General features: G+C 66.6%; 199 protein-coding genes and 3 pseudogenes (2 of these 202 running past the window's edge). 105 read left to right on the top strand and 97 right to left on the bottom strand.

Features of this window, described 5'->3' with window-relative positions; translation table 11 throughout:
• The 3 genes from VIM12_RS02750 to VIM12_RS02740 form a co-directional block, all read left to right on the top strand.
• On the top strand, positions 1-1,511 hold the 3' portion of the coding sequence (locus VIM12_RS02750; protein ID WP_331940077.1) for a PhoX family phosphatase. 760 nt of this gene lie to the left of the window's left edge; 1,511 of the gene's 2,271 nt are visible here — the last part of the coding sequence; its start codon lies beyond the left edge, outside the window; the stop codon is at positions 1,509-1,511.
• 373 nt (positions 1,512-1,884) lie between these two features.
• Complete coding sequence (locus VIM12_RS02745) at positions 1,885-3,720, top strand: putative bifunctional diguanylate cyclase/phosphodiesterase (protein ID WP_331940076.1); 1,836 nt, start codon at positions 1,885-1,887, stop codon at positions 3,718-3,720.
• A gap of 140 nt (positions 3,721-3,860) precedes the next feature.
• Entirely contained in the window at positions 3,861-9,617 is a 5,757-nt protein-coding gene (locus VIM12_RS02740; protein ID WP_331940075.1) for a HAMP domain-containing protein, read from the top strand.
• Positions 9,618-9,644: 27 nt separating this feature from the next.
• On the opposite strand, the gene VIM12_RS02735 is transcribed toward VIM12_RS02740, so the two are convergent.
• Entirely contained in the window at positions 9,645-10,634 is a 990-nt protein-coding gene (locus VIM12_RS02735; RefSeq protein ID WP_331940074.1) for a LysR family transcriptional regulator, read from the bottom strand.
• A 156-nt stretch (positions 10,635-10,790) separates the two neighbouring features.
• On the opposite strand from VIM12_RS02735, the gene VIM12_RS02730 reads away from it, so the two are divergent.
• Both VIM12_RS02730 and VIM12_RS02725 read left to right on the top strand, forming a co-directional pair.
• The gene (locus tag VIM12_RS02730; RefSeq protein WP_331940073.1) at positions 10,791-11,108 is read left to right on the top strand and encodes a hypothetical protein; all 318 of its coding nucleotides are present in this window, start codon (positions 10,791-10,793) and stop codon (positions 11,106-11,108) included.
• A 7-nt stretch (positions 11,109-11,115) separates the two neighbouring features.
• Positions 11,116-11,502, top strand: coding sequence for a DUF2798 domain-containing protein (locus VIM12_RS02725; protein WP_331940072.1), 387 nt, complete (start codon positions 11,116-11,118; stop codon positions 11,500-11,502).
• A 43-nt stretch (positions 11,503-11,545) separates the two neighbouring features.
• Here VIM12_RS02725 and VIM12_RS02720 read toward each other — a convergent pair whose 3' ends face one another.
• From VIM12_RS02720 to VIM12_RS02705, 4 genes are read right to left on the bottom strand one after another with little or no spacing between them, the layout of a single operon-like run.
• Positions 11,546-11,974, bottom strand: a complete 429-nt coding sequence (locus VIM12_RS02720) for a hypothetical protein (RefSeq protein ID WP_331940071.1) — start codon at positions 11,972-11,974, stop codon at positions 11,546-11,548.
• A 48-nt stretch (positions 11,975-12,022) separates the two neighbouring features.
• Positions 12,023-12,280, bottom strand: coding sequence for a DUF5985 family protein (locus VIM12_RS02715; RefSeq protein WP_331940070.1), 258 nt, complete (start codon positions 12,278-12,280; stop codon positions 12,023-12,025).
• A gap of 7 nt (positions 12,281-12,287) precedes the next feature.
• Positions 12,288-12,548, bottom strand: coding sequence for a DUF5985 family protein (locus VIM12_RS02710; protein WP_331940069.1), 261 nt, complete (start codon positions 12,546-12,548; stop codon positions 12,288-12,290).
• A complete protein-coding gene (locus VIM12_RS02705; protein WP_331940068.1) occupies positions 12,549-13,154 on the bottom strand; it encodes a hypothetical protein in 606 nt (201 codons plus the stop codon).
• Between VIM12_RS02705 and VIM12_RS02700 the strand changes: the two genes are divergently transcribed.
• Positions 13,147-15,642 carry a penicillin-binding protein 1A gene (locus VIM12_RS02700; RefSeq protein WP_331940067.1) on the top strand — a complete coding sequence of 832 codons (2,496 nt, stop codon included), beginning with the start codon at positions 13,147-13,149 and terminating at the stop codon, positions 15,640-15,642. The two genes, VIM12_RS02705 and VIM12_RS02700, sit on opposite strands and share 8 nt — an antisense overlap.
• A gap of 88 nt (positions 15,643-15,730) precedes the next feature.
• On the opposite strand, the gene VIM12_RS02695 is transcribed toward VIM12_RS02700, so the two are convergent.
• The 5 genes from VIM12_RS02695 to ltaE form a co-directional block, all read right to left on the bottom strand.
• Positions 15,731-16,090: a DUF805 domain-containing protein gene (locus tag VIM12_RS02695; RefSeq protein WP_331940066.1), complete on the bottom strand. Its 360-nt coding sequence runs from the start codon at positions 16,088-16,090 to the stop codon at positions 15,731-15,733.
• A gap of 142 nt (positions 16,091-16,232) precedes the next feature.
• Positions 16,233-16,622 (bottom strand): cupin domain-containing protein, encoded by a 390-nt coding sequence (locus VIM12_RS02690; RefSeq protein WP_331940065.1) that lies wholly within the window; start codon positions 16,620-16,622, stop codon positions 16,233-16,235.
• A gap of 88 nt (positions 16,623-16,710) precedes the next feature.
• Positions 16,711-16,935, bottom strand: coding sequence for a DUF2061 domain-containing protein (locus VIM12_RS02685; protein ID WP_331940064.1), 225 nt, complete (start codon positions 16,933-16,935; stop codon positions 16,711-16,713).
• A 107-nt stretch (positions 16,936-17,042) separates the two neighbouring features.
• Positions 17,043-17,687 carry a hypothetical protein gene (locus VIM12_RS02680; RefSeq protein WP_331940063.1) on the bottom strand — a complete coding sequence of 215 codons (645 nt, stop codon included), beginning with the start codon at positions 17,685-17,687 and terminating at the stop codon, positions 17,043-17,045.
• Between the two features lie 219 nt (positions 17,688-17,906).
• Complete coding sequence (gene ltaE, locus VIM12_RS02675; protein WP_331940062.1) at positions 17,907-18,968, bottom strand: low-specificity L-threonine aldolase; 1,062 nt, start codon at positions 18,966-18,968, stop codon at positions 17,907-17,909.
• A gap of 249 nt (positions 18,969-19,217) precedes the next feature.
• Here ltaE and VIM12_RS02670 point away from each other — a divergent pair, with 249 nt between their 5' ends.
• Positions 19,218-20,114, top strand: coding sequence for a response regulator (locus tag VIM12_RS02670; protein ID WP_331940061.1), 897 nt, complete (start codon positions 19,218-19,220; stop codon positions 20,112-20,114).
• Positions 20,115-20,165: 51 nt separating this feature from the next.
• Here VIM12_RS02670 and cysK read toward each other — a convergent pair whose 3' ends face one another.
• The 7 genes from cysK to VIM12_RS02635 all read right to left on the bottom strand — a co-directional run bounded on the left by cysK (position 20,166) and on the right by VIM12_RS02635 (position 27,529).
• Positions 20,166-21,098 (bottom strand): cysteine synthase A, encoded by a 933-nt coding sequence (gene cysK, locus VIM12_RS02665; protein WP_331940060.1) that lies wholly within the window; start codon positions 21,096-21,098, stop codon positions 20,166-20,168.
• Positions 21,099-21,135: 37 nt separating this feature from the next.
• Positions 21,136-22,875 (bottom strand): cation:proton antiporter, encoded by a 1,740-nt coding sequence (locus VIM12_RS02660; RefSeq protein WP_331940059.1) that lies wholly within the window; start codon positions 22,873-22,875, stop codon positions 21,136-21,138.
• A gap of 98 nt (positions 22,876-22,973) precedes the next feature.
• Entirely contained in the window at positions 22,974-23,210 is a 237-nt protein-coding gene (locus tag VIM12_RS02655; protein WP_331940058.1) for a hypothetical protein, read from the bottom strand.
• A gap of 9 nt (positions 23,211-23,219) precedes the next feature.
• On the bottom strand, positions 23,220-24,215 hold the full coding sequence (locus VIM12_RS02650; RefSeq protein WP_331940057.1) for an LLM class flavin-dependent oxidoreductase: 996 nt from the start codon (positions 24,213-24,215) through the stop codon (positions 23,220-23,222).
• Positions 24,216-24,286: 71 nt separating this feature from the next.
• Positions 24,287-25,060, bottom strand: a complete 774-nt coding sequence (locus VIM12_RS02645; protein WP_331940056.1) for a TSUP family transporter — start codon at positions 25,058-25,060, stop codon at positions 24,287-24,289.
• Between the two features lie 16 nt (positions 25,061-25,076).
• Positions 25,077-25,940 (bottom strand): acyl-CoA thioesterase II, encoded by an 864-nt coding sequence (locus VIM12_RS02640; RefSeq protein WP_331940055.1) that lies wholly within the window; start codon positions 25,938-25,940, stop codon positions 25,077-25,079.
• Positions 25,941-25,960: 20 nt separating this feature from the next.
• Positions 25,961-27,529 carry a class I adenylate-forming enzyme family protein gene (locus VIM12_RS02635; RefSeq protein ID WP_331940054.1) on the bottom strand — a complete coding sequence of 523 codons (1,569 nt, stop codon included), beginning with the start codon at positions 27,527-27,529 and terminating at the stop codon, positions 25,961-25,963.
• Between the two features lie 190 nt (positions 27,530-27,719).
• Here VIM12_RS02635 and VIM12_RS02630 point away from each other — a divergent pair, with 190 nt between their 5' ends.
• The 4 genes from VIM12_RS02630 to VIM12_RS02615 all read left to right on the top strand — a co-directional run bounded on the left by VIM12_RS02630 (position 27,720) and on the right by VIM12_RS02615 (position 32,665).
• Positions 27,720-27,989, top strand: a complete 270-nt coding sequence (locus tag VIM12_RS02630; RefSeq protein ID WP_331940053.1) for a MoaD/ThiS family protein — start codon at positions 27,720-27,722, stop codon at positions 27,987-27,989.
• Positions 27,990-27,991: 2 nt separating this feature from the next.
• Positions 27,992-29,089, top strand: a complete 1,098-nt coding sequence (locus VIM12_RS02625) for an exo-alpha-sialidase (RefSeq protein ID WP_331940052.1) — start codon at positions 27,992-27,994, stop codon at positions 29,087-29,089.
• Positions 29,090-29,132: 43 nt separating this feature from the next.
• Positions 29,133-29,762, top strand: coding sequence for an HAD hydrolase-like protein (locus VIM12_RS02620; protein WP_331940051.1), 630 nt, complete (start codon positions 29,133-29,135; stop codon positions 29,760-29,762).
• A gap of 101 nt (positions 29,763-29,863) precedes the next feature.
• Complete coding sequence (locus tag VIM12_RS02615) at positions 29,864-32,665, top strand: hypothetical protein (protein ID WP_331940050.1); 2,802 nt, start codon at positions 29,864-29,866, stop codon at positions 32,663-32,665.
• 210 nt (positions 32,666-32,875) lie between these two features.
• Here the strand turns inward: VIM12_RS02615 and VIM12_RS02610 are convergent, their stop codons facing one another.
• The 5 genes from VIM12_RS02610 to VIM12_RS02590 form a co-directional block, all read right to left on the bottom strand.
• Positions 32,876-34,555, bottom strand: a complete 1,680-nt coding sequence (locus tag VIM12_RS02610) for a diguanylate cyclase (RefSeq protein ID WP_331940049.1) — start codon at positions 34,553-34,555, stop codon at positions 32,876-32,878.
• Positions 34,548-34,943, bottom strand: a complete 396-nt coding sequence (locus VIM12_RS02605) for a response regulator (RefSeq protein ID WP_331940048.1) — start codon at positions 34,941-34,943, stop codon at positions 34,548-34,550. Before VIM12_RS02605 ends, VIM12_RS02610 begins: the two co-directional genes overlap by 8 nt.
• A 2-nt stretch (positions 34,944-34,945) precedes the next feature.
• Entirely contained in the window at positions 34,946-37,573 is a 2,628-nt protein-coding gene (locus VIM12_RS02600; protein WP_331940047.1) for a PAS domain S-box protein, read from the bottom strand.
• A gap of 25 nt (positions 37,574-37,598) precedes the next feature.
• Positions 37,599-37,952, bottom strand: a complete 354-nt coding sequence (locus tag VIM12_RS02595; protein WP_331940046.1) for a hypothetical protein — start codon at positions 37,950-37,952, stop codon at positions 37,599-37,601.
• 68 nt (positions 37,953-38,020) lie between these two features.
• Entirely contained in the window at positions 38,021-38,782 is a 762-nt protein-coding gene (locus VIM12_RS02590) for a transporter substrate-binding domain-containing protein (RefSeq protein ID WP_331940045.1), read from the bottom strand.
• Positions 38,783-39,002: 220 nt separating this feature from the next.
• Here VIM12_RS02590 and VIM12_RS02585 point away from each other — a divergent pair, with 220 nt between their 5' ends.
• Complete coding sequence (locus VIM12_RS02585) at positions 39,003-41,132, top strand: putative bifunctional diguanylate cyclase/phosphodiesterase (RefSeq protein ID WP_331940044.1); 2,130 nt, start codon at positions 39,003-39,005, stop codon at positions 41,130-41,132.
• On the opposite strand, the gene VIM12_RS02580 is transcribed toward VIM12_RS02585, so the two are convergent.
• Positions 41,129-41,695: an NnrU family protein gene (locus tag VIM12_RS02580; protein ID WP_331940043.1), complete on the bottom strand. Its 567-nt coding sequence runs from the start codon at positions 41,693-41,695 to the stop codon at positions 41,129-41,131. The genes VIM12_RS02585 and VIM12_RS02580 overlap by 4 nt on opposite strands.
• Before the next feature lie 91 nt (positions 41,696-41,786).
• Complete coding sequence (locus VIM12_RS02575; RefSeq protein ID WP_331940042.1) at positions 41,787-43,865, bottom strand: DUF1631 family protein; 2,079 nt, start codon at positions 43,863-43,865, stop codon at positions 41,787-41,789.
• A 487-nt stretch (positions 43,866-44,352) separates the two neighbouring features.
• On the opposite strand from VIM12_RS02575, the gene VIM12_RS02570 reads away from it, so the two are divergent.
• From VIM12_RS02570 to VIM12_RS02560, 3 genes are all read left to right on the top strand, one after another.
• Positions 44,353-45,492: a TRAP transporter substrate-binding protein gene (locus VIM12_RS02570; protein ID WP_331940041.1), complete on the top strand. Its 1,140-nt coding sequence runs from the start codon at positions 44,353-44,355 to the stop codon at positions 45,490-45,492.
• 113 nt (positions 45,493-45,605) lie between these two features.
• Positions 45,606-46,229, top strand: a complete 624-nt coding sequence (locus VIM12_RS02565; RefSeq protein ID WP_331940040.1) for a TRAP transporter small permease subunit — start codon at positions 45,606-45,608, stop codon at positions 46,227-46,229.
• On the top strand, positions 46,226-48,163 hold the full coding sequence (locus VIM12_RS02560; protein ID WP_331940039.1) for a TRAP transporter large permease: 1,938 nt from the start codon (positions 46,226-46,228) through the stop codon (positions 48,161-48,163). Before VIM12_RS02565 ends, VIM12_RS02560 begins: the two co-directional genes overlap by 4 nt.
• Positions 48,164-48,213: 50 nt before the next feature.
• On the opposite strand, the gene VIM12_RS02555 is transcribed toward VIM12_RS02560, so the two are convergent.
• Positions 48,214-49,116, bottom strand: coding sequence for a LysR family transcriptional regulator (locus VIM12_RS02555; RefSeq protein WP_331940038.1), 903 nt, complete (start codon positions 49,114-49,116; stop codon positions 48,214-48,216).
• 113 nt (positions 49,117-49,229) lie between these two features.
• Here VIM12_RS02555 and VIM12_RS02550 point away from each other — a divergent pair, with 113 nt between their 5' ends.
• The 3 genes from VIM12_RS02550 to VIM12_RS02540 all read left to right on the top strand — a co-directional run bounded on the left by VIM12_RS02550 (position 49,230) and on the right by VIM12_RS02540 (position 51,964).
• Complete coding sequence (locus VIM12_RS02550; protein WP_331940037.1) at positions 49,230-49,862, top strand: glutathione S-transferase; 633 nt, start codon at positions 49,230-49,232, stop codon at positions 49,860-49,862.
• Between the two features lie 17 nt (positions 49,863-49,879).
• Positions 49,880-50,827 (top strand): pyridoxamine 5'-phosphate oxidase family protein, encoded by a 948-nt coding sequence (locus VIM12_RS02545; RefSeq protein ID WP_331940036.1) that lies wholly within the window; start codon positions 49,880-49,882, stop codon positions 50,825-50,827.
• A 126-nt stretch (positions 50,828-50,953) separates the two neighbouring features.
• On the top strand, positions 50,954-51,964 hold the full coding sequence (locus VIM12_RS02540) for a hypothetical protein (RefSeq protein ID WP_331940035.1): 1,011 nt from the start codon (positions 50,954-50,956) through the stop codon (positions 51,962-51,964).
• A 27-nt stretch (positions 51,965-51,991) separates the two neighbouring features.
• Here VIM12_RS02540 and VIM12_RS02535 read toward each other — a convergent pair whose 3' ends face one another.
• Positions 51,992-52,936, bottom strand: coding sequence for a DUF808 domain-containing protein (locus tag VIM12_RS02535; RefSeq protein ID WP_331940034.1), 945 nt, complete (start codon positions 52,934-52,936; stop codon positions 51,992-51,994).
• 167 nt (positions 52,937-53,103) lie between these two features.
• Here VIM12_RS02535 and VIM12_RS02530 point away from each other — a divergent pair, with 167 nt between their 5' ends.
• Positions 53,104-53,757, top strand: a complete 654-nt coding sequence (locus VIM12_RS02530) for a 1-acyl-sn-glycerol-3-phosphate acyltransferase (protein ID WP_331940033.1) — start codon at positions 53,104-53,106, stop codon at positions 53,755-53,757.
• Between the two features lie 138 nt (positions 53,758-53,895).
• Here VIM12_RS02530 and VIM12_RS02525 read toward each other — a convergent pair whose 3' ends face one another.
• Positions 53,896-55,752 (bottom strand): phosphoenolpyruvate carboxykinase (GTP), encoded by a 1,857-nt coding sequence (locus tag VIM12_RS02525; RefSeq protein WP_331940032.1) that lies wholly within the window; start codon positions 55,750-55,752, stop codon positions 53,896-53,898.
• 346 nt (positions 55,753-56,098) lie between these two features.
• Here VIM12_RS02525 and VIM12_RS02520 point away from each other — a divergent pair, with 346 nt between their 5' ends.
• The 4 genes from VIM12_RS02520 (at position 56,099) to VIM12_RS02505 (ending at position 59,591) form a co-directional block, all read left to right on the top strand.
• The gene (locus tag VIM12_RS02520; protein WP_331940031.1) at positions 56,099-57,097 is read left to right on the top strand and encodes a D-2-hydroxyacid dehydrogenase family protein; all 999 of its coding nucleotides are present in this window, start codon (positions 56,099-56,101) and stop codon (positions 57,095-57,097) included.
• Positions 57,098-57,225: 128 nt separating this feature from the next.
• On the top strand, positions 57,226-57,756 hold the full coding sequence (locus VIM12_RS02515; RefSeq protein WP_331940030.1) for a hypothetical protein: 531 nt from the start codon (positions 57,226-57,228) through the stop codon (positions 57,754-57,756).
• A gap of 60 nt (positions 57,757-57,816) precedes the next feature.
• The gene (locus tag VIM12_RS02510) at positions 57,817-59,004 is read left to right on the top strand and encodes an MFS transporter (protein ID WP_331940029.1); all 1,188 of its coding nucleotides are present in this window, start codon (positions 57,817-57,819) and stop codon (positions 59,002-59,004) included.
• Complete coding sequence (locus VIM12_RS02505) at positions 59,001-59,591, top strand: MOSC domain-containing protein (protein WP_331940028.1); 591 nt, start codon at positions 59,001-59,003, stop codon at positions 59,589-59,591. Before VIM12_RS02510 ends, VIM12_RS02505 begins: the two co-directional genes overlap by 4 nt.
• On the opposite strand, the gene VIM12_RS02500 is transcribed toward VIM12_RS02505, so the two are convergent.
• A complete protein-coding gene (locus tag VIM12_RS02500) occupies positions 59,588-60,352 on the bottom strand; it encodes an L-asparaginase (RefSeq protein ID WP_331940027.1) in 765 nt (254 codons plus the stop codon). The two genes, VIM12_RS02505 and VIM12_RS02500, sit on opposite strands and share 4 nt — an antisense overlap.
• 307 nt (positions 60,353-60,659) lie before the next feature.
• On the opposite strand from VIM12_RS02500, the gene VIM12_RS02495 reads away from it, so the two are divergent.
• Together VIM12_RS02495 and VIM12_RS02490 are read left to right on the top strand one after the other, a co-directional pair.
• On the top strand, positions 60,660-63,263 hold the full coding sequence (locus VIM12_RS02495) for a chemotaxis protein CheW (RefSeq protein ID WP_331940026.1): 2,604 nt from the start codon (positions 60,660-60,662) through the stop codon (positions 63,261-63,263).
• A complete protein-coding gene (locus VIM12_RS02490; protein ID WP_331940025.1) occupies positions 63,260-63,808 on the top strand; it encodes a hypothetical protein in 549 nt (182 codons plus the stop codon). Before VIM12_RS02495 ends, VIM12_RS02490 begins: the two co-directional genes overlap by 4 nt.
• A 13-nt stretch (positions 63,809-63,821) precedes the next feature.
• Here VIM12_RS02490 and VIM12_RS02485 read toward each other — a convergent pair whose 3' ends face one another.
• Entirely contained in the window at positions 63,822-64,727 is a 906-nt protein-coding gene (locus tag VIM12_RS02485) for a LysR family transcriptional regulator (RefSeq protein ID WP_331940024.1), read from the bottom strand.
• A gap of 107 nt (positions 64,728-64,834) precedes the next feature.
• Here VIM12_RS02485 and VIM12_RS02480 point away from each other — a divergent pair, with 107 nt between their 5' ends.
• The gene (locus VIM12_RS02480; protein WP_331940023.1) at positions 64,835-65,473 is read left to right on the top strand and encodes an NAD(P)-dependent oxidoreductase; all 639 of its coding nucleotides are present in this window, start codon (positions 64,835-64,837) and stop codon (positions 65,471-65,473) included.
• A gap of 174 nt (positions 65,474-65,647) precedes the next feature.
• Here the strand turns inward: VIM12_RS02480 and VIM12_RS02475 are convergent, their stop codons facing one another.
• Together VIM12_RS02475 and VIM12_RS02470 are read right to left on the bottom strand one after the other, a co-directional pair.
• Complete coding sequence (locus tag VIM12_RS02475; protein WP_331940022.1) at positions 65,648-66,715, bottom strand: AbrB family transcriptional regulator; 1,068 nt, start codon at positions 66,713-66,715, stop codon at positions 65,648-65,650.
• Between the two features lie 27 nt (positions 66,716-66,742).
• Positions 66,743-67,720 (bottom strand): tripartite tricarboxylate transporter substrate binding protein, encoded by a 978-nt coding sequence (locus tag VIM12_RS02470; RefSeq protein WP_331940021.1) that lies wholly within the window; start codon positions 67,718-67,720, stop codon positions 66,743-66,745.
• A 133-nt stretch (positions 67,721-67,853) separates the two neighbouring features.
• Between VIM12_RS02470 and VIM12_RS02465 the strand changes: the two genes are divergently transcribed.
• Positions 67,854-68,531 carry a response regulator gene (locus VIM12_RS02465; RefSeq protein ID WP_331940020.1) on the top strand — a complete coding sequence of 226 codons (678 nt, stop codon included), beginning with the start codon at positions 67,854-67,856 and terminating at the stop codon, positions 68,529-68,531.
• A gap of 20 nt (positions 68,532-68,551) precedes the next feature.
• Positions 68,552-69,958, top strand: coding sequence for a sensor histidine kinase (locus VIM12_RS02460; RefSeq protein WP_331940098.1), 1,407 nt, complete (start codon positions 68,552-68,554; stop codon positions 69,956-69,958).
• A gap of 61 nt (positions 69,959-70,019) precedes the next feature.
• Here VIM12_RS02460 and VIM12_RS02455 read toward each other — a convergent pair whose 3' ends face one another.
• Entirely contained in the window at positions 70,020-70,220 is a 201-nt protein-coding gene (locus VIM12_RS02455) for a hypothetical protein (protein WP_331940019.1), read from the bottom strand.
• Positions 70,221-70,458: 238 nt separating this feature from the next.
• Here VIM12_RS02455 and VIM12_RS02450 point away from each other — a divergent pair, with 238 nt between their 5' ends.
• Positions 70,459-71,418: a CAP domain-containing protein gene (locus VIM12_RS02450; protein WP_331940018.1), complete on the top strand. Its 960-nt coding sequence runs from the start codon at positions 70,459-70,461 to the stop codon at positions 71,416-71,418.
• Between the two features lie 220 nt (positions 71,419-71,638).
• The gene (locus VIM12_RS02445) at positions 71,639-71,860 is read left to right on the top strand and encodes a hypothetical protein (RefSeq protein ID WP_331940017.1); all 222 of its coding nucleotides are present in this window, start codon (positions 71,639-71,641) and stop codon (positions 71,858-71,860) included.
• A gap of 46 nt (positions 71,861-71,906) precedes the next feature.
• On the opposite strand, the gene mnmE is transcribed toward VIM12_RS02445, so the two are convergent.
• From mnmE to rpmH, 5 genes are all read right to left on the bottom strand, one after another.
• Positions 71,907-73,286, bottom strand: coding sequence for a tRNA uridine-5-carboxymethylaminomethyl(34) synthesis GTPase MnmE (gene mnmE, locus VIM12_RS02440; RefSeq protein ID WP_331940016.1), 1,380 nt, complete (start codon positions 73,284-73,286; stop codon positions 71,907-71,909).
• A gap of 94 nt (positions 73,287-73,380) precedes the next feature.
• Positions 73,381-75,024: a membrane protein insertase YidC gene (gene yidC, locus VIM12_RS02435; RefSeq protein ID WP_331940015.1), complete on the bottom strand. Its 1,644-nt coding sequence runs from the start codon at positions 75,022-75,024 to the stop codon at positions 73,381-73,383.
• Between the two features lie 28 nt (positions 75,025-75,052).
• Positions 75,053-75,289, bottom strand: a complete 237-nt coding sequence (gene yidD, locus VIM12_RS02430) for a membrane protein insertion efficiency factor YidD (RefSeq protein WP_331940014.1) — start codon at positions 75,287-75,289, stop codon at positions 75,053-75,055.
• A complete protein-coding gene (gene rnpA / locus VIM12_RS02425) occupies positions 75,289-75,678 on the bottom strand; it encodes a ribonuclease P protein component (RefSeq protein ID WP_331940013.1) in 390 nt (129 codons plus the stop codon). Before rnpA ends, yidD begins: the two co-directional genes overlap by 1 nt.
• A 40-nt stretch (positions 75,679-75,718) precedes the next feature.
• Positions 75,719-75,853 (bottom strand): 50S ribosomal protein L34, encoded by a 135-nt coding sequence (gene rpmH / locus VIM12_RS02420; RefSeq protein ID WP_331940012.1) that lies wholly within the window; start codon positions 75,851-75,853, stop codon positions 75,719-75,721.
• 504 nt (positions 75,854-76,357) lie between these two features.
• On the opposite strand from rpmH, the gene dnaA reads away from it, so the two are divergent.
• From dnaA to VIM12_RS02395, 5 genes are all read left to right on the top strand, one after another.
• Positions 76,358-77,764: a chromosomal replication initiator protein DnaA gene (dnaA, locus tag VIM12_RS02415; protein ID WP_331940011.1), complete on the top strand. Its 1,407-nt coding sequence runs from the start codon at positions 76,358-76,360 to the stop codon at positions 77,762-77,764.
• Between the two features lie 252 nt (positions 77,765-78,016).
• Complete coding sequence (dnaN, locus tag VIM12_RS02410; RefSeq protein ID WP_331940010.1) at positions 78,017-79,123, top strand: DNA polymerase III subunit beta; 1,107 nt, start codon at positions 78,017-78,019, stop codon at positions 79,121-79,123.
• A 152-nt stretch (positions 79,124-79,275) separates the two neighbouring features.
• Positions 79,276-81,777, top strand: a complete 2,502-nt coding sequence (gyrB, locus tag VIM12_RS02405; protein WP_331940009.1) for a DNA topoisomerase (ATP-hydrolyzing) subunit B — start codon at positions 79,276-79,278, stop codon at positions 81,775-81,777.
• A gap of 637 nt (positions 81,778-82,414) precedes the next feature.
• A complete protein-coding gene (locus tag VIM12_RS02400; RefSeq protein WP_331940008.1) occupies positions 82,415-83,047 on the top strand; it encodes a YiiX/YebB-like N1pC/P60 family cysteine hydrolase in 633 nt (210 codons plus the stop codon).
• Positions 83,048-83,211: 164 nt separating this feature from the next.
• Positions 83,212-83,907 carry a hypothetical protein gene (locus VIM12_RS02395; protein ID WP_331940007.1) on the top strand — a complete coding sequence of 232 codons (696 nt, stop codon included), beginning with the start codon at positions 83,212-83,214 and terminating at the stop codon, positions 83,905-83,907.
• 24 nt (positions 83,908-83,931) lie between these two features.
• Here VIM12_RS02395 and VIM12_RS02390 read toward each other — a convergent pair whose 3' ends face one another.
• The 8 genes from VIM12_RS02390 to VIM12_RS02355 all read right to left on the bottom strand — a co-directional run bounded on the left by VIM12_RS02390 (position 83,932) and on the right by VIM12_RS02355 (position 91,882).
• The gene (locus VIM12_RS02390; protein ID WP_331940006.1) at positions 83,932-84,510 is read right to left on the bottom strand and encodes a hypothetical protein; all 579 of its coding nucleotides are present in this window, start codon (positions 84,508-84,510) and stop codon (positions 83,932-83,934) included.
• Between the two features lie 31 nt (positions 84,511-84,541).
• The gene (locus VIM12_RS02385) at positions 84,542-85,324 is read right to left on the bottom strand and encodes a thioredoxin family protein (RefSeq protein WP_331940005.1); all 783 of its coding nucleotides are present in this window, start codon (positions 85,322-85,324) and stop codon (positions 84,542-84,544) included.
• A gap of 99 nt (positions 85,325-85,423) precedes the next feature.
• Entirely contained in the window at positions 85,424-86,104 is a 681-nt protein-coding gene (locus VIM12_RS02380; protein WP_331940004.1) for a hypothetical protein, read from the bottom strand.
• 54 nt (positions 86,105-86,158) lie between these two features.
• Positions 86,159-87,379 (bottom strand): helix-turn-helix domain-containing protein, encoded by a 1,221-nt coding sequence (locus tag VIM12_RS02375; RefSeq protein WP_331940003.1) that lies wholly within the window; start codon positions 87,377-87,379, stop codon positions 86,159-86,161.
• Between the two features lie 101 nt (positions 87,380-87,480).
• Positions 87,481-88,191: a hypothetical protein gene (locus VIM12_RS02370; protein ID WP_331940002.1), complete on the bottom strand. Its 711-nt coding sequence runs from the start codon at positions 88,189-88,191 to the stop codon at positions 87,481-87,483.
• 213 nt (positions 88,192-88,404) lie between these two features.
• Positions 88,405-89,133: an SDR family NAD(P)-dependent oxidoreductase gene (locus tag VIM12_RS02365; RefSeq protein ID WP_331940001.1), complete on the bottom strand. Its 729-nt coding sequence runs from the start codon at positions 89,131-89,133 to the stop codon at positions 88,405-88,407.
• Between the two features lie 101 nt (positions 89,134-89,234).
• A complete protein-coding gene (locus VIM12_RS02360) occupies positions 89,235-90,134 on the bottom strand; it encodes a LysR substrate-binding domain-containing protein (protein WP_331940000.1) in 900 nt (299 codons plus the stop codon).
• A gap of 131 nt (positions 90,135-90,265) precedes the next feature.
• Entirely contained in the window at positions 90,266-91,882 is a 1,617-nt protein-coding gene (locus VIM12_RS02355; protein ID WP_331939999.1) for a hypothetical protein, read from the bottom strand.
• A 313-nt stretch (positions 91,883-92,195) separates the two neighbouring features.
• On the opposite strand from VIM12_RS02355, the gene VIM12_RS02350 reads away from it, so the two are divergent.
• Together VIM12_RS02350 and VIM12_RS02345 are read left to right on the top strand one after the other, a co-directional pair.
• The gene (locus VIM12_RS02350) at positions 92,196-92,429 is read left to right on the top strand and encodes a hypothetical protein (RefSeq protein ID WP_331939998.1); all 234 of its coding nucleotides are present in this window, start codon (positions 92,196-92,198) and stop codon (positions 92,427-92,429) included.
• A gap of 358 nt (positions 92,430-92,787) precedes the next feature.
• Entirely contained in the window at positions 92,788-93,213 is a 426-nt protein-coding gene (locus VIM12_RS02345) for a YciI family protein (protein ID WP_331939997.1), read from the top strand.
• 42 nt (positions 93,214-93,255) lie between these two features.
• Here VIM12_RS02345 and VIM12_RS02340 read toward each other — a convergent pair whose 3' ends face one another.
• From VIM12_RS02340 to VIM12_RS02330, 3 genes are all read right to left on the bottom strand, one after another.
• Complete coding sequence (locus tag VIM12_RS02340) at positions 93,256-93,516, bottom strand: hypothetical protein (RefSeq protein WP_331939996.1); 261 nt, start codon at positions 93,514-93,516, stop codon at positions 93,256-93,258.
• A 114-nt stretch (positions 93,517-93,630) separates the two neighbouring features.
• Positions 93,631-94,782 (bottom strand): class C beta-lactamase, encoded by a 1,152-nt coding sequence (ampC, locus tag VIM12_RS02335; RefSeq protein WP_331939995.1) that lies wholly within the window; start codon positions 94,780-94,782, stop codon positions 93,631-93,633.
• Between the two features lie 80 nt (positions 94,783-94,862).
• Positions 94,863-95,915, bottom strand: coding sequence for an HDOD domain-containing protein (locus VIM12_RS02330; protein ID WP_331939994.1), 1,053 nt, complete (start codon positions 95,913-95,915; stop codon positions 94,863-94,865).
• Between the two features lie 182 nt (positions 95,916-96,097).
• On the opposite strand from VIM12_RS02330, the gene VIM12_RS02325 reads away from it, so the two are divergent.
• The 4 genes and pseudogenes from VIM12_RS02325 to VIM12_RS02310 form a co-directional block, all read left to right on the top strand.
• On the top strand, positions 96,098-96,682 hold the full coding sequence (locus VIM12_RS02325) for a (2Fe-2S)-binding protein (protein ID WP_331939993.1): 585 nt from the start codon (positions 96,098-96,100) through the stop codon (positions 96,680-96,682).
• Positions 96,683-96,694: 12 nt separating this feature from the next.
• Complete coding sequence (locus VIM12_RS02320; protein ID WP_331939992.1) at positions 96,695-97,681, top strand: xanthine dehydrogenase family protein subunit M; 987 nt, start codon at positions 96,695-96,697, stop codon at positions 97,679-97,681.
• Complete coding sequence (locus tag VIM12_RS02315) at positions 97,678-99,888, top strand: xanthine dehydrogenase family protein molybdopterin-binding subunit (RefSeq protein WP_331939991.1); 2,211 nt, start codon at positions 97,678-97,680, stop codon at positions 99,886-99,888. Before VIM12_RS02320 ends, VIM12_RS02315 begins: the two co-directional genes overlap by 4 nt.
• A gap of 116 nt (positions 99,889-100,004) precedes the next feature.
• Positions 100,005-100,823: pseudogene (locus VIM12_RS02310) on the top strand (NYN domain-containing protein); the annotation flags it as partial.
• 13 nt (positions 100,824-100,836) lie between these two features.
• Here the strand turns inward: VIM12_RS02310 and VIM12_RS02305 are convergent.
• A complete protein-coding gene (locus tag VIM12_RS02305) occupies positions 100,837-101,205 on the bottom strand; it encodes a nucleotide pyrophosphohydrolase (protein ID WP_331939990.1) in 369 nt (122 codons plus the stop codon).
• Between the two features lie 108 nt (positions 101,206-101,313).
• Between VIM12_RS02305 and VIM12_RS02300 the strand changes: the two genes are divergently transcribed.
• Positions 101,314-102,567 (top strand): NAD(P)/FAD-dependent oxidoreductase, encoded by a 1,254-nt coding sequence (locus VIM12_RS02300; RefSeq protein ID WP_331939989.1) that lies wholly within the window; start codon positions 101,314-101,316, stop codon positions 102,565-102,567.
• A gap of 173 nt (positions 102,568-102,740) precedes the next feature.
• Positions 102,741-104,987 (top strand): putative bifunctional diguanylate cyclase/phosphodiesterase, encoded by a 2,247-nt coding sequence (locus VIM12_RS02295; RefSeq protein WP_331939988.1) that lies wholly within the window; start codon positions 102,741-102,743, stop codon positions 104,985-104,987.
• A gap of 46 nt (positions 104,988-105,033) precedes the next feature.
• On the opposite strand, the gene VIM12_RS02290 is transcribed toward VIM12_RS02295, so the two are convergent.
• Positions 105,034-105,633, bottom strand: coding sequence for a short chain dehydrogenase (locus VIM12_RS02290; RefSeq protein WP_331939987.1), 600 nt, complete (start codon positions 105,631-105,633; stop codon positions 105,034-105,036).
• A gap of 118 nt (positions 105,634-105,751) precedes the next feature.
• On the opposite strand from VIM12_RS02290, the gene VIM12_RS02285 reads away from it, so the two are divergent.
• Together VIM12_RS02285 and VIM12_RS02280 are read left to right on the top strand one after the other, a co-directional pair.
• Positions 105,752-106,633, top strand: coding sequence for a LysR family transcriptional regulator (locus VIM12_RS02285; protein WP_331939986.1), 882 nt, complete (start codon positions 105,752-105,754; stop codon positions 106,631-106,633).
• Between the two features lie 82 nt (positions 106,634-106,715).
• Entirely contained in the window at positions 106,716-107,495 is a 780-nt protein-coding gene (locus tag VIM12_RS02280) for a 5'-3' exonuclease (protein ID WP_331939985.1), read from the top strand.
• Between the two features lie 6 nt (positions 107,496-107,501).
• Here VIM12_RS02280 and VIM12_RS02275 read toward each other — a convergent pair whose 3' ends face one another.
• The 4 genes from VIM12_RS02275 to VIM12_RS02260 are packed head-to-tail and all read right to left on the bottom strand — an operon-like array spanning position 107,502 to position 110,916.
• Positions 107,502-108,329 carry a transporter substrate-binding domain-containing protein gene (locus tag VIM12_RS02275; protein WP_331939984.1) on the bottom strand — a complete coding sequence of 276 codons (828 nt, stop codon included), beginning with the start codon at positions 108,327-108,329 and terminating at the stop codon, positions 107,502-107,504.
• A complete protein-coding gene (locus VIM12_RS02270; protein WP_331939983.1) occupies positions 108,326-109,099 on the bottom strand; it encodes an ABC transporter permease in 774 nt (257 codons plus the stop codon). The genes VIM12_RS02275 and VIM12_RS02270 overlap by 4 nt, the downstream gene beginning before the upstream one ends.
• Positions 109,100-109,159: 60 nt before the next feature.
• The gene (locus VIM12_RS02265) at positions 109,160-110,149 is read right to left on the bottom strand and encodes an ABC transporter substrate-binding protein (RefSeq protein WP_331939982.1); all 990 of its coding nucleotides are present in this window, start codon (positions 110,147-110,149) and stop codon (positions 109,160-109,162) included.
• Complete coding sequence (locus tag VIM12_RS02260; protein WP_331939981.1) at positions 110,146-110,916, bottom strand: ABC transporter ATP-binding protein; 771 nt, start codon at positions 110,914-110,916, stop codon at positions 110,146-110,148. The genes VIM12_RS02265 and VIM12_RS02260 overlap by 4 nt, the downstream gene beginning before the upstream one ends.
• 260 nt (positions 110,917-111,176) lie before the next feature.
• Between VIM12_RS02260 and VIM12_RS02255 the strand changes: the two are divergent.
• The 3 genes and pseudogenes from VIM12_RS02255 to VIM12_RS02245 all read left to right on the top strand — a co-directional run bounded on the left by VIM12_RS02255 (position 111,177) and on the right by VIM12_RS02245 (position 113,599).
• A pseudogene (locus VIM12_RS02255) lies at positions 111,177-111,913 on the top strand (glutathione S-transferase).
• A gap of 136 nt (positions 111,914-112,049) precedes the next feature.
• Positions 112,050-112,310, top strand: coding sequence for a transcriptional regulator (locus VIM12_RS02250; protein WP_331939980.1), 261 nt, complete (start codon positions 112,050-112,052; stop codon positions 112,308-112,310).
• Complete coding sequence (locus VIM12_RS02245) at positions 112,307-113,599, top strand: type II toxin-antitoxin system HipA family toxin (protein WP_331939979.1); 1,293 nt, start codon at positions 112,307-112,309, stop codon at positions 113,597-113,599. The genes VIM12_RS02250 and VIM12_RS02245 overlap by 4 nt, the downstream gene beginning before the upstream one ends.
• Positions 113,600-113,611: 12 nt before the next feature.
• Here VIM12_RS02245 and VIM12_RS02240 read toward each other — a convergent pair whose 3' ends face one another.
• The gene (locus VIM12_RS02240; RefSeq protein WP_331939978.1) at positions 113,612-116,125 is read right to left on the bottom strand and encodes a sensor domain-containing protein; all 2,514 of its coding nucleotides are present in this window, start codon (positions 116,123-116,125) and stop codon (positions 113,612-113,614) included.
• A 215-nt stretch (positions 116,126-116,340) separates the two neighbouring features.
• On the opposite strand from VIM12_RS02240, the gene VIM12_RS02235 reads away from it, so the two are divergent.
• On the top strand, positions 116,341-117,978 hold the full coding sequence (locus VIM12_RS02235; RefSeq protein ID WP_331939977.1) for an acyl-CoA synthetase: 1,638 nt from the start codon (positions 116,341-116,343) through the stop codon (positions 117,976-117,978).
• A 462-nt stretch (positions 117,979-118,440) separates the two neighbouring features.
• Here VIM12_RS02235 and VIM12_RS02230 read toward each other — a convergent pair whose 3' ends face one another.
• Complete coding sequence (locus VIM12_RS02230; RefSeq protein ID WP_331939976.1) at positions 118,441-119,040, bottom strand: TetR/AcrR family transcriptional regulator; 600 nt, start codon at positions 119,038-119,040, stop codon at positions 118,441-118,443.
• A gap of 91 nt (positions 119,041-119,131) precedes the next feature.
• Between VIM12_RS02230 and VIM12_RS02225 the strand changes: the two genes are divergently transcribed.
• Entirely contained in the window at positions 119,132-119,950 is an 819-nt protein-coding gene (locus tag VIM12_RS02225) for a metal-dependent hydrolase (RefSeq protein ID WP_331939975.1), read from the top strand.
• 77 nt (positions 119,951-120,027) lie between these two features.
• Here the strand turns inward: VIM12_RS02225 and VIM12_RS02220 are convergent, their stop codons facing one another.
• Both VIM12_RS02220 and VIM12_RS02215 read right to left on the bottom strand, forming a co-directional pair.
• The gene (locus VIM12_RS02220) at positions 120,028-120,333 is read right to left on the bottom strand and encodes a YkvA family protein (protein WP_331939974.1); all 306 of its coding nucleotides are present in this window, start codon (positions 120,331-120,333) and stop codon (positions 120,028-120,030) included.
• 78 nt (positions 120,334-120,411) lie between these two features.
• Positions 120,412-121,311, bottom strand: a complete 900-nt coding sequence (locus VIM12_RS02215) for a DMT family transporter (RefSeq protein ID WP_331939973.1) — start codon at positions 121,309-121,311, stop codon at positions 120,412-120,414.
• Between the two features lie 168 nt (positions 121,312-121,479).
• Between VIM12_RS02215 and VIM12_RS02210 the strand changes: the two genes are divergently transcribed.
• The 3 genes from VIM12_RS02210 to VIM12_RS02200 all read left to right on the top strand — a co-directional run bounded on the left by VIM12_RS02210 (position 121,480) and on the right by VIM12_RS02200 (position 123,592).
• Positions 121,480-121,983, top strand: coding sequence for a hemerythrin domain-containing protein (locus tag VIM12_RS02210; RefSeq protein ID WP_331939972.1), 504 nt, complete (start codon positions 121,480-121,482; stop codon positions 121,981-121,983).
• A 3-nt stretch (positions 121,984-121,986) separates the two neighbouring features.
• Complete coding sequence (locus tag VIM12_RS02205) at positions 121,987-122,289, top strand: hypothetical protein (RefSeq protein WP_331939971.1); 303 nt, start codon at positions 121,987-121,989, stop codon at positions 122,287-122,289.
• Between the two features lie 229 nt (positions 122,290-122,518).
• Positions 122,519-123,592, top strand: a complete 1,074-nt coding sequence (locus tag VIM12_RS02200; protein WP_331940097.1) for a PQQ-dependent sugar dehydrogenase — start codon at positions 122,519-122,521, stop codon at positions 123,590-123,592.
• A 37-nt stretch (positions 123,593-123,629) separates the two neighbouring features.
• On the opposite strand, the gene VIM12_RS02195 is transcribed toward VIM12_RS02200, so the two are convergent.
• From VIM12_RS02195 to cphA (VIM12_RS02180), 4 genes are all read right to left on the bottom strand, one after another.
• Entirely contained in the window at positions 123,630-124,127 is a 498-nt protein-coding gene (locus tag VIM12_RS02195) for a hypothetical protein (RefSeq protein ID WP_331939970.1), read from the bottom strand.
• A gap of 89 nt (positions 124,128-124,216) precedes the next feature.
• Positions 124,217-124,657 carry a DUF1269 domain-containing protein gene (locus tag VIM12_RS02190; RefSeq protein ID WP_331939969.1) on the bottom strand — a complete coding sequence of 147 codons (441 nt, stop codon included), beginning with the start codon at positions 124,655-124,657 and terminating at the stop codon, positions 124,217-124,219.
• A gap of 273 nt (positions 124,658-124,930) precedes the next feature.
• Positions 124,931-127,498, bottom strand: a complete 2,568-nt coding sequence (gene cphA / locus VIM12_RS02185; protein ID WP_331939968.1) for a cyanophycin synthetase — start codon at positions 127,496-127,498, stop codon at positions 124,931-124,933.
• Positions 127,499-127,567: 69 nt separating this feature from the next.
• The gene (gene cphA / locus VIM12_RS02180; protein ID WP_331939967.1) at positions 127,568-129,739 is read right to left on the bottom strand and encodes a cyanophycin synthetase; all 2,172 of its coding nucleotides are present in this window, start codon (positions 129,737-129,739) and stop codon (positions 127,568-127,570) included.
• A 265-nt stretch (positions 129,740-130,004) separates the two neighbouring features.
• Between cphA (VIM12_RS02180) and VIM12_RS02175 the strand changes: the two genes are divergently transcribed.
• A complete protein-coding gene (locus VIM12_RS02175; protein ID WP_331939966.1) occupies positions 130,005-132,284 on the top strand; it encodes an ABC transporter ATP-binding protein in 2,280 nt (759 codons plus the stop codon).
• A complete protein-coding gene (locus VIM12_RS02170; RefSeq protein ID WP_331939965.1) occupies positions 132,281-132,742 on the top strand; it encodes a DUF1854 domain-containing protein in 462 nt (153 codons plus the stop codon). The genes VIM12_RS02175 and VIM12_RS02170 overlap by 4 nt, the downstream gene beginning before the upstream one ends.
• A 10-nt stretch (positions 132,743-132,752) precedes the next feature.
• Here VIM12_RS02170 and VIM12_RS02165 read toward each other — a convergent pair whose 3' ends face one another.
• Both VIM12_RS02165 and VIM12_RS02160 read right to left on the bottom strand, forming a co-directional pair.
• On the bottom strand, positions 132,753-133,205 hold the full coding sequence (locus tag VIM12_RS02165; RefSeq protein ID WP_331939964.1) for a universal stress protein: 453 nt from the start codon (positions 133,203-133,205) through the stop codon (positions 132,753-132,755).
• Positions 133,206-133,319: 114 nt separating this feature from the next.
• Positions 133,320-133,928 carry a glutathione peroxidase gene (locus tag VIM12_RS02160; RefSeq protein WP_331939963.1) on the bottom strand — a complete coding sequence of 203 codons (609 nt, stop codon included), beginning with the start codon at positions 133,926-133,928 and terminating at the stop codon, positions 133,320-133,322.
• Between the two features lie 102 nt (positions 133,929-134,030).
• On the opposite strand from VIM12_RS02160, the gene VIM12_RS02155 reads away from it, so the two are divergent.
• The 3 genes from VIM12_RS02155 to VIM12_RS02145 all read left to right on the top strand — a co-directional run bounded on the left by VIM12_RS02155 (position 134,031) and on the right by VIM12_RS02145 (position 136,663).
• Entirely contained in the window at positions 134,031-134,933 is a 903-nt protein-coding gene (locus VIM12_RS02155) for a DUF4394 domain-containing protein (RefSeq protein WP_331939962.1), read from the top strand.
• Positions 134,934-135,036: 103 nt separating this feature from the next.
• On the top strand, positions 135,037-135,450 hold the full coding sequence (locus tag VIM12_RS02150; RefSeq protein WP_331939961.1) for an ANTAR domain-containing response regulator: 414 nt from the start codon (positions 135,037-135,039) through the stop codon (positions 135,448-135,450).
• A 334-nt stretch (positions 135,451-135,784) separates the two neighbouring features.
• Positions 135,785-136,663 carry a Crp/Fnr family transcriptional regulator gene (locus VIM12_RS02145; RefSeq protein WP_331939960.1) on the top strand — a complete coding sequence of 293 codons (879 nt, stop codon included), beginning with the start codon at positions 135,785-135,787 and terminating at the stop codon, positions 136,661-136,663.
• A gap of 1 nt (position 136,664) precedes the next feature.
• Here the strand turns inward: VIM12_RS02145 and VIM12_RS02140 are convergent, their stop codons facing one another.
• Positions 136,665-137,717, bottom strand: coding sequence for a LysR family transcriptional regulator (locus VIM12_RS02140; protein WP_331939959.1), 1,053 nt, complete (start codon positions 137,715-137,717; stop codon positions 136,665-136,667).
• 123 nt (positions 137,718-137,840) lie between these two features.
• Between VIM12_RS02140 and VIM12_RS02135 the strand changes: the two genes are divergently transcribed.
• The 7 genes from VIM12_RS02135 to VIM12_RS02105 all read left to right on the top strand — a co-directional run bounded on the left by VIM12_RS02135 (position 137,841) and on the right by VIM12_RS02105 (position 146,851).
• Positions 137,841-138,713 (top strand): alpha/beta hydrolase, encoded by an 873-nt coding sequence (locus tag VIM12_RS02135; protein ID WP_331939958.1) that lies wholly within the window; start codon positions 137,841-137,843, stop codon positions 138,711-138,713.
• 69 nt (positions 138,714-138,782) lie between these two features.
• A complete protein-coding gene (locus tag VIM12_RS02130; protein ID WP_331939957.1) occupies positions 138,783-139,967 on the top strand; it encodes an efflux RND transporter periplasmic adaptor subunit in 1,185 nt (394 codons plus the stop codon).
• A gap of 112 nt (positions 139,968-140,079) precedes the next feature.
• On the top strand, positions 140,080-143,268 hold the full coding sequence (locus VIM12_RS02125; protein ID WP_331939956.1) for an efflux RND transporter permease subunit: 3,189 nt from the start codon (positions 140,080-140,082) through the stop codon (positions 143,266-143,268).
• Between the two features lie 21 nt (positions 143,269-143,289).
• Positions 143,290-144,708, top strand: a complete 1,419-nt coding sequence (locus VIM12_RS02120; RefSeq protein WP_331939955.1) for an efflux transporter outer membrane subunit — start codon at positions 143,290-143,292, stop codon at positions 144,706-144,708.
• A 211-nt stretch (positions 144,709-144,919) separates the two neighbouring features.
• On the top strand, positions 144,920-145,318 hold the full coding sequence (locus VIM12_RS02115) for a DUF4148 domain-containing protein (protein WP_331939954.1): 399 nt from the start codon (positions 144,920-144,922) through the stop codon (positions 145,316-145,318).
• A 205-nt stretch (positions 145,319-145,523) separates the two neighbouring features.
• Positions 145,524-146,063: an isochorismatase family protein gene (locus VIM12_RS02110; protein WP_331939953.1), complete on the top strand. Its 540-nt coding sequence runs from the start codon at positions 145,524-145,526 to the stop codon at positions 146,061-146,063.
• Between the two features lie 2 nt (positions 146,064-146,065).
• Positions 146,066-146,851, top strand: a complete 786-nt coding sequence (locus VIM12_RS02105) for a metallophosphoesterase (protein ID WP_331939952.1) — start codon at positions 146,066-146,068, stop codon at positions 146,849-146,851.
• Between the two features lie 135 nt (positions 146,852-146,986).
• Here the strand turns inward: VIM12_RS02105 and VIM12_RS02100 are convergent, their stop codons facing one another.
• The 3 genes from VIM12_RS02100 to VIM12_RS02090 all read right to left on the bottom strand — a co-directional run bounded on the left by VIM12_RS02100 (position 146,987) and on the right by VIM12_RS02090 (position 150,256).
• Entirely contained in the window at positions 146,987-148,198 is a 1,212-nt protein-coding gene (locus VIM12_RS02100) for an MFS transporter (protein ID WP_331939951.1), read from the bottom strand.
• 113 nt (positions 148,199-148,311) lie between these two features.
• The gene (locus VIM12_RS02095) at positions 148,312-149,325 is read right to left on the bottom strand and encodes an asparaginase (RefSeq protein ID WP_331939950.1); all 1,014 of its coding nucleotides are present in this window, start codon (positions 149,323-149,325) and stop codon (positions 148,312-148,314) included.
• 10 nt (positions 149,326-149,335) lie between these two features.
• Positions 149,336-150,256: a polysaccharide deacetylase family protein gene (locus tag VIM12_RS02090; protein ID WP_331939949.1), complete on the bottom strand. Its 921-nt coding sequence runs from the start codon at positions 150,254-150,256 to the stop codon at positions 149,336-149,338.
• A 202-nt stretch (positions 150,257-150,458) separates the two neighbouring features.
• On the opposite strand from VIM12_RS02090, the gene VIM12_RS02085 reads away from it, so the two are divergent.
• On the top strand, positions 150,459-151,232 hold the full coding sequence (locus VIM12_RS02085; RefSeq protein WP_331939948.1) for an IclR family transcriptional regulator: 774 nt from the start codon (positions 150,459-150,461) through the stop codon (positions 151,230-151,232).
• 183 nt (positions 151,233-151,415) lie between these two features.
• Positions 151,416-152,576 (top strand): hypothetical protein, encoded by a 1,161-nt coding sequence (locus tag VIM12_RS02080; RefSeq protein ID WP_331939947.1) that lies wholly within the window; start codon positions 151,416-151,418, stop codon positions 152,574-152,576.
• 22 nt (positions 152,577-152,598) lie between these two features.
• Here the strand turns inward: VIM12_RS02080 and VIM12_RS02075 are convergent, their stop codons facing one another.
• Positions 152,599-153,024: an OsmC family protein gene (locus VIM12_RS02075; protein WP_331940096.1), complete on the bottom strand. Its 426-nt coding sequence runs from the start codon at positions 153,022-153,024 to the stop codon at positions 152,599-152,601.
• 174 nt (positions 153,025-153,198) lie between these two features.
• On the opposite strand from VIM12_RS02075, the gene VIM12_RS02070 reads away from it, so the two are divergent.
• From VIM12_RS02070 to VIM12_RS02060, 3 genes are all read left to right on the top strand, one after another.
• The gene (locus VIM12_RS02070) at positions 153,199-154,116 is read left to right on the top strand and encodes an alpha/beta hydrolase (RefSeq protein ID WP_331939946.1); all 918 of its coding nucleotides are present in this window, start codon (positions 153,199-153,201) and stop codon (positions 154,114-154,116) included.
• Positions 154,117-154,130: 14 nt separating this feature from the next.
• Positions 154,131-155,225, top strand: a complete 1,095-nt coding sequence (locus VIM12_RS02065) for an FUSC family protein (RefSeq protein WP_331939945.1) — start codon at positions 154,131-154,133, stop codon at positions 155,223-155,225.
• Between the two features lie 180 nt (positions 155,226-155,405).
• Positions 155,406-155,624 (top strand): DUF1059 domain-containing protein, encoded by a 219-nt coding sequence (locus VIM12_RS02060; RefSeq protein WP_331939944.1) that lies wholly within the window; start codon positions 155,406-155,408, stop codon positions 155,622-155,624.
• A gap of 13 nt (positions 155,625-155,637) precedes the next feature.
• On the opposite strand, the gene VIM12_RS02055 is transcribed toward VIM12_RS02060, so the two are convergent.
• From VIM12_RS02055 to VIM12_RS02010, 10 genes are all read right to left on the bottom strand, one after another.
• Positions 155,638-158,142: a penicillin-binding protein 1A gene (locus tag VIM12_RS02055; RefSeq protein WP_414691736.1), complete on the bottom strand. Its 2,505-nt coding sequence runs from the start codon at positions 158,140-158,142 to the stop codon at positions 155,638-155,640.
• 99 nt (positions 158,143-158,241) lie between these two features.
• Positions 158,242-158,823 (bottom strand): class I SAM-dependent methyltransferase, encoded by a 582-nt coding sequence (locus tag VIM12_RS02050; RefSeq protein WP_331939943.1) that lies wholly within the window; start codon positions 158,821-158,823, stop codon positions 158,242-158,244.
• A gap of 4 nt (positions 158,824-158,827) precedes the next feature.
• The gene (locus tag VIM12_RS02045; RefSeq protein ID WP_331939942.1) at positions 158,828-159,220 is read right to left on the bottom strand and encodes a hypothetical protein; all 393 of its coding nucleotides are present in this window, start codon (positions 159,218-159,220) and stop codon (positions 158,828-158,830) included.
• A gap of 94 nt (positions 159,221-159,314) precedes the next feature.
• Positions 159,315-160,724: an amidase gene (locus VIM12_RS02040; protein ID WP_331939941.1), complete on the bottom strand. Its 1,410-nt coding sequence runs from the start codon at positions 160,722-160,724 to the stop codon at positions 159,315-159,317.
• 4 nt (positions 160,725-160,728) lie between these two features.
• Complete coding sequence (locus tag VIM12_RS02035; protein WP_331939940.1) at positions 160,729-162,018, bottom strand: TRAP transporter large permease; 1,290 nt, start codon at positions 162,016-162,018, stop codon at positions 160,729-160,731.
• Positions 162,015-162,536 (bottom strand): TRAP transporter small permease, encoded by a 522-nt coding sequence (locus VIM12_RS02030; RefSeq protein ID WP_331939939.1) that lies wholly within the window; start codon positions 162,534-162,536, stop codon positions 162,015-162,017. Before VIM12_RS02030 ends, VIM12_RS02035 begins: the two co-directional genes overlap by 4 nt.
• Before the next feature lie 132 nt (positions 162,537-162,668).
• Positions 162,669-163,691, bottom strand: a complete 1,023-nt coding sequence (locus tag VIM12_RS02025) for a DctP family TRAP transporter solute-binding subunit (RefSeq protein WP_331939938.1) — start codon at positions 163,689-163,691, stop codon at positions 162,669-162,671.
• Between the two features lie 429 nt (positions 163,692-164,120).
• Entirely contained in the window at positions 164,121-164,897 is a 777-nt protein-coding gene (locus VIM12_RS02020; protein WP_331939937.1) for a type 1 glutamine amidotransferase domain-containing protein, read from the bottom strand.
• A 107-nt stretch (positions 164,898-165,004) separates the two neighbouring features.
• Complete coding sequence (ligD, locus tag VIM12_RS02015; protein WP_331939936.1) at positions 165,005-167,710, bottom strand: DNA ligase D; 2,706 nt, start codon at positions 167,708-167,710, stop codon at positions 165,005-165,007.
• Positions 167,711-167,728: 18 nt separating this feature from the next.
• A complete protein-coding gene (locus VIM12_RS02010) occupies positions 167,729-168,619 on the bottom strand; it encodes a Ku protein (RefSeq protein ID WP_331939935.1) in 891 nt (296 codons plus the stop codon).
• A 220-nt stretch (positions 168,620-168,839) separates the two neighbouring features.
• Between VIM12_RS02010 and VIM12_RS02005 the strand changes: the two genes are divergently transcribed.
• The 16 genes and pseudogenes from VIM12_RS02005 (at position 168,840) to VIM12_RS01930 (ending at position 186,140) form a co-directional block, all read left to right on the top strand.
• A complete protein-coding gene (locus VIM12_RS02005; protein WP_331939934.1) occupies positions 168,840-169,784 on the top strand; it encodes a Tim44-like domain-containing protein in 945 nt (314 codons plus the stop codon).
• Between the two features lie 290 nt (positions 169,785-170,074).
• Positions 170,075-171,115, top strand: coding sequence for a porin (locus VIM12_RS02000; RefSeq protein WP_331939933.1), 1,041 nt, complete (start codon positions 170,075-170,077; stop codon positions 171,113-171,115).
• A gap of 386 nt (positions 171,116-171,501) precedes the next feature.
• Positions 171,502-172,986, top strand: coding sequence for an apolipoprotein N-acyltransferase (lnt, locus tag VIM12_RS01995; protein ID WP_331939932.1), 1,485 nt, complete (start codon positions 171,502-171,504; stop codon positions 172,984-172,986).
• A gap of 200 nt (positions 172,987-173,186) precedes the next feature.
• Complete coding sequence (locus VIM12_RS01990; protein ID WP_331939931.1) at positions 173,187-173,468, top strand: hypothetical protein; 282 nt, start codon at positions 173,187-173,189, stop codon at positions 173,466-173,468.
• A gap of 115 nt (positions 173,469-173,583) precedes the next feature.
• Positions 173,584-174,948 (top strand): hypothetical protein, encoded by a 1,365-nt coding sequence (locus VIM12_RS01985; RefSeq protein ID WP_414691735.1) that lies wholly within the window; start codon positions 173,584-173,586, stop codon positions 174,946-174,948.
• Positions 174,949-175,160: 212 nt separating this feature from the next.
• Positions 175,161-175,772 carry a hypothetical protein gene (locus VIM12_RS01980; RefSeq protein WP_331939929.1) on the top strand — a complete coding sequence of 204 codons (612 nt, stop codon included), beginning with the start codon at positions 175,161-175,163 and terminating at the stop codon, positions 175,770-175,772.
• Between the two features lie 29 nt (positions 175,773-175,801).
• Positions 175,802-176,566 carry a hypothetical protein gene (locus tag VIM12_RS01975; protein WP_331939928.1) on the top strand — a complete coding sequence of 255 codons (765 nt, stop codon included), beginning with the start codon at positions 175,802-175,804 and terminating at the stop codon, positions 176,564-176,566.
• The gene (locus VIM12_RS01970) at positions 176,553-177,356 is read left to right on the top strand and encodes a hypothetical protein (protein WP_331939927.1); all 804 of its coding nucleotides are present in this window, start codon (positions 176,553-176,555) and stop codon (positions 177,354-177,356) included. Before VIM12_RS01975 ends, VIM12_RS01970 begins: the two co-directional genes overlap by 14 nt.
• Entirely contained in the window at positions 177,353-177,544 is a 192-nt protein-coding gene (locus VIM12_RS01965; protein ID WP_331939926.1) for a hypothetical protein, read from the top strand. Before VIM12_RS01970 ends, VIM12_RS01965 begins: the two co-directional genes overlap by 4 nt.
• A gap of 2 nt (positions 177,545-177,546) precedes the next feature.
• Complete coding sequence (cpaB, locus tag VIM12_RS01960) at positions 177,547-178,497, top strand: Flp pilus assembly protein CpaB (protein WP_331939925.1); 951 nt, start codon at positions 177,547-177,549, stop codon at positions 178,495-178,497.
• Between the two features lie 67 nt (positions 178,498-178,564).
• Positions 178,565-181,045, top strand: coding sequence for a pilus assembly protein N-terminal domain-containing protein (locus VIM12_RS01955; protein WP_331939924.1), 2,481 nt, complete (start codon positions 178,565-178,567; stop codon positions 181,043-181,045).
• A gap of 25 nt (positions 181,046-181,070) precedes the next feature.
• Positions 181,071-182,918: an ATPase, T2SS/T4P/T4SS family gene (locus VIM12_RS01950; RefSeq protein WP_331939923.1), complete on the top strand. Its 1,848-nt coding sequence runs from the start codon at positions 181,071-181,073 to the stop codon at positions 182,916-182,918.
• On the top strand, positions 182,915-183,775 hold the full coding sequence (locus VIM12_RS01945; RefSeq protein WP_331939922.1) for a type II secretion system F family protein: 861 nt from the start codon (positions 182,915-182,917) through the stop codon (positions 183,773-183,775). Before VIM12_RS01950 ends, VIM12_RS01945 begins: the two co-directional genes overlap by 4 nt.
• Positions 183,768-184,730, top strand: coding sequence for a type II secretion system F family protein (locus VIM12_RS01940; RefSeq protein ID WP_331939921.1), 963 nt, complete (start codon positions 183,768-183,770; stop codon positions 184,728-184,730). The genes VIM12_RS01945 and VIM12_RS01940 overlap by 8 nt, the downstream gene beginning before the upstream one ends.
• Before the next feature lie 63 nt (positions 184,731-184,793).
• Positions 184,794-185,150: pseudogene (locus VIM12_RS21260) on the top strand (DUF192 domain-containing protein); the annotation flags it as partial.
• Between the two features lie 156 nt (positions 185,151-185,306).
• Positions 185,307-186,140: a TadE family protein gene (locus tag VIM12_RS01930; RefSeq protein WP_331939919.1), complete on the top strand. Its 834-nt coding sequence runs from the start codon at positions 185,307-185,309 to the stop codon at positions 186,138-186,140.
• 68 nt (positions 186,141-186,208) lie between these two features.
• Here VIM12_RS01930 and VIM12_RS01925 read toward each other — a convergent pair whose 3' ends face one another.
• A complete protein-coding gene (locus VIM12_RS01925; RefSeq protein ID WP_331939918.1) occupies positions 186,209-187,015 on the bottom strand; it encodes a hypothetical protein in 807 nt (268 codons plus the stop codon).
• Between the two features lie 229 nt (positions 187,016-187,244).
• Here VIM12_RS01925 and VIM12_RS01920 point away from each other — a divergent pair, with 229 nt between their 5' ends.
• Positions 187,245-188,381 carry a metallophosphoesterase gene (locus tag VIM12_RS01920; RefSeq protein ID WP_331939917.1) on the top strand — a complete coding sequence of 379 codons (1,137 nt, stop codon included), beginning with the start codon at positions 187,245-187,247 and terminating at the stop codon, positions 188,379-188,381.
• 151 nt (positions 188,382-188,532) lie between these two features.
• Here VIM12_RS01920 and VIM12_RS01915 read toward each other — a convergent pair whose 3' ends face one another.
• Positions 188,533-190,584, bottom strand: a complete 2,052-nt coding sequence (locus VIM12_RS01915; RefSeq protein WP_331939916.1) for a hypothetical protein — start codon at positions 190,582-190,584, stop codon at positions 188,533-188,535.
• Positions 190,585-190,611: 27 nt separating this feature from the next.
• Positions 190,612-192,510 carry a hypothetical protein gene (locus VIM12_RS01910; RefSeq protein WP_331939915.1) on the bottom strand — a complete coding sequence of 633 codons (1,899 nt, stop codon included), beginning with the start codon at positions 192,508-192,510 and terminating at the stop codon, positions 190,612-190,614.
• Between the two features lie 290 nt (positions 192,511-192,800).
• Between VIM12_RS01910 and VIM12_RS01905 the strand changes: the two genes are divergently transcribed.
• Complete coding sequence (locus VIM12_RS01905; protein ID WP_331939914.1) at positions 192,801-193,598, top strand: hypothetical protein; 798 nt, start codon at positions 192,801-192,803, stop codon at positions 193,596-193,598.
• 32 nt (positions 193,599-193,630) lie between these two features.
• On the opposite strand, the gene VIM12_RS01900 is transcribed toward VIM12_RS01905, so the two are convergent.
• On the bottom strand, positions 193,631-194,728 hold the full coding sequence (locus tag VIM12_RS01900; protein WP_331939913.1) for an NADH:flavin oxidoreductase/NADH oxidase: 1,098 nt from the start codon (positions 194,726-194,728) through the stop codon (positions 193,631-193,633).
• Between the two features lie 99 nt (positions 194,729-194,827).
• Between VIM12_RS01900 and VIM12_RS01895 the strand changes: the two genes are divergently transcribed.
• Complete coding sequence (locus VIM12_RS01895) at positions 194,828-195,838, top strand: AI-2E family transporter (protein ID WP_331939912.1); 1,011 nt, start codon at positions 194,828-194,830, stop codon at positions 195,836-195,838.
• Here VIM12_RS01895 and VIM12_RS01890 read toward each other — a convergent pair whose 3' ends face one another.
• Positions 195,839-196,030, bottom strand: coding sequence for a hypothetical protein (locus VIM12_RS01890; protein ID WP_331939911.1), 192 nt, complete (start codon positions 196,028-196,030; stop codon positions 195,839-195,841).
• Positions 196,031-196,044: 14 nt separating this feature from the next.
• Positions 196,045-197,814, bottom strand: coding sequence for a thiamine pyrophosphate-requiring protein (locus VIM12_RS01885; protein ID WP_331939910.1), 1,770 nt, complete (start codon positions 197,812-197,814; stop codon positions 196,045-196,047).
• Between the two features lie 119 nt (positions 197,815-197,933).
• Here VIM12_RS01885 and VIM12_RS01880 point away from each other — a divergent pair, with 119 nt between their 5' ends.
• Together VIM12_RS01880 and VIM12_RS01875 are read left to right on the top strand one after the other, a co-directional pair.
• On the top strand, positions 197,934-198,998 hold the full coding sequence (locus VIM12_RS01880; protein WP_331939909.1) for an NAD(P)-dependent alcohol dehydrogenase: 1,065 nt from the start codon (positions 197,934-197,936) through the stop codon (positions 198,996-198,998).
• 259 nt (positions 198,999-199,257) lie between these two features.
• Entirely contained in the window at positions 199,258-201,123 is a 1,866-nt protein-coding gene (locus tag VIM12_RS01875; protein WP_331939908.1) for a putative bifunctional diguanylate cyclase/phosphodiesterase, read from the top strand.
• An 8-nt stretch (positions 201,124-201,131) separates the two neighbouring features.
• Here VIM12_RS01875 and VIM12_RS01870 read toward each other — a convergent pair whose 3' ends face one another.
• The 4 genes from VIM12_RS01870 to VIM12_RS01855 all read right to left on the bottom strand — a co-directional run bounded on the left by VIM12_RS01870 (position 201,132) and on the right by VIM12_RS01855 (position 204,698).
• Entirely contained in the window at positions 201,132-202,205 is a 1,074-nt protein-coding gene (locus VIM12_RS01870) for a 3-deoxy-7-phosphoheptulonate synthase (RefSeq protein ID WP_331939907.1), read from the bottom strand.
• Between the two features lie 177 nt (positions 202,206-202,382).
• Entirely contained in the window at positions 202,383-202,541 is a 159-nt protein-coding gene (locus VIM12_RS01865) for a hypothetical protein (RefSeq protein ID WP_331939906.1), read from the bottom strand.
• Positions 202,542-202,701: 160 nt separating this feature from the next.
• Entirely contained in the window at positions 202,702-203,979 is a 1,278-nt protein-coding gene (locus tag VIM12_RS01860) for a cytochrome c (protein WP_331939905.1), read from the bottom strand.
• 11 nt (positions 203,980-203,990) lie between these two features.
• Positions 203,991-204,698, bottom strand: a complete 708-nt coding sequence (locus VIM12_RS01855) for a c-type cytochrome (protein WP_414691734.1) — start codon at positions 204,696-204,698, stop codon at positions 203,991-203,993.
• Positions 204,699-204,831: 133 nt separating this feature from the next.
• On the opposite strand from VIM12_RS01855, the gene VIM12_RS01850 reads away from it, so the two are divergent.
• Together VIM12_RS01850 and VIM12_RS01845 are read left to right on the top strand one after the other, a co-directional pair.
• The gene (locus tag VIM12_RS01850) at positions 204,832-205,455 is read left to right on the top strand and encodes a 3'-5' exonuclease (RefSeq protein WP_331939904.1); all 624 of its coding nucleotides are present in this window, start codon (positions 204,832-204,834) and stop codon (positions 205,453-205,455) included.
• 46 nt (positions 205,456-205,501) lie between these two features.
• Positions 205,502-205,945, top strand: coding sequence for a hypothetical protein (locus VIM12_RS01845; protein WP_331939903.1), 444 nt, complete (start codon positions 205,502-205,504; stop codon positions 205,943-205,945).
• Here VIM12_RS01845 and VIM12_RS01840 read toward each other — a convergent pair.
• A complete protein-coding gene (locus tag VIM12_RS01840; protein WP_331939902.1) occupies positions 205,917-206,930 on the bottom strand; it encodes a 2-dehydropantoate 2-reductase in 1,014 nt (337 codons plus the stop codon). The genes VIM12_RS01845 and VIM12_RS01840 overlap by 29 nt on opposite strands.
• Positions 206,931-207,067: 137 nt before the next feature.
• Between VIM12_RS01840 and VIM12_RS01835 the strand changes: the two genes are divergently transcribed.
• Positions 207,068-207,385 carry a hypothetical protein gene (locus VIM12_RS01835; RefSeq protein ID WP_331939901.1) on the top strand — a complete coding sequence of 106 codons (318 nt, stop codon included), beginning with the start codon at positions 207,068-207,070 and terminating at the stop codon, positions 207,383-207,385.
• 15 nt (positions 207,386-207,400) lie between these two features.
• Here the strand turns inward: VIM12_RS01835 and VIM12_RS01830 are convergent, their stop codons facing one another.
• Positions 207,401-209,911: an EAL domain-containing protein gene (locus VIM12_RS01830; RefSeq protein WP_331939900.1), complete on the bottom strand. Its 2,511-nt coding sequence runs from the start codon at positions 209,909-209,911 to the stop codon at positions 207,401-207,403.
• A gap of 287 nt (positions 209,912-210,198) precedes the next feature.
• Positions 210,199-211,212, bottom strand: a complete 1,014-nt coding sequence (locus tag VIM12_RS01825) for a hypothetical protein (RefSeq protein ID WP_331939899.1) — start codon at positions 211,210-211,212, stop codon at positions 210,199-210,201.
• Positions 211,213-211,736: 524 nt separating this feature from the next.
• Between VIM12_RS01825 and VIM12_RS01820 the strand changes: the two genes are divergently transcribed.
• The 3 genes from VIM12_RS01820 to VIM12_RS01810 are packed head-to-tail and all read left to right on the top strand — an operon-like array spanning position 211,737 to position 214,871.
• Positions 211,737-212,162 (top strand): hypothetical protein, encoded by a 426-nt coding sequence (locus tag VIM12_RS01820; RefSeq protein ID WP_331939898.1) that lies wholly within the window; start codon positions 211,737-211,739, stop codon positions 212,160-212,162.
• Complete coding sequence (locus VIM12_RS01815) at positions 212,159-213,637, top strand: ATPase domain-containing protein (protein ID WP_331939897.1); 1,479 nt, start codon at positions 212,159-212,161, stop codon at positions 213,635-213,637. The genes VIM12_RS01820 and VIM12_RS01815 overlap by 4 nt, the downstream gene beginning before the upstream one ends.
• Positions 213,627-214,871 carry a hybrid sensor histidine kinase/response regulator gene (locus VIM12_RS01810; protein WP_331939896.1) on the top strand — a complete coding sequence of 415 codons (1,245 nt, stop codon included), beginning with the start codon at positions 213,627-213,629 and terminating at the stop codon, positions 214,869-214,871. The genes VIM12_RS01815 and VIM12_RS01810 overlap by 11 nt, the downstream gene beginning before the upstream one ends.
• Here VIM12_RS01810 and VIM12_RS01805 read toward each other — a convergent pair whose 3' ends face one another.
• Positions 214,872-215,675 (bottom strand): helix-turn-helix transcriptional regulator, encoded by an 804-nt coding sequence (locus VIM12_RS01805; RefSeq protein WP_331939895.1) that lies wholly within the window; start codon positions 215,673-215,675, stop codon positions 214,872-214,874. It lies immediately after the preceding gene.
• Positions 215,676-215,813: 138 nt separating this feature from the next.
• Between VIM12_RS01805 and VIM12_RS01800 the strand changes: the two genes are divergently transcribed.
• On the top strand, positions 215,814-216,218 hold the full coding sequence (locus tag VIM12_RS01800) for a hypothetical protein (RefSeq protein WP_331939894.1): 405 nt from the start codon (positions 215,814-215,816) through the stop codon (positions 216,216-216,218).
• Between the two features lie 347 nt (positions 216,219-216,565).
• Complete coding sequence (locus VIM12_RS01795) at positions 216,566-218,209, top strand: CHASE domain-containing protein (RefSeq protein WP_331939893.1); 1,644 nt, start codon at positions 216,566-216,568, stop codon at positions 218,207-218,209.
• Here VIM12_RS01795 and VIM12_RS01790 read toward each other — a convergent pair.
• Complete coding sequence (locus VIM12_RS01790) at positions 218,206-219,816, bottom strand: diguanylate cyclase (RefSeq protein WP_331939892.1); 1,611 nt, start codon at positions 219,814-219,816, stop codon at positions 218,206-218,208. The two genes, VIM12_RS01795 and VIM12_RS01790, sit on opposite strands and share 4 nt — an antisense overlap.
• A gap of 242 nt (positions 219,817-220,058) precedes the next feature.
• Between VIM12_RS01790 and VIM12_RS01785 the strand changes: the two genes are divergently transcribed.
• The 3 genes from VIM12_RS01785 to htpX all read left to right on the top strand — a co-directional run bounded on the left by VIM12_RS01785 (position 220,059) and on the right by htpX (position 221,962).
• Positions 220,059-220,565: a CinA family protein gene (locus VIM12_RS01785; protein WP_331939891.1), complete on the top strand. Its 507-nt coding sequence runs from the start codon at positions 220,059-220,061 to the stop codon at positions 220,563-220,565.
• Positions 220,566-220,609: 44 nt separating this feature from the next.
• Complete coding sequence (locus VIM12_RS01780) at positions 220,610-220,990, top strand: hypothetical protein (protein ID WP_331939890.1); 381 nt, start codon at positions 220,610-220,612, stop codon at positions 220,988-220,990.
• A 99-nt stretch (positions 220,991-221,089) separates the two neighbouring features.
• Entirely contained in the window at positions 221,090-221,962 is an 873-nt protein-coding gene (htpX, locus tag VIM12_RS01775) for a protease HtpX (protein ID WP_331939889.1), read from the top strand.
• A gap of 141 nt (positions 221,963-222,103) precedes the next feature.
• On the opposite strand, the gene VIM12_RS01770 is transcribed toward htpX, so the two are convergent.
• A complete protein-coding gene (locus tag VIM12_RS01770; RefSeq protein WP_331939888.1) occupies positions 222,104-223,303 on the bottom strand; it encodes a hybrid sensor histidine kinase/response regulator in 1,200 nt (399 codons plus the stop codon).
• A gap of 87 nt (positions 223,304-223,390) precedes the next feature.
• Positions 223,391-223,915, bottom strand: coding sequence for a PaaI family thioesterase (locus tag VIM12_RS01765; protein ID WP_331939887.1), 525 nt, complete (start codon positions 223,913-223,915; stop codon positions 223,391-223,393).
• Between the two features lie 401 nt (positions 223,916-224,316).
• On the opposite strand from VIM12_RS01765, the gene VIM12_RS01760 reads away from it, so the two are divergent.
• From VIM12_RS01760 to VIM12_RS01750, 3 genes are read left to right on the top strand one after another with little or no spacing between them, the layout of a single operon-like run.
• Positions 224,317-224,916 (top strand): biliverdin-producing heme oxygenase, encoded by a 600-nt coding sequence (locus tag VIM12_RS01760; protein WP_331939886.1) that lies wholly within the window; start codon positions 224,317-224,319, stop codon positions 224,914-224,916.
• A 50-nt stretch (positions 224,917-224,966) separates the two neighbouring features.
• Positions 224,967-227,207, top strand: coding sequence for an ATP-binding protein (locus VIM12_RS01755; protein ID WP_331939885.1), 2,241 nt, complete (start codon positions 224,967-224,969; stop codon positions 227,205-227,207).
• A gap of 8 nt (positions 227,208-227,215) precedes the next feature.
• Positions 227,216-227,671, top strand: a complete 456-nt coding sequence (locus VIM12_RS01750; RefSeq protein ID WP_331939884.1) for a response regulator — start codon at positions 227,216-227,218, stop codon at positions 227,669-227,671.
• Position 227,672: 1 nt separating this feature from the next.
• Here the strand turns inward: VIM12_RS01750 and VIM12_RS01745 are convergent, their stop codons facing one another.
• Positions 227,673-228,287, bottom strand: the 3' portion of a protein-coding gene (locus VIM12_RS01745) for a response regulator (RefSeq protein WP_331939883.1). It continues 1,017 nt past the right edge of the window; the window shows 615 of its 1,632 coding nt (coding positions 1,018-1,632); its start codon lies beyond the right edge, outside the window; it ends in the stop codon at positions 227,673-227,675.

Genomic DNA, 228,287 nt, shown 5'->3' with positions numbered 1-228,287 from the left:
GCAAGACCGCCTACATGGTGACGGCATTTTCGACCGACGGCGCGAAGACACGCGGCACCATCAACAACTGCGCCAACGGCTATACGCCGTGGGGCACCTACCTGACCTGCGAGGAAAACTGGGCGAGCTACTTCCGCCGCCTGGCCGCCAACGACAATGCCAAGCGCACCGCGAAGGAACTCGCCTCATTCGCCCGCTACGGCGTCGCCGGCGTCGGCCGCGAGCTGTGGGCGACGCTCGCGGACAATCCGGGCGAAACCAGCTTCCAGCGCTGGAACGCCGAGGTGACCGGCGTTTCCGCCGATGGCAGCGACGATTTCCGCAATGTCCCCAATACCTACGGCTGGGTGGTGGAGATCGACCCCTTCAGCGCCGCCTCGATGCCCAAGAAGCGCACCGCGCTCGGCCGCTTCGGCCACGAGGGCGCCTGGCCGGGGCCGGTGGTGCCCGGCAAGCCGCTGGTCTGGTACATGGGCTGCGATTCGCGCAACGAATACATCTACAAGTACGTCTCCAATGCCGCCTGGGACCCGGCCGACATCGGCAAGGGCATGGCCGCGGGCGACAAATACCTGGACGACGGCAAGCTGTACGTGGCGCGCTTCAACGCGGACGGCAGCGGCGACTGGATCGAGCTGAAGTTCGGCAGCAACAACATCACTGCCGGCTACGCGCCCTACCCGTTCAGCGACCAGGCCGACGTGCTGATCAATACCCGTCACGCTGCCGACGCGGCCGGCGGCACCAAGATGGACCGCCCGGAATGGGGCGCCGTGAACCCCGCCAACGGCGAGGTCTACATGACGCTCACCAACAGCAATGCAACCGCGCGCACATTGGCCTCGACCGACGCCGCCAACCCGCGTTTCTACAACGATCCCAAGGGTGCGGCCGCCACGGCGCAGAAAGGCAATCCCAACGGCCATGTGATCCGCTGGGCGGAGAACAACGGCGACGTCTCCGCCGCCGGCTTCAAGTGGGACATCTTCCTGTTCGGCGCGCGCAGCACCGCGGACAAGGCCAGCGTCAACGTCTCCAACCTGACCGCCGCCAACGACTTCTCCAGTCCCGACGGCCTCTGGTTCTCGAAAGGCACCGGCGTGCTGTGGATCCAGACCGATGACGGCGCCTATACCGACGTCACCAACTGCATGATGCTGGCGGCGGTGGCGGGCAGGGTCGGCGACGGCGGCAGCAAGACCATCGTCAACGTCGATGGCGCGACGACCAAGAACGTCGTCACGCACGTCGGCGCGGCGCCCGGCGAGACCAACCTGCGCCGTTTCCTGGTCGGTCCGAAGGAGTGCGAGATCACCGGCATCGCCGAGACGCCCGATGGCCGCACGCTGTTCGTCAATATCCAGCACCCCGGCGAAGACAGCACGCCCAATTTCGCGTCCCCCGCGAGCTTCGGCAGCCACTGGCCGGATGGCGGCAATGCGCGGCCGCGTTCGGCCACCATCGTCATCACCCGCGATGACGGCGGCCTGATCGGCGGCGAACTTAGCTGACTGTCTGCACTCCGAGGCTAGGACCAGCGCGCGACGGCGCGCAGGTTTCCAGTGCAAAACTATTGCGGCTGCTCAATTCTATAAAGCAATATCTTTGCCTAAAAGTAGTGAAAGTCGGCTTAAAAGCCGGCTTTTTTATTTTCTACGGGAACGTTACTTTCGTCCGTCCTTCTAAGCAGGCTGTGACGCATAAGAAAGTTGGGGCTGAGGAATCTTGCGCGGGATAAATGCTCGCGCATTCGCTTCCAGCATCCATTCCCGCGATCCCCTCTTCCGCCGTGCCCCTGTTGCATCGGCCGGTCACATCACCAGGCTCGGCAGCGAAGCTGCTGTTTTACTAGCGCACCGTGTGCATTGCAGGAGAGGCTATTACGTGCTGAAGCCAAAAGTCCTACTCGTCAACGATCATCCCGCAAGCCTTCTGGCGCTGCAGACCCTGCTCGTCAACGGTCCCGACGCCGGATCCTACGACGTGGTCACCGCCGATTCCGGCGCCGCCGCCCTGCGGGAAGTGCTCACCCACCATTTCGCGGTCATCCTGCTCGACGTGAGCATGCCCGGCATGGACGGCTTCGAGACCGCAGAAACCATTCACTCCCATCCGCGCTCCGCCGCCACCCCGATCATTTTCGTCACCGCCCACTATGCCGACGAGATGAACCGGCTCAAGGGCTACCAGCAGGGCGCCGCCGACTACCTGATCAGTCCGGTCATCCCCCAGATCCTGTACAGCAAGATCGCCGTCTTCATCGAGCTCGAAAAGAAGAACATGCAGCTGCAGGCGCAAAAGGAAGAGCTGGCGGCCCTCAACCGCAACATGCAGGTACAGCAGATGGAAGACCTGAAGCGCATCAACGCGGCGCTCGAAATCGAGATCGTCGAACGCCGCCAGGCCGAGGAGCGGGCGAACGCCCTCGCGACCAAGGACCCGCTGACCGGGCTGCTCAACCGACGCTCCCTGACCGAGCACCTGGAGCATGCGGTCGCCCGCGCCTCGCGCAACGGCGAGCGCCTTGGCCTGCTGTTCCTGGACATGGACAAGTTCAAGAGCATCAACGACACGCTCGGCCACGATGGCGGCGACGAGCTGCTGCTCCAGGTCGCGAGCCGGATTACCGGCTCCGTGCGCAGCGCCGATGTCGTGGCGCGCCTGGGCGGCGACGAATTCGTGGTGCTCATGGAAGGCCTGCCCAGCTATAACGCGGCAGCCGAGGTCGGCCGCAAGATCATCCGCGCGCACGAAACGCCGTTCAGCATCGCCTCGCAGAGCATCCGCACCTCGGTCAGCGTCGGCATCAGCCTGTTCCCCCAGGACGGCACCACGGTCAATGAACTGATGCGCAGCGCCGACCTGGCGATGTACCACGCCAAGAAGGAACGCACCGGCACCGTCCAGTTTTTCCGGGAGGAGCTCAACGCCCGCATGGTCGAACGCTGCCAGATCGAGCATGAATTGCAGCACGCGCTGGAGAACAACGAGTTCGAGCTGTACTACCAGCCCAAGGTCGAGGCCAACACCGGACGCATCGCGGGTGTCGAAGCCCTGCTGCGCTGGCACCATCCGCGGCTCGGCCTGCTGAGCGGAGGCCAGTTCATGGATGCAGCCACCGATACCGGGCAGGTGGTGCCGATCGGTGAATGGGTGATCGGCGCGGCCTGTGCCCAGGCGCGGCGATGGCAGGACCGCGACGGCATCTTTCCCAACCTGCCGATTGCAGTCAACATCGCGATTCCACAGATCTACGCCGGCCTGCCCGACGTCATCGAGCGCTCGCTGCGGCAGCACCAGGTGCCGCCTTCCAGCCTGCAGCTGGAGATCACCGAATCGCTGCTGATCGAGGATGTCGAAAAGGCGACCTCGGTGCTGCGCGAGATCAGCGAAAGCGGCATCACGATCGCGATCGACGATTTCGGCACCGGCTATTCGTCGCTGTCGGTGCTCAAGGCCCTGCCCATCGACATCCTCAAGATCGATCAGTCCTTCGTGCGCGACCTCGGCAAGGACCTCGGCGACAACGCGATCGTCGAAGCGATCGTCAACATGGCCCGTGCCCTTGCGCTGCGGGTGGTCGCCGAAGGCGTCGAGACCCGTGAACAGCTCGATATCCTGCGCGACCTCGGCTGCGACGAGCACCAGGGCTATTTCTACAGCAAGCCGATGCCGGCCCACCTGCTGGCCGGCCAGTATCTGCAGGCCACCCACGCATAAGCGCTACTCCCCAGCCGCGGCGTCCGCGCCCCACCGATCCACATCGGGTAGAACCGGCATGCAAAGCATGCACCGGTACCGAAAAACGGTGCGGAGACGCAAGCCGCGGCGGCACCAGAACCCCGAAGGCACCGCACATCATGGACATGAACACTGAGGCATCCGACGACCTCGACATCAAGGTATTGCTCGCCACGCTGAAGGCGCTCAAGCGGGGCGATTTCAGCGTGCGCATGCCGGCCGACTGGACCGGCATCGCAGGCAAGGTGGCCGACACCCTGAACGACATCATCGACACCAACCAGGAGATCGCGGAAGGCATCACCGATGTCAGCCGCGTCGTCGGCCGCGAGGGCCGGCTGAACCAGCGCGCCGGCGTATCGAACGTGGCCGGCGGATGGGGCGCGATGGTCCGCTCCGTCAATACCCTGATCGATGACCTGGTGCACCCGACCACGGAGATGGCCCGGGTCATCGGCGCGGTGGCCAAGGGCGACCTGTCGCAGACGATGTCGCTCGACGTCGACGGGCGGCCGCTGAAGGGGCATTTCCTGCGCGCCGCGTCGACCGCCAACACCATGGTTGCGCAGCTGTCGTCGTTTGCGTCGGAAGTGACGCGGGTGGCGCGCGAGGTGGGAACCGAGGGCAAGCTCGGCGGCCAGGCCAACGTACCGGGCGTCGCCGGCACCTGGAAGGACCTGACCGACTCGGTCAACTCGATGGCGGGCAACCTGACGTCGCAGGTGCGCAACATCGCCGAGGTGACTACCGCGGTGGCAAACGGCGACCTGTCGAAGAAGATCACGGTGGATGTGCGCGGCGAGATCCTGCAGCTCAAGGACACGATCAATACGATGGTGGACCAGTTGCGTTCGTTCGCGTCGGAAGTGACGCGGGTCGCGCGCGAGGTGGGCACCGAAGGCCGCCTTGGCGGCCAGGCGAACGTGCCCGGTGTCGGCGGCACCTGGAAGGATTTGACCGACAACGTGAACTTTATGGCGTCCAACCTGACCGGCCAGGTCCGCAACATCGCGGAAGTGACGACGGCGGTGGCGCGCGGCGACCTGTCCAAGAAGATCACGGTCGACGTGAAGGGCGAGATCCTGGAACTGAAGGACACCATCAACACCATGGTGGACCAGCTGTCGTCGTTCGCATCGGAAGTGACGCGGGTGGCGCGCGAGGTGGGCACCGAAGGCAAGCTCGGCGGCCAGGCGCACGTGCCGGGCGTGGGCGGCACCTGGAAGGACCTGACCGACAACGTTAACTTCATGGCGTCGAACCTCACCGGCCAGGTACGCAACATCGCCGACGTCACGACCGCCGTCGCGCGCGGCGACCTGTCGAAAAAAATCACGGTCGACGTGAAGGGCGAGATCCTGGAACTGAAGGACACCATCAACGTGATGGTCGACCAGCTGTCGTCGTTTGCATCGGAAGTGACGCGCGTGGCGCGCGAGGTGGGCACCGAGGGCAAGCTCGGCGGCCAGGCCAATGTGCCGGGCGTCGCCGGTACCTGGAAGGATTTGACCGACTCGGTCAACTCGATGGCGGGCAACCTGACCGGCCAGGTCCGCAACATCGCGGAGGTAACCACGGCGGTGGCGAACGGCGACCTGTCGAAGAAGATCACCGTGGACGTGAAGGGCGAGATCCTGGAGCTGAAGAACACCATCAACGTGATGGTGGACCAGCTGAACTCGTTTGCGTCGGAAGTGACGCGGGTGGCGCGCGAGGTGGGCACCGAGGGCAAGCTCGGCGGCCAGGCCCATGTCAATGGCGTGGGCGGCACCTGGAAGGATTTGACCGACAACGTGAACTTCATGGCATCCAACCTCACCGGCCAGATGCGCAACATCGCGGAAGTGACGACGGCGGTGGCGCGGGGCGACCTGTCGAAGAAAATCACCGTGGACGTGAAGGGCGAGATCCTGGAATTGAAGGACACCATCAACGTGATGGTGGACCAGCTGTCGTCGTTCGCCTCGGAAGTGACGCGGGTGGCACGGGAGGTGGGAACCGAGGGCAAGCTCGGCGGTCAGGCCAACGTGTCGGGTGTGGCCGGCACCTGGAAGGATCTGACCGACTCGGTGAACTCGATGGCGGGCAACCTGACCTCGCAGGTCCGTAACATTGCGGACGTGACGACGGCGGTGGCCAACGGCGACTTGTCCAAGAAGATCACCGTGGACGTCAAGGGCGAGATCCTGGAGCTGAAGAACACGATCAACGTGATGGTGGACCAGTTGCGTTCGTTCGCGTCGGAGGTGACGCGGGTGGCACGGGAGGTCGGCACCGAAGGCCGCCTCGGCGGCCAGGCGAACGTGCCCGGCGCTTCCGGCACCTGGAAGGACCTGACCGACAACGTCAACTTCATGGCGTCCAACCTGACCGCGCAGGTCCGCAATATCGCCACCGTGACCACCGCCGTCGCACGCGGCGACCTGTCCAAGAAGATCACCGTGGACGTGAAGGGCGAGATCCTCGAGCTGAAGGACACCATCAACGTGATGGTGGACCAGCTCGGCGCATTTGCGTCGGAAGTGACGCGGGTGGCGCGCGAAGTGGGCACCGAGGGCAAGCTCGGCGGCCAGGCGCAGGTGCCCGGTGCCGCCGGCACCTGGCGCGACCTGACGGACAGCGTCAACTTCATGGCGGCGAACCTGACTGCGCAGGTGCGCGGCATCGCCGGCGTCGTGAGCGCCGTGGCGAACGGCGACCTGAAGAAGAAGCTGACTGTGGCGGCGCGCGGCGAGATGGCCGAGCTGGCCAACACCATCAACGAGATGACCGACACGCTCGAAGTGTTCGCCGACCAGGCCACCACCGTGGCGCGCGAGGTGGGCGTGGAAGGCAAGCTCGGCGGCCAGGCCTCGGTGCCGGGCGCGGCCGGCACCTGGAAGGACCTGACCGAGAACGTCAACCAGCTCGCGGCAAATCTGACCACACAGGTGCGCGCGATTGCGGAGGTGGCGACGGCGGTGACCCGCGGCGATCTCTCCCGCGCCATCCAGGTGGAGGCGCGCGGCGAGGTGGCGATTCTCAAGGACAACATCAACGAGATGATCCGCAACCTGAAGGAGACCACGCAGAAGAACGCGCAGCAGGACTGGCTGAAAACCAATCTCGCGCGCTTCACCCGGCTGCTGCAGGGCCAGCGCGACCTGACCGCGGTCTCGCGGATGATCCTGTCGGAGCTGGCGCCGCTGGTGTCCGCCCATCATGGCGTCTTCTACATGATGGACTCCCCCGCCGACGACGGCCGCCTGCAGCTGGTGTCCAGCTACGGCTACCGTCCCGGCAGCGGCCTGCCGACGTCGTTCGGTCCCGGTGACGGCCTGGTCGGCCAGTGCGTGCTGGAGAAGCAGCGCATCTGGCTGACCGATGTGCCGCGCGACTACATCCAGGTCTCTTCCGGGCTCGGCGCCGCACCGCCGACCAATATCGTCGTGCTGCCGATCCTGTTCGAGCAGCAGGTGAAGGCGGTGATCGAGCTTGCCTCGCTCGACCGCTTCACCGAGACCCATCTCTCCTTCCTCGACCAGCTGATGGAATCGATCGGCGTGGTGCTCAACACCATCGAGGCCAACAGCCGTACCGAATCGCTGCTGATCCAGTCGCAGTCCCTCGCCCAGGAACTGCAGCAGACCAACCTGGAGCTGGCCGAGAAGGCGCGCCTGCTGTCCGACCAGAACATCGAGGTCGAGCGCAAGAACCGCGAAGTGGAGCAGGCGAAGCTGGCGCTGGAGGAGAAGGCGACCCAGCTTGCGCTGTCGTCCAAGTACAAGTCGGAATTCCTGGCCAACATGTCGCATGAGCTGCGCACGCCGCTCAACAGCCTGCTGATCCTGGCGCAACAGCTGTCCGACAACCCGGAGGGCAACCTGAGCGAGCGCCAGGTTGAGTTTGCCAGGACCATCTACGGTTCAGGCAGCGACCTGCTCACCCTCATCAACGACATCCTCGACCTGTCGAAGATCGAGTCGGGCACGGTGACGCTGGAACTCAGCGAATACCGCTTCTCGCTGCTGCGCGGCTATGTCGAGCGCACCTTCCGCCATATGGCGGACGCAAAGCACATCGCGTTCTCGGTGGAGCTCGACGAGGCCCTGCCGTCGGCGATGACGACCGACACCACCCGGCTGCAGCAGATCCTGAAGAACCTCCTGTCGAATGCCTTCAAGTTCACGGCGCGCGGACGGGTCGCGCTGCGCATCGGGCTGGCCGACGGCGGCTGGTCGGCCGACAATCCCAGCCTGGCGCAAGCCGATGCCGTCTTCGGCTTCTCGGTGAGCGACACCGGTGTCGGCATTCCGGCCGACAAACTGCAGCTGATCTTCGAAGCCTTCCAGCAGGCCGACGGCAGCACCGCCCGCAAGTACGGCGGCACCGGCCTCGGCCTGTCGATCAGCCGCGAGCTCGCCCGCCTGCTCGGCGGCGAGATCCGTGTGCAGAGCGAACTGGGTGCCGGCAGCACCTTCACCCTCTACCTCCCCTACAGCGGCGACGGGACGCCGCACCGCGACCCGCAGCGCCGGCGCTATGCCCCGGCCCCGGTCGAGGCGGCAGTCGTGCATGCGACCGGCGCGGCGCCCCGGGACAGCGAGACCGCACTGGCGGGGCCCGCGCCGACGCCGGCGGCCATGCCGGAGGAGACGGCCTTCGACGACCGCGCGCTGGTTGCGCCCGGCGATCCGGCCGTCCTCATCGTGGAAGACGACGAGGCGGCGGCCATGTCGCTGCTCGAGCACGCGCGGGAAAGCAATTTCAAGGGCATCGTGGTGCAGGCCGATGCCGTCCTGCCGCTCACGCGCGACTATCAGCCCAGCGCGATCCTGCTCGACGTCGACCGCCCGGAGGGCGGCGGCCTCGATGTGCTCGACCGCCTCAAGCGCGACCCGGCCACCCGGCATATTCCGGTGCATGTGCTGTCGCGCCATCTTGGCCGGGATTGCGCGCTGCTGCATGGCGCCGTCTCGTACATCGAGAAGCCGTTCGGCGCGGCACGGCTGCAGGAGGAATTCGACCGCATCCACCAGTTCGTCGCCAGCGGCAAACCCAGGCTCCTGGTGGTGGAGGATGACCCGGTGCAGCGCGGCGCCATCATCGACCTGCTGGCGGGAGACGACGTGACGGTGGAGGCGGCAGGCAGCGCAAGCGAAGCGATGGACGTGCTGAAGCGGATGCGCTGCGACTGCATGGTGCTCGACCTCGCACTGCCCGACCTCGACGGCATCAGCCTGCTCGAATCCCTCGGCGAAGACGAGCAGCTGCGGCAGATGCCGGTCGTGATCCACACCGCCCAGGACCTGCGCGGCGAGCTGCGCGAGCGCGTCCAGCGTGCGGCGAGGACCATCGTTGTCAAGGATGCCCGTTCGCCCTCCCGCCTGCTGGCCGAGACGGCACTTTTCCTGCAACGGCCGCAGGCCTCGCTGCCGGAAGTGCAGCAGCAGATGCTCGAGGAGGCGCACAACGGCGACACGGTGCTCGCCGGCCGCAAGGTGCTGGTGGTGGATGACGACTTGCGCAACATCTTCGCGCTCAGCTCGGCGCTCGAGCGCCAGCAGATGGAAGTGCTGTATGCGGAAAACGGCCGGGACGGCATCGAGGTCCTGGAGTCGAACCCGGACATCGAGATCGTCCTGATGGACATCATGATGCCGGAGATGGACGGCTACGACACCATGCGTGCGATCCGGCGCCTGCCGGCCTTCCAGTCGCTCCCGATCATCACGCTGACGGCAAAAGCGATGAAGGGCGACCGCGACAAGTGCATCGCCGCGGGCGCCTCCGACTACATCACCAAGCCGGTCGACATCACCAAGCTGCTGTCATTGCTGAAGGTCTGGCTGGCCACCGGCAAAGCCCTGCCGGCGGTGGTTTCGCAGCCGGCCTGACGCCGCGGCAGCAGCCGGCGCATCGCTTCAGCCAGTGGTGCCGTTGGCCGCCGGCTGCTGCTGCTGGGCGGGCCGCGAGAACGCGCCGCTGGTGGTGCCGCTCAGGTGTCCGCGCAGCCACTTGTGGGCCGGGTTGCGGGTGTCTCGCTCGTGCCAGAGCATGTCGATGTGCACCTGGGGCAGCGCGAAGGGCAGGTCCTTGGTCACCAGGGCGCCGGTGATGCCGGTCGATGCCACCAGGTGGTGCGGCAGCACGGTGATCAGGTCCGAGGTGGCGACCACCCTGCCGGCGGTGAAGAACTGGTTCACGGTCAGCAGGATGCGGCGTTCGCGCCCCAGCTGCGCCAGTGCTTCGTCCACCAGGCCATGGGCACGCCCGGAGAAGCTCACCAGCAGGTGGTTCGCGTTGCAGTAGCTGTCGAGCGTCAGCTCGTCCTTGGCCAGCGGATGTCCCTTGCGCATCACGCAGACATACCGGCCCGAGTACAACTGCTCGTGGCGGATCGGCGAGACCGATACGCCCTGCCCGCCTGCAAGCTGCGCCACCACCCCGGGAAAGAAGCCGACCGCCAGGTCGATATCACCCCGGATCAGCATCGGGCGCGGCTCGCGCGTCGTCAGCGGCACCATCCGCACCGTCAGTTTCGGCGCTTCCCGCTCGATCGAACGGACCAGCGCCGGCAGCCACAGGGCGGCAGTGGCGTCGGCCATGGCCATGCGGAAGGTGGTCTGGGCACTGGCAATGTCGAAATTCTGCTCCGGCGCGATCGCCTCTTCGAGATCCGACAACGCCCGCCGCACCGACGGCCACAGGCTCTCGGCGCGCGGCGTCGGCTTGACGCCGTGGGCGGTTCGGATCAGGAGTTCATCGCCGAGTGAATCGCGCAGGCGGCGCAGGGCGTTGGAAACCGCGGGCTGGGTCATCGCCAGGCGGCTCGCCGCCCGGGTCAGGTTCTGCTCCGTCATGACGGCATCGAATACCCGCAGCAGGTTCAGGTCAAGGGTGAGGAAGCTCATGTCGAACCCCGTTTCGGTGAAGTGAATGCCGCTTTAGTTATTCACGGCAAGTATAGCTGATATGCAGAAAGAAAATTGGTGCTATATCTGAGCGCTACTTATACTGCAATGCAGCAAAAAAAGAAATGCCGCGTTAATTTCAGCCCGGAGTCCATCATGTCCATCCTGTCCATCGCCTTCCCCGCCGAAGCCGCGCTGCCCGCGCTGCAGGCTCTCGGGGGCGCCGCCGTCGGCGCCGTCCGTCCGTTGATCGGACTTGGCCTGCTGGCCGCGGTGCTGGTTGTCTTCAAGCCCCTGCTGGTCGGGCTGCTGCGCGCCGCGCTGCTGGTGATACGCCCCCGGCGCTCCCTCGAGCAGCGCTCGCAGCGCCGCATCCTCCAGAGCATCCTGATGATCAACAGCATGGCGCGCGACCTCGATGCCAGCCAGCCCGGCCTCGCCGCCGAACTGCGCCTGATCGCCGCACGCGGGTGAAGCCGCCATGATGACGCCCGCCCGACAGTATCCGCAGCCCCTGCCCCGCATTCTCGTTGAGTGTGCATGGTTTGCGCGCAGTTCCCGCAGCCTTGCCTCCCTGCTTCCGGCGCTGTTCGCCAGCGGGCTGCTGGCGTTGCTGATCACCGCCGTCACCTTGCTGAGCCTGGGCATGGCGGATTCCGGCTTTGTTTCGGCCTGGATGGAAAGCTGGGCGGTCGCCTGGCCGATCGCCTTCCCGGTCGCCTGGCTCGCTTTCCCGCGCCGTGGCTCGGCTACCCGCACGGGCGGCCTCGGCCTCGGGGACGTCGCGGACGTCTCGCAGCGTGTCACCGCGCGCCACGGCAAGACCGTGCTGCGCGGCCTGCAACCCGCCTTCCCGGCGCAGCGCTGACGGCGCGGCCCGCGACGCGCGGGTCGTCGTCCTGCCTCCCGGCTCAGAGCCCGCCCAGCAGCATCTGGGTATCCACAAGCCGCAGCGCGCGGCGCATCAGCACCCCATCCTCCAGATACCAGCGCTGCGCAACGTAAGGGCCGTAGCCGGTCTCTTCACGGATCGCGTACTGGAATATCGCATCCCAGTCAGTGTCCTTCGGCATCACCCAGACCACCTGGCGTCCGCCATCCTGCCGTATGCCCGCATGGCGGAGGTTGGCCCGTACCTGGCCGGCCCGGCGTTCCCGGCTCGCCCGAAAGCTGCCGTCCGCGTCGGGCAGCGGCAGCACTCCCGGCACACGCCGTTGCACGAGTCCGGAGGCGCCGCTGCGAAAGCGGGCCCAGGGGCCGATCAACGTACGGACCGCAAAGGCCAGTTCTTCTTCGGTCAGCGGTTCATCGAGGAAGTAACAACCGAGCGTCGACGGCATGGCGGATGTCCCGGAGGCGGCAATGCATCCATGATAAACGCCGCCCGGTCACTTGCGCGGCCGGTTCTTGTCGAGGATCGCGAACACGATCAGCGCATAGCTGAGCAGCCGGATAAGGTAGTACTCGGGCTGGTCGTCGTTGCCGACCGCCCGCCCCGCAAGGAACACCCGGTTGACGGCGTCGATGAAGAACGACAGCGCGAAGAACAGGAAGAAGCGGTCGCCGCTGCTGCGCCAGAAACGCAGGAAGAAAAGGGCGGCGACGCACGAGGCGGTGGCGATCGCGCCAATCAGCATGTCGGTCATCGCGGACTCACTCTTCTTCCCAGATCAGCCCGTACAGCAGGGGCACGAGCGCCACCAGTCCTGCCACCAGGCGCCACTCCGAGAGGTCGATCGACGTCGGCAGGATCAGGCGGTCGACAACCAGGAGCAGGTTGTTGACCGACAGGCCCGCGAAGCAGAGGCCGCTCCACAGGAGCAGGCGGTAGCGGTTGGCGAAATAGCTTCGCAGAAGCAGCCAGGTGCACAGCAGGGAAGTCAGCGCACACATCGCGTAGATGACGGGTGCCATTCAGGTGTCCTTTCGCCATTTGAATGCGTCGGCAAAGTGCTGTGCCTTCTTGCCGGTTGCCGAGTGAATCAGATTGGTAATTTCGACCAGGTGGCCCGAATATGCCTGGCCGACCCGCTGGATCATCGCGTCCAGCTCGGGAGTCGCCGGATGGTAATGGAAATTGGCCTCAGCGTCCGCGCTCATGCCGAGTACCTGGGCCTCGTGCAGCGCCGCCAGCAGTTGCGCGGCGTTCTTCTCGCTGAGGTAAAGGCGGCGCGCCAGTTGTCCGCAGTCCCACTGCTGCCGGGGATCGGCGCGCAGCAGCAGCAGTGCCTCGAGATAGGGCACTGACGGAATACTGGTCAGGATGAAACGTCGGACATCGTCCGGAATACTGGACCCGGTCGCCATGGTGGTCTTGCTGTTGATGCTTTCTGGAAATGAAATGTTACAGACCGGACGCACGCTTGTGCGCGGCCCACCACCGATCTTTTGCGTTTCATCAACCTGCTCCCGTTCGCGTCCTGTGCCAGCCTTTGTTCTCCTTCTATAGCGTACGCAAAACCAAAGGCGGGGGTTCTTGTCAAAAAGCCTATCCACGAGAAAGGGCAGGACCTTGGACAACAGGATCCCAACGCAGCAGGAACCGCAGCAGCCTCCCGGAGACGAACCGCCCGCCGCCCGCACTTCCCTTCGCCGACGACCATGGAAGCGCGTCCTGCTGACGTCGCTCTGCCTGTTCGTGCTGGCCTTCGGCGCGATGCTGGCGGCGGCCTACCATTACGTCTCCGGGATCATCCCCACCACGCCAGGCGTCGAAGCCCTGCTTGCGGCCCGCAATGCCCGTCCGAGCATCCTGCTGTCCGCCGACGGCACCCGGCTCGCGACCTTCAGCCGCGGCGTGCAGGAGCAGGTCACGCTGGATAAGGTTTCCCCGCATGTCATCGACGCGCTGATCGCCACCGAGGACCATCGCTTCTACGACCATCCGGGCATTGATGTGCAGCGTACCGTCTCGGCCGTCTACCACACGCTGCGCGGCGACACCCAGGGCGGCTCGACGATCACCCAGCAGCTGGTGCGCAACCTGTTCCCCGAGGAGGTCGGCCGGTCGCGCACCATCGATCGCAAGCTGCGCGAGATCATCACCGCCCTGAAGATCGAGAAGTCCTATACCAAGGAAGAGATCCTCGAGACCTACCTCAACTCGGTGCCCTTCCTGTATCAGGTCGTCGGCATCGAGATGGCCGCGCGCACCTATTACGACAAGCCGGCCGCCGAGCTCGACGTCCTGGAGAGCGCGACTTTGGTCGGCATGCTCAAGGGCACGAGCTACTACAACCCCATCCTCAACCCCGAACGCGCCCAGAAGCGGCGCAATGTCGTGCTGGGCCAGATGGCCAAGCACGGCATGCTGGACGCCGATCGCCTGCAGGCGCTGCGCGACCAGCCGCTGCAGGTGACGCTGACCCGGCAGCCGGATCCGCTGGGCGACATGGCGCCGCACTTCGCGTCGCACGCGCGGCGCCAGTTGCTGCAATGGGCGGAGGAGAACGACTACAACCTGTTCACCGACGGCCTGGTCATCACCAGCACACTGGACGACGCCCTGCAGCAGGCGGCTCTGGAAGCGGTCGAGCGCCAGACCGAGGTACTGCAGAACATCGCCGACGTGGAGTGGGCGCAGCGCAGCGACAGTGTCGCGTCGCATACGCCGTCCGCGTACGCGGCCTTGCGCAAGAAGGTGGAACCGTTCCGCCACTTCTGGAGCGAGCGTCCGGGCCTGCTCGATGCCTTCGTGCGGGAGACGCCGGAGTTCCGGCGCGCCGCCGCCGCCGGCCAGCCGGAAGAGCGCATCCTGGCACGGCTGAAGGCGGACGGCGCGTTCATGCAGCGGCTGCGCCAGGCCAAGACCCGGCTCGAGGCGGGCTTCGTCGCCATCGACCCCCGCAGCGGCGAAGTGAAGGCCTGGGTCGGCAGCCGCAGCTTCGCCCGCGACCAGTTCGATCATGTCGCCCAGGCCGAGCGCCAGCCGGGATCGACCTTCAAGCCCCTGGTCTACGGCGCCGCGCTTGAACTCGGCTTCCAGCCGGACCGGGCCTATCCGGACGGGCAGGTGGAGATCCGCACCGACGAGGGCACGATCTGGCGGCCGACCGACATGAGCGGCTTCTCCAACCGCATGATGAGCATGCGCGAGGGCCTGATCTTCTCGAAGAATACGATCACCGCCCAGGTGATGCAGGATGTCGGCCTGCAGCAGGTCATCAGCCTGGCGCGTGCCTCCGGCATCCAGCACAGCCGCCTGACGCCGGTACCGTCGCTGTCGCTCGGCACCAGTCCCGTGACGCTGCTCGAGATGGTGTCGGCGTATTCGACCATCGCCCGGGTCGGGGAGTATCGCAAGCCGGTCATGATCAAGCGCGTCGCCGACCGCGACGGCAACATCATCGCGGAGTTCTCGAGCTCGCCGGAGCGCGCGATGTCCGAGAACACCGCGGTGGAGCTGATCGACATGCTGCGGGGCGTCGTGCGCGAAGGCACCGGCACCGAAGTGCGCAGCCGGTTCAACATCGCCGCCGACATCGCTGGCAAGACCGGCACCACGCAGAACAATACCGACGGCTGGTTCATCCTCATGCATCCGAACCTGGTCGCCGGCGCCTGGGTCGGTTTCAACGATTCAAGGGTGACGATGCGCAGCGACCACTGGGGCCAGGGCGGCCACAACGCGATTCTGCTGGTCGGCGACTTCTTCCGCGACACCCTCAGGTCGAAGATGATCGACACCAAGGCACGTTTCCCGCAACCGAAGCGGCGCGCGCCGCTGATCGTCCGGGCGCCGGAACCGGCATGGGTCGACCCGGCCGGCGGGGCCGGCGTCCCGCCCGGCTACGGCCTCGTGACCCGGCGCGACGGCAGCACCCTGGCGGTCGCGCCGCCGGTCCGCACGGCAGAGCGCCCGCGCGCTCCGGCGGCAGCCGACGAACTGGGCAATTTCCTGACTGGAGCGGGACACGGAAGCGCAAATGCCAGCAGCGGCGCGGCCGCCAGCGGGCAATCGGCGAGCGGGCAGTCCGACGATGTGCCGTTCCGGGAAGTGGGGAATTGAGGGGGCGGAGGTCGCCCGGGGGTGATGCGGAAAGGACAGGCGGCCCGGCCGCGGCGCGGCCGGATCGCACTATGGCAACGCCGGCGGATCAGCCGATCGTGACGGCGCCTTCGGTATTGAGCGGCTCATTGCCGAAGCGGTTGCTGCCAGCGGTGCCCGGCTGCGCGAGGAAGTAGATGATCGCAATCCAGCCCAGCACCGGAATCAGGACGATCAGCTGCAGCCAGCCGCTCTTGTCGGTATCGTGCAGGCGGCGGGCGGCGGCGGCGAGCGACGGGACCAGGGTGCCCAGGGCAAACAGCATGCTCAGCATGTCGCTGACCATTCCCAGCACAAAGCTGGCGACCACAATGAACAGCGCAAACCACCAGTACTCGGAACGGCTGGCCCGTCCATTGAAATTTGCGTAATTGGAAAAACAGGCCTTGATCGATTCGGTAAAGGTCATTTGCGCTCCTATCCTCGGATTTGTTGCCCCGCCATCGTGCTGGGTAGCAAGATGTTATCCGCGAACAGGCCCGGGCGCCATCCCATCGATATGGGGCGGCGCGCCGATGTGACCTTGGTGACCCTGGTAACCCTGTCGGCTGTCAATGGCCGTGATGCTGGCGCTCGTACTCGTCGGCTTCCGCCTTGGTCTTGTGCACGGTGCCGTCCGGGTGCTCGGCGGGCGCATACAAGGTATAGAGCCGCATCGGCGCGGAGTCGGAGGTATTGACGACGTTGTGCTCCGTGCCGGAGGGGATGACCACGGCGACGCCATCGGCAAGCGGGTGGCGCTCGCCATCGAGCACCGCATACCCCTCGCCCTCTTCGACCCGGATGAACTGATCGTGGGTCTCATGCCGCTCCAGCCCGATTTCCTCGCCCGGTTGCAGGGTCATGACGACCAGCTGACTGTGCGGACCGGTAAAGAGCACTTCTCGGAAATTGTTGTTCGAAAGCGTCTTTTCTTCGATGTTGATGCTGTAGCCTGCCATTCTTCTCTCCGGAACAGTGTGGGATCGGCAATCGGCCGACGATTCTTCAGATCGTAAGAGAGACCGGTCGCCAGGTGGATGCGACAGATCAAAGGCGGACGGCAGCGCCCGGCAGCGGCTGCCGTTGCGCGACCCGTGCAGCAATGCGCGCCCACAGTCGCTCATGCAGGGGCATCACGATCACGTTGCAGACCGGCTCGAGCAGGGCCGCAAGCCCGCCGAACGCGACGGAGCCGGTCACGACGTACATGACGGCAAAGGCAACGCCCATGTGAACGAGAATCTGGCTGGTGGTCCTGGCGGCGGTAATCATGTTGGCATCCTCTCTGGCAATGCATCCATCATGAACGAATGATAGTCATTCGCATTTGATAGTGCCAATTGAACGATCAAAGGAGACCAATAGAAAGACGCTATGACCTAGAAGGTGTAGCCGATGCCGACGCGCAGCACCGGGTAAACCTTGAAGCGGTCCGCTTCCTTGCGCAACTCCCGGTTTTCCCTGGCAAGGTCCGCGGCGAGTTGCCCGCAGACCGCAGTGGACGCGCTGCACCCGCTGCTGCTGAGCGAGGTCTTTGCGTTGCCCTGGAAAAGAACCCCGATATCGGTCGAGAACGACCATCCCTTCTCATCCCGCGACCCGCGGCCCCAGCCGATGCCGAGATACGGCGCGATCTTGTTGAAAGAGACGCGGCCCCGCACCTCACCCACTGCGGCGGCATCATAAGTGCCGCCACCGAGGCGGTAACTGCCGCCCGCACCCTGTGCGCCATGCGCCTCGATCTTGTTGCCGTTGTAGGCGAGGCCGGCCGTGACGCGGAATGCACTCTCTTTCGACGGATACCAGTCGAGCAAGGCGTCGTAGGTATTCGCCTTGAGGTGAAGCCGGTAGTCCATGTTGCGGGTGTTGCCATCGTAGGAATAGCCGAGGTAGCCGAGGCCGAGGCGCGCGTTCAGGTTCTCCCGCAGGGGAATGGTGGCATGGAATCCGACACCGGTGGTACCGATGTCGCCTTGCAGGCCGAGGTCATCGGCGTTTGCACTGGCGGAAACTGCTGCGAACATGGCTAGGGCGGCAAGGCTTTTCTTCACTCGGTCATCTTCCTGTATGGCGTTTTTTGAATGCCGGGCAGGCTTGCGGTCGTGCAAGCTTGCCCGGCGTACAGGCGCGTATGACTGTGAGGAAAAGCGCCGGTTCCGTCGATTTTTCCTTCGAAGGAACCTCGAGGCGCCCGGCATGACGAACCTGTCAATGCCGGCAGGAATCAAACCTTGCGAGGCCGATCAGAAAGCTTCGACCGCCTGCAGCGCGCGGCGCACGTCGTCGGCCGTGACGTCCAGGTGCGTCACCCAGCGGATGCGCTTCATCGCGCGCTCCGCATTGCGGTAGTAGCCGCTCGTCACGCGTATGCCTTGGCCGTCGAGGTGACGCAGAAAGTCGTCGGCCAGCGATGCGTCGATGTCGAAGAACAGGATGTTCGACTGCACCGGATGCGCGGTCGCCATGCCGGCCAGACGCGGGTGGCCGGCAATGATGCGGCCCAGTCCCTCCGCCAGCATGCGCGCGTTCGCATGGTCATCGGCAAGCCGGTGCACATGGTGCTGCAGCGCGTGCAGCCCGGCCGCCGCAATGACACCCGCCTGACGCATGCCGCCGCCGAGCATCTTGCGCACCCGCCGGGCGCGCTGGATGAAGTCGCGCGACCCCAGCAGCAGCGAGCCGACGGGCGCGCCCAGCCCCTTCGACAGGCACAGCGAGACCGAGTCCCAGGACTCGGCCAGCAGGCGCGCCTGCCTGACCGGATCTTCGGGAGACTGCGCGACGGCGGCATTGAACAGCCGGGCGCCGTCGATGTGGGTCTGCAGGCCGTGACGCGATGCCAGGGCGCGCACTTCGCGCATGTAGGAGAGCGGCAGCACCTTGCCGCCCGTGGTGTTCTCGATCACGATCAGCCGCGTGCGCGCGAAGTGAGGATCGTCCGGCTTGATGGCCGCTTCGATATCGGCCAGGGCGATGGTGCCGTCCGCCTGGTGCTCCAGCGGCTGCGGCTGGATCGAACCGAGCACGGCCATGCCGCCCGCTTCCCAGCGATAGGTATGCCATTGCTGGCCGACGATCGCCTCGTCGCCGCGCTGGCAGTGGCTCATCATCGCAATCAGGTTGGTTTGCGTGCCGCTCGGCGCAAACAGTGCCGCCTCGAAGCCCAGCATCTCGGCCGCCGTTTCCTGCAAGCGGTTGACGGTGGGGTCGTCCCCGAACACGTCGTCGCCGACGTCGGCCGCCAGCATCGCCTGTTTCATTGCCGCGGTCGGGCGCGTGACGGTATCGCTACGAAAATCGCTCATATCTTCCTCTTGGATGTGACCGCAGCATTATCGATCTTTTGCGCGAGCCGCGTCGACCGCCGGCCTCGTGAATCCAGTCTACCGGCGGTGGATGGCCGGTTCCGGACGACCGTCGCGGCGCGGCGGGTGGTTGCGGATGGCCGGCGACGGCACACGTTGCGGGCGGTCCGTCGGTTTCTGTTATCATTTCTTCAATTTTGCCAGTCCGCCAGCCCAATCCTCTCAACCTGCCGTGATCCTCCAATGACTATGGCCGTGTCCCAAGAGAACCAGCAAGCCGAAAGCCGACGCTTCGTCCTCGAACTGCTCGGTTTCACCGAGGCGGAAAGAAGCCTCCTTTCCTCCACCTTCCGCCTCACCAGCCGGCGCCCGTTCCGCTACGCGGAGGTCGGCGGCGGGGAGCGGCCGGATGTCTACCTGGCGAACGCCGACAACGCCGAAGCGATGCAGAAGCTGCGCGAACGCACGCCCAACGTGCATGCTCCTGCGGTGCTCATCGGCCAGTCCGACGCCGTGATCGAGTGGCCGCTGGTGCACAAGCCGATCCACTGGTCGCGCCTGTTCGACACGCTTGACCAACAGATGCGCGTGGCGATGCTCGAGCGGGTCCGGCGCAATGCCGGCGCGGCGGCCGGATGGGACGGCCGTGCCCGGCGCGCAGCCGATCGTCGTGCCGGCGCCGCCGCGCCCGCACCGTCGGCGCCGGTCGCTGGCGCCCTCGCCCATCCTGCGGCGCAGGCGCCTGAGGCAGTGCTGGTGGTGGACGACAGCGCGACGGTGCGTGCCTTCATGCGCGCCAAGCTCGCGCCGTTCCGCCTGCAGGTCGATTTCGCGGAGGACGGCGAAACCGCCCTCGACATGGTGCAGGCCCGGCACTACCGCTGCGTGTTCCTCGACGTCCTCATGCCTGGCATCGACGGCTACCAGGTGTGCAAGCGGATCAAGACGAGCGCGGCGACACGCGACAGCGCGGTCGTCATGCTCAGCAGCAGGTCCTCCGCCTTCGACAAGTTCCGGGGCAGCTGGTCGGGTTGCGACGCCTATCTTGGCAAGCCTGTCACTGAGCGCGAACTGCTTGCGGCCATTGCCCGCTTCCTGCCCAGCGCGCGCCGCGCCGCGCAAGGACTGCTGCTGAGTACTTCCTGAAACCGCCCGCGGACATCGCGGCGGCCCGGCTGCGTGGCCGCCGCCAGGTGCTCAGTCCGCGAGGTTGGCGAACAGCGGCGTGCTCAGGTAGCGTTCGCCGAAGGACGGGATGATGGTCACGATCAGCTTGCCCTTGTTCTCCGGGCGCGCCGCAACCTGCGCCGCCGCCCAGATCGCCGCGCCGGACGAGATCCCGACCAGCAGTCCTTCCTCGCGTGCGGCACGGCGGGCGAAGTCAAACGCGTCGTCGTTCTTCACGCGGATTACCTCGTCGTAGATCCCGGTGTTCAGGATCTCGGGCACGAATCCGGCGCCGATGCCCTGGATCGGATGGGCTCCCTTGGCGCCGCCCGACAGGACCGGCGAGGCATCGGGCTCCACCGCGATGCACTGGAATGACGGTTTGCGTGCCTTCAGCACCTCGCCGACGCCGGTGATCGTGCCGCCGGTGCCGATGCCTGCCACCAGGATGTCCGCGCGGCCGTCGGTATCCCGCCAGATCTCCTCCGCGGTCGTATTGCGGTGCACCTCCGGATTGGCCGGGTTCTTGAACTGCTGCGGCATGAAGTAGTTGGAATCGGAGGCCGCCAGCTCCTCCGCCTTCCGGATCGCGCCGCCCATGCCGTCCGGTCCGGGGGTAAGGATCAGTTCGGCGCCGTAGGCGCGCAGCAGCATCCGCCTTTCCTTGCTCATGGTCTCGGGCATGGTCAGCACGCAGCGGTAGCCGCGCGCCGCGCAGACCATCGCCAACGCGATGCCGGTGTTGCCGCTGGTGGGTTCGACGATGACAGTATCGGGACCGATCTTGCCGGCCTTCTCGGCAGCGTCGATCATGGCCACCCCGATGCGGTCCTTCACGCTGTGCGCGGGATTGTAGAACTCCAGCTTGCCGACCACGTCGGCGCCGCCCGCCTGCACGAGCTTGCGGATCCGTACCAGCGGGGTATTGCCGATCAGTTGCGTGACATCGTTGACGATCTTCATCTGCTCTCCTTTCGTTGTGCGCCGGACGGCGCTTCTGTCAATCCTGCAGTTCCGCAATGCGGCGATCCCGCTCCATCTGGATGATGCGCCCGGCGGGTTCCTCTGCCACTCCGAGCGAGCGCAGCACGATGGCCGACAGCTGCAGGCCGGCTTCCAGCGTCTCGGGAATCACCTGCGATGCGCCCGCCTGTTTCAGTGCAAGCGCATGACGTTCATCCCGCGAGCGGGCGATCACCGGCACCGCGGGATAGGCACGACGTATCGCCCTGACCGCGTGCAGCGCGGAGGCTGGATGATCCATCGTGAGCACGATGGCCGCGGCCTCCTCGGCGTGCACCTTCTTCAGCAGCTCCAGGCGTCCGGCGTCGCCGAGATAGACGGGAAGGCCTTGCGCATGCAGCTTGCCGACCACGTCCGGGTCGGTTTCGAAGGCCACGTAGGGCACGCCCTGCGCCGACACCATCTGGCCGACCAGCTGCCCGACCCGGCCGAAGCCGGCGATCACCACCCGCCCGGCCACCGGCTCCATCGCCGTGCCGTCGAGGCGGCCGGCCTGCTGCCGGTGGCGGCGGTCCCACCAGTCGCCGAAAGCGCGGCCGGCGCGGGCCGCCGCCGGCGTGGCGAACAGGCTCAGGCTCACCACCAGCATGATGAACTGCGCGGTGGCGGCCGGCATCAGGGCGCTGGCGGCCGCCTGGCCGACCACGATGAAGGCGAACTCGCCGCCCTGGCCGAGGATGCTGCCGCCCTCGACCGCCCGGCCCCAGCTGAAACCGCCGGCACGCAGGATGATTGCGGTCACCAGGGTCTTGATCAGGAACAGGCCGGCCACCGACAGCGGCAGCAGTACCGGCGACCTGGCCACTTCCCGCACGTCGATGGCCATGCCCACCGACATGAAGAACAGGGCCATCAGCAGGCCCTTGAACGGCTCGATCGTGACCTCGACCTCATGCCGGAATTCCGTCTCGGCCAGCAGCAGGCCGGCGAGGAAGGCGCCGAGCGCCATCGACAGGCCGGCCATGCCGGTGAGGGCGGCAATCCCGAGCGCGCTGAGCAGAGTCAGGGCCATGAACACGTCGGGCTGGCGCTGCCGGGCAAACGCATGGAACAGCGGACGGATGACGCGCCGCCCCAGCAGGTAGATCAGGGCAATCGCCGCCGCCGACTTCGCCAGGGCCAGCGCCACCAGGCCGATCATGCCTTCGCCGCCGCCCTGGGCCAGCACGCCCAGCAGGATCAGCAGCGGGACCACCGCCAGGTCCTGCATCATCAGGATCGAGAAGCCGGCCTGGCCGAGCGGGGAGCCAAGCGTGCGGCGCTCGGTCATCAGTTGCATCACCACCGCGGTCGAGGACAGCGACAGCACCGAACCGAGGATGAACGCGGACTCCATGCTGTTGCCGAATGCGTAGGCGAGCAGGCCGATGATCGCGGCGCTGACGAAGACCTGGGCGGTACCCGCGCCGAATACCCAGCGCCGCAGCGCCCACAGGCGTTCCGCGGAGAGTTCGAGGCCGATCATGAACATGAGGAACAGCACGCCGAGATCGCCGAGGACAGCCACGCCTGCGCGATCGGGAAAGGAAAACAGCGCGAGCCACGGGAATTCGCCCGCCCACAGGCCGAGGCCGAAGGGACCGACCAGCGTGCCGGCCGCGAGGAAGCCCAGCACCTGGTTGACCCGCAGGCGCTGCAGCAGGGGAATCAGTATGCCCGCGAGCGCCAGGAAAAGCAGCGTTTCCCGCAAATAAGGCAAGGCATGTTGTACTTCCACGGACACGATCCTCGACAAGTCCCGCCGTGCGGCGGCCATCGCCAGTTTGTCACAGTTTGCGCCGCGCGATCATGCGGCCGGTGCCCGTCGCGGCGGCGTCAGGGCCGGCGCTTCTTCCAGTTGTAGTCGGGGGAAGGATCGGCGACGCCGGGATGACCGACGGAGTGCGGATTCTCAGAACACATCGTGATGAAGCCGATGTCGTCGCCGTCGCGCTGGCGACCGCGCAGCGTCTCCATGAACTTCAGCGCCGCGCCCATCTCGTCGCTCGGGAAGCAGCGCGCCTGGGCGTGGTCCGCATTGCCGTCCGCAACTGTCCAGTAGACCATGAACATGGCTGTCTCCTAGCGGCGCGCGTCGGCCAGGATCTCGTAGGAGCGCAGCCGGGCGTCGTGGTCGAAGATCATCGAGTTGACGATGAGCTCGTCGGCCTGGGTTTCATCGATGAAGGCCTGCAGGCGCGCGCGCACGGTGGCCGGGTCGCCGATGATCGATGCGCGCAGGGTCGCCTCCACCGAGGCCTGCTCATGCGGCAGCCACAGGCCGTCCATGCTTTCCACCGGCGGCGGCAGCTGGCCCGGGACGCCGCGCACCAGGTTGACGTGCATCTGCTGGTGCGAGGTCGACAGGTAGCGCGCCTGCTCCGCGGTGTCGGCGGCGTAGACATTGATGCCGACCATCGCGTACGGCTTCTGCAGCACCTCCGAGGGCTGGAAGCGCTGGCGGTACAGCGTCAGCGCGGTCTGCATGTAGGCCGGCGAGAACTGCCCGGCGAACGCGAACGGCAAGCCGAGGTGGCCTGCCAGCTGCGCGCTGAAGTCACTCGAGCCGAGCAGCCAGATCGGGATGTCGAGGCCTTCGCCCGGCACAGCCCTGACGCGCGCTTGCGCGCCGCGCGGACGCAGGAAATCGCGCAACTCCTCCAGTTGCTGCGGGAACTCGTCGTCGCCCTGCAGCGAGCGGCGCATCGCCCGCATCGTCGCCTGGTTGGAGCCGGGCGCGCGCCCCAGTCCGAGGTCGATGCGGCCGGGGTACAGCGACTCCAGCGTGCCGAACTGCTCGGCGATCATCAGCGGCGCATGGTTGGACAGCATGATGCCGCCGGAGCCTACGCGGATGGTCGAGGTGCCGGCCGCGACATGCGAAATCACCAGCGCGGTCGCGGCGCTGGCGATGCCCGGCATGCCATGGTGCTCGGCAAGCCAGTAGCGGTGATAACCCCAGCGCTCGGCATGCCGGGCCAGGTCGAGGGTACGGCGGAAGGCGTCGGCGGCGGTGCCGCCCTGCTGGATCGGCGACAGGTCGAGGATCGAAAGCGGGATGTCTTTCAGCTGTTTCATGTTGGCAGCACCGGATGGTTGATGGATCGTTGGACAACGCGCCTCGCCGCCGATTCCGTCGGAAGGCGCGTTCAGAAGGGCAACAGGCCCTTCTGCCACAGGTAGCGCCCCAGCATGACGAAGCAGACGCTGACGATCATCGGCCGGATGAGCCTGGTGCCGCCGCGCACCATCGCATGCGAGCCCAGCCAGGAGCCGATGACCTGGCCGGCGATCATTGCGCCGCCGGCCACCCACAGCACCTTGCCCCCCGCAATGAACACCGCGAGCGAGGCGATGTTGCTGGCGAAGTTCAGCACCTTGGCCTGGGCGGTCGCGGTGACCAGGTTGTACCCCCGCAGTGCAACCCCGGCGAGCGAGAAGAAGGAGCCGGTGCCGGGACCGAACATGCCGTCGTAGAAGCCGATGCCCGGCACGACGACGCCGCGATAGGCGGCCGGCTGCATGCGGGGTGCGCTGTCCACTGCGCCGGCGTTGGGCGCCAGCAGGAAGTACAGCGCGATCGCCACCAGCACGAACGGGATCACCAGGTCCAGGGTGCGCGCGTCGACGAACTGCACCGCCCATGCGCCGAGCCCGGCCCCGATCAGCGAGCAGGTGAAGAGCACCCGCATTTCCGACCATTTCACCAGTCCGCGGCGCAGCGCCATCAGCGATGCGGTGAGGGAGCCGAAGCTGCCCTGCAGCTTGTTGGTGGCCAGCGCATGCAGCGGCGGCACCTGCGCCAGCAGCAGCACCGGTATCGTGATCAGTCCGCCGCCTCCCGCGATGGCATCGACGAATCCCGCCACCGTGGCGGCGGCAAACAGCATCGCCAGCACCTCTGGCGACAACAACGCATCCATTCCTGTTCCTGTCTTCTTATGCGGCGGGCTGGCGCAAGCGGATCAGGCCTTCCTGCGCCATGGTCGCGACCAGCTCGCCCTTCCGGTTGTACACATGGGCGAGGCACAGTCCGCGGCCGCCAGAGGCGTTCGGGCTGTCCATTGCGAACAGCAGCCATTCATCCATGCGGAACGGACGGTGAAACCAGATTGTATGGTCTAGCGACGCAATCTGCAGGCGCGGGTCGCCCATGCGGATGCCATGCGGCTGCAGCGAGGTCCACAGGAAGCCATAGTCGGACACGTAGGCAAACAGGGTTTCATGGGTGAGGCGGTCGTCCGGCAGCGGCTGCGGCGCACGGGTCCAGACATGCTTGCTCGGCTTGCCGTCATGGCCGTCGTAGATGTCGCCGGCATGGTCGGCGCGGAAGTCCACCGGCACCGGCTGGAACGGCCGCCGGCCCTGTACCGCGCCCGCCTTCCACTTGACGATGCTGGATTCCAGGTGCTCCGGGTCCTGCGACGGCGGCATCGGCTTCTGGTGCGACAGGCCCTCCTCCTCCTGCTGGAAAGAGGCCGACATCACGAAGATGCGCTTGCCCTCCTGCGAGGCGACCACCCGCCGCGTGCTGAACGAGCCGCCGTCGCGTACCCGTTCCACCTCGAACTCGATCGGCAGCTTCAGGTTGCCGGCCAGGATGAACATCGAGTGCAGCGAATGCACGCGCCGCCCCGGCACCGTGATGCCGGCGGCATGCAGCGCCTGGCCGAGCACCTGCCCGCCGAAGACGTTCGGGCTGCCCATGAAATGGCTCTCGCCACGGTAACGGTCGGTATCGGTCTGCTCCAGTTGCAGCAGCTGGAGGATCCGGTCGGTGTTGTAGAGCGTAGGGTCGATCATGCTGGTTGTCGGATGGTGGTTCAAAGGTTCTTGCCGGCGGCCGGGAAGCTGTCGCGCAGCTCGCGCTTGAGCACCTTGCCGATGGCGCTGCGCGGCAGCACGTCCGTGAGTTCGATGGCCGCCAGGCGCTGGGTCTTGCCGAGCCGTTCATTGGCCCACTTCAGCAGCGCCTGCGGGTCGAGCCCCTTGCCGCGCGCCACCACGTAGGCGACCGGCGTTTCGCCCCAGCGCTGCGAAGGCACGCCGACCACGGCCGCCTCGGCCACATCGGGATGCTGCTGCAGCACCGCCTCCAGGTCGCTCGGGTAGATGTTGAAGCCGCCGGAGATGATCATGTCCTTCTTGCGGTCGAACAGGGTCAGGAAGCCGTCGGCATCGAAGCGCCCGACGTCGCCGGTGCGGATGAAGCGCTTGCCGCTGGGGTCGTACCATTCGGCCTCGGCGGTCTTTTGCGGCTGCTTGTGATAGCCGGCCATCATCGCCGGCGAATGGCCGACCACCTCGCCCATTTCGCCCGGCGCCACCTCGCGGCCGTTGTCGTCGATCAGCCGGATGTCGTGGCCGGGCGCCGGCTGGCCGACCGTGTGCAGCTTGTCGGGATGCTCGTGCGCGACCAGCATGCACGTGCCGCCACCCTCGGTCATGCCGTAGTACTCGATCAGCCCGCCGGGCCAGCGACGCAGGATGTCGGCCTTGAGCCCGGCCGAAAACGGCGCGCTGGTGCAGAACTTCATGCGGAAGGAAGACAGGTCGTGGCGGTCGAAGTCCTCGCGCGCCATGATGCGCTGGTACTGGACCGGGACCAGCATCGTGTGGGTGACGCGGTGCTTCTGCGCCAGCGCGAGGTAGCTGCCGGCATCGAACTTGGCCATCATCACCACGGTGCCGCCGAGCCCGATGGTCGGAAAGAAGCACACCAGCGTCGTGTTGGAATACAGCGGGGTCGAGATCAGCGCCACCGCCTGCGCATCATAGCCGTTGGTGCGGCCACGGTTGACGTGCGTCCAGCGCATCGAATGCGGTTGCACGATGCCCTTGGGGGCGCCGGTGGTGCCGGACGAATAGATGATGTTGAACGGCCAGTCGGGCTGGATCCCGACCGGCGCCGGCTTGCTGCCCACCGGCGCCAGCCATGCCTCGAAGGCCTGGCCGAAGCCGGCGCCGTCGAGCGCGATCAGCGGTGGGCGCAGCTTGCCGCGCACCTGCGCCAGCGCCTCGTGCACGCCGGCGTCGAGGAACAGCAGTCGCGCGTCCGCATCCTCGGTCATGGTCACCAGGCTTTCCGGTGACGAGGATGGCGCCAGCGGCGCCACAGCCACCCCGGCGCGCAGGCTGCCAAGGAACAGCGCCGCATAGGCGATCGAGGTCGAGGCACAGATGGCGATGGCGTCGCGCGGCTGCACGCCGTCGCGCTGCAGGGCGGCAGCGATGCGGTCCATCAGCGCGTCGAGTTCGCCATAGGTAAGCTGCTTGCCGTCCTGCACCAGCGCCGGATGGTCGGGCGCGGCGCGCGCATGCAGGCTGATCAGTCGCGGCAGGGTTTCGAAAGGCTGTTCGAACACGTCGTCCAGGTTGGTGTGTGCAGTCATGCTGGGCTTCCGGAGTAGGGTGAAAAAAGCACGCGCGTGCGGAATTCCTCAATACTAGAGCAGTTTTGGGCTTTGCGGTGGAGCCCGGGCAAGGACATGGCGCGGCGGCATTGGCGGTCACGGCTGGCGTCGCCGGACGGGCCGCAAGCATGCTTGCGATCATGCCTGCAAGGCCACCTATAATTCCTGCATGCCCCGCATCGTCTTCACCCAGCAACTGCGCCGTTTCACCGAAGTGCCGGAGATCGATTCCGGCGCCGGCGTGCTGCGCGCCGCGCTGGAGGACGCGTTCAATGCCAATCCCCGGCTGCGCGGCTACATCCTCGACGAGCAGGGTCACCTGCGCCAGCATGTCGCCGTCTTCGTCGACGGCCGGCGGGTGCATGACCGGCTGTCGCTTGCCGACCCGTTGTCCGCCGAGAGCACGGTGCACGTGCTGCAGGCCCTTTCAGGAGGTTAGACATGCAGCAGCGTGCCTGGGTGGCGACCCGCAAGGGATTGTTCGAGTTGCAGGAAGGAAGCCGCGGCTGGGACATTACCGGCCATGCCTTCGCCGGCGACCCGGTGACGACGGCGCTGGCGGACCGGCGCGACGGCACGCTGTATGCCGCGCTGAATCTCGGCCACTTCGGCGTCAAGCTGCACCGGCGCGCGCCGGGCGCGGCAGCGTGGACCGAGGTCGCCGTGCCGGCCTACCCGTTGCAGCCCGAAAACACCGACGGCGACGTGCCATGGAAGCTGAGCCTGCTGTGGTCACTGGCGGCCGGCGGCGCCGACCAGCCCGGCTTGCTGTGGGCCGGCACCCTGCCGGGCGGCCTGTTCCGTTCGCGCGACCGCGGCGACGCCTGGGAGCTGGTACGCCCGCTGTGGGACGCGCCCGAGCGCCGGCAATGGTTCGGCGGCGGCTACGACGTGCCCGGCATCCATTCGATCTGCGTGGATCCGCGCGACAGCCTGCGCATGCTGGTCGGCGTTTCCTGCGGCGGCGCCTGGCGCAGCGGCGATGGCGGCGAGACCTGGGCGCTGTCGGTGCGCGGCATGCGTGCCGATTACATGCCCCCGGAACAGGCAGAGGATGAGGCGGTGCAGGATCCGCACCTGGTCGCACAGTGCGCGGCGCAGCCGGACGTGCTCTGGTGCCAGCACCACAACGGCATCTGGCGGTCGACCGATGGCGGGGCCAGCTGGCAGGAGATTGGCGCAAATGTGAAGGCGCAGGCGTCCGATTTCGGTTTTGCGGTGGCGGCCCATCCGCGCGATCCCGACACCGCCTGGTTCGTACCGGCCGTCGCCGACCAGCAGCGCATCCCCGTCAATGCGGCGTTGTGCGTGACCCGGACCCGGGACGGCGGCAGGACCTTCGACGCCCTGCGCAGCGGACTGCCGCAGGCGCATTGCTATGACCTGGTCTACCGGCACGGGCTGGCCGTGTCGGACGACGGACGCACCCTGCTGATGGGGTCCACCACGGGCGGACTCTGGCTGTCGGCCGACGGCGGCGATCACTGGCAGACCCTGTCCGCCAACCTGCCGCCCGTGCACGCGGTCGGCTTCTTCTGATCACTCTCCGGCCGTCCCGCCACCGGGGCGGCCAGCGCATGCGATGACATACCGGTTCGTTGTTTTCGATTTCGACGGCACCCTTGCCGATTCCTTTCCCTGGTTCCTCCGGACCTTCAACGGCCTCGCCGGGAAATACCGTTTCCGCCCGATCACGCCGGACGAGGTGGACGCACTGCGCGGCCTCGGCAGCCGGGAGCTGGTGGCGCACTTGCAGCTGCCGATGTGGAAGGTGCCGATGGTGACCGCCGAAATGCGGCGGAGAATGACGGAACAGGTTCCGGAAATCCCGCTGTTCGAGGGAGTCGACCGCTTGCTGGTTCGGCTGCACGAGCACGGCATAGAGACCGCCGTGCTGACTTCCAACACCCGCGAGAACGTGCAGCGCATCCTCGGGCCGCACAATACCGCGCTGATCCGTCATTTCGAATGCGGTGTATCGATCTTCGGCAAGGAAGCCAGGTTTCGCAAGCTGGTACGCCGCGCCCGTGCCGATCCTGCCCGTGTGCTGTGCGTAGGCGACGAGATCCGCGATGCGCAGGCCGCCGCCGCCGCCGGGCTTGCGTTTGCAGGCGTGGCATGGGGCTACACGCGCCCGGACGTGCTGGCGCTGCATTCAAAATTCGCCCCCTTCCACACTACTGGCGAAATTGGCGACATGCTGTGCGGCTGAGCATTCCATATGCGAAATTTGTGCCTCGAGATGTAAAACGCTTCTGGATCTTCCCGGGGCCACGGGCCACCCAACGACTGTCTCCACTATGGGCGCCCGCCATGAAGTGCTTTCCGGTCCATTGGCCAACACCGACCATCCCTTCCCACGGCACACCGAAGGACGCGGAGGCGGCCGCGCGACGCACCAGGATCAAGACGTATTTCACGCGGCTGAAGGCAGCCGACCGCAAGCAGTCCGATCCGGCGGCGACGCGCCGGTATTTGCAGTTGCGCGCGAAGAGACAAGAGGCGGATGACGCGATGCGAGCCGCACGCCGGGATGGCAGCGGCGACGCGCAGCGGACATGGGCGGCCGAGCATTCCCGCCTGACGAAGGCGCTGCGGCGCGCGTATGGGCATGGCCCGCTCGGGATGGACGATGACAGTCTGGCCGCCCGGCGTGCCGCGCAAAGAAAGGCTGCATGGCTGGAAGGCCTGCATACATTCGGCGGCGCACGCCTGCTGGCGATGGCCGGAGGCATTGGCGGACGCGAGGTCTCGGGCGCGGCAGGCAAGGCGGCCGTCCACCAGTCATTGGGATACGCACCGCAGGCAGTGTTGTCAGGAATGGCACGGATTGTGACCGAGGTGCCGCAGATCAGGATCAATCGCGGCGGCCGGCCGCGGCTTGCGTCCGGACTTGCGCCGCGCGGCGGCTTCAGGCAGAACAACGCTGCTTGGCGGCAGGCGCGCAAGCGCGTGGAACAGGCATGCCGCGAATTGGGCGAGGCCGCGCACGGGATGGAGTCCCTGGGCGAGGGCGAGGCGGGCTGGCGGGGTTACGAGCGCCTCGACCATGCCTTGCACAAGTTGACTTCTGCGCTGGACCAGGGCATCGGTCCTGCCGACAATGACCGCGCGCTGTGGATTGCGCTGGAGCGTGAATTTCGCGGGAAAAAAGCCAGCGCGGTGGTTTCGGTCATCGCGGGCCTCGCGTCGTTTGGTGCTTATGCGGTCGAACCGACTGGCGTGGCGGCGAGCGCCGGTCAAAAGCTGCTCTGCATGCTCGGCGCGTTACTGCAGATGCCTGCCTCGACTGCGGACTACATGGACGGCAGTATCGATTTCCCGATGCGCGTCTGCGCGGAACGCATGCCGGTGTCGCAGTTGCTCAAGCCGGCAGCGCGCCACAAGCAGCTGTCGGAGATCGTCGAAGAAGATATCGACACACGCGCTGCCGTCCGCCTGTACGACGAGCGCGAGCAGCTGATGCGTGACGTCCTGCGCGGGATTTCCCTTCATGCGCTCGGCCGGCTCAATCGCGAGCGTCTCCGACTGCGCCGGGAAGCCGAAAGCCATGCGGCGAGCAGCTCACGCCGCCGACGGGTCCTGGCGCCTCGCGCGCGCGACCCGGTGCGCCGCCTGCAGCAGGTCGAGGAAGAATTCCGCGAAATGGTCCACCAGCATGTGCTGTTCGAACAGCAGGAGGCATCAGCGCTTGATCCGCACGGACTCATAGGACGTTCCATCTGCGATCCGGTGCACTTCTGCGTGCAGGGAGTCCGTGCCGGCATCTTCGGCAAGCTGGGCGAAGCGGTCGCGCAAGTCAACCAGCGCATCAACAACAACTGGAATCCGCTCGGCGGCATCGGCCCGGCGTCGGTCGCCATGGACGCAGGCTACGCCTTTGCGGGAACGCAATTTCTGCAGGACGGGCTGCATTCCGCCAATGGCACGGGTCCCGACGATCCCGTCGCGGAAAGTGCTGCACTGGGAGTCGCCATCACCGCCGTGGCGGGCGCGTTCAATAGCGGTCTCACCGTCATTCCGGCACGCTACAACAAGACGGCCCATGACCGCCAGGCCCTCGGTCCGCCCCGGTGGCTGGCCGAGGGCCTTCGGGTCGACGTCGACGATTGTCAGGCGCAGATCGAACAGGCGTACCGCCGCGGTGCCTTGTCCAATCGCGGGAAGAAGAAGTTGGAAAAGATCCTGGCGGTCGCGGCAACCGACGGCGCCCCCGCATTGCGCGGCCGCGACCTTCGGCGCCTCGAAGATTTCGATGCATGGCGTGCGCGCATCAATGCGATGGCCGACGACATCAATGCGGCCTGGCGCTTGCCGCAGCGCGATGGTGCCGGCCGGCCAGTGCTTGACAGCGCCGGCAGGGAGATCGTGATTGACTTGCGGAGCACCGATGCCTGTCTCGCCCATTACGTCCCGGTCTGGAAGCGTGCGGCGGTCCTGGCAAAGGGTGCCGTACACAGCATGATCGAGACGATGCGCGTCGGACCGACGATCGCTGAAGCGGGACTGCAGCGGTTTCGCTGGCGCCGGGTGGCCGACGGACCGCGCCCGGCGGCACTGATGACGCGGGCACGCCGTCAGCTCGACTTGCACCGTTCCATGGCGCCGCCCATGCTGCCCGTACTGGACCAGCAGTCGACGGACGGCGCGCTGCTGGACAGCGCATTGGATGCAGTCGCCAGACTCGAAGCACGAGAACGCGGCCTTGGCGCGTTGCCCGCCTTGTTGCAGCACGACGTATGGAACACGGATATCCTCGCCCGCGATTTCCGCAGGCAGTTGCGCGCGCTCCGCAACGCCCTGGAATGGATGGACGACGGCGGTTTGCTCGCGGTGACCGCATCGCATTGCGCGGCTGCCATGCTGGAACAGTTGCAGCTGCGGCTCGCTTCCCTTGAGTCCGAGCTGAGAGGGGTTGCATGGGCGGCGCACCGATGTACACCGCGCGAGCTGCAGCGGCTGCGCGAAACGCCGCAGGACTCGGCCCAAGTAGCGGCGCTGCGTGTGCAGGTACGTGCATTTCAGGCCCTTGCCACGCCGCCTCCGCCAGCCTCCGCCGCATGCCCTCCGCAACCGGCCGGTCCTCCGCAATTCCCGGCGGGGCGCCTTTCGTGAAACCGTTCGGCGGCATCTCCCGCCCATGTCGCCGGTGTCGAGAAAGAGGGCGAGGCGTTGCAGGATACGCACCAGATCGCGCAATGCGGGTGCAGCCGGAACTCTGCCACTGCCGGCATCACAACCGCGTCACCCGCCTTTGGCCTGCTGAAACGGCAGCGCCGACGCGCTGCGCGGCGAAGCCGTGCGGCGAGCGCGCCGGGTCGGGGCTCAAGCCTTGATGACGCGGTTCCGGCCCTGGCGCTTGGCGCAGTACATCGCGTCGTCGGCCCGCCGCAGCAGCTGCTCGGCATCGTCGCCGCTGCCGGCCTCGACCACGCCGGCGGAAAAGCCGACGCCGAAATCCTCATGCTCCGCATGCTGGGGCAGCCGGTAGAAGGATTCCCGGATGGCGTCGATGACCTTCGCTCCGGCAGCGGCCGTGGTGTCGGGCATGATCACCACGAATTCTTCGCCGCCATAGCGTCCCACCACGTCGCCGCGCCGCAGGCGCTGCTGCAGCAGTCGGGACAGCGCCCGGATCACCTGGTCGCCCACCGCGTGGCCGTAGCTGTCGTTGACCTGCTTGAAGTGGTCGATGTCCAGCATCGCCAGCGCCAGCGGCGCCAGCGTGCGCGACGCACGCGCCACCTCGCGCACCAGCTGTTCCTTCAGGGCCGAGTGGTTGTACAGCCCGGTCAGCCCGTCGCGCATGATCAGGCTGCGCAGTTCCCGGTAGCGGGCGGCGCGCGACGACAGCGCCGACACCAGGTGCGCCGGCGCGATCGGCTTGGTCAGGAAGTCGTCGGCGCCGCAGGCGATCGCCTGCAACTGCTGGCCGAGGTCCTTCTCGCTGGAGAGGAAGACGATGGGGACGTCGAGGTAGCGGTTGTCCTGGCGCACCAGCCGCGCCAGCTCGGCGCCATGGCAGTTCGGCATGTAGATGTCCATCAAGACCAGTTCCGGGCGATAGTCGACGAGCGCCTGCAGCACTTCCGCCGGCGCATGCACCACCCGCACCTCCATTCCCGCCTGGCGCAGCACCGCACCGTAATACTCCGCGGTGTCGTGGTCGTCGTCGATCACCAGGATGCGGTAGCCCGGCCTGGCATCCCTGTCCAGCAGCGCATCGAGACGGTCGACCAGGGCGACGATATCGAGCGGCCGCGGGAAATAGCTGTCGGCGCCGGCCCGGACGGTCGCCAGGCGTGCGTCGAAGTTGCTGCGCGTCGCGACGAAAAGCGTGGCGAAGCGCGACCGGCCCTCCTCGCGCAGGGCGGCAAGCAAGGCCGCGCCATCCATGACGCCGTCCGGGAAAGCAAGGTCCATGATGACCGCGGCGGGAAGCCGCGCGGCGAGGCGCGGCCGCAGCAGCGCGAGGTCGTCGATCATCTCGACCTCGTAGCCGAAATGGCGCAGCTGGGCGGCCAGCCCGGCCTCGCCCTCGGCATCCTGCACCAGGTAGACCAGGCGCGACCCGGGTTGCGCCTGCTGCGGCGCCGGGACCTGCGCCGGCGTCGGGGCCGGCACGGCGGCCGGTGCCGGCGGAGGGGCTTCGGACGCGCCCGTCCGCAGCTGCGCCTGGGCCTCCTTCAGCATCTGTCGCACGCCGCCGGCGACGGGCGCAAAATCGTTGCCGCCCGGCGCGGTGCCCTTGATGAAGGCGTTGAGCAGCGCCTCCAGTGCGGTCGCGCGCGTGCCGAGTCCGGCGAAGCCGAAGCTTCCCGCCGAGCCGGCCAGGCTGTGCAGCCGGTGCAGCAGCACGGCGCAACGGGCGCTGTCGCCGGGTTCGTCGATGCACAACTGCAGTGCATCCGCGATTTCCTGCAGGCGGGCAGGCAGCTTCGCCGCATAGGCCGCGCGAATGTCGTCCAGCGCGCGCACGATGTCGCCCTTGTGCTGTTCAGGCATCCTGCTGCTCCCACAATGCGCGGACCTGCTGCGCCAGCTGCATCGGATCGAAGGGTTTTGCCACCACGCCCAGCGCGCCGAGCGAACGGTAGGAGGCAATCTCGCCGGCCTGCACCTTGGCCGTCATGAAGACGGCAGGCGTCTCCGCCGTCGCCGGCAGCCCGCGCAGCGCGGCCAGCGTCGTCGGTCCGTCCATGCCGGGCATCATCACGTCGAGCAACACCAGGTCCGGCCGGTAGCCCTGGTCCACCGCATCGAGCGCTTCGCTGCCCGAGCTGCAGATGCGCAGGCGGAAGCCGCCGACCGTCTCAAGCGCGAGCTGCGCGATGGTGCGGATGTCCGGGTCGTCTTCCACGTAAAGGATGTCGTTGAGCGGCGGTCGTTTCATGGCTAGTCCTTCCCCTTGCCTGCATGGCCGATCAGCGCATGCAGGATTTCCAGCAGTTGTGCATTCGATGTGCGCGACTTCACCAGCGCGGCGTGAACCGATGCGGCGGTGGCGCTGCTGGCTTCATCCGACGAGAACACGACCACCGGTGTGGCGAGGTTCGGCGGTGGCAGCGCCCCCAGCAGCGCCGAGCCGTGGCCGTCCGGCAGCCGCAGGTCGAGCAGGATCAGGCTGAACGGCGTGGACGCGAGCAGCTCGCGCGCCCCGGCCAGCGTGCCGGCATGGCACAGGCGGGCGACGGGGGCCAGCATCTCGCCGATCACCTTCACCAGGTCCGGATCGTCCTCCACGTACAGCACCTGCGGCGTCTCCCCCTGCCCGCCGCGCAGCGCCTGCTGCAGCACCGCCACCAGGCGCGCCTGGTCGATCGGTTTCGAAAGCCAGTCGACGATGCCGACCGCACCGCCGGTCAGGGAGCGCCGCCCTTCGCCGGCGCGGGCCGACACCACCACCACCGGCAGCGTGCGCGTCCGTTCCTGACTGCGTATCCAGCGCAGCAGCGACATGCCGTCCTCGCGTGGCAGCGACAGGTCGAGCGTCATCGCCTCGTAGGCATGCTCCACCAGCAGCCGGCGCGCCTGGCTCGCATCATGGGCGGTATCGCTCGACAGCCCGGCCTGCGCGAGCATCATTGCCAGCAGCCGCGCGACGTCAGGATCGTCTTCGCAGACCAGCACCCGCCCCTGGCGCGGCGCGTGCTGCGCCGCGACCGTCAGCAGGGGCAGCTCGAAATAGAACTCGCTGCCGCCGTCCGGCGGATCCGCGAAGTCGATCCGCCCGTGGTGGCGCTCGACGATGGCGCGCGAGATGCTCAGTCCAAGACCGGTGCCGCCCTTCTGCCGGGTATCGGAGGAATCGGCCTGGGCGAACTTCTGGAAGATGCGCGTGCGGAATTCCCGACCGACGCCCTGCCCGCGGTCCCGCACCGCCACCCGCGCGACGCCGGGCCGCTGCTGCATCACCACCTCCACGCTGCCGCCCTGCGGCGAGAACTTGATCGCATTGGAGAGCAGGTTGACCACCACCTGCACGATGCGGTCCGCGTCCGCCGCGACATAGGCTTCCGGCGCGTCGGCCCGCAACGCGACCCGCACCTCGTACTGCGCGGCATACCCCTGGGTTGCGGCGACGGCCTGCTCGACCAGCGGCAGCAGCCGCTGCGGCACCAGCTCGAAGCGCATGTTGCCGGACTCGATCTTCTCGATGTCGAGAATGTCGTTGATCAGGCGCACCAGCCGCTCGCAGTTGTTGTTGGCGATGGCGAGCAGGTTGCGGGCGCGCTCCGGCACGTCGCCCGCGACGCCGCCGCTGAGCAGGCCGAGCGAACCGCGGATCGAGGTGAGCGGGGTGCGCAGCTCGTGCGAGACGGTGGAGATGAACTCGTTCTTGACGTCCTCGGCCCGCTTGCGTTCCGAGATGTCGGTGCCCACGCCGCAGGTGCCGTACATCTCGCCGCGCTCGTTGAACAGCGGCGAGCGCACCACCAGGAAGGTGCGCTGCGGGTCCGGCAGCGTCAGCTCGTCTTCCAGGCGCGCCGGCGCATCCTTTTCCGTCAGGGCCCGGTCGCGCTCGCGATTATGGCGCGCCAGCGCCGGCGGCAGCACCTGTTCGACGGTCTTGCCGACGGCGCCGCCCGGGGCGATGTCGAACAGGCGTTCGTACTCGCGGTTGACATACATGAAACGCCCCTCCAGGTCACGCACGTACACGAAGGAGGAGGTGCTGCTCATCATTGCCTGCAGCAGCGCGTTGCTCTCGCGCAGCTTGCGTTCGTTCTCGCGCCGCTCGGTGATGTCGCGGATGATGCCGGCGAACGCCCGCTCGCCGTTGAGCCACATCTCGTTGACGGTGAGCTCCATCGAGAACAGCGAGCCGTCCTTGCGGCGCCCGGTGACCTCCCGGTCCACGCCGATCACCCTGGTCCTGCCGGTGTCGCGGAAATTCTGCAGGTAGCCGTCGTGTGCCTGGTGGTAGACGACGGGCATCAGCACCTTGACGTTCTGGCCGAGGACTTCCTGCGGCTGGTAGCCGAAGATGCGGACCGCGGCGCGGTTGATGCTGACGATCTTGCCGAATTGGTCGAGCGTGATGATGCCGTCGGCGATGTTGTCGATCACCGCATGCAGGCGGGCTTCGCCGTCGCGCGCCGCGTCGAGCGACCGGCGCAGCGCGCCGCCCGCGAGCACCGATTCCGCCCATTCCACCAGGTCGCGCGCGGCCGCCTCGTCTTCAGCCGTCGGTTCGTGCGGCTGGAAGCCGGCCACCGCGAGCGCGCCCACGCAGGCCCCGTCCGCGTTACACAGCGGCCAGCCGGCGAAGGCCGGCGCGGCGTCCTCGCGCAAGGGCGCGGCGCCGGCTGCGACGCGGCGGCACATGGCCTCCAGCGCAAGGAGCCGGTCCCGGGCCGCACCGCGCCCGGGCGGCTCTCCGCTCGCGGCCGCGAACTGTCCTTGCTCCTGCCCCGCGCGCGTCAGCCAGACGCCGGCGAAGGGCGCGTCGAACAGCCGCCGGACGGTCCGGGCGATGCGTTCGAAGCGGCCGGCGGCGGCGCGTTCATAGGATGGCGGCATGCTGTTTTCCTGGTCGGCGGCCACGTCAGTTGATCGGTTCGACCGGCGGTTGCGACCGGTTCTCGCGCCGGCGACGCCGGCGATCGAGCCACCATGCCAGCAGCGGCAGCGCCAGGAACCCGCCCGGGGAGACGAACAGCACCAGGTAGGGGCTGAGCGCCGCCAGCGTACGCAAGTGACGTCGGATCTCGCGGCGGTCTGCGTCGCTCCAGCGGTCGCCGTTGCGCTGCTTCATCAGCAATTGCATCAGGCCGCGCACCTGCGACATCTCGCGCCACAGGCGTTCCCGCTCGCGCTGCTGCAGGTCCCATGCCCGATGTGCCGAGCGCCGGGCGAATTGCACGGGCGTCCGGGCGACGCAGGGAAGGCGGCGGTTCATGTTGGCAGGAGGCTGGGATCGGGATTGCCGGCGATTCTACCGGCTTCCCCTCTTTCGCAAAAGCACAGCTACTTCGGTGCCGGCAGCCCCGCCAGCCGCTGGAAATACGCCGATTCCATCCTGCGCAACGGCATGGTCAGCAGCGCGCCGTCGAAGGCCTGCTGCATTGCGCGTCCCGCGGCAGTACGTTGGAAGCAGACATGCAGCGGCAGTTCCGCCAGGACCCGGTCGTGGAAAACGACATCGCGGCCCGACACGCTGGGCTCGGTCAGCAGCAGGTAGCGCAGCACCAGCTTGTCGATCACCACGCCGTCGACCCGCCCCGCCAGCAGCTTGCGCAGGTTCAGCATGTCGTTGGGCGAGGCGTCGAGCTGCAGCTTGCCCTCGCGCGCCAGCGCATCGAAGGCGGCGCCGTTGGAAAAGCCCGCCACCACGCCGATACGGCGGGACGACAGGTCGCTCACCGCATTCCAGCGCAAGGGGGCGCCCGCCAGGTAGGCCAGGCCGATGGTGCTGCTGCCGATGGGCTGCGAGAAATGGCATTCCCGCGCGCGTTCTTCGGTGTAGTAGGCGGGAAAGTAGCCGGCGTACCGGCGGTCCTTGAGCCCGAGCTGCATGGCGCGGGTCCACGGGAAATAGTCGATCTGGGTGCTCCAGCCGGCCTGCCTTGCCGCGGCTTGCGCCACCGATGACGACCAGCCTTCGCGCTCCAGCCGCGACCCCGCGTAGGGCAGCCACTCCAGGCTCGCCAGCCGCATCGTCTTCGTTCCGTCCGCCAGGGCGGCGGCGGGCAGTACGAGGCAGAGCAGGCTCAGCAGTAGACGAGGCATCGGTTGTCTCCGGAAATTGCGGGCAGTGTAGCCGAGTTCCCGGCGTCATTGGCCCCTTGGGGCGCGTCCCCACAGGAAATCCGCACCAGGACGGGGCAGGCGCGGCGGGACGAACTGGCACTGTAATTGCTTGGGAGAAATCTCCTTGCGCCCCCGGGGCGCGTGGGATGCCGATCAACCGCCGCCGGCAGTGCACCGCCGGCTTGCCCAAGGACCCGCAATGGAAAAGCTTGCTTGCGGACTGCCAGCGCTGCCGGAAGTGCAGGCGCCCGACGCCGGCCTGCTCGGCGCCGTCCTCGACAGCTTCGAGGGCATGGCTTACCGCATGCGCATCGACGCGCACTGGACCGTGGAGTTCGTGACGAGCGGCTGCAAGGCCCTGACCGGTTACGACGCGGACGCCTTCCTCCGCGATCGCGTGACGTACGAAGAAATTACGCACCCCGACGATCGCGTGCGCGTGCGCGACGCGATCTTCGCCTCGCTCGAGGCCGGCCGGCGCTTTTGCCTCGAGTACCGTATCGTGCGCAGCGACGGCGCGTTGCGCTGGGTCGAGGAACACGGCGTCGGCGTGCGCGATGCCCTAGGCCGTTATGTCGCGCTGGAGGGCTTCGTGCAGGACGTCACCCAGCGCAAGCAGGCCGAGCAGGCGCTGCACGAGGCCGAGCGCCGCTACCGCAGCATTTTCGAGAATGCGGTCGAAGGCATCTTCCAGTCCACTCCCGACATGGGCTACCTCGCGGTCAACCCGGCGCTGGCCCGCATGTACGGCTACGCCTCGCCGGAGGAGATGGTGGCGAACCTGCGCGACCTCGACCGCGCGCTCTATGCCGAGCCCGACCGGCGCAGCGAGTTCCTGCGGCAGATGGGCGAGCACGGCCAGGTGATCAATTTCGAATCGCAGGTTCGGCAGCGCAACGGCAACATCATCTGGATCTCGGAAAACGCCCGCGCCGTGCGCGACGCAAGCGGCAGGGTCCAGTTCTACGAGGGCACGGTGGTCGAGATCACCGAGCGCAAGATGTACGAGGCCCGCATCCGCTACCAGGCCACGCACGACGCGCTGACCGGCCTGCCCAACCGCAACCTGCTCTACGACCGCCTGCAGCAGGCCATCGAAAGTGCGCGGCGCGGCGGCGAGACGGCCGCCGTCGCCTTCATCGATCTCGACCAGTTCAAGTTCATCAACGACAGCCTCGGCCACCAGGTCGGCGACGAGCTGCTCAAGGTCGTCACCGGCCGTCTCAAGTCCTGCATGCGCGCGTCCGACACGATTGCCCGCCAGGGCGGCGATGAATTCGTGCTGGTGCTGCGCCAGCAGAAGGGGGCGGAATCGGTGACCGGCACCGTTCGCCGCATCATCGCCACCGTGGCCGAGCCGTGGCTGGTCAACGGCATCCGGCTGCAAGTCACCTGCAGCGTCGGTATCAGCGTGTTCCCCGGCGACGGCGACGACGCGGAGACCTTGCTGCGCCATGCCGATTCGGCGATGTACAAGGCCAAGGAGCTCGGCCGCAACAGCTTCGAGTATTTCTCGGCCGAGATGAACCTGCATGCCACCGAGCGGCTGGAGACGCTCAACAGCTTGCGCCAGGCGCTGGCCAACGACGAGTTCGTGCTGCACTACCAGCCGAAGGTGCACCTCGCCAGCGGCGCGGTGGTCGGCGCCGAGGCCCTGCTGCGCTGGCACAGTCCGCAGCGCGGCCTGGTGTCGCCCGCCCAGTTCGTTCCGCTGGCCGAGGAAAGCGGCCTCATCGTCGACATCGGCGAGTGGGTCCTGCGCAGCGCCTGCGCACAAAATGTGGCCTGGCAGCGAGAAGGCCGTCCGACCATCCCGATTTCGGTCAACCTGTCGCCGCGGCAGCTGACGCGGGGCGACATCGTCGAGGTGGTGCGCGGCGTGCTGGACTGCACCGGCCTGGCGCCGCACTTCCTGGAGCTGGAGATCACCGAGAGCGTGGTCATGCGCGACGTCGACCAGTCGCTGGAAACGCTGCGACGGCTCAAGGCGCTCGGCGTAAGGGTATCGATCGACGACTTCGGCACCGGCTATTCCAGTCTCAACTACCTGAAGCGCTTCCCGGTCGATACCCTGAAGATCGACCGTTCCTTCGTCAGCGACATCGCGGTTGACCAGGACGACGCCGCCATCGTCAAGGCCATCATCTCGCTCGCCCACATCCTCAACCTGAACGTGGTGGCCGAGGGCGTCGAGAACGAGGACCAGCATCGCTTCCTGTTCGACAACGGCTGCGACGACGTGCAGGGATTCCATTTTGGCAGGCCGCTGGCCGCCGATGCTTTCGCACTGGCCTGCCTGCCACCGGCGCCCGCCGTCCTGCCGCCCTAGACGCCCCAGGGCACGGCCGCCGCGCCGAAGATGGGCCGATGGAAGGCCATCACCAGCAGCGCCAGCCCGACGCCGCCGAACACCGCCCCGGCATCTTGCGCGGCGCTCGGCCGGAACGATTTCACCGCGTGGCGGCCGGCGGCGGAGGCGAGGTCGATCGCGGCAAAGCCGAGGAAGGCGCCGAACAGCACCGTCGCCCGCAGCTCGCCATTGGCCAGCAGGTGCACCAGCGACCAGATGCCCAGGCCGAGCAGCATCGGATGCCGGACCAGCCGGCGGATGTGGGTGCGCATGTTGGCGGAGGCGAACAGCACGAAGCTGACCAGCATGGCGGCCGGCGCCAGCTGCACGGCGAGGGGGAAGGGAGCGAACAGCCGCGGATCGGCCGGCGCGCGGGCATAGCCGACCACGATCAGCGCGAGCCCGAGGGCGGAAACCAGCGAGAACACGCCCTTGTAACGCTTCTCGCCGAGCGTGCCGGCAATCCGGGCACGCAGGGCGGGCACCGCAGGCACCAGGTGGATGCCGAGGAACAGCAGCAGGCCGAGGATCAGGATGGTCATGCGCAGCCTTTCAGGACGCGGCACCGCCGCATGCCGGCATTACATCACGAAATGCAGCCGGCCCGGCACCGCCGGCGGAGCCTGGTGCGGGTCAGGCCGCGGCGAGCCCGCCCTCGTTGGCGCTGCCGCCGAGCGCGTCGGCGATCGCATGCCCGACCAGTCCGGCCGCCGGCACCACCTGGGCGCGCTGTTCGCGCAGCGCCTGCGCCAGCTGTTCCGCCTCCAGGGACTTCGCTTCCTTGCGGTCCCGGGTGGAAAACAGGAACAGGTTGCGCATCGGGCTGACCCAGGCCAGCTTCAGCCGGACCATGTCGCGGCCTTCTTCACGGAAGCACAGCCAGGCGCCGCTCTGCAGCCGGGCGACGGTCTCGTCGCAGGCATCCGGCTCCGGCACCGGCTGCTGCGAGGCGCGCCGCAGTTCGCGCCGCTCCGCCGCCTGCTGGGCGGCAGCGATCGCAAGCTCGACCTGGCGCTGGGGCGACACCTCGAGCGGCGCCCGCACCAGCGAGGCATGGCAGCGTGCCAGCTCGGTGAAGAACTGCACCCTGCCCTCGTCCGTCCACTTGATCATGTCCAGCCACTTGTTGAGCATGGCGATCATCGGCGGCAGCCGGGACAGCAGTTCCTTGCGTTCCTCCGCGGTGATCTTCGGTTTGACGCTCCACACCAGCTCGTCCATCGTGCGCAGTGCGCTGTCGACCGCATGCGGCTTCTCGTCGCGCGCCACGTAGGCCAGCGTCAGTACCGACACCCATTTGTCCTCGAGAAAGGTCTCGACAAAGGCGGCGACTTCGCCGGTGCCGATGCGCAGCGCGACTTCGTGCCGGGCCGCGCGTTGCGCCTGCAGCTTTCTTTCCTGCTTGAGAGCGCGTGCGATCGGCGTCGCCAGTGCCTGCTCGGTCGCAGTCTGCTCGCGCTTGTTGTAGGCATCCAGTTCGGCGTTGACCTCGGCGAACACGCCGACGTGGCGGTCGGCCTCGTCCACGATGCGCGCCACGCTGCGCATGAACAGCGGATAGAGCGGATCGGTCTCGCCCATGCGGCGGTCCCAGCCGAGCGCCAGGCGCACCAGCAGTTCGATCGAACGCCGCACCGGGTGGCTCTCGCTGAAAAAGAAGGCGTGATCGCCCAGCACCGCCTTCAGCACCGGCAGGTGCAGCGACAGGATCGGATCCTTCAGCGCTTCGGGCAGGTGGGGGTTGCTGCGGATGATGGCGAAGATGCGGGCAACCAGTCCGATGGCGGCATCGTCGGCCGGCGCCAGGTCGGCCTCCGGCACCGCGCGCCGGATGTCGGCCGGCAGCAGTGAGGCCAGCCGGTCCTGCATGCGGGACAGGAGCTGGAGCAAGTCATGCCTGGCGCGCGCCTGCTGCAGCACGTCGTCCTGGAACAGGGAGGGGAAGTCGCCGGACAGCGGACGGTCGCCCTTCGGCTCCTCCGGCTGGGGGAACAGGCGGCGCAGCTGCTGCAGCACCGGGTCGTTGTCCACCGCGGCGCTCGCCATGGACGCTGCCGGCGCAGGGACAGGTACCGCCACCGGTGCCGCCGGCGCATGCAGCGGGACGCCGCGCTTGGCCAGTGCCGTGTTGAGCGCGTGCAGGATGGGCGCCATGTCCAGGCAGAGCCGCGGTCCCAGCAGGGGGAACAGAAGATGATGCGCGGCCGCGTCGGGCTGGAACTCGCGCCAGGCGTCGTGCAGCACCGTCAGGAAGACCTGGGGCCGGAACGGGTTGCGGACGGTGGGAAAGCCTTCCTCGCCCAGCAGCACGCCGAGGCGCAGGTTGAGCGCACCCAGGCGCTCTGCATGTTCCCGCTCCACCGCCTGGCTGGCCTTGGCCAGGCACAGCTTCTTGTCGATCTCGACGTCCGGCGGCAGCGCCGGCAGGCTGTCTTCAGCCGGACGCGCCGCGACTTCCGCCTCCAATGCGGCGGCAAGGCGCGATGCCACCACGTAGTAGAACGGGTAGCGGTTTTTCTTCAGCAGTTCCGCCGACTTCAGGTATAGCCCGGCGTCCGCGCCCTGCGCGTGCGTCGCCGCTGTGCGCATTGCATCGGCGAGGCGGCCGGTCAGGCCTTCGATTTGCGGATTGGCGGCCTGCGTCGCGACCTCGATCAGGTCGTTCAGCACGTCGCGTCCGTCATCCATGGCGGCAGTGAGAGGGGAAGTCATGATCTGCGTTTCGGTAATGGCGGCGATTGTGGGGCCGGCCGTAGCAGCGGAATCATTTCATGGTAACAAAATATTGCCGTACAGCAAGATCAAATTTGTAAAGGATGCGTTACATTGAGATGCATCAAGCTTGTCAATTCTACAAATGCCCGGTTGTCCCCTTCAGCGGATCGCATGGCGACCGCATCGCAGGTGCCGAGGACAAAGGGCGAAACGGCGTTGCGCGGCGCAGCAGGAAAGACGCGTGCCCGCCGCCGGATGTCCATCCGAACCGGGGAAGCTTACAGCTTGCTTACGTCGGGGGCCGACCTTACCGCGCCTCGCCGCGCAAAAACGGTCGCTTCATGTTGCAGTGCGGCTTGACTCACGCCGCCTAAGCGGCAATCGTACGCCGGTTCGCCCTCTTTGTTCGATTCCAACATCAGCAAAAGATTTCCGGACGACAAGACAGCGTGGTATTCCAAAACATTACACGGAGAGAGACACCATGAAGAAGACGACCAAGCAGTCCACCGCCGCGCGCCGCGGCTTCCTCGGCAAGGCAGCCGCCGGCACGGCAACCGCCCTCGCCTTTCCGGCGGTAGCGACCGCGCAGACGCAGACCTCTTTCCGCTTCCAGAGCACCTGGCCGTCCAAGGACATCTTCCACGAATACGCACAGGACTTCGCCAAGAAGGTCAACGACATGACCGGCGGCGACTTGAAGATCGAAGTGCTGCCGGCCGGCGCGGTGGTGCCGGCATTCGGCCTGCTCGACGCGGTCTCCAAGGGCACGCTCGACGGCGGCCACGGCGTGATGGGCTACAACTATGGCAAGCAGGCAGCGATCGCGCTGTGGACCTCGGGCCCGGCGTACGGCATGGATGCCAACCAGGTGCTGGCATGGCACAAGTACGGCGGCGGCAAGGAGCTGCTGGCCAAGCTGTACGACTCGATCGGCGCCAACGTCGTGTCGTTCCTGACCGGCCCGATGCCGACCCAGCCGCTGGGCTGGTTCAAGCGCCCGGTCACCAAGCGTGAGGACTTCAAGGGCCTGAAATACCGCACCAACGGTCTCGCCATCGACCTGTTCACCAAGATGGGCGCGGCAGTGAACGCACTGCCGGGCGGCGAGATCGTGCCGGCTCTGGACCGCGGCCTGCTGGACGGCGCCGAGTTCAACAACGCCTCGTCCGACCGCGTGCTGGGCTTCCCCGACGTCTCCAAGGTCTGCATGCTGCAGAGCTTCCACCAGAGCTCCGAGCAGTTCGAAATCACCTTCAACAAGACCAAGTACAACGCGCTGCCGGCCAAGCTCAAGGCCATCATCGACAACGCCGTGGAAGCCTCTTCCGCCGACATGTCGTGGAAGGCGGTGGACCGTTATTCCAAGGACTACATCGAGCTGCAGACCAAGGACGGCGTGAAGTTCTACAAGACGCCGGACAGCTTCCTGCAGGAGCAGATCAAGGTGTGGGACGAGGTGGTTGCGGCCAAGGGCGAAGGCAACCCGCTGTTCCGTGAAGTCGAGAAATCGATGCGCGACTTCGCGGCGCGCGCGGTGAAGTGGGACATGGACACCAACAACCCGCGCCGCATGGCATACAACCACTACTTCGGTGGCAAGCCCGCCGCCAAGAAGAGCTGAAGCGGAGTTACTGCCCGTACTGAAAAACACCATCCGCACCCCGGATGGTGTTTTTTTACGCGTTCCCGTCGACCCGGGAATGGTTTCATCCGCGTCACTCTGGAGTATTTGCAATGCAGAAGCTTTTGTATTCGGTGGACAGGCTGAGCACCTGGATCGGCCATTTGTTCTCGTGGCTTATCCTGGCCCTCACCCTGCAAATCTCATGGGAAGTATTTTCCCGCTATGTGCTGAACAAGCCCGGCGAATGGGCCTTCGACCTGATGATCATGATGTATGGCATCTCGTTCATGATGGCCGGCGCCTATACGCTGGCCAAGGACGGCCACGTGCGCGGTGATGTCCTGTACGGATTCTTCCCGCCGCGCCTGCAGGCCGCCCTGGACCTGCTGCTGTACTTCCTGTTCTTCATCCCCGGCGTCGTCGCCCTGGTGTGGGCGGGCTATACCTACGCCGAAGAATCCTGGGCCATCAACGAAACCTCCAACATCACCGCCAACGGCCCGCCGCTGTATCCGTTCAAGACCGCGATCCCGATCGCCGGTTTCTTCCTGCTGCTGCAGGGCGTGGTCGAGATCATCCGCTGCGTGCTCTGCCTGCGTGACGGCGCCTGGCCCCCGCGCGAGGAAGACGTGGAGGAGGTCGATGTCGACAAGCTCAAGGAAATGGTCAATGTGACGGATGCGGACATCGCGAAAGCCGATGCCTATGTCGTCAGGAACGGGAGTCAGCAATGAGGAAGGAAGTCTGGTTTGGTCTGTCCATCATGGCCATGGTGGTGGTCGGCCTGTTTGTGCTGATGCCGGCGCCCGCCGAGATGACCAACGGTCATCTCGGCCTGCTCATGCTGGCACTGATCGTGATCGCGATCATGCTCGGGTTCCCCACCGCGTTCACGCTGATGGGCATGGGCGTGCTGTTCACCTGGTTCGCCTACCGCAGCGTCAATCCCGACATTGCGGTCGAGCAGACGCTGGACCTGATGGTGCAGCGCGCCTACGCGGTGATGGCCAACGACGTGCTGATCTCGGTGCCGCTGTTCGTCTTCATGGGCTACCTGGTCGAGCGCGCCAACCTGATCGACCGGCTGTTCAAGAGCCTGCACCTGTCGATGGCGCGCGTGCCCGGCTCGCTGGCCGTCGCCACCATCATCACTTGCGCGATCTTCGCCACCGCGACCGGCATCGTCGGCGCCGTGGTCACGCTGATGGGCCTGCTGGCGATGCCGGCGATGCTCAAGGCGGGCTACAACACCAAGCTTGCAGCAGGGGCGATCACCGCAGGCGGCTGCCTTGGCATCCTGATCCCGCCGTCGGTGCTGCTGATCGTGTATGGCGCCACCGCCGGCGTGTCGGTGGTCAAGCTGTATGCGGGGGCCTTCTTCCCCGGCATCATGCTCGCCCTCCTGTATGTCGCCTACGTGATCATCATCGCGAAGCTCAAGCCGAGCTGGGCGCCGCCGCTGCCCCCGGAACAACGGACCGTGCCCCTGCCCGCTTATTCCCGGGCGCTGGCGGATACCGGCAGCCGGAATGCGCTCGGCGGCTTCATCGGTGCACTGAAGGGCAAGCGCAACGCGGGCGTGCCGGCGCGCACGCTGCTGATGCAATCCTTCATCGCCATGCTGCCGGCGATCGTGTTTGCGCTGATCATGGGCTACGCCTATCGCACGGTGACGGCGCCGGTCGAGACCTATGAACAGGAGCTGATCGAGATGGGCGCGGAGAGCCTGAATTCCTACTCCGCGCCGGAAGGCGGACTCGAGGAACCGCAGGAGCTGGGCGCGGGCGGGCTGGCCGAGCCGCCAGCCGAGGAGACCCCGCAACCGCTGGGCGCACAGGAAGCGACGCCCTCCGCGCCGGCAGCAAAGGCGACGCCGGAGGCGCAAGCGCAGACTGACGCCGGCCCGAAAGCCAGGAGCGCACCGAACGCCTACTGGATCACCTTCGGCATCCTGCTGGCCGCGCTGCTGGTGTTCTACGCCATGCTCAGCTATGCCCGCTTCGAGATATTCAAGATGCTGCTGGGCTCGTTCTTCCCGCTCGCGATCCTGATCCTCGCGGTGCTGGGCGCCATCGTGTTCGGCCTCGCCACCCCGACGGAAGCGGCGGCGATGGGATCGATGGGCGGCCTGCTGCTGGCGGCCGCCTACCGCCGGCTCAACATGTCGGTGCTGAAGGAGTCGGTGTTCCTGACCGCGAAGACCAGCGCGATGGTGTGCTGGCTGTTCGTCGGCTCGAGCATCTTCTCGGCGGCGTTCGCGCTGCTCGGCGGCCAGGAGATCATCAACAACTGGGTGATCGGGATGGACCTGACGCCGCTGCAGTTCATGATCCTGGCGCAGGCGATCATCTTCCTGCTCGGCTGGCCGCTGGAGTGGACCGAGATCATTGTGATCTTCATGCCGATCTTCATTCCGCTGCTGGCCCACTTCAATGTGGATCCGCTGTTCTTCGGCCTGCTGGTGGCGATCAACCTGCAGACCGCCTTCCTGTCGCCGCCGGTCGCCATGTCGGCGTTCTACCTGAAGGGCGTTTCGCCGCCGCATGTGACGCTGAACCAGATCTTCATGGGCATGCTGCCGTTCATGGGTATCCAGGTGGTCGCACTGATCCTGCTGTACATGTTCCCGGCCATCGGGATGTGGCTGCCGGGGGTACTGTACAACTGACGGCGGCAGCGCCGACCGGACCGCGGGCCTGGTGCCCGCGGTTTTTTTTGTCAAAAGCGTCTGAAATCCTGCGCCCGCAGCCGTGGCGCCGCGAAGTCGATGAAGGCACGCACCCGCGCCGCCAGCATCCGCCCGTGCGGGTACAGCAGCGTGATGGGCAAGGGTTCTGTCTCGAACTTGCGCAGGATGGGCTTGAGCTCGCCGGCGCGCACCGGCGCCTGCACCATGTACGACAGGAAGGCGCCAATGCCCAGTCCGTCGCGGCAGGCATTGATTGCCGCATCCACGGAATTGGTCAGCACGCGCGGCGTGAAGCGCACGGTCACCAGCCGTCCGCCATCGCGGAACTGCCATTCGCTGAGCACGCTGCGGCCGGTGAAGCGGATGCCCGCATGGTCCTCAAGCTGATCCGGCCGGCGCGGCGTGCCGTGCCGCTTCAGGTAGTCGGGGCTGGCGCACAGCACGCGTTGCAGCAGGCCCGCCGGCACCGCGTGCAGCGTGGAATCGGCCAGCGGGCCGACGCGAACCGCCAGATCCACGCCCTCTTCGACCAGGTCGATACTGCGGTCGAGCAGCAGCAGCTCTGCCGATACCTGCGGATGCAGGCGCAGGAACTCGGTCACCAGCGGTGCCACATGCAGGCGGCCGAACAGCGTCGGGGCGGTCAGCACCAGCTTGCCGGCGGGCGTCGCCTTGCTTTCGAACAGCGCCTCCTCGGCGTCCTCCAGCTGGCCGATGGCCGCCTTGCAGATCGCGAGGTAGCGCCGTCCTTCGTCGGTCAGGCTGATGCGTCGCGTCGTCCGGTTGAACAGGCGCACACCGAGCCCGCTCTCCAGCTCGGCAAGCCGGCGCACCACGGTGGGCAGCGAGGTATCCAGCACCACCGCGGCCGCAGTGAGGCTGCCGCGTTCGGCGATGGTGATGAATGTCTGGATGCCGCGCAGCTTGTCCATACTTTCCTTCGGATCGATTAATCCGGATTATGCAGCAATCTGTTTTGTTTATTGCCATTTATCTCCTGTCGCGGCGATCGCACAATGCCTGCTCCACAACCAGGAGAAAACGCATGCAACCGTCCGCACCGATCAAGCTCTACCGCAGTCTCATCTCTGGCCATGCCCATCGCGCCGAACTGTGCCTGTCGCTGCTCGGGCTGGCCTATGCGCCGGTCGACGTCGACCTGCGCGCCGGCGAACAGAAGACGGCGGATTTCCTCAGGCTCAATCCATTCGGCCAGGTGCCGGTGATTGACGACGGCGGCACCGTCGTCGCCGATTCGAACGCCATCCTCGTCTATCTCGCGCAGAAGTACGGCGACGCGCAGTGGCTGCCGCGCGACCCGCTTGGGGCCGCCCGGGTGCAGCGGTGGCTGTCGGTCGCCGCCGGCGACATCGCGTTCGGCCCGGCGATGGCGCGGCTCGGCCGCCTCGGCCTACCGGTCGACGTCGAGGCCGCCGCCGCGCGCGCCAAGCGCCTGTTCGCCGTGATGGAGGGCGAGCTGCGGCAGCGCCCGTTCCTCGCCGCCACCCATCCGACCATCGCCGACATCGCCGGCTACAGCTACATCAAGCGCGCACCCGAGGGCGGCATTCCGCTGGAACCGTGGCCCGCCATCGCGGCCTGGCTGGCGCGTATCGAGGCGCTGCCCGGCTTCCTGCCGATGATCGCGCTGCCGGCGCCGCAGCCGGCCACCACCTGAGCAAGCGGGAGACGCAGATGAACCATCCCGCGGGCGCCTTCCACGGCGGCGAGATGCGCGCGCAGGAAATTGCCGGAGTGCGCGACAAGATGGCGAAGATCGGTGCCACGCTGGTGCGGGACTTCATGCCCGACCAGCACCGGGAATTCTTCCCGCTGCTGCCGACGCTGCTGCTCGGCGGCCGGGACGCCGAAGAGCAGGTATGGGCATCGATCCTCTGGGGCGAACCGGGCTTCATCCGTTCGCCCGACCCGGTCACGCTGCACGTCGCCGCCGGCCTCCCGCCCGAGGACCCGCTGGCGCCGGTGCTGCTGGTCGGCCGGCGCCTCGGTGCGCTCGGGCTGCAGTTCGAGACGCGCCGCCGGAACCGCGCAAACGGTGTGGTGACGGCATGCGACCGTGACGGATTCACGCTGGCCGTGCAGCAGAGCTTCGGCAACTGCCCGAAGTACATCCAGACGCGGGAAGCGGTCAGGCGATTGCCGCTGCCGCCCGCCGCACCGCCGCCGCCAGCAATGTCGGGCAGCGGCGCGCTGCCCCCGGACGCACTGGCGCTGGTGCGTGCCAGCGATACCTTCTTCATCGCCACCGCATCGGCTGCCGGCGGGGCGCACGGCGCCGACGTATCGCATCGGGGCGGACGGCCCGGTTTCGTCGATGTCGCCGCCGACGGCAGCCTGGTCTGGCCCGACTTCCAGGGCAACAACTTCTTCAACACGATAGGCAACCTGCTCGACGATCCGCGGGCCGGCCTGCTGTTCATCGATTTCGCCCGCGGCGACCTGCTGCAGCTCACCGGCAAAGCGGACATCGTGTGGGACGGGGAGCAGGTCGCGCGGTTGCCAAAGGCGCAACGGCTGCTGCGTTTCCGTGCGCAACGCTACCTGTGGCGACGCAGCGCGCTGCCCTTGCGCTGGCAGTTGTGCGAGCCGTCGCCGCACCTGGAGGGAACCGGCACCTGGTAGTGCCCGTCGCATGTCGCCGGCCTCGTTGCGCGGATGGAACCGCGGCTCGCGCACGCCCACTTATAGGGCAAGGCGCGCCGGCCGGGGCGCCACGCTGTCAGCCGGCTGACTGGAGCGGGAGCCATCATGAGTACGACACTCACACAAATCATCGGGCACTGGAAGCAGGTGCGCGATAACGCCCAGGACGCGGCAACCAGGGACATGGCGCAGCGTGTCATCGACATGCACGAGTCCCATCCGGCCGCGATCAAGGACAGCACGCCCGACATGACGACCGAGATCGACGGTGCAGGCACCGGCGGAAGCGGCGACGACCCACCGCAATTGTCGCCGGACCTGGATGGCACGCCTCCCGGAGAGCAGAAGGGCACGGGTGGCGCCGGCGGTACCGGTGGTACGGGCGGTACAACGCCCGACGTAGATGGAACGCCGCCGCCGACCGGCGGTGGCAACCCGTCGGAACTGATCGAGAAATACCGGACGAAGTTGCCGGAGAACATGCCGGCGGTATTCGACCTGCAGGTCGAAGGGACGGGCAAGACCCTGCGCCAGGTCATTGAATCCGCGGCCGAGAAGACCGGCACCCCCGCCATCCTGCTTGCCGGACAGGCATGGCAGGAAACCAAGGCGGGGCTCTATGGCAAGCCGGAGTTGACGGCGAAATTCGGCAAGCCCGGCGACGTCGCCGCCGGCGAGGTACTGGACAGCGTGGTCGAGACCTCGACGATCAATCCTGGCAACGGCATGAGCGACTCGGGCATCCTGCAGGTCAATCCCAACACGCTGCAGATCGTGGTGAATGGCGGCAGGATGGGGCAGGGCGACCAGACCGTCGACCTGCCGCCCCATCCGGAGCTGGCGGGCCTCGATCCGAGAAACGTCGAAGATGCATTCGTCATCGCCGGCACGCACATGAAGGACTTCCATGACATCTACAGCCGGAAGGATTTCGTCACGTCCGAGGGCGACGCCTGGGACTATGCGCTGCGCGCCTACGTCGGCGGTCCCGGCGCCGTCGTCCCGGGCAACCCCCACGTCAACGGCGTCGGCGGCGGCGATCCGACCTATGTGAGCAAGGTGCACGACCACATGACCGACTTCGCTGCCGGTTCGGCGCCACGCTGGCCAGCCTGAGCGCGGCGCCGGTCTTGCGGCGGCTGTCTAGTGGCCGTGGCCGGGCTTGCGGAACAGCCGGCCCACAAGCGTGACGAGCGCCAGGACGATGGCGCCGGCGATGATCCCGGCGACGATGTTGAGCAGGGTCGGCGTCAGCGCGCCCATCACCACGCCGACGCCCGGCAGCATGTCGGCCCCGTGCGCGATGTTCTCGATCTGGTGATGCACCACCGGGATGCCATGGGTAAGAATGCCGCCGCCGACCATGAACATCGCGACGGTACCGATGACGGACAGGCTTTTCATCAGGTATGGCGCGGTCTTCAGCAGTCCGCGGCCGAATGCGCGGAACAGACCGGTGCGACTGCGGCGGCTCAGGAACAGCCCGGCGTCATCCAGCTTCACGATGCCGGCGACCAGGCCGTACACGCCGACCGTCATGATGAGACCAATCCCGACCAGCACCGCGACCTGTTGCGAGAACGGCGCGTCGGCCACGGTCCCGAGTGCGATGGTGATGATTTCGGCCGACAGGATGAAGTCGGTCCGCACCGCGCCCTGGATCTTCTCTTTCTCCAGTGCCAGCACGTCGACGTCGGGCGTGGACAGCGCGCTTGCGCGGTGCGCATGTTCCGCGGCGTCCTCCTCCTTGCTGTGCAACATCCGGTGCGCCAGCTTTTCCACCCCTTCATAACAGAGGAAGGCGCCGCCGATCATCAGCAGGGGGATCACCGCCCAGGGAATGAATGCACTGATCGCCAGCGCCGCCGGCACCAGGATCACCTTGTTCTTCAGTGAGCCCTTGGCCACCGACCACACCACCGGCAGCTCCCGTTCCGCCCGCACGCCGGCGACCTGCTGCGCGTTCAGCGCCAAGTCGTCCCCCAGGACGCCGGCAGTCTTCTTCGCCGCGACCTTGGTCATCAGCGAGACGTCATCGAGGATCGTGGCAATGTCGTCGATCAGGGCAAGCAGGCTGGCTCCGGCCATGGGCATCCTTGTAAAAATGTTCAAACGGGCAGGGCAGATTTAACCACAGGCGGCGCATCCGCTGCCCGCATTCCCCGCCGACGGCGTGCGTCTCAACGCCGGGATGATGCTGTTATTCAACTTTTTCTCCGGCCGAGGCATAATTCCCCGCTCGACATGCAAGAACCATGACCGACCATTACCTGACCGTCAATACCGTTACGACGCGCTGGCAGCGCTTCGCGGTGCGCGCGCTGGCCGCCTTTGGCTGGCGCGTCAATGTCGCGCCGCTGCCGGGGCCCCGCGGCGTCGTCATCGTCTATCCGCACACCTCCAACTGGGATTTCCTGGTCGGCCTGTTTGCGAAGTGGGCGATCGGCGTGCGCTTTCGCTGGCTGGGCAAGGAAGCGCTGTTCCGGGGGCTGTCGGGCTTGCTGCTTGGGCCCTTGCTGCGCGCCTGGGGCGGCGAGCCGGTGGAGCGGCGCGAGGCCACCGGTGCGATCGCCCGGCTGGCGGCGAGAATCAATGCCTCCGGCCACTTCTGGCTGGCACTCGCGCCGGAAGGCACGCGCAAGTACCGCCATCGCTGGCGCAGCGGCTTCTACCATATCGCCCGCAGCGCCGGTGTGCCGCTCGGCGTTGCCACGATCGACTATGCGACGAGAGAAGTGCGCATGCTGACCTACCTGTCGATGGAAGGAGATCCCGCCGCCGACCTGGCCCGCATACGGGCGGCGTACCGCGACTGCCGCGGCCTGCATCCGCAATGCGCGTCGCCGATCGACTTCGCATTCGACCCGCCCGTCGCGTCGCCGCCGGCGGTCGCGCAGGTGGAAGCCTAGGGCGACGTGCGCAGCGAAGCGCGCCGCGGCAGGCACGCCGGGGCTGCCGGGTGCGGCGTCCGGCGGCCCCGGCAGCAATGAAAAAAGGCACCCGCGGGTGCCTTTTCTGCTGGCGTCAGATCACGCCCTGTTACCGTGTCAGGCAGCCAGGCGTTTTTCCAGCTGGGACTTGGTCGTCTCGAGCTCGCTCGGGAGGTGGTACTTCAGCTTCTCGAACAGTTCCGCATGCAGCTTCAGCTCGGCAGTCCATGCCGCGTTGTCGATCGAGGTGATCTTGTCGAACTGCTCGCGGCTGAACTCCAGGCCGTCCCATTGCAAGTCTTCGTAGCGCGGGGTGGTGCCGAAGATATGCTCTACGCCGCCTGCATTGCCTTCGATGCGGTCCAGCATCCATTTCAGCACGCGCATGTTGTCGCCGAAGCCAGGCCAGACGAACTTGCCGTTCTCGTCGGTGCGGAACCAGTTGACGCAGAAGATCTTGGGCAGCTCCGCCGGGGAGGCCGCGATCTTCTTGCCCATGTTCAGCCAGTGCTGGAAGTAGTCGCTCATGTTGTAGCCCATGAACGGCAGCATCGCGAACGGGTCGCGGCGCACCACGCCCTGCTGGCCGGCTGCTGCTGCGGTGGTCTCGGAACCCATGGTCGCCGCCATGTAGACGCCTTCGACCCAGTTGCGCGCCTCGGTCACCAGCGGCACGGTGGTCGAGCGGCGGCCGCCGAAAATGAAGGCCGAGATCGGCACCCCTGCCGGATCATCCCATTGCGGGTCGATCACCGGGTTCTGGGTGGCGGCGACGGTGAAGCGGGCGTTCGGGTGTGCCGCCTTGCGGCCGGTTTCCTTGGCGATCTCCGGCGTCCAGTCCTTGCCCTGCCAGTCGGTCAGGTGCGCCGGCGCCTCCTTGGTCATGCCTTCCCACCAGACGTCGCCGTCGTCGGTCAGCGCGACGTTGGTGAAGATGGTGTTGGCGCCCAGCGACGACATGCAGTTGGCGTTGGACGACATGTTGGTGCCGGGAGCGACGCCGAAGTAGCCGGCCTCGGGATTGATCGCGTACAAGCGGCCGTCGGCGCCCGGCTTGATCCAGGCAATGTCGTCGCCGATGGTCGTGACCTTCCAGCCATTGAAGGCCTTCGGCGGGATCAGCATCGCGAAGTTGGTCTTGCCGCAGGCGGAGGGGAAGGCCGCCGCAACATAGTGCTTCTTGCCTTCCGGCGACTCGACGCCGAGGATCAGCATGTGTTCGGCCAGCCAGCCCTGGTCACGGCCCATGGTGGACGCGATGCGCAGCGCGAAGCATTTCTTGCCGAGCAGCGCGTTGCCGCCGTAGCCGGAGCCGAAGGACCAGATCTCGCGGGTTTCCGGATAGTGGACGATGTACTTGGTCTCGTTGCAGGGCCACGGCACGTCCTTCTCGCCGGCCGCCAGCGGCTTGCCGACGGTGTGCACGCAGGGGACGTAGTCGCCGTTGTCGCCGAGGACGTCATACACCGCGCGACCCATGCGGGTCATGATGCGCATGTTGACCGCGACGTACGGCGAGTCGGACAGCTCGACGCCGATGTGCGCGATCGGCGAGCCCAGCGGGCCCATCGAGAACGGCACGACGTACATCGTGCGGCCGCGCATGCAGCCGTCGAACAGGTCGTTGAGCGTGTTGCGCATCTCGGCCGGGGCCATCCAGTTGTTGGTGGGGCCGGCGTCTTCCTGGCGCTCGCTGCAGATGTAGGTGCGGTCCTCGACGCGCGCCACGTCCGAGGGGTCGGAGCAGGCGAGATAGCTGTTCGGGCGCTTTGCCTCATTCAGCTTCTTCATGGTGCCGGCAGCGACCATCTCGGCGCACAGGCGGTCGTATTCCTCCTGCGAGCCGTCGCACCAGTAGATGCGGTCCGGCTTGGTCAGGGCGGCGATCTCGGCGACCCAGCCGATCAGCTTCTGGTGTTTGACGAAGGTTGGCGCATTCAATGGTGCAATGCCTCCCATAACGGGTTGGTTCATGTGTTACTTCCTCCAATGCCAATAAAGAATTCGGTCTTGTCCCGGCACGGCAGGATCGTCGTCAGCTTGTGGCTCGGCTAGATGGTGGACTAGCGGTACGGCGGTCATGTCGGAGGCGGCCATGTAGTGGCCGCCGCTACCCGAATAATGGAATAATGCTCGGGCAGGTGGGCTCGCGAACTGCTTGAAAACGCGAGAAATATGAATTGATTGTACACGCCGCCCCCACCCCGCTCAATGACTTACAACAAAATTGTAGGAAAAATTGTTGAGTTTTGTAGTAGGCAATTATGGGTTCTGCGCATAGCCGTACCTTTTTTACGGAAATACCAGCAAGGCCAGCTGCATGAAGATCGCCATACTCGACGACTACCAGGACTGCGTCCGCCACCTCGACTGCTTCCGCCTGCTCGATGGACACGAGGTGAAGGTGTTCAACAATAGCGCGCGCGGCCTGGGGCAGCTTGCGATTCGTCTAGCGCCTTTCGAGGCGCTGGTGCTGATTCGCGAGCGCAGCGCGCTGCCGCGGCAACTGTTGCAAAAACTCCCCAACCTGAAGCTGATCTCCCAGACCGGCAAGGTGAGCGGCCACATCGACGTCGCCGCCGCCACGGCGCGCGGCGTCGCCATCGCGGAAGGCGTCGGCGACCCGACGGCGCCGGCGGAACTGACCTGGGCGCTGATCATGGCGGCGACGCGACGGATACCGCAGTACGCAAGCAACCTGCGCGCCGGCTTGTGGCAGACGGCATCCACCTTGCCCGAGCTGAACACCCTCGGCACCGTGCTGAAGGGACGCACCCTCGGCATCTGGGGCTATGGCCGCATCGGCCGGCTGGTCGCCGGCTATGGCAAGGCGTTCGGCATGCGCGTCCTGGTCTGGGGCAGCGAGGCCAGCCGCGACGCCGCCGGGGCCGCCGGCTGCGACACCGCCGCGACGCGGGAGCAGCTGTTCGCCGAGGCGGACGTGCTGTCGCTGCACCTGCGGCTCAACGACGCAACGCGCGGCATGATTGGCGGCCTGGACCTGGCGCGGATGAAGCCCGACGCGTTGCTGGTCAACACCAGCCGCGCCGAGCTGATCGCGGCCGGCGCGCTGGAGGCGGCCCTGCGCGCCGGCCGCCCGGGCTTTGCGGCGCTCGACGTATTCGAAACCGAGCCGTTGCCGGCCGACGCGCCGCTGCTCCGGTACACCAACGTGCTGGCCACACCCCATCTCGGCTATGTGGAGAAGGACAGCTACGAGTGCTACTTTGGCGCCGCCTTCCGCAACATCCTGTCCTTTGCCGCCGGCAATCCGCAGCACCTGCTGAACCCGGAGGCGCTGGCGATTTCCCGCGCCTGACCCCGGAACCTTCACCGCCGGCCCGTCTCCTACCGGACTGGCCGGCGTCGTTGTGAACGGCCGGCCACCGGCACGAAAATCGAGCCGATTGGCGGCACGACGCGCGGGCCGATAACCAGGAGGCAGTCATGGGACTTGGATTCGATATAGGGCGCATCCTCGAGCAGTACGGCGGACAGCAGGGCGGGCGCCAGCAACAGGAGGTCGAGCGCGACTTCGACGACGTCGCCAGCAATGCCGGCCAGGAAGATTTGCGCGACGGGGTCGCCGAGGCCTTCCGCTCCGACCAGACCCCGCCGTTTGCGAGCATGGTCAGCCAGCTGTTCGGCCAGGCCGACGGCCAGCAGCGCGCCGGCATGCTGAACCAGCTGCTGGCCGGTGCCGGCCCGGCACTGCTCGGCTCGCTGCTCGGCGGCGGTGCGCTGGGCGGCATCCTCAACCGCGGCGACGCGCAGCCGGCACTGACGCCGGAGCAGGCAAGCCGGCTCACTCCCGAGCAGGTGCAGGACATTGCCGCCCGCGCCGAGCAGGCCAACCCGGGCGTCATCGAAAAGATGAGCGGCTTCTACGCCCAGAACCCCACGCTGGTGAAGGCGCTGGGCGGCGCGGCGCTGGCGATCGCGCTGGGGCGCATGGCGCAGCGGCGGCGGGGCGGCTGAGGGCCGCCGGCAACCGACGGCGGATTTGGCTACACTGGGGCTCCTTCAGCGGAGCCCCCCATGCAATCGACGCCAGCCAGGCAGCCCAGACTTTGGTCACTCACCCTCGGTAACTTCGCCATCGGCACCGGCGTGATGGTGGTGCCGGGCATGCTCAACGAACTGGGCAGCGCACTGGCCATCACCCCGGCCCAGGTCGGCCTGCTCATTTCCGCCTTTGCGATGACCATCTGCATCGGCGGCCCCTTCCTCGCCAGCCTGACCAGCGCAATCGACCGCCGCAAGCTGCTGGCCGGCTCGCTTGCCCTGTATGCGCTGATGCACCTTGCCTCGTCCCTGGTGCCGGGCTTCGACAGCCTGCTCGCCGCACGCATGATCACCGCCATCGGCGCTGCGCTGTTCACTGCGCAGGCCGCTGCCACCGCCGGCCTCATGGTCGCGCCGGAAGTGCGGGGCAAGGCGATCGGCATGATCTTCCTCGGCTGGTCGATCGCCGCGGTGGTCGGCGCGCCCCTCGGCGCCTGGCTCGGGGCCCATCTCGGCTGGCGCCCGACCCTGGCGCTGGTCGGCGTCCTGTCCGCCCTCTTCGCGGCGGCGGTCTGGATCCAGATTCCGGCCGGCCTGTTCGTCGCGCCGATGGACCGGGCCGCCTGGCGCGCGCTGTTCGCCAACCGGCCGCTGCTGCTGACGATTTCGGTCACCGCGATCCAGGCGCTGGGGATGTTCACCGTGTTTTCCTACATGGCGCTGCTGCTGAAGGATTTCATCGGCGCCACGCCCGGCGTGATCAGCCTGGTCTTCCTCTGCTTCGGTCTCACCGGGGTGCTCGGCAACGTGCTCGGGGCGCGCTTCATGGACCGCATCGGCCCGACCCGCGTTGGCGTCATCGCAATGAGCTGCATGCTCGCGGCGATCCTGATGTGGCCGCTGGCGCGCGGTTCGGTGGCGACGGTCGTCGCCCTGGTGCTGCTGTGGGGGATGGGCTGCTTCGCAGTCAACGGGGCGCAGCAGGTGAGGCTGGTCGCGATGGCGCCGGCGCTCGCCTCCGCCTCGGTCTCGCTGAATTCGTCGGCGATCTATCTCGGACAGGCCGCCGGCGCGTTTCTCGGCGGCGTGATCGTTACCGCGGAGGGCAGCGCCAGGCTGTCGTATTACGGCGCGGCGCCGATGGCGGCGGCCATCCTCGTCTCGCTGCATGCGGCGGGCATGGCCCAGCGGCAGCGCCAGGGCGCGGCGGGGGCGGCATGAAGGTCGCCAGCGTCAACACCGGCCGCGTCGGCGACCTTTTCGTCCAGCAGTCGGAGCGGATGCGCCGCGTCGCCACCGGCATTCACAAGCACCCGGTCGAGGGGCCGGTGGCGGTGAACAGGCTGGGGCTGGAAGGCGACGAACAGGCCGACCTCACGGTGCACGGCGGCCTTGCCAAGGCGGTCTACGCCTATCCGTCCGAACACTACCCGTTCTGGCGGGCACAGCGGCTGGCCGTGCTGAAACGCGACGAGCCGCTGGCACCCGGCGCCATGGGCGAGAACCTGACCCTGGAAGGGCTGCTGGAGGAGGATGTCTGGATCGGCGACAGGCTGCACGCCGGGACGGTGGTGCTGGAAGTGACCGAACCGCGGCAGCCCTGCTACAAGTTCGGGGCGAAGATGGGCTTCGCCCACGCGGTAAAGCTGATGCTGCAATCCGGCCACACCGGCTTCTACCTGCGCGTAGTCGAGACCGGAAGCATCGCCGCCGGCGACACGTTCGTGCTGCACCCCGGGCCGCGCCAGGTATCCGTGGCCCAGGTCAACCAGCGCCGCTGGCGCGGCCGCCAGCACGAGCTGTTCTAGCTGACTCCCTTTTCGATCGGCAGCGGCGGCAGTGCCGGCAGGCGGCCGGTGAGCGGCGCCTGCCGGCCTCCGCGCGCGCCGATCCTGCGCCATCCCGGCGGCCACGGCAGTGGCGGTCCGGCGTAGTTCGGCACGCCGCGGCGCACCGGAATCACCGGCAGATATTCCGGCACCGGCCCGTCGCGCAGGTCCCAGCCGAGCGTGTATGCATAGTTGGGCAGCAGCGCCTCGCACACCTGCTCGAACCATGCGGTGTGGTCCTCGTCGCGCCGTAGCGCCTGGGCCAGCCCATGGGGATCGAAGCGCGCAAAGCTGCGCACCAGTTCCTGCGCGGTCGCGCCGGGCTGGTCGCCCCATCCTAAAACCGGGTTGAAGTTGTAGTCCGCGCCCGAGCCGTACCAGCCCTCCCGCCACGGACGTTCCAGCCAGTTGCGCTGCCCGGTGAACAGGTGCCAGCGCCAGTGCAGCCCGGACGGCTTCGGCCAGCTGTACAGGTAGAGCCGTTCATAGCCGGCTCGATGCAGCTCGCGCACCATCGCCATCAGCCGCGCATGCGGCATCCGGTCCGGCGCGTCGCGGCGGAAGTGGATCGGCTCGCCGTCGGCATGCTGCAGGTCGTCGTGGGACAGGTTCAGGTCGAGCGTGCGCACCTCGTCGCCGAAACGGGCGGACACCCACCCGGTCAGGAGATTGACCGACGTGATCACGCCGTAGCCGCGATGGCGATGGAAGATGACGGTGCCTGGTGCAACTGGTTTCATGCTGTTCTGCCTGTGGGTCGCTTGTAGTGTAACGGGATTCCCGGCGCTTACGCGCAGAATGGCGCGCCCGGCGGTACGGGGCCGGGGCACCAACTCCATGCACGGGGACGCGCAGCCGTTCGGCGACCAAGCACCAAAATGGCGCGCGCCGGCGGTATTCACGCCGGGCTTCTTGCCGCAGGACGGCAAAAGCGTGTTTGAGAGGCAAATACCGCGGAAATTCCCGGCTGGCGCGCAAATTGCAATGTTGCTGCAATGCACCATCCTGCCGCAGCCGCGCCGGGAACGCCTACCCCAGGACCATGCAATGAACGACGCCGTTCCGCTGCCGATCGACACCTTCCTCCCCTACATGCGCGATGTCGTGCGCTGCGAGCAGTCACTGCGCGAACTGAACCTCATGTGGCGCATGATCGAAGCCTCGGCGAAGATGAACTGCCCGGCCGAGGCCAAGTCCATCCTGCCCACCATGGCCGCCACCCGCGCCGGCTTCAACCGGCTGGAGCAGGAACTGGTGTCGAGCCTGGTGCGGGAAAAGGTCGGCAACGTGCTCGACGCGATCGGCACCAAGGCGCACTACGTGATCGACATTGTGGTGCGCAACCTGTACGAGCGCACGGCGGATGTCGGCTTCCTCGCCACCGACCGCGAACTGTGCGCCTTCGTCGCCGGCATGCAGGACGACGCGGATGCCATTCGCCTGCGGCTGCGTGCCTACCGCAGCAAGTACACCGTCTACGACGAGATCATCCTGCTCGATACCCGGGGCAATGTCCTGGTCCAGATCGACGAAAGCACGCCGCTCGAGGGCAGCACCGACCCGTTGATCGCCGCCACGCTCGCCGCCGAGGGCTATGTCGAGACCTTCCGCGCCACCGACCTGCGTCCGTCGAAACAGCAGGCGCTCGTCTATTCGCGCCGCATGCTGCATCCGGACACCGGCGTGCCGGTCGGCGTGCTGTGCCTGTGCTTTCATTTCGAGGAAGAGATGGCCGGCATCTTCCGTGCGCATCGCGATGCCGAGGAGCGCTCCAACATGCTGCTGCTCGACGGCGACAACCGGGTCGTCGCCAGCGCGGACGAACGCTGGATCCCGGTCGGCGCCACCGTGCCCGTCAATCGCGGCAACGATCCCCGCCTGCTGGTCTACGGCGGCCGCGAATATCTGGTCAGCACCTTTCCCGCCACCGGCTACCAGGGCTACATGGGGCCGCCGGGCTGGCAAGGCCAGGTGATGATCCCGGTCGAGGTCGCCTTTCATGGCGCTGCTTCGAGCGCGCTGGCGACGGTGGACAGCCAGGTGGCCGACGGCCTGCTGTCGCACGCCCGCAGCTTCTGCCCGCCACTGTTCGAGATCATGTCCGCCGCCGATACCATTCGCCGCGTCGTCTGGAACGGCCAGGTGATGACCGCGGGCCAGCGCGGCGAGCTGCTGAAGCTGAAGACCATCCTCGACCAGATCAGCGAGACCGGCATGCGCAGCAACGAGCTGTTCTCGCAATCGATACGCGACCTCTACGAGACCGTCCTCGCCTCCAGCCTGCGCGAGTCGGAATTCGTCTCGCACCTGCTGGTCGACCTGCTCGACCGCAACCTGTACGAGCGTTCCGACGACTGCCGCTGGTGGGCGCTGACGCCGGAACTGCGGCAAGCGCTGGCGGCGGGCGAGATGGATATCGAGACGCGCGCCGGTCTCGACGAGATCCTCGGCTTCATCAATCGCCTCTACACCGTGTACACCCGCATCTTCGTCCACGACGACCAAGGCTGCATCGTCGCCAGCACTAACCCGGGCGTCGGCGCGGCATCGGTGATCGGCAGCCGCATCGACGCCGGCACGCTGGCCGCGGTGCGCGCGCTGCGCGGCGAACAGGATTACCACGTCAGCCCGTTTTCGCCGACGCCGCTGTACGATGGCCGTCCCACCTACGTCTACTATGCGGCGATCCGGGATCCCGGCACTCAGGCGGCGGTGGTCGGCGGCATCGGCATCGTGTTCGATGCGGAGCCGGAGCTGTCCGCGATGCTGCGCGGCGCGCTCAACGACAGGGAGGGCATGACGGCGTACTTCGTCGACCGCGCCGGCACCGTCATCGCCAGTACCGATCCCGGCCGGCCCGCCGGCAGCCGTCTCGACATCGACCCGGCGTTTCTCGCGCTGCCGAATGGCGGCAGCGCGTCGCGCATCGTCGTACACGACGGCCACTATGCGATCGTGGGCTGCACCGTGTCCCACGGCTATCGCGAATTCAAGAATGCCGACGGCTACCGCGAGGACGTCATCGCCGTGGTGTTCGAGCGCTTCGGCGAAGAACGCGGACGCGGCGCCGCGGTGCGGCGCGAGGAGATGCTGCTGGAGGAGAGCGGGAGCGGCGGCGGGATCGAGTACGCCAGCTTCTTCATCGACGGCATGCTGTTTGCCGTGCCCGCCGCCAGCGTCACCGAGGCCGTTCCGGCATCCGCCATCTCGCCGGTATCGATCGGGGGCCGGCCCGAACGCATCGGCGTGCTTTCCCTGCAGCGCAACGGCGACAGCCCGGCCTTCATCTGGGTATTCGACCTGCGTCATCTGATGCGCGGCAGCCCGGCCGCGATCGACAGCGGCAGCCAGGTGATCCTTCTGCGCCATGGCGGACAGGACATCGGCGTGCTGGTGGACGAGCTGCACGGCGTCCCCGGATTCCTGCCGGAGCAGATCGTGCCGACACCGTTCGCCGCCCACCCGGAGGGCCTGCTGGTGAAGCAGGTCATCCAGGCCAGCCAGGGCCGCATCCTGATCCAGGCGCTGGACGTCGCGCAGCTGTATGCATGCCTGCGCGATCCCGCCCTGCCTACCGTCCTGAACCTCACCGAGGCCGACCGCCACATCGACGACCGGTCCGGCGTCACACCGTTGGAGAAAGCAGCATGAACAACGTCGATCCCATCATCTTCGGCAGCAGCACCATGTATGAACGCCTCTGTCTCGTCACCGAAGTCCTCGGCGCCTTCGTCTCCGGCGCGCCGCGCGCGGTAAGCGCCGGGCAGCTCTCGCGGATGACCGGCCGGCCGGAAAGGGAACTCATCCGCCTGTGCAATGCGCTCTGCCGCGAGCAGTTGCTGCAGCCGCTGCCGGAACGCGGCGGCGGCTGGCGGCTGGCCGGCGACGCGAGCAGGGTGACGCTGGAGGATGCCTTCCGTTTCGTGATCGCGGAGCAGTCCGCGCGCGGACGCCCGCGCCAGCGCGTGGCGCCGGAGGAAGGCAATGCCGACGGGTGTCGCCCGGACGGGACGCGGCGCGAGGTCGACCTGCTGGTGATGCAGGCGGCGATGGGCATCAACCAAAGCGTGTTCCAGCATCTGCGCCAGTTCTCCCTCGACCGCCTGAAGGTGGCCGCCGCCGGCATGTTCCCGGGCCGCCGCATGGCGGACGAGTGGCCGTCCGCCTGGCCAGCCGGTCGCTTGTCCTATTCCTGACGGCGCGGCGCCGTCATTTTCCGTCGAGCCATTCGCGGTAGAACGCGATGAAGCGGGCCGCCTTCAGCGCGGTATGCCGGCCGGGCGGCGTCACTGCGTACATCCCGCCGCGCGCCAGGGACCAGCGCGGCAGCACGCGCACCAGCCGCCCTGCCGCCAGGTCCGCCTCCACGCTGTACTGATCGAGCACCGAGATCCCCGCGCCCTCGGCCAGCATCGCGCGCAGCGCCGCCGGCGAATCCACCCGCAGGCGCGCTTTCATCTGCACGGTGCTGCTGGCGGCGCCGCGTCCCGTGAACTTCCAGGTCAGCGGCGTGCGCATCAGCGTCAGGGCGATCCACTCGTGCCCGGCAAGATCCTGCGGCCGGCGCGGCTGCCCGGCGCGTCGCAGGTACGCGGGCGCCGCCACCAGGTACTGTTCGAACTCCCCCAGTTTCACCGCGCGCAGCGACGAGTCGCGCAGCCAGCCGAGCCGTATCGCGACGTCGATTCCCTCGCCCAGCATGTCGACCACGCGGTCGCCGGTGCGCAGGTCGACCTGCAGCGCCGGATGCATGGCGGCGAAGCGGGCAAGGGCAGGCGCCAGCGACTGCACCGCATGGTCGACCGTGGTCGACACCCGCAGGCTGCCTGCCAGCCGCTCGCCGTCCTGGCCGGCGTGGTGGAGCGCCTCCGTCAGCCCGCCAAGCAGCGGCGCGCACTGTGCATGCAAGGCGCTGCCGGCATCGGTCAGCGCCACGCGGCGCGTGGTGCGGTGGAACAGCGCGACGCCCAGCCGCTGTTCCAGGCGCGCGACCTGCAGGCTGACGCGCGCCTTGGCCACGCCCAGCCGGTCGGCCGCGCCGGTGAAACTGCCGGCGATCACCACCGCGTCGAACACCACCAGGCTGTTGAGGTCGATCTCGCCGAGCAGGGCCATGAAGATTGTTTGGAAAGTGGAATCAATGAATTATGCGTTTTGCTGTTTCCGGAATCAATCGTTTGCGCGAGGATGTGCCCCATTCCACCATGACAAGGACAAACAGGATGAACATCGCACTGATTGGCGCTTCCGGTTTCATCGGCTCGGCCCTGCTGCGTGAGGCACTCGCGCGCGGGCATCGGGTCACGGCCCTGGTGTCGCGCCCGGAAAGACTGGCGCCGGCCGCGCAGCTCGCCGTGCGCAAGGCCGACGTGCTCGACACCGTGCAGCTTACCGGGCAGCTGCGTGGCCACGACCTGGTGCTCTCGGCATTCAGCGGTCATGCGCAGCCCGACATCTATGGCTACTACATGCGCGGCATGCGTTCCATCGTCGGTGCGGTGCGCGAGAGCGGCGTGCCGCGCCTGCTGGTCGTCGGCGGCGCCGGCAGCCTGGAGGTCGCGCCGGGGCGCAAGGTGATCGACGATCCCGGTTTTCCCGCGCAGTGGCGCGCAACGGCCGAGGGCGCGCGCGATGCGCTGGAGATGCTGCGCGCGGAACAGGCACTGGACTGGACTATGCTGAGTCCTGCCGCCCATATCGCGCCCGGCGCGCGCACCGGCCGCTTCCGCCTTGGTACGGACCAGCTGCTGGTGGACGACGTTGGCGAAAGCCGGATCTCGGTCGAAGACTATGCGGTGGCGATGCTGGACGAAGCCGAGCAGCCGAAGCATCTGCGCCGCCGCTTCTGCATCGCCTACTGAGCCACTGATCCAGCACGACCGTGCGCTTATGCAAGCCTTGCATGAACCGATGCAAACACGGCATTGGAGCGCGGCCGCGCGGCTATCTACGATACGGTTTCCGGGGCGGTGACCTCTTGTCGCCCGGGCAGGAGTTGGCATGTGTCTGGAGTGGCATTCGTGCCACTCCTTTTTTTATGGACGGCCGCCATGGCCGCGCCGGCGCAGCCGACGACCGAGGCGGAACAGCGGCCCGATCGTCAGCACCAGCATCGCCATCCGCGTCACATGAAAGGCCGTCACGATCGGCACGCCGAGCTGCAGGTTCTTCGCGGTCAGGCTCATCTCGGCGATGCCGCCGGGCGAGGTTGCCAGGATCGCGGTGGCCGTGTTCATCCCGCTGAGCGCCGCCAGCCCGACGGCAAAGCTGGCGGCAACCGCCATCGCGCACAGCGCGCAGACCGCCACGCTGGCGAGGAAGCGCGGCGCCGTATGCAGGAACTCCGGCGTGAAGCGCGTCCCGAGCGATATCCCGATGAACAGCTGGCCGAGGTGCACCATCCATTCCGGCAGCGCCGACAGGTTGATGCCGGATGCGGTCAGCGCGATGGCGACCAGCAGCGGACCGATGACCCACGCATTCGGCAGGTTCATCCGTTTCAGCGCGAGCGCGCCGAGCACGGTGAACAGCACCAGCAGCGCCAGCCCGTCGTACTCCACCGCGCGCGCGCCCGGCGCATACCTGTCCTGCCCATGCACGCCCGCGAACTGGAACAGGAACGGAATGATGGCCACCACCATCATGATGCGCAGGCTGTGCGCCGCCGCCACCCGGTCCACCTTGGCGCCGTGGCGTTCGCCCTGGGTTGCCATCTCCGAGGCGCCGCCGACCGCCATCGCGAAGAAGGCGGTGGTCATGTCGACACCGGAAAGCCGGTGCAGCAGCCAGCCGCATGCCGCCCCCAGCAACAGCGCAAACAGTACGCCGAGCGCGATATAGCCGAGAAAGGAAAACAGCACGCCCAGCACCAGCGGCGTGAAGTACAGGCCGAGCGCCGTGCCGATCGCCCACTGCCCCGCTTCGCGCACCCGCACCGGACTCGACAGGTCGGCACCGGCGAGGCGGCCGGCGGCGGTCGCGAACAGCGGGCCGATCATCCATGGCAGCGGCGTGCCCAGCCATTCGCAGAGCAGCGCGGCGAGCAATCCGGTGACGAGGGTGAACACGAAGGAGGCGGGCGCGCTGCGGAAGGACAAGGACATGTGCATCGATGGCGGGAGGTGTTGCGGTCAGCGCACGAGTCCGAAGGCGTCGGCCTGCGCCCGGTACTCGCGCACGGTGCGGGCGACGTGCCGGGTCAGCGCGTCGCCGGTCATGGCGAATGGATAGAGGCCGTGCGCCGCGCGCAGCCGGTCGAAGCCGTCCGCCTTCATCGCTGCGTCGAAGGCGGCAACCCACTTGCGGTACGCCGCATCGGAGACGTCCGGCCCCATGTACACGCCACGAATGATCGGCCAGCTGATCGGGAATCCCTGTTCGCGCGCGGTCGGCACGCCAGCCAGCACCCCGGGCAGCCTTTCGTCGGACAGTACCGCAAGCACCCGTATGCGACCGTCCGCCGCGTGCAGCGCGGCCTCCGACACGTCACCCGACACCGCCTGCACATGGCCGGCGAGCAGTGCCGTGAAGGATTCGCCACCCCCCTCGAAGGCGACGAAGCGCAGCGAGCGCGGCACGATCCCCGCCTGCTTGCCGATGATCGCCAGCTTCAGCCAGTCCTGGCTGCCGAGCGTTCCGCCGCCGCCGATGGTCACCTTCGCCGGGTTGCGCTTCAGCGCCCGCAGCAGCTCGTCCAGCGTGCGCCAGGGCGAGTCGCTGCGCACCGCGATCATGCCGTAGTCGGCGCCCAGCGCCGCCACCCAGCGCACATCCTGTTCGGTCGCCTTGCCGTACTTGCCCTGCGCGAGATTGAGCAGCGAGCCGCCGGAGTACACCACCAGCGCTTCGGCATCGGCGCGCTGCTGGGATACCACCGAGTTCCAGGCCACGGCCCCGATTCCGCCGGGCAGGTAGCGGATGCGCAGCGCCGGGTCGATCCCCCTGCTGCCCGCGCCTGCAGCCGCTTCCAGTCCGCTGCGCGCCAGCTTGCAGGTCAGGTCCATGCCGCCGCCGGGCTTGGCCGGCACCACGCATTCCGCCGCCATGGCGGCGCCTGCGAGCAGGCCGCCGATGGCAAGGATGAGGGCGCGCGCTGGGAGGTGTGGCATGCTGGTTCCGTGGATGGCTTGTTGCCGGTGTTAACGTGCGCGATTATCGCTCTTTTGCAAAGAACGCGAAGTTCAGTATGATGGCGCGCGCCGCTTTCAAACCCCTTTCACGGAGCCCGCACTCCCGCACAGCATGCGCATCCTGCTCGTCGAAGACCACACGGAACTCTCGCACTGGATCGCCAGGGCGCTGCACGATGCCCACCTGACAGTGGAGCATGCGGCGAGCGGCAGCGCCGCCGACGCCCTGCTGCATACCCAGGAATACGCGCTCGTGATCCTCGACCTGACCCTGCCGGGGATGGACGGCCTGGATGTCCTCAAGCGCCTGCGCGCGCGCGGCAGCAAGACGCCGGTGCTGGTGCTGACCGCCCGTGGCGGACTGCAGGAGCGGGTGCAGGGCCTCAATCTCGGCGCTGACGACTATCTGCCGAAGCCGTTCGAACTGGCCGAACTGGAAGCCCGGGTGAAGGCGCTGCTGCGGCGGGTGCAGGGTGCGCAGGGGCTCACCCTGCGCTGCGGCATGCTGTCGTTCGACACCGTGTCGCGCATGTTCACCTACGGTGGCGAGGATCTCGCGCTGACCCCGCGCGAGCGGGCGGTGCTGGAGGCGCTGCTCACGCGCGCCGGCCGCGCCGTGTCCAAGGAAAAGCTGTTCGACGAAGTGTTCGCGCTGGAGGACGAGGCCAATCTCGACGCGATCGAGATCTACGTGCACCGCCTGCGCAAGAAGCTCGACCGGCCGGGCGAGGGCAGGGTAGGCATCACCACCCTGCGCGGCCTTGGCTACCTGCTCGAGGAGAAGCCGTGAGCGGCGCAAGCGGACGCCCCATGGGCGCCCGCGTCCTCGGCAGCCTGCGGCGTCAGCTGCTCGGCTGGTTGCTGCTGCCTCTCACCGTGCTGGTCGCCATCGATGCCGTGTCGGTCTATCGCAACGCGCTGGAAGCAGCCGACCAGGCCTACGACCGCTCGCTGCTTGCCTCGACCCGGGCGCTGGCGGAACGCGTCACCATCCATGGCGGCAAGGTGACGGCCGACGTTCCCTATGTCGCGCTCGACAGTTTCGAGACCGATACCCTCGGCCGCATCTACTACAAGGTCAGCGGCATCGCCGGCGAGTTCGTGTCCGGCTACGACGACCTGCCGCCGCTGCCGCGCGACGCCCGCCGCTCCGAGGCCTATCCGGCGCTGGTCTACTTCTATCATGCGGTCTACCGCGACGAGCCGGTGCGCATCGCCGCGCTCTACCAGCCAGTGTACGACAACAGCATGCGCGGCATCGCGCTGATCCAGGTCGGCGAGTCGCTCGACGGGCGCCACGATCTCTCCCGCAAGATCCTGTTCGACACGCTGCTGCGCCAGGCGGTGCTGGTGCTGGCCGCGGCCTTGCTGGCCTGGATCGCCGTCCGTTTCGTGCTGCGCCCGCTGATGCGGCTGACCGCCGAGGTCGAGGCGCGTGCGCCGACCGACCTCTCCGGTTTCGATCCGGCCCTGGTGCACCGCGAGGTGCGACCCCTGGTCGACGCGATGAACGGCTACATGGGTCGCTTGCAGACGCTGATCGCGGGGCAGCGCCGCTTCATCGCCGACGCCTCGCACCAGTTGCGCACGCCGCTCACGGTGCTCAAGACCCAGGCCGAGCTGGCATTGCGCGCGAACGACCCGGCGGCGATGCGCGAGGTGGTGGAAAGCATCGCAAGGACGACGGACTCCACCGTCCACCTCGCCAACCGCCTGCTCAGCCTCGCGCGCGCCGGGCATGACGCCGCCGAGGCCAGGCTGGAACCGGTTTCGCTGACGGCCGCGGTGCGCCAGGTCGGCCTGGAGCTGGCGCAGCAGGCGGTACGCAAGGACATCGACCTGGCGTTCGACGGCGATGAAGGCGCCGAGGTCACCATCCATGCCCAACCGCTGCTGCTGCATGAAATGATCGCGAACCTCGTGGACAACGCCATCCGTTACACGCCGCAGGGCGGCCAGGTGCTGCTGCGCGTCCGAAGCTTGCCGTGTCCGCTGCTGGAGGTCGAGGACAGCGGGCCCGGTATTCCCGCCGCCGAACGGGAGCGGGTGTTCGAAGCCTTTTACCGCGGTGACGCGGCGCAGGTCGCGAATGCCGGCGGCAGCGGTCTCGGCCTCGCCATCGTGGCCGACATCGCGCGCCTGCATCACGCCTCGGTCGAACTGGCCGACGGCGCGGCAGGGCTACGCGCCGTCATCCGTTTCCCCGCGGCGGCGTAAGCGTCGCGGCCAGAAGGCGACAAGAAGGTGACAGGAAGGCGGTCGGCGCAGGCCCTGACACTCAGGCGCGCCAGCGCGGCAGACGCCAGCGCCTGCCGGCGGTCTTCAGCATCTCGCCGCGCGGCGGCAGCCGCAATTTCGCGTCGTCTCTCCGGTCCGGATCGGGCCGTGGCAGCCACACCGTCTCGAACAGTATCGTGAGCTGGACGAAGATGCCCAGCATCCCCAGAAACAGCAGCGCCAGTATCAGTGCGTCGTCCACGTCCCCTCCGGTTGCGTTCGGTAATCCACCGGCATGGGTGGCCATCGGCAGGGGGACGGTTCCACCCGGCAGCAGCTTGCGTGGCGCTCCTGCAACCGGCTCCGCCGCGTTTCGGCAAAATCAAACCATCGCCGGTTTATCCTTGTTAACGTGCAACCTACGCCCGCCGGCCTCATCTAACCGGCTCTCTCGCCACCTGCGTTCCGTCACGCAACATTGCATTAGAAGGCATCTCACCATGGGTCAAATCCCGCGCAACCTCTCAGTCCTGCTCGCCACCTTGCTTCTCGCCGCATGCGGCGGCGGCGGCGGGGACGGCGACAGTTCACGGAACAGCACTGCAAGCACCAGCACCTTCGACATTGCGTCGGTCGAGACCGATGCGCCCGCCGCCACCGGCAACACCGCTACCGACGGCTTCAACTGGTTCAACTTCCGCCGCCGCCAGGCCGGCTTGCAGGTCGTCAGCCGGAACGCGACCGTCGATACCGCGGCCCTCGGACACTCGACCTATCAACAGGTGAACAACACCATCACCCACGAGCAGACGGAAGGCCGCCCTGCCTTCACCGGCGTGCAGCTGTACACCCGTCTCGTCAATGCCGGCTACCAGTTCGACCAGTCCGGCGGAGGCTACGCCTACGGCGAGGTGATCTCCTCGACCAGCAGCACCTCCGGGGTCGGCGCCGCGGAAGACCTGATTGCCGCGATCTATCATCGCTTCGTCATCCTCGAGCCGATGTTCAAGGAGGCCGGCGCCGGCGCAGCGACGGTCTCCGGCGGCAACACCTACTTCACCACCAATTTCGTCGCCAACCGGCTCAACCAGGGCCTGGGCAACGGCAAGGTGATCGTCTACCCGTTCGACGGCCAGAAGAACGTCGCGCGCAACTTCATGAGCGACAACGAGTCGCCCGACCCGGTCCCCGACCGCAACGAGGTCGGCTACCCGATCAGCATCCACGCCGACATCCTCGGCAACATCGCGGTACAGGAATTCACCGTCAACCCGCGCGGCGGCGGCGTGCTGCCGGTCAGGCTGCTGAGCAATGCGACCGATCCCGACCACACGCCGACAGGCGCCGTGGCAATCGTCCCGCTGGCGCCGCTGGCCGGGGGCACGACCTATGACGTGCGCTTCATCGGTACCGTCGACGGCGCCCAGGTCACCCGCAACTGGTCGTTCTCCACGCGGTAGCGACGGTCCGGCGCGGCCCCGGCGGCGGGTGCCCGCCGGCCTGCCTTCCCCTGCTCCGCCTTTACCCCCAGTACCTGTGAACAATTCTGTGGATGAATGCTGTACTGACATGGCAAGCCATTGATCCGCAAGCCTTTTTTGCCTTTGATTAAAATCAGGGCAAGCCAGAACATCCGGCCTGCACGGTAGTCCTACGACGGTCGATACCAGGAGGTTCATCATGGCAGCGGTGCAGTACAAGAAGGCGGATTGGGTGGCACAGGCGGATATACAGGAACTGGCGGACGGCAAGTATCAGGGCGTGGTCATGATGAGCCACGAACTTGGCGCCACCAGCGAAGACGTCAAGCACACGGTGGAGGCGCCCTCCGACAGTCCGGAGCAGGCGCTGGAACAGGCCGTGGCGCTCGCGCACCGCCTGCTGGCGGACATCGCGCGGTAAGCCGGGCCTGCGGACGACGGCGGCAGGCGCCGCCGTCGTCCGCGCGTCACTTTCCGATGCAGAAGCGGCTGAAGATCACGCCAAGCAAGTCATCCGGCGTGAATTCCCCGGTGATGCTCGACAGGCGTTCCTGCGCGATCCGCAGTTCTTCCGCAAACAGGTCGAGCGCCTGGTCGCTGGTCTGGTTGTCGACGGACGCATGCTGCGCCGCGAGCGCCAGATGCTCGCGCGCCGCCTTCAGCGCCAGCAGGTGGCGCTCGCGCGCGATGAAGCGCGACTCCGCGGTCTGCTGCCAGCCGGCCGCGCGCAGCAGCTCGGCGCGCAGCATGTCCACACCGCGCCGCTCGGTGGCGGACAGATAGATGTGGATGGCTTCCTCGGCCCGGTCCACGGCGGGCTTGTGGCCCGACAGGTCGATCTTGTTCCAGACGCGCAGCACCGGCACGTTCGCCGGGAAGCGCTGCACGATCTCCTCGTCGGCGCGGGTCGGGCCGCGGCTGGCGTCGAGCAGGTGGACGATCACATCGGCCTTCAGCACTTCGCCCCAGGTGCGTTCTATCCCGATGCGCTCCACTTCGTCGCCCGCGTCGCGGATGCCGGCAGTATCGATGATGTTCAGCGGGATGCCCTCGACCTGGATGGTTTCGGTGACCTTGTCGCGCGTCGTGCCGGCAATCGGCGTCACGATCGCCACCTCGGCGCCGGCCAGCGCATTGAGCAGCGAGGACTTGCCGACATTCGGCTGACCGGCCAGCACCACATTCAACCCTTCGCGCAGCAGCGCGCCCTGGGACGCCTCGGAGAACACCTGCTCCAGGTCGGCCTGGATGCGCTCGAGCTGGCCGCGGGCATCGGACTTCTCCAGGAAGTCGATTTCTTCCTCCGGAAAGTCGAGCGTCGCCTCGACCAGCATCCGCAGGTGGATCACCTTGTCGACCAGCGTGTGGATGGCCCGCGAGAATACGCCGCTGAGCGAGGCCGACGCGGACTTTGCCGCCGCCTCGGTCGACGCCTCGATCAGGTCGGCCACCGCTTCCGCCTGCGCCAGGTCGAGCTTGTCGTTGAGGAAGGCGCGCTGGGTGAACTCCCCCGGCTCCGCCAGCCGCAGGCCGATGTCGGCGCCGGCTTCCAGGCAGCGGCCGAGCAGCATCTGCATGACTACCGGTCCGCCATGGCCGTGCAGCTCGAGCACGTCTTCGCCGGTGTACGAATGCGGCGCCTTGAAGTAGATCGCCAGGCCCTGATCGATCGCCGTGCCGTCGGCAGCGAGGAAAGGCAGGTAGGTGGCATGGCGCGGCTGGAGCGGCTTGCCGCACAGCGCCTGCATCAGCGACCCAAGGTCCTTGCCGGACGCGCGGACGACGCCGATGCCGCCGCGCCCGGGAGGGGTGGCGATGGCTGCGATGGGAGTGTTGTCGTGGTTCATGCGGTTGATTGTAGGAGCGGCATTGTGAATCGGCAATGCCGGGACGCGAAACAAAAAAGCCCGCGCAAGGCGGGCTTCGGGAAGCAGGCGCTGCTTACGCCGGCTGGCCGCTTTCGATGCGGCGGGTGATCACCCATTGCTGCGCGATCGACAGAATGTTGTTGACCACCCAGTACAGCACGAGGCCCGCCGGGAAGAAGAAGAACATCACCGAGAACGCGATCGGCATGAACATCATCACCTTCGCCTGCACCGGGTCCGGCGGGGTCGGGTTCAGCTTGGTCTGGATGAACATCGAGACCGCCATGATCACCGGGAGAATGTACCAGGGGTCGGGCGACGCCAGGTCGGTGATCCAGCCGAGCCATGGCGCGTTGCGCATCTCGACCGAAGCCAGCAGCACCCAGTACAGCGCGATGAAGACCGGGATCTGGACCAGGATCGGCAGGCAGCCGCCGAGCGGGTTGATCTTCTCGGTCTTGTACAGCTCCATCATGGCCTGGTTCATCTTCTGCGGGTCGCTCTTGTGGCGCTCGCGGATCGCCTGCATCTTCGGCGTCACCGTCTTCATCTTGGCCATGCTGCGATAGCTCGCCGCCGACAGCGGGAAGAATGCCAGCTTGATCAGCACCGTCAGCACGATGATGGTCCAGCCCCAGTTGCCGAGCACCTTGTGGATCTGCACCATCAGCCAGAAGATCGGCTTGGCGACGATGGTCAGCCAGCCGTAGTCCTTGACCAGGTCCAGGCCGGGCGCCAGCTTTTCGAGGCGTTCGGATTCCTGCGGGCCCGAGTACAGCGGCGTGTCGACGGTCGCGGTCGCCCCTGGCGCCACGGCGCCGACCGGGAGGATCGAGCCGACTGCGTACAGGTTGTTGTCGACCTTCTTCGTGTAGATCTCGCGCGGCGTCTTCTGCGGTGGCAGGAAGGCCGAGACGAAATAGTGCTGGACCAGGGCGACCCAGCCGTTGTCTGCCTTGTTCGCGTGCTTCGCCTTGCCTTCCTCGATCTCGTTAAAGGTCATCTTCTGGAATTTGTCGGCGTCGGTGTAGACCACCGGCCCGGTGAAGGTGCTGTAGAAGTACGACTCGCCGGCCGGCGCGTTGCCGTCGCGGACCAGCTGGACGTACAGCGACGGGTTGATCGGGGCGCCGCTGTTGTTGATCACATCATGGCGTATGCCGACGGTGTAGTCGCCGCGGCGGAAGGTGTAGGTCTTGACCAGCTTGACGCCGCCCTGCTCCGCCTCGAGCACGAGCTGCAGCTCGGCGCTGCCGTCGAGCGCACGCGGGCCGGGGCGTGCGGTGAAGGTGGTCTTGTGGTTCGGGAACGGTCCGCCGATCAGGCCCGTTTGTGCCAGGTACACATGGTTGCTGGAATCGAACAGCACCATGTTCTTGCTCTGGTCCACCGTATCCTTGTGCTTCAGCAGCTCGAGTCGCCGCAGCTCGCCGCCGACGGTGTCGATGTCGGCCTTGACCACGTCCGTGGTAATGGTCACCACTTCGCTCTTGGTCTGGGCGGCGCCGGTCGGTACAGCCGGCGCGGCAGCCGTGCTGCTCGACTGCGGCACGTCGCCACGGCTGGCGGGAGCGGGGCCGGCAGCCGGTGCGGCCGCCTGCTGCGTCGCGCTCGGGAAGAACAGCGATTGCTTGCCGTTGTAGCGCATCCAGTTGTCCCACAACAGCAGCAGGGACAACGAGAACACTACCCACAGGACGGTACGTTGGATATCCATATATAAATAGTCTTCAGTGATCAGGAATTCAGTGGTGATGGCAACTGCAGGTTTTTGGCGGCACCGGGTCAACGCCGCCGGGATGCCAGGGGTGACATTTGCACAGCCGGCGCAGCGCCAGCAGGCTGCCCCTGGCCGACCCGTGCAAGCGGATTGCCTCCATCGCATAGCTGGAGCAGCTCGGGTAGAAGCGGCACTTCTGGCCGAGGAATGGGCTGATGCCCAGCTGATACGCGCGCAATAGTAGCAGCAAAAACGGTTTCATCACTGCACTTCCGTGGTCGCGGCGCCGGCGGCCGCCTGCTGGGAGCGCAGCAGCTGCGACACCTCCCGGCGCAGCGCGTTCTTCAGGCTGGCGGAGGTGGCTGGCCCGGTTCTCGCGTTCACCGGCTTGGACAGGCGGACGATGCAATCGATTGCCGGCAGCGTGGACTGGCGGAAGGTTTCGCGGGTGATCCGCTTGATGGTGTTGCGCGTGACCGCGCGCGGTGCAAAGCGCTTGGCGACCACGACGCCCAGGCGGGCATGGCTGAGCGAATTGCTGCGCGTGTACAGGACGAAGTGCGCAGTGCGTTGCACCGGCCGCAAACGAAAAACGGATGAAAATTCATCCGTTTTTACAATACGCCGGTCGCGTGAATAATCTTCGCTCACGCTGGGTACGGCAGTGTCGGCTTGTAAAGCTTGTGCAGCTTTATACAGCCAGGCGCTTGCGGCCCTTGGCGCGACGTGCGTTCAGGATGGCACGGCCGTTGCGGGTGGCCATGCGTGCACGGAAGCCGTGGGTGCGCTTGCGGCGGACGACGGAAGGTTGGTAAGTACGTTTCATGTTGATCTCGCTAATTCGGCAAAAATGGGTCGGTTCTCAGCTCAGCCCATTCTTGTTTTGTGCTGCACACAAAACGCAACAGGCAGTGAACCCGCAATTAGACACTCTGTTTGCCTTCACTGTCAATCACTTAGGCGCTTTGCCGCCTGTTTCCAGGGAGGGTGTCGAGCCGGCTTCGCCGTCCGTCCGGGGCGCGCCGCAAGCCATGCGCGACGCGCGCCGTGCCGCGCTCCGTCCCTCGTCTTGACGCCTGTGCAAGGGATGGGGGTCACGCCCAAACGCCCCGGTTTTGCAAGCACTTTTTTATGTCGGAAAAATGATTCGCCCTGTGGATAACTATGGCTGCCCGGGTATAGAATAGCCCTCCCGCGCAACCGCCCCCGGGCGCTCTCCCGTAACGGACCTGCGACTGCGGCGCGGTCGAGAAGCCGGGCAGGACGCGACTCCCCAGGGTCCGCGCGGCCTTCAGTTTGTTTCCACGTACGAAGACTAATAGAAAAATCCATGGAAAATTTCTGGCAGACTTGCTCCGCAATGCTGGAGCAGGAACTCCCGCCGCAGCAGTTCAGTGCATGGATCAAACCCCTGGTGCCGCTCGATTTCGAGGAAGGCCGTCTGCGCATCGCCGCCCCCAACCGCTTCAAGCTTGACTGGGTCAAGTCGCAGTTCGCCAACCGCATCACGACCCTCGCCTCCGAATACTGGGAAGAGCCGATCGAGGTCCAGTTCGTGCTCGACCCGCGTGCCGGCGCGGCGCGCAGGCCGGCGCCGGCACCGGCCGCCGCCGCCCTCAACGGCGCCGGGAACGGCCGTGACCATGCCGCCGTGGTCGATATGCCGGCCGCCGTCGAGCGGGCCGATCTTTATATAGAAGAAACCAAGAAGCGCGATCAGAGCCGCATCAATCCTGCCCTCACCTTCGACAGCTTCGTGACCGGCAAGGCCAACCAGCTGGCGCGGGCAGCCGCGATCCAGGTCGCCAACAATCCCGGCGTCTCCTACAACCCGCTGTTCCTGTACGGCGGCGTCGGCCTCGGCAAGACCCACCTGATCCATGCGATCGGCAACCAGCTGATGGCCGAGAACGCCAACGTCCGTATCCGTTACATCCATGCGGAACAGTATGTTCGCGACGTAGTGACCGCTTACCAGCGCAAGGGCTTCGACGACTTCAAGCGGTACTATCACTCGCTGGACATGCTGCTGATCGACGACATCCAGTTCTTCGCCGGCAAGAGCCGGACCCAGGAAGAATTCTTCTATGCGTTCGAAGCGCTGATCGCCGCCAAGAAGCAGATCATCATCACCAGCGACACCTATCCGAAGGAAATCAGCGGCATGGACGACCGCCTGATTTCCCGTTTCGACTCCGGCCTGACGGTCGCGGTCGAGCCGCCCGAACTGGAAATGCGGGTGGCGATCCTGCTGAAAAAGGCGGCGCAGGAAGGCGCGGTGCTGAACGACGACGTCGCCTTTTTCGTCGCCAAGCACCTGCGTTCGAATGTCCGCGAACTGGAAGGCGCGCTGCGCAAGATCCTGGCGTACTCCCGCTTCCACGGCAAGGACATCACGATCGATGTTGTCAAGGAAGCACTGAAGGATCTGCTGTCGGTGCAGAACCGGCAGATCTCGGTGGAGAACATCCAGAAGACGGTCGCCGATTTCTTCAACATCAAGGTCGCCGACATGTACTCCAAGAAGCGCCCGGCCAACATCGCCCGGCCCCGCCAGATCGCGATGTACCTGGCCAAGGAGCTGACCCAGAAGAGCCTGCCCGAGATCGGCGAACTCTTCGGCGGCCGCGACCATACGACCGTCCTGCACGCGGTACGAAAGATCGCCGCCGACCGCGCGAAAAACCCGGAAGTCAACCATGAGCTGCATGTGCTCGAGCAGACGCTCAAGGGGTGAGAAGCCCTGCCTCCCTGCTTGTGGATAAGTCCTGCCGGCAGGGAGCGCGGGGGTGCCGGGAGCCGCGCTTTCCGCCACCCGCCCCGCCGTTGTCATCATTACAAAAACCGGGTGCGAAGATTTCTTGGGATGCCCCCTTTTCTGTCAAAATAGAGGGGTTTCGCCTTTATATGGGATTGTGCCCGCGACGCCGCCGGCCCCCGCCACCAGAACCATCGCAAAGCCTCAATCAATTACTACAAGGACTAAAGCATGCAATTGGTTAAGACCCAAAGAGACACGCTGCTCCGGCCGCTGCAGATCGTGAGTGGTATTGTCGAGCGTCGGCACACGCTGCCGATTCTGGCCAATATCCTCATTCGCAAGGACGGTGAGAAGGTGTCCTTCCTGTCGACCGACATTGAAGTGCAGATCACCACGCATGCGAACGTCGGCAGTGGCGGCGAGGTCGGCGCGACCACCGTCGCCGCGCGCAAGCTGCTCGACATCCTGCGCGCGCTGCCCGACTCGGGCGACGTCTCGCTGTCGCTCGCGAACAAGCGGATGACGGTCCAGTCCGGCAAGTCGCGCTTCGCGCTGCAGACCCTGGCCGCCGAGGAGTTCCCGACCGTGGCGCAGGCGGAGCACTACAACGCCAAGGTCACGCTGCCGCAGAAGACCCTGAAGCACCTGTTCAACATGGTGCACTTCGCGATGGCGCAGCAGGACATCCGCTACTACCTGAACGGCCTGCTGCTGGTCGTCGACGGCAAGAACGTGATCGCGGTCGCCACCGACGGCCACCGCCTCGCGTTCTGCCAGGTCGAGACCGAGCAGGATTTCCAGCGCCAGGAAGTCATCATTCCGCGCAAGACCATCCTTGAACTGCAGCGCCTGCTGGAAGACCTCGACAACCCGGTGGACCTCGAGATCGCCAACAACCAGGTCAAGCTGAGCTTCGCCGACATCGAGCTGATCTCCAAGCTCGTCGAGGGCAAGTTCCCCGACTACACGCGCGTGATCCCGAAGGGCTACAAGAACAACTTCACGATCGACCGCCAGACCCTGCTGCATGCACTGCAGCGCGCGGCGATCATGACGAGCGACAAGTTCAAGGGCGTGCGCTGCATCATCGCCCCCGGCAGCCTGAAGATCAGCTCCACCAACGCCGACCAGGAAGAAGCGGTCGAAGAACTCGAGATCGATTACGGCGGCGATGCCGTCGACATCGGATTCAACGTCACCTACCTGCTCGACGTGCTGAACAACCTGAAGTCGGACAACGTCAACATCGCCCTCGGCGATGCCAACTCGTCCGCACTGATCACCGTACCGGAAAACACCGACTTCAAGTATGTCGTGATGCCGATGCGGATCTGATGAGGATGAAGACTGGATAGAAAAAGGGGGCGGCGGCAACAGAGCGCGCCCCTTTGCCACTTTTAAGGATTTTGCATTCCGTTGGCCGGCCGGAGGTTTTCCGGTTCGGGCAAATCGTTCTTTGGTCGTATTTCGAAACACAGAAGGTAGCCATGTCCGCACTCCCCCAAGAAGCACCCCGCGAGCCGCAGCCCGGCAGCCAGTACAGCGCATCCTCGATCCAGATCCTCGAAGGCCTGGAAGCGGTCCGCAAGCGTCCCGGCATGTATATCGGCGACACGTCCGACGGTACCGGCCTGCACCACCTGGTGTTCGAAGTGCTCGACAACTCGATCGATGAGGCCCTCGCCGGCCACTGCACCGAGATCCACGTCACGATCCACGCCGACAACTCGATCTCGATCACGGACAACGGGCGCGGCATCCCGACCGGCATCAAGTGGGACGACAAGCACGATCCCAAGCGCAGCGCGGCCGAGATCGTGATGACCGAACTGCACGCCGGCGGCAAGTTTGACCAGAACTCCTACAAGGTCTCGGGCGGCCTGCACGGCGTCGGCGTCTCCTGCGTGAACGCGCTGTCCAAGCTGCTGCGCCTGACCATCCGGCGCGACGGCAAGGTGCACCAGATGGAATTCGCGAAGGGCGTGGTGCAGAACCGCGAGCTGGAGACCCAGGAAGGCGTCGCCGTCTCGCCGATCAAGGTCACCGGCGAAACCGACAAGCGCGGCACCGAGGTGCACTTCTGGGCCGACGAGGAGATCTTCACCCACGTCGAGTTCCACTACGACATCCTGGCCAAGCGCATCCGCGAACTCTCCTTCCTCAACAACGGCGTGCACATCAAGCTGAGCGACCAGCGCACCGGCAAGGAAGAGAACTTCGCATTCGAAGGCGGCACCCGCGGTTTCGTCGAATACATCAACAAGAACAAGAACGTGCTGCACCCGACCATCTTCCAGGCCACCGGCGAGAAAGTATCGGAGCATGGCACGACCATCGGCGTCGACGTGTCGATGCAGTGGAACGACGCCTTCAACGAGCAGGTGCTCTGCTTCACCAACAACATCCCCCAGCGCGACGGCGGCACTCACCTGACCGGCCTGCGCGCGGCGATGACGCGCGTCATCAACAAGTACATCGAGGAGAACGACCTCGCCAAGAAGGCCAAGGTCGAAGTCTCCGGCGACGACATGCGCGAGGGCCTGACCTGCGTGCTGTCGGTGAAGGTGCCCGAGCCGAAGTTCAGCTCGCAGACCAAGGACAAGCTGGTGTCGTCGGAAGTGCGCGGCCCGGTCGAGGAGATCGTCGCCAAGACCCTGACCGACTTCCTGCTCGAGAAGCCGAACGACGCCAAGATCATCTGCGGCAAGATCGTCGAGGCCGCGCGTGCGCGCGAAGCGGCCCGCAAGGCCCGCGAGCTGACCCGCCGCAAGGGCGTGATGGACGGCCTCGGCCTGTCCGCCAAGCTGGCCGACTGCCAGGAGAAGGACCCGGCGCTGTGCGAGCTGTATATCGTCGAGGGCGACTCCGCAGGCGGCTCCGCCAAGCAGGGCCGCGACCGGAAATTCCAGGCCATCCTGCCGCTGCGCGGCAAGGTGCTCAACGTCGAGAAGGCGCGCTTCGAGAAGATGCTGTCGTCGGAGCAGATCACCACGCTGATCGCCACCCTCGGCACCAGCATCGGCCCGGACGAATTCAACGTCGAGAAGCTGCGCTACCACCGCATCATCATCATGACCGATGCCGACGTCGACGGCGCGCACATCCGCACCCTGCTGCTGACGCTGCTGTATCGCCAGATGCCGCAGCTGGTCGAGCGCGGCCACGTGTACATCGCGCAGCCGCCGCTGTACAAGGTCAAGCACGGCAAGGACGAGCGCTACCTGAAGGACGACATCGAGGAAGCGCAGTACATGATGCAGATCGCGCTGCACGACTCGGCCATCATCCCGCAGGATGGCGCCCAGCCGATCATCGGCGACGCGCTCGCCGAGCTGGTCCGCCAGTACAACACCGCGAACGCCATCATCATGCGCCTGTCGCGCGCGATCGATGACGCCGCCCTGTCGGCGATCATGAACGGCGTCACGCTCAATCTCGACGACGCCGGCAGTGCCGAGGCCTCCGCCGCAGCATTGCGCGCCGCGATCAACGACCCCGACGTCGAGGTCATCGTCAGGGCCGACGAGCTCTCCGCCAAGCACAGCCTGTCCATCCAGCGCCGTCACTTCGGCAACCTGAAGATGACCGTGATCGACGCCGAGTTCCTGCACGGCCCCGACTACCAGACGCTGGCCGGCGCCGCCGCCACCTTCAAGGGCCTGATCGGCCCCGGCGCCATGGCCCGCCGCGGCCAGGGCGACAAGGCAAAGGAGATCGCGATACGCGACTTCCACGAAGCGATGAACTGGCTGCGTTCGGAAGCCGAGCGCGGCGTCAGCAAGCAGCGCTACAAGGGCCTGGGCGAGATGAACCCCGAGCAGCTGTGGGAAACCACGATGGATCCCAACGTCCGCCGCCTGCTCAAGGTGCAGATCGAGGACGCGATTGCCGCGGACCAGATCTTCACGACGCTGATGGGCGACGACGTGGAGCCACGCAGGGCGTTTATTGAATTGAATGCGCTGCAGGCGGGGAATATCGACGTGTGATGCTGTCGCAAGTTGAAGTCTAGAAAAAGGGCCGCGTTGTCGGCCCTTTTCGTTTGGGGCGGCTGCGCGGAAATGAAACGTTGAATGAGGCTGCGTCCTCGGCCGTTCCTGTACGCCACCGTCCCCCGGACAGGTTTCCCTTTTTGCCGCATCGGCCTCGCATGGGGCATCCGATAGTTGCTGCGCGTCGTGTCCCAGGATGTAGGCAGCGGGCGAGCGATAGCGGGCGTTCTCATTTGGCAAGCTTCGTTCCAGATCAAAGCGGATCGATGTTACGGTTGTCGGCGATGCACAGGCTTCATACATTGAGAGCATCGATTCCCTCACAAGGGGCGCCATTCACGACGCCACTGCGTTGCCGTTCAGGCGGATGCCGCATGCAATGGACCCGCATAGGCGGCGCGAGAACTGGCCGCGCTGTCACTGGTGTACAGAAGCGACGGCGATTCCGAAAAACCGGAGACGGCGGCAGAACGTACTTCAGGGCGTTTTCGAGAACAGGGCGGACCGTTCTTTCGCGAGACGATGGGGCCGCTCAGTGAAGCAGCGCAGCGACGCCGCATTACTGTCGCGGATCCTTCACCCCGCACGAGTTTCGTTGCATCGTGCGCTCCATTTTTCGTAGCTGGAGGTGCATATGAACACGACCGATCTCGACGACCTGCCGCGCAGGAAGTACGAGGATATGCGAAATGAAATGCGGACCGGCGACATCGTCTTCACCTCGGGCAACTACCCGGTCAGCCGCGTGATTCGCCACTTCTCCGGCTCGCTTTTCAGCCATGTGGGTTTTGTCTTCCCATGGAACAAGCGCGTGCTCCTTGTGGAAAGCGTCGAGGACGATGGCGTGCGGGCGGTGCCCCTCAGTCAGTATGTGCATGACTATGAGTGCTGCGGAAAGCCGTATGACGGACGGATCTTCCTGGCCCGCCACCGCCGGCCTTTCAGCGAGACGGACGCCGAGCAATTGCTGGGCATCGCCGCCGACAAGCTCAACCGCAAGTACGACAAGGAGGAGATAGGCCGGATACTGGCGCGGGTGACGCTGGGGATCGGGAAGCCGGGCCAGAACGACGCCTACATCTGCTCGGAATTCGTCGACGTCTGCTTCCAGCAGATCGGCATTCGTTTTCCTCGCCACGAAAAAGGCTTCATTTTCCCGGAGCATATTGCGAGTGATCCGGACGTCGATTGCGTGTGCGAGTTTGATATGGGACCGCAGGGACCGGGCACCAGGGAGATCGATCAGAATGCGTTCTATATCGGGTAGCGGCCGCCTGGGAGCGGGCGGCGCAAGTAGCCGCATCCCCTCACCCAACGTGTACTTCCCGGCGATCCTCGCCTGCCTTCGCCTGCGCCACCCTGGCTGAAGCGCAGGGGCTTCGGGTGCGATACCGTTTCGTCCCCGCTTGTGCCATTCGATGGCGCCACGCCATGGCAACTCAGGAGGATAGGGTGAAGGATATTCTTGAGAAGTCGGTTGCGGTTCTGCCGGTATATTTTTCCGACTTGCTTGAGCTTTTCTTTGCGCCCAAAACATTCCTGCAACGGAAGCAGGTGGCGGATCAAGGCGATTTTCAGGCATCGTGTCTCTTTCTTGGCCTGAGCCTGCTGCTGCTGTTCCTGGCCGAGAATATCCTGAGAGGCAACCCCGATGGGCATTCGGTGCAGGGAGTGGCCTCGTTGTTCGCACTGACGACGTTCTACATACTGCTGTGGCTGGTCGTGCTGCGCCTGTCGTGGCTGGCGGTGAACGGGAAGGCGAGCTTCAGGCAACTGTTTGTCCTGCAGGCGTACGCCTCCGGACCGATTCTCTATATCGTCGGCGGTGCCAACCTGCTGGCATACGCGGTCACACAACGGCTCGATCCCGACGGGACGGAAGCATTGAAGGACGCGATGAGATCGGGAGTTCCGGATATCGAGCTTCTTAGCCCTTCTGCGCAACTCTTCTTCGCCTGTACTCTCGGCACCGGTCTTTTCCTGGCCCTCGTCTGGGGCATCGCCGCCTGGGGCGCTTTTCGGGAAGCCAATGCGGTAACGCGTACACGCTCGGCAATGGCCTTCCTGATCCTCTGCGTCCTTTCCCTGCCGGCGTTTGCGATCGTCTTCCTCCTGAACTCCCTGTAAAGACGTTAGGCATGCAAGCCCTCATCAGGACTGAAGCTTTCCCTTGCGGCTGCGGAGCAACCGGACGCCGGCATCGACGCCACGGCAGACGCCGCTGGCGATGATGGCGGTCACTGCGAGCATCGCGGCCGTGTGGACGCCGACTGCCGCAACCGCCAGCATCAGTGGATCCGATGCGCCGACCGTCCCGGACGCGGTGTTTCCGATGCAGAGCGGGACCAGCGCCGGGACCAGCATCAGCCCGGCGCCGTGCGCGGTGGACATGATGAAGGACCAGAGCGCCAGGGCTGCGGGTCCCGACGGGGTGCGTTGTGCGGGACGGCTGCGTTCCCACAGGTGAACGACCACGACGACGGCCAGCAGCGCGGCTGCCATTGCCTGCAGCAGGAGGCGATCCAGGGACAGGCCGACGGCCACTGCGGTCGCGACGATGGCGACCGAGGCGGCATGGCCGATGGCGATGGGCAGCAGGGCGCGCAGCGCGCGCGACCATTCGCGCCCACGCACGCCCCATGCGGCGGCGAGCAACCAACCGGAGGCAGGGTTCAGGCCGTGCAGCGCGCCGGCGGCGGCGACTGCCAGCCAGGGCCAGATGCCGGTCATGATGCATGCGCCTGCTTAGTCCGGTCGTCTTTCAGGCGGTCGCATGACAGCACGATCCGCTGGCGGGCTTCGCTGGCGGGGCGGGCGTGTAGCGGTCGTGATGCCGTACCCACTCCATCGTATGGCCGAGGCCGTCCTCGTTGCGGCCGATCGGTGTCAGGTCCAGCAGCGGGTAGGTGCCCATCATTACCTCCACGCCCCGGCCGTAGGTCGAATAGGTGTGGAAGACCTGGCCCGCGTCGTCCTTGTAGAACACGCTGACGCCGGGCGCCTCCGCCTGCGGAAAGGGCTGCATCACATAGTTGTAGTAGACCTCGCCCCTGGCTTGTTCTTCCGGGGTGAAGCTGACGCAGAAGTCGCGGTTGAAGTCGCTGTCGTGCGAGGACACCCATCTGAACTGCCAGCCCATGCGGCGGCGGAAGCGCTCGATGTCGGCCAGCGGGGCGCGCGAGACGACCAGCAGCGTGACATCGCGCTGCGCCAGGTGCGGGTTGGCGCCGTCGTTGTGGTCGGCCATGTAGGAACAGCTCTTGCAGCCCTGCTCCCAACCGGGGGCAAACATGAAGTGCTGCACCAGCAGCTGGCGCCGGCCGTCGAACAGTTCGGCGAGCGTGCGCCGGCCGTCGGGCGTGTCGAACACATAGTCCTTGTCAATACGCACCCAGGGCAGCGCGCGGCGCTCGCGGGCGATCTGGTCGCCCAGTCGCGTCAGTGCCTTCTCGCGCGCCAGCAGCGACTTGCGCGCGGCAATCCACTGGTCCCGCGACACGACGGGATGATGAAGGGGGATGGTTTCATTGGTGAGGGTAGACATGTCCTGCTCCTTGGCTCGTAGTGCCGTCATGGTCTGGGCGATGCGCTGCCCTGCCGCCCGCGCGCGGGAAGCGCTCCTGCATTGCAGCGCGCGGTGGTTCTACGCGTCGGACGCGGCCTTGGGCCGCCGTACCGCGCGCACCTTTCCGCTCCCGCCGCCGCCGCAGTAGAAGAGGGCGGCGCCGTCGTATTCGAGTCCGCTGACGCCGGCGCCGGGCGGCATCCGGAGTTGCTCGAGCACCGCGCCGCTGTGCGGGTCGATGCGGCGCAGGTCGCTGTCGTCGCCCTCCCAGGTGCCGTGCCACAGCTCGCCGTCGGCCCAGGTGACGCCGGTGACGAAGCGGTTGGACTCGATGGTGCGCCTGATGGCGCCGGTCGCGGGATCGATCTGGTAGATCTTGCGGGCGCGGTACTGGCCCACCCACAGGCTGCCTTCCGCCCAGGTGAGGCCCGAGTCGTTGCCGTTGCCCGGCGCCGGGATGGTTGCCAGGATGTTGCCGGTGGCAGGGTCGATCTTGTCGATGCGTGCCTCGGCGATCTGGTAGAGATACCGGCCGTCGAAGGCGGTGCCGGCGTCGCAGGCATGCTCGATCGTGCGCGCGGTCTCGCCGCTCGCCGGGTCGAAGGCGACGAGCCTGCTGCCGGTGGCGGCCCAGACATGGCGGCCGTCGAAGGTGACGCCGGCCACGCTGGCTGCCTTGTCGAACGGACCGTACTCGCGCACCACCTCGGCCGCGCGCGCCTTGGACGGGGAGGCATCCTTGTTCGTCTTGCTGGTCATCAATGGCTCCTTTTACTGGTGAGGTGCGGCCCGCATCGCAGCCGCAGGACCACTCTAAAGAATCGGCAGCGCGGCAGGGAGTAACAAGATCGTCGTGAATCCGGCCAGCGGCGGCGCAAGCCACCGTTGCGCCCGTGCGCGGCCGGACGCGCGCACGCGTCCGGCGGCCTCGAGTTCGACGAGCGCGCGCTGGACGGTGCGCTGGCTCGCGCCCAGGGCCAGCGCCAGCGACGAGGTCGACCAGGCGGCACCATCGGAGAGCAGCGCCACCAGGGATGCCTGGTCGCCGTCGATGGGCGGGGCGAGCACGACGACCGGGCGGCCGTCGCGCGTCCTCAGGGCGAAGCCTTGCGGCGTGGCCTCGATGTCGGCCATCGCCTTGACGAGGCCGCGCAGGCGTCCGATTTCCACCCGCAGGCGCGCCCGGTGCGAATCGTCGGGCCGGTGCGTCCGGAAGGCGTCGGCGATCAGGGTTTCCCGGCTGGCGTCGCCGGGCCATGCCTCGGCAAGCGTCCGCGCCAGCGCGAACAGGATCGGTCGCCGTGCCAGCCGCAGCCAGTCGGCGCCTTTGCCTATCCCGCGGCAGCAGGCATCGACCACCAGCGCATCCGATGCCAGCAACGCCGACACCTCGTCGAGGCGCAGGGCTTGTTCGGTTCCGACGGCAATGCGCCGGGCCGCTGGCCGGTCGAGCGCCTGTCGTGCCTCCGCCACTTCGGCCACCAGCGCCGGCAGGCGCGCGCGGCCGGCGGCCTCCTGCGCGCGGGAGAGCGCATCGCGCGCCGCATCGACCTGCAATGCGCGCAGCGCAATCTCCGCCGTGATCAGTTCGGCGACCGCCATCAGCGGGGGCGTGAGCGCGCCGGCGTCGATCTGCGCATGGGCCGTGCGGGCTTCGTCAAGGCGGCCGAGCAGCAGAAGCCTGCGCGTGGCGATCAGCCGCGCCTGCAGCGCATTGGCGCGGTCGGCATGCGCATCGAGCGCGGCAGTGGCGGCCGCAAGCGAGCGCGGCGATCCACGGAAGTCGCGCATCGCCAGCGCCACCTCGGCCTCGGCGACGATGCAGCGCGCCCGCGCCAGCTCCTCGTGGGCGCCGAATCCGCGGGCGGCACGCCGGAGCAGTTCACGGGCGCGCGGGTGCTCGCCGAGCTGGGCCATCGCGATCCCGCGCAGCGCCAGCGCCGGTGGATCGTCGCGCAGGGCGATGCGCTTCAGGGCGGCGAGGGCGTCGCCGGCCGCAAGCGCGCGCGCGGAGGCGGTGATCAGGGAGTCCATGACGCCATCCTACACCGCGCCGCCCGGGCCGCCCCGCCGTGCCGCGGCGGCGTGCGCGGCAGGCGAGGACGATGCGCCCGAGGCGAACGGGTACAGCCAGGTCAGCGGGACGCTTGCGCTATCGAATGCGGCGTGTCGCCGGCGGCCGGCAGCCGCACATCATCGGGACGCCGATGCGCAGTGGGCCAGAAGAACGAGACGCCGCTCTGCCGGTAGCGCGCGTAGGCATCGCCGTAGGCCGTCTTTAGCCGGGCCTCCTCGTGCAGGGAGCCGAGCACCAGGTAGGCGGTGCCGATCGCATTGAAGGCCAGCCGGCGCGTGGTCATGTGCGGTGTCAGCCAGAACAGCGGCACACCCGCGAAGTTGAGGGGATGGCGGGACCAGCGAAATGGTCCCGCGGCGGTCAGCCTGCCATCCTCGGTGAGTTCCGGCCCTTGCGCTGCCGGCGCCGCGGGCAGCGCCCGGCCGTGCCGCCATGCCTGCAGCCTGTCCACGCCTGCCCAGCGTTTCAGGCCGACCTCCCGGAGGCCCGCCACCAGCGGCAGGAGGCCGGCAAGCTGTCCGGCGCGGAGCAGCAGCGCGCCCGGCCCGCGCAGGCGATAGACGGTCTGCGCCGGCAGGCTGGCGCAATAGGCGGTGAGTGCGGCGAATGTGAGCAACCCCTGCCCGACATAGAACACGCGGTAGGCGGCGTCGCTGCGCTCGTCGCCCAGCAGGCGGGCCGCCGCCTGTTTCGCCTGCCGTGTGGCAAGCGCGCTGTGAACGGCGGCAAAGGCAAGGGTGGCGATGGCGGTTTTTGCGAAGGTATGCATCTTCTGTCCTCGTTGGCGCGGTTGCCGTGCGCCGGCAATACTGCATCGATGCAAGGGACGTGCCGGGCAGGGCGGGTAAATGCAATTGCCGCAACGCGCGTGGCCGCGGCACCGCAAACTGCGCAGAGGACAGGGCGAGAGCAAATGGATTTACCCTCGCGCCGTCGCCATTTCAGGTCTTGCCGACGCCGCGGCCGGGGCGGGCAGCGGCAATCAATTCCTGCCGCCGTCCACCAGGATGCTGCGCCCCGTGATCCAGCGCGACGCATCGGAGCAGAGGAAGGCCACCGCATCGGCGATGTCGTCCGTCTCGGCGAGACGTCCCAGCGGCGTGAGCCGCTTTTCCTCGGCCAGCATGTCGGCGGGCAATCCGGCCGTCATGTCGGTGTGGGTGACGGCCGGGCCGACCGCATTGACCCGGATGCCGCGCGCGCCGAGTTCGATCGCGAACCCCAGCGTCAGGCTGTCGACCGCGGCCTTGCTCGCGGTGTAGACGCTGGTGCCGGCTTGCGGCCGTGCCACCAGGCTGGTCGACAGGTTGACGACGGCGGCATGGTCGGCGAATTGCGGCAGCGCGGCCTGGGTCGCGGCGATCACGCTCCAGGTGTTCGTGAAGAACAGGTGCTCGAACGACTGCCGGCTGATCTCGCCGGCCGCGCCGCCATCGAACACGCCGGCGCAGTTGACCAGGGCGTCGATCGGCCCGAACGCGGCCCGCACTTCCCGCATGACCCGTTCCAGCGCGAGCTGGTCGGCGACGTCGGCCTGCCAGGCGGCCGCTTTTGCGCCGGTCCGCCGCAGTTCGGCCACCACGGCATCGGCGGCATCCGCCCGGCGCTGGTACACGACGGCGACGCTGGCGCCTGCGGCGGCAAGCTTGCGCGCGATACCTGCGCCGATGCCGCGTGAGCCGCCGGTGACGACGGCAATCTTGTTCTTCATGTCCTTCTCCTTGCGTGGTTGATGAGAGGGAGACGATAGACAGAAGGCAGTGCGGCGGGTAGCCGGCGCCGGCGCAACGGCGCGTTCCAGCAATGGAACGATCAGGACAGGCTGCGGTAGCGCTCTTCGAGGAAGCCGATCAGGCTGCGGACGGCGGTGGTCAAGCCGCGCCGCGCGGGATAGACCGCATACAGGGTCGAGCCGGGCGGTGCGTGCGCGGGCAGCAGTTCGCGCAGTTCGCCGGCGCGCAGGGCTTCCTCGCAGGCCTCGGCCGGAAGGTAGGCGAGCCCGGCGCCGCGCAGCGCGGCAGCGCGCAGCGCGAGCAGGCTGCCGGAGACAAAGCAGGGCTGCGGCGGGTGGGTGAAGCTGCCGCCGTCGCCGGCGCGGAATATCCACGGCCGGATCGATTCGAGCGTGCCCTGGCCGAGCGCGGGAAAGCGGTGCAGCGCGTCCAGTCCGGCGGGCTCGCCGTGGCGTTCGAGGCAGTCGGGACTCGCCACCAGGATCATGCGGCCGGCGCCGATCGGGCGGGCGACGAGCTCGGCGGCCTGCAGCGGCGTGCCGGAGAAACGCAATGCCAGGTCGACGCGCTCGGCGAGCAGGTCGACATAGCGGTTGGTCAGGTCGAGCGATACCCGTACTTTCGGATACAGGCGCATGAAGTCGGCCAGCCAGGCGGACAGGTGCAGCTCGCCGGACAGGGGCGAGGCGCTGACGCGGACCAGGCCGGTGGGTTCGGCCTGGGCGTCGGCGACTATCGCGCGGATCGCCTCGGCCTCGTCGACGATGGTGCGTGCATGGCGCGCCACCCGCGCGCCGATCTCGGTGACGTGGACATGATGGGTGGAGCGCTGGACCAGGCGGACGCCGAGCTGCGCTTCCAGTGCCGCGACGCGCCGGCTCAGCCGGGACTTCGCGATGCCGGTTTCGCGTTCGGCGGCGGAAAAGCCGCCGGCATCCACCACCTGGAGGAACAGCGCCAGGTCATTCAGGTCGTCCATATCCTTGTCCCCATCTCGTTCGCCGGTTGCGCACGGCGTGCATGGTGGCACAGTTCACGCGCGCATGCCGCCGGGAGCGGGATGGGCCGGCCCTCCCTCGCAGCGCGGGAGGGCCGGGCAGGGCCGGGCGCTCAGCGCGCCGGGATGCGGTACACGGCGTTGTTGCGGTCGGCGCTGAAGTAGATGTTGCCGCGGGCGTCGACGGCGACGCCGGTCGGGATGTTCGAGGGCGGCATGCCCGGCGCGGCTTCGAAGCCGATCGGCAGGTCGGCGGCGATGACCCGGCGCGCGCCGGAGGCGGGATCGATCTCGGTCAACCGGGCCGCGCCGGCTTCAGCGACGATGAAGCGGCGGTCGGGGGTTTCGGCCACGCCTTCGGGCAGCAGCAGGCCGTCGGCGACGATCGTCTTGCTCCAGTCGCGCGGACTGATGCGGGACAGCCGGCCGGCGGCTTCCGTCAGGTACAGGTTGCCGTCGCGGCCGGCAATCAGCTGGACCGGGCCGACAAGATCCCTGACCACCACCGACCGCTCCTTGAAGCCGTCGCCGCGCAGCTGGGCGATGGTGCCGGTGCCCATTTCCGCCACCAGCACCGAGCCGTCCGCGAGCTCCAGCGCCGCCGACGGCGCCTTTAGGCCGTGCAGCATCGCGACTGTCTTGTTGCTGCGCCGGTCGAGCACCTGCAGCGTGCCGGTGAACCAGCTGGTCAGCAGCTGGAAGCGTTCGCCGGTGCTGACGGCAAATGGGTACTCCATGTCGGACGCCTGCATGCGATGGATGTCGGTCACCTTGCCGCTCGTGGTGTCGATGGCGCGGAAGGCGAACACGTCGGCGACGAACAGGGTCCGGCCGTCCGCCGACAGCGACAGGCCGCCGGGCACCGCGACATCGCCGCGGGTCACCACCCGCACCTTGCCGCTGGCCGGGTCGACTTCCTCGATGCCGTTGTCCGCCATGTTGGACACGTAGATCCTGTCCTGCCGGTCGATCGCCAGGTTGTCCAGGCTCGGCTTCAGTTGTGCGATCCTGGCCGGCTTGCCGCCGGGCGGGATGCGGAACAGCTCGCCGGTCTTCGTGTCGATCACGTACAGGTTGCCCCTGGAGTCGAAGTTGACGGCGGCCGGCGTGCTGAATCCCGTCGCGACCGTCTGCATCTCGCCCGAGTCCGGATTCACACGGACCACCTGGCCCTTGAACCACAGCGGCCCGTAGATCCATCCGTCCGCACCCACCTCGAAGCCGTTGAGGCCGCCGAGATCCTTCCGGATCAGGCGCGGCGGCCGCGACCCGGCGACGTCGATTTCCCACAGCGCATCCCCAAGGAACACCTGGGTTGCAAACAGCCTGCCGGTCTTCTGGTCGAAGGCAACGGAGTTAATGCCGGGCAGGTCCTTGGCGAGCACGCGGATCGGCGCCGCGTCCGATTCCCGATAGCGCAGCACGCCCTGCAGGAAGCCGGTCCAGGCCATCTCGCCGCGCGGGCCGAACGCGATGTCGTCCGCCTGTCCATCCGGCGGGGCGACCAGGATGCGCGCATTGCCGCTGCGCGCGTCCACTTCGTAGAGCGCGCTGCCGGTCACGCTGCCGGCGAGCAGGCGGCCCTGCCGGTCGATGGCGAGGCCGTGGACGCCCTTGAAGTTGGATGGCGCGACGAGGACTTCGGGCTTGCCCGGCGTCGTGGTGCGTGGCCCGGTGGCGCAACCGGCGACGAGGGCGGCGACGGTCAGTAGTGCAGCAATACGATGCATCTTGGTGTCTCCTCTTGTTATTGGAATGGGGCCGGCTCGCGCGGCCTTTGCCCCCGGGACTGCCGTCCGGGAAGCTTGCAAAAATATAAGGTTGTTCCGGGACCTGTTGCGAAAGCCCGGTTCGACTGTTTGCGAAATGTCAGAGAGGGAACCCCGGGGAGAAGAGTTGCCAGCAGCCGAAAGGCGCACAGCGGTGATCGAATCGGCAATGAGCGGTCTAAGGGGAGATGCACGAGAAGTGCGGTATGCCATGCATCCCGCGCACGGCACGGGCGCTGCCCGCGTCTGATTCCCACCTGGACAGGAGCAAGAAATGGTCGACAAGAAAGGCGATTCCCACTTCAGCGACGGCGTAAATACCGATCGCACCAATAACGGCGTATCCGCGGAGAGCGGCGGCGATCCCGACCGCGCGCGCGGCAGTGGCAGCGGCGGTGGCGCCAATGCCGGCAAGAAGGAAGGCGACGCCGGCTTCAGCGACGGCGCCACCGGCGCCGCCACCAACAACGGCGAGCCAGCCCCTCCCGGGGGCAACAAGGGCAGTTGAGGCAGTGAGCCGGGCCGGTCGTGGCGCTTTGCCATTGCCCCGGTGGCAGCGCCGGCCCGTACCGGTGCTCCGGCCCGCCTGCACGGCAGTCGCCTGCAACACCCGTTCGATCACCGACGGTCGACCACGTCTGCTCGTGGCTGGCGGCCCGGTACGATCGTGCGGCGTGCCCGGCGGCCCTCTTGGATGAACGCGGCGGGCTGCGCGATGACGGCGGGCCGCGGCTGCCGGTACCCTGCGGCTCCCTGCGGGAGATAATTTCTGAAAAAATTCCGGTCTGCATGTCGATTCCGTGCGCGCGCGTTCGTCGCGGCAGTGAAGTCCGATTTATTCAGATAGCCACCTCGAGGAGACCCAGATGCGATTCGTAATCCTGATCAAGGCCGACCAACACAGCGAAGCGGGCGAGATGCCCAGCGAGGGAATGCTGGCCGAGATGGGGCGGTTCAACGAAGAGCTCGCGAAGGCGGGCGTGCTGCTTGCCGGCGAAGGCCTGCATCCGAGCGCGAAGGGGGCGCGGGTGCGCTTCTCGGGCAAGAACCGCACGGTGACCGACGGCCCGTTCGCGGAGACCAAGGAACTGATCGCCGGATTCTGGATCTGGAAATGCGCCTCGCTGCAGGAGGCCATCGACTGGGTCAAGCGCTGCCCCAATCCGATGCTCGGCGAGTCCGAGATCGAGATCCGGCAGGTGTTCGACGCCGAGGACTTCGGCGACGCCATGACGCCCGAGCTGCGCGAGCAGGAAGACCGGCTGCGCCAGCAGCTCGCCGACCAGTCCTGAGCAAACGGTGGCCGCAGGATTGAACGCCTGCGGCCGGTTGCGTCAGCGGCTGTAGTCCCCGGCGGTGCCGGGCTTGTTCGGGTCGCCTTCCGGCGCGCGGGCTTCGTTGCCTTGGCCCGACGCCGGCGCCGCTTCCGGCGTCGTTCCGCCTGCGGTGCCGATGCCGGCCACGCCCCTGTTGCCGGTGCCGTTGCCGGCGCCTCCCGGCACCTGCGCATCGCCGCTGTCGCTGCCAGTGCGCGGTGTCCGGCCTATCGGCCGCTTCGCCTCGCCGCCGGCATTCGTCCCTGGATTGTCTTGCATGGTCGCTCCTCAGCCAAGTGGGTGCACCGCGCCGGAATGGGCGGGACATCCACCAGCTAAGACAGCAGGGCGCGAAAAGGTTTTATCGCACCGGGGCAGTCCTGCCCCGGCGCTTCATTGACTGCGGAGTGCCGACAGGATCGCGTGGGCGGCCCGGACGCGGTCCTCCACCGGATAGTTCTTGTTGGCGAGGATCACGATGCCCGCGTTCCAGGCCGGAACGAAGGCGACGTACGCGCCGAATCCATTGGTCGATCCCGTCTTGTTGACGACGATGTCCGGCCGCGCGGGCAGCGGCGGATCCAGTTTCTCCACCGGATGCGGCTGGTAGGCCATGGCAGGGGAATTGCCGGCCAATAGCTTTTCCAGGGAAAGCGGCAAAGGATAGCGTTCCCAGATCAGGGTCTGGACCATCTCCCCCACCCGGAAATAGCCGACGTGGGTTTCCGCCATTGCCTGTGCCAGCATCCCTTTGCCCGCGCCCGCCGCCAGGTTCGCCTCGATGAAGCGCAGCATGTCCGCCGGGCTCGACCTGATCCCGTAGGCTTCCGAAGCCAGCACGCCCGGCCGCAGGCGGATCTGCGCATCCTGCGCGGTGTGGCCCTGCGCGTAGTCCGCCATGCGGCTGCCGGGAACGTGGAAGAAGGTGTTTTGCATGCCCAGCGGCGCCAGCACGCTGCTTTCGATTGCCGCTTCGAACGGCAACTGCATTGCATCGGCGGCGATCATGCCGAGCAGGCCGATGCCCGGATTCGAGTAGGTCCGGTAGGTTGCCGGCGGATAGGCCGGCTTCCATGACGCGTAATAGCCGGGCAATGCAGCACGATCGTCGACCGTGTCCGGGAATTGCAGCGGGAGCCCGCCCGCGGTATGGGTCGCCAGGTCCAGCAGCGTGGCCTTGGCCAGCGGGCTGCCGCGCAGCGCGGGGAGATGCGCGGCCGGGCTGTCGGAGAGGGACAGCCGGCCCTGTTGCCGCGCGTATGCCGCGAGCGTGGCGGTGAAGGTCTTGGTGACGGACCCGATCTCGAACAGCGTCGCGGACGTCACCGGTTGGCCGGTCTCGCGCGAGGCGACGCCGTAGTTGAAGAAGTGGCGCCGGCCGCCGACGCTCAACGCAACCGCCATGCCCGGGATGTGCAGGCGCTGCATCAGCGGGCGCACGGTCTTGTCCACCCTGTCGCGGATCTGCGCGTCGTCGGTTGTGGCGGCCGGGGCGGAGGCAATGAAGGTGCAGGCAAGAAGCGGAAGCAGTCTGGGCAGGCGCATGGCGACAGGTGCGGAAACGGGTTGGCAAGGCGCAACGGCAAGATGCGATGGCATGCCGGACTTGCCCGGCGAAGCCTACCTCAGTTTTCCTGCGGCCGCTCCAGCCGGGTCAGGGCATGCCAGCAGGCCAGCACGTCAGCGCCTTCCAGGCAGGCCTCCGCCAGATCCTCGCGCAACGCGCCCTGCTGCAGCATCAGCTTCAGCTTTGCCAGCCTGTCCGCGTTGCCCAGCACCTGCAGGGTGACCGCCGCACGCGCGTCGACGCCCAGCCCTTCCGCGGCGCTCTCCCACGCCCCCGGTTCCGCACCGGCGGCCGCCACCGCGGCGGGCGGAAACGCCCATTCCGTGCCGATCACCTGGGCGAGGCGGCGCGCATAGTGGATGAAGGCGGCGTGGAAGGCCAGCGAGCGCAGCACCCGTGCTTCGACGCCGGCCCCGGCGGCCTGGTCGACGATGCGCAGCGCGACGATGACGCCGACGTTGCGCAGCAGGCCGGCGAGAAAGACCTCGAACTCGTCTGCGCCGGCGCGCCCGCCGAGGTAGCGGCAGGCGAAGCCGAACGGCTCGGCGAGCTCCCACATCCTCGGTGCGCCCAGCGTCGTGGCGGGCCCGAGGCTTGCACTGAACAGCGGCTTGAACGCCACGCTCGCCACCAGCATGCGCAGGCCGTTCTGGCCGATGACGGCGACAGCTTCCTCGATGGTGCGCACCGTTGTCGCGCGCCGGTACCAGGAGGTGTTTACCTGCCGCAGCACGGCGGCGACCAGCACCGGGTCCTGCGCCACCTGCCCCGCCAGCTGCGCATTCGAGACGTTGCGGTCGCGCAGGCTGCGCAGCAGCACCGGGATCACCGAGGGCAACCGCGGAACGAGATCGGCGGTGGCCGGATCGTTGCTGTCGGCTTCGCGCTTGAGCGCGCGCAGGACGCGGTTCTCGGTCTCGTTGAGGGCCGCCGGGACCGCGTCGCGCGTGCCCAGCAGCCAGGGGAAGAACAGGTGGTCGACGTTGACCAGATCCATTTCCGGCTGCTGCGGCTCGACGGCCAGCACCGTGAGCGCACCGAGCGCCGGTTCCTCCGCTTGCGGCGGCGCTGCCGTTTGTCGGAGCAGGCGGTGCAGGAATCGTTTTAGCATGGGGATCAGGGGAAACAGGTCTCGACGCGTCGCCGCAGGCCATGCGCGACGGCTTGCAACGCCATTCTCCGGAATCAACGCCATCCGCTCAACCCTATTCTTGCAACGGCCCGTCGCACCGGAACTTTTCCGGCCGATTCCGCCTCATTGCAGGATTGTCCCTATCCAAAGGCGAGGGCCTCATGAACGACAGCCTACTTGCGGAAGGCGTGGCCGGGGTTCCCTCGCCGCCGCTGCCCCGGCCTGCCGTTGCAGCGCAGCAGGTGGCGCTGCGCATCAATGGCACGTTGCACCGCCTGATGCTGGAGCCGCGCGTCACGCTGCTCGACGCGCTGCGGGAAACCATCGGCCTGACCGGCACCAAGAAAGGATGCGACCGCGGCCAGTGCGGCGCCTGCACGGTGCTGGTGGAAGGCCAGCGCGTCAACGCCTGCCTGACACTTGCCATCATGCAGGAGGGGAAGGAAATCACGACCATCGAAGGGCTGGGCGATACTTCCAGCCTGCATCCGGTGCAGCAGGCCTTTCTCGACTGCGATGCCTTCCAGTGCGGCTACTGCACGCCGGGCCAGATCTGCTCCGCCGTCGCCTTGCTGGAAGAGGTGCGGTCCGGCGAACCGGGCATGCTGGCGCCCGAATCGCAGGTGACCTGGGACAACGTGTCCGACGACGAGATCCGCGAGCGCATGAGCGGCAACCTGTGCCGCTGCGGCGCCTACCCCAACATCGTGGCCGCGATCCGCAGCGTGATCGACGCCGGCCGCTGAAGGGACGACGCGATGCATCCCTTTTCCTATGAACGCGCGCGCGACATCGACCATGCGATCCGCCTTGCCGCGGCTCCGGGGACCCGGTTCATCGGCGGCGGCACCAACCTGCTCGACCTGTACAAGAGCGGCATCGAGCGCCCGGTGCTCCTGGTCGACGTCAATCACCTGCCGCTTGCGGACATCGTCGAACTGCCGGACGGCGGCCTGCGCATCGGCGCGCTCGCCACCAATACCGCCGCCGCCGGCCATCCGCTGGTGCGCCAGCGCTACCCGCTGCTGACCGCGGCCCTGCTGTCGGGCGCCTCGACCCAGTTGCGCAACATGGCGACCGTCGGCGGCAACCTGCTGCAGCGCACCCGCTGCTACTACTTCACCGATCCCACGTTCACGCATTGCAACAAGCGCACGCCGGGGTCGGGATGCGCGGCGATGGACGGCTACAACCGGATCCATGCAATCCTCGGCGCAAGCGATGCGTGCATCGCGGTCCATCCGTCGGACATGGCGGTCGCGCTGTGCGCGCTCGATGCCACGATACGGGTACAGGGGCCGCAGGGCGAGCGCAGCATCGGCATCAGCGATTTCCACCGGTTGCCCGGCGACACGCCGCACATCGATACCACGCTGGCGGAGGGCGAGCTCATCCTCTCGGTCGACCTGCCGCCATCGCCGTTCGGGACGCGCGCGCATTACCTCAAGCTGCGCGACCGGGCCAGCTTCGCCTTCGCCCTGGTCTCGGTGGCGGCGGCGCTCGACCTGCAGGACGGCACGGTACGCGACGTGCGCATCGCCCTGGGCGGCGTCGCGCACAAGCCGTGGCGCGCGGACGATGCGGAAGCGCTGCTGCGCGGCCAGCCGCTGTCCGCGCAGGTATTGCAGCAGGCGGCGGCACTGGCCGTCGCGGGCGCCCGGCCGTATCGCCACAACGGCTTCAAGGTCGCGCTGGCGCAGCGGGCGGTGGTGCGCGCGCTGCAGCTCGCCGGAGGAAAGGCATGAGCGTCATCGGACAACCGGTCAACCGCACCGACGGCATCAGCAAGGTCACCGGCGCGGCACGCTACGCGGCGGAGCATCCGTTACCGCGCATGGCGCACGCGGTGCTGGTCACCAGCACCATTCCCAGTGGCCGTATCGGCGGCATCGATGCCACCGACGCGCGCGCGGTACCCGGCGTGCTGCTGGTCATGACGCACGAGAATGCGCCGCGCCTGCCGGATCAGACGCGTTCCGGCAAGCTGCAGCCGCCGGTCGGCCGGGTGCTGAGCCTGCTGCAATACGATGCCGTCCACTACAACAACGAGCCGGTGGCGCTGGTCGTGGCGGAGACGCTGGAACAGGCGCGCGAGGCGGCGGCGCGGATGCGGATCGCCTACGAACCCGGGCCGGCGGTGCTGGACTTCGACCTGGCGAAGGAGAACACCCATCCCCCGGACAAGGTGCTCGGCGAACCGGCCGACACCGTGCGCGGCGACTTCCAGGCCGGCCTGCTGTCGGGCAGCGTGACGCTGGACGAAACCTACGTGACGCCGACCGAGCATCACAATCCGATGGAGCCGCATGCCACCATCGCATCATGGGACGGTGACCGGCTCACGATCTACGACTCGACCCAGTACATTCTCGGCGTGCGCAACATCGTCGCCGGCACGCTCGGCATGCCGCCGGAACGGATCGAGGTGCATTGCCCGTATGTTGGCGGCGGCTTCGGCTGCAAGGGCTCGGTGTGGTCGCATGTGGTGCTGGCCGCCATGGCGGCGCGCGAGGCAGGGCGACCGGTCAAGCTGGTGCTCGATCGCAACCAGATGTTCGGGCCGGTCGGCGCGCGCCCGGTGACGGAGCAGCGGCTGCGCCTGGCAGCGATGCACGACGGCCGGCTGACCGCCTCCAGCCATGACGTGACGGCCTATACCTCGATGATCGAGGACTGGATCGAGCCCTGCGCGCTCGTCACGCGGATGCTGTACACCAGCCCCAGCCAGCAGACCTCGCACCGGCTGGCGCGCATGCATCTCGGCACGCCGACCTTCATGCGGGCGCCGGGCGAGGCGAGCGGTAGCTTTGCGCTGGAAGCGGCGATGGACGAGCTGTCGTACAAGCTCGGCATCGACCCGCTCGAACTGCGCCTGCGCAATTATGCGGAGCAGGATCCCGGCAAGCAGCTTCCCTGGTCGAGCAAGTCGCTGCGCGCGTGCTACGCGACCGGCGCCGAGCGCTTCGGCTGGCATCGGCGCGCGCCGCAGCCGCGCACGATGCGGGAAGGCGGCGTCCTGGTCGGTCTCGGCATGGCGACGGCGACCTATCCGACCAACCGCTCCGCCGCCTCGGCGGTGGCCCGCATACTCGCCGACGGCAGCGCCCAGGTGCAGACCGCGTCGCAGGACCTCGGCACCGGCACCTACACCGTCATGACGCAGGTTGCGGCCGATGCGCTCGGCCTGCCGCCCGCACTGGTGCGCTTCGAGCTCGGCTACAGTGGTTATCCGGCTGCGCCGATCTCCGGCGGCTCGACCACCGTCGCCAGCGTCGCGCCGGCGGTCCATGCGGCCGCCTCGGCAGCCCGGCTCAAGCTCGCTGGAATGGCGATTGCCGACCCGCGTTCGCCGCTGCATGGCGCCACCGCCGACGAGATCGCCGTGGAGGACGGGCGTCTGTTCCTGCGCGCCGATCCCGCACGGGGCGAGACCATGGCGGCCATCGTGCAGCGGCACGGCGGCGCACCGGTGGAAGCGACGGCCGACGCCGCGCCCGGCAGCGAGAAGACCAAGTATGCGATGCACTCCTTCGGTGCCGTGTTCGCCGAGGTGCACGTGGACGAGGCACTCGGCGAGATCCGCGTGCCGCGCGTGACCGGCGTCTACGGCGTCGGCCGGTTGATGAACCGCAAGACCGGCTACAGCCAGCTGATGGGCGGCATTGTCTGGGGCATCAGCCTGGCCCTGTTCGAGCACACGGTGATCGACAAGCGCAACGGGCGCGCGGTGAACGGCAACCTCGCCGAATACCATGTCCCGGTCAATGCCGACATCGGCATCATCGATGTCTCCATCGTCGACGAGGAGGATCCCCATGTGAACCCGCTCGGCGCGAAGGGCATAGGCGAGATCGGCATCACCGGGGTCGGCGCCGCGATCGCGAACGCGGTCTATCACGCCACCGGCCGTCGCGTGCGCGAACTGCCGATCACGCTCGACAAGCTGCTGTAGCAGGCGCGCCGGCAGCGGCAGGACCGCACCAGCGGGAAGCCAATGCTCGACGCAGCGCCGATTCCCCGGCACAATCGGCGTCATTCCTGTCCACTGTCGCTCACCCGACCTCACCGATGGCCGCACAATTTGAAATCACCAGCATGGCGTTGTTCTGCGACTTCGAGAACATCGCGCTCGGCGTACGCGACGCCAAGTACGCCCATTTCGACATCCGCCGCATCCTCGAGCGCCTGCTGCTCAAGGGCAGCATCGTGGTCAAGAAGGCCTACTGCGACTGGGAGCGCTACAAGGACTTCAAGGGGGGTATGCACGAGGCGTCCTTCGAGCTGATCGAAATCCCGCACGTCCGGCAATCCGGCAAGAACTCCGCCGACATCCGCATGGTGGTGGACGCGCTCGACCTCTGCTACACCAAGGCCCATGTCGACACCTTCGTCATCATCTCGGGCGACTCGGATTTTTCCCCGCTGGTCTCCAAGCTGCGCGAGAACAACAAGTACGTGATCGGCATCGGCGTCCGCGATTCCACCTCGGACCTGCTGGCCGCGAACTGTGACGAGTTCATCTTCTACGACGACCTGGTGCGCGAACAGAAGCCCAAGCGCAAGCCGGCGGAGAAGAAGGCGCAGCCGAAGAAGGCGGCCACCGGCACCGCCAAGGCGTCGCCGCCGAAGAACGAGGACGACAAGCGGCAGGACGTGCTCGACTTCGCGGTCGAGACGGTGGAGGCGCTGATCACCGAACGCGGCAGCGACGAGAAGATCTGGGCGTCGATGGTCAAGCAGACGATGAAGCGGCGCCGTCCCGGCTTCAACGAATCGGCCTACGGCTACCGCTCGTTCAAGGAGCTGATCGAGGACGCGCAGCAGCGCCAGCTGCTGGTCATGAGCCGGGACGAGAAGACCGGCCAGTACAACCTGCGCCTGCCCGCGTCGGAAGAATAGGTCAGGCCGGATCGCCGTCGAGCGCCGTGTACTTGCGCGCCGATCCCCGCGCCTGGTCGACCGGGTACTTCTGCGCGTTCATCGCGATCTTGTCCTCCGCCGCCTGCAGCAGGTCGAAGCCGCCTTCGCCGGCGACCAGCAGCAGGTAGAGGAACACGTCGGCGCACTCTTCGCGCAGGCGCTGGCGGAAGGCCGGATCCTGCTTCAGGCGGGCCAGTTCGGCCTCGTCCTTCCATTGGGTCAGCTCCAGCAGTTCGGCCGCTTCGAGACTGACCGAGATGGCGAGGTCCTTGAGGGTGTGGAACTGGCGCCAGTCGCGTTCGTCGCGGAACTGTTCCAGCTTGCTGATGAGGGTGGCGATATCGGGCACGGCCGTGTCCTGGTGAATGACGATTCCCGCAGTGTGCCGTGCTTTTACGGAGAGCGCCATCGGCGCCGGCGCGTTACGATGTCGCCTCGGTTTCACACGGAGCAAGCAATGCAAGCAGCAACAAAGGACAGCCAGGTTGCGGTGGTCGGCGCCGGCATCGTTGGATTGTGCGTGGCCTGGGAGTTGCGCAAGGCCGGCCATCAGGTGCGGCTGATCGACCCCGAGGCGCCGGGATCGCAATGCTCGTATGGCAACGCCGGCGCGATCTCGACCGGTTCGCTGGCGCCGCTGGCGATGCCCGGCGTGCTGAAGAATGCCGCCGGCATGATGCTCGACCCCGACAGCCCGTTGCACGTCCCGGCCGGCTACTGGTTGCGCGCGGCGCCCTGGCTGCTGCGTTTCGTCGCCGCCGCCGATCCGGCGCGGGTCGAGCGGATAGCCGATGCGCTGGCGGCGTTGTTCGAGGGTGCAATGGAAAACCATCGCGCGCTGGCCGCGGAGATCGGCTGTCCGCAGCGGGTGGTGCAGACAGGGCAGTTGCACCTGTACCGCGACCACGGCGCACTCGCCAAGGACGCGGGCAGCTGGCGGCTGCGGCGGGATCGCGGCGTCAGGGCGGAAGTCATCGACGCCGCCGCGATCCGCACGCTGGAGCCGGCGGTCAGCGAGGCCTACCAGGTCGGCGTGTTCATGCCGGAACAGGGCGCGGTGACCGAACCCTTCCGCTATGCGACGGCGCTCGCCGATGCGCTGCGCGCGGCGGGCGTCGTCTTCACCCGCGACCGCGTGCTCGGTATCGAGCGCGACGGCAACTGGCGGCTGCGTTGCGCCGGAGGCAGCCATGCCGCCACCCACGTCGTGATTGCCGCCGGCGCCTGGTCGGCGCCCCTGCTGCGTCCGTTCGGCCTGCGCGTGCCGCTGGAGAGCCAGCGCGGCTATCACCTGCACGTTGCGCAGCCGGGCCTGTCGCTATCGCGGCCGGTGGTGCTGGCAGACCGCAAGGTGTTCGTGGCGCCGATGGAGACCGGCATGCGCATCTCCGGCACCGTCGAGTTCGGCGGCCTCGCGATGCCACCGACGCCGCGCCGCGCGGCACTGCTCGGCGAGGCGGCGCGCGAAGGCCTGCCCGGCCTGCGGCTGGACCCGCAGCCCGCACACTGGATGGGACACCGGCCCTGCCTGCCGGACTCGCTGCCGGTGCTCGGCCCGGTCGCCGGCCAGCCGGGACTGTGGTGCGCGTTCGGCCACGGCCATCTCGGCGTGACCGGGTCGGCCAATACCGGCAAGTGGATTGCCGGGGCGGTCGCCGGCGGCATCGCGCCGGACCGCTTCGCGCCGTACGCGCCCGAACGCTTCGGCTGACGGTCGCCCCGGTCGCAGCGGCCGGGCATGGCTGTTGTGCGCGGTCGCGCAAGCGGAGAGAAAGGTTTCGCATTTGCACTCCCGCTGCTAATATCGACGCCCATTGAAAAGATGATCAGGGGCGCGGCCGGATCTGTCGGCCGCGACCCCTGGCCAGCATTGGAGACGTGGCGATGATGCAGTGGTCCACCCACTTGCGCAGGAAGCTCAGCAGTTCCCGGCACTGGACCGGCGCCACCATCGGCGCCCTGGCTGCCGCCGGCATCGCCCTGGCGGTGGTGGCCCTGCCGCCGTGGCTGGCCCTGCTGCTGGCGCCGGCGGTCGGCGTACTGCTGTGGCGCGCGGTGTCGGCGCCCGGCCTGCAAAGCGACTCCGCGCTACGGGAGTCGGAGCGCAAGTTCCGCAATTTCGTCGAACAGTCGCTGGTCGGCCTGTATGTCGTCCAGGACGGCAAGCTGGCCTATGCCAACCGCAAGACCGCCGACCTGCTCGGCTACGACGATCCCGAGCAGCTGATTGGCACGCCGATCGCTTCGCTCACGCATCCCGACGACCTGCCGGTCCTGGCCGAGAACCACCGGCTGCGGCTCGAGGGCGAGGTCAGCAGCATCCGCTATACCTATCGCGCCCTGCGCCGCGACGGCCGCGCCGTCTGGGCCGACGTGCACGGCAGCGCCTGCGACTTCGAAGGCCGGCCGGCGATCATGGGCGTGGCCCTCGACGTCAGCCGCCAGGTCGCCTTCGAGCACCAGTCCCGCCTCGCCAACCGGGTCTTCGAGTCGGCCAGCGAAGGCATCATCATCACCGACGCCGAGCACCGGATCGAAGCAGTCAATCCGGCGTTCACCCGCATCACCGGCTATTCGGCCGAGGAGGCGACCGGCCAGCTGTCGCGCATGCTCACCGGACGCGGCGCCGAGGCCAACAAGGACATGCTGGTGCAGCTGAAGCGGGACGGCAGCTGGCAGGGCGAGGTGCGGGACCGGCGCAAGAACGGGGACTGGTATCCGGCATGGATGTCGATTTCCACCGTGCGCGACGCCGAGCAGCGCATCACCAACTACGTCGGGGTCTTCACCGACAACACGCGCCGCAAGGAAGACGAGAACCGGCTGCGCTTCCTCGCCAGCCACGACAGCCTGACCGGCACCCTCAACCGCAGCGGCATGATGGCGCGTTTCGCCCGCGAGATCGCGCATGCCCAGCACGAGGGCAAGCCACTGGCGCTGCTCTTCGTCGACCTCGACCGCTTCAAGACGGTCAACGATACCCTCGGCCACCGCGCCGGCGACCAGCTGCTGGTGGCGGCCACGCAGCGCATGCGGCAGCAGCTGAGCGGCAACGAGATCATCGCCCGGCTGGGCGGCGACGAATTCACGATCCTCGCGCAGGATACGCCGGGGGGCGGCAGCGCCGCCAAGCTGGCCGACCGCATCATCCGCACGCTGTCGCAGCCGTTCTCCATCGACGGCCAGGAGATGTTCATCACCGCCAGCATCGGGGTCGCCTGCTATCCGACCGACGGCGACGATGCGGCCACGCTCCTCAAGAACGCGGACGTGGCGATGTACCGCGCCAAGGAGCGCGGTCGCAACACCTTCCAGTTCTTCACCGCGGGCATGAATACCCAGGCTTTCGAGCAGATGCTGCTCGAGAACAGCCTGCGACGCGCCCTGGAGCGCAGCGAGTTCGAGCTGCATTACCAGCCGCAGTTCGCCAATGCCACCGGCGCGCTGGCCGGCGTGGAGGCGCTGATCCGCTGGCGCCACCCCGACCTGGGCACGGTCTTCCCCGGCACCTTCATCGCGCTGGCCGAGCATAACGGCCTGATCGTGCCGATCGGCGCCTGGGTGCTGCACGAAGCCTGCCGCCAGGGCAAGGCATGGCTCGACGCCGGCCTCTGCTTCGGCCATGTCGCCGTCAACCTGTCGGCGCGCCAGTTTGCCGCCGACGACCTGCTCGACACCATCCGCGCAGCGCTCGACGGCAGCGGCCTGCCGCCGGCGATGCTGGAGCTGGAACTGACCGAAAGCGCGATCATGCATAACCCTGGCGAGGCGATCGAGCTGCTCGACCGCATCCGCGCGATGGGCGTCATGCTGTCGATCGACGACTTCGGCACCGGCTATTCCTCGCTCGCCAGCCTCAAGCAGTACCCGCTCGACAGCCTCAAGATCGATCGCAGCTTCGTCAAGGGCGTGCCGCACGACGCCGACGACGTGGCGATCACCGAGGCCATCATCGCCATCGCCCACAAGATGGGGTTGAAGGTGGTCGCCGAGGGCGTCGAGACGGCGCAGCAGGCCGATTTCCTGCGCGCCGCCGGCTGCGACGTGTCGCAGGGCTTCCTGCTGGGACGGCCGGTGCCGGCGGGCGAGGCCGCGCAGCTGATGGGCGCGCGCGCCGTGGGCATCGCCTAGCACCCCGCAACCCGGCGGGCGGCCCGCGCTGCGGAACGGGTCCATCCTAGCGCACTTCGTACACCCGTCCGGTCTGCAGGCCGTCTACGCTTTTCACGTACGCCTGCGCCACGCGCCGCGCCGGGACCGGCTCGAAACCACGGAAATAGTCCGCATAGACCGGCAGCGATTCCGTCAGCACCGAGGCATTGACGACGTTGATCCGCAGCGCCCGCGGCAGCTCGATGGCCGCGGCGCGGGCAAAGCCTTCGACCGCGGCGTTCACGGTGGTGGCACTGACACCGTAGCGTATCGGTTCCTGCGTCAGGATGCCGCTGGTGAGGGTGATCGAACCGCCGTCGGCCAGCCGGTCCCGCGCCACCAGGGCCACGTTGACCTGCCCCATCAGTTTCTGCCGCAGGCCGATGTCGAACTGCGCCGGCGTCATGTCGGCGAACGGCCCGAAGTGCACTTCGCCTGCCGCCGCCACCACCGCGTCCACCCGGCCGGCCTGGTCGAACAGCCGTTGCACGCTCGCGATGTCGGCCATGTCGACCCGGTAGTCGCCGCCGCTCCTGCCGGCGCGGATCACCTCGTGCCGCTCTCCCAGCGCCTCGGCCACTGCGCTGCCCACGGTGCCTGCGGCACCAATCACGATCACCTTCATGTTCTTCTCCTTGTCTGGTCACCCGCCGGGATCGGCAGGTCAGGGCGCAGTATGAAACTGGTCAGAAAAAGAATAAATGCGCTAGGATGAACAAGATTACAAACCGCAGATTAGCAATATGGACAAGCTGCGCAGCATGGAAATCTTTGTCGCGGTGGCGGATTCGGGCAGCTTCACGGCGGCGGCGGCGGCATTCGACCTGTCGCCGGTCATGGTCGGCAAGCACATCCGCGCACTGGAAGAGCGACTGGGCGCGCGCCTGCTGGCGCGCACCACGCGGCGCCAGCACCTGACCGAGATCGGGCGCCAGTACCTCGAACGATGCCGGCAGATCCTGGCCGACATCCGGGCGGCGGAGTCCGGCGCGGAAGCGATGCGTACGGTGCCGCGGGGCACCCTGAAAGTAAGCGCTCCCGTCTCCTTCGGCGGGCACCGCATGGCGGGCGTCATTGCCGACTACCTCGCTGCCCATCCCGAAGTCAGCGTGGACCTCAACCTTGACGACCGCGTGGTCGACCTGGTCGAGGAAGGCTACGACGCGGCGGTGCGCATCGGCGAACTGCGCGACTCGGGGCTGGTGGCCCGGCCGCTCCTGCCGTACCGGATGATGATCTGCGCCTCGCCCGACTATCTTGCGCGGGCCGGCACGCCGCGCACCCCCGGGGACCTGAAGGCGCACCAGTGCCTCGATTTCGTGCACTGGAACAAGCGGGTGCGCTGGCGCCTGAACGAACCGCTGGAGCCGACCGCGCCACCCGAGAGCCGCTTCCGCTCCAACAACGGCCAGGCGTTGCGCATGGCCGCACTGCGCGGGCACGGCATCGTCATGCAGACCGAGATCCTGCTCGCCGAAGACGTCGCCGCCGGCCGGCTGGTGCCGCTGCTGGAGGCCTACCTGCCGGCGCCGCGCCCGATGCACCTGGTCTATCCGCGCGATCGCCAGGCCACGCCCAAGCTCACCACCTTTGCCAGTTTCATGCTGGCCCGGTTCGGCGCCTGACCCTGGTGAAAACGCGGGCAGGCCGCGCGCCGCGGTTAGAATGCCTGCGTTGCGGCGCCTGCCGCCAGGACCGATATCGCCCATGGCCAAACTTCTCGCCATCGATGGACTGCGCATCGTGCGCCGCGTGTACGAAGCCAACACCGAGGCCGACCCGGAGCAGCGCGCCGACGACGCGGTGCGCCACGCGCTGTCCTCGTTCCGCAAGCTGCTGTCGGTGCAGCAGCCGACCCATGCCTTCGCCGCGTTCGATGCCGGCGGCCACACCTGGCGCCACGATATCCATCCCGCCTATCGCGCCGGCCACGCGCCGCCGCCTGCCGACCTGGTTGCACGCCTCCTGGACCTCCATGCGCAGCTGCAGGCGCTGGGGCTGGCGGTGCTCGGCGTTCCCGGGGTCTCGGGGGACGACGTCATTGCCACCGCCGTGATGCGATGGCTGGATGAAGGCCGCGGCGAGGCGGTGGTGGCGCCCGGCGACAAGGACCTGCATGTGCTGGTCGCGCATGGCGCACTGATCTGGGACCACTTCAAGGGGGAGTGGCATGACCGCGCCTGGGTCGAGGAAAAATACGGTATCGCGCCCGAGCTGCTGCCGGACCTGCTGGCGCTGGTCGGCGACAAGGCCGATGGCGTGCCCGGTGTTTCCAAGGTGGGGATGAAGACCGGCGCACGCCTGCTGCAGAGCTACGGCAGCCTCGACGGCGTGCTGCAGGGCGCGGGGATCCTGATGAATCCGCTGGGCGAAAGGCTGCGCAAGGAACGTGACATGCTGGAACTGTCCCGCCGGCTGGTGGCGCTCAAGACCGACGCGACGCTGGGGGTGAGCTGGAAGATGCTGGCCTTTGCTGCCCGCCCGTGAACGGGCTCAGTGACAGTCCGGCACGTCCTGGTCGAGGTAGACCTCGAACGCGATGTGGCGCACGGCGGTTTTCATCGATTGTTCCAGGAAGCCGGACGACTTCCACTGTGCCGCGGCCTTGCGCAGCAGCGCGGCGCCGGCGGTGTCCGCGGCCGGCAGCAGGAACGCCAGCTGCACTGCCGGGCCCGCCGGCAGGCGCGCCGAGAATTTCTTCCACTCGGGCAGCCGGATCAGTTCCTCCAGCATCGCGCTGTCGTGCACCGCTGCGTCGCAGGCGCCGGTGCGCACCGCCAGCAGCGAGTCGGCCGGCGCACGCTGCACGATCTCGATCGCGCCATACTTCGCCGCCAGCGTGCCCGCATACAGGCCGCCCTCCGACAGGCAGACCTTGCGGCCCTTCAGGTGCTCCCAGCGCTTGATGTCGGTGTCGGTGCGCATGATCGCCATCGGCGCGGCGAGATAGCCGGTCGGCACCAGGGTCATGCCGGGAGCCGGTGCGGCGCCGACGGCCAGCACGGCGAGATCGGCCTTGCCGGCCGCAAGCTGTGGCGCGACCTGCGAAGCACTGCTGCGCACCGTGGCCAGCGGCGCGCCGAGGCGTTTTGACAGGTCCGCCAGCAGCACGCTGTCCAGCGATTCCGGCGTACGGAATTTCATGCCGCCGCGGTACTCCGGGAGCGGGTAGGCGACGGCGGCGACCAGCTTGCCGCGCTGCGCCGCGCGCTCCAGGCCGTCCGCCGCCGTGCCGGGCGACGGGGCGGCCAGCGCCGCGAGCAGCGCGGCCGGCAGGGCGATCGACAGGAAGTGCGGGCGGAAGGTCATCGGCTTACTCACACATACTGGTAGCGCAGTACGCGGTGCTTCAGGTTTTCAAGGAGCAGCTGGTCGATCAGCGGCGCCAGGATCGCGATGGCGAGGATGTTGGTCATCACGCCCACCATGTCGGCGGTTTCGCCCGCGTAGGACAGCGAGCGTCCCAGGCCCTTGCCGAAACCGACCAGCATCTCGGCCGAGATCAGCGCGCGCCACGCGTTGCCGAAGGCGAGCTGGGCGCCGGTGATGAGCTCCGGCATGACCGCCGGCAGGTAGACGCGCTTGATCATCTCCCAGCGCGAAGCGCCCATCACGCGCGCCGCCGAGACGTGCACCTGCTGCACGCTTTCGGTCGCGTTCATTACCGACAGCGCTGCCGGGAAGAATGCCGCGATGGCCACCACCACGATGATCGGCAGGCTGCCAAAACCCATCACGATCAGCAGCAGCGGCACCCAGGCGATCGACGGAATCGACTGCAGGATGATGATGGCCGACTTCAGCACCTCGCGGAAGAAGAACAGGATCGCGCCGACCAGGCCGAAGCCGACGCCGAGCAGCATGGCCGAGCCGTAGCCGGCGCCGAGGCGGCCGAGGCTGCCCCACAGCGCGGCGCGGAAATTCTCCGACTGCACTTCGTCGAACAGGCGGACGATGACGGTGGGCACGTCCGGCATCAGGAAGTCAGGCAGCAGCCATGCCGCGACCTGCCACATCAGGAGGATGAAAACGACCGCCAGTGCGAAGGCGAATTTCTTGCTGTTGCCGGAAAGGCGGGTTCTGGAGCTCATGTTTTACAAATGCGAAGGCCGGCAATGCGCCGGCCGTGTTGTTCTTGTGTCGGTCGCCGCTTACAGCTTGCGCTCTTTCTGCCAGGTGAGATCGAGGATGCTGTCGACGTTGAACGGCTTGCCGTCCCGCGTCTTCAGCGCGCCCTGGTCCTGCAGGATGTTGGCGATTTCCTGCATGCGCGCCACTTCCTTCTGCGTCAGCGCGGCGTTGAAGGTCTGGCTCTTGATCGCATCGGTGATCACCGCCTCGCGCGGTACGTCGCCCTTGGTCAGGGTCTTCAGCGTCGGCTCGGAGATGAAGTAGCCGGCGATCAGCTTCGAGGCGTCGGCCGGTTTCTTCTGCAGCATGTCGATCGCGTCGCGCTGTGCGTCGAGCGACTTCCAGACGGCGTCCTTGCGCTTCTTCAGGGTCTCGCCGGAGGTGATGGTGACCATGCAGGGGAAAGGCCAGACTTCACCGACCTCGTAGATCTGCTTTACCGGTGCGATCAGCTGCGCAATGCTGGCCTGCGGCTCGAACAGGAAGGCGGCGTCGACGCGCTTGCCGACCAGCGACTGCACCGCCACCTGCGGGCTGACGCCCATCACGTTGACGTCGTCGGTCTTCAGGCCGGCCTGCTTCAGCACCACGCCCTTGAGCACGGTGTCGGCGGTGCTGCCCTCGGCCTGCGAGGCCAGGGTCTTGCCCTTGAGGTCGGCGACCTTGCTGATGCCGGCGTCATTGCGGGCAACGATCGCGTGATAGCCGAGCTGCGCGCCGCTCACCACCTTCAGGTCGGCGCCCTTGGAGGCCCAGGCCACCGCATTGGTGAAGCCGAGCACGCCGGAGTCGAGCTGGCCGCCGACGATCGCCTTGATCAGGTCGGTGCCCGACTTGAATTCGACCAGCTCGACGTCGAGGCCGTACTTCTTGTAGAGGCCGGCTTCGTGGGCGACAATGGCCTGCGCATCGTCCATCACCCGCAGGTAGCCGACCTTGAATTTTTCCTGGGCATACGCCTGCCCGCCGAGAACCAGTGCGGCCAGCGCCGCGATAGCGATCTTCTTCATATTCCTGCTCCTTCCACCAGTACGTGATTGTCGTGCTCGGCGTGAATGCCGAGCAATCCCAGAATCTGCCGGCGCACATCCGCGAAGTCCGACAGGTCGTGTGTCTTTTCATAGTGCGCGAGGTTGAATTCCTGCAGCACCGTGGCCGGCCGCTGGCTGAACACGAGGATGCGATCCGCCAGGAACAGCGCCTCGTCGACGTCGTGGGTGACGAGCAGCACCGTCGGCCGCGCCTCGCGGATCAGTTCGCGCAGGGCATCCTGCAGGGTCATCCGGGTCAGCGCGTCGAGCGCGCCGAACGGCTCGTCCAGCAGCAGCGCCTTGGGGCTGGAGATGAAGGCGCGCGCCAGCGCCGCGCGCTGCCGCATGCCGCCGGAGACCTGGTGCGGATAGTAGTCCTCGAATCCCTTGAGCTTGACCTTCTCCAGCCACGCGAACGCCTGCCGGCGGGCTTCGTTGCGGTCGACCTTCTGCAGTTCGAGCGCCATCGCCACGTTCTGCGCCAGCGTCAGCCATGGATACAGCGCGTTCTCCTGGAACATCAGCATGCGTTCCGGATGCGGGCCCTCGACCGGCTTGCCGCCGGCAAGCATCTGGCCGGCGCTCGGCTTTTCCAGCCCGGCGGCGATATGCAGCAGCGTGGACTTGCCGCAGCCGGAAGGACCGACCAGGGCGACCAGCTGGCCTTCGTCGATATCGCGACTGAAGTCCTCGATCACGTGAAGGCCGGAGAAATTCTTGGCAACGTTCTTGAATTGCAGCTTCATTGACTTTCGCCGCAGCATGCGGACCAGTTGGCGCGCCTGGCGCCGGATTTCGTGGAGTGCGGCGCGCGATCGCAGGACGATCCGGCCGCTTGGCATTTTGCCATACCGCACTGTAATGAGCGGAAGTGAACCGGACAAGTATTTTCGGGGACTATGCTTATGCGCCTGGCGAATAAGGCGTGGCGCGGCTTGCCTGTCCACCGGGGACGGCGCTGCTGGTTTGACCCATGCTGCCGGCGTTAGTGCTGGCCGGAGGAGCGATGCGACACGAGCAATATGCACTTTACTACTGGCCCGGCATCCCCAGGGTCGGGGCGAATTCGTGCGGCTGGCGCTGGAAGACGCCGGCGCCGACTATGTCGACGTGGCGCGCGAGGACGGCGGCATGGCGCGGATGCAGGCGCTGATGGAGGGCGCGGAGGTGGCATGCCCGCCGTTCGCGCCGCCCTTCCTCCGGGCGGGCGAGGTGCTGGTCGGGCAGACGGCGAACATCCTGCTCTTCCTCGGGCCGCGCCTCGGCCTCGTGCCCGGTGACGAGGCGGGCCGCCTGTGGGTGCACCAGTTGCAGCTGACCCTCGCCGACTTCGCCGCGGAAGGCCACGACACCCACCATCCGGTCGGGATCGGCCTGTACTACGAGGACCAGAAGGCCGAGGCGAAGCGGCGCGCGGCGGATTTCAGGGCGTCGCGGATACCGAAATTCCTCGGCTACTTCGAGGACGTGCTGGCCCGCAATCCTGCCGGCGGCACCTGGCTCGCCGGCGATGCCGCAAGCTATGCCGACCTGTCGCTGTTCCAGCTCATCGCCTGGCTGCGCTTTGCCTTTCCGCGCGCCATGGCCCGGATGGCGCTGGACTACCCGCTGCTTTCAGCCCTGCATGACAGGGTGGCCGCGCGCAAGCGCATCAGCGCCTACCTCCGCTCCAGCCGTCGCCTGCCGTTCAACAACGACGACTTGTTCCGGTACTACCCGGAACTTGACGATGATGCGGACTGAGTGCCCGAGCGGTAAGTTTTGAGCGCGTCGAGGCTGGCTGAGCCGTATTTTTACCGTACGGGCATTTTTTCTTGTGCATTTTCGGTTTTCGCGTAAAATTTCCCGATCGGTCATATTTTGATCCAAAGGAGCGCGAATGGCAAAGAACTTACCGACCGGGAAGGAAGCGTCTCTTCCAGCCGCTGTTCCAAGCACGGAGGCCCTCGGCCGGCTGGTCCAGGGCGTGCGCAAGCAGCAGGGAATGACGCAGTTCGATGTCGCCGGCCTGGCCGGTTGCGGCAACCGGTTCATCGTCGACCTGGAGAAGGGCAAGGAAACCATCCAGATGCAGAAGGCGCTCGACGTGCTTGCCCTGCTCGGACTGGAAGTCGTGATCCGCAGGAAGGGCGCGGCATGAGCGACGAGGCCGCGATCGCCCGGCTGTCGGTCTACATCGACGGCGACTGCATCGGTACCCTGCATCGCACCGACCCGCTGTCCTTCACTTACACCCCCGCCTGGCTCGACAGGAAGGGCGCGGTCGCGCTGCATCCATCGATCCCGCTTGCGCCCGGCATCCAGCAGTCGCCGGTCGTCCATGCCTTCTTCGAGAACCTGCTGCCCGAAGGCGACCAGCGCCGGATCATCGGCATGCGCCACCACGTCACCTCGGTGTTCGGGCTGCTGGCGCTGGCCGGCGGCGACACCGCCGGCGCGGTGGTCCTGGTGCCGGAGGGGCAGGTGCCGGAACCGCCCGCCTACCAGCCGCTGACCTGGGAGCAGGTCAACGCCCTGCTGTACACCAACGGCGACTTCGTCAAGGAACGCCAGGCGATCGAGGCGGCGGCGGCGGGCCTGCCCCGGCCCAGGCTGTCGATCTCCGGCGCCCAGCTCAAGCTGCTGCTGTCGCTCGATGCCGACGGCATGCCGCTGCGGCCGATGGGCAACTCGCCATCGACCCACATCCTGAAGCCCGACATCGTGCGCAGCGACCTGAAGCTCTTCGCCACTGCGGTCAACGAGACCATCGTGATGCACGCGGCGCAGCTGTGCGAACTGCCTGCCGCCCGCGTCGCGTACCAGCCGCAGACGAAGGCATGCCTGGTCGAGCGCTACGATCGCAAGCCCCGGGCAGACGGGTCGCTTGCCCGTCTCTGGCAGGCCGACTTCTGCCAGATCGACGGCAAGCCCTCCGACGTGAAGTACGAACTCGACGGCGGTCCCTCGCTGAAGACCTGTTTCGACATCGTCCGCAGGGAATCGGTGCAGCCCGCGGTGGACCAGCGGCAGTTGCTGCGGTGGGTGTTCTTCAACCTTTACGTCGGCAACAACGACTCGCATGCCAAGAACCTGTCGCTGCTGGCGACGCCGGACGGCCTGCGCCTGGCGCCGTTCTACGACATGATGAGCACGCGCGTGTATTCCGGCCTGGCTTCCCATTTCGCCTTCCGGATCGGCGGCGAGAACGAGCCCGGCCAGCTCGGGCCGGCACACCTAAAGGCGCTGGCCGCCGAGCTGCGGATGAGCCCCAGGTTTGTCACCGCCATCGCGCAACAGGTGGCAGCGCAGGTCGAGGCGGCGATTCCGCAGGCCGCCGAGTGGGTGATGCGGGACCTCGGCCCGAGCGAGCAGGTGATGGGGGAGCGCCTGCAGCACAAGATCCGCGCCATCGTCACGCGGATGCGCGCCCGCCTGCTCGAACCGTAGCCCGGGCGCGGCTCAGGCGTCGTCCATTGCGGCGGCCGCGCGCAGCAGTGCGGCGAACTCGTCGGCCGGCAACGGCATGCTGAAGTGGAACCCTTGCATTTCGTCGCAGCCGCGCGCGCGCAGGAAGCTTTCCTGCTCCGCCGTTTCCACGCCTTCCGCCACCACCGTCAGGTTGAGCGTGCGCCCGATGGCGACGATGGCCTCGGCGATCGCCTTGTCCTGGGCGCTGCGGCCGATGTCGCGGATGAAGGACTGGTCCACCTTCAGGGTGTCGACCGGAAAGTGCTTGAGCTGGCCCAGCGACGAGTAGCCGGCGCCGAAGTCGTCGATCGCCAGCCGCACGCCCAGCGCGCGGATCGCATTCAGCACGGCCAGCGCCTGTTCGGGATGCTGGACCACCATGCCCTCGGTGATTTCCAGCTCGAGCAGTTCGGGCGCCATTCCGGTTTCCCTGAGGATGGCGGCGATGTCATCCACCAGCCGGTCATCGCCGAACTGGCGCACCGACAGGTTCACCGCCATGCTCACCGGCGGCAGCCCCATCCGCTGCCAGGCGACATTCTGGGCGCAGGCGGTGTGCAACACCCACTTGCCGATGCCGATCACCAGCCCGGTTTCCTCCGCCATCGGGATGAACTGCGTCGGCGGCACCTCGCCCAGTTCGGGGCTGGTCCACCGCAGCAAGGCCTCGACGCCGGTCACGCGGCCGTCCGCCAGCCGGCAGCGCGCCTGGTAGTGCAGGCGCAGCTCGCCGCGCTCCAGCGCGCAGCGCAGCCCATTCTCCATCGTCAGCCGCTCCAGCGACTGCGACACGATCTCCTGCGAGAAGAAGCGGGCGGCGTTCTTGCCCTCTTCCTTGGCGTGGTACATCGCGATGTCGGCGTGCTTCATCAGCTGCTGCTCGTCGCCGCCGTGTTCCGGGAACATGGCGATGCCGATGCTTGCCGTGACCCGGCATTCGCGTCCCAGCAGGACCGCCGGCCTGGACGCCGCCTCCAGCAGCTTGTCGGCCACCGCCTGCGCCTGCGCGCCATCCTGCAGGTCCTGCAGCAGCACCACGAACTCGTCGCCGCCGAGCCGCGCGATCACGTCCCCCGCCCGCAGCGCTCCCTTGAAGCGTGCGCACACCTGGCGCAGCAGCGCATCGCCGGCATCGTGGCCGAGCGTGTCGTTGATCGCCTTGAAGCGGTCGAGGTCGATGAACAGCACCGCGAACACCTGTCCCCGCCGCTGCGCGGCCGCGGTCGCCCTGGCGAGCAGCTGGCTGAACATCATCCGGTTCGGCAGCCCGGTCAGGCCGTCGTGCGTTGCCAGGTGCTGGATCCGTTCCTCCGCCAGCTTCTGTCCGGTGATCTCGCGCGACACGCCGCGATAACCGGTGAAATTGCCGCTGCCGTCGAAGACCGGTTCGCCACTGACGCTGACGTAGTACGCACCGCCGTCGGACAGGCGGCGATGCAGCACCACGTCGCGGAAGGGCTGCCGCGCCGCCAGCAGCGCGCGATAGGCTTGCCAGTCGCCGGACTCCAGCTGCAGTGCCGTCTCCCACGGGCGCCTGCCGAGGAAGAGCGCCTGCACCGCCGCCGCACGCTCATCCCGGCCTTCCATCCGCGTATAGCGGAAATCCGCGTCCTGTTCCCAGTACCAGTCGGATGACAGCTTGGTCAGTGCGCGAAAGCGCGCCTCGCTCTCGCGCAGGGCATGCTCCACGCGGCGCCGCGTCGTCACGTCCCGCAGGATGCCGCGGAAGCCGGTGATCTCGTCGCCCAGGCCGCGCACAAGCTGTACCGAGCCTTCGCCGGTCACGGTGCTGCCGTCCTTGCGCAGCATCTTCCAGTCGAAGCTCTCGGTGGGAACGCCGCTCTGGTACACCCGGTTGAAGATCCGGAAGACCTCGGCCGCGTGCTCCGGTTTCTGGAAGTCGCGGTTGTTGCGGCCGATGACCTCGTCGCGCGTATAGCCGAGCATCCGGCAGAATGCGTCGTTGCAGAGCACCATGTTGCCGGCCACGTCGACTTCGTAGTACGCGTCCCGTATCGATTCGATGATGCTGCGGTAGCGCTCCTCGCTGCTGCGCAGCGCCTGCTCGGTGCGGCGGCGCGCGGTGACGTCGCGCAGGATGCCGCAGAAGCCCGCTTCCCGTCCCTCAGCATCCCGCATCAGCTGCACCGAACCTTCCACCGTGAGGACGTTGCCGTTCTTGTGGATCACCTCCCAGTCGTCCCAGGTTGCGCGCACGCCGGTGCGGAACACGCCGTTGAAGGTCTGGAAGAGGCGCGCGCTCATTTCCGGCGTCTGCAGGTCGCGGTTGGTCAGGCCGGCCAGTTCCTCCGGCTGATAGCCGAGCATCCTGTAGAACGAACGGTTGCCCATCACCAGCTTGCCGTGCAGGTCGACCTCGTAGTACGCGTCGTCCATGGTGTCGAGCACGCGGCGGTACTTCTCCTCGCTCGCATGCAGTGCGTTCTCGACACGGGCGAGCGCGCCGGAATCGAGGGGCGGCGCGGGCAACTTGTCTCCGTTCATCCTTTTCCTGTCCTGCCTGCAAGGCATGCCGTTTTTCCCATTATTGCATTGCCGCCGCTCCTTTGCCCATCGGCAAGAGCCGTGCCTCCCGGCCCTACCGTAGTTCTACCAGCCCACTGGCCCGGGCCCGGACGCCGCGCTATCCTCACATCGCCGCGGCCGGTTGACCAGGGCCGGGAGCGATGACCGAACCGAGAAGAACCAAGGAGACAGCCATGTCCAACATCTGCGAGACCGGCCTCGACCGCAACGCCGCCAACTACGCGCCGCTATCCCCGCTCGGCTTCATCGAACGCGCCGCCGCCGTCTATCCGGAGCGCACCGCCATCGTGCATGGCGCGCTGCGTCGCACCTGGGCGCAGACTTACGCCCGCTGCCGCCGCCTTGCTTCCGCGCTTGCCGCCAACGGCGTGCGCACCGGCGACACCGTGGCCGTGATGCTGCCGAATACGCCGCCGATGGTCGAGGCCCATTTCGGCGTGCCGATGGCCGGCGCGGTGCTGAACGCGCTCAACACCCGGCTCGACGCGGAATCGATTGCCTTCATGCTGGACCACGGCGAAGCCCGGGTGGTGATCGTCGACCGCGAGTTCTCCGGGGTCATGAAGAAGGCGCTGGCGCTGTCCGCGCGCAAGCCGCTGGTGATCGACGTCGACGACCCGGAGTACACCGGGCCGGGCGAGCCGGTCGGCGTGCTGGAGTACGACATGTTCCTCAGCGGCGGCAACCCGGACTACGCGTGGCAGATGCCGGCCGACGAATGGGAGGCAATTTGCCTGAACTACACCTCCGGCACCACCGGCAACCCGAAGGGCGTGGTCTATCACCATCGCGGCGCCTACCTGAATGCGATCTCGAACATTCTCGAATGGGACATGGAGAAGCACCCGGTCTACCTGTGGACACTGCCGATGTTCCACTGCAACGGCTGGTGCTTTCCGTGGACGATCGCCGCCCGTGCCGGCGTCAACGTCTGCCTGCGCAAGGTGGAAGCCGCCGCGATCCTCGGCCTGATCCGCGAGCACAAGGTCAGCCATTACTGCGGGGCGCCCATCGTCCACGGCCTGCTCCTGGCCGCGCCCGATGCGCTCAAGGCCGGCATCACGCACAAGGTCAGGGCGATGGTCGCCGGTGCCGCGCCGCCGGCGGCGATGATCGAAGGGATGGAGAAGATGGGTTTCGACATCACCCATGTCTACGGCCTGACCGAGGTCTACGGACCGGCGGCGGTATGCGTGAAGCATGCCGAGTGGGACCAGCTGGACATCGGCGAGCGCGCCCGCCTGAACGCGCGGCAGGGCGTGCGCTACCACCTGCAGCAGGACGTCGCCGTGCTCGATCCCGACACCATGCAGCCGGTGCCGCCCGATGGCGAAACCATCGGCGAGATCATGTTCCGCGGGAACATCACGATGAAGGGCTACCTGAAGAACGGGAAGGCCACTGCGGAAGCCTTCGCCGGCGGCTGGTTCCATACGGGCGACCTTGCGGTGATGCATCCCGACGGCTATGTGAAGATCAAGGACCGCAGCAAGGACATCATCATCTCCGGCGGCGAAAACATCTCGAGCATCGAGGTGGAGGACGTGCTGTACCGTCACCCGGCGATCATGTCCGCTGCCGTCGTCGCCATGCCCGACCCGAAGTGGGGCGAGACGCCATGCGCCTTCGTCGAGCTCAAGCCGGGTGCGACGGTGACGGCGGACGAGATCGTCGCGCATTGCAGGCAGCATCTCGCAGGATTCAAGGTGCCGCGGGCGGTCGTGTTCGGGGAGGTGCCGAAGACGTCTACCGGGAAGATTCAGAAGTTTGCGCTGCGCGCGCGGGTGGGGTCGGTGGAGGCGTTGAAGTAGGGGGTGGCGCGGGGCTCTGTGGGGGGATTTCTTGCTTCCTGAAGAAGTGGCGAGCAGTCGTGCTTTTCTCCGGTGCCCGGTGCTGTTGTCGCTCCGTGGGTAGTAGCCGGGGCCATTCCCGGCTAGTCCCCACGGAGTGACAGCCGCGCAGGGGCACCGAAGAGAACGAGCAGCCATCGCGGTAGGACTCGGCGTTCCCCCTTTCTTGCCTTCTACTTCGGCGAAGCATAGAAGTAGGTGGCCCACCGGGGCCAGTCCCGCCTAGTCCCCACGGAGTGACAGCCGCGCAGGGGCACCGAAGAGAACCGAGCAGCACCCCAAGCGCTTGGTCCTGAACAGGACTTGGTTCAAACAACGTCTAACTTCAGCCAAGCCCCGGCCCAACGGAGTGGAACCAGCAACGGGGGCACCCGAGCGCACAAAGCAAAGAAGCAAGTAGCCACCCCGCCGGGCGCGTCCCCGCTATTCCCCGCGCGTCACCGCCCGCAACAACCCCACCGACACCCCCGTCAGCTCCCGCAACCCCCCAACCCGCCCCTCCTCGATCGCCTGCAACACCAGCTCGTTGATCCCCCCCACCACCGCCATCGCCAGGTCGGCCGACAGTACCGGCCGCCGCCGCCGGCGCGCCGCACCGTTCACCACCTCCAGCATGAATGCCGCCAGTTCCTGGTTCACACGTCGCCGTGCCGCGAGCCCGTCCGCACCGAGCCCAAGGATCTCGACGAACAGCGTGCGCATCAGGGCCGGGTTCTGCGACAGGCAGTCGAAATAGGCGGCGAGGGCGGCCTCGGCTTGTCCTTCCCAGTCGTGCACCGGATCGATCGCCGCACGCAGCACGTCGAGCGCGCCGCGGCTGGCGGCCTCGTACAAGGCGATCAGGCAGTCGGCCTTGGTGGAGAAGTGTTCGTAGAAGGTGCGGCGGGAAACAGCCGCCTCGCGCACGATGTCGGCAATCGTGGTGTCCGGATAGCCCTTGGCCGCCACGGCGCGCGCCATCCCCTCCAGCAGGCGGTGGCGGTGCAGGGAGGTCTTGTCTTGTTCTTCGGAGGTTTGCTTCATGTCATCTCGCTGTTGGTACTTGACAGTACCATAGGAGCGCCCCAATATGGCTGGTACTACTCCGTACCAATTTCCGATGAAGGAGCACCCGATGACCGATCTCGTCGTCCGCCGCCTGCTGATCGACCTGGAAACCCCGTTCGCCCGCCACTGGTGCGGCGGCGACGCGTTCCGCACCGCCTTGTTCAACGCGCTGTCCATGAGCTTCCCGGTCGGCGAGCAGTTCTTCATCGACGCGGTGCGCAACGGCTTCAAGGCGCTGCCGGCCGAGAAGCAGGCGCAGTTCAAGGCCGAGGTGCAGGGCTTCGTCGGCCAGGAGGCGACCCACCGCCGTATCCACGCGCTGTTCAACGCGCACCTGGAGAAGCAGGGGCTGGTCAACGCCTGGGAGCCGCGCGCCCGCGAGCGCCTGAAGCTGATGGAGGGCCAGGATGCGCGCCACTGGCTGGCGATCACGGCGGCCAATGAGCACTTCACCGCAATCTTCGCGGACTGGATGTTGCGCAACCACGCATGGCTGGACGGCAGCGAGCCGCGCCTGAAGACGATGTGGCTGTGGCACAGCGCGGAGGAGTCCGAGCACAAGAGCACGGCCTTCGACCTGTATGTCGCGCTCGGCGGCGACCACGCATGGCGCATCAAGTGGTTCCGCCGCGTGACCTTCATCTTCCTGACCGATACGCTGCGGCAGACGGTGTTTAACCTGCGCCAGGACGGCACCCTCTGGAAATGGGGCACCTGGAAAAGCGCTGCCGCCTACCTGTTCGGCAAGCGCGGGCTGGTGCGCCAGACCTGGAAGCCCTGGCGCGAGTACCTGCGGCGCGACTTCCATCCGAGCCAGCAGGAAAGCGGGCTGTCCCAGCGCTGGCTGGAGGACAACGCCGGGTCGTACACCCTGGTGGGCGCGTGAATCGAACGCCGGGACAAAAAACAGAAAGGCCGCGCAAGCGGCCTTTTTTTTACGGCTGTACGGGCTGCCCGTTGCGGTCAGCCGCGTCCGAAGCGCATGCGCGAGAGCACGCTTTCGGCCTGCCCCCGGGCCTGTTGCAGCGCGCCGTGCGGAACCAGCTTGAGCAGCAGCGGCACGCCCAGCGCCAGCAGCGTGATGTCGTCGGCAATGCCGAGCAGCGCCAGCCAGTCGGGGATGAGGTCGAGCGGGCTGAACACGTAGAGGGCCGCGAGCAGCGCCAGCAGCTTCAGGTGCAGCGGGGTGGCCGGATTCCGGCAGGCGTACCACAGCACCACGATGTCGCGGCCGACCGCGCGCATGAGACGACCAAGACGTAGAAACATGACAAGCTCCCAGGCTTTTCCACTGCACATGCAGCGGGATTTAGTCTCCGTGCCGGGCGGGAAGTGCCATAGTATTTTTCAACCGCGCCGGATGTTGACCATGATCACGCCCGCCATCACCAGCGCGGCGCCGGTGACAAAACGCGGATCGAGCGGATCGCCGAGCAGCAGCACGCCGAAGCCGACGCCGAACAGGGGCGTGAGGAAGGAAAAGACCGACAGCCGCGAGGCGAGGTAGCGCCGCAGGAGCCAGAACCAGACCAGGAAGCTGAGGAAGGCGACGAACACCGACTGGAACAGCAGACTGCCCCAGACCGTCGGTGTCATCACGATGCCCTCGGCCTGGCCGAAGGCGGCCCCGACCGACAGCAGGATCAGGCCGCAGGTGCCGAGCTGGTACAGCAGCGTGGTGGCCGGCGGCGCTTCCGACAGTGCCGAGCGACGGATCAGCAGCGTGGTGGCCGCCCAGAACAGGCCGCCGAGCACACCGAGCACGTCGCCGAGCAGGACGTGCAGCCAGTCGCGCGAGGGCGTGTCGAGCCCGTTGGAAAAGGCGACGGCAATGCCGGCGAATGCCGCGGCCACGCCCGCCCACTGCATCCTGCCGAGCCGCTCGCCGGGCACCAGCCAGTGCAGCCCCAATACCGTGAACACCGGCGCCGTGTACAGGAATACCGACATGTGCGACGCCGTCGTGTACTGCAGCCCGACCGCCACCAGCAGGAACTCCATCGCGAACAGCACGCCGGCGCCGATCCCCGGCAGCAGCAGGCCGTCGCGGAACGAGAAGCGCTCGCCGCGCGCCAGCATCAGCAGGCAGACCAGCAACGCCGCGATGAACGAGCGCAGTCCGATCTGCATCACCGGCATCATGCCGTGCAGCGCGAGTTTCACCGCCACCTGCTGCATGCCCCACAGCAGGCAGAGGACCAGCATGGTGGACAGGGCGAGGGCGTCGAGCGGTTTGCGGGCGTTCATCGGTTCGGGCGGGGAGGGAAAACACCATTGTAGTGAAAGCGCGCAGCCGGTGTTGTAGGCTGGCATTTTTGCGGCGGATCACCCCTTCGCCAGAAAGGGGACGCGCGCCTGAACCAGTTGCCATGCCCCGTCTCTAAACTTGTTAGACAAACAAAGGAGTACGCTGGCATGACTGAACAAGAGGCAAGTGACGCGGTGACGATGCTGACGACGCAGCACCGCGAGATGGAAACCATGCTGAAACAGGTGGCGGAAGCCGAAGATGGCGCGAAGAAGGATCTCTACGTGCGCGCGGCCGACCAGCTGACGGTGCACATCAAGTCGGAGGAAGAAATCTTCTACCCGGCCGTGCACCGGGCACGCACCGAGGACGACCTGCTGGAGTCGCTGGAGGAACACCTGTCGCTCAAGCGCCTGCTGGCCGACCTGCTCGAACTCGATCCGACCGAGAAATCCTTCGAGGCGAAATTCAAGGTGCTCAAGGAACAGACCGAGCATCATCATCGGGAAGAAGAGGAACACTTGTTCCCGGCGGTGCTGAAGATCCTCGACGAGCCGACCCGTCGCGAGCTCGCGCAGCAGATGCTCGCGCGGCAGCAGGAGCTGACGCGGATCGGCGAACCGCGCGAAAGCGTGAGCAACGAAACCGCATCGGCAGCGCCGCTGCACTGAACCATGAAACTGCCTGCCCTGTTCCTGCTTGCGGCCTGCTGCGTGCCGGTGCACGCGCAGGTGCCGCTGCCGTCCGGTCCGGAGTCATCCGTCAAGCGCCCCGCCGAACCGGGAATGAAGACGCCCGGCGGCGGCGGCATGGCGGTGGAGCCGCCGAGCACCGGAAACGAGGAAATCGTGAAGAAGCCCGGCAATGTCGATCCAAAGATCGATGACGCGACGGGCGACATCGACCGCAAGAACCGGGAACAGTCGGAAAGCAAGGGCGGCAGCGCCGGCAAGGGCATGCGCAAGGGCAAGGAATGAGTGCGGCGTGCACCGGCGTCCCCGGGCTGAAGGTGCGCGGCGCCCGCAAGGACGCGCCGCCATAGGCGGCCCATGGGGCCGACTCCCGCGGAATCGACGCCCTGACACCCACCCGGCACTTCGCTTAGCATAGGCGCACGGCAATTGCCGCCGCCGCCAAGACCAAGGGAACCACATGAAAAAAAAGAACAACCGGGCTGCCCTGCATGCCCTCCTGCCCCTGTGCGCGATGGTCGCGCTCCCCGCCTTCGCCCAGTCGGTGCGTCCCGAGATCCTTGCGCGCCAGCTTGACCACCCCTGGGGCCTGGCCTTCATCGACGAGGGCAGGATGCTGGTGACCGAGCGGCCGGGACGCATGCGGGTGGTGGCACAGGACGGTAGCATGGGCAAGCCGCTGGAAGGCTTGCCGAAGATCGATGCGGGCGGCCAGGGCGGCCTGCTGGACGTGGTGGCCGACAGTGGATTCGCGCGCAACCGCACCGTCTATTTCTGCTTCTCCGAGCCGGCGGCGTCCGGCGGCGGCAATTCCACGGCCTTGGCCTCCGCGCGCCTGTCGGACGATGCGCGGCGTCTCGAGCAGGTGAAGGTCCTGTTCAGCCAGAAGCCGAAATTCGAAAGCGACGCGCACTTCGGCTGCCGCATCGTGGAGAGCCGGGACGGCAAGCTGTTCCTCACCCTGGGCGACCGCTTCCAGCGCATGCAGGACGCGCAGAAGCTGGACAACCACCACGGCAAGGTCATCCGCATCAACAAGGACGGCTCCGTACCGAAGGACAACCCCTTCGTCGGCCGGCGCGGCGCGCTGCCCGAGATCTGGAGCTATGGGCACCGCAATTCGCAGGGCGCCGCCCTTGGTCCCGACGGCAGCGTGTGGACCAACGAGCATGGCGCCCAGGGCGGCGACGAGGTCAACCGGCCCGAGGCCGGCAAGAACTACGGATGGCCGGTGATCAGCCATGGCGTGCACTACGGCGGCGCCAAGATCGGCGACGGCGAGGCGGAAAAGCCGGGCATGGAGCAGCCCGTGCATCACTGGACGCCGTCGATCGCACCCTCCGGCATGGCCTTCCTGCGCAGCGACCGCTACGGCAAGGAATGGCAGGGCAACCTGTTCGTCGGCGCGCTGAAATTCCGCTACCTCGACCGCATCGTCCTCAAGGACGGCAAGGTGGTGCAGGAGGAGAAGCTGCTCGAGGACCTGAAGCAGCGCATTCGCGACGTGCGGGAGGGCCCGGACGGCCTGCTGTACGTACTCACGGACGCGTCGGACGGCCAGCTGATCCGGTTGCAGCCGGCACGGTAGGGGCTGCGGCAGGGGGCTTGGCCCCCGCGCAGCCAGCCTAGTGCGGCCGCCTTTCCAGTTGCAGGTACATCCAGGCGGCGACGATGCCGAAGATCATGTGCGCCAGCAGGGTCGATCCCCCGCGCATCGCTGCGAACCACGGGAAGAACAGCGTCATCCCGTGGAAGTTGAACAGGTACAGCAGCACCCCGGCCACGGCGCCGGTCGCAAGCGTCATGCCGATGCTCGCGTCGAGATGAAATGGCGCCATGAAGGCCGCCAGGATCAGGCCGAACACGATGCCCAGCACGTAATGCGTGACCAGCGCAACCGCCACCACGACCACGTCGAAGCCGGTGCCTCCCGCTACGTCGGCGCCCATTGCGATGCCGGCGACCATGTGCGATGCGGTCCAGGTCGAGGACGCACTGTTCCCGGCCGACCACAGCAGCTCGATCACCATCAGCACCGCTCCCGCGATGAACCCGCCGATGGCGGCGGCCGCCCAGTCGGGCGAGCCCGGGATCCATTGCCGCCCGTGCAAATGCATGTCCATGGCGCCCTCCTTCGGTCAGGGGAATATCGGCAGGTTCGGCTCTTCGCCGGCAAAACGCATCCCCGGGTGCCGCGCCGCCAGCAACTTTTCTATCTCGGAGACGCGGCGCGCCGGCAGGTCCGCCAGCAGCAGGATCCGTCCCTGCTCCAGCTCGGGGTAGAAGGCGCGAAGCGGGTGTTCGGGATCGCTGCCGCCGCCAGGCTGGCGGCCCAGCCGCCGAACAGCAAGCCGCACAGCGTCGCGATGACGACGACCGCCGCCTGCATGCCGGCCTGTCCGACATCGAAGTAAAGCACGATCGCCGCGCCCAGGGCCATGCCCAGCAGGCCGCCGGCGATCATGCCGAGGCCCGCGCCGTGGATGATGTCGGTTTTCTGGAAGACGGTCGCTTCCGGCATGTCGTCCGGCATGCGCTTGCCATTGGTCATGAAGCGGATGTGCCTTGCCTCGATGCGGCTCAGCAGCAGCTCGTCCATTGCCTTGCGCGCGCTGTCGAGATCGGGGAGCAGGTAGTACACGCGGTGTCTCATGTTCGCCTCCGTCGCCGGTCGGATCGGGGCGGGTTGCGAGGGCAGGCGTGCCTGTAGGGAGCAGGGAGCAAGCGGCCTGCAGCAGGTGCCGTCCCGATGTCAGTATAGGCCGCGCGGCCGGAGAGGTAAGGGCAGGGGAGCGCCGCTTGTCTGACCTGGATCAGCAAACTGCCCGCGGCCGGACCGCAGTCCGGATGCGCGCACGGCAGCCGGCAGAACGGGAGCGACGGCCGCCGGGGAGTCCGGCAGCCGTCGTCGGCCTGTCAGTTCGCGTTATCCGTCTGCAAGCTTGCCGATGTAGGCGAGCGCCTCGTCGACCTGGTCGATCAGGATCAGGCACAGGTCGCCCTCGTTGAGCTCGGCCAGCGCGGTGTCGATGGCGACGAATTCACCGCGCACTTCCTTCACCGCCTTCGCCCGGCGCGCATTCGCCAGGCCGTCGCGCAGCAGTGCGATCACTTCGCCATCCTCGCGGCCGCGCTGGCACTGGTCTTCGTACAGGACGATGCGGTCGAACGCATCGCCGAGGATTTCGGACTGGCGGCGGATGTCGATGTCGCGGCGGTCGCCGGCGGCGCTGATCACGACCGAACGGCTGCGCGCCGGCATGCTGTCGATCGCACCGACCAGTGCCTGGATCGCATCCGGGTTGTGGCCGTAGTCGGCGATCAGGGTCGCGCCCTTGTAGGAGAAGAGGTTGAAGCGGCCGGGTGCGCTCTGCGCGTCGCTGACGAAGGTCTTCAGCGCCGCACGCACCTTGTCCCAGGGGAGGCCGAGGCCCCAGGCCGCGCCGATCGCCGCCATCACGTTCTCGACCTGGAAGCCGATGGTGCCGTTGCGCGTCAGGGGAATGTCCGCCAGTTCGAAGCGCTCGCTGTTGCGGCCCTCCGCCGCCACCACGACCCCACGGTCGACGAATACCACGCGCCGGCCCTGCGCGCGATGGGCGGTCATCACCGGATGATGGACGTCGGCGGCGAAGAACGTCACCGAACCCGGGCATACCGAAGCCATCTTGGCGACCATCGGATCGGCCGCGTTCAGTACCGCGCAGCCGGACGGCGCGACGTTCTGCACGATCACGCGCTTGACCACCGCGAGCTCGTCCACGGTGGTGATGTAGTTCAGGCCGAGATGGTCGCCGGCGCCGATGTTGGTCACCACCGCGACGTCGCAGCGATCGAAGCCCAGGCCTTCACGCAGCACGCCGCCGCGCGCGGTTTCGAATACCGCTGCGTCGACGTCGGGATGCATCAGCACGTTGCGCGCGCTGCGCGGACCGCTGCAGTCGCCGGTGTCGATGCGCTTGCCGCCGATGTAGACGCCATCGGTGCCGGTCATGCCGACCCGGTGGCCGTTGCCCGCGAGGATGTGCGCAATCAGCCGCACCGTGGTGGTCTTGCCGTTGGTGCCGGCCACCGCCACCAGCGGGATGCGTCCGTTGTCGCCTTCCGCGAACATCGAGCCGATGATCGCTTCACCGACCGGCCGGCCCTTGCCGAACGACGGCTGCAGGTGCATGCGCAGGCCGGGCGCGGCGTTGACCTCGACGATGCCGCCGCCCTGTTCCTCGAAGGGCTTGAGCACCGTCTCGCACACCGCATCCACGCCGCAGATGTCGAGGCCGACCATCTGCGCCGCCTCCACCGCGCGTGCGGCCATGTCGGGGTGCACGTCCTCGGTGACGTCGGTGGCGGTGCCGCCGGTGCTCAGGTTGGCATTGTTGCGCAGGACCACCAGCGCGCCCTTGGGCGGAACGCTGCCCGTGTCATAGCCCTGTTTGGCCAGCACCGCGCGCGCGATATCGTCGACGCGGATCTTGGTCAGGGAGGTCGCGTGGCCATCGCCGCGGCGGGGGTCCTTGTTGACTTCCTCGATGAGCTGGGCAATGGTGTGCACGCCATCGCCAATCACCTGGGGTGGCGCGCGGCGCGCGGCCGCGACCAGCTGGTTGCCAACCACCAGCAGGCGATAATCGTGGCCGCTGATGTAGCGTTCGACGATCACGTCGGGACTGATCGCGGACGCGACAGCGAATGCCGCCAGCACTTCGTCGCGGGTGCGGATATTGACCGCCACGCCCTTGCCCTGGTTGCCGTCACGCGGCTTGATCACCACCGGGCCGTCGATCTCGCAGGCAGCCTTCCAGGCGTCTTCCGGGTCGGTCACGGAACGGCCGACGGGCACCGGCACGCCGGCCGCATGCAACAGCATCTTGGTCAGTTCCTTGTCCTGCGCGATCGACTCCGCAATCGCACTGGTGCGGCTGGTCTCGGCGGCCTGGATGCGGCGCTGGCGGCTGCCCCAGCCGAACTGGACCATGCTGCCCTCGGTCAGGCGACGGTAGGGGATGCCGCGCGCCAGGGCGGCCTGCACGATGGCGCCGGTGCTCGGCCCGAGGCGGATGTCCTCGTCGAGTTCGCGCAGTTTCGCGAGTGCGGCGTCGAGGTCGAACGGCGTATCGTCGAGCGCGCTGCGGCACAGCGCCTCGGCGAGGTCGAACGCGAGGCGGCCGACGTCCTCCTCGGTGTACTCGACCACCACCTGGTAGGTGCCGGTTTCCACCGTGTGCACCGCCAGGCTGAAGGTGACCGGGCAGCCCGCCTGCGCCTGCAGGCACAGCGCTGCCGCCTCCATCGCGTGGGCGAGCGAGATCGGCACATCGACGCCGGCCGGCTCCTGGAACTTGATCTCCGGGAAGCGGCGGCGCAGGCGCTGCTCGAAGCCGGCCAGGCTGCTGATGTCACGCTCTGCCTCGGTGCAGGAGATGACTGCCTCGATCGAGGTATGGCGGCTCCACAGGTTGGGGCCGCGCAGCGCGCGGATTCGCGAAATTTCCATCTGTTGTTTCCTTGGTTTCACGGCCGCGACGCGTGCGCGGCCGGCAATTGCATCGTGGCTGGTTCTCGCTTAGCGGGCGACGTCGTAGTCGAAGGTCTCGATCGCCGCCAGGATCACGTCCTGCGCGATGCCGAGCGCACAACCGGTGCCTGCGGCGGCCAGTATGTTGTCGGCCAGGTGCGGCCGGTCCGCGAGTCCCGGCAGGGCCAGCGACGACAGGCGCGTCAGCACGGTTTCGTCGGCGCCGTCGGCGAGCACAAGTTCATCCCCGCGCAGGAACACTGCCCGTCCACCCGCGGCGCGGTGCGCGGCCAGCGGCGCGGCATCCGGCGAGCGTGCGAAGAAGATCACCGCGCCGTCGCACAGTTCGGCCATCGCGGCCACCCTCGCATCGTCCGCATTGAGCACGGCGGCGCCTTCGGGCAGCACGATGTCCACCTGGGTGCGTGCGACTTTCACCATTTCGTCGGCATCTTCGAGGTAGAGGTCCGGCAGGCTCGCGTCGTCGTCGATATTGGTGACCACGCCCACATGGCAGCGGTCGTAGGCAATGCCTTCGGTCACGATGCGACGGAAGCTGTGCTCGAACACGGCCGCCTGCACCGCGCGGTTGACCAGCACCCGGTGGCCTGCCGCCCAGGTCGCAGCGTCCTTGCCGTCCATCAGCCGCTGGTCGAGGAACAGGCCGTCGCTGCAGGCCACGGCGGTATTGTGCCCGTGCAGCTTCAGCATCAGTCCCGCCAGGCGCGCAACCAGGGTCTTGCCCCGGCTGCCGCTGACGCCGACAACGGGAATGCGGCCGTCCTCTTCATTGGGGAACAGGTGTCCGACGATCGCCTGGCCGACATTGCGCGGCTTGCCGGTGGCGGGCTTCAGGTGCATCAGCAGGCCGGGCCCGGCATTGACTTCGACGATGGCGCCGCCCTGCTCCTCCAGCGGCCGCGAGATGTCTTCCGCCACCAGGTCGACGCCGGCAATGTCCAGGCCGACGATCCGCGCGGCCAGCGAGGCCGCTGCGGCCACTTCCGGGTGCACCTCGTCGGTGCAGTCGAAGGCGACGTTGCCATGGCGCTGCACCAGTACCACCTTGCCCTTCGGCGGCACCGAGTCCGGCCCGAAGCCCTGGCGTTCCAGCACCAGCAGCACGGTGGGGTCCTCTTCATAGGTGATGCGGTTGAGCGGGAATTCCTCCAGGTCGCCGCGGCGCGGGTCGGTGTTGATCTGCGACTCGATGAGCGCGGTGATGTGGGAGACGCCGTCGCCGGTGACCGTCGCGATCTCGCCCTTCGCCGCCGCGACCAGCTTGCCGCCGACGACCAGCAGCCGGTGCTCGTTGCCGCGGATGAAGCGTTCGACGATGACGTCGCTGCCTTCCTCGTCGGCCAGCGCGTAGGCTGCCTCCACCTGCTCCCGGGTGGTCAGGTCGGTCGAGACGCCGCGGCCGTGGTTGGCGTCGGACGGCTTGACCACCACCGGGATGCCAATGTCCTGTGCCGCGTCCCATGCATCCTCCGGGCTGCTGACGACGCGCCCCTCGGGTACCGGCACGCCGCACGACTGCAGCAGGCGCTTGGTCAGGTCCTTGTCGCTGGAGATGCTTTCGGAGATGGCGCTGGTCTGGTCGGTCTCCGCGGTCCAGATGCGCCGCGAACGCGCGCCGTAGCCGAGCTGCACCAGGTTGCCCTCGTTGAGGCGCAGGGAGGGGATGCGGCGTTCGACGGCGGCGTCGACGATGTTGGCGGTGCTCGGGCCGAGGCCCACGTCCTCGGCGAGGTCGGTCAGCTGCTGCACCATCGCCACGACGTCATACGGCCGATCCTCGATGGCCGCCATCACAATGTCGCGCGCGGCCTGCAGGGCCAGACGGCTCACCGGTTCGTAGCGGGCCCGCACCACCAGCTTGTAGAGGCCGCGCTTGCTGGTGCTGCGCGCCTTGCCGAACCCGGTCTGCACGCCGGCCAGGTTCTGCAGTTCGATCATCACGTGTTCCATGATGTGGGCCGGCCAGGTGCCTTCGCGCAGCCGCTGCAGGAAGCCGCCGCGCTCGCCGACGCCGCAGTGGTGCTCTTCCAGGCCGGGCAGCCAGGCGGTGAGGCGTTCATAGAAACCCGGGATGGTATTGGAGGGCGAATCCTCGAGATCGCCAATGTCGACCCAGGCCTCGATGGCGGGGCGGTAGGTCCAGATGTTCGGACCGCGCAGGGACATCACATTGATGATCTCAATGGTTTTGTTGTTCATTTAATACGAGAGGCTGAAGGAAAAGGGCCGTTCGGCGTTCTGCTTTCTCGGGCCGTGCTCGGAAATAACGCTTTTCGCGGACGCAGGTTTACGTAACGGGGGAAAAAATTATCGTGCACAATGGGACACCGGCAAATAACATTATCGCCGCTCGGTAAACTTGCCGCCACACCCGCGCGTTTCTTTAGCGTTTACCTGTACTGCCCATCAACACAATTTACATTCTGCAAACGCGAACGTGCGTCTGCCTCCCTCTTGAACCTCGATGAACACTGATTTTCCCGCCGTGCCGGCGTCCCGGCATGCCGTTCCTGCGCGCTGGCAGCACGATGTGCAGGCGCGCCTCGCCGCCGATGAACTGGCCCTCGCCGCGGTCGAGCTCGACCTCGACCGCGCGCTGCGCTTCGGCGCCGGCGTCGCCGTCGTCACCGACCGCCGCCTGCTGGTCAGGGCGCCCGGTGGCGACGCCTGGCAGGAATGGCCGTACCACGCCGACCTGCGTCTCGGCCATCACGACCATGCCGGTGTCGGCACGCTGGAGCTGCTCGACGCACAGGCACGGCTGGCCCGCTGGCGCTACACCCTCGGCCACAATCCGGACGCGCTGCGCCTGATCGAGCACTTCAACCGGCAGCGCGACGCCGCCGTCAGCGGCCAGCCCTGGCAGGAGCCCGAGCAGGCGCTCTGCCCGAGCTGCAAGGCGCCGATGCCGGACGACCAGGAGGACTGCCCGGTCTGCACGCGGGAGATTCACACCCCGCCTTCGACCTGGACCCTGTTCCGGTTGTGGCGCTTTGCGCGGCCGTACAAGGGCCAGCTGCTGGCCGGCTTCCTGCTGACGCTGGCCTCGACCGCGGCGACCATGGTGCCGCCCTACCTGTCGATGCCGCTGATGGACAACGTGCTGATCCCGTATCAGAACGGCCAGCAGATCGACAAGGGGCTGGTCGCACTTTACCTGTCGGGGCTGTTTGGCGCGGCGCTGCTGGCCTGGGTGCTCGGCTGGGCGCGCACCTACATCCTGGCCCTGGTGTCGGAGCGGATCGGCGCCGACCTGCGCACCACCACCTTCGAACATCTGCTGCGTCTGTCGCTGGAATACTTCGGCGGGCGCCGCACCGGCGACCTGATGGCGCGCATCGGCTCGGAGACCGACCGCATCTGCGTGTTCCTGTCGCTGCACCTGCTCGACTTCGCCACCGACGTGCTGATGATCACGATGACCGCGATCATCCTGTTCTCGATCAATCCCTGGCTGGCGCTGGTGACGCTGCTGCCGCTGCCGGTGATCGCCTGGATGATCCATGCGGTACGGGACCGCCTGCGGCACGGCTTCGAGAAGATCGACCGCGTCTGGGGCGAGGTCACCAACGTGCTCGCCGACACCATTCCCGGCATCCGCGTCGTGAAGGCCTTCGCCCAGGAGAAGCGGGAGGCGGCGCGCTTCCGCGAGGCCAACCGCCACAACCTGGTGATCAACGACCGCGTCAACAAGGTATGGTCGCTGTTCTCGCCCACCGTCACCTTCCTGACCGAGATCGGGCTGCTGGTGGTGTGGGCGGTCGGCATCTGGCAGGTGTCGAAAGGCGACATCACGGTCGGCGTGCTGACCGCCTTCCTCGCGTACATCGGCCGCTTCTATACCCGTCTCGACTCGATGAGCCGGATCGTCTCGGTGACGCAGAAGGCCGCCGCCGGCGCCAAGCGCATCTTCGACATTCTCGACCACGTGTCCAGCGTGCCGGAGACGCAGAGGCCGGTGCATCTGCCGACGATTGAAGGCCGCATCGACATCCGCGGCATCGGTTTCCGCTACGGCAACCGCGCCGTGCTGCGCAACGTCGACCTGTCGATACGACCGGGAGAAATGATCGGCCTGGTCGGCCACAGCGGCTCGGGCAAGAGCACGCTGGTCAACCTGATCTGCCGCTTCTACGATGTCTCGGACGGCGCCATCCTGGTGGATGGCGTCGACATCCGCTCGCTGCCGGTGGCGGAATACCGCCGCCACATCGGGCTGGTGCTGCAGGAACCGTTCCTGTTCTTCGGCACCATCGCCGACAACATCGCCTACGGCAAGCCGAACGCCACGCGCGAGGAGATCATCGCCGCTGCCCGCGCGGCCAATGCCCACGAGTTCATCCTGCGCCTGCCGCACGGCTACGACTCGATGGTCGGCGAGCGCGGCCAGACCCTGTCCGGCGGCGAGCGCCAGCGCATCTCGATCGCCCGGGCGCTGCTGATCGATCCGCAGCTGCTGATCCTCGACGAAGCCACCTCCTCGGTCGACACCACGACCGAAAAGGAGATCCAGAAGGCACTCGACAACCTGGTGCGCGGCCGCACCACCATCGCCATCGCCCACCGCCTGTCCACCCTGCGCCAGGCCGACCGCCTGGTGGTGCTGGACAAGGGCCAGATCGTCGAGGTCGGCAAGCACGAGGAGCTGCTGGCCCGCGGCGGCCACTACTTCCGCCTGTACCAGGCGCAACAGCGGCAGGCGGAGAACGATGCGCTTGCCGCACTGGAGGAGGACCCGGCATGAATGGTTTCACCCTGACCCGCGATGCATTCGGCAAGCTGGTGCTGACCGATGCCGCCGGCACGCATGAAGGCGTGGTGCCGGTGCGCGCGTTTCCGATCGCCGCGCCCGAGGAGGGGATTTCGCTGGTGGATGCCGATGGCCATGAGCTGGCCTGGGTCGATCGCCTGGCGGACCTGCCCGCACCGGTCCGCGCGCTGGTCGAGGAAGAGCTGAAGAACCGCGAGTTCCTGCCCGAGATCCACCGCATCCGCAGCGTCTCCACCTTTGCGGTGCCGAGTTCCTGGGAGGTCGATACGGACCGTGGCCGGGCCGTCCTGGTGCTGAAGGGCGAGGAAGATATCCGGCGCGTGGCGGAAGCCACGCTGCTGATCGCCGACACCCACGGCGTGCAATACCTGATCCGCGACACCCAGGCGCTGGACCCGGGCAGTCGCAAGATCCTCGACCGCTTCCTCTAGCCGGGCGCGTTCAGCCCTGCTTCACCTCGGCCGCGACGAGCAGGCTGCACCGCACCTTGTCGGCCAGCAGGGAGTCGGTGGAGCCGCGCCACCAGCGCAGCGCAAAAGGCTTCTGGCGCGAATGGCCGACGATGACCAGTTCGCAGCCGAGGCGGCCGGACAAGTCGGCGATCACGTTGACCGGTTCGCCCACTTCGAGATGGGTGCTGACGCTCAGCCCGGCATCGGACAACATCTTGCGCCCGGCTTCCAGGACCTGCGACATGGCGTCGCGCTCGGCCTGTTCCTCGTCCACCGTAGGCACCGCCGCCACGAACTCGCCCGCCAGCACGATGGGCACCGGCGTGACGACCGCCAGCAGATGGATCTGCGCTGCCGGTCCGGGAGCGAGCCGGATGCATTCCTGCAGGGCGACGCGGCTTTCGGGGGTGCCGTTATAGGCCACCAGAATGTTGCGATACATGCTTGCCTCCTAGACGGGAACGGTAACGGGAACCCGGGATCGACGGGAACGGCTGCATGATAGCCTGTGTTGCGCGTCCTGCAATTTCTTTTTCGCAAACTTCTGCGGGTGCCTTCAGCGCTTCTCCGCCAGCAGCCTTTCTATCTCGGCGACCAGCCTGGCGTCGTCCGGTGCGACCCGGCTGCCGTAGGCGCCCACCACCTTGCCCCGACGGTCCACCAGGTATTTGTGGAAGTTCCAGCGCGGCGCGCTCCCGGTCTGTCGCGCCAGTTCCGTGTACAGCGGGTTGGCTTCCTTGCCGGCGACGGTGCTCTTGGCGAACATCGGGAACTTGACGCCGTAGGTGTTGAAGCAGAAGTCCGCGATCTGCTTGCTGTCGCCCGGCTCCTGGTTGCCGAAGTCGTTCGAGGGAAAGCCGAGCACGGTCAGCCCGCGCGGCTGGTATCTCGCATGCAGCGCCTCCAGCCCTTCGTACTGGCTGGTGAAGCCGCAGTAGCTGGCGGTATTGACGACCAGGAGCACGCGTCCGGCGTACTGGCAAAGATCCTGGGGCGCCTCGTCCTGCAGGCGCTTGAACTTCTGGTTCAGCAGCGAAGGACAGGCATCCTGGGCCTGGACGCGCGAGGCAGCCGGCAACAGGACGGAGGCGAGCGAGAAGGCAAGCGCGAGACGGATGGCGGAGCGGCGCATGGCGGGGTATGGGAACAGTGGAGGTCGCTTCATTCTATGCAATGGGCTGCCTTCCCGCCAGTTGCGCCTGCCGTCCTGCAGGCGACCGGGCCGCGTGCTATCGTGCCCCAATCGTCCTGCCTGCCGGAGTCCGCCATGTCATCCAACTATCTGTCCGCATCGGTGCGGATCGCCCGCCCCCTGATCGCGCTTTCGATGCTCGGCGCCCTGGCCGCATGCGCCAGCTTCAAGACCGCCGAGAACACGCCTCGCCGGGAAACCGTGTACGCGGTCACCGCCTCCAACCAGCTGGTCAGCTTCAATGCGGGCCAGCCGAAAAAGCTGCTTACGCAGGCCCGCCTCAGTGGCCTCGAGGCAGGGGACGCCGTGGCCGGCATCGATTTCCGGGTCGCGCGCGGCAAGCTCTATCTCGTCACCCGCAGCGCCCGCGTGTACCTGGTGGATCCCGCGACCGGCAGGGCGAGCCAGGTCGGCAGCGGTACGCCCGGGGCCCCATTGCCCGGCACCGATTTCGGCATCGACTTCAATCCCACCGTCGATCGCATCCGCGTCGTCAGCAATGCCGGCGCCAACCTGCGGCTGCATCCGGACACGGGAGCGATGGTCGACGGTGACCTGGCCGCGCCAGGCGTGCAGGGCGACGGCAAGCTGGCCTACGCCGCCGGCGACCCGAACGCGGGCCAGACGCCGGCGCTGGTGGCCGCCGCCTACACCTACAACAAGCAGGACGAGAAGCTCACCACCAACTTTGCCATCGATGCCGCCCGCGGCACCCTGGTGACCCAGGGATCGCGCGAAGGGGCGACGCCGGTGGTGTCGCCGAACACCGGGCAGTTGTACACGGTAGGCAAGCTCGAGGTGCCACCGTTCCAGCGCGCCTCGTTCGACATCGCGGACGTGTCCGGCGCAGCCTATGCGGCGACGGTCGGCACCGGCGGCACGCTGTGGTACCAGGTCGACCTGTCGACCGGCAAGGCGGCACTGCTTGGCACCATCGGCAACGGCGAACCGGTGACGGGGATCGCGATCGAGCCCTGAGACGCGCCGCGGCAACGGGGCGGCTTGCCGGCGCCTGCATTTAATGCTCAAATGCAATAATATGCCTGTCGAGCGGACGGACGCCGCGGTCAAAGGAAACGGAATGCTGAAAGTCGTCGTCATCGATGCCAACGCGATCTCGCGGAATCTGCTCACATCCGTCCTGGACAGCGGCGGGTTCGAGGTCGTCGGCGGCGCGAACACCAGCTCGGCCGGCATGACGAACATGGTGAAGCTGCAGCCGCAACTGGTCTGCATCGACATCGGCAATCCCGATGACGAAGGCTTCGAAAAACTCGCATGGATCCATGCCCAGTTGCCGAAGGCCCTGCTGTTCCTGGTCTCCGGCAAGCTCGACGCGACCGCCGTCCAGAAGGCGCTGGACCTGGGAGTCCAGGGTTTCGTCGTCAAGCCTTTCAACGGCGGCACCGTACTGGCCACCATTCGCAACGCCGTCATCAAGATCGCCAGGCAGCACCGCCAGGTGTCGGCCGCGGGCGAGGCGGCGCCTTCCTGATCGGACATTCGGCGTTGACGGCTGTGAGACGCCGTATCCGTCGATACGATGTCCTTCGGAAAATCCCTACCTTCAGCGAGCCCGTCGCGAGGCCGTTGGAGGACGTTTCTCCTCTTCCTCCTTTGAATTCGTTACCACCTGCAACATTTCCTTACAGCTAAAGTTGTAGGAAAAATCCGAAGCACTGGATGTGTTCACCGACACTGCATTTCATCCATACGCTGATTTCGCGCAATTGGTCAAATCGACATAATTCAAACCACTGATTGCCCAGTCGCAAAGAGTTCTTGCGATGAACCGAAATCCCACAATTATCGAAAACAAGGTGAACACAATGCTGACTTCGCAACTCTCCGATCTCCGTTCCGGTTCGATGTCCCTGGCCACCCCGTCCCCGGCCGGCGCAGCATGGCAACGACAGGCAAAACTCTGGTCCAACCTGAAGGAAGTGTGCGACCTGCTCCGCATCCAGGCGCGTGTCCAGAACGACGACTACCAGTTCCAGCACATGCAGTTCAAGGCAGGTCAGCGTATCCACACCATCGGCCAGCCGTTCGACATGCTGTACATCGTGAACTCCGGCTTCCTGAAGACCGTGATGATCGACGAGCTCGGCAATGAACAGGTCCTCGGCTTCCCGATGAAGGGCGACATGTTCGGCATCGACGGCATCCACCGCAAGCAGTACTCCACCGAGACCGTTGCCCTGACCAACTGCGACGTGATCCTGGTGCCGTTCAAGATCTTCTCCGGCCTCGGCCGCACCAACGCCGAACTCGAAGCGGCCATCTATGCCGTGATGAGCCGCGAACTGGTGCGCGAACAGGCAATGATCAGCACCCTCGGCTCGCTGAGCGCCGAAGCGCGCGTTGCCCGCTTCCTGGTGTTCCTCTCCGAGCGCTTCACCGACATGGGCTACTCCGGCACCCAGTTCAACCTGCGCATGACCCGTCAGGAAATCGGCAACTACCTGGGCCTGACGCTGGAGACCGTGAGCCGCACCTTCTCGGCGTTCAACGCGATCGGCCTGATCTCGGTAGACCAGCGCGCAATCGTGGTGCACGACCTGCAGTCGCTGCGCACCCTGCGTCGCCTGCCGCCGTCCCGCGTGCGCGCCAAGAATGCAGACGCCGCCAAGAAGCGCGCAGCCAACGAAGCGGCCGCTGCAGCCGCCGCCGCCGCGACCGCAGCCGTCGCCGCTCCCGCCGCCTGATTCAGCCGGCGTGCCCCGCGGGGCGCGCCGTCCCGATGACCTTCCCAGTGCCCGCCAATGCGGGCGCTTTTACTTTTGCCGGGTCCATCGCCAGGGCCGGGGTTTTCGCACGCAGCGCCTCCTCCTGCAGCGGGCAGTTGCCGCCCCGGATCTGCATCGCGGGATGATCGGCCAGCATCTCGGCCACCCACTCGACGAAGACACGCACCTTGGCCGAGAGATGGCGGTTCTGCGGATACAGCACGTGCAGCGGCAGCGGGTCCACGCACCAGTCTTCCAGCACCAGCTCCAGCTGCCCCGACTGCAGGTAGGGGCACAGGTTGGCGGCAGCCATCTGCGCCACGCCGAGACCGGCCAGCGCCGCGCCCATGTAGGCATCCGAGTCGTTGACCGCGAGCCGTCCCGGCACCTTGATCCTGACGCGCTCGTCGCCGCGGGCGAAATCCCACTCGATGATCTTGCCGCTCTTGGCCGAGAAATAGTTGACGCACTGATGGTTGAGCAGATCGTTGGGATGCGTGGGGCGGCCGTGCAGCGCCAGATAGGACGGGGCTGCGCAAGTGACGAAATGGACCGAGGCGACGCGGCGCGCGATCAGCGAGGAGTCGGCAAGATCTCCCCCGCGCACCACGCAGTCCACGCCTTCCTCGATCAGGTCTACCGGGCGGTCGCTGCAGCCGAGCTCGACCTGGATGTCCGGATAGCGCCGCAGGAAATCGGGCAGGGCCGGCATCATCAGGTGACGGCCGAGGCCGGTTGGCACGTCCACGCGCAGGCGACCGCTCGGACTCGCGCGCGTCCGCGACAGCGTCTCCTCGGCCTCGCGCACGTCGGAGAGGATCGCCAGGCAGCGCTCGTAATAGGCGGCGCCGTCGGCGGTCAGGCTGATGCGGCGGGTGGTGCGGTTGAGCAGCTTCACCGCAAGCGAGGCTTCCAGGCCGCTGATCAGGGTCGACACGGTTGCCTTCGGCAGCTTCATGTTGTCCGCCGCGCGGGTGAATCCGCCCGCATCCACCACCTGCACGAACACTTCCATCGCATGCAACTTGTCCATTTCCCGCCTCGCTTCTTTTGATTGTTCAGCTTCTTGAACAGTAAATTCGGGTTATTGCTGTTTATTCACATTCTAGAACAAAGCTATAGTGCGACGCATCATCCAGCAGAACCGGCGCATGCCATGAACAGCGAACAGAACGATGCGATGCAGGCGACCCAGCCAGCCACCGAAGGCATGCCGGCAGGGCAGGCCTTGTTCGTGCAGGGCGACCGGGCGCCGCTGGCAGCCCGCCTGTTCTCGCCGGGTCCGGGCAATGCCCAGGGGCTGGTGGTGTTCTTCCCGGGAGGCGGCTTCATTGCCAGCGAGCTTGAGGAGGCTGACCTGCTGCTGCATTTGCTGGCGCAGCGCAGCGGCTGGGCAGTGCTCGGGGCGAGCTACACGACTGCCAGTGTATGCCCGTTTCCCGCCGCCGTGGAGGACGCCCATGCAGTGTTGCGCTGGGCCACGCGCAACCGCCGCCGTCTCGGCTGGACCGGCCGCCTGCTGGTGAGCGCGGGGATCGAGGCGGGGGGCAACCTCGCCGCGGTGGCGGCGCTGATGGCGCGGGACCGCGGCGCCCCGGGGCTGGCGGGACAGATGCTGTTGATGCCGATGCTCGATCCGGGCCTGACCAGCTGTTCGATGCGCAGCGTGGTCGACGACCGCGCGGCCGAGCGTGCGGCCGACGCCTGCGCCTCAGGCTACCGCGGCTATCTGCCGCATGCGATGGACCGCACGCATCCGTATGCGAATCCGCTGCAGTCGAGCCGGATGAAGGACCTGCCGCCGGCGCTGATCCTGTCGGCGGACGACGACCCGCTGCGGGACGAGGCGGAGACCTACGGCGCCAGGCTCGGCGCGGCAGGCGTCGCGGTTGTCGCGAAACGCCTGCCGGCGGTCGGGCTGGACCAGCCGCATGCGCGCTGCTGCTGCGCGCGCAAGGAAAGCGCGCTGGCGGCAATGACGGATTTCCTGGCGGCGCTTGCGGCGCCCCGGCGAAAGGACAGGGCTTGACTCTCCCGTCGTGGGAGGCTTCAGGATCACGCAATTGCAGGAAACGACATTTTTTGGAAAGCGAAGAACATGAAAAAGATCTCCATGATTGCCCCCGCGGCGCTGGCCGCCACCGCCGCCCTCGTTCTGTCCGCATGCGGACAGCCGTCGGCGCAGGAAATGCAGGCGCCAGCCGGCGGTCCTCCCATCACCGCCGCCGAGGTCATCGAAAAGCCCGTGGTGGAGACCCAGGAATTCTCCGGCCGCCTCGAGGCCGTGGAACGCGTCGAGATCCGTCCCCGCGTCTCGGGCTTCATCGCCTCGGTCAACTTCAAGCCGGGCGCCGAAGTCAGGAAGGGCGACGTGCTGTTCGTGATCGATCCGCGTCCGTACGAGGCGGAAGCCAGGCGCACCGAGGCCGCCGCGCTCGCGGCCCAGGCGCGGGCCGCACTGGCCAGGACCGAGCTGGCGCGCGCAGAAAAGCTGGTCGCGGAAAAGGCGATCGCGCAGCGCGAGGCCGACGAGAAGGCGTCCAGCGTGAAGGAGCTGGAAGCGAATGCACGTGCGGCGCAGGCGGCCTATGAAGCGGCGCGCCTCGATCTTGGCTTCACTCGCGTGCACGCGCCGATCAGCGGCCGCGTGAGCAAGGCGGAAGTCACCGCCGGCAACCTGGTCGACGGCAACGTCGTGCTGACATCGGTCGTCACCAGCAACCCGATCTATGCCAGCTTCGACGGCGACGAGGACAGCTTCCTGCGCGTCGGCGCCCAGGCGCGCAGCGGCAAGCCGGTGACGGTGCGCATCGGCCTGGCCAACGAGACCGGCTTCCCGCATGAAGGCGTGCTGGAGTTCGTCGACAACCGGGTCGACCCGGCCACCGGCAGCGTGCGCATGCGCGCCACCTTCCGCAACGCCGACAACGCACTTGCGCCCGGCCTGTTCGCCCGCGTGCAGCTGGCGGCCGGCAGCGCCAAGGACGCGCCGCAGAAGGCGGCGCTGATTGCCGAGCGCGCGGTCGGCACGGACCAGGACCGCAAGTTCGTCTACGTCGTGAATGCCGAAGGCAAGGCCGAGTACCGGGCGGTCCGCCTGGGGCCGGTGGTCGACGGACTGCGCGTGGTGCGCGAGGGCTTGAAGCCGGGCGAGAAGATCGTCATCAACGGGCTGCAGCGCGTCAGGCCGGGGGCGCCGGTGACCGCCCAGGTCGTCCCGATGGAAAGCGATCCGAGCCAGCCGGCCAAGGCCGAGGCAGGCGGTGCCGCTTCCAAGTCCTGAGCGGGACGCAAGGCTCAACGATCTATCCAGCAGTACGACATGAAGGCCCGGTTCCTCCACGAGAGGGGCAGGGCCGGCTGTTGCCCAAGCAATGCAACAAGAGAGAACCATCATGAATTTCTCCCGATTTTTTATCGACAGGCCGATCTTCGCGGCCGTGCTGTCGATCCTGATCTTCGTCGCCGGCGTGCTGGCGCTGTTCAAGCTGCCGGTGTCCGAATACCCGGACGTGGTGCCGCCCTCGGTGGTGGTGCGCGCGATGTACCCTGGCGCCAATCCCAAGGTGATCGCCGAAACCGTCGCAGCGCCGCTGGAGGAGCAGATCAACGGCGTCGAGAACATGCTGTACATGTCCTCGCAGGCGACCTCGGACGGGGCGCTGGCGCTGACCGTCACCTTCAAGATCGGCACCAACGTCGAACAGGCCGAGACCCAGGTGCAGAACCGGGTGCAGCGCGCGCTGCCGCGACTGCCGGAAGAGGTGCGGCAGATTGGCGTCACGGCGGTCAAGAGCTCGCCCAACCTGACCATGGTGGTGCACCTGTCGTCGCCCAACGGCCGCTATGACGACGTCTACCTGCGCAACTACGCGGTGCTCAACATCAAGGACCAGCTGTCGCGCATCCCCGGCATGGGCGAGGTGCAGCTGTTCGGCGCGGGCGACTACGCGATGCGCATCTGGCTCGACCCGCAGAAGGTGGCCGCGCGCGGCATGACCGCCTCCGACGTGGTGGCGGCCGTGCGCGAGCAGAACGTGCAGGTGGCGGCCGGCGTGATCGGCGGCTCGCCGTCGAAGAATGCGGAATTCCAGTTGACGGTGAACGCGCAGGGCCGGCTGAAGACGGAGGAAGAATTCGGCGACATCATCGTGCGCACCGGCAACGACGGTTCGGTCACGCGCCTGCGGGATGTAGCCCGGGTCGAACTCGGATCCACCGACTATGCGCTGCGCTCGCTGCTGAACAACCAGTCGGCCGCCGCCATCGGCGTCTTCGAGGCGCCGCAGTCGAATGCCCTGCAATTGTCGGCCGACGTGCGCGCCAAGATGGAAGAGTTGAGCCAGGACTTCCCCGAGGGCGTCGAATACAACGTGGTGTACGACCCGACCCAGTTTGTGCGCGAGTCGATCAAGGCGGTGGTGAAGACGCTGCTGGAGGCCATCGCGCTGGTGGTGCTGGTGGTGATCGTGTTCCTGCAGACCTGGCGCGCGTCCATCATTCCGCTGGTGGCGGTGCCGGTATCCATCGTGGGTACCTTCGCGGTGCTGCTCGGTTTCGGCTTTTCGATCAACACGCTGTCGCTGTTCGGACTGGTGCTGGCCATCGGCATCGTGGTCGACGACGCGATCGTCGTCGTGGAAAACGTCGAGCGCAACATCCACAACGGCCTGTCGCCCCGCGACGCCACGGTGCAGGCGATGAAGGAGGTGAGCGGACCGATCATCGCCATCGCGCTGGTGCTGTGCGCGGTGTTCGTGCCGATCGCCTTCGTGTCCGGACTGTCCGGGCAGTTCTACCGGCAGTTCGCGCTGACCATTGCGATCTCGACCGTGATCTCCGCGTTCAACTCGCTGACGCTGTCGCCGGCCCTGGCCGCGGCCCTGCTGAAGCCGGCGGATGCGCCCAAGGATGCGTTGACCCGCGGCATGGACAAGGTGTTCGGCCGGTTCTTCGGCTGGTTCAACCGGACGTTCGGCCGTGCGTCGCATCGCTATGAACGCGGCGTGAAGATGGTATTGAACCGCAAGGCGGCTTCGCTGGCGGTCTACGCACTGCTGTCGGTGGCCGCGCTGGTCGTGTTCAAGGCGGTGCCGAGCGGCTTCGTGCCGGGCCAGGACAAGCAGTACCTGGTGGGCTTCGCACAACTGCCGGACGCCGCATCGCTGGACCGCACGGAGAGAGTGATCCGCCGCATGTCCGACATCGCGAAGTCGGTGCCCGGCGTGAAGGACTCGATTGCCTTCCCCGGCCTGTCGATCAACGGCTTCACCAATGCCCCCAACGCCGGCATCGTGTTCTTCGGTCTCGACGCGTTCGACAAGCGTGGCTCGGCGGAACTGTCGGGGCCGGCCATCGCGCAGCAGATCAACGCCAAGCTGGGCGGGATCGAGGACGCCTTCATCATGGTGTTCCCGCCGCCACCGGTGAACGGCCTGGGCACCATCGGCGGCTTCAAGCTGATGGTGGAGGACCGCGCCAACCTCGGCTACGACGAGCTGTACAAGGCGGTGCAGGCGCTGCAGATGAAGGCATGGCAGACGCCGGAACTGGCAGGGGTTTTCTCGAGCTACCAGATCAACGTGCCGCAGCTGTTCGCGGATGTGGACCGCACCAAGGCCAAGCAGCTCGGCGTGCCGCTGTCGACCATCTACCAGACGCTGCAGATCAATCTCGGCTCGCTGTATGTGAACGACTTCAACCAGTTCGGCCGCACCTACCAGGTCAAGGTGCAGGCGGATGCGCCGTACCGCTCGCATGCGGACGATATCGCGCAGCTGAAGGTACGCAACAGCAAGGGAGAGATGATCCCGCTGTCGTCGCTGATGCGGGTGAAGGACAGTTACGGCCCGGACCGGGTGCAGCGCTATAACGCCTATGTCTCCGCCGACATCAACGGCGCCGCGGCACCGGGCGTGTCGTCCGGCCAGGCGCAGGCGGCGATGGAACGCATTGCGAAGGAAGTGCTGCCGAAGGGGATCACCTACGAGTGGACCGACCTCACCTACCAGGAGATCCTGGCCGGCAATACGATGGTGATCGTGTTCCCGCTGTGCGTGCTGCTAGTGTTCCTGGTGCTGGCGGCGCAGTACGAGAGCTGGACGCTGCCGCTGGCGGTGATCCTGATCGTGCCGATGTCGATCCTGTGCGCGCTGATCGGCGTCAAGCTGACCGGCGGGGACAACAACATCTTCACCCAGATTGCGCTGTTCGTGCTGGTCGGCCTGGCGTCGAAGAACGCGATCCTGATCGTCGAGTTCGCCCGCGAGCTGGAAGACCATGGCCGCAGCGTGGTGGACGCGGCGCTGGAAGCCTGCCGGCTGCGTCTTCGTCCGATCCTGATGACCTCGATCGCTTTCATCATGGGCGTGGTGCCGCTGGTGTTCTCGTCCGGCGCAGGCGCCGAGATGCGGCAGGCAATGGGCATCGCGGTGTTTGCCGGGATGCTGGGCGTGACGCTGTTCGGGCTGTTCCTGACGCCGGTGTTCTATGTGCTGCTGCGCGGCTTTGCGCAGCGTTTTGAGAAGCGGAAGGCGGCTCCGGCCGCTTCCGATGCGGACACCGAAACGCCGCGCATTGCGTAATCGACAGGCAGGGAAGACAACATGAAAAAAACGAGTGTGATGAAACTGGCCACGCCGCTGCTTGCGGCCCTGGTCCTGGCCGGCTGCGCGGCCCCCGAGCTGCGCGCGCCCGATATCGACCTGCCGGCCGCATGGAAGGAAGAGCAGGGCCGCTGGAAGGCGGCGCAGCCTGCGGAGGCGCAGGAGCGCGGCCAGTGGTGGAAGGCATTCAACGACAGTACGCTGGACCGGCTGGTCGACGAGGCGACAGCGGGCAACCCGGGCCTCGCCGCGGCGGTGGCGCGCATGAAGCAGGCGCGGGCGATTGCCGGCATCGTCGAGGCCGACCGCGTTCCGCAGGTCGGCGTGGAGGCCGGCGTGCAGCGCGGCCGCTCCTCGCCGCTGGCGCTCGGCCTGCCGGAAGGCACGCGGGTGTCGCCGGCCACGGCGAACCAGGTGCGCCTGACGGCGAGCTACGAGGTGGACCTGTTCGGTCGCGTGGCCAACAACGTCAGCGCGGCACAGGCGGATGCCGCAGCCAGCGAAGCCACGACACGGTCGGTGTTGCTGGCGCTGCAGGCGGATGTTGCGCAGGTCTACTTCCGGCTGCGCGCCGCCGATGCCGAGCTCGCGTTCCTGAACGAGACGGTGCGCCTGCGCGAGGAAAACGTGCGGATCAACCAGCGACGCTACGACCTCGGCGACCTCGGCGAACTGGACCTGGCGCGCTCGAAGACCGAGTTGTCGACCACGCGCTCGGAAGCGATCGCGCTGGAACGGCAGCGCGCGCAGCTGGAACATGCGCTGGCGGTGCTGCTGGGCCGCCCCGCCTCATCCTTCAGCGCGGGCAGCAATCCCTTGCTCACCGCCAGCCTGCTGCCGTCGATCCCGGCCGGATTGCCTTCGGCGCTGCTGGAGCGGCGTCCCGACATCAGCGCCGCGCAGCGCACGATGATCGCGGCGAACGCCCGCATTGGCGTCGCCCGTTCGGCGATGTTCCCGGCGCTGCGCCTGACCGCCGCCGGAGGCGGCGAATCGACCGAGCTGGCCGATGTGTTCCAGTGGAGCAGCCGTAGCTGGGTGATCGGCGCGCTGCTGTCGCTGCCGGTGATCGACGGCGGCCGCAACCGCGCCAACATCGTACGTTCGGAAGCGGCGCTGGAAGAGGCGACGGCAATCTACCGGCAGAGCGTGCTGGCCGCGTTCGCCGAAGTCGAGGACAACCTCGCAGGCTTGCGCACGCTTGCCGGCCAGGCGCAGGCGATCGACGACGCGCTCGCATCCGCCCGCCGTTCGGCCGAGCTGGCGGACAAGCTGTACCAGGCAGGACGGTCCGGCTACATCGACGTGCTCGACGCCCAGCGCAACCTGGCCGCCGTCGAACGCACGGCCGTGCAGCTGCGCGGAGCACGGGCGGTGACGACCGTGGCGCTGGTGCGCTCGCTGGGCGGCGGCTGGTAAGCCGGATTTTGGATATCGATAGTGCGGCTCGACTGAAGCCGTACACAGGAGACAGGTGCGCGAACGTGAGTCAGGCAGGCAGAGCAAGCAGCATTGTTTCGGAATCAGAAATGGTGCATTGCGACAATTGCTGTTTTTCTCACATCGCGCGATCGCTAGACTGTGCTGCATCACATGGGCACAGATGCACTTACCTGAACAGGAGTTGAAAATGAACGTCAAGAATCTCATCGCTGTAGTTGCTGTTCTCGCTGCCGGTTCCGCCTTCGCGGACGACACCTACCCGTACGTCGACCAGAGCCGGTTCGTCGGCAGCAAGACCCGCGCCGAAGTGCAGGCCGAGCTGAGCGGCGCCCCCGCCATCGCATCGCGCCAGACCGAATACGTCGAATTCGCCAGCGCGGGCAACGCGTCCGCAGGCAAGACCCGCGCCGAAGTCCAGGCCGAACTGGAGCGCGACTACGCCGCGGGCCGCTATGCGGCCACGGCAGCGCCGGAGTACGTCGAGTTCACCCGGGTTGCGTCGACACGCAGCCGTGACGACGTCCGCCGCGAGGCCCTGCAGGCTGCGCGTGGCGCCACTGCCAAGGACACGAGCTCCGGCAGCTGACGGCATGACCGGCCGGGCCACGCGCCCGGCCGCCGTATCAGGAAGGCCGCTGCAATGGCGACTTTCCGCAATGCGTCTCCTCCACTCCGTCCAAGAGTTGGATTTTTACCCGCGGATACCCTCCGCGGGTTTTTTTTGCCGCCGCACGCGCCTGGCGCAATCCCGCTATCCTGTGGCACGAATCCTCCACGTGCCGAATCCCGCCATGAACACACTTTGCGATGCCCAGCGCAGCACGCTGATCCTGATCGACCTGCAGGCGAGGCTGATGCCGGCGATCCACGACGGCGCCACGGTCGCCGCCAATGCCCTCAGGCTGGCCAGCATGGCCGGCATGCTCGGGGTGCCGGTGGTGGCCACCGTGCAGAATCCGGAAGGGCTCGGATCATGCGTACCCGACCTCGCCCCGTTCTGCGGCGACGCCATCGCCAAGACCGACTTCGATGCCACGGCGGCGGCGGGCTTTCTCGACGCGCTGCCGCCCGGCCGGGACGAGCTCATCGTTGCCGGTTGCGAGGCGCACGTGTGCGTGCTGCAGACGGTGCTCGGCCTGCGCCGGCGCGGGTATCATGTGCGGCTGGCCGCGGATGCCGCCGGCTCGCGCCACCCGGGCAACAAGGCCATGGCGCTGCAGCGGATGCAGTCCGCGGGCGCCGAACCGCTCACGACCGAGATGGTCCTGTTCGAGTGGCTGCGCAACAGCGGCCATCCGCGTTTTCGCGACATGCTGCAACTGATCCGGTGACCATGAAAATACAGATCGCTTCCGACCTCCACCTCGACCTGCTCCAGCAGCGCTTTCCCGGCTATCGCGTGATCGCGCCGGCGGATGCCGACGTGCTCGTGATCGCCGGCGACATTCATGCCGGCGACGGCGCGCTCGCCACCTTTGCCGACTGGCCGGTGCCGGTGGTGTACGTGATGGGCAACCATGAGGGCTATCACCATGAGTACGGCGAGCTGATCGCGCAGCTGCGCGCGCGCTCGGCCGGCACCCAGGTGCATTTTCTCGAACACGACGAGTGCCAGATCGGCGGCGTCCGCTTTCTCGGCTGCTGCCTGTGGACCGACTACCTGGTTGCCGGCGGCGACCGGGAGCCGCTGATGGCCCAGGCCAACGCCATGCTTTACGACCATCGCTTCATCCGGCACGGCGACCGGCTGTTTCTCGCCGCGGACGCCTTGCAGCAGCACCTGCGCTCGCGCGCCTGGCTGGAGGAGCGGCTGGCGGCGCCTTTCGACGGCCCGACGGTGGTGGTCACCCATCATGCGCCGCACGCGGGGTCGATCCATCCACGCTTCGCCGGCTCGCCCGTCAACGCCGCATTTGCGAGCGACCTGACGGCGCTGATGGGCAAGCCTGCCGCATGGATACATGGCCATGTGCACGACAGCTTCGACTACATCGTGAACGGCACGCGGGTGATTGCCAATCCGCGCGGCTATGCGCGCAACCGCAACGCGGCGGAAAATCCGGCGCAGATCGAGTGGGAGAATCCGCTGTTCCAGGCGGGGCTGGTGATCGCGGTCTGAGGCCGGGGAGGAACAGAGGGCCGGCCCGAAAGGGAGGGGCAACGCGCCGGCCCGGGTAATTCGCTGCGGTGGCCACTGCGCGGCGGCGCGCACGACCGGCGACCGGCCGGCCCTGCGCGTCGCCTGCCAGGGAGATCAGGCCTGCGGATGCGGCACCGGCTGCCGCTGCCCGACCGCCGCAATCCATGCCAGCACGGCCGAGATCAGCGCGCATCCCGCCACCTGCGCGATGCCGGCGGCAGACCAGCCGAAGTCCTCCTTCAGCACACCGAGCAGATACCCGGCGAATGCGGCCGGGATATACAGGCTGGCGACGAACAGGCCGGAGGCATACGACGCGTTCCGACGCTTGACCGATTTGATGATGCCGGCCGACAGGTTCGAGTACACCATGCCGCTGATCGCCGCACCGAACACGAACGAGAACACGATATGGAGCGCCAGCGACTTGCCCAGCCCGGCAAACAGGATGCCGCCGCTCGCCGCGGAGATGATCAGCGAAACGATCAGCAGCTTGCGGTAGTCGTACTTGTCGCCGAGCCAGCCGCCGAACAGCGACAGCAGCGCGCCGAAGCCGTAGAAACTCACCGCGAGGCCGGCCTCCTTCGGCGTGAAGCCGAGGGCATCGCGCAGGAAGGTCGGATAGAGGCCGAGGTAGCCGTAGATGGCGAGACCGGCGAAGGCCGTCGCCAGCGCCAGCGTCATCGGCGTCCGGGCCCAGATGGTGTCGGCCAGGCCGTCTTCCCGCACCATGCCGGCGTCCTGTTCGCTCACCTGCGTCTCGGTGAACCAGGGTTTCACGAACAGCATGATCAGCACCAGCACCACCGCGCCCATCAGGCCGAACACCATGAACGGCATCTGCCACTGCGTCGCGCCGAGGATGGCGGCGCCGAGATTGGGCCCGATGATCGCGCCGATGCCGAAGGTGAAGTTCAGCGAGCTCGCCGCCAGCGCGCGATGGCGCAGGAAGTAGGTGGTGCCGATGGCCAGCAGGGCGGTGAGCTGCATCGCTTCGCCGAGGCCGGAAACGAAGCGGTACAGGAGCAGGTCCGGCATGCCCTTCGCATAGGCGGTCAGGTAGGTGGCTGCCGAAAAAATGATCAGTCCGATGATGGTCACCGCGCGGCGCGACATCTTGCCGAGCAGGTAGCCGGTCGGGATGCCGGCCACGCCCATCCCCAGCGTGAAGACGGTCGCCGCCAGGCCGACCTGCGGCAGGCTCAGGCCGAGCGCCGACCGCACATCGGGGGCGAGCACCGAAAACAGCTGTCGGTCCATCGCGTTGATCACATACGACACCAGCAGGATGATGAACATCCCGAGTGCGGCTTTATCCTTGTTCATCTCAAGTCTCCATCCACGTGTTGTGCATGCCGGGGTTCCGGCATGCCTGTCCTTCCACTCCTGGCTTCCGGTCCGGGATTGCTGCGGCCGGACCTGGGGAACGCACGACCCGCCTAGTCGGGCGCGTCCACCAGCACGGCATTGCCGCGTTCGACGAACGCCGTGCGCAGCGCGTCGCCGGCCAGCCCGCCGGCAATCAGCAGGCGCAGCAGGAGGCAGGCCTTGCCGCCGGTCAGGTAGCCCGCGGGGATCGCGCCACGCGCGATCAGGTCCATTTCGGAACCCTTGAAGCCATAGGTGCGCTGGAACACCGGCCCGGATGCCACCCGCGTCGACAGGACGACCGGCATGACGCGCGCCAGCTGCTCCACCTTCTCCGAAAAATGCGCCGGCAGATGCCCCGCGCCCATGGCGTCGATGACGGCGCCGCGATACCCGAGCGACGGCAGCGCGGCCAGCAGGCGGCCGTCGTCGCCAAGCGGAATCTTCAGCAGGGCGACCGGGACATCATCCACCCCGACCGGCCGCGGCAGCGCCGCCCTGCGTGGCAGCCGTGCGTAGCGGTGCAGGCGGCCCTCGATCACCCGGCCGACCGGTCCGAATCCGGGCGAGACGAATGCCGACGGCGATGCCGTGTGCCCCTTCTGCACGCGGTTCCCGGCGTGGACCTCGTCATTGAGGACGGCAACCGCGCCCAGTCCGCCGGCGGCGGCGGAGCTGGCCACGGTCACCGCGGCCAGCAGGTTGGCGGGACCGTCGGCGCCGGGGGCGGCTGCGCCGCGCATCGCGCCGGTCACCACCACCGGCCGGTCGGACGCCACCAGCGTATCGAGCACGAAGGCGGTCTCCTCGATGGTGTCGGTGCCCTGCACCACCACCGCGCCGGCGAATCCTTCCGTCATCCGGGCATCGATCAGTTCGGCGATGCGCACGAGGTCGCCCGGCGTCAGGGACGCCCCCGGCATCATCGAGAACGACACGACCTCGAGCGCGGCCCGGCCCGCCAGCTCCGGCACGGCGCGCACCAGGTCCTCGCCGGTCAGCGTCGGCGCGATGCCGCCGGACGACCCGCTGGTCATGGTGATGGTGCCACCGGTGGAGATCAGCAAAACACGCGGCAATGTCATCGCCATCTCCCTAGTTCGCCTGGCGCGTCGCGCCCTGCGCCTTGTAGATGTCGAGGATTTCCTCGCCGGTGCACATCGCCACGCCCGGATGGGACAGGATGTGGTCGTACAGCGCCTCCAGGTATTTGATCCGGTGCGGTACGCCGGTGAGGTAGGGGTGGATGGAGATCGCCATCACCCGTGGAATCGTTGCGCCTTCCTTGTACAGCTGGTCGAACTGGTCGCGTCCGCGGCGGAAGATCTCGTCGGACGGCTGCTGCTGGATCGCCGACATGACGACGTCGTTGATCTCGACGGTGTACGGAACCGACACCATCTCGCCGCTGCGGGTCCGGATCGGCACCGGCTGGTCGTCCAGCACCCAGTCGGCCACATACTCGATGCCCGCTTCCGCCAGCAGGTCGATGGTCTCGGCGGTTTCGGTCAGGCCCGGGCTTTCCCATCCGCGCGGCGGCTTCCCGGTGAATGCGCGGATCGCCTCCACCGTCTGCCGGATCGCATCGGCCTGGTCTTCGACGCGATGCATCGGTTTTTGCACCAGGCCGTGGCCCATGAATTCCCAGCCGGCGTCCAGCGCGGCCCGGCAGGCTGCGGGGTACTCGGTGCACGCGGTGCCGTTCAGCGCCAGCGTGGCGCGCAGGTTCCGCGACCGCAGCACCTCCAGGAAGCGCCAGAAGCCGACTCGCATCCCGTACTCATGCCAGCACCAGTTGGGCACGTCGGGCAGCAGCGGCTGCCCCATCGGCGGTGGCAGGACGGTGCGCGGCATCGGGTTCTGCGGCAGCCAGTTCTCGATGTTGACGATGGTCCAGACCGCGACGCGTGCTCCGTCCGGCAGGACGAAAGGGCGGCGTTGCGTGATCGGCTCGTAGGGCACGCGTTCGCGTGAAGAGGGGCCGGCAGCCGGGTTGCCGGAAAGTTGGTCGCTCATGGGACTGCTCCTTGGCTAGGGCACTGGTTGGACGAAAGTCCGCGTCCGGTCTGCCTGCTGAAATTCCACTAATTGGAAATTCCTTGCTGGCTGGCATACCCGGCGAGGCGTGGAATATGGCAAAGTCGATAGCTGATGCTATTTTCCGCAGCAAGACAGTGTCAATCGCTTTGTCTTTTATTCCATTATTTGGAAATTGCTCATGACGACTTCTTCATCCGTGCCCGGCGCACAGACCGTCACCCGCGCGGTGCGCGCCCTGAAACTGATCGCACAGCATGCGCCGGGCGGCATGCGGTTGACCGACCTGGCGGCCGGACTGGAGCTGGAACCGCCTACCGCCCATCGGCTGCTGCAGGCACTGATGCGCGAAGGCATGCTGGTGCGCGACGGGTCTTCGCGGCGCTACACGCTCGGCCCGCTCGTGTTCGAGCTCGGCCTGGCCTCGGCGCACCAGTTCAACCTGCGCGACATTTGCCAGCCGGTGCTCGACATGCTGGCCGAACGGACCGGCGATACCAGCTTCCTGTTCGTCCGCAGCGGCAACGATGCGGTGTGCCTGAGCCGCATCCAGGGCACCTATCCGATCCAGACGCCGGCGGTACCGGTCGGCAGCCGCCAGCCGCTTGGGGTCAGCGCCGGCGGCCTGGCGCTGCTGAGTTGCCTGTCGGAGGCGGAAGTGACGAGGACGCTGGAATCGATTGCGCCGCGCCTGAGCATCTACGGCGAGCTCGACACCGAGGAATTGCGCAAGCACTGCATCCGGGCGCAGCAGCAGGGATACGCCTTCATCGCCAACAAGGCGGTGCCGGGCGTGAGCGCGGTCGGCCTGCCAATCCGCAGCGCGACCGGTGCGGCCATCGCCGCCATCACCGTGGCGGCGACCCAGACGCGAATGACCGACAAGCGCGTCAGGGAGATTCTGCCGCTGCTGCATGACGCCGCGGCGGAGATTGCGGGCCTGCTGCGGCAGTGAGCCAGGAAGCCTGCGAGCCGGCGCTTCAGGCCAGGCGTCGGCGAGCCGGCGCCGTGGATGCCGGCGAGCCGCTCGCACTGCCGCTTGACGTTGGCGGTCTGGCAATGACCGCGACAGCACATTTCTTTTCGGAACTATCTTTCTTCTGATCATGTCTGAGCGGGATTCTTCCTTGCCCAGACCATGTCCTCGCACCAGCGCGCACTCCTTCCCCTGATCGGCCTGCAAGGCGCGGTCGGCAGCCTCGGCGGCTTCATCGGCTTTTTCGTCGTCGGCCGCAACGACATCCACGCGATCTTCCGCTACAGCGCGTCGATGCTGACCGTGGCAATGCTGGCGACCTTCCTCGCCTATCGCTTCGGCCCGCGCCTGAACCTGTCCGGACGGCGGCTGCTGCGGCTGGGTTTCGTGGTGCCGGGGGTGCTGCTGCTGTTCGGCGACGCGTCGGTGACCAGCATGGCGATTGCCTTCGGTTCCTATCTCGGGCTGACCTGGGGCGGTCGGCATGCGCTGGAGATGGCGCTGCTGAAGGACGGCGAGCGCGACAGCTATGCGGCGCGTTCCTGCACCGCGGTCGTGGTGCTCGGCGTGGGCATGACGTTGCTGGCGACGCTGCTGCTCGGCGCGGCCGGCGAGAAGGCGCGCTACGTGTACTGGATGTACGGCGTGCTCTGCCTCGCCGGCGCGCTCCTGCTCGGCAAGGCGATCCCGGATACCGAGCCGGTCGCGTTGCGCGATCCGCTGGCGGTGCTGCGGCAGCCGCAGTTCGTCGCCTGCCTGCCGCTGTTCTTCCTCGAGTCGGGACTGTTCGGCATCGGCCAGGCAATGGCCGCCGCCGGCGCGGTCAATGCCCTGGGCAGCGCGATGCATTTCGGCTGGGTCTCGACCTGCGCCGGCCTCGTCGGCGGCATCGCCCTCTATTTCACCCGCAAGCAGCGCGATGTCGACAACCGCGCGCAATGGCTGGGCATCTCCTGCCTGGTGGTCGGGCTGGCCTTCGTGCTGCTCGGCGCCAGCGCCTGGGTGCCGGGGCTGTACATCCTGTACTCGATCCTGAAGGCCGCCGGCGCGCCCTTCCTGCTCGCCAGCGAGCAGGTGCTCAACCAGCGCACGCTGGACATCCAGGGCGATCTGTCAGACCGCATCTTCGCGCGCGAACTCGTGCTGTGGGGACTGCGCATGCTGTCGCTGTGCCTGTTCTGGTGGGTCTCGCTGTGGCTGACGCAGTTCGAGCTGCTGGTGACGGGCGCCGCGGTCCTCGCGACGGCGACCGCACTCGAGTATGTGGTGGGCAAGGGGCTGTTGTGGCGGGGCAGGGCGCTGGAGCAGGCGACGCCGGCCTGACCGGGCCGGCGCGACGACGCAATCAGGCCTGCAGGTTGGTGCGCAGGCTGATCTCCGCATTCAGTACCTTCGACACCGGGCAGTTTTTCTTGGCGTCCTGCGCGAGCTCCTCGAATTTCGCCTGGTCTATGCCGGGCACCTTCGCATCCAGCTGCAGCTCCACGGCGGTGATCGACCAGCCTCCCTGCACCTGCTCCAGCGACACGACGGCCTGCGTCGCCACCCGGTCGGGAGTGAAGCCGGCGCCGGCCAGCGCCGCCGACAGCGCCATCGAATAGCAGCCGGCGTGCGCCGCGGCGATCAGTTCCTCCGGATTGGTGCCGGCCCCGTTCTCGAACCGGGTGGAAAACGAATACTGGGTATCCTTCAAGACCGTGCTGGCGGTCGAGATGGTTCCCTTGCCTGCCTTGAGATCACCTTGCCAGACTGCGGATGCGCTGCGTTTCATCATGGGCTCCTTGCGAGTGGGGAAGTTGGCGGAACGAAAACAGTGGCAAAAGCAGAACGTGTGACCCGCGGCTGCCGCGCCCGGTTCCGGCACGTAAAACGTTTATCTGCGAACATTCCCCCTGCGCCACGGTCTGAAACTGCGCCCACGCCCTCCCATCTTTCCCTGACCGGCATGTCTTTCCGATTCTCACTCAACCGTCTGCTTGACCGCCTGCGCGCCCTCGTCCGGCGCCGCCCGTTCTTCCTTGGCATCCTGCTCTGCGCCGGGCCGCTGCTCGCCGCCGGTTGCGCCGGCCTGGCCGAGAAGGAGCGCGAACTCACTTTCCGCATCGAACCCGGCAATGCCGGCTGGTACAGCGGCCTGCCCGACGGCCTGCAGGAGACGCAGGTGCCGGTCGGCAGCGAGCGCAGCGAGCAACTGCATGCATGGTGGTGGCCGGCGGAGCGCGCCGATGCGCCCGCAGTGCTCTACCTGCACGGCGCGCGCTGGAACCTGACCGGCCACGTGTTCCGCATCCGGCAACTGCGCGACTTCGGTTTTTCGGTGCTGGCCATCGACTACCGCGGCTTCGGCAAGAGCGGCGGCGAGCTGCCGTCGGAAGAGACGGTGTACGAGGACGCGCTGGCCGCCTGGCGTCACCTTGCGCAACTGCAGCCCGATCCGGCCCGCCGCTACATCTATGGACATTCGCTCGGCGGCGCGGTGGCGGTCGATCTTGCGCACCGGCTGCAGACTGACCGAGGGATGCCGGCGGCGGAGGGACTGATCGTCGAATCCACCTTCACCACGCTGGCCGACATCGCGCGCAGCCTGAGCTATCCCTGGCTGCCGCTGCAGCTGCTGATGTCGCAGAAATTCGACTCGGTCAGCAAGATTGCAGAGATCTCGCTGCCGGTGCTGATCGTGCACGGTTCCGCCGACCGCTACGTGCCGTCGCGTTTCAGCGAGCAGCTGTACGAGGCGGCGCGCGGCCCAAAGAAACTGCTGCTGATCGACGGCGGCAGCCACAACAACAGCATGCGTCTCGGCGCGGAAGAATACCGCCAGGCATTCGGCGAGCTGTTCGGCTGGCGCCCGCCGCAGGGCTGAGAAGGAAAGGACGCATGAGCGAGCAGGGCTGGTTGCGCCGCCTGCCGGCGCTGCTGCGGGAAGAGCTGCGCCAGCTGACGACGATCCACGCCAGCGACCGCGCATGGCAGATGCCGGTCGCCGCGGCGCTGGCCTCGGGGCTGCCGCTGCTGATCGGGGCCTGGTTCGACCGCCTAGGCCAGGGGTTGGCGGCCTCGCTCGGCGGCCTGGTGTTCCTGTACCTGCCCGGCACGCCGCTCTACCACCGGATGATCTCGCTGCTGGCCTGCGCCTCCGGCATGACCGCCTGCTATACGCTGGGCCTGCTGAGCCACTTCGTGCCGGCGCTGATGATGCCGATGCTGGTCTTCACGTCCATCCTCGCCACCATGGTCAGCCGCTTCTACGGACTGGGCCCGCCGGGCAGCCTGTTCTTCATTATGGCCGCCGCGATCGGCGCCTACACCCCGGTGCCGCCCGGCACGCTGCCGCTGATGGTCGGCCTGCTCACCATGGGCTGCCTGCTGGCATGCCTGGTCGGTTTCCTGTACAGCGCCTACATCCTGCGGCTGCATGCGCCCAAGCCGGTGCCGCCGCTGCCGGCGCCGACCTTCGATTTCGTGGTGTTCGATTCGGTGGTGATCGGCGCCTGCGTCGGCATCTCGCTGGCGGCGGCGCAGTTGCTGCAGCTGGAGAAACCATACTGGGTGCCGATCAGCTGCATGGCGGTCATCCAGGGCACATCGCTGCGCGCCGTGTGGAACCGGCAACTGCAACGGGTGCTCGGCACCGCCATCGGGCTGCTGGTCGCTTGGGGCCTGCTGTCGCTGCCGCTGGACAAGTGGCGGATCTCGCTGCTGATGATGTCGCTGACCTTCATCATCGAGTCGACCGTGGTGCGCCACTACGCATTTGCCTGCATCTTCATCACGCCGCTGACCATCCTGCTGGCCGAAGCCGCCGTGCTGGGGCATGGTTCGCCGCATGCGCTGGTGACGGCGCGCTTCATCGACACGCTGCTCGGCTGCATGATCGGCCTGCTCGGCGGCATCTGCCTGCACAGTCCGCGTTTCCGCGCTGCCCTCACGCCGCTCATCCGGCGCTTCGTGCCGCCCCGGCTGCGGGCCTGATTGTTGCGGGCTTGTTGCGCCACCTCAGGCGAACGGCGTATGCGGTTGTACCCGACGCCCGCCGCCCTATAGTGCATTCAGCGCGCATCGCCGGCGGCAACGCTGCCCGCACACGCCCGCCCGCAATGCCGGACGCGGCCTCGCGCGCGCCGACCCGACCACCTGAACGGGGAGTTCGCCATGTCACGCAAATACATCGACTGCCGGGAGATCCCGAGCGAGAACCACTGCTCGGTCGCCATCGCGGCCGACTCCGAGGCCGAACTGCTGGAAGTGGCAGTCCAGCATGCTGTCGCCGTGCATCACCATCCTGATTCCGCCGCGCTGCGGGATCTGCTGAAACAACACTTCAAGGAGGGCTCGCCGCCGATCCAGGCGCCGGCGATGTCCGGCGCCTGAGGCCGGCGCACCGTCAGCGCGCCGGCGCGATCTCGCCGGTCTGCTCGGGCGGAACCGCCTCCGCGCCTGCCGGCTCTTCCACCCGCATCGGCAGGTCCTGCTCGGCCTGCCTGCGGATGCGCGCCATCTCGTCGAAAGGGGCGGCGGGCGCGGGCGCGCCTGTCGTCTCGCGCTGCCTGTCCCGCGGCCTGTCGTCGGGCTGGACGTCCGACGGCGGTGCGGGACGCGTGCGCGGCCGCTCGGCCTTCGGCTTGGGCGGCGCCTGGTCCTGCCCGAACCAGCCGGCCACGGTCTTCAGCAGGCCCTGGAACATCGATTCCGGCGGCGCCGGGAAGCGCGCCTTGTCGTCGATCGCTCCCTGCAGCAGCGCGCGCCGGACCACGTCGCCGACGATCGGCAGCGCGGTCTGCGCCCCCTGGCCCCAATGGCTGCTGCGCATCGTGACGCGGGCATCGTTGAAGCCGACCCATGCGCCCGCCACCAGGCGCGGGTGCATCAGGATGAACCAGCCGTCGGTGCTGTTCTGCGTGGTGCCGGTCTTGCCGGCGACTTCGCCGCGGATGCCGAACTGGCTGCGGACCGCGCGCCCGGTGCCGCGCTCGATTACCGCGCGCAGCATGCCGGCGAGCGCATGCGCGTCGTCCGGCGACAGCACCCGCTCGCCCTCGCTGTCGAAGGAGGCGAGCAGCTTGCCGTCGCGGTCGCGGATCGCGGTCACCATCAACGGCGCGCGGCGTTCGCCGCCGGCGGCAATGGTGCCGTAGGCGGCGACCATCTCCAGCAGCGTCACCGGGCTGGTGCCGAGCGCCAGCGCCGGCACCGCTTCCAGCGGGCTCTGCCGCACACCGAGCTTGTGCGCGAAATCGGCGACCGCGTCCGGGCCGACCTCCTGCATCACCTGTGCGGTGACGGTGTTCTTCGAGTAGGCCAGCGCATCGCGCAGGCTCATCTCGCGGCCGCTGGGGAGCGACGCGTCGGAAGGGCGCCAGACCGTGCCGTCGCCCATCTCGATCTCCACCGCCTTGTCGGTGAAGCGCTGGTCCGGCGTCATGCCGTCCTCCAGCGCCGCACCGTAGACGAAGGCCTTGAAGGTGGAGCCCGGCTGCCGGCGGGCCTGGGCCACATGGTCGAAATGGTCGACCGCATAGTCGCGGCTGCCCACCCAGGCCTTGACGTGCCCGTTCACCGGATCGAGCGCGACGAAACCGGTCTCCAGCCGCGTCTTGTCCGCGCGCAGGCGAGCCATGAAAGCCGCGTCCTTCTTCAGCGCCTCGAGCGCCGCCTCCGGCGCCGCGCCGGCCTCGACCGCCTGCCGGTAGGCGGCGGTTTCACGGACGAAGGCATCGAGCAGGTCGGCGCGCGCCTTCCAGAAATGCGCGAATGGCTGCAATTGCCGGCGCATGCCGGCGTAGGCGCCGGCACTGGTCGACAGCAGCCGGTCGGACGGCAGCGCCCACTCGACATCGAACACCGCCTGCAGCATCTGCATGCGGCGCGCGACCGCCTGCTCGGCGGCAGCCTGCATGCGCGCATCGATGGTGGTTTCCACCACCAGCCCGTCCGCATAGAGGTTGTAGTCGTTGCGGTCGGCCCAGTCCACCAGCCACTTGCGCACATGCGCAGTGAAATGCGGCATGGCGCCGGCGGGCTCCGGCTGGCGCTCGAAATCCAGCCGCAGCGGCCGGCCCTTCAGGCGCGCGAACTGCGACTGCTCCAGCTTGCCGCGCCTGGCCATCTGCGACAGCACCACGTTGCGCCGCTTCAGCGCGCGTTCCGGGTTCAGCACCGGGTTGTAGTAGCTGGTGCCCTTCAGCATGCCGACCAGGGTCGCGCTTTCCAGGACGTTCAGCTTCGCCGCCGGCTTGTCGAAATAGGTGCGCGCGCCCATCTCGATGCCGAAGGCGTTGTACAGGAACGGCATGGTGTTGAGGTAGGTAAGCAGGATTTCCTGCTTCGAGTACGCATATTCGATCTTGAGCGCGGTGATCAGCTCCTTGAGCTTGCGGGTGAGCGTGCGCTGGCGGCCGATCTCTTCCGGGTACAGGTTGCGCGCCAGTTGTTGCGTCAGCGTCGAGCCGCCTTCGGTATCGCCCTGCAGGGTGCGCAGGATGCCGGCGGCGATGCGCTTGAGATCGACCCCGTGGTGCTGGTAGAAGCGGTGGTCCTCGGTCGCGATCAGCGCCTCGATCACGTGCGGCGAGATCTGGTCCAGTTCCACCCATTCGCGGTTCATCCGCTTGAGCACGGCCAGTTCCTTGCCGTCCGCCGACACCAGGATGGCCGGCGCCTCGGCCTTGGCCTTGCGGATGTCGTCGATGCCGGGGGTGAACGGGATCAGGACGAGCGTGTAGGCAAGCAGGAGAAAAGGGGCGGTGGCGGCCATGCTGCCGGCAGCCTTGGCGCCGCTCGCCGCGCGGCGCGGCCAGGGCAGGCTGCGGTCGGCCGCGGCCCTGAAATAACCCGCGACGCGCGCCGCGGCCCGCCGCGGCAAAGCGGGCGGGGTGAAATCTGCTTCCAAGATGTGTTCCTGTGAGACCGGGAGGAACGCACGGCTTATCGTTCCGTTGCGCAACAGGGATTATACGGAGGCAAGGCCGGAAATAGCCGCGTTTCGCGCCTAGGCCGCGCGCTTGTGCTCCGCGCGGATGGTCCAGTAATGGATCTTCCTACCCTGCACCGTCTCGGTCCGCTCCGGCGGCCACTCAGGCCCCATGTCCCAGATGTGGGAAACCACGCGGGTGCCGGGTTTCAGCTGCTGCCAGAGGATCGGCCGCAGCTTGCGGTTGACGTGCGGCCACAGGAACAGGGTGACCACCGTGGCATCCGAGAAATTGCTCTTGTAGAGATCGCCGACCCGGAATTCCACCCGCTGTTCGACCCCGGCGGCGGCGGCATTGGCCCTGGCCTCCGCGATCCGCTTCGGATCGAGGTCGATGCCGACGCCGCGCGCTCCGTAGACCTTGGCCGCGGTGACGACGATGCGGCCGTCGCCGCAGCCGAGGTCGTACAACAGGTCATCCTTGCCGACCGACGCCATCTGCAGCATGCGCTCGACCACCGGCTGCGGCGAAGGGTCGTAGGGAACGTCGAGCCCGGGCGCGGGCACCACCTGCGCCAGCGCGCGCAGCGCGGGAAGGCCGGCGACTGCGCCGGTGGCGCCGAGCAGGAGCAGGCGGCGTCTGGGGGAGTGGGTCTTCATGTTGTCATCCGCTGGTCCGACCGTTTCCGGTCGCGTTGGTCATGGAGTGGCATGTGAAGCGTCCTGAGGGGACATCGCCGCCTGCCTCGCGATGCATGGCGGCCGCCTCGCCGTTTGCAAGCCGGCGACTCAGCATGTCCCGCAGCAGCGGAAAGCCGGCGATCCAGCCGTTGCGCACGACTTGCCCTGCTTCCAGCAGCGCGTCCGGATGCCGGTTGAAATAGGCGGCGCTGGCGCGCTCGAGCCGTTCCGATTGCGCGGGAAACCGCGGCCGCAGGATCATCGCGGCCACGCGGAACACGTTCGCTTCGCACGCGTCGCGCGCGCCGCCCTGGCTGCCTGCCGCCACGCCGGTGCAGCGATCCAGCAGCACGCTTTCCGCATCCCGTGCCGTCATCGACCGTTCCCTCCGTTGCCCTGTTGGCTGTCCCCGATGCCGCCACTCTACGGCCCGCATGCATGAAAAGCAACGGGTTGCGGCCGGCGCGAAGCTACAGGGCCGGCCGCCGTCTGCCGGTGCGGTTCACTTGCTCGAATGCATGGGCGATCTGCAGCAGTGCGAACTCGCCCTGGTGCCGCCCGACCAGCTGCAGCCCCACCGGCAGCCCGTCGTCGGTGAAGGCGCAGGGCAGGGACAGCGCCGGATGGCCGGTGGCGGTGACGAGGTAGCAGGACTGCATCCATTCGATGTAGCTGCCCATCTTCACGCCGCCGATCTCGGTCACGTACTGCTGGTCGACCGGGAAAGGCGTCACCTGGTTCACCGGCAGCACGATGGCATCGTATTGCTCCATGAAACGGTGCATGCGCAGGAACAGCGCCGTGCGCAGCTTGTTGGCGCGCGCCAGTTGCGGGCCGCTCAGCTTGCGGCCTTCCTCGATGTTCCAGACCACGGTGTCCTTCAGCACGCCCGGATGCCGGTCCATCACGGCGCCGAGCCCGGACTCGAACGCGTGCGCACGCAGCGTCATGAAGATGTCGTGCGCGTCGCGAAAGTCGGGGCAGGCTTCCTCGACGATGCAGCCGAGGTCTTCGAACGTGCGGCGCCGGGCGTCGATCGCCGCGCTCACCTGCCGGTCCACCGGCAGCCCGCCCATGCCGGGACTCCACGCGATGCGCATGCCTTTCAGGTCGCGCCCCAGCGGCTGCCGGAAGCGCGCGCCGTCCTCGGCAATCGCGATCGGGTCGCGCGGATCGGGTCCCGCCATCACCGACAGGTAGAGCGCGAGGTCGCGCACGGAACGCGCCATCGGTCCGCTCACCGACAGCGTGCTCCACGCATCGACGGACGGCACCTGCGGCACCCGTCCCGCCGAGGGCCGCAGGCCGACCACGTTGCAGAAATTCGCCGGGCAGCGCAGCGAGCCGCCCATGTCGGTGCCGTCCGCCAGCGGCACCATGCCGGCCGCCAGCGCCACCGCGGAACCGCCGCTGGAGCCGCCGCAGGTCTTGTCCAGGTCCCAGGGATTGCGGGTGACGCCGAACACCGCGTTGAAGGTCTGCGAGCCGGCGCCGAATTCCGGCGTATTGGTCTTGCCGATGCTGATCGCGCCCGCCTGCTGCTGGCGCTCCACCACCAGCGCGCTGCGCACCGGCACATGGTGTTCATGCACCTTCGAGCCGTACGTCGTGCGCATTCCCCTGGTCTGCATCAGGTCCTTGTGCGCCACCGGCAGGCCGTGCAGCGGGCCGAGCGCTTCGCCGCGCGCCTGCGCCTCGTCCGCGGCCGCGGCCGCCGCCATCGCTTCCTCCGCATGCAGGGTGACGATGGCATTCAACCGCGGGTTGACGTCGGCGATGCGGTCCAGGTGGGCCTGCATCAGCTCGCGCGCCGACAGGCGGCCGGCGCGGATCTCCGCGGCCATGTCGGCGGCGTCGAGGTAAAAGAGTGCGTCGTTCATCGGTTCAGTATCCAAGCGTGCGGGGCAGCCACATCGCCAGCGACGGGAAAGCGGTCACCAGCACCAGCGCCAGCAGCATCGCCGCCACCATCCACAGCGCCCAGTGCACGGTGGACTCGATCGAGATGCCCGCCACGCGGGTGGTGACCATCAGGTTGACCGCCATCGGCGGCGTGAACTGCCCGATGGCGAGGTTCATCGTCATGATGATGCCGAACCAGACCGGGTCCCATTTGTAGATCGCCATGATCGGCAGCAGGATCGGCAGGAACACCAGGTAGATCGAGACCGCGTCGAGCAGCATGCCGGCGACGAGCAGCATGACCATGATCATCGTCAGCATCATCGCCTCGCTGCTGGTGAAGCCGAGCAGCAGGGCGGCGAACGCGTCGAACGCGCCGAGCGTGGAGCCGGCGTGCGCGAACACGCCCGCCAGCGAGATGATCAGCATGACCACTGCCGAAATCTCGGCCGACTCCACCAGCACGCGGTAGACGTCGCGCAGCGACAGCGAGCGATAGACGAACAGCCCGACGAACAGGCCATAGAACGCCGCCACCACCGCCGCCTCGGTCGGCGTGAAGATGCCGGTGCGCAGGCCGCCGAGGATGATCACCGGCGCCAGCAGGCCCCAGATCGCTTCCTTGAAGCTGTCCCAGAAGCGCGGCGTCGGTTCGCCATCGTCCAGGCCCCAGCCATGCTTCCACGAGAAATACAGGGTGGGCAGGATCAGCGACAGCCCTGCGAGGATGCCCGGCACCACGCCGCCGGCGAACAGCGCGGGCACCGATGCCGACGGCACCAGCACGCTGTAGACGATCAGCGCCACCGACGGCGGGATCAGGATCGCGGTGGATCCCGCCGCCGCGATCAGCGACGCCGAGAACGCCTTCGGATAGCCCTGCTTGAGCATGCTCGGGATCATCACCATCGCCACCGCGGCCGCATCCGCGGGGCCGGAACCGGAAATCCCGCCGAGGAACATGCAGACGAGGATCGCGACGATGCCCTGCGCGCCGCGGCGCTTGCCGACCACCGCCGAGGCGAAGCGCACGATGCGCACCGCCACGCCGGCACGCTCGAACATCATTCCGGCCAGGATGAACACCGGCAGCGCCAGCAGCGGATACTTGGCGATGCCGTTGTAGGCGTTGGTGGGCACCGACATGATGCCGAGTCCCTCGACCAGGATCACCGCGCTGCCGGCGATGCCGAGGGCGACCGCCAGCGGCGCGCCGAGCGCCAGCAGCAGCGCGAAGCCGAGGAACAGGATGAGGCTGCCTTCCGCGATCATTGCGCATCTCCTGCGGCAGGCGCGCGCACCAGCCGCACCAGGCGGCCGAGGATGCGCAGGCAGATCACGGCCGACAGCAGCGGCAGCCAGATCGTGTAGATCCACTGCGGGATGCCGATGCCGGGCGAGGTGGTGTCGTACTGCCAGTCGTCCCAGAACAGGAAGGTCCCGTACCACGCGATCACCGCGAACATCAGCGCCGACAACGCCATGACCAGGTACTCGGTCCGGCGCGCCAGCGACGCCGGCATGCGGTCGGTGAGGAAGGTCATGCGGATGTGGGTGTTGCGCACGAAGGCCGCCGACGCGCCGAACAGCGTCAGCACGACCATCAGGAAGATCGAGAACTCCTCCGTGAAGGCGAACGAGGCGTCGGTGAAATAGCGCACGATCACGTTGGCGAAGGTGATGCAGCAGATCAGCGCCATCGCCAGCGCGGCCAGGGCTTCTTCGATCTTTACCGGGATACGCGGCGGCGCTTCGCCACGGGATTGCGCGCTGTCGGGGAGGTCACTCATGGGGAATATGCCTGGAAACGGGGCGCCGCGCTGCGGCGCATTATGCTGCCGCCCGCGCGGCGCGACCGCGCGGGCGATGCTCTTGCTGTTGGTGTTGCGGCCGGCCCGCGGCGTGCTTCGCCGCGTTCCTGCTTACTTGCGCGCGGCGATCTCGGCTTCGGCCTTCTTGACGAGGTCGACGCCGATGGTCTTCGTCCACTTGTCGTAGACCGGGCGGGTCAGCTTGCGGAATTCCTCCAGCTCGGCCGCGCCTGGCCGCGTGACCTTGACGCCCTGCGCCTCGACTTCCTTCCACAGCGCGTTGTCGGTGCCGGTCAGGCCCTTGCGCGCCAGCGCGATCTCTTCCTTGCCGGCCTGGATCGCCGCCGCCCGCACCGCTTCCTGGTCTTCCTTGCTCCAGCTTTCCCAGACCCTGCGGTTGACGACGAAGATCAGCGGGTCGTTCATGTAGCCCCATTGGGTCAGGTACTTCTGCCCGACGGTGCTGATCTTCGCGCCGAGGAACACCGAGATCGGGTTCTCCTGGCCGTCCACCGCGCCGGACGCGAGCGCCGGCTGCGCATCAGCCCAGCTCATCTGGGTCGGGTTGGCGCCGAGGGCGGTGAAGGTATCGTTGAACAGCGGCGAGCCGACGACGCGGAACTTCATGCCCTTCATGTCGGCCGGGGTGCGGATCTCGCGCTTGGAGTTGCTGATCTCGCGGAATCCGTTCTCGCCCCAGGCCAGCGGCACGACGCCGTTGCGCTCGATTGCCTTGAAGATCAGCTTGCCGGTCTCGCCGTTCATCAGCGCGTCGGCGGAACGGTAGTCCGGCTGCAGGAAGGGCAGGGAGAACAGGTTGAGTTCCTTGACCTGCGGCGACCAGTTGATCGACGAGCCGACGGCGAGGTCGATCACGCCCTGGCGGATCGCGGTGAATTCACGCGTCTGGTCGCCGGCCACCAGCGAGGTGCCGGGGTACATCTTGATATTGATGCGGCCCTGGGTCTTTTCCTTGACCAGCTCCGCCCAGCGCTCGCCGCCCTTCCCCCACGGGAAGGCGGTGCCGAGCACGGTCGACAGGCGATATTCGGGCTGGTATTTCTGCTGGGCGTGGGCGGGGGCGGCGAAGGCGAGCGCGGCGCCGATGGCGAGCGCGAAAAGGGACTGTCTCAAGGTAACTCCTTTGGATGGTGCGGGCCCGCTGCATCGGCGGGCGGCTCTGGGTCTCGTTCTGCGCATTGGCGCGAGGACACTTTACCAAAACTTCCGCAGGAGCGGTTCAGGGGGCGCGGCCTTCGCCCGGCCGGCCCTTGCGTGAGCGGCGTGGCCGGTGTGGCCGGGATGCCGGGGCGGCCACTGCACGGGCCGCGCCGGCGGATGCATCCCCTGCCTCAGTCCGGCGGCGCCGCACCGTCGGCGATGTCGATCGCGATCACGCGGAACGTGCCTTCCTTGTAGCCGAGGCGCTCGGCGGTCTCGGTGGCTTCGCCCGCGCTGTTGTAGCGGCCCGCCTGATCCTCGCGGTCGGTGAGGGAGACGTCGCCGGCGAACGGAGGTAGCCGTCGGCGGTCTTGACGATGTAGGCATGCATGGGTCGGGTCCTCAGGCGGCGGGCTTGTAGGAGAGCGCGGTGGTCGTCGTGGCCGGGCGGGGCGGCGTCGCGGCCTGCCGCCTGCGCGCCGCGACCACCACTCCCGCGCCCAGCACCGCCAGCCCGAGCAGCGCGCGCACCGACGGCCGCGGGATCGCCATCGCCGCCGGGACCAGCGGCGGCGGCTCGCGCCGCTGCGGATCGGACCAGGCAGCCCGCGCTGCGCCATAGGGGATGGGGGCGTCCAGCGCGAACAGTTCGCACATCGCCTGCACGAAAGGCTGCATGTCCTGCGGGCCGCGGCTGGTCACCCAGTTGCCGTCGCGGACCACCTCGCGGTCGAGCCAGTTGGCGCCGGCGTTCACCATGTCGTCGCGCATGCCCGGCCAGGAAGTCAGCGTGCGCCCGCGCGTCAGATTGGCGGACGCCAGCACCCAGGGACCATGGCACAGCGTGGCGATCGGCTTGCGCGCGACGTCGAACGCATGCACGAACCTGCGCGCTTGCGCCGACTGGCGGAGCAGGTCGGGATTGATATAGCCGCCGGGTATCAGCAGGCCGTCATAGTGCTGCGCGTCGGCTTCGGCCAGCACCCGGTCGATGGCAATGGTGCCCGCGGCCTCGTGCAGGTTGACCGCGCGGATGCTGCCCGGATGGAGGGAAACGATCTCGACATCCGCGCCCTGTGCGCGCAGCGCGGCGACGGGGGCCGCCAGTTCGATCTTCTCTACGCCGTCCGCGGCCAGCACCGCGACGCGCCGGCCCTTCAGTGTTTTTCTTCCGAACATGCATGGTTCCTTTCCGAAAAGCGGCGACGCCGGTGGCGGCCGCTGCGCGTGAGAACACCAGGTGCGGCGTAAGTTCGGCGGGCGGCCGGCGCCGCGCGGTTGCGGCGCTACTTCCGGATGCCGAGCTTCTTCTTCATGGCGGCGGTCAGCGACTGCCGCGTCGTGCCGTATTCCCGCCAGGGGTCCTCGCTCAGCGTCGCCAGGCGATGCGGCACCGTGGCGATGGTCCACTCGGCGCCGCCGCCGATCGACGACAGTTCTTCCCACGCCACCGGTACCGACACCGGCAGTCCCGGCCGGGCGCGCACCGACCAGGCCGAAGCGGTACTGGCCTGGCGCCGGTTGCGCAGCGTGTCGACGAAGATCTTGCCGACCCGGTTCTTCTCGCCCATCTTGGCGCTGAACAGGCTGGGGAGCGTCTGCGCCAGGTGCTGCGCAACGGCGAGCGAAAAGTCCACCACCTCGTCCCAGTCCTGCCGCCGCGCCAGCGGCACCACCAGGTGCAGGCCCTTGCCGCCGCTGGTCTTGAGGAAGCTGCGCAGTCCGAGCTCGTCCAGCATCACCTTCACCAGTTGCGCGCCTTCGAGCACCCGTTCCCAGGGCAGCGACGCATCCGGGTCGAGATCGAACACCATCCGGTCCGGCCGCTCGATGCGGTCGGCGGTCGCGTTGCCGGTATGAAGCTCGATCGTTCCCATCTGCGCGGCCCCGACCAGCGCCTGCGCGTTGTCGATCACCATCAGCGGATCATGGTCGGGGTCGAGCGCCGGGTCGAGCGAGCGCATGCCCGGCACCGTCACCCGGCTCAGGTGCTTCTGGAAGAAGTGCTCGCCGGTGATGCCTTCCGGGCAGCGCAGCAGATAGACCGGACGGTCTTTCAGGAACGGCAGCAGCCAGGGCGAGACGGCTTCGTAGAACAGCACGAGGTCGCGCTTGGTCAGCCCGCTGTCCGGGTCGATCACGCGGTCGGGATGGGTGATCTTCACGCCCTGCACCGGCGCGTCGTCGCTGGCAGCGGGCCGGCGCGCCGGTGCTGCCTTGCCGGAAGCAGCCGCCCGCGCCCGCGCCGGCGCAGGCGCCGCCGTCGCCTTGTCCTGCGGCCCGGTGCTGCTGCCGTTGCGCGGCAGGCTCGCCGCGTCCTCGCGGCGCACGTCACGCGCGCGCTTGTCGCGCCGCAGGCCATGGAACACCGCCTGCCGCAGCAGGTGGTCGGCGGTCCATTCCGCAAACGACACCTCCGCCACGAGTTGCGGCTTCACCCAGTGCGTGTCGGCGCGGCGCAGGCCGGCCGGCATGCGCTCGAAGGGCAACTGGTCCTGTTCCAGCGACTGCAGGCGCCGATGGAGATCGGCCAGCAGCTTGCCGTCGAAGCCGCTGCCGACGCGCCCGGCGTAGCGCAGCTTGCCGCCGTCGCCGTACACGCCCAGCAGCAGCGCGCCGAAAAACTGGCGGCTGCCCTGCGGTTCGGTATAGCCGATGACCACGAACTCCTGCCGCCGCCGGCATTTCAGCTTGATCCAGCTGGGGCTGCGCCGGCCGATGTAGATGGAATCGGCGCGCTTGCCGATGATGCCTTCCATCGAGAGGCGGCAGGCGCTTTCCAGCAAGGTGGCCGGCGGCTGCACGATCGGCGTGCTGTAGCGCACCAGCGGCGCGCTGTTCTTCTCGAGCACCTGGTTCAGCAGCGCATGGCGCTGGATCAGCGGCGTTTCGCGCAGGTCGTAGCCGCCGCAGTAGGGCAGGTCGAACAGGAAGTACACGATGTCGGCGGTGCGCCGGCTGTCGAAGGCGTTCTGCAGCAACTGGAAGGAGGGCACGCCCTGCGCGTCGAGCACCACGATCTCGCCGTCCAGCCAGGCGCTCTTCAGGCCGAGCGACCCGACCGCCTTCGCCAGCGCCGGCAGCCGCTCGGTCCAGTCGTTGCCGTCGCGGGTGAACAGGGTCACCTGTCCGCCATCCACCCGCGCCAGCATCCGGTAGCCGTCGAACTTGACCTCGTAGAGCCAGTCGCCGCCGCCCGGAAAATCCTCGACCAGGGTGGCCAGTTGCGGACGCAGCGACTCGGGCAGCGGCTTCTTCGCCGCCTTGCCCAGTTTTGCGGGCGTCAGGCGGCCGACAGCCTGCGGCGCTGCCGCCCCGTTTGCCCTTGCCGCCGGCGCGGCCTTCGCCGTCTTTGCTGCCTTTGCCGCCGGCGCGGCCTTCGCCGTCTTGCCGGCCTTGCCCGACAGCGCCTTTTTTTCCCTGGCCTTCCTTTCCCTTGCCTTCTCCGGCGCCGCCAGGCTGTCCGGCATGTCCCGGGTGACGTCGAACTCCCGCTGCGACCGGGCCTCGTCGTCCTGCTCCTTGATCAACAGCCACTGCTCCTTGTCGCCGCTGGCCTGCAGGCGGGTACGCACCAGCGTCCAGCCGCCCTGCAGCTTCTCGCCGTCGAGCCGGAACTTGAGCTTGCCCTTCCTGTACGCCTCCGACGGATCGTCCTGCGGCTCCCAGTAGCCGGTGTCCCAGACGTCGACATGGCCGGCGCCGTACTGGTGCGCGGGGATGTCGCCATGGAAGTCGATGTAGTCGAGCGGATGGTCCTCGACATGCACCGCCAGCCTTTTCTCGGCCGGGTCGAGGCTTGGCCCCTTCGGCACCGCCCAGCTCTTCAGCGTGCCGTCGAACTCCAGCCGGAAGTCGTAGTGCAGCCGCCGCGCATGGTGCTTCTGGATGACGAAGCGCAGCCGCTCGCCGGGCGCCACGACGGCGCCGTGGGGTTCCGGCGTGATGCTGAAATCGCGCTTGGCGTGATAGGTCGAGAGCTTGTCCGGCATGGCGTCTCCCGTCCCCTGTCAGTGCGCGGTCTTGGCGGCGCGCGTCCGCGTGGCGGTCTTGCGCGCAGCGGGCGGCGGGGTCTTCTTCGGGGCCGCCGTCTTGCGCGGCGCGCGCCCGGCGGTCCCCTGCAGGCTCTGGCGCAGCAGTTCGGTGAGGTCGACCACGTTGCTGGTTTCCTCCGGCGCCTCGACCTGTACGTCGGTGATCTGTTCGGCCAGTCCCTCGTCGAACTTCTTCTTCACCATTGCCATGATGTCGTCGCGGAAGGTATCGCGGTACTGCGCCGGGTCCCAGTCCTCGGTCATGCTGTTGATCAGCTGGGTCGCCATCTGCAGCTCCTTCGGCTTGATGTCAACGCCTTTCAGGCCTTCTTCCGGCAGGTCGAGCTCGCTGGTGTCGCGCACCTCGGTGGCCCAGCGCAGCGTGTTCAGCACCAGCGCGCGCGGGGTGGCGATCAGCGCCGCCAGGTGCTGCTTGTTGTGCAGGACCACCAGCGCCACCGCGATCTTCTTCGCCTTCAGCATGGCCTCCCGCAGCAGCGCATAGACCTTGTCGCCGCCCTTGCCTGGCGCGAGGTAGTAGGGCGTCTCGTAGAACAGGAAATTGACGTCCGCCGCATCGGTGAAGCCGACGATGTCGATGGTATGGGTGGACTTGGGATTGGCCGCCTTGATCTCCTCGTCCGACAGGATCACGTACTGGCCCTCGTACTTCACGCCCTTGATGATGTCGTCCTTGTCGACTTCCTCGCCGGTCTCCTTGACCACCCGCTTGTAGCCGACCGGCTGCAGGGTCTCCCGCCGCAGCCAGTCGAAGTCGATCTCGTCCTGGTGGGTGGCGGGATAGAGGGAGACCGGCGCATGCAGCAGGCCGAAGCTGATAGCGCCCTTCCACATCGTGCGTGCCATGCGTCCTCCGCGGCGCCCGGGCGCCATGATGGGTTGAAATGTTATTGGTTCGACATGGCGCGGCAGGCCGAGTTCTTTTGATGAATCTCTGTCAAGTTCTGCATCTTTTACGAACACAAAGTCCAGCTTTATTCGCTTTTCTCGGCGTGCGCGCGCGCGTAAGATGGCCTCCGCTGTGATCGGGAAACCGCTCCACAGAACAACCAACCAAGGAGAAAGCATGAAAAAGTTTTTGGCTACATTGATGGTCGCGGTCACCGCGCTGTCGGTCGTGGTGTCCGAAGCGGAGGCCAAGCGTCTCGGCGGCGGCGGCTCGGTCGGCAAGCAGTCGCAAAGCGCGAGCCGGCAGTCGATGTCGCCGGCCCAGCAGCAGGCCGCTCCCGCCGCCGCCAAGCCGGCGGCCGCGCCGGCATCCGCAGCCCCGGCGGCGAAACCGTCCAGCCCCTGGAAGGGCATCCTCGGCGGCGCACTGCTCGGCCTCGGCCTCGGCGCGCTGCTCTCGCACCTCGGCATCGGCGGCGCACTCGCCAGCATGATCAGCACCATCCTGATGGTCGCCCTGCTGGCAGGCGCGGCGTTCTTCATCTACCGAATGCTGACCCGCAAGCGCGAAGGCAACGGCATGGCCAAGTCCGGCTTCCAGCCGGCCTATGCCGCGCCGGGCGCCGGCAACGGCAACCAGGGCGGCTACACCCCCGAGATCGGTTCGCGCCTCGAGCCGGCCGCCCAGCCGATGGGCCTGCAGTCCGCCGCGTTTGACGGCGGCAGCGCACAACCGGCTGCGTACGGCGTGCCCGCCGACTTCGACACCGCCGGCTTCCTGCGGCACTCGAAGACCTACTTCATCCGCCTGCAGGCGGCATGGGACAAGGCGGACGTGAACGACCTGCGGGAGTTCGCCACGCCGGAGATGTACGCGGAGATGAAGCAGCAGCTGCTCGAGCGCGGCGCGTCGGCCAACCATACCGACGTCGTGACGCTGGATGCGGAACTGCTCGGCATCGAGACCGTGGACGGCGAATACCTGGCCAGCGTGAAGTTCAGCGGCATGATCCGTGAATCGGACAACGCGCCGGCGGAAGCCTTCACCGAGATCTGGAACCTGTCCAAGCCGGCAAGCGGCAACGGCGGCTGGCTGCTGGCGGGTATCCAGCAAATGTCCTGATCCATCCCCGCGATGTGACGTAGTACGAAGGGCCGGGCAACCGGCCCTTTTTTCATTCCCGGCGCAACACTTCCGGCCCGATTCCGGCCGGGTCAACCGGCGCGCTACCTTCCCCCACAATCTTTCCTTTAAGATACTTGCCTCGGTCAGGACAGCCGCACCATACCGGCCCTTCCGGGCACGGGACGCATGTCCCGTGACGATGCCGCCGTACCGAAACAGGGCGCGCGACGGCATGCGCAACATCCCCGCACCCGGTGCAGGGGCACAACAACATCAGTGGAATCGAAATGAAGAAAATCACAGCAGCAGTGGGGATCATGGCCTGCGCCATGGCAGGCGGCGCAGCGGCGCAGACCAACGTGACCGTCGGCGGCCTGGTCGACGTGTTCGCCGGTTCGGTGCAGATGAGCGGACAGGCGGACCGGACCGCGGTCGTCAACAGCGGCGGCATGACCACCTCCTGGTTCGGCTTCAAGGGCAGTGAAGACCTGGGCGGCGGCCTCAAGGCGGAGTTCGCGCTGACCGGCTTCTTCCAGGGCGACACCGGCACCATCGGCCGCTTCCCCGGCGACAACCTGTTCTCGCGCGACGCCAACGTCGCCCTCGCCGGCAACTTCGGCCGTATCGAGTTCGGCCGCGGACTGGCGCCGAACTTCCTGCCGACCGTGCTGTTCAACCCCTTCGGCGATTCCTTCGCCTTCTCGCCGCTGGTGATCCACGCCAACGTACCGACCGGCGCCACCTGGGCCAGCACCAACGCCGCCGACACCGGATGGAGCAACCAGGTCATCTACACCACGCCCAAGTTCGGCAACCTGACGGCCAACGTCCACTACCAGTTCGGCGAGCAGGCCGGCTCCACCGGCACCAACAACATCGGCGCCAACCTGCTGTACTTCAATGGTCCGATCGGCTTCACCGCGTTCTACCACGACGCCGAGCTGTCCAACCCCAACCCGGCGGTGCTGGCGAGTTCGCAGAAGACCATGTTCGTCGGCGGCAGCTACGACATGAAGGTGGTCAAGCTGTTCGCGACCTACCAGCGCAACAAGAACGAGCTGGCCACCACCGGCGCCGAAGTCTCCACCGACAAGCTATACAGCCTCGGCCTGTCGGCACCGGTCGGCAACGGCAGCGCGCTGCTGGCCTACGCCAACACCAAGCGCGATCTCGCTACCGGCGCGGACGCCAAGCGCAACACCTTCTCGGTCGGCTACGACTACTTCCTGTCCAAGCGCACCGACATCTACGCGGTGGCCATGGGCGACAAGATCACCGGCTTCGACCGCGAGACCAGCTTTGGCCTGGGCGTGCGTCACCGGTTCTGATCGGTTGATCCGCTGGTTGTAGTTCGCTGAAGTCATCATCCGTCGGGCCTTCGGGCCCGGCGTTTCGCACAGTAGCAGCTGGGCGCCAGGCTAGTACCGACGCGTCTGTCACCATCCCCGCCGTTTCCATCTCCGCGCCATTCGGCGGCTCGCCAACGGCATCTTTTTTCTGTTTGCTCGCGTTGCGCCGCTGCGCTCTACGGCGACATACTCATCCGCCGAAGTGTGAACAATCCACATGACGCCCCATTCAACAGCGGCGATGCAACGAGGGATGTGCATGCGTGAGAGCGGCCGGCTTATGTGCCCGGATTATGCACCGTTCCCACGCCTGAAATACCACACCGTCGCTTGACGGATGATTGCCTCTTCGTCATGTTCCCGGAATGAGAAGATCTTCCGCACAGCTCCTGGCACTACTTGCCGGCGGCGCCTGTGTTACAGGGTGGGCGCCGTTCGGATGGTGGCCGTTGTCGCTGTTGGCGTACGCCCTGCTGTTCGTATTGGTTGCGCGCGCGCGGCGCCCTTGCGACGCGGCCCTGATCGGCCTCATGTTCGGGCTCGCCCTGCATGGTGTCGGGAACTGTTGGATGTATAGCGCCCTGCGTGCGCATGTGGGTTTGGAGGCAGCACCCGCAATGCTTGCAATAGCATTGTCGGCGGTCTATCTGGCGAGCTTTACCGCCGTGCCGGTCGGCCTGTGGAAATGGATATCCCCATGCGGGCCTCGGCCGCGCAGGCCGGTTGCCGCGTTCGCATCCCTCCTCACGCTCGGTGAACTTGCCCGCGGCTTCAGTTTCAATGGGTTCACCTCGCTGTCCCTCGGCTACAGCCTGTCTGATTCCTGGCTGGCGGGACTTGTGCCAATCGTCGGCACTTATGGTTTGAGCCTTGCAGGCTTCCTGATTTCGGGTCAACTCGCGCTGCTTGTCCTGATGCGCGAACACTGGCGATCCGGCCTTGCTTTACCCAGTCTGCTTGTCGCGTCCGCCTTTATGGCGAGCCTCGTGCCATGGACGACACCGAACGGGTCTCCACTTTCCTACCGGCTGGTCCAGACCGGTGTCAGGCAAGACCAGAAGTTCGATCCACTTCACCGCGAACAGCATGTAGAGCAATTGATAGCTGACGCGATGCAGCAACCGGCCGACCTGATCATTGCACCCGAAACTGTGCTGCCTTTCTTCCTCAACGAACTGCCGTCCGAGAGTCTTGCTCGCTTACGGCATTTCGGCAAGGGTTCGGCGAGTCATCTGGTTCTTGGCGTACCCACTCTCGGTAGCGATGGGCGCGGACGGAACAGCCTTTTGCATCTCGACCCTGGGGCCACGAGCATGGCGCTGTATCACAAGCGCCGGCTCATGCCCTTTGCCGAATATGCTCCCGCCGGGTTCGGATGGCTCGACGAAAGCCTTGTTATTCCGTTCAAGGACCTTGTTCCCGGCGATCCGGGACAGAAGCCATTCGTCGTCAACGGGCATGTGCTCGGCATGCTCGTGTGCCAGGAAGAGATGGTCGGAAGGTCGGCAGCCGAGTGGCGTGATGCCGGTTTGTTCATCAACCCGGCGAATCTGGCATGGTTCGACGGTACCGCCGCACTTCCCCAGTTCCTGCAAATTGTCCGCATGCGGGCAATGGAATACGGACGTCCTGTACTTCGCATCGCCAACTCCGGCATCACGGCCCATATCGATGGCCGCGGGGTGATCGTGGCACAACTTCCCAGTGCGAAGCGCGCAGTCCTCTCCGGGGTTGTGCAGCCCGTGAGGGGGATTACCCCTTACGGGTACTGGCAGGACTGGCCCGTGATCATTCTGTGCATGCTTGCACTGGTCTGCAACCGGTCTCGCCGCAATGCTCGGGTATTTTGATAATTTCGCGATCAAGTCCACTTCTATTCGAGTTTCGAACACTTCGACGCGAATCCAGGTGTGCGCTACCGAATTAGTAGCGAATTGCAGAAGCAATTTCGCAACGTTGGAAACATGCCACATTGACAATTGTCTTATTCATAACTATCTTCGTTCCCTCACTGTTGCTGCTTTCTCGATTCATCGCTCAGGAGGGTTTGATGCAAACACCGGCAATGCGAAGCAAACAGGCAGGACAAGGCATGACGGAGTACATCGTCATCGTCGCACTGATCGCCGTCGCGGCGATCGCCACTTATCAATTCTTCGGTCAAACCATTCGAAATCAGACTGCCGGGATAGCGCAGGAAGTCGCAGGCAATTCCGCTGATGCCGCGAGGAGTGCCGCCGCCGCTGCGGCCGCCAATGCCACTACTGAGGGCCGGATCAAGGGCCTCGACAACTACTCGAACAATAACGCCCGTGGCGGTGGGGGGCAGTAGCGCGTCGTCGTTGTCGGGTGCTTGCACTTGCATAACGTCGACCCCCCCGCTTCGCTATCGACCCGGTCTCCGTACAGGTTGCCAAACCGGGCAGGCGCTGATCTTCGGCCTATTCGTGCTGACGGGCGGGCTGGCAGCACTCTTCTTTCTCTTCAATACAGGCCAGATGACAAGCGAGAAGACAAAGCTGGTGAACACCGCCGATGCTGTTGCCTACAGCGCAGGCGTCATGCACGCCCGCACCCTGAACTACCTCGCCTATACGAACCGGGCAATGCTCGCCAATACCGTTGCGATTGCCCAGCTCGTGAGCCTGTCATCCTGGCACCAGTATGCAAGGTCGACGCCGCTGCTTGGTCCTCAACTGGGAAATCCATTGAAATATCCCGCGTTATATCCCAGCGTTCTCTTCCTGCAGGAGCACATGCTGAACGCAGCGCCAGACCTCATGGATGGAACGACCTTGCAGGACGCGGCAGAACGGGCAGATCGGCAGATACAAACCGTGCTGCAAGCGGCACAGAGCACCGTCCACGCCGGACTTCCGTTCGCAAGGCAGGAAGTGATGGAAGAGGTCGCTCATGCCAACTATCCCGGTGAAGGCGATGGCGGCCTGATCGTCGAGCCAATGCTGAATGCAAACGATCCCTTCACCGGCTTCGTAAACCGGTACGACGGCGATGAGCGCGGGCGTTTCGCGGAAGTGGCGGAGATCGCGGCCAAGCGAGACGCCTTCCAGGAGCGCCGGTCCTGGCGTCTTGATGCACTATATCCCAACTGCCCGAGCGCCCTGCTGCGTGGCAGAACCGACTGGATCGAAAGGCGTGGAGGGACCGAACTGATCGGCTATGACGAGTGGCGGGCGATCGATACGATCGCCGAGCACGTATGGAGGCCGCGGAACAAGACCGATGTGCTTTGCACCCGGGAGAGCGAACTTCCCGCAGGAATGGGCGGCACGACGGCCGGGAATTCCATGACATTCGATGCCGATCCTCGCCACTATGATTATTCGGCCCAAAAGAACCCGACGACCACGGGGATGGCGACAGCGATCTCGGCTGCCCCTGCCTGGGACTACGCCGGCATCCCTGCGTTCCATGATCTCTCACGACAGTGGCTCGAATCCGAGGACCCCTCTCTACGCTTCTCCGTCCGGCTCCGCCGGCCGGTTAGACAGACCAGGACCTCCGAGGGACGATCGGCTGTCAGAACCAGCACCCGCTTCAACCAACTTTTTGCGGGAGCGGCAGGCAACGAGCTCGTTGCAGTCTCCACGAGCAACGTGTATTTCCGGCGACCGGCCGGAATGGGATGTGACGGCAGCAATTCCGGATCCCGTCAGAACTGCTACGGTCTGGTGGAAGGGATGGGAGGAAGCGAGCGTGGCAGCCTGTTCAATCCGTACTGGCAGGTTGGGCTCGTCCAGGACGGCGGTGCTGCACAAGCGCGACGGATGCAGGGGGTGCAACTGCCATGAGAGTGAAGCGATTCATCTTCTCGGTTCGCGGCGCACCAGTCCTCGCTCTCGCCGCCTGCGTCGCAGTCCTCGCATCCCCCGCCGCCTTCTGCAGTGAGCAGGCGAAGTCGAAGGGACGCGTGCGAGGCCACTACGTCCGCATTGTCGGTTCAAGCTATGTCGGTACCGGCGACGGAGGAGTAGGCGAACTCCGAGCTATACAGAGGCGGTGCGTGGAAGACAAGAAGTTCATGAAGCGCCCCCATGTCGCGTCACCCACCTTGGCATGGCCGAAGGCACGGACCTCGGTGCAGTGGGAAACGTACTACACGCGCACCCGGACAATGACGATTTCAAGTGCAGAGCGCTATGTTGTCCGTCACTCGGACTGCGACCTTGCAGTGCAAACGATCCACGAGTTGTTGCTCGAGTCCGGGGCCGGCCGATGCACCGTAGACCTGACTGAAAAGACAGCGACAGGACACTGTGATGTCGATGCCCACCGCCGAGCGACCTCGCCGGTAAGAGTTGACATTGACCAGCGCCACATCCCGAAGGGCGCGGAGAAGACGATCCTCGGTATCAATTGCATACCGTATATCGGGCGCCTTAGAACGGTCTGCGTTGGTACGCCGAGGAGTGACTTCCGCATCCCAAATGGACCATTCTCCCGCTTGGCACCTGGTCTGTTGCTTGAGGAGCGGGGGGCGTACATGAATGCCGACGCCGTCGCCGTCGAATTGGACCGCGAGTTCCACGATGACCTGTTCACGATTCCCCAGGGACTGAAGCACCGTCCTTTTCCACCGGTGAATCGACCTGAATCCGGGGCGGTCGGCCAATGAGGACCGAAAGGTGTGCAGGCGGGCAGGCGTTGACCGAGTTCCTGGTCATCGCGCTTGCCTTGGTACCGCTCTTCCTGCTTTTGCCTGTCCTTGCGAAGTACCAGGACATCGCCCATGCGACGCAGATGGCGAGCCGTTACGCCGCGTTTGAATCAACCGTGCATGACAACCCGCCTGAACGCAAATCAGAAGAGCAACTTAGCGGCGAAATCCGACGGCGATTCTTCAGCAATACCGACGCGCCAATCAAGACAAACGACACGACTGCGGTTTTCCCCGCTCACCGAAACCCCTTCTGGACAAGGCCAGGCGCCCAGCCTTTGCTCGCCGACCTCAACAGGGACGTCGTCGTCTCGTTCGGAGAGGAGTCCGGTCCCCGCCGCGCCGACGCATTTGGTCGCGCACCCGACAGCACGTGGTCCGACGCGGCTGGGGCCATGGGCTTGAAATCCCGTGGCATCTACCGCGCAAACGTGCGCGCGCATCTCGCCAACTTGCCAGATGGTTTGCGCAGCTACGCGCCCTTCAATCACATCAATCTCGTCGTCGCACGCACGAGCAGTGTGCTCGGAGCCGCCTGGAATGCGCGCGACGCCGATCAGACCGATGCAAGAGTGATGCGTGCCACCATCTTGCCCGCCCTCCGCCCTCTTCGCGTGGCGGCGGACATCGAGGTGTCTGTTGTGGACGCCATCGGCAACACACGCGGCCCTCGGCTCGACGCGCTCGACTTTTGGCAGGACGTCGTACCAGGCGACCGCTTGCACGGAAGGACCGGGAATGAAGACCGCTGAGTGCTGCTTGTCGAATCATCGCCATGGGACCCCGGCCGTGTTCCGGATGCTCACCGTCACAACCCTGTTGTGCTCCCTTTTGTCAGCATTGCCGGCGCGCGCCGGTGATCGAGCGGCTGACATTCCTGTTCCTCCTGGAGCAAAACGTTTTCGCATCAGCGACGGACCTTTGCAAGTGAACGGGCATGTCGTGCATCTCACAGGATTCAGCTCGACGGAAAACCCGTCCCGGCTCCAGGACTGGTATCGAAAGCAATTTGGCCAGCCTATGGCCGAGAACCGCCTGGGCAAGAAGCTGGTGCTGGGGAAAGTGAGAGGCGCGGAATACATCACCGTGCAATTGGAACCAGGCAGTAGCGGGACGCAGGGCGTCATTGCGACGGCCAAGCTCCAGGATGGGCTCGAAGCACGGACCCGCGGTATGAGCGAGCGGGAACACTGGCAAGCGCGTCTGCCGTCGGGGGCCCGACTGCTTAGCCATGTTGTATCGCACGACGCTGATCAACGCGCCGAGCACCTCGTCATCACAAGTCGCCATACCGCCGAAGCCAATTCGGAATACCTGGAAACCTTGATGCGCGAGCACGGGCTCATGCCAGAGCAGGCCATGAAGCACTTGAGGATGCCGTCAGAGGCTGCGATGAACCGATTGGAATCGCAAAAAGAACACGGGACGCTATTCCATTTCAAGGGGGCCGGAAAAGAGGCGGTTGCGAGCGTACTCAGCATGGCGGGCGGGCAGAACGTGATCGTCCTGAATATCGTTACCAAAAGGGAGGCGCCAAGATGAACAGAAGGTTCCGGGCAAAGCTGCGCCAGCAGGGACAGTCGGCGTTCGAATATGCGGTGGTCTGCGCAGCGCTCGCCTTCGCACTGGGGATAGGCATGAGCGATGAAGGTAGCGTGCTGCGTCAGCTGCTTGCCGCGTTTCAAGCTGCCTACTTCCGATTCACCTTTGCGCTGTCATTGCCGTTCTGATCATGAAGATACCCTTTCCTGCCGGTTCCAGGCCAAGTAAATCATGGTTCATTCTCGGTACTGCAATTGCTCTCGGCATTGTTGCCGCCATGAGCGCGTACCAGTTTCTGTCGCGGCAGGTCGAGCAGATCGAGGCACGCGCCAAGAGCGAGACCGTGCCGGTGGTGGTGGCAAAACACGATCTTCCCAAGGGAAGCTTGCTCACGTCCGCGACCGTGGCCGTCCGGAACATTCCGCGCGACTTCTCCCATTCCGTGGCGGTCTCGCCGGAGCAGTTCGGCCAACTCGAGGGGCAGGCGCTGGCCTTTCCTGTCAAGGCTGGGGAGATGGTGATATGGGGGCTTATCGAGGGTAAGAAGACGCCAAGTTTTTCGGCGCGAGTGGAAAACGGCCGAAGGGCACTGACGGTTCCTGTCGACGAAATCAACTCCATTTCAGGGATGCTGGAGCCCGGAGACATGATCGACCTGATCGTCACGGTCGATCACAAGTCGGAAAAAATCACTATGCCCTTGATGCAGAGCATACAGGTGATGGCGACGGGGCAGCGCTCCGTGGATGATCCGAAAAGCGGAGAAAGACGATCCTACTCAACCGTCACCCTCGATACGACACCCGGCCAGGCGCAGAACATCATTGTCGCGAGAGAGGCAGGAAAGCTGACCGCACTGCTGCGCAATCCGCAGGACAAAAATACCGATCCGGTAAGCGACGCCGACCTCGGCGCGCTCTTGCGTGGCAGCCACCCAGCTTACCCTGGAGGAGGGCGTGACGTTCCGGTTCTTTACGGCGGCAGTATCGGCAAGCTACCTTCGGAGGCACTGAATCTGAATCCTGTCTCCGCTCGTGCGCCTGCACGGCAACCAGGCGTGCCCAAACGTACGGAACGAGCCGCTGGTCGAGACGCAGATCGAGGCGGTACCCCCATCGCGGCCAGCCAAGGACAGGACTGATCATGAAAGCGCCGTTATACCGGCAGCGACGCCCGGCCGCGTGCACAAGATTCCAAACTGGAGAAAGATGAGTAGTCCCGAGATGACCATTCAAGAGCTCCCCAGGTTGAAACCTGGAACAGCACCGAAGATGTACGGCACCGGGCCTGTGCATGTGTCGGCCTTCTTGCTAGCCGCGCTGTCGCTTCTTCCCGGTGAAAGTCGGAGCCAGGATTCCACTACGCCCGGCGCGACCCCGCACACCGCGATGCAGCCAAGGAATGCGTTTGCTGAAACCCTTTCCCCAAAAGTGAAATCAGGCGAGGGCCGCAAGGCCGGGCCGTATTCACCCATCCGCAAGCAGGACGAGCAAGCCGACATTCCGGAAATTGAGATGTTCGTCGGCGAGTCCCGGGTATTTCCCGCGCCTGGAGTCGCCCGGATTGCTGTCGGTAACGGACAGATCATGAGCGCCGCCGCATTGGACGGCAAGGAGATGATCCTCTTCGCCAACGGCGTGGGCACCTCGTCACTCTTTGTGTGGAACGAGGACGGTCGTTACCAGCGGGTCAAGGTCAATATCGTGCCAGGAGATACGACGCGGGTCGCCAGGGAGGTAGCGGCTTTTCTCACCACTATCCCACATGCGAGGGCGTCGATCGTCGGAGACAAGGTCATCGTCGAAGGTGACCTCCTATCAGACGCGGACTTGGCCAAGATCGAACTTTTGGAGAAACGCTATCCGCAAATTGTCAACTTCACCAATCGCCTCGGCTGGGAACCGATGGTCCTGCTTGACGTAAAGGTGGTCGAGTTCCCCCTAAACGAACTGCGCGAGATCGGACTGAATTGGAGCGCAGCCGGAGGCGCGGCAATCGGAGGCATATGGCGCCCGGGAAGACGCGGAGATGACGATTCCTACCGGCTGCATATCCAGACCGGACAGGGCAATCCGATCCCGGTGATCAGTGCGGGTGAAGGCGGGGCAGCCCTCCCTTCCTCCTCGCTCAATGTGCTGTCGGCGGCGAACCTCGGCTTGAACGCGCAACTCAATCTGCTGGCTCAGGACGGGAAAGCTGTGATTCTTTCGGAGCCGCAGTTGGCTGCACGAAGTGGTGCCAAGGCGAGCTTTCTCGCGGGAGGCGAATTCCCCTACTCGGTTGCCACTCGGGACGGCATCACGGTTCAGTTCAAACGGTACGGCGTCAAGCTCGACATCGCGCCGAAGGTTGACCGTGCCGGCGCTGTACGCGCGACCGTCGACGCCGAGGTCAGCAAGATCGACGCATCCGTGTCGACTCCCTCGGGGCCGGCGCTGCTCAGCAGGAACACCCGGACAGAATTCAATTTGCGCAGCGGCGAGACCATGGTCCTCGCCGGCCTGATTGACCGTGACAACAGTACGAACGTCGACAAGGTCCCGCTGCTCGGAGACATTCCGGTACTTGGTGCGCTCTTTCGATCGAAGCGGTTCCAGAACAGGGAAACCGAGCTGGTGGTGTTTGTCACGCCGCGCATTGTCGATACTGCGTCGCCGGGCCAGGCAGACAGGGTTGAAAGAGTGAACGGGCGGCTGGAGCAGCATTTCGGTCCTCGGCCCTTTCTCAGCAGTCCGGTCCAACCCGGGGTGGATCAGGGAACGGGGGCGGCGGTGCCCGCTGCTGTTGGTACTGTTCCCAATACGTCAACACTGGATCATGGACGGCCCGACGCAAACGAAAGGCCGGCGCTCCTCCAGGGCGGGAAAACCGGCATTGCATCGCCGCTGCCAGTGTCCTTGTCTGATCCGGAAAGGAGGAACGGTGGGCCGATGGGAACAACGGCAGCCATTCCAGTCGCGGTGTCCTCGCCGGCCCCAGCAGTCACCGAGCAGGCTGCTGCAAGCGGGCCGACAGCAACGGCAACGCCATCACACGGCGGACAGCGGCAACTACGCACTCAGGACCGCCGTTCCGATTACCTCCCTCGACGTGCTCATGCGGCTACTTCGAGCGGCAGGCTCCTTCAGATTCAGAGGGACGACGTTATCGTGCACGCAGACCCTGATGTTCATTCTCCTGAAGTACTCCGGCTTGGCCAGGGGGCAGTCGTCCAGTTCGGCGGGGCTTCTTTGGGTGCGGGCACTTGGCAGCAGATCGCTGTGGGCGATGTCAACGGATGGGTGCCGGCATCGGTTGTGACGGATGTGCAAGGAAGTGGTGTGCTGCAACCTGCTTTTCCCGGCGAGGCTGCAGCCGTGGATACGGGCGGGAAGCGGCTACAAATCGGCTCCGGCACGGGAGTTCCCGCAGGCGCTCCCACGCCCGTGACCGCGAGCGCCATGCAGGCGAGCCGACAGGATCCAGCCGTTCGCGCTCGTCGGTATCGGGTGTTGCCGCATCGGCTCGCGCTTCGTACCGCGCCCGACATCAATGCTGAGGTTGTCGATCATCTGATGGCAGGCCAGCCGGTCCAATCGCTTGGCCATGCACCAAAACGTCGGTGGATAGCGGTCGAGGCGGATGGCAAGCGGGGCTGGGTATCTAGCCAGTGGCTGAAGCCGGACGACGGGCTGGAGGGGCGGCCGTGAACACGATCGGACATGGGAGAACCTGATGCTAAAGGTGAACATAAGCGATCCGGATGGCAGGAAAAGAACCGTGCTGGCACCGGATGACTGCGTGATCGGCAAGGGCGCGCAGAGCGAAATAAGGCTGGATAGCTGGCGCGTATCGAAGGAGCATGCCCGGCTTTACCTGGCGCCAGCCGGCGTCCTGATTGACGACCTTGGCGGTTTCGGTGGCGTCAGCGTGAACGGCAAACGGATTGAAATCCAATACGGCCCCCTGAAAGCGTCGGACGCGATAGGCATCGGGCCATTCATTCTGCACGTGCAAGAGCCTGTGCACAGTCCCTTGGCCGTAGAGGCTGCCTCACCGTTCTCTCTCTTGGATATCGCCGCCAGGGACAACCGGGGGACCGCGGAAGAAATCGACCCATCCAGGCGCGAGGCGGTACAGGTCCAGAGTGCGGTCTTCCAGGCACGCGACGACGTCGTATCGCTGCGTGCAGATGGGGCAGGAGAAAAGCCGGCGGGAGAGCGGAAAGAGACGGGCCGCCCCGTGGTCGTCGCGCCGGATTTCGCGTCCGGGGATCGGGAGTTCGACTGGCGCAAGCGCATCCACTCCAAGCTCCTGGAAACCATGGACCTGCGTCGCCAGGACATATCGGTCATGAGTGACGACCTGCTGCGCAGTGAAGCCGAAGCGCTCGTCCGTCAGATCGTCGCCGCCGAAAGCGATCACATTCCGCGAGATCTCGATCGTGCCTTGCTGTGCAAGCAGGTCCTGGACGAGGCGGTTGGTCTGGGTCCGCTGGAAGAACTGCTCGACGACCAGAGCGTCACGGAAGTGATGGTCAACCGGTTCGACGAGATCTACGTCGAGCGCGGCGGAAAGCTGACCCGATACCCGCTCGCGTTTACCGGAGACCGGGCCGTGCTTGGTGTCATAGAGCGCATCGTTGCGCCGCTCGGCAGACGTATTGACGAGTCGTCGCCGATGGTCGACGCGCGTCTAAAGGATGGATCGCGGGTCAACGCGATCATCCCGCCGTTGGCGGTGAAAGGGCCTGCCCTCACCATACGCAAGTTCTCAGAAAACAAGCTTGAGGCTAGTGACCTGGTCGCCTTTGGCGCCATAAGCCAGGAGATGGCCGAGTTTCTGAAGGTGTGCGTGGAGACGCGCAAGAACATTGTCGTGTCTGGCGGAACAGGATCGGGCAAGACGACCTTGCTCAACATCCTCTCCAACTTCATCCCGGCGCGCGAAAGAGTGATCACTGTCGAAGATGCGGCCGAGCTCAAACTGCATCACGCCCATCTCGTCAGGCTCGAAGCAAGGCCTGCCAACACAGAGGGCAAGGGCACAGTCTCGATTCGCGACCTGGTGAAGAACACGCTTCGCATGCGGCCGGACCGCATCGTCATTGGGGAATGCCGCGGTGCGGAGGCGCTCGACATGCTGCAGGCGATGAACACCGGACATGAAGGATCCCTGACCACGTTGCACGCCAATTCCCCACGGGACGCGCTTGCGCGGCTCGAAACCATGGTGTTGATGGCAGGAGTCGATCTTCCGCTCCTCGCGATTCGCGAACAAGTGGCTTCCGCGGTCGACCTGATCGTCCAGCAGACCCGGTTCGCCTGTGGCAGTCGCAAGGTAACCGCTATCGCGGAAATCAGCGGGATGGAAAGCGGAAGGATACAGGTCCAGGATATCTTCAAGTACGTCCACGAGGCTTACGGAGCGGACGGGCGCGTCTCGGGATACTTCACAGGCTGCGGCCTCGTACCCGGCTTCTACGAAAGCCTGCGCGTGGCAGGCAGGGCACCTGACGTCGGGATCTTCAGGTTGGGAACGACGAGAGGCGTGACTGGTACGGGCGACGAGGTGGCAGGATGAGCACCGAGGTCACGTTGCTGCTTGCGGTGTGCGTATTTGCCCTGGCGGCATGTCTCCTTGCGTGGCTTTTGATGGAGATTGGCACCGCGGCGATGGTCGAGTACCGGGCGCGTTTCACGGAACGTGTCCGTTTTCAAGCGCGGGAGTTCTTCCTGTTCATTGATCCGCGGGCGCTGTTTGCCGCCAACGTTGCGGCGATGCTGCTGGTGAGTGGCACGCTCTGGATGGTTTCGGGAAGTGCGGCGCTCGCTGTGCCCGTGTTTTTTGCCATGACATGCGTGCCACGGCTGGCGTATGGATGGATGCGACGTCAGCGCATGCATGGGTTCGAGGAGCAGCTTCCCGATGCATTGTTAATGCTGTCTGGAGGGCTGCGTGCTGGAAGTGGGCTGATGTCCGCGCTGCAGCTGCTCGTGCAGGAGGCGCAACCGCCGCTCGCCCAGGAGTTTGCCGTCGTGCTGCGGGAACAGCGGCTTGGCGTCACGCTGGATCAAGCGCTGGACAATCTGGCGCGTCGCATGCCGAATCAATCTACGGTGCTGGTTGTGTCAGCGATGCGGATTGCGACGGAAACGGGTGGCGGGCTTGCTGAAGCGCTCGAGCGTACGGCAACAACCATACGAAGCCGCTTGCAGATGGAAGGAAAAATCGATGCCTTGACCGCTCAGGGGAAGCTGCAAGCATGGGTAGTTGGCGGCCTGCCACTGGCACTCCTGGTCATCTTGAACACGATGGAGCCCGAGAGCATGCGGCACCTTTGGCACACACCTATGGGCTGGGCTGTCCTGGCAATCATCGCGTTCCTTGAAGTCACAGGTGTCTACGTTATCCGGCGGATTGTTTCGATCGATGTATGAATTGGACCAAATCGCTATCTCCATGACAGAAGATTTTTTGCATAACGCCCGCACCATCGTCTTCCTGTCCGCCCTTGCGGTCGGTATTTCGGCGGCGATGATTGGCTGGGTATTGAGCCGAGCACTTGCCGCCATTCCGGAGGAAGACCGGCAGTACAAGGACGCGCCGCCACTCGGCTTCCTTCTTGCCTGGTTACCGATCCAGTGGCTGAGCCACTATCTTCAGCCCTTCATTCCGGCTGGAACCCTCGCCAACGGCGCGTCCCGCCTCCGCAAGGCCGGACTGGGATACTGCCTCTCCCCAGCGCAGTTCCTCGCTTCGCGATGCATTTGCGGCCTGTTGTGCGGCGCATTGTGCCTGTTTACCCTCGCGTTTGCGGACGGAACCGACGCCGGGCAATCGCAGTTTGCATGGACGTTATACCTGCAGGCACTGCCTTGCGCCATGCTGCTTGGTGCGCTCTATCCCGGCGGCTGGTTGAAAGACCGGCTTGCCGCCAGACGTCGCATCCTGCTGAACTCGATGCCGTTCTACCTCGATATCATCACGCTCTGCGTGGAGGCCGGTCTCAATCTGCAGGGGGCAATGCAGCAAGCGGTAGCGAAAGGGCCGAAAGGCCCGCTGCGGGAAGAGTTCCAGCACGTGCTTCGGGACGTGAGAGCCGGTCGGGGACGCGCGGAATCATTGCGGTCGATGGCCCAGCGCACGGGAGAACCTGCCATCACACATTTCACGATGGCCGTCATTCAGGCGGAAAGCATGGGCATGAGCCTTGGCCCCGTGCTCCGGGCCCAGGCGGACCAGCGGCGGACAGAGCGCTTCCTGCGAGCGGAAAAGCTGGCGTTGGAAGCGCCGGTGAAAATGCTTCTGCCATTGATCGCTTTCATTTTTCCTTGCACCTTCATTGTGCTCTTCTTCCCGATCGTAATGAAGTTCATGGAGTCCGGCTTGTAGCCATCGTGCCTGCCTCCCGTCATACAAAAGCCACTTGGTCGTGCGACACGCTGCCGACACCGCATGCGAAGCGATTGCCCGGCCATGGCAACCAGAGTGAGACCTGACATGCCTGTCACCGTAGCGCTGTTGCGCACCAAGACCGCAGACCACCCCATTACACTTCATGTTGCCAACGACTTTTCCTGTCGCTTTCGTGGCCTCATGTTCCGAAAGTCCCTTCCTCCCGGCCATGGAATGCTACTGACCCGGTGCACGAACGTGCACACTGCCTTCATGCGATTTCAGATCGACCTCGTGTATCTCGACGAGATGGGTGTCGTCACGGGATGCGTCCCACGCCTGAAGCCGTGGCGCATACATCTTGGCGCAACGGGCAGGGAGGGTGCGTCCGGGATTGGCAGACGGGCGAGTCATGTCCTGGAACTTGCTGCAGGAAGCATTGTCCGGCTGGGTATCGACATCGGGGATCAGCTTCGACATGACGGCGATGGCGCCGGGCAGGGAAGATGCGTCGGCACAGACATCGTTCGGATGCGCGCAGCATCGCCGGGACGGCCACAGGAGGGTGCAGCGATGGCCGAGTTTGTCATCGTCGGACCGATCGTCGCAATGCTTGGCTTGTCGATTCTGCAGTACGGCATGCTGTTCTTTGCCAAGAACCAGATCAACCATGCAGGCTTCATGGCGGCGCGAGCAGGTGCCATGATGAATGCCGACGTCGCTGCGATTGAAGATGCCTATCTGGATGCATTGATACCGATATACGGGGGCGGGACCACAGCCGAAGAATTGAGCGGCGCGCGTCAGCGCGCTCGGGAAGACATGACGGCGGGGCCAAATGGACGCCTGTTGAAGATAGAAATGCTGAGCCCGTCAAAGGAAAGCTTCGACGACTGGAACGATGTCGATTTGCAGCAGACTATCGGCAATGGGAGACGTGTTGTACCGAACTCGGAATTGGCCAGCAGAGATCCGGGGATCATCGGTGAGCGATCCGGACAAAGCATACAGGATGCAAATCTGATCAAGCTCCGGATCACCCATGCATACGAACCCAAGGTTCCCTTGACCGGCGCAATGTACAACCGTGTGTTGCGTTGGTTGGATGTAGGCGGCGACATGGACTACAGCCGCATGCTCCGGGCCGGACGGGTTCCCCTTGTGACGCATGTCACACTCAACATGCACTCCGATGCGATCGAGCCCGTTGCCCCGCCCCCGGTGCCGGGACTCGCAAACACCGGCGAACCGCGTCCGCCGGGGGGGCGGCCGGATACCACGATGCCGGCGCCGGTGTGTACCACTGCCGAGTGCAATATTGACGTGCCGCCGGGGATAGAAAGATCGAAAGACGCGGGCGGCGGGGATCAGGAAACCGGCAATCCCGAACCACCGGCATGCGCATGAGGGTAATGCGGTTTCTCGGGAACGGTCCGCGCACTACGCCGCGTCACCTTTTCCGAATCGCTGGCCCTTCACCGCAAGTCTGGGCCCCGATCTGCAGCGGTATCCTGTAACAACTCGTGCACAAGCGGTCGCGGTGCCGCAGGATCGTATTCGACCGTCTTGAGGGCACCATATTTGTGGAAGTAGAGATCGTAGACACCTGAACGGCTTCCGTTCATGTGCAATTCCTGGCGAAAGACACACGCATATGGAAATTCACGCCCCGCGACCTTGCTCCGTTCCTCCACGCCGAGGAATGTGATGGTTTCGGTCAACATGTCCTCCTTGGTTGAAGCGGCGTTATGGACTTCATGCCGGACGCGATAAATGTTTCGTATGCATTGTCCCGGCTTGTAAATCGTTGTTTCGTGCCCCGTGGAGAGATTGCCGACATGGACAGGAAGGTAACGCGTTCTGGCGGACGTCGATGTGCCCCCAGGGAGGTGCATGGTCGTCAAGAGTATCCATGTCCCCCGAAGCCGTGCGTCTTCCGATGATGACGAGGCGACATGGACGTATCCCACTTCCGCTCTCACTTCCGATGTAGTCCTTATCCCGAACCGCTCGCCCAATGCGAATGGCGAGACGTCCGTGACTGTCGAGGTGGTCCGGTACGGGACTATCCGGGCGTGCCGGGAATCGTAGATTTCAAGCTGGCTGACGACAACGTCGCCCTGTCGCGCATTGTCATGTGGGGGAAAGCAGTCGTCGTACGTCACCTCGCGTTTGCCCGGGATGAACACAGGACGAGGCGCCATCGATTGCAGAAAATCCGACGAAGCGCTATCCACGATCTCGCCTCCGTGGGCAGCGAAGCCTGCAATCAGAATAGCCATTCCAAACCAGTATATTCCTTGCACCCGCATGTCCTTGCTTGAATGAAAGAATGACAATACTAGGAGCGACTGTCCTGCTTTACAGCGTCAAATTGTTACTGTTGGTTTTTCATCCCGGTGCTGCTGGCTATTACGCTTGAAGGAAACTACTCTGCCCCAAGCTAAGACCCATTCACTTCATCACGGCCAGGGAATCGTTCACCCGCGCCCAGTCACCTTCGCGACCACAATGCGCTTCCGCCCCCCCACCGCCCTGATCATCCTCGCCGTCCTGCACGCCTACATCGGCCTGCGCATCCTGCCTGCGCTGCCGATCGCGTTGCCGTTGAAGGTGCTCGGCGCCGTCTGGCTTGCTGCCTCGATGGGGCTGATTCCCGCCGGGTTCATGTCGCATGCGATCCGGCGCCAGCCGCTTGCCGATCGTATGGCGTGGGCTGGCTTTCTTGCGCTGGGGCTGTTCTCCTCGCTGTTTGTGCTGACCCTGGTGCGCGACGTGATGCTGGTCGCGGCGGCACTGATCGGGGCGTATGGCGCGGACCTGGTGCGGTGGAGCGGGGTGGCGGTGCCTGTACTGGCGCTCTTCGCGGCGCTCGTCGGCTTGTTCAATGCCCGACGGGTGGCGCAGGTGGTGCATGTCGAGATTCCGGTGGAGGGACTGCCGGAGGCGCTGCACGGCTTTACTATCGCGCAGATCAGCGACATCCATGTCGGGCCAACGATCAAGCATGGCTACCTGACCCGGATCGTTGAAGCGGTCAATGCGTTGGACGCGGACGTGGTGGCGGTGACGGGCGACCTCGTGGACGGCGCGGTGCAACATCTTGCGCCGCACACGGCGCCGCTGGCGCGACTGCAGGCGCGGCACGGGACGTACTTCGTGACCGGCAACCATGAATACTATTCCGGCGCGCATGGCTGGATCGCGGAGCTGCGCCGCCTCGGCCTGCGGGTGCTGCTCAACGAGCATGTGGTGCTGGAGCACGGGGGCGCAACGATGGTGCTGGCCGGCGTGACGGATTTCACCGCCCATCATTTCGATCCGGCGCATCGCAGCGACCCGGAGCGGGCGCTGCGTGGCGCGCCGTCGAATGCCGCCGTCCGGGTGCTGCTCGCGCATCAGCCGCGCACGGCGCCTGCGGCAGCCAAGGCGGGATTTGACGTGCAGTTGTCCGGCCACACCCACGGCGGACAGTTCTTTCCGTGGAATTTCTTCGTGCCGATGCAGCAGCCGTGGGTGGCCGGGCTGAAGCGCCTGGACAGGATGTGGGTGTACATCAGCCGCGGCACCGGCTATTGGGGGCCGCCGAAACGCTTTGGCGCGCCGTCCGAGATTACGCGGGTACGGCTGGTGCGGGCTGCTGCCTGATCGCGCGTTGCGTCGTGACCGGGGCCGGGGATTGCAGGCCGCCGACGGCGTCGCCGGAATCGCGTTTGCCCGTGCCGGCGATGCGATTTTGCTGCGACAGCCCGGGCCGTGGACGAATGGATGCGAACGGGTTTGCAGCTGACATGGAGAATCAGCGTGACACGGCGCTTTCCGCCTCCTGTTGACGACCCCGGTCCGCTTCGGCGCCTGCCACTGCCGGCGCACGTGTACTTTCCTGTATTTCTGCGATGCGCTGATGCCAATGCCTTGGCGCGTGGAAGTGGGGGGGCAACTTTCCGACGGCCTCTTTCAGCACGGCCAGGGTACTTTCCCTGATCCCGGGGTCTTCAAGACCCTCGATCAGCTTTACTGTGCAATCGTACATCGCTTGTCGGTCGGGGCCGGAGGTGCAACGCCGGATTGCTTTAGCGACGTGGGTGATCACCCAAGCTCTTCCTTCTGCCTCGCCGATACCCGTGGCGAGGTCGGTGACCTGAGTCAGGGGACCGACTAGGCAGCCCCCCCGTATCCGCGGGATCTCGTAGGTCAGTTTAATCAACGCCGCTGCCCTCCCGCTCCCGCTTGATATGCCGGCGATGGCATTGAGAGCGAAATCGAGCCCCTTCGATTGATCCTGCACTGGCAGCTTTTTCAGCATGCCGCCCAACATGGTGGCGGCGCCCGCTACCTCTGTGCTCTCCAGATCGAACAATACCTGTGCACTGGTCCGGAACTCTTCGAGGGTGTGGCACTTGATCAGATAGATTGCCTGGCAGATGGCGGCGACCGCTGCAGTTCTTTCAAGATTGGCCTGCGACGAGTATAAATCCCCGATAAACCTGGGGGCGCGTAGGAGGCTAATGAGGGGGTGGGGCAGCGCCCTCCATTCATTTATCTCCGCTCGTGGGTCACCTTGCCGTGATGTACGGTCGAGCCTCCCCGCAAGCGCCGCAAAACGCCCGAGCAAGCGAATGGAATCACTTCCTTGCGGGAGGGTGAGAAGAAGCGGATGACTTTCAATGATCGCCGCGCGCGCGGCATCCGATGCGCCGGATGCCTCGGCGATGTCAAGGATCTGCCTGAGACCGGCCATCAACTCCCCGCGCGGCATCCTGCACAAGGCCCTGCACAGACCAGTAACGGCCTCCGCACTTGTTTCGCCGGGCCTGGATGACGCCAGCAAGGCGGCAGCCTCGCTGAAGCATCGGGTCAGCGCGCTTCCCGGGGGCAGGCAGTCCAGCGCATTGATGACGGCGGCGGCGACGCTCTCGCGATCTTTCTTTGAAAGTGCGCTACGTGTCAGCCATAGTTGCTTCCGTTTCGACTGCAGGTCATTCGAACCGAGTCTTTGCGCGACAACCAGTGCGTCAAGCATGCCATCGATGCTCTCGACCTCATCTTTGGCGGGGGATGCCTGTGCCGCCTTGAGAATCGCAAGAAGCGCGTCGGCGCGCTCGGACGGGTTTAACTCCCGCACCTTGCGGGCGTCGGCGATCAGGCGCGCTGCCTTCCGCATGCTGTTGCACTCTGCCTGCAGGCGATTGTAGAGTCCGCGCGAGGCATGCCCGAGGCTTCCCGCATGCGTGGAAGGATCGTGCGGATACTCGTCGCGCGGGACGTGATCCAGGACCTGCAGAAGCAATTCATTCGGCAAATGCTCCAGCGACGCCGCGCGCGCATCGCGCGGGGTGGGCAGGCAGGGGCCGGCGCTGAAACGCATCTCCCCGTACCCGGGAGGTGCCATTGGCGCGGCCGCCCGCAACTCCGCCTGCAGCGCGGCATATCGATCGGCACATTCCTTGAGGGCGCGGCGTTCGGGCAGGCTGCCGCCAAGCTGCTGGCAGCGGCCGCGTCCGGTCCTTGCATCCTTGTACAGCACATCAAATTTCTCGCCGCGCCGCAGGGGCGTGATCCGCAGCGAGGAGTTCGGCAGTTCCGCGATGGTTGGATGAGGCGCTCCGACATTTCTGTAGTGTTGCAGAAGCGTGGGCGCGAGGCGGTTGAGTTCGTCCCGTATCTGGTCGGCCTTGCGTGGGGGCTGGGCGGACGCATGGAGGGATTCCGTGGTGCTGGTGAATCGGGGGCCGACAGCAAGGGCGGTAGAAACAGGGCACATGGGCGTACTGGTGATTGTGAAAGCAATCAGTGGTGTGAACGCCCGCTTATATCCATTTACCTTCTGCCGGGGGGGCAGGTCATGCATCCCCTGCGCCGGCCTCGTCCGCGCTGATCACGCCGGCCCGGGATCGCCTGCCCGTTCACTGGTCGAATGAAACCACGCTTGCCACTGGTCGCGATCATCCTCAGCCAGGCAAGCTTGCGCCCTCTGCAACAGATCGAGGGCATACGTCACAAGCTGCCTGTCCGTAAAATCATCGACCCATCTCGTCGCAAGGGTGAAGGCGCCGGCCCGGTCATCCGGGTCCCGGAAGCCGGCGAGCGCCCTGCACAGCGGCTCGATCAGGTAGTACTTGTGTAGCTGGTCGCTATTCCTTGCGATGCGGTCGGCAGCCTCGGGTGCATCGAACGGCGCTTTCTCGCTGGCGGCAAACTCCAATAGATAGCGCGCGGCATGCGTCCTCGCGTCCTCATTCTCCAGGGGGGCAAAGTGCTCCGCGGCGACGCGGGCACCCTCGGCCCGGTCATCGCGATCCAGTCCGCGGAGCAGCGCGGGAAGGTCCCGGGCGGCCCATCCTCCGGCACCTGCCATCTCCAGCTCAGTCAATACTTCCGCCTTCAGTGCAAACCCTGCGGTCGTTCTTCCGCCCCGCAAGTGCAGGTTGCGAAGAAGGATGCCTTGCGCATGTTGCCGCTCCCCTTGGTTCTCCAGCCTGCCGCTGACTGCCGCCAATGTCTTGAGCAAGGAAAACGCGTGGTCGTCCTGGGGCATGGAGGGCAGTACTTTCTCCAGGTTGATGAACGCCTCTCGCAGGTCTCCCGACCGGCCAAGGGTAGCGACCAGCTGGACGATGCTGCCGACGCCCGCCATGCGGTGCCCGTCGTGCAATCGTCCGACATTCTGACAGAGGCCCTTCACGACCTTGGCCCGCGCAGGATCCTCAAGGGACGCGGCAATGGTCGCAATACGATCGAAGCTGTTCTGCAGCGCGGTGCTGGCGGCAGGCAGATGTTCCAGCGCGTAGGACGCTGCAGCGATGACCTCGCCGAGGTCTTCCGGCAGCAGTTTGCTTTTCTGGTGCCAGAGCCTCGCACCCTCGGCGCGCAAGGCTTTTTTCGCTGCTTGCTGCGACTGATCCTGCGAGGCGATCTCGGCTCGCAGTTCATCGAGGCGACGGTCGATGCCCTCGCTCTTGTCTTCATGCGGAACGGCGAATGCATCGTCGAGGATCGCCGCCAGTGCCCTGGTGCGCTGCTCGGGCGTCACCAGCCTGTGTATGTCGCAGGCCCGGCGGATCAGGTGGGCCGCCTTTCTCATGCTATCGGTCTCACCCCTGAAATAACGGTAGATGTGGGGGGATGCGTAGCGCAGGCCGTCCGGGTGTTCGACCGGCTTCACCTTGTTGACGGTATTGGTGCGGGTTGCGCCCGCCCGCCCGCCCGATCTCAGCGCCTCGATCATGTTGGCGTGCGCGGCATTCTCAAACCGTGGCAGACGACGGATGATAGCGGTCATGATCTCGGGGGGCAGGCTCTCCAGCCGCGATAGTGTCGATGCCGTCGTTTTCTGGCGCTTGCGCTCGGGCGTACCGTCACGCCTTGCCGTCGGCCCGGTTTGTTCGGTCGCCTCCGCGAGACGCAACGCGTCCTCCATTGCAGCATATTCCTCCGCGCGTTTTGCCAGGCCTTCCAGCCCCGGGTGGTTTTTGTCCAGCTGCCAGACACGGCGTTCGCCGTTCAGGTCTTTATATTCCACGGATGCGGTTGTGCCGCTGCGCAGGCGGTGGATGTGCAGACGTGATCCCGGCAGCGTCAGTGTTGTCGGTGCCCGGGCACCCGCCTCGTTGTTTCCTCTTGCGTCGAAGTAACCCTGCGCCAGGACGGTGCCGAGGGCGTCGAGTTCGGTCCGGAGCTCACTGGCCTGCCGCCGGTTTTCGGCGGGGCGAGGCCGGGACCCGGTATCGGCAGGGGGGACGAGATTTGCAGACGAAATGATTGAGTAGGGAAACATTGCGCGCTCCGCATGACAGTTATTTCGTCAGTGGTTCCCCGCAACCAAAATGCTCCATCAGACTTCCACGGCGGCCGTCGTCCGGTCGCATCGGGATGCGCGTCGCAATGGCAACACCTCGAAACAATCTCGTTTTGCCTGTCCAGAACCGCGCCTTGCCTGGCCGGTCGAAATGCCGAAGCCACGCGGCTTCCCGCCGTGGTTCGCCCCGGCGGCCTGATGATGCTTGGAAACTGAAGGAGAAGGACGTGGGCATACTAGGCAGCATCCTGGGCAAGCGTGATTCCGGGATGGCATATCGGACAGTGGACGGCGGCCATCCCGCCCCCTACCCGGACATGACCGACGAGCAGTTGTACAACTACGAGACGGCGTTCAACGTCCCGCATCGCACTTTTGACCGACCCCCTGCACCGGCGCCGGTGGCCAGGACCGAAGAGCGCACCTGGAGCCGGCGCGAGGAGCCATTCATCCAGCATGATGAAATCCCGCCCGGCCAGCAGGTCCGGGACGAGCGGGTATTCGATGCGCCGCGATACATGTCGAACGGCGCGCAGGCCGCAGATGCCGCCCGTGCCGCTCACGTGCATCGGGCCGGCGACGAGGCGGAGGCCGCAGGCGTCACTGCCACCGCCAGTGCCGCCAGTGCTGCCACTGCCGCCAGTGCCGCCAGTTTCGACACGGCGCATCCCGCCCCCCCGGCACAGCCCAGCAAGGCGCCGGCGGCCCCGCTGGATTTCAGCCGGCCGGTCCGGCTCATCACCACCAAGCAGCCGGTCGAGATCATCACCACCCGCGCCCGCCATCCCATCTACAAGGTCCAGGGGTATATCGGCGACGACGAGGTGGTCACGGTCTTCACGAGTGACGGACGCCTGTCCGAGAACGGCTTGCCTTACCTGGAGAACGTACCGGACATGGATCACCTTTTCCTGAACATCTACCTGAACCGGGACGGCATCAGCACCGACAAGTATGTGGTGACGCAGCACCCGTCGCGCGAGGCGGCGGATGCGGAGGCGACGGCCAGCGCCGCCAAGGGCAAGGGCGAGCGCCTGACCTGCGTCGACGTGCAGCTGGACGCCTGAGCGCGCCGCGGCGCCGGCGCACTATCCGGTCGTCAGGTGCCGCGGAACAACCGCTTGACGCCATGCGGCGACGAGCGGAAATACTGCGGCGGCGCGGCCACCTCGCCGCCGAGTACCGCGGCGGCGTGCCACGGCCAGCGCGGGTTGTAGAGGATGCCGCGCGCCAGCGCCACCATGTCCGCCTTTCCCGACGCGACGATCTCCTCGGCCTGTTGCGGCTCCGTGATCAGGCCGACGGCGATGGTCGGCATGCCGCCTTCCTTGCGCACGCGCTCGGCAAAGGGCACCTGGTACCCGGGACCGACGCTGATCTTCTGCTGCATCGACAGGCCGCCGCTGGAGACGTCGATGAAATCGCAGCCGCGCTGCCGCAGCGCCTGCGCAAAGGCGACGGTCTGGTCCGGGTCCCAGCCGCCTTCCACCCAGTCGGTGGCGGACACCCGCACGCCGACCGGCTTGCCCGGCGCGAAGCTGGCGCGCACGATGTCGAATATCTCCAGCGGGAAGCGCATGCGGTTCTCCAGCGAACCGCCGTAGGCGTCCTCGCGCCGGTTCGACAGCGGGGACAGGAACTGGTGCAGCAGGTAGCCGTGCGCCGCATGCACCTCGATGGCGTCGATGCCGAGCCGGTCCGCCCGCCTCGCGGCGTCGGCGAAGCGGTCGCGCACGCGCTGCAGCCCGGCCTCGTCCAGGGCGTGCGGCAGTTCGTCATGGTCGGCGAACTTGACCGGCGACGGGGCGTACGGCACCCAGCCGCCGTCGGCGGCCAGGATGGACTGGCCGCCTTCCCACGGGGCCCTGGTGGATGCCTTGCGCCCGGCATGGGCGAGTTGCACCGCGATGGGCATCGGTGAGTAGCGGCGTACCGCGTGCAGCACGCGTGCCAGCGCCTGTTCGGTCTGGTCCGACCAGAGGCCGAGGTCGCCCGGCGAGATCCGTCCTTCCGCCTCGACCGCGGTGGCCTCGATGATCAGCAGTCCGGCGCCGGAAAGCGCGAGGTGGCCGAGATGGATCTCATGCCAGTCGCTGGCCTCGCCATTGCTGGCCGAGTACTGGCACATCGGGGCGATGACGATGCGGTTGGGCAGGACAAGGCTGCCGAGGGAGATCGGGGAAAACAGTGTGCTCATGGTCGGTCCGGGACAGGGGTTGAGGGGACGCGGGGCCGCAAGGCCGCCTGCGTGGCAATATGGGGAAATCTGCTGCGTTTAACCGGGACGTCCACCAACATGCGTGAACAAGAATCGGATTCCATCATCGTCGCATCCTATGTGCTGGCCGCCGCCGCCCTGGTGATCGTACTCTACAAGGGCCTGCTGGCGGCATTGTTCTCCGGCCTGCTGGTGTACTCGCTGGTGGTCGTGCTGGCGCCCGCCCTCGGCCGCAATATCAGCGACCAGCGCGCGCGCATGATCGCGGTGGCGCTGCTCGGCTCGCTGATCGTGCTGCTGCTGACGCTGGCGGTCTGGGGCACGGTCAGTTTCCTCCAGAGCGAGGCCGGCAGCGTCGAGGCCCTGATGAAGCGCATGGCGGACATCGTCGAGGCGTCGCGCGACCAGCTGCCACCCTGGGTCGAAGATCGGATCCCGGCCGGCACCCATGCCATCCAGGAGGCGATCACCGCATGGCTGCGCGCGCATGCGGTGCAGGCCCAGGCGCTGGGACAGGAGGCGGGCAGGGTAATTGCCCACCTGCTGATCGGCATGGTGATCGGGGCGATGGCCGCCTTGTACGACACCACGACCGCGCCCAACTACAAGCCGCTGGCCGCCGCGCTGCATGCGCGCCTGGTCAACCTGCACAGGGCATTCCGCAGCATCGTCTTCGCCCAGGTGCGCATCGCCGCGCTGAACGCGATCTTCACCGCGATCTACCTGGCGGTGATCCTGCCGCTGGCCGGGATCAAGCTGCCGCTCACCAAGACCATGATTGCCGTCACCTTCGTCGCCGGCCTGCTGCCGGTGGCCGGCAACCTGATCTCGAACACCGTGATCGTGATCGTCAGCCTGTCGCATTCGCTGGGCACCGCCGCCGTGTCGCTGGCCTTCCTGGTGGTGATCCACAAGCTGGAGTACTTCCTCAACGCCAAGATCATCGGCGCCCACATCGACGCCCGCGCGTGGGAACTGCTGGCGGCGATGCTGGCGATGGAGGCCGTGTTCGGCCTGCCGGGACTGATCGCGGCGCCGGTGTTCTATGCGTATGCGAAGCGGGAGCTGGCCGAGCGCGGGCTGGTCTGATCAGGCATCGCCGACCGTGACGATCACCACGCCGGTGCCGCCGCAGTTGGGGCAGGCCGCCTGCTTCGCGTCCCGTCCGCTGCCGGCGCAAACCGGACAGGTGTTTTCCGCGGTCTGCTCGGTGCCGGGCGTGGCCTCGTCGCCGGGGTTGCGGGCGGCGGGCGTGGGTGCGTTGGAATTGGTCGTGCTCATGGTCGCTCCGTTTCTCATTGTTCCGATGCCTGCAGCGCGATGGCCTTGCGCATCGCGTCGGCATCCTTGTCGCCCTTCTCGATTGCTTCGAAGTAGGACTGCATCTGCTTGCGCGTCACCTGCGGCGGCAGCGGCGGCACGTTGGCGTCGGCCACTACTTCCAGCACGCAGGGGCGGTCGGCCGCCAGCGCCTGGTCCCAGGCGGCGTCCATCTCGTCGGCCCGTTCGACCCGCATGCCATGCAGCCCGAGCATGCGGGCAAAATCCGCATAGGCGAAGTCCGGCAGCTCCTGCGAGGTCGGATACTTGGGAATGCCTGCCTGTCCCCGCTGCTCCCAGGTGACGAAGTTCAGGTCGCGGTTGTTCAGCACCAGGACGGTGAAGCGCGGGTCGCCCCAGTTGCGCCATTCCTTGGCCACCGTGATCAATGCATTGATGCCGTTCATCTGCATCGCGCCATCGCCGACCAGCGCGATCACCGGCCGCGCCGGATGCGCGAACTTGGCGGCAATCGCGTACGGCATCGCACAGCCCATGGTCGCGAGGCCGCCGGACAGCGACGCCATCATGCCCTTGCGCATCTGCAGGTGCTGCGCATACCAGCTGGTGGTGGAGCCGGAATCGCAGGTGAGGATGCAGTCATCCGGCAGGCGCGGCGACAGCGCCGAAAAGGCGCGTTGCGGGTTCATCGGGACACCCGGGTCCTGCGCGCGCCGGGCCAGCACTTCCCGCCAGCGCTGCACGCCCTGTTCGATCTCGCGCCGCCAGCCGCGGTCGCTCTTGCGGTCGAGCAAGGGCAGCAAGGCCCGCAGCGTCTCGCGGGCGTCGCCGGTCAGGTTGCATTCCATCGGATAGCGCAGGCTGCTGCGTCGCGCGTCGATGTCGATCTGCACGCCGCGCGCCTGCCCCTCCGGCGGCAGGAATTCCGCATACGGGAAGTTCGAACCGACCATCAGCAGGGTGTCGCATCCGTTCATCATGTCGGCGCTCGGCTTGGTGCCGATCATGCCGATGGCGCCGGTGACGAACGGCAGATCGTCCGGCACCGCCGCCTTCCCGAGCAGGGCCTTGGCAATGCCCGCGCCCAGTGCCTCGGCCACCGCCACCAGTTCCTCGCCGGCGTGCAGGGCGCCCGCGCCGGCCAGGATCGCGACCCGCTTGCCGCTGTTGAGGATGGCCGCCGCCTGCTGCACGCTTTCCACGTCCGGCAGCAGGTTGCGGCCGACGCTCCCGATGCCGGAATGCACGCTGCCGTGTTCGCGCGGCGGCGCCTCCACCGCTTCCAGTTCCTGCAGGTCGTTGGGCAGGATGACGCAGGTCACCGCACGCTGCTCGCGGGCAATGCGCATCGCACGGTCCACGAGGTGCCGCACCTGCTCCGGCGTGCTGGCCATCTGCACGAACTCGTGCGCCACATCCTTGAACAGCGACACCAGGTCGACTTCCTGCTGGTACTCGCCGCCGAGCGCCATGCGGGCCTGCTGGCCGACAATCGCGACGACCGGCTGGTGGTCCAGTTTCGCGTCGTACAGGCCGTTGAGCAGGTGGATGGCGCCCGGGCCGGAGGTGGCGAGGCAGACGCCGACTTCGCCGGTAAATTTTGCATGGGCGCAGGCCATGAAGGAGGCGAGTTCTTCATGCCGCACCTGGATGAAGTCGATGGCGTCCTGGCGGTCGAATGCGCCCATCAGGCCGTTGATCCCGTCGCCGGGATAGCCGTAGACGCGGTGGACGCCCCATTGCTGCAGGCGTCGAAGGACAAAATCAGCGACGGTGCCTGTCATTGTTCTGCTCCACAAAATGCCGCCGGAGCACGCAAGATGCGCGCCGGGACAGGCGTCCCGAATGGCGGAACCGCTCCCCCGGCAGCGGGTCAACTTCGATTTGCGAGAAAGGAAATGCCATGCTGCTCTCCCTCGGCTATGGCGCGACCGGCGCCACCACACCCTTGCAGCCGATCCGCTTCGAACGGCGCGACCCCGGGCCGCATGACGTGCAGATTGACATCCTCTACTGCGGCGTCTGCCACTCCGACCTGCATACCGTGCGCAACGAATGGGGCAATACCGTCTATCCGGTGGTTCCCGGACATGAAATCATCGGCAGGGTCACCGCGACGGGGCAACAGGTGACCCGGTTCCGGCAGGGCGACCTCGTCGGCGTCGGCTGCATGGTCGATTCATGCCAGCGCTGCGCCAGTTGCGCCGAGGGCCTGGAGCAATATTGCGAGAACGGTTTCGTCGGCACCTACAACGGCGAGGAGATGCATAGCGGCGGCATGACCTACGGCGGTTATGCGACCAACATCGTGGTGACGGAAAAATTCGTGCTGCGCATCCCGGACGGACTCGATCCCGCCGCCGCGGCGCCGCTGCTGTGCGCCGGCATCACCACCTGGTCGCCGCTGCGCCGCTGGAAGGTGGGGCCCGGGCAGAAGGTCGGGGTGGTCGGCCTCGGCGGCCTCGGCCACATGGGCATCAAGCTGGCGCGCGCGCTTGGCGCGCATGTGGTGCTGTTCACCACCTCGCCCGGCAAGAAGCAGGATGCGCTGCAGCTGGGCGCGCATGAAGTCGTGGTGTCGAAGAACGCGGACGAGATGCAGGCCCACACGAATTCCTTCGATTTCATCCTCAACACGGTAGCCGCGCCGCATAGTCTGGATGCCTTCCTGGTGCTGCTCAAGCGGGACGGGACGATGACCCTGGTCGGCGCGCCCGCGGAGCCGCACCCGTCGCCCCAGGTGTTCAACCTGATCATGAAGCGGCGCCATCTTGCCGGCTCCTTGATCGGCGGCATCGCGGAGACGCAGGAGATGCTCGATTTCTGCGCGTCCCACGGCATCGTCTCCGACATCGAGATGATTCCGGTGCAGCAGATCAACGAAGCCTATGAGCGAATGCTGCGCAGTGACGTCAAGTACCGGTTCGTGATCGACATTGCATCGCTCAAGGGCACGGCTCCGGCGTGAGGCGTGCCGCCTTGCAAGTGATAGCCCCAGGCCGCGGCCGGCGGGAGCCGGACCGAGGCTGAGCGAGTGCTCGCACCGGACGCCGGTCGAGCCGGGGGTGCGGGCATGCGCAGGGGCGGCACGCTGCTTGCAAGGGTAGCGTCAAGACCTTGTTTCGTGATGTACCTGCCGCCGGCACCACGCTTGCAGAAGCGCGGACCGGCGGCGCATGCTCCGCCTGCGGCTCAGTCGCGGCGCGGCGCGCTCACTTGTGTTCTCCATGAAGAAACCATACGTAGCTGACTTTGCGCCGGCTCCGCCGAATGTTGCTGCCGATGTTTCCCCGCAGGAGAGTCTCGACCGCGTTGCCCGGCTCGCCGCGGCATTGCTCGACGTGCCGGCGGCGATGGTTTCACTGCTCGACGCCGAGGCGGAATGGGTGAAATCCTGTCACGGCCTCCCGATGTCGCCGCCGGAAATCGACGGCGCGATCTCGTTCGGCGCGCGTGCATTCCGGCGCATGCGCCCCCTCGTCATCAACGAACCGGCACGCCACGCCCGCTTCGCGCGCCATCCCCTGGTCGACAGCGAGACACCGGTACGCTGCGTGGTCAGCGTGCCGCTGCATGCGGGCGGGCACTACCCCGCCGGCGCATTGACCCTGTTCGATTTCCGGCCGCGCCGATTCCGCCGGGAGCAACTGCGCGCACTGCGCGACCTGGCGGTGCTGGCGGAAGAATCGTTGCGGCAGAAGATGGCAGCCAGCGAACGCTTCAGCGCGCAGGACAGCTTGACCGGCCTGCCCAATCGCGGCCTGCTCATGGACCTCCTGCGGCACGCGATTGCGCGCTGGAAGCAGCAGGACCGGTGCGCGCTGGTCGCGCTGTTCAACCTCGACCATTTCAAGGACCTCAATCTCAGCCTCGGTCATGCGGCCGGCGACCGCGCGCTTGCCGCCGTGGCGCGCCGCCTGCGCGACGGCGTGCGCCAGAGCGACACCGTGGCGCGCATCGGCGGCGACGAATTCATCGTGATCCTGGAACAGGCCGAGGATGGGGAGCAGCCGGCGCAGGTGCTGCAGCGGCTGGTGGAAGGCGTGACGCGTCCGCTGCAGTTGCGCGGACAGGAAGTCGCGATCGGCTGCAGCATTGGCTACAGCAGCTATCCGGAGGACGGCGACAGTCCGGATACCCTGCTCAATGCCGCCAATGCCGCCATGTATCGGGCCAAGGAGGTCGGACGGGCGACGGTGCAGCGCTACACGCCGGACATCCGGCGCCGCGCCAGCCTGCGGCTGCACCTGGAGACCGGGCTGCGGCGGGCGCTCGAGCACGGCGAGCTGCTGCTGCACTTCCAGCCCAAGGCCAGCCTGCGCAGCGGCGCGGTCAGCGGCGTCGAGGCGCTGGTGCGATGGATGCATCCGGAATTCGGACTGGTGCCGCCGGCACATTTCATCCCGATCGCCGAGGAGACCGGCCTGGTCGTGCCGATCGGCGAATGGATGCTGGACGCGGCCTGCCGGCAGATATCCATGTGGAAGGAGGCGGGTGCGGCGCATGTGCCGGTTGCCGTCAACCTGTCCGCACGGCAGTTCCTGCGCCCCGATTTCGTGCGTGCCGTGCAGGACCTGGTGCGCATGCACGGGGTGCCGCCCGGTTGCCTGGAGCTGGAGCTGACCGAGAGCATGTCGATGGACGATCCCGAGAAGAGCATCGAGACGATGCATGCGCTGCGCAGTCTCGGCGTCTCGCTGAGCATCGATGATTTCGGCACCGGCTATTCCAGCCTGAGCTATCTCAAGCGCTTCCCGATCGACAAGCTGAAGATCGACCGTTCCTTCGTTGCCGACATTCCGCACAGCGGGGAAGGGCGCGCGATCGTGCAGGCCGTGATTGCGATGGCGCACCGGCTCCACCTCGAAGTGGTGGCGGAGGGTGTCGAGACCGAGAAGCAGGCGTCCTTCCTGGCGCTGAACCAGTGCGACGAGATCCAGGGTTTCTATTTCAGCCGGCCGTTGCCCGCGGACGAATGCGCGGCGCTGCTGCGCTCCGGACAGCGACTGCGCCTCGACCTGCTTGCATCCGCGCCGGTGCCGCCGCAGGCCCTGCGGCCGTCCAGCGCGGATGCAGAATTTCCTTCCCGGTGATGTAGCTTTTACCGCGACCGGCCAGGCAGCACTTCGCGCAGGACCTGGTGCGCGTCGCGGATCATCTTCTCGGTCACGTCCCAGCCGACGCAGCCGTCGGTCACCGAGCAGCCGTACTTCAGCTGCGACAGGTCTTCCGGGATCGACTGCTTGCCGCCGACGATATTCGATTCGATCATCACCCCCACCAGCGACTTGTTGCCGAAGCGGACCTGATTGACGACGTCGGTCATGACCAGCGGCTGCAGGTCGGGATTCTTGAAGCTGTTCGCATGCGAGCAGTCGATCACGATATTGGCCGGCAGCTTCGCCTTGGCCAGCGCCTGCTCCGCCATCGTCACCGAGACCGTGTCGTAGTTGGGTCGGCCATCGCCTCCGCGCAGCACCACGTGGCCGTAGCGATTGCCGCTGGTGCGCACGATGGCGACGCGGCCCTGGCCATTGATCCCGAGGAAGGAATGCGGATGCGATGCCGACAGGATTGCATTGATCGCGATGCCGATATCGCCGTCGGTGCCGTTCTTGAAACCGACGGGCGTCGACAGGCCGGACGACATTTCGCGATGCGTCTGCGACTCGGTGGTGCGGGCGCCGATCGCGGTCCAGGCGATCAGGTCGCCAAGATACTGCGGGGAGATCGGGTCGAGCGCCTCGGTCGCGGTCGGCAGGCCGAGCTCGGCAACGTCGAGCAGGAAGCGGCGGGCATTGGCCATGCCGCGCTCGATGTGGAACGAGTCGTCCATGTCGGGATCGTTGATGTAGCCCTTCCAGCCGGTCGTGGTGCGCGGCTTCTCGAAGTAGACCCGCATCACCAGCAGCAGGGAGTCCCTGACCTCGTCCTGCAGACGCTTCAGCCGCCGCGCGTAGTCGAGGCCGGCCTCCGGGTCATGGATGGAGCAGGGGCCCACCACCGCGAACATGCGCGGGTCCTTGCGGTCGAGGATGTTGCGCAGTGCCTCGCGGCCCTGGGTGACGACCGTGCCCGCGCGGTCGGACAGCGGCAGTTGCGCGTGCAGCGCTTCCGGCGTGGGCATCGTGTCGAACGAGGCGACGTTGACGTTCTCTACATGGAAAGTGGTCATCTTGCGGCGATCGGAAAGGGACGCGCCGGCGGCGCGCGAAAAGCGCCAAGTGTACCGCGTGACGGCTGGATCGGGTGCGCGGCGTCGCCCCGTCGTACGGTGGGCGCCGGCAAAAAAAGACCCGCACGAAGGCGGGCCCGAGGGGGTTGGGGAGTAAAGGAATCTGTGGATGCGCGATCAGCGGCCGCCGAACCGGCCGAATCGGTCCATGCGCTCGCGCTCAGCGCGCTGCCATTGCGCCAGGCGGCGTACCGCCGGCATGCTGTTGCTGCCATTTTTCTTGTCGGCCTGCGTGGGTTGGCGGGCCGGGTCGGACATGACGGGCTTGTCGAACATGTAAACCTCCTAAGGGCATGTGGCGCTGCGCTGCGGGTCGCGGGAAATCGTGCAGGGGATATTCCCATACAAGACTTAGACCAGCCTTAAGGAAGGAAGAAAAGCGGCAAACGCGGCGCGGCGGCCGCGTTTGCACCGTTTGCGGGCGCCGCCGTGCCCGTCAGTCGAGCGTCACCGCACGATAACGGTTCACCTGGTCGGCGCCGACCAGCGAGGCCTGGTTGCCCCAGTTGTTGCGGATGAACGAGACCAGGGCAGCGACTTCCTGGTCGTTGAGCACCGCGGCGTACGGCGGCATGCCGTAGGGACGCGGATTGCCGGCCGTGCTGGGCGGGTAGCCGCCGTGCAGCACCGCGCGGATGGCGTTGACCGGTTCCACGTGCAGGACGCTGCGGTTGCCGGCAAGCGCCGGGAAATGCGGCGGCTCGCCTGCCCCCGACGCCTTGTGGCAATTGACGCAATGCTGTTCGTACAGCGCGGCGCCGGCCTTGAGCACCCGCTCGGTCGCCGGTCCGGGCGGCGGTGGCGGCGACACCGCGGTCTCGCCCTGCGGCAGCGTCTTCAGGTAGACCGCCATCGCGCGCACGTCGGCATCGCTCAGGTACTGCAGGCTGGCGCCGACGACTTCGGCCATTGGCCCGGACACCGCGCCGCGCGCCGAGACGCCGGTCTTCAGGAGGTCGGTGATGTGCTGCGTTTCCCAGTCGCCGAGCCCGCCGCCGGCCTCGCCGGTCAGCGCCGACGCATACCAGTTGAGCATCGGGATCATGCCGCCGCCGAGATCCGCCTTCTGGTCGGTGGCCCCGAGCGCATTGCGTGCGGTGTGGCAGGCGCTGCAGTGGCCCAGCCCCTGCACCAGGTAGGCGCCCCGGTTCCACTCGGCGTTGCGCGCCGGTTCCGGCTGGTATTCGCCGGGCCGGAAGTACAGCGCGCGCCAGCCGACCAGCAGCGGCCGCAGGTTGAACGGGAAGCGCAGCGCCGGCGCCGCGTCCTCCTGGCGTACCGGAGTGACGGTGCGAAGGTAGGCATACATGGCATCTGAATCGTCCCGGGTGACGCGGGTGTAGTTCGGGTACGGAAACGCCGGATACAGGAGCCGGCCGTCCTTGCCTTTGCCGTTGTGCAGCGCGCGCCAGAAATCGTCCGCGCTCCAGGTGCCGATACCGGTCTCGCGGTCCGGCGTGATGTTGGGGGCCGGGATGGTGCCGAAGGGCGTGCGTATTGCCCGTCCCCCTGCATAGGGCTCACCGCCGCGCACCGTGTGGCAACCCATGCAGTTGCCTGCGCGCGCGAGGTAGGCGCCACGCATCGCCAGCGCGGTCGGAGGCTGTGATGCCATGCGCGACGGCGGGCCGGGGTCTTCCCGCAGTCCCAGCCAGGCGACGAGGCCGGCCGTGGCGACGACCAGCAGCAGCAACGGGAGCAGGATGCGTTTCATGCGTCTCCTCCTCAACCCGGCACGCTGCCGCAGGCCAGCGGCAGCTTCACCGACGCCGCCGGCGCCGGCGCGCTCTCGGCGGGCACCGGCTGGGTCGCCAGCCAGGCGGTGATCGCGCTGATGTCCTCCACCGCGAGCTGGCGCGAGATCTCACCCATGCAGTCCGGTGCCGCCGCACGGCGCGTCCCCTCGCGCCAGGCGCCAAACTGGGCGTTGAGGTAGTCGCGCGGGAGGCCGAGCAGGCCGGGAGTCGCCGGCGCCACGCCCGTCAGCGTGTTGCCATGGCAGGCAACGCATGCGGGGATCTTGCGCCCGCTGTCGCCTTCCAGCACGAGCGCGCGGCCGCGCGCCAGCACCGCGGGCGATACGTCGACGCGCTGCGGCGGCGGATAGGGAAGGTGCTGATCGGCGAAGAACCCGGCCATCTCGCGCAGGTATTCGTCGGACAGGTGCTGGACGGTGTACACCATCAGCGGATATTGCTGGCGGCGTCCGTCACGGAAGTTGACCAGCTGGTTGTAAAGGTATCCGGCCGGCTTGCCGGCGATGCGCGGATAGTAGCCGTCGCTGGTGGCGCGTCCTTCCTTGCCATGGCAGCTCATGCACGGCGCGAAACGCGCGGCGGCAGCATTGCCCGCCGTCTGCTGCGCGGCGGCGGGCGGCGCGAGCAGGAACGCCAGGCTCAGGATGGACAGGGAATGCGTCAGGGAAAATGGCATGGCGCTGAAGCGTACTGAAACCGCCAATTGTAGGCGATGTGAAAAGAACATGACCGGCAGCCTTGCACAATCCCGCTGCGCGGAGCCGGCGCCATGCCGTACAATCGCTGGCCTCGACGCCACCGGATAGCCCATGTACCGCCAGCCCATCGTCATGCTCGACTTCGAGACCACCGGCCTCAGCCCGGCGATGGGGGCGCGCATCACCGAGGTGGCCGCGCTGCGGATCGAGGGCGGGCGCATCGTCGACCGCTTCGTGTCGCTGGTGAACTGCGGCGTCGAGGTGCCGGCGTTCATCACCAGCCTCACCGGCATCACCCAGCAGATGGTGGACAGCGCGCCGGACGTCTCGAAGGTAGTGCCGGCGCTGCTGGGCTTCATCGGCGAGCATCCGCTGTCGGCGCACAACGCCAGCTTCGACGAAAAATTCCTTGTCGCCGAGAGCCGCGCGCTCGGCCTGCAGCCGCGGCACGGCGGCACCCTGTGTTCGCTCAAGCTCTCGCGTCGCATCTTTCCCGGCCTGCCGAGCTACAAGCTGGGCGCATTGTCCAGCCGGCTCGGCATCCGCTTCAGCGGCAATGCGCACCGGGCCGAGGCGGACGCCGAAGTCAGCGCCGACCTGTTGCTGCAGATCGGCAGCCGCATCGCGAGGCAATACGGCGTGGCCGAGATCGATGCAGGCCTGCTCGCCCGCATTGGCGCGATGCCCGCCGCCAAGGTGCCGGCCTACCTGCAGCGCACCTTCGGGCAGGGATAGATCCCCGCCGCCGGCGGTCGAACCGGTTTGTTCCTCGCGCACGCCCATGACCGTCCCGCGCATACCGCTGCTGCTTCTGCTGCACACGCTGCTCGCCGGCTGCACTTCGGCCGATCCCTCGGTCTATTTTCCGCCGCCGTCGCCCCCGCGCGTCGCGTTGCCCGCGGCGACCGTGGAAGACGCCGACGGCGTTCACGCCAGGCCGGCCCCGGCGCAGATTCCCGGGCCCGCCGGTGAACAGCCGCGCCGCGCCTCTAGCGCCACCATCGTGCGGATGCCGGCGCCACCCGCACCGCCGCCTGCGGTCCCCGCACCCAGCCTTCCCGCGACGTCCGCACCGGTTCCGCCAGGACCGCAACCGGTGAACAGCTGCGACGCGGGCGGTTGCTGGACGCCCGGCGGACGCGTGCAGGGCGGCACGGGCAATGTGCATCTCGACGCAGGCGGACGTCCTTGCCACGTCAACGGTGGCTGGCTGCAATGCTTCTGAGCTCTCCGTCCGGATAAAGGCCGCGGGTGCGCGCGAACAGGCGCACCAGTCCGAGCAGGGCATCGATGTTCGGTGTCGGCACCCCGGCCAGCGCGCCGATCTCGTGTACCGACGTCACCAGCGCATCGATCTCCAGCGCCTTGCCCGCTTCGGCGTCCTGCAGCATCGAGGTCTTGAACGCACCGAGCTTGCGCGTGACATTCATCCGGTCCTCGCCGCTCTGGCTGATCGGGCAGCCGATGCGCGCCCCGATTTCCGCCGCCTCGCGCATGGCGCCAAGGCAGAAGCCGCGCACCAGGGGATCGTCGAGAATCCGGTCGGCGGTCGCGCCGGTGATTGCCGACACCGGGTTCATCGTCATGTTGCCCCACAGCTTGTACCAGATGTCGGTACGGATGTCGGCGCTGGCCTCGGCCTCGAAGCCGGCACTGGCAAGCAGCGCCGCGAGCTGGTCGACCCGCGTCGACTGGCCGCCGCCCGGCTCGCCGAGGATCAGGCGATTGCCGAAGCCGGGGCGGATTACGCCGGGCCGCGGACTCGAGCTCGACAGGTGCACCACGCAGCCGATCACCTGCTGCACCGGGATGGCGCGCAACAGTGCGCCGTCCGCATCGAGGGACGGCAGGCGGGCGCCGCCGAGCGCGCCTTCCCTTCCCTCGAAGAACCACCACGGAACGCCATTCATCGCCGTCACCACGATGGTGCCGGGGCCGATCAGCGGCGCGATGCCCGCTGCAACTGCCGGCATCGCCGTCGCCTTCACCGCGATGAAGACCACATCCTGCACCCCGGCAGCGGCCGGGTCGGACTCCGCATGCATCGGAACGCCGATGGTCTGGTCCTGCTGCTCCAGTTGCGCGCCGCTGCTGCGCAGCGCCGCCAGCACTGCGCCGCGCGCGATCGCGGTCACCTCGCATCCTGCCGCGGCAAGCCGCGTGCCCAGCAGCCCGCCGACTGCGCCGAAGCCATATACGGCGATCTTCATTGCGTGTTCTCCTGTCTCTGCATCCCAGCCGGGAAGTGTAGCGCGGGCAGCGTGCGGACGCCGTATCCACCGTTCATGGCATGCGCGGCGGCCTTCACCTGTGCTACCTTGCGGGCCCAACAAGGGAGGAAACGCGCATGAAGACGCTGTTGCTGATGCTGTTGATCGCCATCTGCGGGATTGCCTGGCGCAGCCCGGAGATCGTTGCACTGCTTGACCCGGCCGCAGCGGGCGGCGCGAAAGCTGCATCGCCGGGCCTGGCCGCGCCCTCGGTGCAGGACATGGCGACGCCCAGGCCCGAAGGACAGCGGCCGATGACCGCGCAGGAGTTTGCCGAGCTGGCCCGGACCGATCCGCAGGCGTACCGGAAATACCTCGACAGCATGCGCGTCCGGGAAGAGCGATCCGAGGTCGACAAGCTGATGCACTTTTTCGCTCGCGGCAAGTACGAATAGCACAGGTCGCTGCGGTCACTGCGCCATGTTTGCATCGAGCGGACGCGGCGCACCGATCCAGTTGCCCTGGGCATAGTCAATCTGCAGCGCGCGCAACCGTTCGTAGATGGCGGCGTCGGCCACGTACTCCGCGATCGTGCGCCGTCCCATGATGTGGCTGATCTCGTTCGTGAAGCGCACCATCTCGCGGTCGACCGCGCTGTCCTTCATCATCGTGACGAACGAGCCGTCGATCTTGATGAAATCCACCGGCAGCAGCTTCAGGTAGGAGAAGGACGTCATCCCGGTGCCGAAGTCGTCGAGCGAGAAGCGGCAGCCCCGGTCCTTGAGCGTCTCGATGAAGCGGATGGTGCGCACGGGATCGGCAATCGCTCCGTTCTCCGTGATCTCGAAGCACAGCTTGTGCGCCGGTACCGGGGACTTCTCGAGGCAGGCGATTGCATACTGCTGGAACGATTCGTCGGCGAGCGTGCGGCGCGACAGGTTGATGGTTGCCATGTCGAGCCGCTCCACGTGCTCGGGCTCGCCTTCGAGCCACTCCAGCACCTTCTTCAGCACCCAGCGGTCTATCGCCGGCATCAGGTCGAAGCGCTCGGCCGCGGGCAGGAAGGCGCCGGGTCCGACGCAGCCGCCGTCACGCTCCTTCAGCCGCAGCAGGATCTCGTAGTGCAGCTTGCCGCCGTCCTGCGACAGCGGTGCGATCGGCTGGTAGTACAACGCCAGGCTGTCGCCGCGCAGCGCTTCGTTCAGGCGGCCGACCCAGTGCATGTCGTTCATGCGCCGGCTCATCGCCGCATCCTTCTCCCTGTGCACATGAATGCGGTTGCGTCCATGCTCCTTGGCGAGATAGCAGGCATGGTCGGACAGCCGCATCAGCTGTTCGACCGAGGCCGCGCGGGCGGTGATCGGCACGACGCCGATGCTGGCGCCCACACGGAAGGTCCGGCCGCCGCAGTCGAAACGGAAGGTGGTGGTCGCGTCCAGCAGCCTGGCGGCGACACGCCCGGCCTCGTCCGTCGTGCAGCGGGCGATCACCAGCGCGAACTCGTCGCCGCCAAGACGGGCGAAGGTATCGACTTCCCGTGCCGCCGCGCGGTATGCACGTGCAAGCTGCTGCAGCAGCGCGTCTCCGGCGGCATGCCCGCAGGTGTCATTCACGATCTTGAACTGGTCGAGGTCGAGGTAGATCAGCGCGGCTGACTCGCACCCCGCCCTTGCCTGTTCCAGAGCGGCTTGCAGGCGCGCTTCGAATTCCCGCCGGTTCAGCAATCCGGTGAGCGGGTCGTGGCTTGCCTGGTGGGCGATCGTATTCAGCAGCGCGTGGATGGCGGTCACGTCATGCAGCCCGATCGCCACGCCAACCAGGTGGCCATCCGCTCCATGTATCGGGGACGCCGTCACATCCACCGCATGTTCCTTACCCGCGCGGGAGCGCAACAGCCCGTGCCGGAACCTGGCCTCGCCGGGGCCGGCGGCAAGGCAATCGGTGATGAGGTCGGTCTCATGCGCTGCCTGCGGAAAGCGGATGCTTAGCAACGACTGCGCGGGCAACCCGCGCGCCTCCGCGAGCGTCCAGCCGGTCATCCGCTCCGCGGCGGGGTTCAGGTAGTCGATGCAGCCGGCACCGTCGGCAACCAACACGCTGTCGGTCAGCACGGCAAGGCTTGCCCTTATCCGGTCCTGCTCCATCTGCCGGGCGGTCTCGCCGGTCCGCAACCGATGCGTATCCCGGAAGATCTCCGCGAGGAGCCGCAAGGCTGCGTCGTTCCCGGCATTTCCCTCGACGCCCCGCGCACAGGACTGCAATACGCGAGCCAGCCGTTCGCTGTCCTCCCTCGCCGGACGGGCATCGTGCACGTCCACGCCCGTTCCGAGCAGTTGCAGTCCTGTTGCGCCCTCGCGCCGCCATTCCGCCTGCAGGCGGAACCAGCGGTACTGCCCGTCGCCTGTTCGCATGCGCAGTTCGGCCTGCATCGGCGGACGCTGTGAGGCGGTCTCCGCCGGTGCCGCCACCGGTCGCGGCTTCTGCCGCATCAGCTGCCGCAGAAGCCGCCGGTCCTCGGCATGCACGCGCTGCACCCATGCGCGGGCCTGGACGGGTGCGTTGCCGGCGCGCCCAAGCATGCGCATGCACTGCGGCGACACGGCAACCATGCCGGTCGCCGGATTCCAGCGCCAGCTGCCTGTAACGACCAGCGGCAGGCGTGCCGCGAGGGCCTTGTACGGCGTCAGGTCGACCACCATCCTGGCGCAGGCGCGCACGCCGAGGCAGGATTCCGGCAGCATGACGAACGTGCTCGCCGCCCAGAACACCGATCCCCTTGCCTGGCGATTCCATCCTTCCGCATCGTGGCGCCCCAGCGCCTGCGCGTTCCGTATCTCCTGCGCCGCTTCCTGCATGCCGGCCGCGGCGTCGATATGCAGGAAGCCGACAGGCCGTCCGATGGCCTCCTCGGCGGCATAGCCGTACAGCGCTTCGGCCTGCCTGTTCCAGCCAAGGATGATGCCTTCCGTGCTGAGCAGCATGACAGCGCACGATATGGCGGGGCGGGCGGTTGTGTGCGCGGGTGGCGATGCGGATGAAAGGCGCGAGGGGAAGGACTGTGTGGTCGGCATTGCCTCACCTGGATGAATGGGCGCTGCCGGCCCGGCGGAATGCCCGCGGCAGCGTTGCCTGATCTGGGGGAGCCGCGCTTCACCGGAAACCGCCGCCTGCGGCGGGAACGGCGGCCGGCAGTGCCGGGAGCACGGGCGCGGTTCCCGGCGAGGCATTACCCGGTCGCCGCAACGACCGGGCAATGCGCGAGCCGGGCTCAGGGCGTGTTGGCGCTGCCTGCTTCGCCGGGCTTGCCGGCATGGAGGGATATGGCGCCGGCTTGCGTGACCTTGCTCAGCGCGTGACTCGGACGGTCGGCGACATACAGGTTGCCGCTACCGTCGATCGCCAGCCCTTCCAGCGACTGGAACGGGGCGCCGCTTGCGGTTACCGCCGACACCGTGCCGTTCGCGCTGACCTTGCTCACCCTGTTTCCTGCAGCGAGGAAAACATTGCCGGCGCCGTCGGCAGCGATGGCGAAGGTGTCGCGGAAAGTCGCCGGGCCGGTTTCGCCGGCGATCGTGCCCGCCATCGTGGTAACCGAACCGTCGGCCGCGACCTTGCGCACCAGGGTGCTGCCTTCCGGAATGTTCGGTGCCGGCGGGCCGAACCAGTCGGTGACGTACAGAGTGCCGGCCGCATCCAGCGCGACGCCCTGCGGTCCCAGGAAGGAAGCCGCGCCCGCTGCGCCGTCGACCCTGCCGCGTGTGCCGTAGGTGCCTGCATGGGTGGCGACCACGCCACTGCTGCTGATGGTGCGAATCAGGTAGTTGCCGGAATCGGCGACATAGACGGTGCCATCGGCAGCCGCGGCGATGCCCCAGGGACGGTTGAAGCGCGCGGCGCCGCTCGCGCCGTCGGCGTAACCGGCGGCGCCGGAAACGCCTGCCAGCGTCGTCACCAGGCCGGAAGGAGCGATCTTCCGGATGGCGCTGTTGTCGGCGACGTAGACGTTGCCGCCGGCGTCCACCGCGATACCGGTCAACGCCGAGAAACGTGCCGCGCTGCCGGTGCCGTCGCTGCTGCCGCTGGCGCCGGCCGAACCCGCAAGTGTCGTCACCGCACCGTTCGCTGCAACTTTTCGCACCACGAAGTTGGCGCTGTCGGCGACGTAGAGGTTGCCGCTGGTATCGATTGCAAGGCCGACGGGTTGATTGAAGCGTGCCTCGGTTGCATCGGGAAGCGTCTGCTCGACGGGCGTTGCGTCTCCGGAAGGCGTGATGCCCCGCACCGGTGCTGCACCGCTGGTGTTGCTTGCTCCTGAGGAAGACCCGCCGCCACCACCGCCGCATGCGGCGAGCAAAGCACAAAGGACGCCGACGGCGATTCGATTACCTGGATTTGATTGAAACACGTGTCACCTCGATCATGATGTAGCCCCCTGAAAACTTGTTTTTTGGCCATCATGTCTGACGGGTGTGGACGCCTGCTTGAGAACCGTCAACGGGGTGCTGCGAGGACAGTTTGCTGTTGTTTCTTCGCCCTTGTTCTGCTCGGAAATGAAGTTCTGAAAGTTGTGATGCGCGAGTGAAAAACACGCATTCCGCAACCCGCCACGGCAACGCGATTTCGGCTTTCGCCACAGCTGGACTCGTGCCGGCTGCCGAATAGCACGGCGGAACCAGATGCGTATAATGCATCGCCGGAAACAAAGGAAAACCACGCCTACGCTTCGGGCGGCCTGTCGGTATCGTTCTCCGAAGGCAAGGTTCCTCTTCGCACGGAACGCAAGGCCCTTTTTCAAATCTGCCACGCATGCACACCAAAAACGACAAGCGGCAGCAACTCATCGACTCGGCTTTCCGTCGGGCGAGCGGCAATGCGGCGGCGGACGACGGCGTGCATGCGTTGCGCCGCTGGCGTCAGCTTTCCGTAAAACTCGTGCCCCTGGTCGGCGACGCCGGTTTCACGGCGCTTTACGCCCGTGCTCTCCGTCTCGCGGCCGCGGACCAGCCTGGGATTACGGTCGACGAGACGGCCAGGACGATTGACGCGCTTTTCCGCATCCTGGACCAGGACCTGGCCGCTGCTGCCGGCGGGAACGCGGCGAATACACGCCTGATTGAAATTTTCACGGGATTGCTTGCCGCGCTGGTCGGTGATGCGCTCACCAACAGCATCCTGGCATCGGCCTGGGTGGAAGAGCAGAACGGAATGGAAACAAAGGAGAAACGCAAATGACCGGAAAAGTGACCCTGGGCAAACTGTCCACCGGTGTCCCGGGGCTCGATGTTCTTTTGGGCGGTGGCCTTGCCGAGTTCTCCTTCAATCTCATCGCCGGCGCGCCGGGGAGCGGCAAGACGACGCTGGCGCACCAGATCATGTTTGCGCTGGCCGGGCCGCAGCGCAAGGCCTTGTTCTTCACGGTCCTTGGCGAACCGCCGATCAAGATGCTGCGCTACCAGCAGCAGTATGCGTTCTTCGACCTCGCCAAGGTCGGCGTCGACATCGAGTACATCAACCTTGCGGAGGACCTGCGCAGCGGCGACTTCAGCGGCGTGCTCGAGCGGATCACGAAGGAAGTCGAAAGCTTTTCGCCCGGACTGGTCTTCGTCGATTCCTTCCGGTCGGTAGTGCAGACGGCGCGCGGCGGCAATGAGGGCATCGCGGACCTCCAGCAGTTCGTGCAGGAGCTCGGCACGCGGATGGCAAGCTGGCAGGCGACCACATTCCTCATCGGCGAATACATGCATCCGGAGACCGAGGCGAATCCGATCCTGACCGTTGCGGACGGATTGGTCGCACTGTCGCAGCAGGTGACGGAGAACTCGGTCATCCGCAAGGCGCGCATTGTCAAGATGCGAGGCCAGGCGCATCTCGGCGGTTTTCATACCTTCCGCATCAACGACCGCGGCATCGAGATTTTTCCGCGCATTCTGCCGACGCTTGCAGCGGACCGTCACCCGGGCACGCCGGTGGACACCAATCCCCGCCGCGTCCCCACCGGCACGCCGGGCCTGGACGCCCTGCTGTGCGGCGGACTGCCCGCCGGCCACTCGGCGCTCCTTGTCGGCCCTACCGGCGTCGGCAAGACGATACTCGCCACGCACTTCCTTGAGGAAGGCGCGCGGCTGGGCGAGAAGGGCGTCGTTGCCACGTTCGAGAAGGGGGCGTCCCGGCTGCGGAACGCGCGGCTGGCGGACCTGATCCAGGCCGGACATGTCGTGGCCGTCGAGCATCGCGCGATCGACCTGCCGGTAGAGGAGCTGCTCGACGACCTGCTCACCGCAATCCGCCAGTCGGGCGCCACCCGCGTGGTCATCGACTCGCTGTCCGAGCTGGGTCTTTTCCTCGCGCCGGAGTACAGGAACAACTTCCGCGAGGCGGTCTTCCGCATCCTCACTTCGCTGGCAAAGAGCGGGGTCAGCGTCATCGTCACCCTGGGCCTCGAGGACCGCTTCACGGACATGCGCTTCTCCCATTCGGAAATATCCTTCCTGACCGACGCCGTGATCGCGTTGCGCTACGTCGAGGTCGACAGCCGCCTGCAGAAGCTGATCACCGTGGTCAAGGTGCGCGGCAGCGGGCACAGCAGGGAATTGCACGCATTCGAGATTACCGAGCGCGGTCTGGAGATCGGCGCCGCGATGCCGCAGTACGAAGGCCTGTTGTCCGGGCGCCCGCTGCAGCGCCGGTCCGACAACGATGTCGAGTAACGCCGACATGGCCGACCGGGGCGACGGGCAGCCGGAAGACCCGCAGCGGGCACATGAACTGCTCGCGCAACTGCGTGACGCCAACCAGAACCTGCTCATTGCAGCGGTCGACGCGCAGGCGCGGCGTGACGAAGCCGAGGCCGCCAACCGCCGGCAGAATGAATTTCTCGCAATGCTCGCCCATGAGCTGCGCAACCCGCTGGCGCCGATCGGCATGGCCGCGGCCCTGCTGGAGCGCCTCTCCGGAGTCCATCCCGACCTGCCGCGCCTGCACGGCGTGATCCAGCGCCAGGTCGAGCAGATGGCAAGGCTGCTCGACGACCTGCTCGACGCGGCGCGTGTCAGCAGCGGCAAGATCGTTCTGCGCAAGAAGGTCGCCGCGCTGGCCGAGGTCATCGAGCGTGCGGTCGAGACCGTGCAGCCCAAGATGCATCAGCGCCAGCAGCAACTGCGGGTGAGCCTTCCCGACCAGGCTCTGGCGGTCGAATGTGATCCTGCGCGGCTGGCACAGGTGTTCTCCAACCTGCTCTGGAATGCCTCGAAATTCACGCAGGAGGGTGGCGCAATTTCCCTGTCTGTCGAACCGGACGGGCAAGGCGCCAGGGTGATTGTCGAAGACAATGGCATCGGCATCACCCCGGACCTGTTGCCGCAGGTGTTCGAGCTGTTCCTGCAGGGACCGCGCGGACTGGCCCGCTCCGAAGGCGGCATGGGCATCGGCCTGAGCGTCGTGCGCAGCCTCGTGAAAATGCATGACGGGACGGTCGAGGCATGGAGCGAGGGCAGCGGCAAAGGCAGTCGCTTCACGGTCACGTTGCCTTGTGCGCGCCCGGAGGACATCGCGCAGGATGGGCGGCGAAGCGGCAAGGCCAGCGCACGGGCAAGGGTGCTGCTGATCGAGGACAGCGCCGATGCAAGTGCCATGTTGCGCGAACTGTTGACGCTGGAAGGGCACAGCGTGAGCTGTGCAGCGACCGGTCCCGACGGACTGGCAATGGCGCTGGCTGACGTCTATGACGTCGTCGTCTGTGACATCGGCCTGCCGGGCATGGATGGCTATCAGGTTGCGCAGCAATTACGTGCCCGGCATCCCCACCCGCCGCCGCGCATTGTCGCCCTGAGCGGGTATGGCGGCCCGGAGGACAGGAGCCGCGCCGAGCGCGCCGGTTTCGACCACTACCTGGTGAAGCCGGTCGATCCCGACGCCCTGCTGATGCTCCTCGGCCCGCACTGATCATCCGCCGGCCAGCGAGCGCAATGCCGCTGCCGTCTCCGCGTCGGCGGGGAAGAAGGATTCCAGCGCGAGCTCCGACAACGTGACATCGACCGGCGTCCCGAATACCGTGATGGTGCTGATGAAGGACAGTACGCCCGCCTCCGTGCGCAACTGAAACGGCACCGCGACGCCGGAGAATTCGCCGTGCCGTCCATCCGGCGGCGTCCCGGCTTGCGGGGGAGCGGGAAAGGCGGACAGCTCATCCAGCAGTTGGCCGAGAAACGGGTCGCCGCTGGCGGCGATCTGCCGACGCAAGCGCTCGAGAAGATGGGTGCGCCACTCATGATAGTTGGCGATGCGCGGGGCCACGCCCTGGGGATGCAGGCTGAGCCGCAACACATTGACCGGCGGCGTCAGCAGGGAGGGATCCACACCGGCCAGCAGCGGCGGAAGGGCCTTGTTGGACGCGACGAGGTTCCAGTGCCGATCCACCGCCAGCGCCGGATACGGCTCATGTCCGGCCAGCACCAGTTCCATCGCCTTGCGGGCCGGTTCCAGCTGCGGCGAGTCGAGCGGACGCTGCGGAAACATCGGTGCGTATCCGGCCGCGACCAGCAGCGCATTTCGCTCGCGCAGCGGTATGTCGAGGCGTTCGGCCAGATGCAGCACCATCTCGCGGCTGGGCAAGGAACGCCCGGTCTCCATGAAGCTCAGGTGGCGGGTCGAGATCTCGGCTTCCAGCGCGAGGTCGAGCTGGCTGAGGCGGCGTCGCTGGCGCCATTCGCGCAGGTGCTCTCCGACGGGGCGGGCAGTGGTCATCATGGCCGGATCATAGCCTATCGCCGGCCGGCACCCCATTACCTCCAACGTAATCGACTGCATGCGCGGCGCCCACGATGATGAACTCAGCGCGGCATCAAGGCGCGCCGCGATTCCACCTCAACCTGAAAGGAAAATGCCATGATTTCGCTCGACTCGCCCCTCTTCCTCCGTCGTGTCCTGCTTGCCGACGCTGCCGCGAGCGGCGCAACCGGCCTGTTGATGAGTCTAGGCGCCCAGTCGCTGGAACCGTTGCTTGGCTTGCCGGCGGCCCTGGTGCAGGCCGCCGGGTTGGTATTGCTGCCGTTTGCGGCCCTGGTGGCCTGGGTTGCAACACGTCGTCCAATCCGCCACGGCGGCGTATGGGCGATCATTGTCGTCAACGGGATCTGGGTGGTGGACAGCATCGGCCTGCTGCTATCAGGATGGGTAGCGCCGACCGCCCTCGGATACGCGTTCGTGCTGGCGCAGGCGATCGTGGTGGCCGTGTTTGCCGAGCTCGAGTTCACGGCAGTGCGGCGCCCCCGGGCGGCTGCGGCATACTGAAGTCGCGTGGCCGGACGCGGCCTCGCGCGTCCCGCGCGGCGGGACGTCCGGTCCGCTCAAGGCGGATCAGTAGCGGGCGCGGCGAACGCCGCGTCCCATCATGCGTGCCTTCATCTGCTTCCATAGAAAACCGGCCACCGCCAGCATGATCATCTTTCTCATCTGAACCTCCATTGGTCAAGCCCTGCGCAAAACGCGCATCTGCTGGCTGTATGACCCGGTCGCCGACTGCTTGTTCCTTTTGCCACTTCCTTCGCTGCTTTCCTTCCTGCAAGCAAGCGCTCGCAGGGCGAACGGCCGGGCGCCGCGATTGCATGATCTCAAGACGGCGGAACCGGGCGACCGCGATGATGATCATTTCTCACTCACCCGACATCGACGCGGCCGGTACCGGCATGAAACATTCCGAGATTCGCAGACAACGGATACTGAAGCTGTTCCGCGCCAGGGAATTGCTGACTGCCGCGTTGCTCGCGTTGTCGCTGCTCGTGACTTACAAGTTGTGGGATACCGCGCAGCGCGCCGCCGACCAGACCGTGGAAACCGCGTTCAATTTCGGCGTGCAGGAATCGAACGAGCGCATCCGGCAACGCATCGCCATCTACGAGCAGGTGTTGCGCGCCACCGTCGGCTTCTTCAGCGCGGCCGAGGAGGTCACGCGAGGAGAGTTCCGGGCCTACGTCAATGCCCTGTCCCTGCCCGAAAACTTCCCCGGCATACAGGGCATCGGTTTTGCACAGGTGATCCCTGCGGCGGATCTCGATCGCCATGTTGCCGCCGTTCGCGCGGATGGTTTTCCCGAATATACGGTTACACCGGAGGGCCCGCGCGACATGTATACGTCGATCGTGTACCTCGAACCATTCTCCGGCCGCAACCTGCGCGCCTTCGGCTTCGACATGTACAGCGAGCCGAACCGGCGCCAGGCGATGAGCGAGGCGCGCGACGAAGGCCGGCCGGCACTCTCCGGCAAGGTGATCCTGGTGCAGGAGGGGGGCGGCGCGATCCAGTGGGGATTCCTGATGTACCTGCCTGTCTACCGCAACGACAAGCCGCACTCGACGCTGGATGAACGGCGTCGCAACCTGGTGGGTTGGGTGTATGCGCCGTTTCGCGCGGAGGACTTCATGCGCGGGATCGGCGAGTCCAATACGGACCTTGACGTCGAGATATACGATGGCACGGACATCACGTCCGCCGGACTGATGTACGACGCCCATGAGAACATCCGCGCCGCCGGTCTTCCCATGCACAGCAAGAATGCGCTGGTCGTCGCCGACCGCACCTGGACAGTGGTGCATGGCGCCTTGCCCGCTTTTGACGAACGGATGCGATCGGACCGGCCGCAACTGATCCTGCAGGCGGGGGTGAGCATCAGCCTGATGATTGCGCTGCTGACGTGGCTGTTCCTCGATGATCGCGCCCGTGCACTGCAGGCCGCGGACCAGGCCCTGCAACTTGCCCTTTACGATGCGCTCACCGGCCTCCCCAATCGCAAGCTGCTCGACGAGCGGGTGGGGCAGGCGCTGGCCAAGGCGCGGCGCAGCCAGGGCAGCATCGCGCTGCTGTTCATCGACCTCGACCGCTTCAAGCCGGTGAACGACAACTTCGGCCATGCGTATGGTGACCTGCTGCTGAAGGATGTTGCGCTCCGGCTGCAGGGATGCATGCGCGAATCCGATACCGCGTCGCGCCTCGGCGGCGACGAGTTCGTCGCACTGTTGACCGACATCGACGGCGAGGCGGCCGCCCGCAAGGTAGCGGACAAGATACTGCAGCGACTGACGGCGCCCTACGAGGTGGCAGGCCATACCTTCCATATCTCGGCAAGCATCGGGGCCGCGCTGTATCCGCAGCATGGCAGTGACGGCAAGACGCTCGTCAGGAGCGCCGACCTGGCGATGTATGAGGCGAAGAATGCAGGCCGGGCGACGGTACGCTTTGCTCCGCCAGTATCCTCGTCCGGAGGCGGCCCTGCGGCTGCAGGCTAGTGGTCGCGGAATTTCTCGACGCGGTTGCGCCCCATCCGCTTGGCCTCCAGGAGGGCGTTGTCGGCGGCCTCCGTGAGTCGCGCCGCCGTATGCACCATCGGGAAGCTGGCGAGGCCGGCGCTGAAACTGGCGTGGAGCGCGCCGCCCGGATGCGCGTGCGGCAGTTCGGCAAAATCGGCGCGGATGCGATCGATCACCGGCACGGCCTGGTCCAGCGTCACACCGGGCAGCGCGACGATGAACTCCTCGCCGCCATAGCGGCCAATCAGGTCCACCGATCGCAACCGGCCCTTCAGCAGCCATGCCAAGCCCCGGATCACCTGGTCGCCGACCGGATGGCCATATGTATCGTTGATCGACTTGAAGTGGTCGATGTCGATCATCGCCACGGTCAGCGCCGCATGCGCCTCCGCTTCCTCCATCAGCGCCGACAGCCGGGACTTGGCTGCCGTATGGTTGAGCAGTCCGGTGAGGCCGTCGAGACGGGTCGAGCGCTGCACCTCGCGGAAGCGTTCAATGCGGGTCTTGACCACGGCGGCCAGCAGTACCGGGTTGAAAGGCTTCATCAGGAACTGGTCGCCGCCGAGTCGCAAGGCTTCGACCTGCATCGCCACTTCGGATTCGCCGGACAGGTAGACGATGGGAAGCGCGTTGTATGCAGTCATCTGCCGCAGCACCCGGGTCGCCTCGACGCCGTTGAAGCGCGGCATGTGCATGTCCATCAGCACCAGGTCGGGCCGGTAGTCCGCCAGCACCTCGAGCAGGGTGCAGGGATCGTTGATTGCCCGCGTGTCGATGCCATGCTGTGCCAGCGTGCGCTGTATCAGCGCGACCGCGACGCGCGAATCCTCGACGACCAGCACCCGATATTGTTCCTGCTCCTTGGTCTGCACCAGGTCGAGCACGCAGTTGAGCACCATGGCCGGCTGGTCTTCGGCGGGAATGGTGATGTCGATGCCGGCCCGCATCAAGTCGACGATGGGCTCGATGGCGGACTGGACGCCAAGGTAGACCAGCTGGCTGGCGGGGCAGGCAGCGCGTATCGCCGAGATGCGGGCGTATTCATCCGGAAGCGCGTCATCGCCCGCCGGGACGAACAGCACTGCAAGCGGCTTGTCGGCCGGCAGCTGCCCGTCGTGCCATCCGATCCGGCTGACCTTGAACCCGAAGAACTGCAGCTGGCTGGTGAGTGCATCCGCCATCTCGATCCGTTCGTCGGCGGCAGTCATCCAGACGGAACGCGGTTTGATCCAGTCCGCGCCGGACGCCGGCGCCATCTCTTGGTCGCGCCGCCCCGTGCGCGGCGCGCGCGAACTGGCGACCGAACCGGCCAGCGCATCCAGCTGGCGCTGCAGCGACTGCATGTCCTGCGCAGGGATGGGATGGGTGCCGGGAGCGCCGAGCCGCATCAGGGCGGCGTTCTCGAGTCCTTCGCACAGCCGGACCAGTCCGGGCAGGCGCATGCGCGTGAAATATTCGGCGAGGCTGTTGACGGCGACCGCAAACTCGATGAACTGCTCGAACCCGCCTTCCGCCGCATACCGGTCCCAGCGGCTTTGCAGCACGTAGAGCCGGTCCTCGATCGAGTTGGGGGAAGTCAGTGACATTGGCGTTGACTAAAAGTAAGCGGGCATTATGTCCGAACGGGTATCCCACGGCAACGCTGTTGCTCATCGTGCACACGCGGGCAGGGTGCAAATGAAAGCTGGCGGGTTGCAGAACATTTCACCCCTCCATGCATCCAAAAGGAAGGCGCAGGCACTTGCCGGCATCCATCGACATCCATCGGTACCCAAAGACATCAACGGCGCATGGACTGCAACCCGCTGCCGGGAAACTTACTTATCTCATGAACGAAAACCTGCACAGTGTCCTGCGTTACCTGCAAGAGAACAAGCTGAAGCTCGTCACCGCCGAGTCCTGCACGGCCGGCCTGGTCGCTTCCACGCTTGCCGAGGCGCCCGGTTCGGCGAGCTGGCTCGAGTGCGCATTCGTGACGTATTCGCCGCAAGCCAAGATCAGCTGCCTCGGCGTAAAAGCGGAAACGATCGAGCGGTACAACCTCACCAGCGAGGAAGTGGCGCGGGAAATGGCAGAGGGTGCGCTCCGGGCAAGCCGCGCGAACGTGGCAATCGCAGATACCGGCCTTGCCGGCCCCGGTGGCGATGGTGAAATACCGGTTGGGACCGTCTGCTTCGCATGGTCGTTCCAGCAGGGCGAGCGTGTCGTGACCTTTTCCGAAACCCGCCGGTTTGCCGGCGACCGCAACGAAGTGCGCCAGACTTCCGCCGAGTACGCGCTCAGCCGCATCTGGCACTACCACAGTACCTTTCTCGAACAGCAGAAGCGGGCCTGACCGAACGGACCGGATGTTTTCCACCACTTACAGGAGTCCTTGCAATGACCGATCCAGTGATCCGAGCGTATGACACTCTCGAAGCAGCCCAGGCCGCGCGGCAGGCGCTGGTCGACGACGGCTTCGATCCGGAGGTGATCGAAGTGCGCGTGATGCAGAGCGAGTCCGGCCCGGTGAAAAACAACGGGCTGCTCGACGACAAGGACACCGGTACGGGCCCCAAGGACGAATTCGGTTTCGAGGAGCGCACCGATGCCTATGGCAACTCGTCGCCGGAATGGGGCGCGAGCGTGCTGCTGACGGTGGCGGCGGAAGATGACGCGCAGAGCGGACGGGCGGCGGACATCATGGGCGGCTTCGGCGCCGTCGATCCGCAAAGTCGCACACGCCATATTCAGCCGGGCCGGTCGGGAAGCAGTTTGTGAATCTTCCGTTTTTAAGAAGAAAAACTCCGTGTAAGTTCGCTTTTTAAGACTACCCCCGGCGTTTACCATCGGGACTCCGAAACATCCCTGGAGTCCCGAATGAAACGTGTCATTCTTTTTCTTGGCACTAACCTCGCCATCATGCTGGTGCTTGGCGTTTCCGCCAGCCTGCTCGGCGTCAACAAATACCTTACGGCGAACGGCCTCAACCTCGGCACGCTGCTCATATTCTCCGGCCTGATGGGCTTTGGCGGCGCGTTCATTTCGCTCTTCCTGTCCAAGCCGATCGCCAAGTGGTCCACCGGCGCGCGCGTGATCGAGAGCCCCTCCAACGAGACGGAACGCTGGCTTGTCAACACCGTAGCGGGGCAGGCGCAGCGCGCCGGGATCGCCATGCCGGAGGTGGCGGTCTACCAGGGCGAGCCGAATGCCTTTGCCACCGGCGCCACCAAGAACAGCTCGCTCGTCGCGGTATCCACCGGCCTGCTCGAATCGATGACGCGGCAGGAGGTGGAGGCGGTGCTGGCGCACGAGGTCGCACACATCGCCAACGGCGACATGGTTACCCTGACCCTGATCCAGGGCGTGGTCAACACCTTCGTCACCTTCCTCGCGCGCGTGGTCGGCTACGCGGTGGACCAGTTCCTGCGTCGCAATGACGAGCAGAGCAGCGGCCCGGGCATCGGCTATACGGTGACCGTGATCGTCTGCGACATCCTGTTCGGCATCCTCGCCAGCATCATCGTCATGTACTTCTCCCGGCAGCGCGAATACCGCGCTGACCGTGGCGCCGCAAGCATCCTCGGCACGCCGCGGCCGATGATTTCCGCGCTGCAGAGGCTGGGCGGCATGGCGCCGGGCGAACTGCCGAAGAGCATGGCCGCGCATGGCATTTCGGGCGGCGTTGCGGGCCTGTTCTCCAGCCATCCTTCGATCGAGGAGCGTATCGCCCGCCTGCAGCAGGCCCAGTAATGGAAGGGTGACGGCGCTTTCGGTGCAGGCGCCTTGAAGCGGGGGCGGATGGAAAAGCAGTGGACTCTCTGTTTCAGGCGCATGCGGAACCGGTTCCGTCACGGGCCTCTTTCGTTCTCGTCGCCGGGATGGCGCAGCGGGTCACTGCCCCTGCAGCGGCAGGTCCACATGAAAGGTAGCGCCCTCGCCGGCTGTGCTGTCGTATCCGATGGTGCCGCCGTGCTCCTCGACGATGCGCTTGCAGATGCTCAGGCCGAGCCCGGTGCCGCCGCGGCGGCGTGCATTGCCCGATTCCGCCTGCGCGAACTTCTGGAATACGCGGTCCCGGAAATGCTCCGGCACGCCTTCGCCTTCATCCATCACCGAGACGCGTACCCGTCCTGGCCCGGTCGTACCGGAAAGACGAACGATGCCGCCGGGCGGCGAAAACTTGACGGCATTTGACAGCAGGTTGACAACCACCTGGATCATGCGGTCGCGGTCGGCCAGGACCGGAAGCGCCGCGGAAGCCGGCTGCAGGTTCATCTGCACCTGGTATTGCGAAGCGTATCCCTGCATCGCGTCGAAAGCTTGCTCGAGAATCGACCGCAGGTCGTGTGGGCGCATGTCGAATTCCATGTTGCCGGATTCGATGCGCTCGACGTCGAGCAGGTCGCTGATCAGGCGCACCAGGCGATCGCAGCTCTTGCTTGCAATGCTGACGAGTTTTTTACCTGCTTCCGGCAGGGCGCCGGCGGCGCCGCCGTCAAGCAGCGACAGCGAGCCCTGTATCGATGTCAGCGGCGTGCGCAATTCATGCGACACGGTCGCGACGAACTCATCCTTCAGCTGCGCCATCTTCTGCAGCTCGGCATTGGCCCGCGCCAGCCGTTCCTGGCTTTCAGCCAGTGCGCTGAACGCCGCATCGCGCTGCAACAGGCTCAGGTAGGCATTCGACAGGTAACGAACACGCGCGAGCAGCTCGATCTTGTCCGGCCATTTCACCAGGTAGTCGTTGGCGCCGAGAGCGAAACCCTGCGCCTTCAGTTGCGGATCCTCCCGGCTCGACAGCACGACGACCGGCACCTGCCGCAGCGCAGGATGCGTGCGAAATTGCTGCAGCAGCGCGAAGCCGTCGACCTGCGGCATCACCAGGTCCTGCAGGATGACGGTGGGCCGTTGCGCCAGCGCGGTGGCGATCGCCGCATGGGGATCGGACTCGAAGCAGTAGTCGACATCGGGCTGGTCGCTCAACATGCGGCGAAGCGCTTCAGCGATGAATGGCTGGTCATCGACCAGCATTACCTTGATTCTGGACGCGCCGGTATCGGCCTGGTCCTTGTGCTGCTGATCGTTGGGCATGGGTGGTGGCGTCGGGGGTTCGGCGTCGCAGGATTTCCATAAGTGTAGCGAGAAAGCCGGCTGGCCGGGCCCCGTGCCTCCTGCCCGCTAGATCGGGAAAACCAGGCAGGTGGTGGTGGCGTGCGCGTACAGCCGGCCCTGCACGTCCGTAATGCGTCCTTCCGCGACGGCAACCTGGTTGCCGACATTGATGACGCGCCCCTCCGCCCGCACCGGCCCGGTCTTGTCGGTAAGCGCCCGGATGTAGTTGACCTTCAATTCAAGCGTCGAGTAGCCCTTGCCCGCCGGGAGGACGGAATGGATGGCGCAGCCGACGCAGGAATCCAGCAGCGTTGCTGCATATCCGCCGTGCACCATGCCGATCGGGTTGTAGTGCTGCGGGCCGGGCGTCCCCTGAAACACCATCCGCCCGTGGTCGGCGAGGATAGGCACGAAATCGAGCAGCGCGGCGATCGGCGCCGGCGGCAGCACGCCGCGCTTGATGTCTTCAAGGAATGCGATGCCGGTGCGCTCGCGCAGCTGTTCCCTGGTCGCGACCCCCGGCGGCAGCAGCGCGGGTCGGACTGCAGCTTCGTCTGCCTGCCACTGGGCGAGGATCTCTGCTTCATTCATGCGTCTCTCCAATTAAAAAAAGTATGCGTCGGCCCGGCGGGCGGAAAACATGTATATACACTATCATACATTTCTTGCACCGCCATTCATGCGCGCATGAACCCTTGTCTCCTCCCTGGGCGGTCCTGTCAGGGATTCGGCCCGCCCCGACGCGGGCCGTTTTTTTGTCGCCAGCAGCGCGTCCCCTCAATGGTCCGGCAACGAACGAGAGGGGAAAACCGCCTTTGTGTGAAGCTGCACGGCCGGCCGACGTCATGCGCAGCCCCCGCACCCTTGCGGGGGCGAGGCATGCAGCAAACCGCCGCGGTGAGTTGATAGTAAAATGCCGTCAAAACAGGCTGGCCATCGATCTTCCCCCTCGGTGACGGTTTGCTTCTCCTGTCATCCGTATCGGGGCTCCAATGGAAAAAGTGTCGCCGGCCTTGTCCGCATTGCGCGACGCCACGCGCGCGCTCCACGAACAACTCGAAGCGTCGTTACCGGTTGCGTCCCGCGACGCCGGACGCGAGGAGTTCGTGTGCTACCTGCAGGACATGTGGGGCTGGCTGGCGACGTTCGAGAAGCGCCTCTGGAGAGCGAACTGGCCGGAGGCGCTGGTCGCGCCGGCAAGGGCGGACAAGCTGGCCTGGATCGAGCAGGACCTGCGCGCGTCGGGCATGGCGCCGGCGGAGATCGCAGCCTTGCCCGTGGCCGGCTACCGTCCGGCGCTCGCGACCGCGGCGCAGCGGTTCGGCGTCGCCTACGTGATCGAAGGGGCGCAACTCGGCACGCGGGTTCTGGGGCGTGCGCTGGCGCCGGCGCTCGAACCCTGGTCGCCGCGATGGCTGCAAGGCTATGGCGACGAGCAGGCAGGTTTCTGGCGCAGCTTCATTGCATGCGCCGAGGCTGAACTGGACACACCCGAAGCACGCCGCGATGCTGCTGCCGCCGCGGCGGATGCATTTGCTTCACTGGCAGCATGGTTCGCGCAGCGCCAGCGCTTGCGCGTTGGCTGCAATTGACGATGTGATGCGTGGCACCCGACGCCACGGACATCAAACTGGCATGGGACATGGCGACAAAGACGCATTCCACCGTTGACCTGAGCGCTTGCGCTAACGAGCCGATCCGCATTCCCGGCAGCATACAGCCGCATGGTTTCCTGCTTGCGCTCGACGCCGCCGGCGTGATCGTCCAGGTCAGCGAAAACGTTGCCGAGCATCTCGGCCGTACGCCGGACGCGCTGCTTGGAAGCGGGCTGCATCCGGTGCTCGGCGAGCAAGCTGCGCGGCAGGTAGCGGCCGAGCTGGCGAAAGGCGAGGTCGGTCCCCGGCCGTCCTATCATGGCGCGATCTCCGTCGGCGGTTCCAATTACGATCTGCTTGCCCACGCCTGGGACGGTCTGACGATACTCGAATTCGAGGCCGTCAACCGCCAGGCAGCCGCGGATTTCCGCCACCTCTATCCGCTGATCGGCAACTTCCTCTCGGCGCTGCACGATACCGACACCGTCGAGGAGATGAGCGTGCTTGCGGCAAGGGAGATCAAGCGCGTCTCCAAGTACGGCCGCGTGCTGGTCTACCGGTTCGACAACGACGGCCACGGCCATGTGGTCGCCGAGGTGCGCGACGACGAATACCACGCCTATCTCCACCAGCGTTTTCCGGCCTCCGACGTACCGAGCCAGGCCCGCGAGCTTTACGTCACCAGTCGCATCCGGCTGATTCCGGATGCAGACTATGTCCCCGCCCGGCTGGTGCCCGCCCACAATCCCCTCACCGGCCAGCCGACCGACCTCGGTCCTGCCGCGCTGCGCAGCGTGTCGCCGGTACACCTGCAGTACATGCGCAACATGGGTACCTACGCCTCGATGTCGGTATCGCTGGTCATCCGGGGCAAGCTGTGGGGGCTGATCTCCTGTCACAACGCGGCGCCCAGCTTCGTGCCGTTCGAGGCGCGCGCGACCTGCGAGCAGCTGGCCCAGATCCTGGCGCTGCGCATCGAGTCGCGCGAAGACAATGACGAATACAACTATCGCCTCGAATTGCGCAGGATCCTGGTATCGATGCTGTCCGGCCTGACGCAGGGCCCGAACTTCGTCGAGAACATGAACTCCGTGGCGCCGCAGTTGCTGCGCTTCGCCAGCGCATCCGGTGCGGCGATCCTGTTCGAGGACCGGCTGGTCTGCTACGGCGACGCGCCGGAAGAGGCAGAGATCAGGCGCCTGGCCGAATGGCTTGGCGCCAACTGCCACTCGGACCTGTTCCATACCGACGCGCTGTCGTCGGTCTACCCGGGCGGCGCCCCGATCAAGCGCAACGCCAGCGGCGTGCTGGCGCTGCCGATTTCCCGCATCCACAATCACTATGTGATCTGGTTCCGGCCCGAGATCCTGCATGTCATCGACTGGGCGGGGAACCCGCATGCGAAGGCCGCGGACGGCGACCCGAGGGCGGCCCTCACGCCACGTACCAGCTTCGAGACCTGGCGCGAGACGGTGCATGGCACGAGCGCACCGTGGCGGCCGAGCGAGCTCGAGATGGCGCTCGAATTCCGCACCTCGCTGCTCGGCATCGTGCTTGAGCGCGCGGAACAGATGGCGGAGCTGGCGGAAGAGCTGGGGCGGGCCAACAAGGAGCTGGAAGCGTTTTCGTACTCGGTCTCGCACGACCTGCGGGCGCCGTTGCGCCACATCGTCGGATTCAGCGACCTGCTGCTCGAGTTCGAGACCGGCGACGCATCCGAGCGGCGGGTGCGCTTCCTGCGCAACATCAAGGATTCCGCCCGCTTCGCCGGCAAGCTTGTCGACGATCTGCTCAGCTTTTCTCAGATGGGACGGGCATCGCTGCGCCCCACACTGGTGAACATGACGGACCTGGTGCAGGCCTGCCGCGAGAAGCTCGCGATCGAGATCGGCGATCGCCAGATCGAATGGGAGATTGCCGACCTGCCGACGGTGCACGGCGACCCCACCTTCCTGCAGCTGGCGGTGTACAACCTGTTGTCGAATGCCGTAAAGTACACCGGACCCCGCGAGCAGGCGAGGATCCGTGTGAGCGCCGAGGAGACCGAAGCCGAACACCTTTTCCATGTCCGCGACAACGGCGTCGGCTTCAACAAGGAATATGCGCACAAGCTCTTTTCGGTGTTCCAGAGGCTGCACCGCATGGAGGACTTCCAGGGCACGGGAATCGGGCTGGCGAACGTCCGCCGCATCGTCGAGCGACATGGCGGGCGGGTGTGGGCTGACGGCGCAATCGATGGCGGGGCATGCTTTTCGTTCTCGCTACCCAGGCAAAACTCAATCGGATAGGCGCGACCATGTTGAAACCGATCCTGCTAGTTGAAGACAATCCGAACGACCTCGAGTTGACGCTGATTGCGCTCGAGAAGAGCCGACTGGCAAACGAGGTGGTGGTGGTGCGGGACGGCGCGGAGGCGCTCGAGTACCTTGAGTGCCGCGGTGCGTTCTCGCAGCGGCCGACCGGAAACCCGGCGGTGATCCTGCTCGACCTCAAGCTGCCCAAGGTGGACGGCCTCGAAGTCCTGCGCCATATCCGGTTTTCCGAAACGCTCAAGAGCACCCCGGTGGTGATGCTGACCTCGTCCCGCGAGGAGCAGGACGTGGTGCGCAGCTATCAGCTGGGCGTCAATGCCTACGTGGTGAAACCCGTCGATTTCGAGGAGTTCGTGCGCGCAATCTCCGATCTCGGCGTGTTCTGGGCGGTGCTCAACGAGCCGCCCCCCGGATCGACGCGCTACATCCGCAAGACCTGATTCAGCCGCGGTTCCGGGGCAGGTTCAGCAGTTGCCGGATTTTCTGCGACAACGCTTCCGCGGTGTACGGCTTGGGCAGCAGGTTGATGCGCGGATCGAGTCGCCCGCCATGGGCAATCACGCCTTCCGAGTAGCCCGACGTGAATAGGACCTGCAAGCCGGGCAGCAGCGTACGCGCCCTGTCGGCAAACTCCACACTGGACAACGGGCCCGGCATCATCACGTCGGTGAACACCAGGTCCACGTGGGTCCCGTTCTCGAGGATCTGCAAGGCGTCCTGAGCGTCGGCTGCCTGACATGTGCGGTAGCCGAGGTTGTTGAGCAAGACGACGGTCGTGTCCCGGACGTCATGTTCGTCCTCCACCACGAGTATTGTCTCCTTGCCGCCCACCATGGTGGCGTCTGCCGGCGCCAGACGCGCTGGCGCCAGCTCCCTGCAACGCGGCAAGAAGATCTTCACGGCAGTGCCGCGCCCCGGCTCGCTCTCCAGGCGGATGTGGCCGTCGCTCTGCTTGACGAAGCCGTAGGCCATGCTCAAGCCCAGGCCGGTGCCCTGTCCCGCAGGCTTGGTGGTGAAGAAGGGTTCGAATGCGCGCTCCAGGACATCCGGCGGCAT

Source organism: Noviherbaspirillum sp. (genome assembly GCF_036563305.1).
Lineage (GTDB): Bacteria > Pseudomonadota > Gammaproteobacteria > Burkholderiales > Burkholderiaceae_D > Noviherbaspirillum.
Note: the sequence above shows the minus strand (reverse complement) of the source record. Positions and strands in the feature narration are given on the sequence as shown.

Excerpts from the sequence above, each read along its gene's own strand:
- VIM12_RS02740 (WP_331940075.1), top strand. The coding sequence starts at position 3,861 with ATGGACATGAACACTGAGGCATCCGACGACCTCGACATCAAGGTATTG.
- VIM12_RS02735 (WP_331940074.1), bottom strand. The coding sequence starts at position 10,634 with ATGAGCTTCCTCACCCTTGACCTGAACCTGCTGCGGGTATTCGATGCC.
- VIM12_RS02730 (WP_331940073.1), top strand. The coding sequence starts at position 10,791 with ATGTCCATCCTGTCCATCGCCTTCCCCGCCGAAGCCGCGCTGCCCGCG.
- VIM12_RS02725 (WP_331940072.1), top strand. The coding sequence starts at position 11,116 with ATGATGACGCCCGCCCGACAGTATCCGCAGCCCCTGCCCCGCATTCTC.
- VIM12_RS02720 (WP_331940071.1), bottom strand. The coding sequence starts at position 11,974 with ATGCCGTCGACGCTCGGTTGTTACTTCCTCGATGAACCGCTGACCGAA.
- VIM12_RS02715 (WP_331940070.1), bottom strand. The coding sequence starts at position 12,280 with ATGACCGACATGCTGATTGGCGCGATCGCCACCGCCTCGTGCGTCGCC.
- VIM12_RS02710 (WP_331940069.1), bottom strand. The coding sequence starts at position 12,548 with ATGGCACCCGTCATCTACGCGATGTGTGCGCTGACTTCCCTGCTGTGC.
- VIM12_RS02695 (WP_331940066.1), bottom strand. The coding sequence starts at position 16,090 with ATGACCTTTACCGAATCGATCAAGGCCTGTTTTTCCAATTACGCAAAT.
- VIM12_RS02690 (WP_331940065.1), bottom strand. The coding sequence starts at position 16,622 with ATGGCAGGCTACAGCATCAACATCGAAGAAAAGACGCTTTCGAACAAC.
- VIM12_RS02685 (WP_331940064.1), bottom strand. The coding sequence starts at position 16,935 with ATGATTACCGCCGCCAGGACCACCAGCCAGATTCTCGTTCACATGGGC.
- VIM12_RS02680 (WP_331940063.1), bottom strand. The coding sequence starts at position 17,687 with ATGTTCGCAGCAGTTTCCGCCAGTGCAAACGCCGATGACCTCGGCCTG.
- ltaE (WP_331940062.1), bottom strand. The coding sequence starts at position 18,968 with ATGAGCGATTTTCGTAGCGATACCGTCACGCGCCCGACCGCGGCAATG.
- VIM12_RS02670 (WP_331940061.1), top strand. The coding sequence starts at position 19,218 with ATGGCCGTGTCCCAAGAGAACCAGCAAGCCGAAAGCCGACGCTTCGTC.
- cysK (WP_331940060.1), bottom strand. The coding sequence starts at position 21,098 with ATGAAGATCGTCAACGATGTCACGCAACTGATCGGCAATACCCCGCTG.
- VIM12_RS02655 (WP_331940058.1), bottom strand. The coding sequence starts at position 23,210 with ATGTTCATGGTCTACTGGACAGTTGCGGACGGCAATGCGGACCACGCC.
- VIM12_RS02650 (WP_331940057.1), bottom strand. The coding sequence starts at position 24,215 with ATGAAACAGCTGAAAGACATCCCGCTTTCGATCCTCGACCTGTCGCCG.
- VIM12_RS02645 (WP_331940056.1), bottom strand. The coding sequence starts at position 25,060 with ATGGATGCGTTGTTGTCGCCAGAGGTGCTGGCGATGCTGTTTGCCGCC.
- VIM12_RS02640 (WP_331940055.1), bottom strand. The coding sequence starts at position 25,940 with ATGATCGACCCTACGCTCTACAACACCGACCGGATCCTCCAGCTGCTG.
- VIM12_RS02635 (WP_331940054.1), bottom strand. The coding sequence starts at position 27,529 with ATGACTGCACACACCAACCTGGACGACGTGTTCGAACAGCCTTTCGAA.
- VIM12_RS02630 (WP_331940053.1), top strand. The coding sequence starts at position 27,720 with ATGCCCCGCATCGTCTTCACCCAGCAACTGCGCCGTTTCACCGAAGTG.
- VIM12_RS02625 (WP_331940052.1), top strand. The coding sequence starts at position 27,992 with ATGCAGCAGCGTGCCTGGGTGGCGACCCGCAAGGGATTGTTCGAGTTG.
- VIM12_RS02620 (WP_331940051.1), top strand. The coding sequence starts at position 29,133 with ATGACATACCGGTTCGTTGTTTTCGATTTCGACGGCACCCTTGCCGAT.
- VIM12_RS02615 (WP_331940050.1), top strand. The coding sequence starts at position 29,864 with ATGAAGTGCTTTCCGGTCCATTGGCCAACACCGACCATCCCTTCCCAC.
- VIM12_RS02610 (WP_331940049.1), bottom strand. The coding sequence starts at position 34,555 with ATGCCTGAACAGCACAAGGGCGACATCGTGCGCGCGCTGGACGACATT.
- VIM12_RS02605 (WP_331940048.1), bottom strand. The coding sequence starts at position 34,943 with ATGAAACGACCGCCGCTCAACGACATCCTTTACGTGGAAGACGACCCG.
- VIM12_RS02600 (WP_331940047.1), bottom strand. The coding sequence starts at position 37,573 with ATGCCGCCATCCTATGAACGCGCCGCCGCCGGCCGCTTCGAACGCATC.
- VIM12_RS02595 (WP_331940046.1), bottom strand. The coding sequence starts at position 37,952 with ATGAACCGCCGCCTTCCCTGCGTCGCCCGGACGCCCGTGCAATTCGCC.
- VIM12_RS02590 (WP_331940045.1), bottom strand. The coding sequence starts at position 38,782 with ATGCCTCGTCTACTGCTGAGCCTGCTCTGCCTCGTACTGCCCGCCGCC.
- VIM12_RS02585 (WP_331940044.1), top strand. The coding sequence starts at position 39,003 with ATGGAAAAGCTTGCTTGCGGACTGCCAGCGCTGCCGGAAGTGCAGGCG.
- VIM12_RS02580 (WP_331940043.1), bottom strand. The coding sequence starts at position 41,695 with ATGACCATCCTGATCCTCGGCCTGCTGCTGTTCCTCGGCATCCACCTG.
- VIM12_RS02575 (WP_331940042.1), bottom strand. The coding sequence starts at position 43,865 with ATGACTTCCCCTCTCACTGCCGCCATGGATGACGGACGCGACGTGCTG.
- VIM12_RS02570 (WP_331940041.1), top strand. The coding sequence starts at position 44,353 with ATGAAGAAGACGACCAAGCAGTCCACCGCCGCGCGCCGCGGCTTCCTC.
- VIM12_RS02565 (WP_331940040.1), top strand. The coding sequence starts at position 45,606 with ATGCAGAAGCTTTTGTATTCGGTGGACAGGCTGAGCACCTGGATCGGC.
- VIM12_RS02560 (WP_331940039.1), top strand. The coding sequence starts at position 46,226 with ATGAGGAAGGAAGTCTGGTTTGGTCTGTCCATCATGGCCATGGTGGTG.
- VIM12_RS02555 (WP_331940038.1), bottom strand. The coding sequence starts at position 49,116 with ATGGACAAGCTGCGCGGCATCCAGACATTCATCACCATCGCCGAACGC.
- VIM12_RS02550 (WP_331940037.1), top strand. The coding sequence starts at position 49,230 with ATGCAACCGTCCGCACCGATCAAGCTCTACCGCAGTCTCATCTCTGGC.
- VIM12_RS02545 (WP_331940036.1), top strand. The coding sequence starts at position 49,880 with ATGAACCATCCCGCGGGCGCCTTCCACGGCGGCGAGATGCGCGCGCAG.
- VIM12_RS02540 (WP_331940035.1), top strand. The coding sequence starts at position 50,954 with ATGAGTACGACACTCACACAAATCATCGGGCACTGGAAGCAGGTGCGC.
- VIM12_RS02535 (WP_331940034.1), bottom strand. The coding sequence starts at position 52,936 with ATGGCCGGAGCCAGCCTGCTTGCCCTGATCGACGACATTGCCACGATC.
- VIM12_RS02530 (WP_331940033.1), top strand. The coding sequence starts at position 53,104 with ATGACCGACCATTACCTGACCGTCAATACCGTTACGACGCGCTGGCAG.
- VIM12_RS02525 (WP_331940032.1), bottom strand. The coding sequence starts at position 55,752 with ATGAACCAACCCGTTATGGGAGGCATTGCACCATTGAATGCGCCAACC.
- VIM12_RS02520 (WP_331940031.1), top strand. The coding sequence starts at position 56,099 with ATGAAGATCGCCATACTCGACGACTACCAGGACTGCGTCCGCCACCTC.
- VIM12_RS02515 (WP_331940030.1), top strand. The coding sequence starts at position 57,226 with ATGGGACTTGGATTCGATATAGGGCGCATCCTCGAGCAGTACGGCGGA.
- VIM12_RS02510 (WP_331940029.1), top strand. The coding sequence starts at position 57,817 with ATGCAATCGACGCCAGCCAGGCAGCCCAGACTTTGGTCACTCACCCTC.
- VIM12_RS02505 (WP_331940028.1), top strand. The coding sequence starts at position 59,001 with ATGAAGGTCGCCAGCGTCAACACCGGCCGCGTCGGCGACCTTTTCGTC.
- VIM12_RS02500 (WP_331940027.1), bottom strand. The coding sequence starts at position 60,352 with ATGAAACCAGTTGCACCAGGCACCGTCATCTTCCATCGCCATCGCGGC.
- VIM12_RS02495 (WP_331940026.1), top strand. The coding sequence starts at position 60,660 with ATGAACGACGCCGTTCCGCTGCCGATCGACACCTTCCTCCCCTACATG.
- VIM12_RS02490 (WP_331940025.1), top strand. The coding sequence starts at position 63,260 with ATGAACAACGTCGATCCCATCATCTTCGGCAGCAGCACCATGTATGAA.
- VIM12_RS02485 (WP_331940024.1), bottom strand. The coding sequence starts at position 64,727 with ATGGCCCTGCTCGGCGAGATCGACCTCAACAGCCTGGTGGTGTTCGAC.
- VIM12_RS02480 (WP_331940023.1), top strand. The coding sequence starts at position 64,835 with ATGAACATCGCACTGATTGGCGCTTCCGGTTTCATCGGCTCGGCCCTG.
- VIM12_RS02475 (WP_331940022.1), bottom strand. The coding sequence starts at position 66,715 with ATGTCCTTGTCCTTCCGCAGCGCGCCCGCCTCCTTCGTGTTCACCCTC.
- VIM12_RS02470 (WP_331940021.1), bottom strand. The coding sequence starts at position 67,720 with ATGCCACACCTCCCAGCGCGCGCCCTCATCCTTGCCATCGGCGGCCTG.
- VIM12_RS02465 (WP_331940020.1), top strand. The coding sequence starts at position 67,854 with ATGCGCATCCTGCTCGTCGAAGACCACACGGAACTCTCGCACTGGATC.
- VIM12_RS02460 (WP_331940098.1), top strand. The coding sequence starts at position 68,552 with ATGGGCGCCCGCGTCCTCGGCAGCCTGCGGCGTCAGCTGCTCGGCTGG.
- VIM12_RS02450 (WP_331940018.1), top strand. The coding sequence starts at position 70,459 with ATGGGTCAAATCCCGCGCAACCTCTCAGTCCTGCTCGCCACCTTGCTT.
- VIM12_RS02445 (WP_331940017.1), top strand. The coding sequence starts at position 71,639 with ATGGCAGCGGTGCAGTACAAGAAGGCGGATTGGGTGGCACAGGCGGAT.
- mnmE (WP_331940016.1), bottom strand. The coding sequence starts at position 73,286 with ATGAACCACGACAACACTCCCATCGCAGCCATCGCCACCCCTCCCGGG.
- yidC (WP_331940015.1), bottom strand. The coding sequence starts at position 75,024 with ATGGATATCCAACGTACCGTCCTGTGGGTAGTGTTCTCGTTGTCCCTG.
- yidD (WP_331940014.1), bottom strand. The coding sequence starts at position 75,289 with ATGAAACCGTTTTTGCTGCTACTATTGCGCGCGTATCAGCTGGGCATC.
- rpmH (WP_331940012.1), bottom strand. The coding sequence starts at position 75,853 with ATGAAACGTACTTACCAACCTTCCGTCGTCCGCCGCAAGCGCACCCAC.
- dnaA (WP_331940011.1), top strand. The coding sequence starts at position 76,358 with ATGGAAAATTTCTGGCAGACTTGCTCCGCAATGCTGGAGCAGGAACTC.
- dnaN (WP_331940010.1), top strand. The coding sequence starts at position 78,017 with ATGCAATTGGTTAAGACCCAAAGAGACACGCTGCTCCGGCCGCTGCAG.
- gyrB (WP_331940009.1), top strand. The coding sequence starts at position 79,276 with ATGTCCGCACTCCCCCAAGAAGCACCCCGCGAGCCGCAGCCCGGCAGC.
- VIM12_RS02400 (WP_331940008.1), top strand. The coding sequence starts at position 82,415 with ATGAACACGACCGATCTCGACGACCTGCCGCGCAGGAAGTACGAGGAT.
- VIM12_RS02395 (WP_331940007.1), top strand. The coding sequence starts at position 83,212 with ATGGCAACTCAGGAGGATAGGGTGAAGGATATTCTTGAGAAGTCGGTT.
- VIM12_RS02390 (WP_331940006.1), bottom strand. The coding sequence starts at position 84,510 with ATGACCGGCATCTGGCCCTGGCTGGCAGTCGCCGCCGCCGGCGCGCTG.
- VIM12_RS02385 (WP_331940005.1), bottom strand. The coding sequence starts at position 85,324 with ATGTCTACCCTCACCAATGAAACCATCCCCCTTCATCATCCCGTCGTG.
- VIM12_RS02380 (WP_331940004.1), bottom strand. The coding sequence starts at position 86,104 with ATGACCAGCAAGACGAACAAGGATGCCTCCCCGTCCAAGGCGCGCGCG.
- VIM12_RS02375 (WP_331940003.1), bottom strand. The coding sequence starts at position 87,379 with ATGGACTCCCTGATCACCGCCTCCGCGCGCGCGCTTGCGGCCGGCGAC.
- VIM12_RS02370 (WP_331940002.1), bottom strand. The coding sequence starts at position 88,191 with ATGCATACCTTCGCAAAAACCGCCATCGCCACCCTTGCCTTTGCCGCC.
- VIM12_RS02365 (WP_331940001.1), bottom strand. The coding sequence starts at position 89,133 with ATGAAGAACAAGATTGCCGTCGTCACCGGCGGCTCACGCGGCATCGGC.
- VIM12_RS02360 (WP_331940000.1), bottom strand. The coding sequence starts at position 90,134 with ATGGACGACCTGAATGACCTGGCGCTGTTCCTCCAGGTGGTGGATGCC.
- VIM12_RS02355 (WP_331939999.1), bottom strand. The coding sequence starts at position 91,882 with ATGCATCGTATTGCTGCACTACTGACCGTCGCCGCCCTCGTCGCCGGT.
- VIM12_RS02350 (WP_331939998.1), top strand. The coding sequence starts at position 92,196 with ATGGTCGACAAGAAAGGCGATTCCCACTTCAGCGACGGCGTAAATACC.
- VIM12_RS02345 (WP_331939997.1), top strand. The coding sequence starts at position 92,788 with ATGCGATTCGTAATCCTGATCAAGGCCGACCAACACAGCGAAGCGGGC.
- VIM12_RS02340 (WP_331939996.1), bottom strand. The coding sequence starts at position 93,516 with ATGCAAGACAATCCAGGGACGAATGCCGGCGGCGAGGCGAAGCGGCCG.
- ampC (WP_331939995.1), bottom strand. The coding sequence starts at position 94,782 with ATGCGCCTGCCCAGACTGCTTCCGCTTCTTGCCTGCACCTTCATTGCC.
- VIM12_RS02330 (WP_331939994.1), bottom strand. The coding sequence starts at position 95,915 with ATGCTAAAACGATTCCTGCACCGCCTGCTCCGACAAACGGCAGCGCCG.
- VIM12_RS02325 (WP_331939993.1), top strand. The coding sequence starts at position 96,098 with ATGAACGACAGCCTACTTGCGGAAGGCGTGGCCGGGGTTCCCTCGCCG.
- VIM12_RS02320 (WP_331939992.1), top strand. The coding sequence starts at position 96,695 with ATGCATCCCTTTTCCTATGAACGCGCGCGCGACATCGACCATGCGATC.
- VIM12_RS02315 (WP_331939991.1), top strand. The coding sequence starts at position 97,678 with ATGAGCGTCATCGGACAACCGGTCAACCGCACCGACGGCATCAGCAAG.
- VIM12_RS02300 (WP_331939989.1), top strand. The coding sequence starts at position 101,314 with ATGCAAGCAGCAACAAAGGACAGCCAGGTTGCGGTGGTCGGCGCCGGC.
- VIM12_RS02295 (WP_331939988.1), top strand. The coding sequence starts at position 102,741 with ATGATGCAGTGGTCCACCCACTTGCGCAGGAAGCTCAGCAGTTCCCGG.
- VIM12_RS02290 (WP_331939987.1), bottom strand. The coding sequence starts at position 105,633 with ATGAAGGTGATCGTGATTGGTGCCGCAGGCACCGTGGGCAGCGCAGTG.
- VIM12_RS02285 (WP_331939986.1), top strand. The coding sequence starts at position 105,752 with ATGGACAAGCTGCGCAGCATGGAAATCTTTGTCGCGGTGGCGGATTCG.
- VIM12_RS02280 (WP_331939985.1), top strand. The coding sequence starts at position 106,716 with ATGGCCAAACTTCTCGCCATCGATGGACTGCGCATCGTGCGCCGCGTG.
- VIM12_RS02270 (WP_331939983.1), bottom strand. The coding sequence starts at position 109,099 with ATGAGCTCCAGAACCCGCCTTTCCGGCAACAGCAAGAAATTCGCCTTC.
- VIM12_RS02265 (WP_331939982.1), bottom strand. The coding sequence starts at position 110,149 with ATGAAGAAGATCGCTATCGCGGCGCTGGCCGCACTGGTTCTCGGCGGG.
- VIM12_RS02260 (WP_331939981.1), bottom strand. The coding sequence starts at position 110,916 with ATGAAGCTGCAATTCAAGAACGTTGCCAAGAATTTCTCCGGCCTTCAC.
- VIM12_RS02250 (WP_331939980.1), top strand. The coding sequence starts at position 112,050 with ATGGCAAAGAACTTACCGACCGGGAAGGAAGCGTCTCTTCCAGCCGCT.
- VIM12_RS02245 (WP_331939979.1), top strand. The coding sequence starts at position 112,307 with ATGAGCGACGAGGCCGCGATCGCCCGGCTGTCGGTCTACATCGACGGC.
- VIM12_RS02240 (WP_331939978.1), bottom strand. The coding sequence starts at position 116,125 with ATGAACGGAGACAAGTTGCCCGCGCCGCCCCTCGATTCCGGCGCGCTC.
- VIM12_RS02235 (WP_331939977.1), top strand. The coding sequence starts at position 116,341 with ATGTCCAACATCTGCGAGACCGGCCTCGACCGCAACGCCGCCAACTAC.
- VIM12_RS02230 (WP_331939976.1), bottom strand. The coding sequence starts at position 119,040 with ATGAAGCAAACCTCCGAAGAACAAGACAAGACCTCCCTGCACCGCCAC.
- VIM12_RS02225 (WP_331939975.1), top strand. The coding sequence starts at position 119,132 with ATGACCGATCTCGTCGTCCGCCGCCTGCTGATCGACCTGGAAACCCCG.
- VIM12_RS02220 (WP_331939974.1), bottom strand. The coding sequence starts at position 120,333 with ATGTTTCTACGTCTTGGTCGTCTCATGCGCGCGGTCGGCCGCGACATC.
- VIM12_RS02215 (WP_331939973.1), bottom strand. The coding sequence starts at position 121,311 with ATGAACGCCCGCAAACCGCTCGACGCCCTCGCCCTGTCCACCATGCTG.
- VIM12_RS02210 (WP_331939972.1), top strand. The coding sequence starts at position 121,480 with ATGACTGAACAAGAGGCAAGTGACGCGGTGACGATGCTGACGACGCAG.
- VIM12_RS02205 (WP_331939971.1), top strand. The coding sequence starts at position 121,987 with ATGAAACTGCCTGCCCTGTTCCTGCTTGCGGCCTGCTGCGTGCCGGTG.
- VIM12_RS02200 (WP_331940097.1), top strand. The coding sequence starts at position 122,519 with ATGGTCGCGCTCCCCGCCTTCGCCCAGTCGGTGCGTCCCGAGATCCTT.
- VIM12_RS02195 (WP_331939970.1), bottom strand. The coding sequence starts at position 124,127 with ATGGACATGCATTTGCACGGGCGGCAATGGATCCCGGGCTCGCCCGAC.
- VIM12_RS02190 (WP_331939969.1), bottom strand. The coding sequence starts at position 124,657 with ATGAGACACCGCGTGTACTACCTGCTCCCCGATCTCGACAGCGCGCGC.
- cphA (WP_331939968.1), bottom strand. The coding sequence starts at position 127,498 with ATGGAAATTTCGCGAATCCGCGCGCTGCGCGGCCCCAACCTGTGGAGC.
- cphA (WP_331939967.1), bottom strand. The coding sequence starts at position 129,739 with ATGAACAACAAAACCATTGAGATCATCAATGTGATGTCCCTGCGCGGT.
- VIM12_RS02175 (WP_331939966.1), top strand. The coding sequence starts at position 130,005 with ATGAACACTGATTTTCCCGCCGTGCCGGCGTCCCGGCATGCCGTTCCT.
- VIM12_RS02170 (WP_331939965.1), top strand. The coding sequence starts at position 132,281 with ATGAATGGTTTCACCCTGACCCGCGATGCATTCGGCAAGCTGGTGCTG.
- VIM12_RS02165 (WP_331939964.1), bottom strand. The coding sequence starts at position 133,205 with ATGTATCGCAACATTCTGGTGGCCTATAACGGCACCCCCGAAAGCCGC.
- VIM12_RS02160 (WP_331939963.1), bottom strand. The coding sequence starts at position 133,928 with ATGAAGCGACCTCCACTGTTCCCATACCCCGCCATGCGCCGCTCCGCC.
- VIM12_RS02155 (WP_331939962.1), top strand. The coding sequence starts at position 134,031 with ATGTCATCCAACTATCTGTCCGCATCGGTGCGGATCGCCCGCCCCCTG.
- VIM12_RS02150 (WP_331939961.1), top strand. The coding sequence starts at position 135,037 with ATGCTGAAAGTCGTCGTCATCGATGCCAACGCGATCTCGCGGAATCTG.
- VIM12_RS02145 (WP_331939960.1), top strand. The coding sequence starts at position 135,785 with ATGCTGACTTCGCAACTCTCCGATCTCCGTTCCGGTTCGATGTCCCTG.
- VIM12_RS02140 (WP_331939959.1), bottom strand. The coding sequence starts at position 137,717 with ATGGACAAGTTGCATGCGATGGAAGTGTTCGTGCAGGTGGTGGATGCG.
- VIM12_RS02135 (WP_331939958.1), top strand. The coding sequence starts at position 137,841 with ATGAACAGCGAACAGAACGATGCGATGCAGGCGACCCAGCCAGCCACC.
- VIM12_RS02130 (WP_331939957.1), top strand. The coding sequence starts at position 138,783 with ATGAAAAAGATCTCCATGATTGCCCCCGCGGCGCTGGCCGCCACCGCC.
- VIM12_RS02125 (WP_331939956.1), top strand. The coding sequence starts at position 140,080 with ATGAATTTCTCCCGATTTTTTATCGACAGGCCGATCTTCGCGGCCGTG.
- VIM12_RS02120 (WP_331939955.1), top strand. The coding sequence starts at position 143,290 with ATGAAAAAAACGAGTGTGATGAAACTGGCCACGCCGCTGCTTGCGGCC.
- VIM12_RS02115 (WP_331939954.1), top strand. The coding sequence starts at position 144,920 with ATGAACGTCAAGAATCTCATCGCTGTAGTTGCTGTTCTCGCTGCCGGT.
- VIM12_RS02110 (WP_331939953.1), top strand. The coding sequence starts at position 145,524 with ATGAACACACTTTGCGATGCCCAGCGCAGCACGCTGATCCTGATCGAC.
- VIM12_RS02105 (WP_331939952.1), top strand. The coding sequence starts at position 146,066 with ATGAAAATACAGATCGCTTCCGACCTCCACCTCGACCTGCTCCAGCAG.
- VIM12_RS02100 (WP_331939951.1), bottom strand. The coding sequence starts at position 148,198 with ATGAACAAGGATAAAGCCGCACTCGGGATGTTCATCATCCTGCTGGTG.
- VIM12_RS02095 (WP_331939950.1), bottom strand. The coding sequence starts at position 149,325 with ATGACATTGCCGCGTGTTTTGCTGATCTCCACCGGTGGCACCATCACC.
- VIM12_RS02090 (WP_331939949.1), bottom strand. The coding sequence starts at position 150,256 with ATGAGCGACCAACTTTCCGGCAACCCGGCTGCCGGCCCCTCTTCACGC.
- VIM12_RS02085 (WP_331939948.1), top strand. The coding sequence starts at position 150,459 with ATGACGACTTCTTCATCCGTGCCCGGCGCACAGACCGTCACCCGCGCG.
- VIM12_RS02080 (WP_331939947.1), top strand. The coding sequence starts at position 151,416 with ATGTCCTCGCACCAGCGCGCACTCCTTCCCCTGATCGGCCTGCAAGGC.
- VIM12_RS02075 (WP_331940096.1), bottom strand. The coding sequence starts at position 153,024 with ATGAAACGCAGCGCATCCGCAGTCTGGCAAGGTGATCTCAAGGCAGGC.
- VIM12_RS02070 (WP_331939946.1), top strand. The coding sequence starts at position 153,199 with ATGTCTTTCCGATTCTCACTCAACCGTCTGCTTGACCGCCTGCGCGCC.
- VIM12_RS02065 (WP_331939945.1), top strand. The coding sequence starts at position 154,131 with ATGAGCGAGCAGGGCTGGTTGCGCCGCCTGCCGGCGCTGCTGCGGGAA.
- VIM12_RS02060 (WP_331939944.1), top strand. The coding sequence starts at position 155,406 with ATGTCACGCAAATACATCGACTGCCGGGAGATCCCGAGCGAGAACCAC.
- VIM12_RS02050 (WP_331939943.1), bottom strand. The coding sequence starts at position 158,823 with ATGAAGACCCACTCCCCCAGACGCCGCCTGCTCCTGCTCGGCGCCACC.
- VIM12_RS02045 (WP_331939942.1), bottom strand. The coding sequence starts at position 159,220 with ATGACGGCACGGGATGCGGAAAGCGTGCTGCTGGATCGCTGCACCGGC.
- VIM12_RS02040 (WP_331939941.1), bottom strand. The coding sequence starts at position 160,724 with ATGAACGACGCACTCTTTTACCTCGACGCCGCCGACATGGCCGCGGAG.
- VIM12_RS02035 (WP_331939940.1), bottom strand. The coding sequence starts at position 162,018 with ATGATCGCGGAAGGCAGCCTCATCCTGTTCCTCGGCTTCGCGCTGCTG.
- VIM12_RS02030 (WP_331939939.1), bottom strand. The coding sequence starts at position 162,536 with ATGAGTGACCTCCCCGACAGCGCGCAATCCCGTGGCGAAGCGCCGCCG.
- VIM12_RS02020 (WP_331939937.1), bottom strand. The coding sequence starts at position 164,897 with ATGTTCGGAAGAAAAACACTGAAGGGCCGGCGCGTCGCGGTGCTGGCC.
- ligD (WP_331939936.1), bottom strand. The coding sequence starts at position 167,710 with ATGCCGGACAAGCTCTCGACCTATCACGCCAAGCGCGATTTCAGCATC.
- VIM12_RS02010 (WP_331939935.1), bottom strand. The coding sequence starts at position 168,619 with ATGGCACGCACGATGTGGAAGGGCGCTATCAGCTTCGGCCTGCTGCAT.
- VIM12_RS02005 (WP_331939934.1), top strand. The coding sequence starts at position 168,840 with ATGAAAAAGTTTTTGGCTACATTGATGGTCGCGGTCACCGCGCTGTCG.
- VIM12_RS02000 (WP_331939933.1), top strand. The coding sequence starts at position 170,075 with ATGAAGAAAATCACAGCAGCAGTGGGGATCATGGCCTGCGCCATGGCA.
- lnt (WP_331939932.1), top strand. The coding sequence starts at position 171,502 with ATGAGAAGATCTTCCGCACAGCTCCTGGCACTACTTGCCGGCGGCGCC.
- VIM12_RS01990 (WP_331939931.1), top strand. The coding sequence starts at position 173,187 with ATGCAAACACCGGCAATGCGAAGCAAACAGGCAGGACAAGGCATGACG.
- VIM12_RS01970 (WP_331939927.1), top strand. The coding sequence starts at position 176,553 with ATGAAGACCGCTGAGTGCTGCTTGTCGAATCATCGCCATGGGACCCCG.
- VIM12_RS01965 (WP_331939926.1), top strand. The coding sequence starts at position 177,353 with ATGAACAGAAGGTTCCGGGCAAAGCTGCGCCAGCAGGGACAGTCGGCG.
- cpaB (WP_331939925.1), top strand. The coding sequence starts at position 177,547 with ATGAAGATACCCTTTCCTGCCGGTTCCAGGCCAAGTAAATCATGGTTC.
- VIM12_RS01955 (WP_331939924.1), top strand. The coding sequence starts at position 178,565 with ATGAGTAGTCCCGAGATGACCATTCAAGAGCTCCCCAGGTTGAAACCT.
- VIM12_RS01950 (WP_331939923.1), top strand. The coding sequence starts at position 181,071 with ATGCTAAAGGTGAACATAAGCGATCCGGATGGCAGGAAAAGAACCGTG.
- VIM12_RS01945 (WP_331939922.1), top strand. The coding sequence starts at position 182,915 with ATGAGCACCGAGGTCACGTTGCTGCTTGCGGTGTGCGTATTTGCCCTG.
- VIM12_RS01940 (WP_331939921.1), top strand. The coding sequence starts at position 183,768 with ATGTATGAATTGGACCAAATCGCTATCTCCATGACAGAAGATTTTTTG.
- VIM12_RS01930 (WP_331939919.1), top strand. The coding sequence starts at position 185,307 with ATGGCCGAGTTTGTCATCGTCGGACCGATCGTCGCAATGCTTGGCTTG.
- VIM12_RS01925 (WP_331939918.1), bottom strand. The coding sequence starts at position 187,015 with ATGGCTATTCTGATTGCAGGCTTCGCTGCCCACGGAGGCGAGATCGTG.
- VIM12_RS01920 (WP_331939917.1), top strand. The coding sequence starts at position 187,245 with ATGCGCTTCCGCCCCCCCACCGCCCTGATCATCCTCGCCGTCCTGCAC.
- VIM12_RS01915 (WP_331939916.1), bottom strand. The coding sequence starts at position 190,584 with ATGCATGACCTGCCCCCCCGGCAGAAGGTAAATGGATATAAGCGGGCG.
- VIM12_RS01910 (WP_331939915.1), bottom strand. The coding sequence starts at position 192,510 with ATGTTTCCCTACTCAATCATTTCGTCTGCAAATCTCGTCCCCCCTGCC.
- VIM12_RS01905 (WP_331939914.1), top strand. The coding sequence starts at position 192,801 with ATGGCATATCGGACAGTGGACGGCGGCCATCCCGCCCCCTACCCGGAC.
- VIM12_RS01900 (WP_331939913.1), bottom strand. The coding sequence starts at position 194,728 with ATGAGCACACTGTTTTCCCCGATCTCCCTCGGCAGCCTTGTCCTGCCC.
- VIM12_RS01895 (WP_331939912.1), top strand. The coding sequence starts at position 194,828 with ATGCGTGAACAAGAATCGGATTCCATCATCGTCGCATCCTATGTGCTG.
- VIM12_RS01890 (WP_331939911.1), bottom strand. The coding sequence starts at position 196,030 with ATGAGCACGACCAATTCCAACGCACCCACGCCCGCCGCCCGCAACCCC.
- VIM12_RS01885 (WP_331939910.1), bottom strand. The coding sequence starts at position 197,814 with ATGACAGGCACCGTCGCTGATTTTGTCCTTCGACGCCTGCAGCAATGG.
- VIM12_RS01880 (WP_331939909.1), top strand. The coding sequence starts at position 197,934 with ATGCTGCTCTCCCTCGGCTATGGCGCGACCGGCGCCACCACACCCTTG.
- VIM12_RS01875 (WP_331939908.1), top strand. The coding sequence starts at position 199,258 with ATGAAGAAACCATACGTAGCTGACTTTGCGCCGGCTCCGCCGAATGTT.
- VIM12_RS01870 (WP_331939907.1), bottom strand. The coding sequence starts at position 202,205 with ATGACCACTTTCCATGTAGAGAACGTCAACGTCGCCTCGTTCGACACG.
- VIM12_RS01865 (WP_331939906.1), bottom strand. The coding sequence starts at position 202,541 with ATGTTCGACAAGCCCGTCATGTCCGACCCGGCCCGCCAACCCACGCAG.
- VIM12_RS01860 (WP_331939905.1), bottom strand. The coding sequence starts at position 203,979 with ATGAAACGCATCCTGCTCCCGTTGCTGCTGCTGGTCGTCGCCACGGCC.
- VIM12_RS01855 (WP_414691734.1), bottom strand. The coding sequence starts at position 204,698 with ATGCCATTTTCCCTGACGCATTCCCTGTCCATCCTGAGCCTGGCGTTC.
- VIM12_RS01850 (WP_331939904.1), top strand. The coding sequence starts at position 204,832 with ATGTACCGCCAGCCCATCGTCATGCTCGACTTCGAGACCACCGGCCTC.
- VIM12_RS01845 (WP_331939903.1), top strand. The coding sequence starts at position 205,502 with ATGACCGTCCCGCGCATACCGCTGCTGCTTCTGCTGCACACGCTGCTC.
- VIM12_RS01840 (WP_331939902.1), bottom strand. The coding sequence starts at position 206,930 with ATGAAGATCGCCGTATATGGCTTCGGCGCAGTCGGCGGGCTGCTGGGC.
- VIM12_RS01835 (WP_331939901.1), top strand. The coding sequence starts at position 207,068 with ATGAAGACGCTGTTGCTGATGCTGTTGATCGCCATCTGCGGGATTGCC.
- VIM12_RS01830 (WP_331939900.1), bottom strand. The coding sequence starts at position 209,911 with ATGCTGCTCAGCACGGAAGGCATCATCCTTGGCTGGAACAGGCAGGCC.
- VIM12_RS01820 (WP_331939898.1), top strand. The coding sequence starts at position 211,737 with ATGCACACCAAAAACGACAAGCGGCAGCAACTCATCGACTCGGCTTTC.
- VIM12_RS01815 (WP_331939897.1), top strand. The coding sequence starts at position 212,159 with ATGACCGGAAAAGTGACCCTGGGCAAACTGTCCACCGGTGTCCCGGGG.
- VIM12_RS01810 (WP_331939896.1), top strand. The coding sequence starts at position 213,627 with ATGTCGAGTAACGCCGACATGGCCGACCGGGGCGACGGGCAGCCGGAA.
- VIM12_RS01805 (WP_331939895.1), bottom strand. The coding sequence starts at position 215,675 with ATGATGACCACTGCCCGCCCCGTCGGAGAGCACCTGCGCGAATGGCGC.
- VIM12_RS01800 (WP_331939894.1), top strand. The coding sequence starts at position 215,814 with ATGATTTCGCTCGACTCGCCCCTCTTCCTCCGTCGTGTCCTGCTTGCC.
- VIM12_RS01795 (WP_331939893.1), top strand. The coding sequence starts at position 216,566 with ATGATGATCATTTCTCACTCACCCGACATCGACGCGGCCGGTACCGGC.
- VIM12_RS01790 (WP_331939892.1), bottom strand. The coding sequence starts at position 219,816 with ATGTCACTGACTTCCCCCAACTCGATCGAGGACCGGCTCTACGTGCTG.
- VIM12_RS01785 (WP_331939891.1), top strand. The coding sequence starts at position 220,059 with ATGAACGAAAACCTGCACAGTGTCCTGCGTTACCTGCAAGAGAACAAG.
- VIM12_RS01780 (WP_331939890.1), top strand. The coding sequence starts at position 220,610 with ATGACCGATCCAGTGATCCGAGCGTATGACACTCTCGAAGCAGCCCAG.
- htpX (WP_331939889.1), top strand. The coding sequence starts at position 221,090 with ATGAAACGTGTCATTCTTTTTCTTGGCACTAACCTCGCCATCATGCTG.
- VIM12_RS01770 (WP_331939888.1), bottom strand. The coding sequence starts at position 223,303 with ATGCCCAACGATCAGCAGCACAAGGACCAGGCCGATACCGGCGCGTCC.
- VIM12_RS01765 (WP_331939887.1), bottom strand. The coding sequence starts at position 223,915 with ATGAATGAAGCAGAGATCCTCGCCCAGTGGCAGGCAGACGAAGCTGCA.
- VIM12_RS01760 (WP_331939886.1), top strand. The coding sequence starts at position 224,317 with ATGGAAAAAGTGTCGCCGGCCTTGTCCGCATTGCGCGACGCCACGCGC.
- VIM12_RS01755 (WP_331939885.1), top strand. The coding sequence starts at position 224,967 with ATGGCGACAAAGACGCATTCCACCGTTGACCTGAGCGCTTGCGCTAAC.
- VIM12_RS01750 (WP_331939884.1), top strand. The coding sequence starts at position 227,216 with ATGTTGAAACCGATCCTGCTAGTTGAAGACAATCCGAACGACCTCGAG.